This window comes from Bradyrhizobium archetypum, assembly GCF_013114835.1.
GTDB classification, from domain to species: domain Bacteria; phylum Pseudomonadota; class Alphaproteobacteria; order Rhizobiales; family Xanthobacteraceae; genus Bradyrhizobium; species Bradyrhizobium archetypum.
This window is the reverse complement of sequence record NZ_JAAVLW010000002.1, coordinates 114857-342093: the sequence shown is the minus strand read 5'-3', so window position 1 is coordinate 342093 and position 227237 is coordinate 114857. Positions and strand designations below refer to the sequence as shown.

The 227237-nt window shown below is 62.8% G+C and carries 218 protein-coding genes and 7 pseudogenes (2 of these 225 running past the window's edge); 109 read left to right on the top strand and 116 right to left on the bottom strand.

All coding sequences use genetic code 11. The features are described 5' to 3' along the window. The 3 genes in view from pedB to HCN50_RS06130 are tightly spaced (each overlapping or abutting the next) and all read left to right on the top strand, a layout consistent with a single transcriptional unit that may run on beyond the window. A protein-coding gene (gene pedB / locus HCN50_RS06140) for a lanthanide ABC transporter ATP-binding protein PedB/LutE (RefSeq protein ID WP_171708739.1) crosses the window boundary here: on the top strand, window positions 1–12 show its end. It extends 795 nt beyond the left edge of the window; 12 of the gene's 807 nt are visible here — the last part of the coding sequence; its start codon lies off the left edge, out of view; the stop codon is at window positions 10–12. Next, complete coding sequence (pedC, locus tag HCN50_RS06135) at window positions 9–857, top strand: lanthanide ABC transporter permease protein PedC (RefSeq protein WP_171708738.1); 849 nt, start codon at window positions 9–11, stop codon at window positions 855–857. The genes pedB and pedC overlap by 4 nt, the downstream gene beginning before the upstream one ends. Then, window positions 854–1465, top strand: coding sequence for a hypothetical protein (locus HCN50_RS06130; RefSeq protein WP_171708737.1), 612 nt, complete (start codon window positions 854–856; stop codon window positions 1463–1465). Before pedC ends, HCN50_RS06130 begins: the two co-directional genes overlap by 4 nt. 3 nt (window positions 1466–1468) lie before the next feature. On the opposite strand, the gene HCN50_RS06125 is transcribed toward HCN50_RS06130, so the two are convergent. Further along, the gene (locus tag HCN50_RS06125; RefSeq protein ID WP_171708736.1) at window positions 1469–2044 is read right to left on the bottom strand and encodes a PQQ-dependent catabolism-associated CXXCW motif protein; all 576 of its coding nucleotides are present in this window, start codon (window positions 2042–2044) and stop codon (window positions 1469–1471) included. Next, window positions 2041–2925 (bottom strand): substrate-binding domain-containing protein, encoded by an 885-nt coding sequence (locus tag HCN50_RS06120; RefSeq protein WP_171709185.1) that lies wholly within the window; start codon window positions 2923–2925, stop codon window positions 2041–2043. Before HCN50_RS06120 ends, HCN50_RS06125 begins: the two co-directional genes overlap by 4 nt. Before the next feature lie 233 nt (window positions 2926–3158). On the opposite strand from HCN50_RS06120, the gene HCN50_RS06115 reads away from it, so the two are divergent. Both HCN50_RS06115 and HCN50_RS06110 read left to right on the top strand, forming a co-directional pair. After that, entirely contained in the window at window positions 3159–4085 is a 927-nt protein-coding gene (locus HCN50_RS06115) for a quinoprotein relay system zinc metallohydrolase 2 (protein WP_171708735.1), read from the top strand. Window positions 4086–4158: 73 nt separating this feature from the next. Then, window positions 4159–4983, top strand: a complete 825-nt coding sequence (locus tag HCN50_RS06110; RefSeq protein ID WP_171708734.1) for a quinoprotein dehydrogenase-associated SoxYZ-like carrier — start codon at window positions 4159–4161, stop codon at window positions 4981–4983. Between the two features lie 208 nt (window positions 4984–5191). On the opposite strand, the gene HCN50_RS06105 is transcribed toward HCN50_RS06110, so the two are convergent. Continuing rightward, on the bottom strand, window positions 5192–5551 hold the full coding sequence (locus HCN50_RS06105; protein WP_171708733.1) for a hypothetical protein: 360 nt from the start codon (window positions 5549–5551) through the stop codon (window positions 5192–5194). A gap of 86 nt (window positions 5552–5637) precedes the next feature. On the opposite strand from HCN50_RS06105, the gene HCN50_RS06100 reads away from it, so the two are divergent. Genes HCN50_RS06100 through HCN50_RS06080 form a run of 5 tightly spaced genes read left to right on the top strand, consistent with a single transcriptional unit; the run spans window position 5638 to window position 9293 of the window. After that, window positions 5638–6612, top strand: coding sequence for an ABC transporter substrate-binding protein (locus HCN50_RS06100; protein WP_171708732.1), 975 nt, complete (start codon window positions 5638–5640; stop codon window positions 6610–6612). 2 nt (window positions 6613–6614) lie between these two features. Continuing rightward, the gene (locus HCN50_RS06095) at window positions 6615–7352 is read left to right on the top strand and encodes an ABC transporter permease (RefSeq protein WP_171708731.1); all 738 of its coding nucleotides are present in this window, start codon (window positions 6615–6617) and stop codon (window positions 7350–7352) included. Further along, window positions 7342–8070, top strand: coding sequence for an ABC transporter ATP-binding protein (locus HCN50_RS06090; protein ID WP_171708730.1), 729 nt, complete (start codon window positions 7342–7344; stop codon window positions 8068–8070). Before HCN50_RS06095 ends, HCN50_RS06090 begins: the two co-directional genes overlap by 11 nt. A 48-nt stretch (window positions 8071–8118) precedes the next feature. After that, window positions 8119–8913 carry a pentapeptide repeat-containing protein gene (locus tag HCN50_RS06085; protein WP_171708729.1) on the top strand — a complete coding sequence of 265 codons (795 nt, stop codon included), beginning with the start codon at window positions 8119–8121 and terminating at the stop codon, window positions 8911–8913. 35 nt (window positions 8914–8948) lie between these two features. Next, a complete protein-coding gene (locus HCN50_RS06080; RefSeq protein ID WP_171708728.1) occupies window positions 8949–9293 on the top strand; it encodes a hypothetical protein in 345 nt (114 codons plus the stop codon). A gap of 18 nt (window positions 9294–9311) precedes the next feature. On the opposite strand, the gene HCN50_RS06075 is transcribed toward HCN50_RS06080, so the two are convergent. The 4 genes from HCN50_RS06075 to HCN50_RS06060 all read right to left on the bottom strand — a co-directional run bounded on the left by HCN50_RS06075 (window position 9312) and on the right by HCN50_RS06060 (window position 11483). Beyond that, window positions 9312–9548 (bottom strand): hypothetical protein, encoded by a 237-nt coding sequence (locus HCN50_RS06075; protein WP_171708727.1) that lies wholly within the window; start codon window positions 9546–9548, stop codon window positions 9312–9314. Window positions 9549–9662: 114 nt separating this feature from the next. Continuing rightward, window positions 9663–10529, bottom strand: a complete 867-nt coding sequence (locus tag HCN50_RS06070) for a DUF6662 family protein (RefSeq protein ID WP_171708726.1) — start codon at window positions 10527–10529, stop codon at window positions 9663–9665. 297 nt (window positions 10530–10826) lie between these two features. Further along, on the bottom strand, window positions 10827–10907 hold the full coding sequence (gene pqqA, locus HCN50_RS06065; RefSeq protein WP_072824652.1) for a pyrroloquinoline quinone precursor peptide PqqA: 81 nt from the start codon (window positions 10905–10907) through the stop codon (window positions 10827–10829). 240 nt (window positions 10908–11147) lie between these two features. Further along, window positions 11148–11483, bottom strand: a complete 336-nt coding sequence (locus HCN50_RS06060) for a hypothetical protein (protein ID WP_171708725.1) — start codon at window positions 11481–11483, stop codon at window positions 11148–11150. A 129-nt stretch (window positions 11484–11612) separates the two neighbouring features. Here HCN50_RS06060 and HCN50_RS06055 point away from each other — a divergent pair, with 129 nt between their 5' ends. After that, window positions 11613–11876: a hypothetical protein gene (locus tag HCN50_RS06055; protein WP_171708724.1), complete on the top strand. Its 264-nt coding sequence runs from the start codon at window positions 11613–11615 to the stop codon at window positions 11874–11876. 110 nt (window positions 11877–11986) lie between these two features. Here the strand turns inward: HCN50_RS06055 and HCN50_RS06050 are convergent, their stop codons facing one another. From HCN50_RS06050 to HCN50_RS06040, 3 genes are read right to left on the bottom strand one after another with little or no spacing between them, the layout of a single operon-like run. Continuing rightward, window positions 11987–13486 (bottom strand): tripartite tricarboxylate transporter permease, encoded by a 1500-nt coding sequence (locus HCN50_RS06050; RefSeq protein ID WP_171708723.1) that lies wholly within the window; start codon window positions 13484–13486, stop codon window positions 11987–11989. A gap of 27 nt (window positions 13487–13513) precedes the next feature. Next, on the bottom strand, window positions 13514–13963 hold the full coding sequence (locus tag HCN50_RS06045) for a tripartite tricarboxylate transporter TctB family protein (protein WP_171708722.1): 450 nt from the start codon (window positions 13961–13963) through the stop codon (window positions 13514–13516). A 10-nt stretch (window positions 13964–13973) separates the two neighbouring features. After that, complete coding sequence (locus tag HCN50_RS06040) at window positions 13974–14954, bottom strand: Bug family tripartite tricarboxylate transporter substrate binding protein (protein ID WP_171708721.1); 981 nt, start codon at window positions 14952–14954, stop codon at window positions 13974–13976. Window positions 14955–15187: 233 nt separating this feature from the next. Here HCN50_RS06040 and HCN50_RS06035 point away from each other — a divergent pair, with 233 nt between their 5' ends. Then, complete coding sequence (locus HCN50_RS06035) at window positions 15188–16114, top strand: LysR family transcriptional regulator (protein ID WP_171708720.1); 927 nt, start codon at window positions 15188–15190, stop codon at window positions 16112–16114. 63 nt (window positions 16115–16177) lie between these two features. Then, window positions 16178–17128, top strand: a complete 951-nt coding sequence (gene kdgD / locus HCN50_RS06030) for a 5-dehydro-4-deoxyglucarate dehydratase (protein ID WP_171708719.1) — start codon at window positions 16178–16180, stop codon at window positions 17126–17128. An 11-nt stretch (window positions 17129–17139) separates the two neighbouring features. Here kdgD and mmsB read toward each other — a convergent pair whose 3' ends face one another. From mmsB to ytfQ, 11 genes and pseudogenes are all read right to left on the bottom strand, one after another. Continuing rightward, window positions 17140–18321 (bottom strand): multiple monosaccharide ABC transporter permease, encoded by a 1182-nt coding sequence (gene mmsB / locus HCN50_RS06025; protein ID WP_171708718.1) that lies wholly within the window; start codon window positions 18319–18321, stop codon window positions 17140–17142. Further along, on the bottom strand, window positions 18318–19880 hold the full coding sequence (gene mmsA / locus HCN50_RS06020) for a multiple monosaccharide ABC transporter ATP-binding protein (RefSeq protein ID WP_171708717.1): 1563 nt from the start codon (window positions 19878–19880) through the stop codon (window positions 18318–18320). Before mmsA ends, mmsB begins: the two co-directional genes overlap by 4 nt. A gap of 85 nt (window positions 19881–19965) precedes the next feature. Next, window positions 19966–21039, bottom strand: coding sequence for a multiple monosaccharide ABC transporter substrate-binding protein (gene chvE / locus HCN50_RS06015; RefSeq protein WP_171708716.1), 1074 nt, complete (start codon window positions 21037–21039; stop codon window positions 19966–19968). Window positions 21040–21153: 114 nt separating this feature from the next. Beyond that, complete coding sequence (locus HCN50_RS06010) at window positions 21154–22038, bottom strand: SMP-30/gluconolactonase/LRE family protein (protein WP_171709184.1); 885 nt, start codon at window positions 22036–22038, stop codon at window positions 21154–21156. Between the two features lie 14 nt (window positions 22039–22052). Continuing rightward, window positions 22053–23186: an aldose epimerase family protein gene (locus HCN50_RS06005; RefSeq protein ID WP_171708715.1), complete on the bottom strand. Its 1134-nt coding sequence runs from the start codon at window positions 23184–23186 to the stop codon at window positions 22053–22055. Between the two features lie 2 nt (window positions 23187–23188). Next, entirely contained in the window at window positions 23189–24121 is a 933-nt protein-coding gene (locus tag HCN50_RS06000) for a Gfo/Idh/MocA family protein (RefSeq protein WP_171708714.1), read from the bottom strand. Then, window positions 24118–24888 (bottom strand): FadR/GntR family transcriptional regulator, encoded by a 771-nt coding sequence (locus HCN50_RS05995; RefSeq protein ID WP_171708713.1) that lies wholly within the window; start codon window positions 24886–24888, stop codon window positions 24118–24120. The genes HCN50_RS06000 and HCN50_RS05995 overlap by 4 nt, the downstream gene beginning before the upstream one ends. Beyond that, entirely contained in the window at window positions 24885–25868 is a 984-nt protein-coding gene (yjfF, locus tag HCN50_RS05990; RefSeq protein ID WP_171708712.1) for a galactofuranose ABC transporter, permease protein YjfF, read from the bottom strand. The genes HCN50_RS05995 and yjfF overlap by 4 nt, the downstream gene beginning before the upstream one ends. Further along, window positions 25865–26848, bottom strand: coding sequence for an ABC transporter permease (locus HCN50_RS05985; protein WP_376700268.1), 984 nt, complete (start codon window positions 26846–26848; stop codon window positions 25865–25867). The genes yjfF and HCN50_RS05985 overlap by 4 nt, the downstream gene beginning before the upstream one ends. Window positions 26849–26853: 5 nt before the next feature. Beyond that, window positions 26854–28392, bottom strand: coding sequence for a sugar ABC transporter ATP-binding protein (locus HCN50_RS05980; RefSeq protein WP_171708710.1), 1539 nt, complete (start codon window positions 28390–28392; stop codon window positions 26854–26856). Between the two features lie 130 nt (window positions 28393–28522). Continuing rightward, a pseudogene (gene ytfQ / locus HCN50_RS05975) lies at window positions 28523–29487 on the bottom strand (galactofuranose ABC transporter, galactofuranose-binding protein YtfQ). 280 nt (window positions 29488–29767) lie between these two features. On the opposite strand from ytfQ, the gene garD reads away from it, so the two are divergent. Continuing rightward, window positions 29768–31303: a galactarate dehydratase gene (gene garD / locus HCN50_RS05970; protein ID WP_171708709.1), complete on the top strand. Its 1536-nt coding sequence runs from the start codon at window positions 29768–29770 to the stop codon at window positions 31301–31303. Window positions 31304–31363: 60 nt separating this feature from the next. Here garD and HCN50_RS05965 read toward each other — a convergent pair whose 3' ends face one another. Further along, window positions 31364–31819: a host attachment family protein gene (locus tag HCN50_RS05965; protein ID WP_171708708.1), complete on the bottom strand. Its 456-nt coding sequence runs from the start codon at window positions 31817–31819 to the stop codon at window positions 31364–31366. 207 nt (window positions 31820–32026) lie between these two features. Continuing rightward, window positions 32027–33160: a DUF1236 domain-containing protein gene (locus HCN50_RS05960; protein ID WP_171708707.1), complete on the bottom strand. Its 1134-nt coding sequence runs from the start codon at window positions 33158–33160 to the stop codon at window positions 32027–32029. Window positions 33161–33352: 192 nt separating this feature from the next. Between HCN50_RS05960 and HCN50_RS05955 the strand changes: the two genes are divergently transcribed. From HCN50_RS05955 to HCN50_RS05940, 4 genes are all read left to right on the top strand, one after another. Continuing rightward, window positions 33353–33679, top strand: coding sequence for a hypothetical protein (locus HCN50_RS05955; protein ID WP_171708706.1), 327 nt, complete (start codon window positions 33353–33355; stop codon window positions 33677–33679). Between the two features lie 143 nt (window positions 33680–33822). Then, window positions 33823–34254, top strand: coding sequence for a CBS domain-containing protein (locus HCN50_RS05950; protein WP_171708705.1), 432 nt, complete (start codon window positions 33823–33825; stop codon window positions 34252–34254). 45 nt (window positions 34255–34299) lie between these two features. Beyond that, the gene (gene budC / locus HCN50_RS05945; protein WP_171708704.1) at window positions 34300–35064 is read left to right on the top strand and encodes a meso-2,3-butanediol dehydrogenase; all 765 of its coding nucleotides are present in this window, start codon (window positions 34300–34302) and stop codon (window positions 35062–35064) included. Window positions 35065–35176: 112 nt separating this feature from the next. Beyond that, window positions 35177–35332: a hypothetical protein gene (locus HCN50_RS05940; RefSeq protein WP_171708703.1), complete on the top strand. Its 156-nt coding sequence runs from the start codon at window positions 35177–35179 to the stop codon at window positions 35330–35332. 5 nt (window positions 35333–35337) lie between these two features. On the opposite strand, the gene HCN50_RS05935 is transcribed toward HCN50_RS05940, so the two are convergent. Beyond that, window positions 35338–35568 (bottom strand): DUF6496 domain-containing protein, encoded by a 231-nt coding sequence (locus HCN50_RS05935; protein WP_171708702.1) that lies wholly within the window; start codon window positions 35566–35568, stop codon window positions 35338–35340. An 87-nt stretch (window positions 35569–35655) separates the two neighbouring features. Next, complete coding sequence (locus tag HCN50_RS05930) at window positions 35656–36204, bottom strand: DUF4142 domain-containing protein (protein ID WP_171708701.1); 549 nt, start codon at window positions 36202–36204, stop codon at window positions 35656–35658. Window positions 36205–36633: 429 nt separating this feature from the next. On the opposite strand from HCN50_RS05930, the gene HCN50_RS05925 reads away from it, so the two are divergent. The 3 genes from HCN50_RS05925 (at window position 36634) to HCN50_RS05915 (ending at window position 39530) form a co-directional block, all read left to right on the top strand. Next, window positions 36634–36945: a hypothetical protein gene (locus tag HCN50_RS05925; RefSeq protein WP_171708700.1), complete on the top strand. Its 312-nt coding sequence runs from the start codon at window positions 36634–36636 to the stop codon at window positions 36943–36945. Between the two features lie 239 nt (window positions 36946–37184). Then, window positions 37185–37907: a DUF72 domain-containing protein gene (locus HCN50_RS05920; RefSeq protein ID WP_171708699.1), complete on the top strand. Its 723-nt coding sequence runs from the start codon at window positions 37185–37187 to the stop codon at window positions 37905–37907. An 84-nt stretch (window positions 37908–37991) separates the two neighbouring features. Further along, entirely contained in the window at window positions 37992–39530 is a 1539-nt protein-coding gene (locus HCN50_RS05915) for an FAD-dependent oxidoreductase (RefSeq protein WP_171708698.1), read from the top strand. Between the two features lie 15 nt (window positions 39531–39545). Here HCN50_RS05915 and HCN50_RS05910 read toward each other — a convergent pair whose 3' ends face one another. After that, window positions 39546–40457 (bottom strand): NAD(P)/FAD-dependent oxidoreductase, encoded by a 912-nt coding sequence (locus HCN50_RS05910; RefSeq protein ID WP_171708697.1) that lies wholly within the window; start codon window positions 40455–40457, stop codon window positions 39546–39548. Between the two features lie 128 nt (window positions 40458–40585). Here HCN50_RS05910 and HCN50_RS05905 point away from each other — a divergent pair, with 128 nt between their 5' ends. Beyond that, complete coding sequence (locus tag HCN50_RS05905; RefSeq protein ID WP_171708696.1) at window positions 40586–40798, top strand: CsbD family protein; 213 nt, start codon at window positions 40586–40588, stop codon at window positions 40796–40798. A 50-nt stretch (window positions 40799–40848) separates the two neighbouring features. Beyond that, window positions 40849–41706, top strand: a complete 858-nt coding sequence (locus HCN50_RS05900; RefSeq protein WP_171708695.1) for an SDR family oxidoreductase — start codon at window positions 40849–40851, stop codon at window positions 41704–41706. 42 nt (window positions 41707–41748) lie between these two features. Here HCN50_RS05900 and HCN50_RS05895 read toward each other — a convergent pair whose 3' ends face one another. Continuing rightward, window positions 41749–42345, bottom strand: a complete 597-nt coding sequence (locus tag HCN50_RS05895) for an NUDIX domain-containing protein (protein ID WP_210264797.1) — start codon at window positions 42343–42345, stop codon at window positions 41749–41751. Window positions 42346–42476: 131 nt separating this feature from the next. Here HCN50_RS05895 and HCN50_RS05890 point away from each other — a divergent pair, with 131 nt between their 5' ends. Beyond that, entirely contained in the window at window positions 42477–42647 is a 171-nt protein-coding gene (locus HCN50_RS05890; protein ID WP_171708693.1) for a DUF3072 domain-containing protein, read from the top strand. A gap of 105 nt (window positions 42648–42752) precedes the next feature. On the opposite strand, the gene HCN50_RS05885 is transcribed toward HCN50_RS05890, so the two are convergent. The 4 genes from HCN50_RS05885 to HCN50_RS05870 form a co-directional block, all read right to left on the bottom strand. Next, window positions 42753–42995 carry a hypothetical protein gene (locus tag HCN50_RS05885; protein ID WP_171708692.1) on the bottom strand — a complete coding sequence of 81 codons (243 nt, stop codon included), beginning with the start codon at window positions 42993–42995 and terminating at the stop codon, window positions 42753–42755. A gap of 76 nt (window positions 42996–43071) precedes the next feature. Continuing rightward, complete coding sequence (locus HCN50_RS05880; protein ID WP_171708691.1) at window positions 43072–43305, bottom strand: hypothetical protein; 234 nt, start codon at window positions 43303–43305, stop codon at window positions 43072–43074. A gap of 52 nt (window positions 43306–43357) precedes the next feature. Further along, a complete protein-coding gene (locus HCN50_RS05875; RefSeq protein WP_171708690.1) occupies window positions 43358–43528 on the bottom strand; it encodes a hypothetical protein in 171 nt (56 codons plus the stop codon). A 33-nt stretch (window positions 43529–43561) separates the two neighbouring features. Then, complete coding sequence (locus tag HCN50_RS05870; protein WP_171708689.1) at window positions 43562–43717, bottom strand: hypothetical protein; 156 nt, start codon at window positions 43715–43717, stop codon at window positions 43562–43564. Between the two features lie 124 nt (window positions 43718–43841). On the opposite strand from HCN50_RS05870, the gene HCN50_RS05865 reads away from it, so the two are divergent. Continuing rightward, window positions 43842–44036: a hypothetical protein gene (locus HCN50_RS05865; RefSeq protein ID WP_171708688.1), complete on the top strand. Its 195-nt coding sequence runs from the start codon at window positions 43842–43844 to the stop codon at window positions 44034–44036. Between the two features lie 122 nt (window positions 44037–44158). Further along, window positions 44159–44381 (top strand): annotated as a pseudogene (locus tag HCN50_RS05860) (hypothetical protein). A 104-nt stretch (window positions 44382–44485) separates the two neighbouring features. Here HCN50_RS05860 and HCN50_RS05855 read toward each other — a convergent pair. Together HCN50_RS05855 and HCN50_RS05850 are read right to left on the bottom strand one after the other, a co-directional pair. Beyond that, window positions 44486–44635: a hypothetical protein gene (locus HCN50_RS05855; protein ID WP_171708687.1), complete on the bottom strand. Its 150-nt coding sequence runs from the start codon at window positions 44633–44635 to the stop codon at window positions 44486–44488. A gap of 33 nt (window positions 44636–44668) precedes the next feature. Continuing rightward, on the bottom strand, window positions 44669–45013 hold the full coding sequence (locus HCN50_RS05850) for a cupin domain-containing protein (protein WP_171708686.1): 345 nt from the start codon (window positions 45011–45013) through the stop codon (window positions 44669–44671). Window positions 45014–45172: 159 nt separating this feature from the next. Between HCN50_RS05850 and HCN50_RS05845 the strand changes: the two genes are divergently transcribed. Both HCN50_RS05845 and HCN50_RS05840 read left to right on the top strand, forming a co-directional pair. Then, window positions 45173–45400 (top strand): hypothetical protein, encoded by a 228-nt coding sequence (locus HCN50_RS05845; RefSeq protein WP_171708685.1) that lies wholly within the window; start codon window positions 45173–45175, stop codon window positions 45398–45400. A 285-nt stretch (window positions 45401–45685) separates the two neighbouring features. Then, entirely contained in the window at window positions 45686–45898 is a 213-nt protein-coding gene (locus HCN50_RS05840) for a hypothetical protein (RefSeq protein WP_171708684.1), read from the top strand. Window positions 45899–45923: 25 nt separating this feature from the next. On the opposite strand, the gene HCN50_RS05835 is transcribed toward HCN50_RS05840, so the two are convergent. The 13 genes from HCN50_RS05835 to HCN50_RS05775 form a co-directional block, all read right to left on the bottom strand. Continuing rightward, complete coding sequence (locus HCN50_RS05835) at window positions 45924–47258, bottom strand: c-type cytochrome (protein ID WP_171708683.1); 1335 nt, start codon at window positions 47256–47258, stop codon at window positions 45924–45926. Between the two features lie 10 nt (window positions 47259–47268). Then, window positions 47269–47655 (bottom strand): gamma-butyrobetaine hydroxylase family protein, encoded by a 387-nt coding sequence (locus HCN50_RS05830; RefSeq protein WP_171708682.1) that lies wholly within the window; start codon window positions 47653–47655, stop codon window positions 47269–47271. A gap of 8 nt (window positions 47656–47663) precedes the next feature. Further along, a complete protein-coding gene (locus HCN50_RS05825; protein ID WP_171708681.1) occupies window positions 47664–47819 on the bottom strand; it encodes a hypothetical protein in 156 nt (51 codons plus the stop codon). Between the two features lie 35 nt (window positions 47820–47854). Continuing rightward, a complete protein-coding gene (locus tag HCN50_RS05820; RefSeq protein ID WP_171708680.1) occupies window positions 47855–48883 on the bottom strand; it encodes a formate dehydrogenase subunit gamma in 1029 nt (342 codons plus the stop codon). A 68-nt stretch (window positions 48884–48951) separates the two neighbouring features. Then, window positions 48952–49548 (bottom strand): formate dehydrogenase FDH3 subunit beta, encoded by a 597-nt coding sequence (gene fdh3B, locus HCN50_RS05815; protein WP_028348819.1) that lies wholly within the window; start codon window positions 49546–49548, stop codon window positions 48952–48954. A gap of 14 nt (window positions 49549–49562) precedes the next feature. Beyond that, window positions 49563–52529 carry a formate dehydrogenase subunit alpha gene (locus HCN50_RS05810; RefSeq protein ID WP_171708679.1) on the bottom strand — a complete coding sequence of 989 codons (2967 nt, stop codon included), beginning with the start codon at window positions 52527–52529 and terminating at the stop codon, window positions 49563–49565. A 13-nt stretch (window positions 52530–52542) separates the two neighbouring features. Continuing rightward, window positions 52543–52758, bottom strand: coding sequence for a hypothetical protein (locus HCN50_RS05805; RefSeq protein ID WP_171708678.1), 216 nt, complete (start codon window positions 52756–52758; stop codon window positions 52543–52545). A 37-nt stretch (window positions 52759–52795) separates the two neighbouring features. Continuing rightward, a complete protein-coding gene (locus HCN50_RS05800; protein ID WP_171708677.1) occupies window positions 52796–53581 on the bottom strand; it encodes a molecular chaperone TorD family protein in 786 nt (261 codons plus the stop codon). Window positions 53582–53709: 128 nt separating this feature from the next. After that, window positions 53710–54414 (bottom strand): DUF3306 domain-containing protein, encoded by a 705-nt coding sequence (locus tag HCN50_RS05795; protein ID WP_171708676.1) that lies wholly within the window; start codon window positions 54412–54414, stop codon window positions 53710–53712. Next, the gene (locus HCN50_RS05790) at window positions 54411–54917 is read right to left on the bottom strand and encodes a DUF3305 domain-containing protein (protein ID WP_171708675.1); all 507 of its coding nucleotides are present in this window, start codon (window positions 54915–54917) and stop codon (window positions 54411–54413) included. Before HCN50_RS05790 ends, HCN50_RS05795 begins: the two co-directional genes overlap by 4 nt. Window positions 54918–54939: 22 nt before the next feature. After that, entirely contained in the window at window positions 54940–55962 is a 1023-nt protein-coding gene (locus HCN50_RS05785; protein ID WP_171708674.1) for a DUF6352 family protein, read from the bottom strand. Window positions 55963–55972: 10 nt separating this feature from the next. Beyond that, entirely contained in the window at window positions 55973–56545 is a 573-nt protein-coding gene (locus HCN50_RS05780) for a DUF6505 family protein (protein WP_171708673.1), read from the bottom strand. A 7-nt stretch (window positions 56546–56552) separates the two neighbouring features. Beyond that, window positions 56553–57287 (bottom strand): biotin/lipoate--protein ligase family protein, encoded by a 735-nt coding sequence (locus HCN50_RS05775; protein ID WP_171709183.1) that lies wholly within the window; start codon window positions 57285–57287, stop codon window positions 56553–56555. Window positions 57288–57476: 189 nt separating this feature from the next. Here HCN50_RS05775 and HCN50_RS05770 point away from each other — a divergent pair, with 189 nt between their 5' ends. Beyond that, on the top strand, window positions 57477–59516 hold the full coding sequence (locus tag HCN50_RS05770; RefSeq protein WP_171708672.1) for a 4Fe-4S binding protein: 2040 nt from the start codon (window positions 57477–57479) through the stop codon (window positions 59514–59516). Between the two features lie 55 nt (window positions 59517–59571). Beyond that, window positions 59572–60369: pseudogene (locus tag HCN50_RS05765) on the top strand (Mrp/NBP35 family ATP-binding protein); the annotation flags it as partial. Between the two features lie 15 nt (window positions 60370–60384). Here HCN50_RS05765 and HCN50_RS05760 read toward each other — a convergent pair. The 3 genes from HCN50_RS05760 to HCN50_RS05750 form a co-directional block, all read right to left on the bottom strand. After that, window positions 60385–60618, bottom strand: a complete 234-nt coding sequence (locus HCN50_RS05760) for a hypothetical protein (RefSeq protein ID WP_171708670.1) — start codon at window positions 60616–60618, stop codon at window positions 60385–60387. Between the two features lie 252 nt (window positions 60619–60870). Then, the gene (locus tag HCN50_RS05755) at window positions 60871–61896 is read right to left on the bottom strand and encodes a histone deacetylase family protein (RefSeq protein WP_171708669.1); all 1026 of its coding nucleotides are present in this window, start codon (window positions 61894–61896) and stop codon (window positions 60871–60873) included. Then, the gene (locus HCN50_RS05750; RefSeq protein WP_235976797.1) at window positions 61893–62633 is read right to left on the bottom strand and encodes a GntR family transcriptional regulator; all 741 of its coding nucleotides are present in this window, start codon (window positions 62631–62633) and stop codon (window positions 61893–61895) included. Before HCN50_RS05750 ends, HCN50_RS05755 begins: the two co-directional genes overlap by 4 nt. A 125-nt stretch (window positions 62634–62758) precedes the next feature. On the opposite strand from HCN50_RS05750, the gene HCN50_RS05745 reads away from it, so the two are divergent. The 6 genes from HCN50_RS05745 to HCN50_RS05720 all read left to right on the top strand — a co-directional run bounded on the left by HCN50_RS05745 (window position 62759) and on the right by HCN50_RS05720 (window position 69596). Next, complete coding sequence (locus HCN50_RS05745) at window positions 62759–63547, top strand: class II aldolase/adducin family protein (RefSeq protein ID WP_171708667.1); 789 nt, start codon at window positions 62759–62761, stop codon at window positions 63545–63547. 54 nt (window positions 63548–63601) lie between these two features. Next, window positions 63602–65155 (top strand): ABC transporter substrate-binding protein, encoded by a 1554-nt coding sequence (locus HCN50_RS05740; RefSeq protein WP_171708666.1) that lies wholly within the window; start codon window positions 63602–63604, stop codon window positions 65153–65155. A gap of 72 nt (window positions 65156–65227) precedes the next feature. Next, window positions 65228–66199 carry an ABC transporter permease gene (locus tag HCN50_RS05735; protein ID WP_171708665.1) on the top strand — a complete coding sequence of 324 codons (972 nt, stop codon included), beginning with the start codon at window positions 65228–65230 and terminating at the stop codon, window positions 66197–66199. Then, window positions 66196–67035, top strand: coding sequence for an ABC transporter permease (locus HCN50_RS05730; RefSeq protein WP_171708664.1), 840 nt, complete (start codon window positions 66196–66198; stop codon window positions 67033–67035). Before HCN50_RS05735 ends, HCN50_RS05730 begins: the two co-directional genes overlap by 4 nt. Window positions 67036–67037: 2 nt before the next feature. Continuing rightward, window positions 67038–68645 carry an ABC transporter ATP-binding protein gene (locus HCN50_RS05725; protein ID WP_171708663.1) on the top strand — a complete coding sequence of 536 codons (1608 nt, stop codon included), beginning with the start codon at window positions 67038–67040 and terminating at the stop codon, window positions 68643–68645. 15 nt (window positions 68646–68660) lie between these two features. Continuing rightward, a complete protein-coding gene (locus HCN50_RS05720; protein WP_171708662.1) occupies window positions 68661–69596 on the top strand; it encodes a 2-hydroxyacid dehydrogenase in 936 nt (311 codons plus the stop codon). A 334-nt stretch (window positions 69597–69930) separates the two neighbouring features. On the opposite strand, the gene HCN50_RS05715 is transcribed toward HCN50_RS05720, so the two are convergent. Both HCN50_RS05715 and HCN50_RS05710 read right to left on the bottom strand, forming a co-directional pair. Continuing rightward, window positions 69931–70833: an alpha/beta fold hydrolase gene (locus tag HCN50_RS05715; protein WP_171708661.1), complete on the bottom strand. Its 903-nt coding sequence runs from the start codon at window positions 70831–70833 to the stop codon at window positions 69931–69933. 25 nt (window positions 70834–70858) lie between these two features. Next, window positions 70859–71908: a hydroxyacid dehydrogenase gene (locus HCN50_RS05710; RefSeq protein ID WP_171708660.1), complete on the bottom strand. Its 1050-nt coding sequence runs from the start codon at window positions 71906–71908 to the stop codon at window positions 70859–70861. A 321-nt stretch (window positions 71909–72229) separates the two neighbouring features. Between HCN50_RS05710 and HCN50_RS05705 the strand changes: the two genes are divergently transcribed. From HCN50_RS05705 to HCN50_RS05695, 3 genes are all read left to right on the top strand, one after another. Then, window positions 72230–72799: a thiamine pyrophosphate-binding protein gene (locus tag HCN50_RS05705; protein WP_171708659.1), complete on the top strand. Its 570-nt coding sequence runs from the start codon at window positions 72230–72232 to the stop codon at window positions 72797–72799. An 8-nt stretch (window positions 72800–72807) separates the two neighbouring features. Then, window positions 72808–73416 (top strand): thiamine pyrophosphate-dependent enzyme, encoded by a 609-nt coding sequence (locus tag HCN50_RS05700; RefSeq protein ID WP_171708658.1) that lies wholly within the window; start codon window positions 72808–72810, stop codon window positions 73414–73416. A 190-nt stretch (window positions 73417–73606) separates the two neighbouring features. After that, window positions 73607–73951, top strand: a complete 345-nt coding sequence (locus HCN50_RS05695) for a VanZ family protein (protein WP_171708657.1) — start codon at window positions 73607–73609, stop codon at window positions 73949–73951. A gap of 67 nt (window positions 73952–74018) precedes the next feature. Here the strand turns inward: HCN50_RS05695 and HCN50_RS05690 are convergent, their stop codons facing one another. The 7 genes from HCN50_RS05690 to HCN50_RS05660 all read right to left on the bottom strand — a co-directional run bounded on the left by HCN50_RS05690 (window position 74019) and on the right by HCN50_RS05660 (window position 82743). After that, window positions 74019–74402 carry a DUF1236 domain-containing protein gene (locus HCN50_RS05690; protein ID WP_171708656.1) on the bottom strand — a complete coding sequence of 128 codons (384 nt, stop codon included), beginning with the start codon at window positions 74400–74402 and terminating at the stop codon, window positions 74019–74021. A gap of 129 nt (window positions 74403–74531) precedes the next feature. Further along, window positions 74532–75419: a 2-hydroxy-3-oxopropionate reductase gene (locus tag HCN50_RS05685; protein ID WP_171708655.1), complete on the bottom strand. Its 888-nt coding sequence runs from the start codon at window positions 75417–75419 to the stop codon at window positions 74532–74534. Window positions 75420–75446: 27 nt separating this feature from the next. Beyond that, window positions 75447–76232, bottom strand: coding sequence for a hydroxypyruvate isomerase (gene hyi / locus HCN50_RS05680; protein ID WP_171708654.1), 786 nt, complete (start codon window positions 76230–76232; stop codon window positions 75447–75449). A 15-nt stretch (window positions 76233–76247) separates the two neighbouring features. Further along, a complete protein-coding gene (gcl, locus tag HCN50_RS05675) occupies window positions 76248–78047 on the bottom strand; it encodes a glyoxylate carboligase (RefSeq protein WP_171708653.1) in 1800 nt (599 codons plus the stop codon). Window positions 78048–78331: 284 nt separating this feature from the next. Then, window positions 78332–79393 (bottom strand): ketopantoate reductase family protein, encoded by a 1062-nt coding sequence (locus tag HCN50_RS05670; protein WP_171708652.1) that lies wholly within the window; start codon window positions 79391–79393, stop codon window positions 78332–78334. 139 nt (window positions 79394–79532) lie between these two features. Further along, window positions 79533–80381, bottom strand: a complete 849-nt coding sequence (locus HCN50_RS05665) for an IclR family transcriptional regulator (protein WP_171708651.1) — start codon at window positions 80379–80381, stop codon at window positions 79533–79535. A gap of 196 nt (window positions 80382–80577) precedes the next feature. Continuing rightward, the gene (locus HCN50_RS05660; RefSeq protein ID WP_171708650.1) at window positions 80578–82743 is read right to left on the bottom strand and encodes an acetate--CoA ligase family protein; all 2166 of its coding nucleotides are present in this window, start codon (window positions 82741–82743) and stop codon (window positions 80578–80580) included. Between the two features lie 216 nt (window positions 82744–82959). Here HCN50_RS05660 and HCN50_RS05655 point away from each other — a divergent pair, with 216 nt between their 5' ends. From HCN50_RS05655 to HCN50_RS05635, 5 genes are all read left to right on the top strand, one after another. Beyond that, a complete protein-coding gene (locus HCN50_RS05655; protein WP_171709182.1) occupies window positions 82960–83655 on the top strand; it encodes a GntR family transcriptional regulator in 696 nt (231 codons plus the stop codon). Window positions 83656–83728: 73 nt separating this feature from the next. Continuing rightward, complete coding sequence (gene oxc, locus HCN50_RS05650) at window positions 83729–85459, top strand: oxalyl-CoA decarboxylase (RefSeq protein WP_171708649.1); 1731 nt, start codon at window positions 83729–83731, stop codon at window positions 85457–85459. Between the two features lie 58 nt (window positions 85460–85517). Next, a complete protein-coding gene (gene frc, locus HCN50_RS05645; protein ID WP_171708648.1) occupies window positions 85518–86795 on the top strand; it encodes a formyl-CoA transferase in 1278 nt (425 codons plus the stop codon). 232 nt (window positions 86796–87027) lie between these two features. Then, window positions 87028–88764, top strand: coding sequence for a cache domain-containing protein (locus HCN50_RS05640; RefSeq protein WP_171708647.1), 1737 nt, complete (start codon window positions 87028–87030; stop codon window positions 88762–88764). A gap of 170 nt (window positions 88765–88934) precedes the next feature. Beyond that, window positions 88935–89888 (top strand): ABC transporter substrate-binding protein, encoded by a 954-nt coding sequence (locus HCN50_RS05635; protein WP_171708646.1) that lies wholly within the window; start codon window positions 88935–88937, stop codon window positions 89886–89888. Between the two features lie 183 nt (window positions 89889–90071). Here HCN50_RS05635 and HCN50_RS05630 read toward each other — a convergent pair whose 3' ends face one another. Next, window positions 90072–91328 carry a tetratricopeptide repeat protein gene (locus tag HCN50_RS05630; RefSeq protein WP_171708645.1) on the bottom strand — a complete coding sequence of 419 codons (1257 nt, stop codon included), beginning with the start codon at window positions 91326–91328 and terminating at the stop codon, window positions 90072–90074. A gap of 285 nt (window positions 91329–91613) precedes the next feature. Next, on the bottom strand, window positions 91614–93359 hold the full coding sequence (locus HCN50_RS05625) for an adenylate/guanylate cyclase domain-containing protein (RefSeq protein WP_171708644.1): 1746 nt from the start codon (window positions 93357–93359) through the stop codon (window positions 91614–91616). 346 nt (window positions 93360–93705) lie between these two features. On the opposite strand from HCN50_RS05625, the gene HCN50_RS05620 reads away from it, so the two are divergent. The 11 genes and pseudogenes from HCN50_RS05620 (at window position 93706) to HCN50_RS05570 (ending at window position 104541) form a co-directional block, all read left to right on the top strand. Next, on the top strand, window positions 93706–94686 hold the full coding sequence (locus HCN50_RS05620) for a Bug family tripartite tricarboxylate transporter substrate binding protein (protein WP_171708643.1): 981 nt from the start codon (window positions 93706–93708) through the stop codon (window positions 94684–94686). 191 nt (window positions 94687–94877) lie between these two features. Then, window positions 94878–95177: pseudogene (locus tag HCN50_RS05615) on the top strand (CoA transferase); the annotation flags it as partial. Between the two features lie 212 nt (window positions 95178–95389). Continuing rightward, window positions 95390–95527 (top strand): hypothetical protein, encoded by a 138-nt coding sequence (locus HCN50_RS05610; protein WP_171708641.1) that lies wholly within the window; start codon window positions 95390–95392, stop codon window positions 95525–95527. 487 nt (window positions 95528–96014) lie between these two features. Next, a complete protein-coding gene (locus tag HCN50_RS05605; protein WP_171708640.1) occupies window positions 96015–97028 on the top strand; it encodes a Bug family tripartite tricarboxylate transporter substrate binding protein in 1014 nt (337 codons plus the stop codon). Window positions 97029–97209: 181 nt separating this feature from the next. Then, a complete protein-coding gene (locus HCN50_RS05600; RefSeq protein WP_171708639.1) occupies window positions 97210–97707 on the top strand; it encodes a tripartite tricarboxylate transporter TctB family protein in 498 nt (165 codons plus the stop codon). Window positions 97708–97734: 27 nt separating this feature from the next. Further along, window positions 97735–99234 (top strand): tripartite tricarboxylate transporter permease, encoded by a 1500-nt coding sequence (locus tag HCN50_RS05595; protein ID WP_171708638.1) that lies wholly within the window; start codon window positions 97735–97737, stop codon window positions 99232–99234. A 219-nt stretch (window positions 99235–99453) separates the two neighbouring features. After that, a complete protein-coding gene (oxlT, locus tag HCN50_RS05590; protein ID WP_171708637.1) occupies window positions 99454–100749 on the top strand; it encodes an oxalate/formate MFS antiporter in 1296 nt (431 codons plus the stop codon). A 272-nt stretch (window positions 100750–101021) separates the two neighbouring features. After that, complete coding sequence (locus HCN50_RS05585) at window positions 101022–101453, top strand: CBS domain-containing protein (protein WP_171708636.1); 432 nt, start codon at window positions 101022–101024, stop codon at window positions 101451–101453. 157 nt (window positions 101454–101610) lie between these two features. Then, window positions 101611–102699: a ketopantoate reductase family protein gene (locus HCN50_RS05580; protein ID WP_171708635.1), complete on the top strand. Its 1089-nt coding sequence runs from the start codon at window positions 101611–101613 to the stop codon at window positions 102697–102699. 562 nt (window positions 102700–103261) lie between these two features. After that, window positions 103262–103591: a hypothetical protein gene (locus tag HCN50_RS05575; protein ID WP_235976796.1), complete on the top strand. Its 330-nt coding sequence runs from the start codon at window positions 103262–103264 to the stop codon at window positions 103589–103591. Between the two features lie 200 nt (window positions 103592–103791). Continuing rightward, window positions 103792–104541, top strand: a complete 750-nt coding sequence (locus HCN50_RS05570) for a helix-turn-helix transcriptional regulator (RefSeq protein WP_210264794.1) — start codon at window positions 103792–103794, stop codon at window positions 104539–104541. A gap of 56 nt (window positions 104542–104597) precedes the next feature. On the opposite strand, the gene HCN50_RS05565 is transcribed toward HCN50_RS05570, so the two are convergent. The 6 genes from HCN50_RS05565 to HCN50_RS05540 form a co-directional block, all read right to left on the bottom strand. Then, window positions 104598–106103: an HlyD family type I secretion periplasmic adaptor subunit gene (locus tag HCN50_RS05565; protein ID WP_171708634.1), complete on the bottom strand. Its 1506-nt coding sequence runs from the start codon at window positions 106101–106103 to the stop codon at window positions 104598–104600. Further along, complete coding sequence (locus HCN50_RS05560) at window positions 106100–107833, bottom strand: type I secretion system permease/ATPase (protein WP_171708633.1); 1734 nt, start codon at window positions 107831–107833, stop codon at window positions 106100–106102. The genes HCN50_RS05565 and HCN50_RS05560 overlap by 4 nt, the downstream gene beginning before the upstream one ends. Window positions 107834–107951: 118 nt before the next feature. Beyond that, window positions 107952–108473 (bottom strand): hypothetical protein, encoded by a 522-nt coding sequence (locus tag HCN50_RS05555; RefSeq protein ID WP_235976794.1) that lies wholly within the window; start codon window positions 108471–108473, stop codon window positions 107952–107954. 270 nt (window positions 108474–108743) lie between these two features. Further along, window positions 108744–109937: a hypothetical protein gene (locus HCN50_RS05550; RefSeq protein ID WP_171708632.1), complete on the bottom strand. Its 1194-nt coding sequence runs from the start codon at window positions 109935–109937 to the stop codon at window positions 108744–108746. A gap of 351 nt (window positions 109938–110288) precedes the next feature. Next, on the bottom strand, window positions 110289–110525 hold the full coding sequence (locus HCN50_RS34710) for a DUF1127 domain-containing protein (RefSeq protein ID WP_376700254.1): 237 nt from the start codon (window positions 110523–110525) through the stop codon (window positions 110289–110291). A 2-nt stretch (window positions 110526–110527) separates the two neighbouring features. Then, window positions 110528–111937: an MFS transporter gene (locus HCN50_RS05540; RefSeq protein WP_171708631.1), complete on the bottom strand. Its 1410-nt coding sequence runs from the start codon at window positions 111935–111937 to the stop codon at window positions 110528–110530. Window positions 111938–112184: 247 nt separating this feature from the next. Here HCN50_RS05540 and HCN50_RS05535 point away from each other — a divergent pair, with 247 nt between their 5' ends. From HCN50_RS05535 to HCN50_RS05505, 8 genes and pseudogenes are all read left to right on the top strand, one after another. Beyond that, complete coding sequence (locus tag HCN50_RS05535; RefSeq protein ID WP_171708630.1) at window positions 112185–112964, top strand: ArsR/SmtB family transcription factor; 780 nt, start codon at window positions 112185–112187, stop codon at window positions 112962–112964. Between the two features lie 189 nt (window positions 112965–113153). Then, complete coding sequence (locus HCN50_RS34705; RefSeq protein ID WP_376700267.1) at window positions 113154–113207, top strand: hypothetical protein; 54 nt, start codon at window positions 113154–113156, stop codon at window positions 113205–113207. Then, window positions 113200–113622 (top strand): annotated as a pseudogene (locus HCN50_RS05530) (IS5 family transposase); the annotation flags it as partial. The gene HCN50_RS34705 and the pseudogene HCN50_RS05530, both read left to right, overlap by 8 nt. Before the next feature lie 275 nt (window positions 113623–113897). Then, window positions 113898–115043 carry a fructose-1,6-bisphosphatase gene (locus HCN50_RS05525; protein WP_171708629.1) on the top strand — a complete coding sequence of 382 codons (1146 nt, stop codon included), beginning with the start codon at window positions 113898–113900 and terminating at the stop codon, window positions 115041–115043. A 21-nt stretch (window positions 115044–115064) separates the two neighbouring features. Further along, on the top strand, window positions 115065–116252 hold the full coding sequence (locus HCN50_RS05520) for a 6-phosphofructokinase (RefSeq protein ID WP_171708628.1): 1188 nt from the start codon (window positions 115065–115067) through the stop codon (window positions 116250–116252). 212 nt (window positions 116253–116464) lie between these two features. Beyond that, entirely contained in the window at window positions 116465–117460 is a 996-nt protein-coding gene (locus HCN50_RS05515; protein ID WP_171708627.1) for an NAD(P)H-dependent flavin oxidoreductase, read from the top strand. A gap of 183 nt (window positions 117461–117643) precedes the next feature. Then, on the top strand, window positions 117644–118612 hold the full coding sequence (locus HCN50_RS05510) for a zinc-binding dehydrogenase (RefSeq protein ID WP_171708626.1): 969 nt from the start codon (window positions 117644–117646) through the stop codon (window positions 118610–118612). A 3-nt stretch (window positions 118613–118615) separates the two neighbouring features. Beyond that, the gene (locus tag HCN50_RS05505; protein WP_171708625.1) at window positions 118616–119458 is read left to right on the top strand and encodes an SMP-30/gluconolactonase/LRE family protein; all 843 of its coding nucleotides are present in this window, start codon (window positions 118616–118618) and stop codon (window positions 119456–119458) included. A 36-nt stretch (window positions 119459–119494) separates the two neighbouring features. On the opposite strand, the gene HCN50_RS05500 is transcribed toward HCN50_RS05505, so the two are convergent. The 11 genes and pseudogenes from HCN50_RS05500 to HCN50_RS05455 form a co-directional block, all read right to left on the bottom strand. After that, window positions 119495–120493 (bottom strand): aldo/keto reductase, encoded by a 999-nt coding sequence (locus HCN50_RS05500; RefSeq protein ID WP_171708624.1) that lies wholly within the window; start codon window positions 120491–120493, stop codon window positions 119495–119497. A 35-nt stretch (window positions 120494–120528) separates the two neighbouring features. Beyond that, the gene (locus tag HCN50_RS05495; protein WP_171708623.1) at window positions 120529–121242 is read right to left on the bottom strand and encodes a substrate-binding periplasmic protein; all 714 of its coding nucleotides are present in this window, start codon (window positions 121240–121242) and stop codon (window positions 120529–120531) included. An 85-nt stretch (window positions 121243–121327) separates the two neighbouring features. After that, on the bottom strand, window positions 121328–121687 hold the full coding sequence (locus HCN50_RS05490) for a c-type cytochrome (protein WP_171708622.1): 360 nt from the start codon (window positions 121685–121687) through the stop codon (window positions 121328–121330). 67 nt (window positions 121688–121754) lie between these two features. Continuing rightward, the gene (locus HCN50_RS05485; protein ID WP_171708621.1) at window positions 121755–123494 is read right to left on the bottom strand and encodes a pyrroloquinoline quinone-dependent dehydrogenase; all 1740 of its coding nucleotides are present in this window, start codon (window positions 123492–123494) and stop codon (window positions 121755–121757) included. A gap of 80 nt (window positions 123495–123574) precedes the next feature. Further along, complete coding sequence (locus HCN50_RS05480; RefSeq protein WP_210264793.1) at window positions 123575–123820, bottom strand: hypothetical protein; 246 nt, start codon at window positions 123818–123820, stop codon at window positions 123575–123577. Window positions 123821–123870: 50 nt separating this feature from the next. Continuing rightward, complete coding sequence (locus HCN50_RS05475; protein ID WP_171708619.1) at window positions 123871–124713, bottom strand: amidohydrolase family protein; 843 nt, start codon at window positions 124711–124713, stop codon at window positions 123871–123873. Window positions 124714–124862: 149 nt separating this feature from the next. Continuing rightward, on the bottom strand, window positions 124863–128009 hold the full coding sequence (locus tag HCN50_RS05470) for an AAA family ATPase (RefSeq protein WP_235976792.1): 3147 nt from the start codon (window positions 128007–128009) through the stop codon (window positions 124863–124865). A 42-nt stretch (window positions 128010–128051) separates the two neighbouring features. Then, window positions 128052–128177: pseudogene (locus HCN50_RS34700) on the bottom strand (double zinc ribbon domain-containing protein); the annotation flags it as partial. A gap of 252 nt (window positions 128178–128429) precedes the next feature. After that, on the bottom strand, window positions 128430–129938 hold the full coding sequence (locus HCN50_RS05465; RefSeq protein ID WP_171708617.1) for an amidohydrolase family protein: 1509 nt from the start codon (window positions 129936–129938) through the stop codon (window positions 128430–128432). 332 nt (window positions 129939–130270) lie between these two features. Then, on the bottom strand, window positions 130271–130486 hold the full coding sequence (locus HCN50_RS05460; RefSeq protein ID WP_171708616.1) for a hypothetical protein: 216 nt from the start codon (window positions 130484–130486) through the stop codon (window positions 130271–130273). A 490-nt stretch (window positions 130487–130976) separates the two neighbouring features. Beyond that, entirely contained in the window at window positions 130977–131738 is a 762-nt protein-coding gene (locus HCN50_RS05455) for a hypothetical protein (RefSeq protein WP_171708615.1), read from the bottom strand. A 176-nt stretch (window positions 131739–131914) separates the two neighbouring features. On the opposite strand from HCN50_RS05455, the gene HCN50_RS05450 reads away from it, so the two are divergent. From HCN50_RS05450 to HCN50_RS05435, 4 genes are all read left to right on the top strand, one after another. Further along, window positions 131915–132703 carry a class I SAM-dependent methyltransferase gene (locus HCN50_RS05450; RefSeq protein ID WP_171708614.1) on the top strand — a complete coding sequence of 263 codons (789 nt, stop codon included), beginning with the start codon at window positions 131915–131917 and terminating at the stop codon, window positions 132701–132703. Window positions 132704–132938: 235 nt separating this feature from the next. After that, a complete protein-coding gene (locus tag HCN50_RS05445) occupies window positions 132939–134705 on the top strand; it encodes an adenylate/guanylate cyclase domain-containing protein (protein WP_171708613.1) in 1767 nt (588 codons plus the stop codon). Between the two features lie 833 nt (window positions 134706–135538). Further along, entirely contained in the window at window positions 135539–136915 is a 1377-nt protein-coding gene (locus HCN50_RS05440) for a cation-efflux pump (RefSeq protein WP_171708612.1), read from the top strand. A 191-nt stretch (window positions 136916–137106) separates the two neighbouring features. Next, window positions 137107–139419, top strand: a complete 2313-nt coding sequence (locus HCN50_RS05435) for a PAS domain-containing sensor histidine kinase (RefSeq protein WP_171708611.1) — start codon at window positions 137107–137109, stop codon at window positions 139417–139419. A gap of 3 nt (window positions 139420–139422) precedes the next feature. On the opposite strand, the gene HCN50_RS05430 is transcribed toward HCN50_RS05435, so the two are convergent. Further along, window positions 139423–140313 carry a LysR family transcriptional regulator gene (locus HCN50_RS05430; RefSeq protein WP_171708610.1) on the bottom strand — a complete coding sequence of 297 codons (891 nt, stop codon included), beginning with the start codon at window positions 140311–140313 and terminating at the stop codon, window positions 139423–139425. A gap of 387 nt (window positions 140314–140700) precedes the next feature. Here HCN50_RS05430 and HCN50_RS05425 point away from each other — a divergent pair. Together HCN50_RS05425 and HCN50_RS34695 are read left to right on the top strand one after the other, a co-directional pair. Beyond that, window positions 140701–141030: pseudogene (locus HCN50_RS05425) on the top strand (NAD(P)H-dependent oxidoreductase subunit E); the annotation flags it as partial. A 30-nt stretch (window positions 141031–141060) separates the two neighbouring features. Then, window positions 141061–141456 carry a formate dehydrogenase subunit delta gene (locus HCN50_RS34695; RefSeq protein ID WP_376700265.1) on the top strand — a complete coding sequence of 132 codons (396 nt, stop codon included), beginning with the start codon at window positions 141061–141063 and terminating at the stop codon, window positions 141454–141456. 135 nt (window positions 141457–141591) lie between these two features. Here the strand turns inward: HCN50_RS34695 and HCN50_RS05410 are convergent, their stop codons facing one another. Next, entirely contained in the window at window positions 141592–141855 is a 264-nt protein-coding gene (locus HCN50_RS05410) for a hypothetical protein (protein ID WP_171708609.1), read from the bottom strand. 122 nt (window positions 141856–141977) lie between these two features. On the opposite strand from HCN50_RS05410, the gene HCN50_RS05405 reads away from it, so the two are divergent. Beyond that, complete coding sequence (locus HCN50_RS05405) at window positions 141978–142454, top strand: L-2-amino-thiazoline-4-carboxylic acid hydrolase (RefSeq protein WP_171708608.1); 477 nt, start codon at window positions 141978–141980, stop codon at window positions 142452–142454. Between the two features lie 171 nt (window positions 142455–142625). After that, on the top strand, window positions 142626–142847 hold the full coding sequence (locus HCN50_RS05400) for a hypothetical protein (RefSeq protein WP_171708607.1): 222 nt from the start codon (window positions 142626–142628) through the stop codon (window positions 142845–142847). 28 nt (window positions 142848–142875) lie between these two features. Here HCN50_RS05400 and HCN50_RS05395 read toward each other — a convergent pair whose 3' ends face one another. Further along, complete coding sequence (locus tag HCN50_RS05395) at window positions 142876–143073, bottom strand: hypothetical protein (protein ID WP_171708606.1); 198 nt, start codon at window positions 143071–143073, stop codon at window positions 142876–142878. A 183-nt stretch (window positions 143074–143256) separates the two neighbouring features. Here HCN50_RS05395 and HCN50_RS05390 point away from each other — a divergent pair, with 183 nt between their 5' ends. Continuing rightward, a complete protein-coding gene (locus HCN50_RS05390; RefSeq protein WP_171708605.1) occupies window positions 143257–145032 on the top strand; it encodes a thiamine pyrophosphate-requiring protein in 1776 nt (591 codons plus the stop codon). Between the two features lie 16 nt (window positions 145033–145048). On the opposite strand, the gene HCN50_RS05385 is transcribed toward HCN50_RS05390, so the two are convergent. From HCN50_RS05385 to ccmI, 9 genes are all read right to left on the bottom strand, one after another. After that, on the bottom strand, window positions 145049–147985 hold the full coding sequence (locus tag HCN50_RS05385) for a bifunctional [glutamine synthetase] adenylyltransferase/[glutamine synthetase]-adenylyl-L-tyrosine phosphorylase (RefSeq protein WP_171708604.1): 2937 nt from the start codon (window positions 147983–147985) through the stop codon (window positions 145049–145051). Next, a complete protein-coding gene (locus HCN50_RS05380) occupies window positions 147982–149448 on the bottom strand; it encodes a sensor histidine kinase (protein ID WP_171708603.1) in 1467 nt (488 codons plus the stop codon). The genes HCN50_RS05385 and HCN50_RS05380 overlap by 4 nt, the downstream gene beginning before the upstream one ends. Continuing rightward, window positions 149432–150112, bottom strand: a complete 681-nt coding sequence (locus tag HCN50_RS05375; protein WP_171709178.1) for a response regulator transcription factor — start codon at window positions 150110–150112, stop codon at window positions 149432–149434. Before HCN50_RS05375 ends, HCN50_RS05380 begins: the two co-directional genes overlap by 17 nt. Before the next feature lie 274 nt (window positions 150113–150386). Next, window positions 150387–151982: a Do family serine endopeptidase gene (locus HCN50_RS05370; RefSeq protein WP_171708602.1), complete on the bottom strand. Its 1596-nt coding sequence runs from the start codon at window positions 151980–151982 to the stop codon at window positions 150387–150389. Window positions 151983–152309: 327 nt separating this feature from the next. Continuing rightward, complete coding sequence (locus HCN50_RS05365) at window positions 152310–152831, bottom strand: DUF1993 domain-containing protein (protein WP_171708601.1); 522 nt, start codon at window positions 152829–152831, stop codon at window positions 152310–152312. A gap of 77 nt (window positions 152832–152908) precedes the next feature. Further along, window positions 152909–153403, bottom strand: a complete 495-nt coding sequence (locus HCN50_RS05360; protein WP_171708600.1) for a cytochrome c-type biogenesis protein — start codon at window positions 153401–153403, stop codon at window positions 152909–152911. 3 nt (window positions 153404–153406) lie between these two features. Further along, complete coding sequence (locus tag HCN50_RS05355) at window positions 153407–155389, bottom strand: heme lyase CcmF/NrfE family subunit (protein WP_171708599.1); 1983 nt, start codon at window positions 155387–155389, stop codon at window positions 153407–153409. After that, window positions 155386–155868: a cytochrome c maturation protein CcmE gene (gene ccmE, locus HCN50_RS05350; RefSeq protein ID WP_171708598.1), complete on the bottom strand. Its 483-nt coding sequence runs from the start codon at window positions 155866–155868 to the stop codon at window positions 155386–155388. The genes HCN50_RS05355 and ccmE overlap by 4 nt, the downstream gene beginning before the upstream one ends. A 67-nt stretch (window positions 155869–155935) precedes the next feature. After that, the gene (ccmI, locus tag HCN50_RS05345) at window positions 155936–157039 is read right to left on the bottom strand and encodes a c-type cytochrome biogenesis protein CcmI (RefSeq protein ID WP_171708597.1); all 1104 of its coding nucleotides are present in this window, start codon (window positions 157037–157039) and stop codon (window positions 155936–155938) included. 522 nt (window positions 157040–157561) lie between these two features. Between ccmI and exbB the strand changes: the two genes are divergently transcribed. Genes exbB through HCN50_RS05330 form a run of 3 tightly spaced genes read left to right on the top strand, consistent with a single transcriptional unit; the run spans window position 157562 to window position 159407 of the window. Next, on the top strand, window positions 157562–158221 hold the full coding sequence (gene exbB / locus HCN50_RS05340) for a tonB-system energizer ExbB (protein WP_376700253.1): 660 nt from the start codon (window positions 157562–157564) through the stop codon (window positions 158219–158221). A 5-nt stretch (window positions 158222–158226) separates the two neighbouring features. Next, entirely contained in the window at window positions 158227–158652 is a 426-nt protein-coding gene (gene exbD / locus HCN50_RS05335) for a TonB system transport protein ExbD (protein WP_171708595.1), read from the top strand. Next, on the top strand, window positions 158649–159407 hold the full coding sequence (locus HCN50_RS05330; RefSeq protein WP_171708594.1) for an energy transducer TonB: 759 nt from the start codon (window positions 158649–158651) through the stop codon (window positions 159405–159407). The genes exbD and HCN50_RS05330 overlap by 4 nt, the downstream gene beginning before the upstream one ends. 52 nt (window positions 159408–159459) lie before the next feature. Here HCN50_RS05330 and HCN50_RS05325 read toward each other — a convergent pair whose 3' ends face one another. Next, window positions 159460–162603: a TonB-dependent receptor domain-containing protein gene (locus HCN50_RS05325; RefSeq protein ID WP_171708593.1), complete on the bottom strand. Its 3144-nt coding sequence runs from the start codon at window positions 162601–162603 to the stop codon at window positions 159460–159462. Between the two features lie 171 nt (window positions 162604–162774). Between HCN50_RS05325 and mntR the strand changes: the two genes are divergently transcribed. Next, window positions 162775–163305: a manganese-binding transcriptional regulator MntR gene (gene mntR / locus HCN50_RS05320; RefSeq protein WP_171708592.1), complete on the top strand. Its 531-nt coding sequence runs from the start codon at window positions 162775–162777 to the stop codon at window positions 163303–163305. A 25-nt stretch (window positions 163306–163330) separates the two neighbouring features. Here mntR and HCN50_RS05315 read toward each other — a convergent pair whose 3' ends face one another. The 4 genes from HCN50_RS05315 to HCN50_RS05300 all read right to left on the bottom strand — a co-directional run bounded on the left by HCN50_RS05315 (window position 163331) and on the right by HCN50_RS05300 (window position 167449). Further along, entirely contained in the window at window positions 163331–164737 is a 1407-nt protein-coding gene (locus HCN50_RS05315) for a hypothetical protein (RefSeq protein WP_171708591.1), read from the bottom strand. A 160-nt stretch (window positions 164738–164897) separates the two neighbouring features. Then, complete coding sequence (locus HCN50_RS05310) at window positions 164898–166271, bottom strand: sensor histidine kinase (RefSeq protein WP_171708590.1); 1374 nt, start codon at window positions 166269–166271, stop codon at window positions 164898–164900. A 98-nt stretch (window positions 166272–166369) separates the two neighbouring features. After that, window positions 166370–167041: a response regulator transcription factor gene (locus HCN50_RS05305; protein WP_171708589.1), complete on the bottom strand. Its 672-nt coding sequence runs from the start codon at window positions 167039–167041 to the stop codon at window positions 166370–166372. Window positions 167042–167296: 255 nt separating this feature from the next. Continuing rightward, window positions 167297–167449, bottom strand: a complete 153-nt coding sequence (locus HCN50_RS05300) for a hypothetical protein (RefSeq protein WP_171708588.1) — start codon at window positions 167447–167449, stop codon at window positions 167297–167299. A gap of 251 nt (window positions 167450–167700) precedes the next feature. On the opposite strand from HCN50_RS05300, the gene ku reads away from it, so the two are divergent. Together ku and HCN50_RS05290 are read left to right on the top strand one after the other, a co-directional pair. Beyond that, window positions 167701–168666 (top strand): non-homologous end joining protein Ku, encoded by a 966-nt coding sequence (ku, locus tag HCN50_RS05295; RefSeq protein WP_171708587.1) that lies wholly within the window; start codon window positions 167701–167703, stop codon window positions 168664–168666. A gap of 40 nt (window positions 168667–168706) precedes the next feature. Next, complete coding sequence (locus tag HCN50_RS05290; protein ID WP_171708586.1) at window positions 168707–168943, top strand: hypothetical protein; 237 nt, start codon at window positions 168707–168709, stop codon at window positions 168941–168943. A 34-nt stretch (window positions 168944–168977) separates the two neighbouring features. Here HCN50_RS05290 and HCN50_RS05285 read toward each other — a convergent pair whose 3' ends face one another. Next, entirely contained in the window at window positions 168978–169142 is a 165-nt protein-coding gene (locus HCN50_RS05285) for a Flp family type IVb pilin (protein ID WP_171708585.1), read from the bottom strand. Between the two features lie 438 nt (window positions 169143–169580). Beyond that, entirely contained in the window at window positions 169581–171173 is a 1593-nt protein-coding gene (locus HCN50_RS05280; protein ID WP_171708584.1) for a porin, read from the bottom strand. A 363-nt stretch (window positions 171174–171536) separates the two neighbouring features. Between HCN50_RS05280 and HCN50_RS05275 the strand changes: the two genes are divergently transcribed. From HCN50_RS05275 to HCN50_RS05255, 5 genes are all read left to right on the top strand, one after another. Further along, window positions 171537–173171 carry a thiamine pyrophosphate-requiring protein gene (locus tag HCN50_RS05275; protein ID WP_171708583.1) on the top strand — a complete coding sequence of 545 codons (1635 nt, stop codon included), beginning with the start codon at window positions 171537–171539 and terminating at the stop codon, window positions 173169–173171. Between the two features lie 29 nt (window positions 173172–173200). Then, window positions 173201–173914: a type 1 glutamine amidotransferase gene (locus tag HCN50_RS05270; RefSeq protein ID WP_171708582.1), complete on the top strand. Its 714-nt coding sequence runs from the start codon at window positions 173201–173203 to the stop codon at window positions 173912–173914. 148 nt (window positions 173915–174062) lie between these two features. Then, window positions 174063–178247: a GAF domain-containing protein gene (locus tag HCN50_RS05265; protein ID WP_210264790.1), complete on the top strand. Its 4185-nt coding sequence runs from the start codon at window positions 174063–174065 to the stop codon at window positions 178245–178247. A 2-nt stretch (window positions 178248–178249) separates the two neighbouring features. After that, window positions 178250–178639, top strand: a complete 390-nt coding sequence (locus tag HCN50_RS05260) for a response regulator (RefSeq protein WP_171708581.1) — start codon at window positions 178250–178252, stop codon at window positions 178637–178639. Then, entirely contained in the window at window positions 178636–179883 is a 1248-nt protein-coding gene (locus tag HCN50_RS05255) for an adenylate/guanylate cyclase domain-containing protein (RefSeq protein ID WP_171708580.1), read from the top strand. Before HCN50_RS05260 ends, HCN50_RS05255 begins: the two co-directional genes overlap by 4 nt. 14 nt (window positions 179884–179897) lie before the next feature. On the opposite strand, the gene HCN50_RS05250 is transcribed toward HCN50_RS05255, so the two are convergent. Both HCN50_RS05250 and HCN50_RS05245 read right to left on the bottom strand, forming a co-directional pair. Beyond that, entirely contained in the window at window positions 179898–181472 is a 1575-nt protein-coding gene (locus HCN50_RS05250; protein ID WP_171708579.1) for an MDR family MFS transporter, read from the bottom strand. A 186-nt stretch (window positions 181473–181658) separates the two neighbouring features. After that, window positions 181659–182174, bottom strand: coding sequence for a YcgN family cysteine cluster protein (locus tag HCN50_RS05245; RefSeq protein WP_171708578.1), 516 nt, complete (start codon window positions 182172–182174; stop codon window positions 181659–181661). A 444-nt stretch (window positions 182175–182618) separates the two neighbouring features. Here HCN50_RS05245 and HCN50_RS05240 point away from each other — a divergent pair, with 444 nt between their 5' ends. From HCN50_RS05240 to HCN50_RS05230, 3 genes are all read left to right on the top strand, one after another. Continuing rightward, on the top strand, window positions 182619–184907 hold the full coding sequence (locus HCN50_RS05240; protein ID WP_171708577.1) for a transglycosylase domain-containing protein: 2289 nt from the start codon (window positions 182619–182621) through the stop codon (window positions 184905–184907). 152 nt (window positions 184908–185059) lie between these two features. Beyond that, window positions 185060–185638 (top strand): DUF1214 domain-containing protein, encoded by a 579-nt coding sequence (locus tag HCN50_RS05235; RefSeq protein WP_171708576.1) that lies wholly within the window; start codon window positions 185060–185062, stop codon window positions 185636–185638. Beyond that, window positions 185635–186252, top strand: a complete 618-nt coding sequence (locus HCN50_RS05230; protein WP_171708575.1) for a DUF1254 domain-containing protein — start codon at window positions 185635–185637, stop codon at window positions 186250–186252. The genes HCN50_RS05235 and HCN50_RS05230 overlap by 4 nt, the downstream gene beginning before the upstream one ends. A 69-nt stretch (window positions 186253–186321) precedes the next feature. Here HCN50_RS05230 and HCN50_RS05225 read toward each other — a convergent pair whose 3' ends face one another. The 3 genes from HCN50_RS05225 to HCN50_RS33430 form a co-directional block, all read right to left on the bottom strand. Beyond that, on the bottom strand, window positions 186322–187260 hold the full coding sequence (locus HCN50_RS05225; RefSeq protein ID WP_171708574.1) for an alpha/beta hydrolase: 939 nt from the start codon (window positions 187258–187260) through the stop codon (window positions 186322–186324). Window positions 187261–187632: 372 nt separating this feature from the next. Continuing rightward, window positions 187633–188403, bottom strand: coding sequence for a hypothetical protein (locus tag HCN50_RS05220; RefSeq protein ID WP_171708573.1), 771 nt, complete (start codon window positions 188401–188403; stop codon window positions 187633–187635). A 16-nt stretch (window positions 188404–188419) separates the two neighbouring features. After that, entirely contained in the window at window positions 188420–188620 is a 201-nt protein-coding gene (locus tag HCN50_RS33430; RefSeq protein ID WP_235976790.1) for a hypothetical protein, read from the bottom strand. A gap of 242 nt (window positions 188621–188862) precedes the next feature. On the opposite strand from HCN50_RS33430, the gene HCN50_RS05215 reads away from it, so the two are divergent. Next, window positions 188863–189840, top strand: a complete 978-nt coding sequence (locus HCN50_RS05215; RefSeq protein ID WP_171708572.1) for a DUF2336 domain-containing protein — start codon at window positions 188863–188865, stop codon at window positions 189838–189840. Here the strand turns inward: HCN50_RS05215 and HCN50_RS05210 are convergent. The 3 genes from HCN50_RS05210 to HCN50_RS05200 are packed head-to-tail and all read right to left on the bottom strand — an operon-like array spanning window position 189837 to window position 192747. Further along, the gene (locus HCN50_RS05210; RefSeq protein WP_171708571.1) at window positions 189837–190181 is read right to left on the bottom strand and encodes a DUF1491 family protein; all 345 of its coding nucleotides are present in this window, start codon (window positions 190179–190181) and stop codon (window positions 189837–189839) included. The genes HCN50_RS05215 and HCN50_RS05210 overlap by 4 nt on opposite strands. Window positions 190182–190214: 33 nt before the next feature. Further along, window positions 190215–190952 (bottom strand): peptidoglycan-binding domain-containing protein, encoded by a 738-nt coding sequence (locus HCN50_RS05205; protein WP_171708570.1) that lies wholly within the window; start codon window positions 190950–190952, stop codon window positions 190215–190217. Then, complete coding sequence (locus HCN50_RS05200; protein ID WP_171709176.1) at window positions 190945–192747, bottom strand: PAS domain-containing sensor histidine kinase; 1803 nt, start codon at window positions 192745–192747, stop codon at window positions 190945–190947. Before HCN50_RS05200 ends, HCN50_RS05205 begins: the two co-directional genes overlap by 8 nt. A gap of 429 nt (window positions 192748–193176) precedes the next feature. Between HCN50_RS05200 and HCN50_RS05195 the strand changes: the two genes are divergently transcribed. Continuing rightward, window positions 193177–193602, top strand: coding sequence for a DUF5330 domain-containing protein (locus tag HCN50_RS05195; protein WP_171708569.1), 426 nt, complete (start codon window positions 193177–193179; stop codon window positions 193600–193602). A gap of 83 nt (window positions 193603–193685) precedes the next feature. Next, window positions 193686–194114 carry a SufE family protein gene (locus tag HCN50_RS05190; RefSeq protein WP_171708568.1) on the top strand — a complete coding sequence of 143 codons (429 nt, stop codon included), beginning with the start codon at window positions 193686–193688 and terminating at the stop codon, window positions 194112–194114. Between the two features lie 95 nt (window positions 194115–194209). On the opposite strand, the gene HCN50_RS05185 is transcribed toward HCN50_RS05190, so the two are convergent. Together HCN50_RS05185 and HCN50_RS05180 are read right to left on the bottom strand one after the other, a co-directional pair. Next, window positions 194210–194623 carry a Ros/MucR family transcriptional regulator gene (locus tag HCN50_RS05185; RefSeq protein WP_171708567.1) on the bottom strand — a complete coding sequence of 138 codons (414 nt, stop codon included), beginning with the start codon at window positions 194621–194623 and terminating at the stop codon, window positions 194210–194212. A 170-nt stretch (window positions 194624–194793) separates the two neighbouring features. Beyond that, window positions 194794–195639: a DUF308 domain-containing protein gene (locus HCN50_RS05180; protein WP_171708566.1), complete on the bottom strand. Its 846-nt coding sequence runs from the start codon at window positions 195637–195639 to the stop codon at window positions 194794–194796. Window positions 195640–195981: 342 nt separating this feature from the next. Between HCN50_RS05180 and HCN50_RS05175 the strand changes: the two genes are divergently transcribed. Together HCN50_RS05175 and HCN50_RS05170 are read left to right on the top strand one after the other, a co-directional pair. Further along, the gene (locus HCN50_RS05175; protein WP_171708565.1) at window positions 195982–197631 is read left to right on the top strand and encodes a glycosyltransferase family 39 protein; all 1650 of its coding nucleotides are present in this window, start codon (window positions 195982–195984) and stop codon (window positions 197629–197631) included. A gap of 187 nt (window positions 197632–197818) precedes the next feature. Next, window positions 197819–198802, top strand: a complete 984-nt coding sequence (locus HCN50_RS05170) for an NAD-dependent epimerase/dehydratase family protein (protein WP_171708564.1) — start codon at window positions 197819–197821, stop codon at window positions 198800–198802. Window positions 198803–198917: 115 nt separating this feature from the next. Here HCN50_RS05170 and HCN50_RS05165 read toward each other — a convergent pair whose 3' ends face one another. From HCN50_RS05165 to HCN50_RS05155, 3 genes are all read right to left on the bottom strand, one after another. Continuing rightward, the gene (locus HCN50_RS05165; RefSeq protein ID WP_171708563.1) at window positions 198918–200318 is read right to left on the bottom strand and encodes a M20/M25/M40 family metallo-hydrolase; all 1401 of its coding nucleotides are present in this window, start codon (window positions 200316–200318) and stop codon (window positions 198918–198920) included. 6 nt (window positions 200319–200324) lie between these two features. Beyond that, complete coding sequence (locus HCN50_RS05160; RefSeq protein ID WP_311967043.1) at window positions 200325–201647, bottom strand: glycosyltransferase family 87 protein; 1323 nt, start codon at window positions 201645–201647, stop codon at window positions 200325–200327. A 74-nt stretch (window positions 201648–201721) separates the two neighbouring features. After that, entirely contained in the window at window positions 201722–203347 is a 1626-nt protein-coding gene (locus HCN50_RS05155; RefSeq protein ID WP_171708562.1) for a helicase HerA-like domain-containing protein, read from the bottom strand. Window positions 203348–203672: 325 nt separating this feature from the next. On the opposite strand from HCN50_RS05155, the gene HCN50_RS05150 reads away from it, so the two are divergent. The 9 genes from HCN50_RS05150 (at window position 203673) to HCN50_RS05110 (ending at window position 211757) form a co-directional block, all read left to right on the top strand. Next, the gene (locus tag HCN50_RS05150; RefSeq protein ID WP_171708561.1) at window positions 203673–204038 is read left to right on the top strand and encodes a DUF2267 domain-containing protein; all 366 of its coding nucleotides are present in this window, start codon (window positions 203673–203675) and stop codon (window positions 204036–204038) included. A 55-nt stretch (window positions 204039–204093) separates the two neighbouring features. After that, window positions 204094–204501 (top strand): DUF4332 domain-containing protein, encoded by a 408-nt coding sequence (locus HCN50_RS05145; RefSeq protein WP_171708560.1) that lies wholly within the window; start codon window positions 204094–204096, stop codon window positions 204499–204501. Between the two features lie 84 nt (window positions 204502–204585). Continuing rightward, window positions 204586–205443, top strand: coding sequence for a dihydropteroate synthase (gene folP, locus HCN50_RS05140; RefSeq protein WP_171708559.1), 858 nt, complete (start codon window positions 204586–204588; stop codon window positions 205441–205443). Next, complete coding sequence (folB, locus tag HCN50_RS05135; protein WP_171708558.1) at window positions 205440–205811, top strand: dihydroneopterin aldolase; 372 nt, start codon at window positions 205440–205442, stop codon at window positions 205809–205811. Before folP ends, folB begins: the two co-directional genes overlap by 4 nt. A gap of 1 nt (window position 205812) precedes the next feature. Beyond that, window positions 205813–206304 carry a 2-amino-4-hydroxy-6-hydroxymethyldihydropteridine diphosphokinase gene (gene folK, locus HCN50_RS05130; protein WP_171708557.1) on the top strand — a complete coding sequence of 164 codons (492 nt, stop codon included), beginning with the start codon at window positions 205813–205815 and terminating at the stop codon, window positions 206302–206304. Window positions 206305–206395: 91 nt separating this feature from the next. Further along, window positions 206396–208264, top strand: a complete 1869-nt coding sequence (locus HCN50_RS05125) for a methylmalonyl-CoA mutase subunit beta (protein WP_171708556.1) — start codon at window positions 206396–206398, stop codon at window positions 208262–208264. Then, on the top strand, window positions 208261–208728 hold the full coding sequence (locus HCN50_RS05120) for a GFA family protein (RefSeq protein WP_171708555.1): 468 nt from the start codon (window positions 208261–208263) through the stop codon (window positions 208726–208728). Before HCN50_RS05125 ends, HCN50_RS05120 begins: the two co-directional genes overlap by 4 nt. A gap of 42 nt (window positions 208729–208770) precedes the next feature. Further along, window positions 208771–210927 carry a methylmalonyl-CoA mutase gene (scpA, locus tag HCN50_RS05115; protein WP_171708554.1) on the top strand — a complete coding sequence of 719 codons (2157 nt, stop codon included), beginning with the start codon at window positions 208771–208773 and terminating at the stop codon, window positions 210925–210927. Between the two features lie 47 nt (window positions 210928–210974). Continuing rightward, window positions 210975–211757, top strand: a complete 783-nt coding sequence (locus HCN50_RS05110) for a PdaC/RsiV family protein (protein ID WP_171708553.1) — start codon at window positions 210975–210977, stop codon at window positions 211755–211757. Window positions 211758–211768: 11 nt separating this feature from the next. On the opposite strand, the gene HCN50_RS05105 is transcribed toward HCN50_RS05110, so the two are convergent. Further along, the gene (locus HCN50_RS05105; RefSeq protein ID WP_171708552.1) at window positions 211769–212239 is read right to left on the bottom strand and encodes an SRPBCC family protein; all 471 of its coding nucleotides are present in this window, start codon (window positions 212237–212239) and stop codon (window positions 211769–211771) included. Between the two features lie 219 nt (window positions 212240–212458). Here HCN50_RS05105 and HCN50_RS05100 point away from each other — a divergent pair, with 219 nt between their 5' ends. The 6 genes from HCN50_RS05100 to HCN50_RS05075 all read left to right on the top strand — a co-directional run bounded on the left by HCN50_RS05100 (window position 212459) and on the right by HCN50_RS05075 (window position 218732). Beyond that, entirely contained in the window at window positions 212459–213454 is a 996-nt protein-coding gene (locus HCN50_RS05100) for a tripartite tricarboxylate transporter substrate binding protein (RefSeq protein ID WP_171708551.1), read from the top strand. A 42-nt stretch (window positions 213455–213496) separates the two neighbouring features. After that, complete coding sequence (locus HCN50_RS05095; RefSeq protein WP_171708550.1) at window positions 213497–213982, top strand: tripartite tricarboxylate transporter TctB family protein; 486 nt, start codon at window positions 213497–213499, stop codon at window positions 213980–213982. 3 nt (window positions 213983–213985) lie between these two features. Beyond that, window positions 213986–215497 (top strand): tripartite tricarboxylate transporter permease, encoded by a 1512-nt coding sequence (locus tag HCN50_RS05090; protein WP_171708549.1) that lies wholly within the window; start codon window positions 213986–213988, stop codon window positions 215495–215497. 53 nt (window positions 215498–215550) lie between these two features. Next, a complete protein-coding gene (gene meaB, locus HCN50_RS05085) occupies window positions 215551–216543 on the top strand; it encodes a methylmalonyl Co-A mutase-associated GTPase MeaB (protein ID WP_171708548.1) in 993 nt (330 codons plus the stop codon). Then, a complete protein-coding gene (locus HCN50_RS05080; protein WP_171708547.1) occupies window positions 216540–217184 on the top strand; it encodes a pyroglutamyl-peptidase I in 645 nt (214 codons plus the stop codon). The genes meaB and HCN50_RS05080 overlap by 4 nt, the downstream gene beginning before the upstream one ends. Window positions 217185–217361: 177 nt before the next feature. Next, window positions 217362–218732, top strand: coding sequence for a TIGR03808 family TAT-translocated repetitive protein (locus HCN50_RS05075; protein WP_171708546.1), 1371 nt, complete (start codon window positions 217362–217364; stop codon window positions 218730–218732). A 20-nt stretch (window positions 218733–218752) separates the two neighbouring features. Here HCN50_RS05075 and HCN50_RS05070 read toward each other — a convergent pair whose 3' ends face one another. The 4 genes from HCN50_RS05070 to HCN50_RS05055 all read right to left on the bottom strand — a co-directional run bounded on the left by HCN50_RS05070 (window position 218753) and on the right by HCN50_RS05055 (window position 222852). Further along, on the bottom strand, window positions 218753–219271 hold the full coding sequence (locus HCN50_RS05070; protein WP_210264789.1) for a TIGR03809 family protein: 519 nt from the start codon (window positions 219269–219271) through the stop codon (window positions 218753–218755). Window positions 219272–219806: 535 nt separating this feature from the next. After that, window positions 219807–221540, bottom strand: a complete 1734-nt coding sequence (locus tag HCN50_RS05065; RefSeq protein WP_171708545.1) for a S8 family serine peptidase — start codon at window positions 221538–221540, stop codon at window positions 219807–219809. 35 nt (window positions 221541–221575) lie between these two features. Further along, window positions 221576–222286 carry a hypothetical protein gene (locus HCN50_RS05060; RefSeq protein WP_171708544.1) on the bottom strand — a complete coding sequence of 237 codons (711 nt, stop codon included), beginning with the start codon at window positions 222284–222286 and terminating at the stop codon, window positions 221576–221578. Then, entirely contained in the window at window positions 222283–222852 is a 570-nt protein-coding gene (locus HCN50_RS05055; protein ID WP_171708543.1) for a sigma-70 family RNA polymerase sigma factor, read from the bottom strand. Before HCN50_RS05055 ends, HCN50_RS05060 begins: the two co-directional genes overlap by 4 nt. Window positions 222853–223275: 423 nt before the next feature. Between HCN50_RS05055 and HCN50_RS05050 the strand changes: the two genes are divergently transcribed. Both HCN50_RS05050 and HCN50_RS05045 read left to right on the top strand, forming a co-directional pair. Then, the gene (locus HCN50_RS05050) at window positions 223276–224424 is read left to right on the top strand and encodes a GGDEF domain-containing protein (protein ID WP_171708542.1); all 1149 of its coding nucleotides are present in this window, start codon (window positions 223276–223278) and stop codon (window positions 224422–224424) included. Between the two features lie 59 nt (window positions 224425–224483). Next, window positions 224484–225596, top strand: a complete 1113-nt coding sequence (locus HCN50_RS05045) for a DUF2336 domain-containing protein (protein ID WP_171708541.1) — start codon at window positions 224484–224486, stop codon at window positions 225594–225596. Between the two features lie 31 nt (window positions 225597–225627). Here the strand turns inward: HCN50_RS05045 and HCN50_RS05040 are convergent, their stop codons facing one another. Both HCN50_RS05040 and HCN50_RS05035 read right to left on the bottom strand, forming a co-directional pair. Then, complete coding sequence (locus HCN50_RS05040; RefSeq protein WP_171708540.1) at window positions 225628–226266, bottom strand: NrsF family protein; 639 nt, start codon at window positions 226264–226266, stop codon at window positions 225628–225630. Between the two features lie 2 nt (window positions 226267–226268). Continuing rightward, on the bottom strand, window positions 226269–226814 hold the full coding sequence (locus HCN50_RS05035; protein WP_171708539.1) for a sigma-70 family RNA polymerase sigma factor: 546 nt from the start codon (window positions 226812–226814) through the stop codon (window positions 226269–226271). A gap of 220 nt (window positions 226815–227034) precedes the next feature. Between HCN50_RS05035 and HCN50_RS05030 the strand changes: the two genes are divergently transcribed. After that, window positions 227035–227237, top strand: the beginning of a protein-coding gene (locus HCN50_RS05030; RefSeq protein WP_311967030.1) for a hypothetical protein. It continues 652 nt past the right edge of the window; only the first 203 of its 855 coding nucleotides appear in the window; its start codon is at window positions 227035–227037; the stop codon falls past the right edge of the window.

The following is a 227237-nucleotide window of genomic DNA, read 5'->3' as shown; positions in this document are numbered from 1 at the left end:
CCAACGCCGTGACGTCCGCAACCACCACGCCAGTCCGGCGCGGCTTCTCGGCGGCCGAATATCTCACCTGCCTGAGCGGCATCGTGTGGCGCGAGGCGCTTCGCTTCCTGCATCAGCGCGAGCGCTTCATCTCGGCGCTGGTGCGGCCCCTGGTGTGGCTGTTCATCTTCGCCGCCGGCTTCCGCCAGGTGCTCGGCCTCTCCATCATCCCACCCTATGAAACCTACATTCTGTACGAGGTCTACATCGCGCCCGGCCTGATGGCGATGATCCAGCTCTTCAACGGTATGCAGTCCTCGCTCTCCATGGTGTATGACCGCGAGATGGGCAATATGCGGACCTTGCTGGTGAGCCCGCTGCCGCGATGGTTCCTCCTGTCCTGCAAGCTTCTGGCGGGAACCGCGGTCTCGCTGCTCCAGGTATATGCCTTCCTGTTGATCGCCTGGTTCTGGGATATCGCTCCCCCGCCGGCCGGCTATCTCACGGTGCTGCCGGCGCTGGTCCTGTCCGGCCTGATGCTGGGCGCGCTGGGGATGTTGATCTCGTCGGGCATCAAGCAGCTCGAGAACTTCGCGGGCGTGATGAACTTTGTCATCTTCCCGATGTTCTTCGCTTCGTCGGCGCTCTATCCTCTGTGGCGTATCCTGGAGAGCAGCCCAATGCTCTACTACGTCTGCCTGTTCAATCCGTTCACGCATGCCGTGGAGCTGATACGTTTCGCGCTGTATGGACAGGTGAACTGGATCGCGCTCACCGTGGTTGGAGGCTACACGATCGCCTTCCTGATCGGTGCAATTCTGGCTTACGATCCATCGCGCGGCCTGATCCGCCGTGGGCCGGCCGGAGGCGAGACATGAGATATCGGACCGTGATCGTAATATCGCTGGCCATTACGGCGACGATCAGGCTCGCCCATGCCGCCGATCCGCGCTATCCGGACTGGCCGTGCACGCAGGCCAAGGTGCCGGAGATTTCGCTTGCCGCGGTATGGGCCGGCCCACCGCTCGATGATGTCATGGGCAAGTGGAAGGATGATGCCAAGGTCAGCGCGCTAGTCGCGAAACTGGCGGCAAGACGAACCCCTCTCGAGGAAGCGCAAAAGGCGATCACGGAATATCTGAACGGTGCATCCGACAAGACCGCAAGCGGAAAGCTGCTGTTTGCCGGCCTGTTCGAATCCCTCAATGCCCAGCGCTCCCAGGTTATGAACGGGCTGGAGCGCATCACCCGCAAGCAGCGCGAGGCAGCGGACAAGATCCGCAGCGACACGCTTGCCCTACAGGCCCTTCAGGGCGAAGCGTCACGTGACCAAGCGAAGATCGACGAACTCGGCAATCAGCTCGTCTGGGAGACGCGCATCTTCGAAGACCGGCGGGGGGTCATCAAATTCGTCTGCGAGGTGCCGACAGCGATCGACCAGCGCCTGTTCGCGCTCGCACGAATGATTCAGCAGGAGATCGAATAGCCGCTAACGCGTCGACGAAGTCTCCTCAACCGTCCGCGGCTCCGGCTGCGACTCCATCAAATCCAAGCCAGCACGTTGCCAGCCGTCGGTTCCTTCCGGGTACCACGCCACATTGGAATAGCCATAGGTCCGGATTCGCCTGGCCGCATTCCAGGACATCCAGCAATCAGCCTGGCAGTAAATCACCACCAGTGCGGCATCGTTGCCTGCCGTCGCGCGAACGAGCCCGCGCCGCAGATACTCTTCCGTCGCCGCCGCGAGCTTTCCGTAGCCGGTGTCCGGCAGCCACATGCTGCCGGGAATGTTGAGCCGCGGCTGGTCGCGCCATATCGTGCCCTGGGGAAGGTTTTCCGGCTTCGGTGCGCGAGGCATGACGTCGATGAACACGCCGGTCTTGGCTCGCCAGATCGACGCGGCCTCCGCAGTGGTCAGAACACGCACGCCGGCAAGGGTCGCCGGAACGGGCGCACGGTAATCTTCCGTACGGTACCCATCGGGCTCCGGAGGCTTGTCCTGTGCAAGGACGGAGACGATGAACGTGAATGCCGCAAGGATCAGGCCTGCGAGCGATTGCCTCATTGCACTTTCGTTGCCGTCTCCGCGCCGATCGGCCGGTCGTTCTCGTCGAGCAAGGGAACGCCGAAGTCCAGCAGGATCTTGTTAATGGCAGGCTGGTTCTCCTGGATCAGGCGGTTGAGCGACCGCTTCCAGTTCTGATCGGCCGCGCGCACCCCCATGCCGATGCGATATGCCAGCCGCGGACCTGTCTTTTCCTTCACAAGCGGCGTGACGTGAAGCGGCGGGTTCGCCTTCTTCGCATAGAAGCCTGCCATCGGCCCCCAGAGAATGCCGGCGTCGATCTGACCGGACATCAGGTCGGCGATCATCGCCTCTGCCGAGGAGTCCAGGCGGGTATCGACCATCAACTGATATGGCTTGGCGTTGGCCATCAAGCCATTGACCGCCATGTTCGTGGCAGGCGGCGTGCCGGCGACGATGCCGATATGCTTGCCCTTCAGGCGCTCGTCTTCCAGCGTCGCGACGTCTTCGAGGCCGCTGCCCTGCTTGGCAACCAGCGCATAGGCGGTGCGGTAATAGGGATTGGTCCCCTGCACGAGATCGTCGCCCTGCGGGAAACCCATGATGACGTCACATCGATGGGCGCCAAGCGTCATCCGTACGAAGCCCGTGGCCTGCGGAAAGTACACGTAGTCCAGCTTCTTTTGCAGCTTCTCGGCGAACAGCTCGGCGAGCTTGTTCTCGAATCCCTCGCCCTTTTCGTTGGAGAACGGCAAATTGTGCGGATCGGCGCAGACCCGCAGCACCTTGGGATCGACGAGTTCAATCGACAGATCGCCGCCTTCCTTGATCTGCGCGTACGCAAGATCGCGCGCGAGGAGCACGGCAAGAATCGCCGCGAGGGAAATCGCCAGCCAGCGTTTCTGTCTGGCATGTGTTATCGAAAGCTGCACTTCCGGCTCGCCATTGTTGTCGATTTCCAAAACGATCTGCGACCTCGACGAACGAAGTTCCGTCGAAGCTGCAAACACGGAAAATGCTATGCTTGTCAATTGGGCCGCGCAACAGGAATAATCCCGTCGCGAACCACCCGTCGCCCGTGCTGCGACGCAAACCCAGCCGCGACGAAATCGGACTCGGCGATCGCCGCGTCGTGTGAGACGGAGGCCGAAATATGGCTTATCGCGCATTGATCCTTGCCGTGCTCGCGACGATCGCTGCGCCAACCGTCTCGTTCGCGCAGGAACAGACGTTAGCCGTCAATTCCATTGCGGATGGCTTATTCGTACACAATGGCCAAACCGCACACATGACGCGCGAGAATGACGGCGCGATTGCCAATGTCGGTTTCATCATCGGCGAAGATGCGGTCGCGGTGATCGATACGGGCGGCAGTCTCCGCGAGGGACGACAATTGATGGCGGCTATTCGCGCGCGGACCGACAAACCGATTCGCTACGTCATCAATACCCACGGCCATCCCGATCACGTTTTCGGCAACGGCGCCTTCGTGCAGAAGGGAACGACCTTTGTCGGCCATGCCAACCTGCCGCGTATGTTGGCCGCACGCGGGCAATTCTATCTCGATGCATTTCGCCGCACCATGGGAGACCAGTTAATCGACGAAATACGCATCGTGTCGCCAACGTTGCTCGTCAGCGGCACGCTCAACCTGGATCTCGGCGGGCGAAGGCTGGTCTTGCGTGCGTGGCCGGCCGCGCACAGCGATTGCGATCTCACGGTGCTGGATGAAAAATCCGGAACCCTGTTTGCAGGCGATCTGCTGTTTCTGGCTCACACGCCGGTGCTGGACGGCAGCATTCGCGGCTGGCTCGGTGTCATCGGCGAGCTTGGCTTCCTGCCCGCGCAACGCGTGGTTCCCGGTCACGGCGCCGTGAGCGAATGGCCCGGCGCCCTCGCCGACGAGCGCCGCTACCTTGAAACGCTGGCTTCAGACATCCGTGGCCTCATCAACCGCGGCGAGCCGATAGCAGCGGCGGCAGCAAAAGCCGCGGGCTCCGAGCGATCGCGATGGGAATTGTTCGACGACTACAACGCCCGCAACGCAACCGCAGCATTCTCGGAAATTGAGTGGGAATAGCGCGCGCATTGCCCTACGTGCACGCGTTGCCCTATATTGCGCTCGTTGCTTCCCTCCTCGCGAAAGGTGGTGCATGCCCGGATATCTTTTCCGCCTGCTCGGTATCGCCGGCCTGCTGCTGTTCGGCGCGCCGCTGGCGTTCGCGGCAACGCCGGCTGCCACCGACCCCTGGCCCGGCCTGGTCCAGGACATCTTCAACAACCGCGCCATAAGCGACGGCAGCGACGTGATTGCCATCGAAATGCCGGCGCGTGCCGAGGATGCCGCCATCGTCCCGGTGATCTTGCGAACCAAGCTTTCGGCCAGTGACAGCCGGCAGGTGCTGAGCATTACCCTGGTCATCGACCAGAACCCCGCGCCGATGGCGGCAAAATTTCAGCTCGGGCCGGACGCGAAGGTGTCGGAAATCTCCACCCGTGTCCGCGTCAACAATTACACCGATGTTCATGCGGTCGCCGAACTCAGCGATGGTCAACTTTACATGGTCAAGACCTATGTGAAAGCGTCCGGCGGCTGTTCGGCGCCCGCCGCCAAGAACGCCGACGAGGCCAAGGCCAGGCTCGGCCAGATGCGCTACCGGCAATTCGCAAAAGCCGGTGAAGGTCCCGCCAGCGGCGTCCGCGAGGCCCAGATCATGATCGGGCATCCCAACAATTCCGGCCTGCAGATGGACCAAGTCACGCAGCTCTATGTCCCGGCGTTTTTCGTCAACGAACTGCGGCTCTGGCAGGACGACAGCCTGGTGTTGACGATGGAAGGCGGCATTTCGATTTCGGAGGACCCCAATATCAGGTTTACCTACGTGTCGAATGGCGCAAAACGCTTCCGCGCCGAGGCAAAGGATACCGAAGGACACGTCTTCCAGCGCGACTGGAAAATCGACGATTCGGGCATTTGACTATCGGGCGTCAGCTATTTCTCTCGTGCCTCGGACGCAGCGCAGCACGCGAGTGATGCGCTGCAGAGCCGGGGCCCATGTCACCAGCGCGTGCAATGTCCGCGATGGGTCCCGGCTATGCCGAGCAGCGCTGTCGCGCTGCACCGGGTCCGGGACGCAGGTGCTACTCTGTCCCGGGTCGCGTCTCGGAAGCGGCGACCGCTCCGCTTCAGAAGCAGCGTACCTCCGCTTCGGCCTGCGCGCGCCTGAGCTCATTGAGCGCGCTTGCCGCCTGCTCCGACGTGCGGAACTGCTCGCCCAGATTTCCCCGAACCTGCGACATACTGAGCACGGTTTCGGCCGTGACATAGCGCGCATAGGGCACGAGCGAAGCGACAACATCAACCGAACAGGAGCATTGCTCGATCGCCTGGCGTGTCTCGCCATTCGCCTTCAGACAGCCGAAAACGTATTCGACGCGCGCCGATGTCGGATAATCATTGACGTCCTCGGCGTGCGCGATCACTACCATCGTCGTCAGCGGCATCCACACGGCGACAATACGTCGTACCGATCCGACAAGCGTCATCGTCTTCCTCCCGCGGCTAACCATGCAAGCTATGCTATGACTTGTCTCCTGAAAAGCAGACGTTCGCGGAAACGGTTCAAGGTACAATGACGCATTTTGTTCGCATGCTACTTGCTGTGGTTGTCTTCGTCTCACTTGGCACGTGCTGCTATGCCGAGGCCTTGCGCGTTGCGGTGCAGAAGACCGGAACATTCGCCTGGGAACTGGCCGTGATCCGTGCGCACGGCCTCGACAAGCAGGCCAACCTTTCGGTTGAGGTTCTCGAGCTGGCGAGCCCTGAGGCAGGCAAGATCGCGCTTCGCGCCGGGAATGCCGACATTGTCGTCACCGACTGGCTTTGGGTGTCGCGCGAACGCGGACTTGGCGCCAAGCTGACGTTCTACCCCTATTCGAGCGCGCTCGGCGCCGTAATGGTCCCTGCCTCATCGCCGATCCAGACCCTCGCCGATCTCAAGGGACGCAAGCTCGCCGTCGCGGGCGGGCCGATCGATAAGAACTGGCTGCTGCTGCTGGCATGGTTGAAGCAAGGCGGCATCGATCTGAAATCGGACGCGAAAATCGCCTACGGCGCGCCACCGCTACTGGCCGCTAAGACGCTCAGCGGCGAAATGGATGCAACCTTGAACTACTGGAATTTCTGCGCGGCGCTGGAAGCGAAAGGCTTCCGCCGCCTCGCCGGCATTGAGGATCTCTTGCCGAAACTGGGCGCCAAAGGCCGTACCGCGATGATCGGCTATGTCTTCGACGAAAAATGGGCGAACGCGAACCGGGACAAAATTGCCCGCTTCATCGCCATGACCCGCGTGGCGAAAGAGATCCTGTCGACCTCGGATGCGGAGTGGGAGAAAATTGCGTCGCTGACCGGCGCTCCCGACGCCGCAACGTTGCGTGCCTACCGCGATCGCTACCGGGAGGGAATTCCGCGTCGTCCGGTCGCCGACGAGGAAGCCGACGCACGCATTCTCTACCGCGTGCTCGCTGAAATCGGCGGGCCCGAACTTGTCGGATCGGCGCCTGAACTCGATTCCGGAACATTCTATCACGCGATACCGGGAGGTTGAGGATGCCGCGCCTGCTGTCATTCGCTGTGTTTCTCGCGATCTGGTGGATCGCCGCGCTGCTGGCCGGCGACGCGAAGCTGCCACCTCCCCCCGCCGTGCTCGGGGTGATGGCTGCGGAAGCCAGGTCGGGCGACCTGTTTTTCCATCTCGGCGCGACATTGGCGCGCGTTGCGCTCGCCTTCACGCTGGCGATGGCGCTGGGCGCGGCCATCGGATACCTGATGGGCCGGGTACGGCTCGCCGATCGGCTGGGCGATCCATGGCTGATCTTGCTGCTCAATCTGCCGGCGCTCGTGGTCATCGTGCTCGCCTACATCTGGGCCGGATTGACTGAAGTCGCCGCCATTGCGGCAATCGCCATCAACAAGCTCCCGACCGCCGTCGTTACGCTGCGTGAAGGGGCGCGGGCCCTCGACGCGGCACTTGATGAAATGGCATCCGTGTTTGCGTTGCCGCCCTGGAGCAAATTCCGACACGTCGTTCTGCCGCAACTATCGCCCTACGTCGCAGCCGCCGCACGATCAGGGCTTTCGCTGGTCTGGAAGATCGTGCTTGTTGCGGAATTACTTGGGCGCCCCAATGGCGTTGGTTTCGAGATTGGCGTGGCGTTCCAACTATTCGACATTCCGCTATTGCTGGCTTACTCGCTGAGCTTCGCGGCGATCGTGCTCCTCATTGAAACCTTGCTGGTGCAGCCATTTGAGGCCCGGGCATCCCGGTGGCGTCCCCGTGCGGCTTGAAGTCGATATCGCCGGCAAGACGTTCAAGAGCGCGGCGGGCGAACAGCACGACGTGATCGCCGGCGTGACCTTTGCGCTTAATGCGGGAGAGGCTGGCGTATTGGTCGGTCCATCCGGCTGCGGCAAGAGCACGATGCTGCGGATTCTCGCCGGCCTCGACCCCGACTTTCAAGGGCGCATCGCGCGTCCTGCCGGCGCGCGGATCGGCTTCGTGTTCCAGGAGCCGCGACTATTGCCGTGGCGGTCGGTTGAGGACAATGTCCGAATCGCCGCGCCGCTCGCCGATGACGCGAAGCTTTCAGCACTCTTCGAAATTCTTGAGCTGAAAGCACACCGCAACCATTTTCCCGGCGAGCTGTCGCTCGGCCTCGCCCGGCGCGTCGCCCTCGCCCGCGCATTTGCCGTTGAGCCGCAATTGCTCATTCTCGACGAGCCGCTCGCCTCGCTCGATGCCGCCCTCGCCGCCCGTCTACGTGACGAGATTGCCATCTTGATGGACGGCCGCTCCATGATAACGCTGCTGGTCACCCACGACGTGGACGACGCGGTTCGCCTCGGGGATCGCGTGATCCTGCTGTCGCCGCGGCCGGCCCGGATTCTCGCCGACGTGCCTATCCGCACGCCGCGCAGCGCACGTGGGGACGCCGAGACTGCTGCGATCAAGTCGGAAATCATGCGGCGGATCAATGGATCTCCCGCCAAGCAGGATGCCTCATAGGCAGTGCCGGCGGCCGGTGCTAGGATGCGTCATCGATTGAGGTTGACGATGAAACGCTCGATCGGGATTGCAGCGCTTGGCCTTGCGCTTGTGGCTGTAACGGCGGCGGCGCAGGACATGATGCGTCATGTTGACCTGTCGTCGCCCGATATGGCCTCGGCCGAACTGAGCCGCGGAGAGGTCGAGGCCGCGCTCGCTGCGGCGACCAGCACGGCGCCCGCCGATTTCACGGGAAAGAGATTGTCCGGCCTCGACCTCTCCGGGCTCGACCTGTCCGGCGCAATTTTCCGCGCGGCCAAGCTCAACAAGACAAAGCTCGCCGGGGCCAAACTCGACCGCACCATCCTCGATCAGGCATGGCTGCTCGACGCCGACCTGACCGGCGCAAGCCTCAGGAGCGCAAACCTGTTCGCCTCGCAGATGGTTCGCGCCCGCCTTGACGGCGCCGATCTCTCGGGCGCACGTGTCGCTGCCGATCTCACCGGCGCGAGTCTTGTCGGAGCTTCGATCGCCAACGCCAATTTGGGCGCCGACATGCGTAACCAATCGATGGGCCTGATGCGCGCGGTGCTGAAGTCCGCTAATCTGGAGCGATTGAACGCGCGAGGTGCCGACCTGTCTCGCGTCGATCTCGAATTTGCCGTGCTGAAGGGCGGCGACCTCACCGGCGCTTCCCTCAAGGGAGCCCAGCTCGGCGGAGCCGACCTGACGGGCATCACCGTTATCGACGCCGATTTCGATGGCGCCGATCTCGATTCGGCCCGGTTGATCGCTCCAATCGGCCTCGACCAGGCGAGAAACTTCAATAAAGTAAAAAATCGAGACCGCCTGATAAGGCAATGACGGCTTAAGACGCCCCGCAATGAAAGGATTACCGGATGCGATGGGTATTGGCTTTGGTGGCACTGCTGTCAACGGCCGCCAATGAAGCGGCCGCGCAGGGAAAAGGCATCCGATTGTGGAATCTGACCACGGCGACCATTTCGGAGTTTCAGCTTTCCCCGTCCGGGAAAAATGAGTGGGGCCCCAACCAGACCCTGAACGACAAGGACAAGGAAGTCGACCACGACGAGCGCCTGCGCATCAAGGGCGTGGAGCCGGGACGCTATGATGCCAAGGTTGGCTATCGTGGCGCCAGGCACTGCTTCGTTCGCGATATCGAAATCAAGGCGGATGCCGTATTCTCAATCGCGGACAAGGATCTGAAGGACTGCAACAAATAGCCGCGTCGCAGACCGCGTTCAGCCCACGGACCACACTGGCTCACCAGAGGCCTTCTGGTTGTTGCGGGGATATTCGCAACGCCACTTGACCGCGGTCCATTTCGGATGTTCGCCCACCCATTGCGCGATGTAAGGCTGCGCAGCCATGACGCATTGCCGCAACGAAACGTCTGAAGAAAAGACCAAATGGGTTTCCTCGCAGGTGGTTGGCGAGAGCACTGCGCAGACGGTCACGATCAAGTCTATCGGGGTCATTGCCTGATATCCCTTGAATTGTTCTCCAACAGATAACGCAACAAGCTATCGTAGTCGGTGGCGTAAAGTTTCACTACACCGTGAAAAGCCGGAACTTAGGCCGAGCGAGGGGCCCTAAAAGTTAACGCCAAAGACCAGCCGCGCCTGGTGGCGCTCGAAATTGACGAGATCAAGGCTGCCGGCTGCCCCCGCCGGACGCCCCCACGCCTGAATGCTGTAGCTGGCGGTCAGCCGCGCGAGTTTCGACAGTTGGAAATATGCCGTTGGGCCGATAAACAGCGCCTGCCCCGCAAGCTCTCCCAAGCCGATCCCTTCGTATTTGCGCAAGTATCGCGCCTCTCCACCCAGGAGGAAACCCGGTCGCACCTGCGCCAGCACGCCAAGTGCCGCGCCGGCGGTGGATTCCCTTTCCATCACATCGCTGCCGATAACGCGCGTCCACTCAGGCTCGTAGAGCAAGTTGAAAGCCGCGATAATCCGGTCTGGCACAAGCTCCCGATCGAACGCCAGCCTGAATTCGGTCCCAAAGCTCCGGACAGATTCAGCCGTCGTCTCATCGAAGCGATGCGCGTGCAGTTCCGTCGCGAAGGTAAGGCCGAATGGTCCGGTTTCGCGATCGAGAACGCGATAGCGCAAATCAAGCGACCCGCCCTGCCATGACAGCCGGCGCTGATCGTCAAGACCCGGCACGCCGCTGATCAGATGGGATGCAAACGTGCTGCCCACCTCGATGCGAAAATTGCGGACAGGCACGAACTCCAATTCGAACTCCTGACCGACGGCACGATAACGCCCGCCATTCTTGCCGAAGGTTCCGGTGGTTTCGGTTTGAAATTCTCGCTCGCCGACTGCGCCGACATCGGCGCCAATCATGAAGCCGAATATGTGTTCGGTATCGAAACCCTCTGCATCCGCGCAGGCCGGCAGCAGCGCAGCAAGAGACACGACCGCCACCTGGAGGGTCTTTGCACGCGTCAGCATTCGTATTCAGCGGGTCCTGAGGGATAATGGGTCAGCCAAGAACGCACCCTAGCATGATGCAGGGACCGTCGGCGAGCTATGCGACGGGTGAAATCCAAGCAGGACGGAAAAAGATCATGGCCTCGCTGGCCATTTCGGCGCCACTTAACCGCTTCCTCCGCACGGTCGCGAGATCCGGATCGTGCGCGCAGCAAACGGTGGAAAACTTCCCACGGGGCATACAGCTTGCGGGCATACAACTTGCCCGGCCCACGGCAACAGGCCGTTGCCGGAGCCGGGCAGACCGTTTCGACGCGTCTATTTACGCGCCGCGCAGGCGTACATGTTGATCTCCATGCCCACCGGCACTTCGACAATCTTCGGAGTCTTCCAACTCATCAGGGTCCTCCCAAGCAATTTTGGCACGATGCTCGTGCCGGCATGAAAACTAGGTTGACCTCGCACAGAGCGCAAGCTCGGAAGATCATTCCGTGAAGAGATCCGCAGCACGTCTGACGCACCACTTCTCTCTTGGACAAGCTTACTTCGCTCTTGGACAAGACGGCCGAACGGATCGCCGCGCTATCGCGTCAACCGCGGCAGCGCAGCACTCACCCGCCATCACGTCAGCTTCGCACCTCAGCAATCCTTGTCTGCACTCTTATCTGCAGTCTTGCTGTCCGTCTTGGCACCTTCGGCCTGCTGTGCAGCCGTCGGCTCGCCCTGCATCTGCCGCTGCGTATCCTGAGAGGACGCGGCAACGTCGCCTGTCGATCGATTCATCGTATCCGTCGGCGGATGCTGACCGGTATCCTTAGCCATGCCGGTCGTCTGGCTGTCGCCCGTCTTGGCCGGCCCGGAGCCTGCATCCTTCAGACTGGCGGAGCGGCCTGTGTCACAGGGACCCGCCAATGCTGCGCCGGTGCTCAAAACCAGGACGGAGCAACCAGCAATAACGAGCTGTTTCATTTTCATCTGTCTCTCCTGCTCTCGTGAAGCACGCACCACGTGATGAGAAGCAACCGACTCTTCGTCAGCAGGTTCCGGGTGGCGGCGTGAAATCGATAGGTTTATCTGGCGAACGGATTTTGGTGAGGACACCAGATGGAACCGGTTTATCAAGGGCTGATCAGTTTTCTTCTCGCGCTGTGCGTCGCATCGGGAGCGCTTGCGCAGGACAGGCAGACTGACCAAATCGCACCGAGTGCGGAGACAGCTCTGCCCGCCGGCGGGCCGTCGCTGACCGGAAAAGAGCGGATGGGCAGGAAATGGATGGACGAGCAGCGGATCGACAATTGCAACGTGCCGATCGACAAGCGTGGCAGCAAACCACGGTCGAGCACCTGCCCGCATGTTCCACCGGGATGATCGGCGACGTGGCTCTCACACCATCTGCAGCACTGAACCTGTCCGGAATTTTCTCAAAATGCGCGGAAAGAGTGATCCGCTACGCCTGACCACAGGCGCTCGGCAGGCCCTCATTCCGCCAGCGCTTCCTTCCGCGTTCTCACGATTTCCGGCGACAGCATCGCCAGCAGCAGAACGGCGACGACGCCGAGGATCACCGCGCTGATCGGCCGCGACACAAAGACGGTGAAATCGCCGTCCGCGAGCAGCATTGCGCGCCGGAAATTTTCCTCGAGTTGCGGGCCGAGCACGAGGCCGAGCAGCAGCGGCGCCGGCTCGACGCCGATCTTGATGAAGAAATAGCCGATCATGGCGCAGCCCATCATCAGCCAGACATTGAACAGGCTGTTGGCGATCCCGTAGGTGCCGATGCAGCAGAACAGCACGATGGCCGGAAACAGCAGCCGATAGGGAATCTTCAGCATCGAGACCCACAGGCCAACCAGCGGCAGATTGATGACCAGCAGCATCAGGTTGCCCACCCACATGCTTGCGATGACGCCCCAGACGAGCTTGGGCTGCTCGGTCATGATCTGCGGGCCGGGTTGGATGCCCTGCATCATCAGCGCGCCGATCATCAGCGCCATCAGCGCGTTGGCGGGAATGCCGAGCGTCAAGAGCGGAATGAAGCTGGTCTGGGCGCCGGCATTGTTGGCGGCCTCCGGGCCGGCGACGCCCTCGATGGCGCCCTTGCCGAAGCGCGATGGATCGCGCGCGAGTTTCTTCTCCAGCGCGTAGGAGGAGAACGGCGGGAGCGCGGCGCCGCCGCCGGGCAGCACCCCGAGCACGGAGCCCAGTGTCGTGCCGCGCACCATGGCTGGAAAAGCGGCGCGAAAATCCGCGCGCCTCGGGATCAGGCTGCGGATCGATTGGCTGACGACGCGCCTTTCAGCGGGCCGTTCCAGGTTGGCGATGATTTCGCCGAGCCCGAACATCCCCATCGCGATCGGCACGAAGTCGAGACCGTCCGACAGCGCGGCAATGCCGAAGGTCATGCGCGCGACCCCCGACGAGACGTCGATCCCGACGAGGCCGAGCAACAGCCCCAACAGCACCATCGCCAGCGATTTGGCGACCGAACCATGCGCGAGGACGACCGCGGCGATGAGGCCAAGCACAAGCAGACTGAAATATTCGACCGCGGTGAATTTGAGCGCCAGCACCGACAACGGCACGCTGAGTACCGCGATCACGATCGTCGCGATCGTGCCGGCGAAGAACGAGGCGATGGCGGCAATGGCGAGCGCGGTTCCCGCTCGGCCCTGCTTGGCCATCTCATGACCATCGATACAGGTGACGACCGATGACGTCTCGCCCGGCACATTGACCAGGATGGCGGTGGTCGAGCCGCCATATTGCGCGCCGTAGAAGATGCCGGCCAGCATGATCATGGCGCTGGCAGGCGACAGGCCGAAGGTGAAGGGCAAGAGCAGCGCCACAGTCGGAATCGGTCCGATGCCCGGCAGTACGCCGATCGCGGTGCCGATCACGACGCCAATCAGGCAGAACACGAGGTTGTTGAGTTCGAGGGCCGTTGAAAGGCCCATCAGCAGATTATTGAAGAGTTCCATATGCGTCTGCCTGCGAAGCGCACCGCCCTAGCGGGGCCAGATCGGGATCGGCAAGCCCAGCAACTTGACGAACAGAAGGACCGCAGCCCCTGACAGCAGAAGAGCAAACGCGACCGTCTCGACGAGCCGCCCTTCCCGCGTCGCGAAGCTCGCGAGCATCACGGCGGCGACGGAGGCGATCGCCAGGCCGAGGCGCTCGGCCGTCAGCGCGAAAACGCCGACGGAAGCCAGAATTGCAAGCAGCGGCCGCCACTGAACGGGCGCGATGCCGACACGCATGCGCCAGAGCCCGCGTCCGGTAAAGAAGATGCCGAAGCCCATCAGCGCGAGTGCGACCACGCGGGGCATGTAGCCCGGCCCCATATCGGCAGCGTGGCCGACCGTCAGGTTGCGCGTGGCGACGAGGGTAGCTGCCGCGACGGCCACGAGGAACAGGCCGAAGAGCAGATCCTGGAGATCGATCCGGGAACGGGTCATCGGGTCGCCTTCAGCTACCCTTGATGCCGGCCTCGCGGATGATCGTGCCCCAGCGGGTCGTCGCATCCTTGAGCCAGTTGCGGAATTCCTCCGGCGACTGGGCGCGCACCACGCCACCCTGCTCGGCAATCTTCTGCTGAATTTCCGGTAGCTCCAGGATCTTGCGGATTTCGGCGTTCAGCCGCGCGACCATGGCGGGCGGCGTGCCGCCCGTCGTCAGGATGCCCTGCCAGGTCCCGGCGTCGCCGCCGGGCAGGCCCGCCTCCTTGAAGGTCGGCAAATCGGGAGCCGACGCGATCCGCTGCTCGCCGGTGACGGCCAGTCCGGTGAGCTGCTTGTTCACCACGAACGGCAAGGTCGCAGGGGCGCCGTTGATGATCACATTGCTTTCCCCGGATACGACGGCGCGCGACGCGGCCGCCCCGCCCTTGTAGGGAACGTTCTTCCACTGGATCCCGAGCTGCTTTGCCATCGCTACGGCCGTTATGTGGGTGGCGCCTCCGACGCCGGAATTGGCGATGCTCAGCTTGTTCGGATTGGCCTTGGCATAGTCGATCAGCTCCTTCGGCGACTTGGCCGGGATGGATTCGTGGACGGCCAGGACGTAAGGGCCGAACATCACCATGGAAATCGGGGCAAGATCCTTCTCAACGTCGAATGTGAGATCGGAAAACAGGCTGGGCGCCGTTGCCAACGAACCGACGTCCATCAGCAACAGGGTGTGGCCGTCGGGCTGTGCCTTGGCGACGGCGTCGGCCCCGAGATTGCCGGCCGCGCCGGGTTTGTTCTCGACCACGACCGACTGGCCGATCGCGGCCGACAGTTTCGGGCTGATCAGGCGGGCGAGAATGTCCGAGGTGCCGCCCGGAGCAAACGGCACGATCAGCCGCACAGGCCGTTCGAAATTCTGGGCCCCAGCCCCGCTTGGCGCCAGCGCGCAAACCGAAAGGATTGCGGCAGCAACGACCCGGGCGAGAGATGGCAAAGACATCGGACTTCCTCCATTTCAAAGCGCAATTCAGCGCGTTCCTGCCGTTTCACCGGCAGGCTGCAGGCCTCCGAGGCCGCGTTGGCAGGAATGATAGGTCACGGGACAGCCGCTCATGAATTAGTCTGCGGATAGGTCGATACCTTTTTTGGATGGATCGGCGACGCGTCAGCCGATAGAAGGCGGACATCCGGCCGGTCACCGGCCTCTCGTCTCAGGTTGAAGATACAGATTTCATGTTTGAGTTGAGCCAGTTGCGCTGCTTTGTTGCAGTTGCGGAAGAACTGCATTTCGGGCGCGCGGCGCAGCGGCTGAACATGACACAGCCGCCGCTCAGCCGGCAGATCCAGATCCTCGAACGCGTCCTCGATGTGACGCTCCTGGAACGCAGCAACCGGGCGGTCCGGCTGACGCCGGCCGGCCAGCGTTTTCTGATCGATGCGCGGCATCTTCTCAAGCTCGCGGAAAGCGCGGCCGTGCTGGCCCGGCGAATGGCGGCCGGCAAGGCCGGATCGATCAACGTCGGCTTCACGGCGACGTCCGCCTACAGCTACGTGCCGGCGCTGGTCGCGGCCTGCCGGCGCGAACTGCCCGACATCGATATCTCGCTGAAGGAAATGGTCTCCAGCGACCAGCTTAAACGGCTCGATTCCGGTGAGATCGATGTCGGCCTGCTCCGCCCGCCGATTCCGCGCGGCAATCTTGACGTCTTCCGCGTGACGGCGGAGCCGCTGGTCGCAGCACTACCGGCCGGCCACCCCTTGGTAGAGGCAGCTCAATTATGTCTGGAAAATCTCGCGAGCGAGCCCTTCATCATGTACCAGCCCTATGAAGCCCGCTATTTCCACGATCTTGTGGTCGAGCTGTTTTCCCGCGCGAGCCTGGTGCCGAATTACACCCAGCATCTCGCCCAGATCCATTCGATCCTCGCCATGGTTCATTCCGGTGTCGGCGTGGCGCTGGTCCCTGAGGCGGCACTGAATCTCCATTTCAGCGGCGTGGTGCTGCGTCCGGTCGTGACGCAGTGGCAGCGGCCCGCCGAGTTGTTCTTTGTCTGGCGCGGCGACAACGACAATCCGCTAATTCCGGCCATTGCAGGCATCGCCCGAGACCTTGCCGCCCAACCCGGCTCAATCCAATCAATGGATCGATCGATACAGTGATTGGTCTCCATCTCCGGCCATCTTGCATTAATCCTTCAGCGTAAGCCGCTGAAGGATCAGAGCATGAGCAGGATGACCCCCAAGGAGATGGCCAGCCGGATCGGCGATGGCCTGTTGTCGTTCCCCGTCACACCGTTTCGACCCGACAACGCGTTCGACGAAACCCGCTACCGCTCCAATCTCGACTGGCTGTGCGGCTATGAGGTGGCAGGACTGTTCGCCGCTGGCGGCACTGGCGAGTTCTTTTCGCTCGGTGCTGCCGAGGTCCTGAAGGTGGTTGCGACGGCGGTGGCCGAGACCAGGGGACGCGTGCCGGTGCTCGCCGGGATCGGCCATGGCACGGCGATGGCGACGCAGCTTGCCATCGCGGTCGAGGGTGCCGGGGCCGACGGCGTGCTGCTCCTGCCGCCTTATCTGGTCTTCTCCGAACAGGAAGGGCTGGCGGCCCATATCGAGGCGGTCTGCAATGCCACCAAGCTCGGCGTCATCGTCTACAACCGCGATAATGCGATCCTGAACGAGGATACGCTCGAAAAGCTGTGCCAGCGCTGCCCCAATCTGGTCGGCTACAAGGACGGCATCGGCGACATCGAGCTGATGACCCGCATCCATCTGCGCATGGGCGCCCGCCTGACCTATATCGGCGGGCTGCCGACGGCCGAGACCTTTGCGCTGCCCTATCTGGAGATGGGCGTCACCACCTATTCCTCCGCCGTTTTCAACTTCGTTCCGGAGTTCTCGACCAAGTTCTACGCTGCCGTGCGGCGCCGCGACCGCGATACGGTGCAGGCCGGCTTGCGCGATTTCATCCTGCCGCTGATCGCGATCCGCAACCGCAAACGCGGCTATGCCGTCTCGATCATCAAGGCCGGCATGAAGGTGATCGGCCGCGACAGCGGCCATGTGCGCTCGCCGCTGACGGATCTGACACCGGCCGAGACTGAGGAACTGGCCGCACTCGTCGCGCGCCTCGAGACATCCGAGTTCGCAAAGCGCGAGCTGGCGGCGGCCTAGGGGCCGCTGCCTTACCGCCGCTGGTTGTATACGTCCAGGCAGACCGCGCCGAGCAGCACCAGGCCCTTGATCACCTGCTGGTAATCGATGCCGATGCCGAGGATCGACATGCCGTTGTTCATCACGCCCATGATCATGGCCCCGATCACGGCGCCGCCGACCTTGCCGACGCCGCCATAGGCGGACGCGCCGCCGATGAAACAGGCGGCGATGACGTCGAGCTCGAAGCCGGCGCCGGCTTTCGGGGTTGCCGTATTGAGCCGCGCGGCGAATACGAGGCCGGCGAGTGCCGCCAGCACGCCCATGTTGACGAAGGTCAGAAACGTCAGCCGCTCGGTCTTGATGCCGGACAAGCTCGCAGCCCTGGCGTTGCCGCCGATGGCATAGATGTGGCGGCCGACCACGGTGCGGGTGGTGACGAAGGCATAGAGCGCGATCAGCGCGGTCATGATCACAAGCACGTTGGGCAGGCCGCGGTGCGACGCGATCAGGCCGGCGAAGAACACGATCACGGCGAACAGCACCGCGCTTTTGGCGACGAAGAAGGCAAAGGGCTCGACCTCGATGCCATGGGAGGCCTGCCGCGCCCGGCTCTTGGCGCTGGTGTAGACCAGCGCCACCGCCAAGACGGCGCCGATCAACAGCGACGTCGGATAGAGCGTGCCGGCGCCGGGAAACAGTTCGGGAATGAAGCCCGAGGACAGTTTCTGGAAGGTTGGTGGAAACGGCCCGACCGACTGGCCCGCGAGGATCGCTAGCGCGAGCCCCTTGAACACCAGCATGCCGGCCAGTGTCACGATGAAGGACGGAATCTTGAAATAGGCAACCCAATAGCCCTGCGCGGCGCCGATCAGCGCCCCCACCAGCAGGCAGGCGAGGAAGGCCAGCGGATAGGCAACGTGATAGCGCACCATCAGCACGGCAGCGACAGCGCCGACGAAGCCCGCCACCGAGCCGACCGACAGGTCGATATGGCCGGTGACGATGATCAAGAGCATGCCAAGCGCCATGATCACGATGTAGCTGTTCTGCAGTACCAGATTGGTCAGGTTCAGTGGCTGCAGCAGCGTGCCGTCGGTCATGACCTGGAAGAACAGCATGATCGCAAACAGCGACAGCAACATGCCGTAGTTGCGCAGATTGTTCTTGATAAAGCCGGTGTGCCCGGGCAGCGCAACGGTCTTGTCGGTCATGACCGCAATTCTCCTTGAAGTACCTTCTTGTCGATTTCCTTGTTGCGCATGATGGCGCGCATGATCCTTTCCTGCGTGGCCTCTGCGGCAGCGAATTCTCCGACAAAGGCGCCGTCATTCATCACGCAGATGCGGTCGCAGACGCCGAGCAGCTCCGGCATTTCCGACGAGATCATCACCACGCCCTTCCCCGCCTCGGCAAGCTCGTTGATGATACAATAGATTTCGTATTTTGCCCCGACATCGATGCCGCGCGTCGGCTCGTCGAGGATTAATACTTTCGGATCGGTCATCAGCCATTTCGACAGCACCACCTTCTGCTGGTTGCCACCGGAGAGCTGGCCGGTCTCCTGATAGACGTCGGAACAGCGAATCCGCATCCGGCTGCGATACTCGCTTGCCACGCGCAGCTCGGACATGTCGTCGATCCTGCCTTGCCGCGACACGCGGCCAAGACTTGCCAGCGTGATGTTCTTGCGGACGTCGCTGTCCAGGATCAGGCCGAGTTGCTTGCGATCCTCGGTGACATATGCAAGCCCGGCATCAATCGCCGCGGACACGCTCGACAGGTTGACCTCCCTTCCATCGAGCCAGACACGTCCGCTGATGCGGTCGCCCCAGGCGCGGCCGAAAAGGCTCATGGCGAATTCGGTGCGGCCGGCGCCCATCAGACCGGCAATCCCGACCACCTCGCCGCACCGGACCTCGAAATCGACGGCCTTGATTACCCGGCGCTCCGGATGCTGCGGGTGATGCACCGTCCAGTCCTGAACGGCGAACACCGGCTCGCCGAGAGTTGCGGTGCGCTGCGGAAAGCGATGCGCCAGGTCGCGATTGACCATGCTGCGGATGATCCGGTCCTCTTCCACCGGCTCGGCCCGACAATCGATGCTGTCGACCGTGCGGCCGTCGCGCAGCACCGTGATTCGGTCGGCGACGCGGGCGACCTCGGATAATTTGTGCGAGATCAGGATCGAGGCGATGCCCTGGGCGCGGAACGCCAGCAGACGGTCGAGGAGCGCCGCGCTGTCGTTCTCGTTCAGACTGGCGGTCGGCTCATCGAGGATGAGTAGCCGCACCCGCTTCGAGAGGGCCTTGGCGATTTCCACCAATTGCTGCTTGCCGACGCCGAGGTCCGTAACCAGCGTATCGGGCATCTCGGTGAGGCCGACCTGGGCAAGCAGCTCCTGGGTTCGGCGATAGACCGTATCGCGGTCGATCACGCCGAGGCGCGAAGGCGGATGCGACAAAAAGATGTTCTCCGCAATCGACATCAGCGGAATCAGCGCCAGCTCCTGGTGGATGATGATGATGCCGAGCGCCTCGGAATCGTTGACGTCGCGGAAGCGCCGCTCCTCGCCGTCAAATATGATGCTGCCTTCATAGTCCCCGTACGGGTAGACGCCGCTGAGAACCTTCATCAGGGTCGACTTGCCGGCGCCGTTCTCGCCGACCAGCGCATGGATCTCCCCGGCCTCCACCGTAAAGTTGACGTCACGCAGGGCCTGCACGCCGGCAAAGCTCTTGCTCACACCGCGCATTTCCAGAATTGCGGTCATCGCGCCATCATATCCTTTATCTCTCTGCTCGCCGCGCAGGCGGGCAAGTGGCGACGCCGGTTATGGCCGGCGCCGCCGTCCTGACTCAGTCGATCTGCGACTTCTTGTAATAGCCGCTGTCGATCAGCACCTTCTCCCAGTTGCTCTTGTCGACGACGACAGGCTTCAGCAGATAGGACGGTACCACCTTGACGCCGTTGTTGTAGGTCTTGGTGTCGTTGACAGTGACCTCCTTGCCGCTAAGGGCGGCGTCCACCATGTCGGCGGTGACGCGGGCAAGATCGCGGGTATCCTTGAAGATGGTCGAATACTGCTCGCCGCGCAGCATCGACTTGATCGACGGGACCTCGGCATCCTGGCCGGTCACGATGGGCATCGGCATGTTGCCGCTGCCATAGCCGACGCCCTTCAGCGACGACAGAATTCCGATGGAGAGGCCGTCATAGGGGGAGAGCACCGCATCCACCCGCTTGCGGCCGTAGAACGCGCTCAAGAGGTTGTCCATGCGGGCCTGGGCGGTGGCACCATCCCAGCGCAGGGTCGAGACCTTGTCCATGCCCATCTGGCCGCTGCCGACGACGAGCTTGCCCTTGTCGATATAGGGCTGCAGCACCGACATCGAGCCGTTGTAAAAGAAGTAGGCGTTGTTATCGTCCGGCGAGCCGCCGAACAGTTCGATGTTGAAGGGCCCCTTGCCTTCCTTCAAGCCGAGCGCCTGCTCGATCGATTGCGCCTGCAGGACGCCGACCTGGAAGTTGTCGAAGGTGGCGTAGTAGTCGACATTTGGCGTATCGCGGATCAGCCGGTCATAGGCGATGACGATGATGCCCTTGGCCTTGGCCTGCTTCAGCACGTCCGACAGCGTGGTGCCGTCGATCGCCGCGATCACCAGCACCTTGGCGCCCTTGGTCACCATGTTTTCGACCTGGGAGAGCTGGTTCGGAATGTCGTCCTCGGCATATTGCAGGTCGGTGCCGTAGCCGCGCTCCTTCAGGATCTTGACGATGTTGTTGCCATCGTCGATCCAGCGTGCCGACGATTTGGTCGGCATGGCGATGCCAACGGTCCCCTTGCTTTGGGCGAACGCCGCGGTGACCCCCGTGGCGGCCATGGTTGCTGCCAGCGCCAGGGCCGACAAGGTTGTCTTCAGATTAGTCATGCTTCTCTCCCTTGATCATCGAGGATCGGTGGTTTCTGGATCGTCAGGCCGCTCAAGGCGGTTCTTCAACTCAAATCATCTCACGCGTTTGGCTGCGCGCCTGGTCTTCCTCCGTCAAGCGGTTGCAAGTTTTACGTCCGGGTCAGCGCGGCCACGCACGGCGACATCGAGCACGAAGGTCCGGCCGTGATCGGGATCGGCGCGTTTTGCATCCTCGGCCATTCCCTGCCAGGCCGAGGTGACCAGCAGACGTGAGAAATCCCGCCCAATGAAGGCAGGACAGCTCGATTGCCGAGCCGGGACGCGCAGCGTGCGCAGATGCTCGCCTTCGGGGCTATAGACATCGATGCAGCCGCCGCCCCAGCGCGCGTTCCAGATCAGCCCGTCGGCATCAACCACTGCGCCGTCGATGCCGCCACCGGTCCGCCGCGTGACCAGTGCGGCAGGCTCGCTGCGCGGCAGGCCGGTCGCCGCATCGAGTTCGACACGAAACAGCACATTCTCGCCTGTGTCGGCGAAGTAGCCGATCGTGCCATCCGGCGAGAAGCAGATCGCGTTTGGGATCGTGACATGGTCATAGAGCCGCGACAGCTCGCCGCGATGCAACGCATAGATGGCGCCGAGCCCCCGCTCCGCCTTGCGTCCCATGGTGCCGATCCAGAAGGTGCCGGATGGATGAACCCTGGCATCGTTCGAGCGCGTCGCGGCATTATCGGCTTCAAGCGAACGGAATAGCGACATTCGTCCATCCGCCGGCTCGCGGATATAGAGGCCGTCGTCGGCGACGAGGAGCTGGCGATGCGCGTCGATCCGCCCAAGTGCGCTGCCCATCACGCCGAGCGAATGGATAGAGATCTGTCCGGTGTCGAGCCGCGCCTCGAACAGCCGGCGCTCAATGATGTCGAACCACCAGGCCGTATCGGTGGCGGCGTCGTAGGTCGGCCCCTCGCCAAGATGGCACCGCTCGCCGCAGAGAACGGTCGTCGGCACCTGTTCTATCCTGGGACCACCAATCATCGTCCGCTCCCTCTGGGCGAATCTACCTCGGATTGTGTCCCGATTGCGCCCTGAATTGCGTGCGTGAAGCGGTACGACGTGGTGTGACGATAGATCTCGCCCGGTGCAAGCCGCGCAGTCGGGAAGTCCGGACGATTGGGCGTATCGGGCCAGGCGTGCGGCTCCAGGCAGATGGCGTCGGATTGACGATAGAGGCGCCCGCCCTTTCCGGCGGTGGTACCATCGAGGAAGTTTCCGGAATAAACCTGCAGGCCGGGCTGGTTGGTGAACAGTTCGAGCACGCGGCCTGATGCTGGCGCGACGAGCCGCGCGGCGAAACGAGGCTCGGCACCTGCCGGCCCGAGACAGAAATTGTGATCATAGCCGCGGCCCACCCGCAATTGTGGATGGTCGTTACGGATCCGCGCTCCAATCTCGACACCGGCGCGGAAGTCGAACGGCGTCCCGTCCACGGCGCTGGGCGGCTGCGGCAACGGGATCGCGCCGGCATCGATGGCGACGAAATGATCCGCTGCCACGGTGAGGCGATGATCGAGAATGTCCCGGCCCGAACGGGCGCCGGAGAGATTGAAGAAGCTGTGATTGGTGAGATTGACGATGGTCAGACGATCGGTTCGCGCCGTCATCTCGAGCGATAGTTCCATCGGCCCCGCAACGCGCCAGGTGACCTCCACGTCCAGCGTGCCGGGATATCCCTCTTCGCCATCGGCGCTGGTATAGGCGAGCGTCACCGCCGGATGATCTCCGTCCTCGATCGCAACGATCCGCCAATTGCGGCGATCAAAACCCTCCGGCCCGCCATGCAACGCATTGGGCCCGTTGTTGGCGGCAAGCTGCACCTCGGCGCCATCGAGCACAAAACGCCCCCCGGCGATGCGGTTGGCGTAACGCCCGACGGTTGCGCCGAAGAACTGCCGGCGGGCGAGATATCCCTCGAAAGTATCATGACCGAGCACGATGTCATCGCGATGTCCGGCGGCATCCGGCACCAGCAACGCCTGCAGGCTTGCGCCATAGGTGATGATGCGCGCTTCCAGTCCGTCCGCGGCCTGCAACGTTACGCGTTCGACCTCGGTGCCATCAGGCAGGACACCGAAGCGGGATCGCACCACGCGAGGGACAGAAGGCATGTTCATGTCTCGTCCTCGAATGGTTCGACCATGCGACGTCGTCCCAGCAGGAACGCGTCGGCGACGAGCTGCAGCGGCGCGAGATCGATGTCGCTTTCGCCGGTCGCGGCGAGCTCGCGGAAACGGCGATAGAGCCCGGCATATTCGGCATCTGGGGCATCGACGAGCTGCTTGTCCCCGGCTTCCAACTTGGCGCCGCCAAGCGAAAGCGTCACGGGCCCGCCGTCGGTGTCGAGATCGATGTCCCAGCTCTGCGGGCCGGTCTGGCGGAAGTCGAATTCGGCCGCAATCCTCAGCCCTTGCGCATCGCTGAGCGCAAGATTGGCGGCGATCGGTGCGTCGCGGTTGGCGGGAAACGCGAGATCGGCCGATGTCACGAACAATGGCTGCGGCACAATCCGCGTCAGGATCGAGAGCGCGTTGATGCCGGGATCGAACACGCCGAGTCCGCCTGCTTCAAAGATCCAGGCCTGTCCGGGATGCCAGACCCGCACGTCTTCCTTCCAGGTGATCTTGACCGATGTGATCTTTCGACCAGCCAGCAACTGCCGCGCCGGCTCGACGGCCGGCGCAAACCGCGAGTGCCAAGTGGCGAACAGCGTGCGCTGCGCGGCCGTGGCCGCGATCATCAGCGGCTTGATTTCGGCCACCGTGGCGCCCGGTGGCTTTTCCAGCATCACATGCTTGCCGGCGGCCAACGCCGTCGTCGCCTGGGCATGGCGGACCTGCGGCGGCGTACACAGCGCCACCGCATCGATCGGCGGACCGTCGCGCAGGAGTTCGTCGAGCGTCGCCGCATGTGGCACGCCCGGAAGCGAGGCATTGCGGCTGGCGACGGCAACGAGCTCCACGCCGTCGGTCGCTGCGATCGCCGGCACGTGCTGGTCGCGCGCGATCTTGCCGAAGCCGACGATGGCGACGCGAAGCGGATTCATGATTGCTCTCCAGATTCAACCGCTGCCGCCGCAGCGCCTGACGACGGCGAAACATCCTCATGGCGCCGCAATCCATTATGGATCACCTCCGTCATGGCGGCGGTGGCCGCCTCGGCATCGCCGCTTGCGATCGCATCGACGATGCGTTGGTGCCACAACAGCACCGTCTCGCGGTCCTGCGTTTCGACCGGCGCGCTGAGCAGGAAGGAGGCGCGGAGTGCCGCTTCGATGACGTTGCCGATCGAACGCATGAACAGATTGCCGGACGCATTGGCGACGGCCAGGTGCAGCGCAAGGTCGCCGTCGGCAAAACCGACGGAGTCGGAAGCCTCACGCCGCATCCGCTCCATGCTCCGGTTCAGTTCGGCGATGTCGGCCTCCGAGCGGCGGCTGGCGGCAAGCGCCGCCGCCCGCGGTTCGACCGCGAGGCGGATCTCGGCGAGATCGTTGAGAAAGCGCCGGTCGATGCCGGCATCGAGATGCCAGGCCAGCACGTCGGCATCGAACATGTTCCAGGCACCGCGCTCGCGCACCACGGTGCCGACCCGCGCCTTGGTGGTGAGTAGCCCCTTCGCGACCAGCGTTTTGACGCTCTCGCGCAACACCGGCCGCGAGACGCCGAACATCGCCGTGAGCTCGGCATCGCCCGGCAGGCGGACACCTTCGGCATAACGGCCGGCGATGATATCGACACCGATGCTGCGGGCGACCTCGGCGTGGTTGGAATGCGCGCGCCGCGTCGGGATGACGACAAGCCGGGACGTCATGATTTGAGGACTCCTGCCTTACGGGGGCCGCTGCGGCGGGCGATGCCCAGCATGGCCTGCTGCAGCGCGATGAAGGCGAACAGTAGGATACCGGTCACGATCTTGGTCCACCAGCTCGACAAGGTTCCATCGAAATTGATGTAGGTCTGGATCAAGCCCTGAATCAGCACACCAAGCAAGGTGCCGACCACAGAGCCCTGGCCGCCGGTCAGCAAGGTGCCGCCGATCACCACGGCCGCGATGGAATCGAGCTCGACGCCGACGGCGGACAGCGAGTAACCCGCCGCGGTGTAGAACGAGAACACGATTCCGGCGAGCCCGGCCAGGACGCTCGACAGCATATAGATGCGCACCGTCATCGATCCGACCGGGATGCCCATCAGCGCCGTGGTCGTGCGGCTGCCACCAAGCGCATAGACGTTGGCGCCAAAGCGGGTGAAATGCAGCAGCACGGCGCCAGCCGCGACCACCGCGAGCATGATGAGGGCGATGGCGGTGAGCCGCCCTCCTCCGGGCAGCCGCAGCGCGAAATCCGACACCGTCGAATAGAGCGGCGCTGATATCGGCGTTGATTCCGTCGACATCAGGAAGCTGGCGCCGCGGGCGAGGAACATCCCTGCCAGCGTGACGATGAAAGGCGGCATGTCGAAGACGTGGATGATGGCGCCCATCGCTGCTCCGAAGGCGGCGCACAGCAGGAGGATCGCGGCAAAGGCGATCAGCGGCGGCACACCGAGCCGCTCGATCGCCAGCGCGACGAACACGGTGGTGAATCCGATCACCGAGCCGACCGAGAGATCGATGCCGCCGGAAATGATCACGAAGGTCATGCCGGTGGCGACTATGCCGAGAAAGGCGTTGTCGGTCAGCAGATTGGCCACCACGCGGGTCGAAGCGAAATTGGGAAATTGCGCCGTGCAGAGCGCAAACCCGGCGACGAAGACGAGGGCTGTGATCGCGACTGGCGGCAGACCCCTCATTGGCGGGCCCTCCCCAGCACGGCACCGACGCTGGCGAGCCACGGCGATTGCAGCAGCAGGACGATCAGCACGACGGCCGCCTTCACCAGCAGATTGAACTCCGGCGGATAGCCCGACAGCAGGATGCCCGTGTTCATGGCCTGGATGATCAGCGCCCCGACCATCGCCAGCACCAGGCTGAAGCGCCCGCCGAACAGCGAGGTGCCGCCGATCACCACCGCAAGGATCGCGTCGAGTTCGAGCCAGAGCCCGGCATTGTTGGCATCCGCGCCCATGATGTCAGCGGCGGCGATGACGCCGGCGAGCGCCGCGCACAGGCCGCACCACACATAGACCGCAAGGATCATGGCGCGCGTGCCGATCCCGGCCAATTCGCTCGCCCTGGCATTGCCGCCGGTCGCCTCGATCAGCAGGCCGAGCGCGGAGCCACGGACCACCGCGCCTGTGACGATCAACATGCCGAGGACGACGGCTACCGGCGTCGGGGCGCCGAACACGGCGCCGTTGCCGAGCCAGACTAGATCCGGCGCGGTGAAGGTGACGATGCGGCCCTCCGTGATGAGCTGCGCGACGCCGCGGCCCGCCACCATCAGGATCAAGGTGGCAACGATCGGCTGGATGCCGAGCACCGCAACAAGAAAGCCATTCCATAGTCCGCACAACAGCCCAGCCCCGAGCGCAGCCGCGAGCGCGATCGGCAGGCCATGCTGGTCGGCGAGACTCGCGGCGATCGCGCCTGATATCGCCATGACCGCCCCCACCGACAGATCGATGCCGCGCGTGGCGATAACGAGCACCATGCCCAGGGAAAGCAGCGCGACCGGCGCGCCGCGGTTCAGGACATCGATCAGGCTGCCGAACAGCCGCCCGTCCAGCATCCGCAGATCAAAGAATTGCGGCGAGACGGCGCGGTCGATCACAAGGATCACCAACAGGGCGATGATCTGGGGAAGGCCCCGGCTTTGCAGCAGTCTTTGCATCATGGCTACCCGGCCTCCGCACCGGCCGTGCCAGCCACCGCAATCGCTGCAAGGATATTGGTGACGTCGACGGCTTCCCCTTCCAGCTCATCGACATGGGCGCGATCGCGCAGCACGACCACCCGGTCCGAATAGGTCACGATCTCGTCGAGCTCGGACGAGATCACGAGCAGCGCCAGGCCGTCATCGCAGAGTTCGCGAATCAATCGAATGATCTCGGCATGGGCGCCGACATCAATGCCGCGGGTCGGCTCGTCGAGCACCAAAAGACGCGGCGCAGTGGCGAGCCAGCGGGCGAGCAGCACCTTCTGCTGGTTGCCGCCGGACAATAACCCGATCGAGCGTTCCGGCTCGGGCGGGCGGATGTCGAGCAGGCGAATGAAACCCATCGCGATCTCATCCTGCTCGGCGCGAGACAGCGGCTTTGCCAGGCCGCGCTTGGCCTGCAGCGCCAGCACGATGTTTTCCCGCACGGTAAGATCGGCAATGATGCCCTCGGTCTTGCGCTCTTCGGGACAATAGCCGAAGCCATGGGCGACGGCATCGCGCGGCGAAAGCAGCCGGACCGGCTTGCCTTCGACGGTGACGCTGCCGCTGTCGGCGCGCTCGGCGCCGAATACCAGGCGCGCGGTTTCGGTGCGGCCCGAGCCGAGCAGGCCGGCGAGCCCGACCACCTCGCCGCGGCGAAGCGAAAGATTGAACGGCGCGACATAGCCGGCCTTGCCATAGCCGTCGAAGCGCGCGCATACGTCTCCCGCCTTCCGATCCTGCGCCGCTGCGCGCTCGCGGGTCGTCTCGGCGAGTTCGCGGCCGAGCATCATGCGGATCAGTTCGATCCGCGGCAGCTCGGCGGTCGTCCGCTCGCCGATCAATCGGCCGTTGCGCAGCACCGTGATGCGGTCAGAGATCTCATAGACCTGATCGAGAAAATGCGTGACGAAGATGACGCCGATGCCACGCTGCGCCAGCTTGCGCATCACCGCGAACAGGACTTCGACCTCGTGGCGATCGAGGCTCGCGGTCGGTTCGTCGAGGATCAGCACGCGCGCCGACTGGTCGACGGCGCGGGCTATCGCGGTGATGTGCTGGACAGCGACCGAATAGTTCCCGAGCGGCTCGGCGACATCGATATGAAGGTCGAACTCAGCAAGCAGCGCAGCGGCGTGGCGGCGCATCTCGGCCTCGCGCACCAGGCCGAACCGCGTCGGCTGCCTGCCGAGATAGAGGTTTTGCGCCACCGACAAGTTAAGGAGCAGGTTGACCTCCTGATAGACGGTGGCGATCCCCGCATCGAGCGCGGCCTTGGCCGTGCGCGGCGCGACTTCGGCACCGTCCAGCCTGACAATGCCGGCATCGCGCGGAAAGACGCCGGTCACCGCCTTGATCAGGGTCGATTTGCCTGCGCCGTTCTCGCCGAGCAGCGCGTGAATTTCGCCGGCCCGCAAGGTGAAATCCACCTGCTGCAGGGCGCGCAGCGTGCCAAAACTCTTGCTCAAGGCCCGTACCTCGAGCAGCGCATGGCCAGGGTCGGAATGTGCATTCATGCCGACATCACTCCCACCGACATTCGCGTCGAACGCGAATGCCGGCATGTTCGCCTTGAGGCGGATTCATCGAGAACGCTTGGGCCGCCGGGCCGGTCCTTAAACCTCCCGGCGGCGCAAAGGCGGCCGGTCAGTAGCCGAGCCCTTTCTTGCTGTCATAGATCTTCTGCGGATCATCAGCCGCCGTGTAGAGCTTCGATTCCGTTTGGATCCACTTTGGCGGTACCGCTCCCTTCGCCTTGTAGGCCATGATGGCGTCGAGCGCGGGGCCTGCCATGTTCGGCGTCAGCTCCACGGTGGCGTTGGCTTCTCCGGCGGCGATCGCCTTGAAGATGTCGGGCACGGCATCGATCGACACCGTCAGGATGTCCTTGCCCGGCTTGAGGCCGGCCTCCTTCATCGCCTGGATCGCACCGACCATCATGTCGTCGTTGTGAGCATAGACCGCACAGATGTTCTTCCCGCCGCCTTCGGCCTTGATGAAGCTCTCCATCACTTCCTTGCCCTTGGCGCGGGTGAAGTCGCCGGTCTGGCTGCGCACCACCTTGAGATTGGCGTTCTTGGCGACGACACTGTCAAAGCCCTTCTTGCGGTTGGTTGCGACGCTGGCGCCGACCGTGCCCTGCAGCTCGACGACATTGCACGGCTTTCCGCTCACGGCCTTCGCCAGCCATTCGCCGGCGACCGCACCTTCGTGCACGCTGTCCGAGGTGACTGCGGTGAGATAGAGCTCCTTGCCCGACGGATCGATGTCGCGGTCGAGCAGCACGACCGGGATCTTGGCTTCCTTGGCCTCCTTCAGCACCGCATCCCAGCCGCTCGACACGACAGGCGCGAGGAAGATGGCATCGACACCCTGGGCGATGAAGGAGCGGATCGCCTGATCTGGTTCTCCTGCTTCTGCTGGGCATCGGCGATCTTCAGGGTGACCTTGCGCTTGGCGGCCTCCGATTTGGCGACGGAAGTCTCCGCTGCCCGCCAGCCGGATTCGGATCCGATCTGGGAGAAGCCGACAGTAAGTTCAGCGGCGGTTGCGGGAAGCGAGAGCGTGATGGCGGCCAGGGCGGTGGCCGCAAGGAGGGCTTTGGAGGTCATAGGCGCGTTCTCCCAAAATGATTGCTCAGGGTGCCTGCATCTCCGAATTCGGTATCAAGGCACCTTTGGCGCTGTCCGTTGGCGGCAGCGCGGGGAATATTCCACGTAAGGACGGCCCTGACTAGTCATATTATTTTACTATTGGTTCCTCAATGACCGTGCTCGCGTGGCCGAAGGCCGAATCCGAACCGTGACTTCTGCGCGAGGGACCGCTTGATCGGAGGCCTGGTTTGACCTTGATTGCCCCGCTCCTGATGCCGCCAGCGAATAAGGATTCAACATGCAGCGCGCCACCGCGAAACCGCTCTATATCCGCATGCATGCGGACGATAACGTCGCGATCGTCGCGAACCGCGCAGGGCTGCATCCGGGCGCCGAGTTCTCGTGCGGCTTGCGGCTTGTCGAACAGATCCCGCAAGGCCACAAGGTTGCCCTCGCCGATATAAGAGAAGGCGAAGCCATTCGCCGCTACGGCGAGGTCATCGGCTATGCCGATGCGCCAATCGCGAAGGGAAGTTGGGTCAGGGAATCGCTGGTGCGGATGCCCAACGCGCCATCGTTTGACAATCTGCCGAAATCCAATGGCGCTGCGATCAGGCTGCCGCCGCTGGAAGGCTACACGTTCGAAGGCTATCGCAATGCCGATGGCTCGGTCGGCACCCGCAACATCCTCGCGATCTCGACCAGCGTGCAATGCGTCGCCGGCACGGTCGAGTTTGCGCTGGAGCGGATTCGAAAGGAGCTGTTGCCGAAATATCCCAATGTCGACGGCGTGGTGGCGATCACGCATGCCTATGGCTGCGGCGTCGCTATCAACGCGCCGGGTGCCGCTGTTCCGATCCGCACGCTGCAGAACCTGGCGCGCAATCCCAATTTTGGCAGCGAGGTGATGATTGTCGGCCTCGGCTGCGAGAAGCTGCAGCCCGAGCTGCTGCTGCCCGAGGGCATGAGCGCCGACGACGAGATCATGCGCATGCAGGACGAAGGCCTCACCGGCTTCGGCGAAATCGTCGACGAGATCGTGCAGATGGCGGATGCGCGTCTCAAGGTGCTGAACGAGCGGCGCCGCGAAACCTGCCCGGCATCGGCGCTGGTGGTCGGCATGCAATGCGGCGGCAGCGATGCGTTCTCGGGTGTGACCGCCAATCCGGCGCTTGGATTCGCTGCTGATCTTCTGGTCCGCGCCGGCGCCACCGTGATGTTCTCCGAAGTGACCGAGGTACGCGATGCCATCCACCTCCTGACGCCGCGCGCGGCCAACCAGGAGGTTGCGGACGCGCTGGTGCGTGAGATGGCCTGGTATGACCGTTACCTCGCCGGCGGCGAGGCCGATCGCAGCGCCAACACCACGCCGGGCAACAAGGAGGGCGGCCTGTCCAACATCGTCGAGAAGGCGATGGGTTCGGTGATCAAGTCCGGTACCAGCCCGATCGCGGGCGTGCTCGCCCCTGGCGAGCGCGCCAGCCAGAAAGGACTGATTTTTGCGGCGACGCCGGCCAGCGATTTCGTTTGCGGCACGCTGCAGCTCGCCTCGGGCATGACGCTGCACGTCTTCACCACCGGCCGCGGCACGCCCTATGGACTTGCCGCCGTGCCGGTCATCAAGGTCTCCACGCGCAGCGAGCTGAAGCAACGCTGGCACGATCTGATCGATGTCGACGCCGGCAGCATTGCAACCGGCGACGCCACGATCGAAGACGTCGGCTGGGAGATCTTCCGCCTCATTCTCGACGTGGCAAGCGGCCGCGAGACCTGGGCAGAGCACTGGAAGCTGACCAACGCGCTCGCGCTGTTCAACCCCGGTCCGGTGACCTGACCGCGATACAAGGCAAGAGGCGCAGGCCTGGCCGCCGCGACCGGCGGCGGCCATCAGCGGCTAGGCCGCCATCAGCCGTTCGATATCGGGTATCGGATGGGACGTTAGCTCCTTCGGAATCTCGCCCACGATCCGCTCGGTCACTTCGGCATGAAAGGCCTGCCGAAGATTGCCGAGCACCTTCGCGGGCGCCACAACGACGAGCTTTTCGAAGCGGTTGCCATGGGCAAGGCGATAGAGCGCCTCGGCAATGGCGTCGGCGAACCGCTCCTCTGCGATATAATGCCAGTCGGCTTGCTCCATGGCACTTCGAGCCGAGCCGACGCTCCCGATCGACCGCCCGGGACGGTCGGTTCCCTGCTCGCGTGTTGCCGGATTATCCTGCTCGAGAACGTGCTCTACCTCAAGGTTGAGCTGCTGGGGGGTACCTTTGTTGCGGAGAAAGAGGGCCTTTTTTCCATCGCCGATGAGGACGAGCGTATTGTGGGATATGCGGGGTTTCACTTCCGTGGCCATTATTGTTGCTCCATGTGGCCCCAACGCATGAACGCCGCGTGAGTTGCCTGTGCGACGGTGAAACCTCGCAAGCCGGCGTCAGCGCCCGATATCGCTGAACTTTAACCTCTTCCGCTGCATGGAAAACAAGGAAGCACCACGATCGATCGCGGAGACACGACGGCGGAGAGAGGCAAGGACCGCCTCCCTCCTCCACTGGCTTACGTGTCAGTCGTCGATTTCCTCGATGATCCGACGCTCGCCGGGCTCGATGATATACATCCGATCGTCGCGCTCGATGTAGCGATACTCACGCAGCCGAGGCGATTCCCGATAAACCTCATCCGGGAATGACCTGATCTCGACCGAGTCCGGCAAGCGATCGCCGACGCGCACGCGCGTGGACGTGGCGCTGCCCGTGGTGCGCTGCTCGGTTCTGGTCGAACGCTGCTCCGTCCTGGACGAGCGCGCATGTTTGCGGACAACCTCCCTGTCGCGATCCGAGAAGGTCTCCTTGCGTGGTGTCGGGGCAGCCGCGGTCGATTGGCCGCCGCGCGGCAGCACATCGACGATCTTGTAGGTCGCGGGATCGACAATCACGATATCCTCGCGAACCAGGATGAAGTTGTAGCCGCGGTATTGCGGCATCACCTCGACGACTTCGGCTGGCAGCGGCTCGAAATGCACATCGCGCGGTACCACGGTGCCCACCGACAAGGAGAAGTTGACGTTGGTCACCGGCTTGACATTCAGCCGGCTGATCGACGTGCTTACGCGGGTACGCTGACTCTCAGTCAGATTGGCCGAGACGTTGACGTTCGTCCGCGATTGCGCGGTGTTGGTCTGCGTGTTTGAAGGTTGAGCCGCCGTATTGGCCGAAGGCTGTGCAGACCCGCTGTTGGTCGTATTGGCCGGACCGGTCGATTGCTGCGTGCTGGTCGACTGGTTGCTGGCCGGCGGCGCTGTATTGGTCTGCGCTTGCGAGGGCTGTGAAGACGCGCCCGGTTGCTGAGCCTGTGATGGTTGCTGCGACGGCTGCTGAGCCTGCTGCTGTTGCGCCGGCGGGTTGGCCGCATTGCCGTCGGATCTCGTCTGCGACGCCGCGCCGGATTGAGAGGCAGCAGGCTGGTTTGACTGAGCCTGCGGACGCGGCGAGTCAGCCGTGGCATTTGTCGGCTGTTGCTGTGTGTCCGACCTGCCGCTTGGGGTATCTGGCGGTGTCGCAGGCGATGGCGCCGCCTTGGGTGACTGGTTTTGCGCCGACGGCGCATTGGTTCTTTGCTGATCACTCGGTGATTGGGCGAATGCGCTTGTGCCTAGCATCAGCCCGGCGATGGCGCCGGCTAACAGGCTGTTTTTCATGTTCCGCTCCTCGTTCCGTTCTTGGAAGATTGGGTCTTCCGACGGAACGATAACTCTGCGCTTCTTGACGCTGTTCCTTCCTCTATGCAGTGCGCCTATTCACGGAACCTCCACCTCGTTGGTTTCTGCGATCGGAACCAAAGCGGATGCGGCGCTTTGAGCCCCGGGCAGCATTCGAACAAGGAGGAACTTATGCGGAAGATTGCAATCGGCTTGTTGGCCGGCGCGGGAACGCTCGTGATCGGCAGCGCAAATGCATCTGACGTCTATACCGAGAGTGAATATACGAACTCCGATCTGATACAGCAGGTCCGCATGGTCTGTGACGACAATGGACGCTGCTATCGCACGCGCGGCGGCAGCCGAGTGATCGTACGGGATTCATACGCCTATGCGCCGCGCGAGCGATATATCGAACATCGGCGCTATCGCGATTGGGATGACGGACCTCGGGCCGGCGTCGGAATCCGCGCTCCTGGCGTGAGCGTGGGTGTTGGCGTCGACAACGACCGCTGGTAGCAGATCCAGGAGAGATTTCGGCAGAGATTTCAGCTCGGCTGAAGTCTCTCCTTATCACATCTGGAAAATTTCATGTGGCCGCAGGAACGGCGGTCGGCGATGCCTGTTAGCGGGTGAAGCAACGGACAGATGGAGAGATTCCCATGAAAGTTTCCGATGCGATGACGCCAGAGGTTCAACTCTGTACTCCCGACGATACGTTGAAGGACGCCGCGCAGGCCATGGCAGCGCTCGGCGTCGGGTTGTTGCCGGTGACCGACAACAACCGCCTGGTCGGCATGATCTCCGATCGCGATATCGCGATCCGCGGTATCGGCATGGGCCGAGGACCCGAGGCACGGGTCGGCGATGCAATGACGGCCGATGTGAAATACTGCTACGAAGATCAGGATCTCGACGAGGTGAGTGCGAACATGGGCGACATTCAGGTTCGCCGTCTGCCGGTCCTCAATCGCAACAAACAGCTTGTCGGCATCATTGCGTTGGGCGATATCGCGCTGGTGCAAGGCGGTAACGGCACGGGAGCAGCGTTGGGCCGAATTTCACGCCCGGGCGGCCAGCATGCACAGGTTTGATCTGCGCGAAGCCGATCGGACAGCGCTGTCCTGGAATAAGCGGCCATGAAGCGCTTTGAAGGAAAGGTCGCGATCATCACCGGCGCGGCCTCCGGCATTGGCGAAGCCACCGCGCGGCGCTTCTCGTCGGAAGGCGCGCGCGTCGCCCTGGTGGATCGCAACGAAATGTTGCTGGCCAATGTCGCGAAGGATATGCCGGCGCAACTCACTATGGCGCATCTCGCTGACGTCTCCGATAGCGACGCTGTCGACGCCATGGTGACGACCGTCGCGAAGCGCTTTGGACGGCTGGATGTCCTGGTCAACAATGCCGGCGTGTACGAAGGCGGCGACCCCGCCGAAATCAGCAACGATCAGTGGCGTACCGTGATGGCGACCGACCTCGACGGCGTCTTCTACGGCTGCCGCGCCGCCCTGCCGCATCTCGAAAAGACAAGGGGTTCGATCGTCAATACCGCCTCGGTATCCGGAACCGGGGGCGACTGGGCAACCAGTCCCTACAACGCCGCCAAGGGCGCCGTCGTCAACCTGACGCGGTCGCTGGCGCTGGACCTCGGCAGGAAAGGCATTCGGGTCAATTCCGTCTGTCCCAGCCTGACGCGGACCGGCATGACCGCCGACATGATGGAAGATGAGGAGCTGATGGCCAAGTTCCGGGAGCGAATTCCGCTCGGACGAGTTTGCGAGCCGCACGAAGTTGCCGCCGTCATTGCGTTTCTCGCCAGCGACGAGGCCAGTTTCGTAACGGGGGCAAATGTGGCCGTGGACGGCGGCGTTTCCGCTTCCAACGGCCAGCCGCCGCTGGCGTAGTAGCGCTGCCCCGCTTTTTCATGAGGTCACGGGAACCCCCGTCAGCCGCCCGCCGTTCTATCTCTGCCCATCATGCGGACAGGGGGGGACGCGGGCGGAGCGGCGAACATCGATGACACCAAGACTGACATTCCCTCGAAACCGCAAAATCTCCTCGCCCCGAAATCCCGAGCGCTACCGGTTTCGCGCACTCGATGACTTCGGAGATGAATTGCTGGACGACTGGATGGTGGCCTATCCGGCCGCCGATCTGACCCGGTCGGACTGAGTCCTTCAAGACTTCGCTGCACGCTTCTTCGAGCGTTTCTTTGACCCCTTCTTGGGCACCTTGGCGCCTTTCTTCCGCGCTTGCGACAGGCCGATCGCGATCGCCTGCTTCCTGCTTTTCACCTTCTTGCCGGATCGGCCGCTCTTCAGCGTGCCGGATTTGCGCTTCTTCATGGCGCGGCCGACCTTCTTTGCCGCTCCCTTTGAATATCTTCGTTTCTTTGCCTTCTTCGCCATCTTACTCATCCTCGCTGTTCAACAGATCGCGCGGGCGTTGCCTTGCAGGCACTCTAAGTGCCCGCTACCAATGCGCGGCCGCGCATTTTAGTGCTTCCCGACCGTCTTTCCCGCAGCCAACTCCTGCGCCATTTGGAAATGGTGGCGCAGCGTCGGAAGCATCTTGTTCGCCCACTCCTTCAGTTTCGGATGATCGCCGCCCTTGGCGTAGCGCTCGAACAGCGATACGGCGTCCTTGTGACCGCTCACCTGATCGAGCTGATAGCGGGCGCTGAAATCGCCGCTCTTGAGCGCTTTCAATTTGTCGATCTTGCTCTGGTGCGTACTGTCGAGCTCGGTCGGCAACGTCACCTTCACGTCACCGCTCGAAACCATTGCTTTCAAATCGCTTGCCGTCTTCTCATGATCCTTGATCATGGTGGCGGCAAAAGATTTATCGGCCGCATCGCCGCGCTGCTGCGCGAGCTGGCTGGACTGGATCTCGAACATGTCGCTGATCGCAGCCTGTTTCACGAAATCTTCCGTTGCCGGAGTGATTCCGAGAGTTGAGTTAATCCCGGTCTTCTCTCCGACCGACTGCGCCATGGTGGGTGTCGCCAGAAGAACGAGCGCAAAGCATGAGGCAAGATATTTCATTTCGAGTCCCTCTTCTCTAGCTGGGCTAATTCCGGCAGCTTCCGTATCAATCTGCGATATTCTCGATCGTTCCCTTGCGCGGTTGCCGGTCGGGCCGGCTGCCGGCCCCGGTTCTTGCCGCGCGGGACTCCCCTGCCCGACAGTGGTCAGCGTTTCGAACCATATTTCCGGATACTATGTGTCAGGGATCGGACAGACGACGAACGGCCTGCAGGCTATTTTTGCAGGGGCTGCCGGACGTTCTCGAAATCCGATTCGTTACGGCGCTCTTCGATTGCAGAGATCTCGATCGTTTAACGGATAAGATCGGGCCACCGGCATGAGCCTAACTGTCATTCGGATTGCAATGCGGATCGGAATGTCCAGCGCACTCATCACCCTCGGCGCCGTCAACCTCTTCCTTGTCATCAGACATATGGCCTGGGTCGGATGACGCTGCCGCCTCCGATTTTTACCCTGGATATCGCTGGAAAACCCATTCTGGCTTTCGAAGCCAAGAACTTGCGAGAATCTCAGCAACTTTGTCATGAGCGCTGGCTGCGTCAGGACATCGCGGACCTGATGTCGAATGGCGTATCGCTGTGGGACGGCAAGGCGCGCCTCCGGGTGCGCCGCTCGACCGAGCGCGAAATTGCCATGTACCGCGAAGCCGCGCGGGATGCCGCGCAGCCGCAGGGCGACCTGCTGCTGGCCTATCTCGTGGAGCTCGACGACCTTCGAGAGAAGTCCGGCCGGGCGTGATCCTCACGTACCTACCATCGTCGAATGGCTGCCTTCGCTCGGTAGTCAGCGCGATCGCTCGGCAATGGCATCCAATCCACTCGAAGCTACAGGCGGTGCTTCCCGATGCAGGAACAACTCCCTGTCTCCGATCATTTTCATGCTGATCGGATAGCGGAGGATTTCGACGATGAGAGCATGGGCGCGGCATGGCGAGGACAATATCCGCTGCATCAAGGTCGTTCTGAAGCCGTGATGCCATGCCCCGGGTACTGATTGGCACGTCGGGCTGGCACTACGATTCCTGGCGCGGGCCGTTCTTTCCCAAGGGCCTGCCGCTCAAGCAGCAATTGCCATTTTATGCCGGTCAGTTTCCGACGACCGAATTGAACGGCGTGTTTTACCGGACGCCAACTCCGGAGGCCGTAAAGAGCTGGCGAGCCCAGACCGGGCGTGATTTCGTTTTCGCCTGGAAGGCATCCAAATTCATCACCCACTGGAAGCGCCTGTCGGAGAATTCGGTCAACAGCCTCGAACTGCTTGAAAGCCGCCTCTCCCTGCTCGGCAGGAAAGCAGGGCCGGTGCTGTTTCAGCTACCTCCGAACTTCCACGCCAATGCCGATCGCCTTGCCTCCTTCTTTAAACTACTCTCGAGGAAGCGCCGCTACAGTTTCGAATTCAGGCATCCGAGCTGGTACGAGCCCGGAATAATCCGGCTGCTGCGCGAGCAAAACATCTCGCTTTGCATCTCCGACCATCATGACGCACCGGCACCCTGGAAGCGCACCGCCGATTTCGTCTACGTCCGCGGGCACGGTCCTGGGGGCCGCTACAAGGACCACTACGGCGAGGCCGCTCTTGCCGATTGGGCCCGTCGCATCAGATCCTGGAAAAGGCAGGGCTGCGACGTGTTCGTCTACTTCGACAATGACCAGAAAAGCGCTGCTCCGGCTGATGCCCGGCGCCTGATGGAGCTGATGTGACACAACTGATCGCGGCGGAACCCGGGAACCAACGGGTCGATCCGCTGTTGGTCTTCGACTATTATTCAGTTACCGGGTTTTTGGATGAGCCATTTCGCCGATCGCCGCAGCAGGTCGCTATGGATGGAGGTCGCAGTCGCCCCCAACGCAGCACCGCTGCAAAGCGACAGCGAGTGCGACGTCGTCGTGATTGGCACGGGGATCGCAGGAATTTCTACCGCCTACGAGCTCACCATCGAGGGATTACGCGTCACGCTGATCGACCGCAGTGATATCGCCGGCGGCATGACGGCGCGAACCACGGCGCATCTCGGCTCACCTTGCGACGACCTGATCTCGGCGCTGATCAGACTTCGCGGCGAAGACGTTTCGCGTCTTTTCCATGAAAGCCAGTCGGCTGCGATCGATCGCATCGAAGAGGTGCAGAACAGGGAATCCATCGAATGCGATTTCCGGCGGCTCGACGGCTATCTCTTTCAGGCGCTCAATACCGATTCAAAAATCATCGATGACGAATTGGAAGCAGCTCGCAAGGTGGGCGCGCATGTCCATCGGCTCGTTGGCGTCCCATTCTCACACTGCGAGCAACAACACGTGCTGCGCTACCCGCGGCAGGGTACGTTTCATCCTCTGAAATATCTCAAAGCGCTTGCCGCGATCGTCGAAGCGAAGGGTGGGACGTTCCACGCCGGCACGGTGGTCGAGTCCATCGAAGAGCGCGACGACGGCAAGGTGGTCGTCTCAACCGGCGGCGGCAAGGTCGTGGCGCGCGCGGCGGTGGTGGCGACGAACTCGCCGATTGTGGATCGATTTGCCTTGCACACCAAGATGGCGCCCTATCGCACTTATGCGATGGCGTTTTCGATCCGGAAGGATGCTATTCCTGATGCCCTGTACTGGGACACGCTGGATCCCTATCACTATGTGCGGCTGCAACCGGGCGAAGGGCAGACCGACTACGTGATCGTCGGCGGCGCCGATCACAAGAGCGGTGAAGCCGACGATGCCGAGGTGCGTTTTCAGAGCCTCGAAGCCTGGGCCCGCAACCTGATCCCTCACGTCCAGGACGTCACCCACCGGTGGTCGGGGCAAGTTCTAGAGACCATCGATTATGCGGGCTTCATCGGCAGGAATCCAGGGAACGACAATATCTACGTGCATACCGGCGATTCCGGCCAGGGCATGACCCACGGCGTGGTGGGTGCTATGATCAACTCAGCATTGATCCTCGGCCGCGACGCAAAGTGGGCCGAGGTTTACGAGCCCTCGCGCAAGACCCCTGCGGCCGTCGGCAATTTCATCAAGGAGAACCTGACCCCCTTGAAGAATTTCGCCGAATATCTCGCGCCTGGCGAGCTGAGCGCAGTGGGCGATTTGAAAGCCGGCCATGGCGCCATCATCCGGCACGGCCTCAGCAAGATCGCCGCCTATCGCGATGAGGCCGGCAAGCTCTACGCCCGTTCCGCAGCCTGCACGCATATCGGCTGCCACCTGCACTGGAATTCGTTCGAGACATGCTGGGACTGCCCGTGCCACGGGTCTCACTTCGCATTCGACGGCACGCCGCTCAACGCTCCCGCGGTCAGCCCGCTGGCCGGGGCTGACATCGCGGATCAGCCATAACCTCCCATGCTGCCGTCAGCGGAAATTGCGCGGCAGGCTGTTATGGATATCGGTGGCGGCGACGGCAGCGTGACCAGTCGCGACCGCGATCTGGTGCAGGTCTGAAACGGCGTCTCCGATGGCGTAGAGTCCGGCTACGTTTGTGCGTTGACGTGCGTCGACTTCGAGGCAGCCGGTATCATTGTGGCGGGCGCCGAGTTTCCGCCCCAGCTCGGAGCGGACCTCGCAGCCCAAAACGGGATAGATCACGTCGAATGCCTCGACCGTCCCGTCACTCAAGGATACCGTCATGTGGCCGTTCTGCTTGCGGAAGGCCACGGCGCGCGCCTTGGGAAAGCGTATGCCGGCTTGCGACAGCTCGCGGGCGAGCTGGTCGCAGCAGCCCTCGCCATCCAGCGTCAGCAGCGTGACGTCCTTGGAATAGGTGCGCAGAAACAGCGCCTTCGTGCCCGCCTCATTGGCGTTTCCCAGTACCGCGATGCGCCGGTCTGAGGCCTCGAATCCGTCGCAGATCGGACAATATCGAACCAGCCCGTTGCCAACCGCCTGCTGAAGCTCGGGATTGCCGAGGTCGTGATCGATCAATCCGCTCGCCATCACAACCCGCTTTGATCCGATGATCCCCCGGGAACACGTTGCCTCGAAGCCGTCCTCCACGCGCAGCAATGCCGTAATCCGATCACCGATGATCTCGACGCCGTAGGCCTTTGCCTGTGAGGTGAGCGCCTCAAGCAGGCGCGGGCCGGCAATTCCATCCGCAAAGCCCGGATAGTTGTGCGTCTCCGGAATCAGCGCCGCCCGGCTTTCCCCGCTATCAACGACGACGACCTGGCGCCGGTACCGCGCCAGATAGATCGCGCAGGTCAACCCTGCCGGCCCGCCGCCGATGATCAGCGCATCAAGATCTTTCGGTTCAAATCGTGGCATCGGCTTCACCGCCCTTCCCGGCGAACCAAGCGCGACGAGCATCGCAACGTTCCCCGCGGGCGGCGGGCATTGGGGGCGCCGGCATGGCAGGGCCGCACAGGAACGAAGACGTCGGTCGGACATTGACTTTGTCCAAGCTGCAATACGCGCAGGTCAACACCATGAGTAAGATCAAACGAACGGCGCGCCAGGCTAAAGGGAAAGCCAAGGAAGCGATTGCCGAGGTGCTTGGCGACGGCAAGCTGCAAGAAGAAGCCAAGACCGAGCAACGCGAGGGCGAGGAAGAGGACAAGGAACCCAGCAGCCTCAACCCATTTGGAAACCTCCATCGCCTGACCTAGCCGCGGCACGAATGCTGCGGCGCCGGCGCCGTGCTTTTCGGAGAAACACAATGCTGCACTATCCGCGCCCGCCCTTTCCCAGCCAGCACCAGCCGATGCCGGGCAAGACCGGCGCGATGCAGCCGCTGCCCGACCATGGCGAAACTTCCTACAAAGGCAGCGGCCGGCTCATCGGCAAAAAGGCGGTCATCACGGGTGGCGATAGCGGCATCGGGCGCGCGGTGGCCATTGCGTTCTCCAGGGAGGGAGCAGATGTCCTGATCTCCTATCTGGATGAGCACGACGACGCCCGCGAGACCGAACGGCTGGTGACCGAGGCAGGCCGCAAGGCCGTTCTTGTGTCGGGTGACATCCAGCACCCCGATCATTGCCGCGCACTCATCGCCAAAGCCGTATCGGAGCTCGGCGGCATCGACATCCTTGTCAATAATGCGGCGCACCAGGCCAGCTTCAAGTCGATCGACGAGATCAGCGACGAAGAATGGGAGTTGACCTTCAAGGTCAACATCCACGCGATGTTCTATCTCACCAAGGCCGCCGTCCCCCACATGAAGCCGGGAAGCTGCATCATCAATACCGCGTCGATCAATTCGGATGTGCCCAACCCGAGCCTGCTGGCCTATGCGACCACCAAGGGAGCGATCCATAACTTCACGGCAGGGCTGGCGCAAATGCTGGCTGAGAAAGGCATTCGCGCCAATGCGGTGGCCCCGGGGCCGATCTGGACACCGCTCATTCCCTCCACCCTGCCTGAGGACTCCGTCGAGAACTTTGGCAAGCAGGTCCCGATGAAGCGCCCGGGCCAGCCCGTCGAGCTGGCGACCGCTTACGTCATGCTGGCCGATCCGCTTTCCAGCTATGTCTCCGGCGCCACCATCGCGGTCACCGGCGGAAAGCCGTTCCTGTGACGGATTGAATGGCCGCCGGACTGCGGCGGCCGGTGCCGATCGCTAGCTGCAAGCGGCAGCCTGCATGCGATCACGCAGATACTGGATGAGGACGACCGTCTTTGCGTCAACGATTTCGCCAGTTGCGACCATCGCAGCAGCCTGCTCCAGGGTAGTCTCGACCACCTCGATATCTTCTCCCTCCTCCTTGAGCCCGCCGCCGCCGGACACCTTGTCGGCCGGCGAATAGGCGCAGGTGAAGAAGACGATCTTTTCCATGATCGCGGCGGGACTCACATAGAGTTCGAACAGCCGTTGCAGTTTCGAGACCTGGTAACCAAGCTCCTCCTTCATCTCCTTGATGATGCGCCGTTCGGCATCCTCGCCGTCGAGCTTGCCGGCGCAAGCCTCCACGGTCCGCTCGATGCCGTCCTGGAGAAAAATCGGCAACCGCAATTGCCGGGTGAGAAGCACGGTCTTCCGATCGGGATCGTAGGGAAGGATAACGGCCGAGTTGCCGTTGTCGTAGATCTCGCGCTTGCGCCGTTGCTGTTCGCCGTCTCGCCTGCGCTGCTCGTAACTCACGCTGAGCAGCTTGCCCTTGCCGTGGGCAATGGTTTCGATGTCGTGGATGTGTACGCTCTCGCCTTCCATCTTCATGGGTACTAAACGCCGTTGGTTAGACTTTGGTCCCTCCTGGCTCGTGCGTCGAATGCCGCCGCCCGTCATCCATGCAGCAGGACCGGAACGAGCCTCCGCCATTCACGTTGGTTCAGAGCACGGAGGTCGCCATGGTATTGAACGCACATACTGATCCGATGACGGAAGAGCAGAGGCAAGAACTCAAGCGCCTCTGCGACGCGGCTGACATTCCCGACAAATCCGGCGAATTGCTGACCCGTTCAGGTGCCCAGCAGATGATCGAGGAGCTTCGGCGGAAAGCCGCCGAGCAGCGGGCATGATCGACGCCTGCTGAGCTGGACAAGCCTATTGTCCGAGACGAACGCCGCCATCCGCAGACAACGGCATTCATCAGCGACTAACGTCTACCGGGCTGCGGACTGGAATTATTTGTTGGTGCCGGGTCCGACATTGCCGCTGCTGGACGAACCGCCGGCTTTCATTTTGCCGCTGGACATACCCGTCGTGGTCCCCTTCTTCGTGTGGGTGCTCTTCATGCTCTTGCTCTTGGTCGCGCCGGGGCCGACGTCACCGTGGGCTGCCCCGCCCGGAGCCGGCTGCATTTGTGCGAACACGCCGCCGGTCGACAGTAACAGGGCGCAGGCGCAAGCCAGGATCGTTTTCTTCATGGGAAACTCCTTTGGTTGAAGCGATTCTTCAACCGGCACTCGCGCAAAGCGTTCCGACAGGAACACGGAACTGTCATCAGGCCGAGGCCAGGATCGGATGCTCAGATTGTCGCCTGTATTGCTGATAGGCCGCAATTGCCTTGTTGGCGAGCATCAACCGCCGCCGCTCGCCACGGCGCACCATCAACTCTATCGTGTCGCTGAGGAAGCGGCCGGCCACCATGGCATCGCCCAACTCCCCGGTGCGCTCGAGATAGTCCCAGGCGATTGCGATCGAACTCTCTATCAGCAAGGGCAACGGTTCCGTCATCATTGTATCCAACCATTTTGGAGAAAACGCCCCGCAGCAATCCCCGTTCCTGTCACGGTCCGCCGGCGACAGCTCCCGCAATCACCATCGTCAGATCGTCCAGATCGATCTTGCCCTTGACGACGAGGCCTTCGGATTCCTCGATGCTCAGCGACTGCGGATTATTCGCCGCTTGCCGTTTCAGCTCCTCGACAATCGCTTCCTTCAGTTTCTCTTCAAGCATCTGTTGCGTCTCCATTCATCCCGCGGTGCCGGGCTAATGGGTGTTGGTCTCATGCCATTTTTCCAGGTCGGGTTTCGACGACGACCGTTGCTCTTTCTCCGGCTTCTCCTTCCACGGCTTGTCGCTCTGCTTATGCGATCCCCAATCGGTCTGCTGACGCGGATCATCGGTAGGTTTTTCCTTGCTCATTGGGACACCTCCATGATGGGGAAGCCGACAGCGCAGGGTTTGGTTCCGATAAATCGATGAACTTCGGGTTCCAACGTTGGGAATCGTACAGACAGCCGGCGATTCCGCCTCCTAAGCTTTTTGGATGGACAAGAAGCAGGTCGAAGAGCGGTCCCAGCGGGACCTGCATATGGAAGCGCTGGCAGCGCTGGAGTACGCCCGGACGCTGCCTCATGGTCCGGCACGAAGCGAAGCTTTGAAGCGCGCTGGTCTTCTTCAGAAGGCGGCCGACATGCAGGGGCTGACATTCGCCAAGCGCGGACGTCCGCCGAAAACTTGAACCACTTTTCCAACTGGCCAGTGCCCCGCGCTGCAGGCGCGTGACGCGGCAACCAAGCGACAGGCGATCGGAACCCGCCAACGGGTCACTACGTTGCCTTGCCAAGCAGCAAGGAGGCTTCGATGGGATTGGCCGAATACATGATCGTCTCCAAGCCGGACGGCTGGACGGTCCTGCACGACGGAACCGCGCAGCATAACTACGAAGGAAGCGGCTTTCGAGGCGGCCGTCGCGGCCGCGTCACTGGCCATCCGGCAAGGGCATGAAGTGCATGTCAGCGTCCCGGGACGCGACGCCGGCTGGAAAACCGCAACCGGTGCCAAGGACTCCCAAAGCGTGCCGTGATGCAGTCTATCCCATAGCTTCGCAGTGACATCCGGGACAGCGCCGAAGACAACCCGGATGCCGCTGACGCGGGTCACGAAGCAATTACTGCTCGTCTTTCGGCCTCAGCCCTGATTCTGTCGATATCGCTCCCGTACGATTTCATCGCCAGCCTGCGTCGCTGCCCGGTTGCGGTAATGGTAGCTCAGTGTTCCGTAGATCAGCGCCGTAAGCAGCACGAAGGCTCCGATGAAATAGAGGGCTTCGAGTCCCATCATATTCTCCCATATTCCTATGGCGTGCCTGCCTTACGCCTTTGCTTCGTCGCGGCCATGCACTTGCGCTGGCGGCGCGGTCGCCTCCACGGCCGTAAATGGCTCAAGAATGCGATAGCTATGCTCGGCATGCGCTGGCACCAGCCAGGAGTCACCCGGCTCCAGCTTTATCGTCTGGCCTTCGATGACAAGTTCGGCGCGCCCATTCATGACGTATCCCACCGTTTCATAATCCCTCCGGTTGGACACGTCGGTTTGCGGCTTCTCGTTTTGCCATAAGCGCATCGAGACGCGCTTGCCGGAAACAAGATAGGTTTGACCCATCTCGCCCTTGGGCGCCGTCTTGCTGGATACCTTCTTGACGGTGCTGTCGCTCATCTGCCGCTCCATCTTGCGGTTACCTGGAGTCAATCGGGCGTGGCGCTGGCGGTTCCATCCGGTGCTTCAATTTGACCGGCCCGACACAGCAGGCGGAACACGCTTCTCCGGCTCGCGTTTCTTCCGAGCGTGGAGATTGATGAACGTCGAGATAGTTTCATGAGCGACTTCAGGGACATTCAGCACGGCGTCAACGACCCCGTCAGTGGCGTCGACGTAAAGCGAAGATTCAACGCCAACCAGACTCCGCATGAACGCGCCCAGGTCGCAGCAGACGTGCGCTCCGACCCCGAGCCCGCGGCGGATGAGAAGTTCCTGCCGGAAGCGCTGAGGCGCCGGCCTACCGCCCCGCTTAATCCCCGGACCGGTCGCCGTCCTACCCCGTAGGCAAGATCGGTTCGGCGCGCAATTCGCAAAGGTGCCGCCGATTCAATCGGGGTAAAACACTTTGCGGGGGCAATTCAATTCAGCATGAAGTGGTGCGCCGCCGTCCCCTGCGCTACTTCCGCGCGTGTCACATCAGCTTAAGGTGAGCCAGTCGCGCCAACGGGAATCCGCTCAACTGTTAAAAACAAGATCGTGATAGGTGACGCAGGCCACATTCGCGCGTGGCCGTTGGCCGTAATGCGGTGGTGCAAGCCACACCTGCATTTCGAACCAACGGAGTTTTCGATGAAGCGTCTGTTGATTTCCGGATTCGTGGCAGTCGCCCTGCTCGCGGTCGCAACCACGATGCGCTCTTACTCGATTTCCCATGAACGTTCTACCGTAACCACCGGCGTGGCGCTGTCGAACAAATCTCCGGCCATCGCGGGCGTCACCAGGATTCCGATGGACGAATACGAGGATATGTCGCTGGTCTTCTCGAAGCCCGTGAAACATTGACGCAACCGGAATAGCGCCGCGCGTTCTATTGCTTGGTCGCCCGCTCGAGGAATCGCACCAGCGCGGCACGGTCCTGCTCCGAGCCGATACGCTGCTCCGGCATCTTGGTGCCGGGCGTGTAGGCCTGCGGCCCGACCTCGAACAGTTTGGAAATCGTCTCCGGCGTCCAGATGATGTCGAGGTGCTTGAGCGCTTCGGAGAAATTATATCCAGGCGCTGTTGCTATCCGTCGGCCGAAGATGCCGGCGAGTGTCGGGCCTGCGCGGTTGGCCTGATCGGCGCCAAGCGTGTGGCAGGCGACGCAGGCGCGAAAAACCTCCGCGCCGCGATCGCCGGCATAGGCGGCGAGCGGGTCTCCCGCCGTTTCCACGAGAATCGGATCGACGGGCTCGCCTGTCGCCGCGTTCCAGCGCCGGATGATGTTGTCCGCGCCGCCGGTGAGAAGCGTGCGGCTATCAGGCGAGAATACGACCGACCAGACCGGCAGGCCCGGCCCTACCAGCGTGCGCGTGAGCGCGCGCGCCTTGCGGTCGATCACGGCCACCGTGCCGCCGATGCCCGCGGCCGCAACCAGCGCTCCGTCAGGCGAAATCGCAACCGAGATCACCGGCCTTGGCCCCGCCACAAGCTCGCCGGCGCGCGCGCCACCTGCTGTCAGGAAATAGACCTTGCCGTCGGCGCCGCCGACGGCAATTTCACCGTCAGCGCCGGCGGCCACAGCGTTGAGCGGTGTCGGCATCGCCACGACCGTCGGCGTTTGCGCGCCTGACAGCGGCCAGATGCGAACGCTGAGGTCGTAGCTGACGCTCACCAGGGCGCGGCCGTCCGCCGTAAACGCCACGCCGTTGACGTTCTGGGTGTGCTCATCGAGCACGCGCGGTGCGCCGCCCGCGAGCGGCCAGAGCCGTACCGTGTGATCCCACGAGGCCGATGCGAGCGTTGCGCCGTCGGGCGAAACGGTCAGCGCCACGATCGGCGCCGTATGGCCTTCGAGCACCGCGTCGGGCTCTGCCTTGCCGAAGGTCCAGAGGGCGATACGGCCATCGGCGCCGGCGGTCGCCGCACGTCCCTGGCCGAGCAGCGCCACCGCATTGACGGCGTCGGAATGGAAGCGAAGCACCTGCTCGGCCGCATTGCGCGTCAGCGACCAGCGGATCGCAGTCGAATCGAAGCTGCCGGAAATCGCGCTTTGTCCGTCGGCCGAAATCGCCAGCGCCCGCACCGGCCCGCCATGCCCGCGCAGTTGCGCAAACCCGGCCGTTGTGCCGATCGGCAGAGCGATCAACGCGGCCGCGAGCGCCAGAAGCGCCGATCGGGCCCTGTTGCGACGGGGAGTTTGCGCCGAATTCCTTGGTGCCATTGCGCCGGCCTCAGCGCGTGCCCGGCCTGTCGCGGTCGAGCCCCTTGGCCTGCAGGTCGTCGAGGTAATCCTGAAATCGCCGTTCGGCATTGACGCCGAGATCGCGCAGGAACGCCCAGGAGTAGATGCCGGTCGTGTGCATGTCGTCGAACCCTATTCTGATGGCATAATTGCCGACAGGATCGACCGAAAGAATGGTGACATTGCGTTTGCCGCCGACCGTCTTGCGCTCGGCTTCGGAATGCCCCTGCACTTCCGCGGAGGGGCTGGTTACCCGGAGCAATTCGGCAGAGAGTTCGAAGGTGCGGCCGTCATCGAAGACAATCCGCAATGAGCGGCGATCCTTCGGCAAGCGGATTTCGACCGGCCATGCCAGCGTGACTTCAGGCGTGCCCACCGGCGGGGTCAGCTCGGGCCAATGAGATTATGGCCGGGATCGCCGACCCTGGCGCCGCTGGTGGTAAAGGTGACTGAGCTCGACTGCTGAATGGTGTTGAGCACCATCGCGACGCCCACCGCAGCGACGACCGCGAATGCCAGAGCCGCAACAAAGGATTTCATGTCAGTCCCTCACGTTTGACCTGAGCCGAACCGGATCATTCGGCCGGCACGGCGCGGGCCGTGCCGTTCGACGGCGCTTCGCCCTTTGCCTGCTGTTCTTCGACCCAGAGCGAGTGATGCTCCTTGGCCCAGTTGAGGTCCACCTCGCCGGTCCCCATCGCGTCGAACGCACCTTCCATGCCGATCGAGCCGATATAGATGTGCGCGAGCATGGCGGCGATGAAGAGCATCGCGATCACGGCGTGGATCACGGTCCAGAGCTGCAGCGCCGTGACGTTGCCGGGCAGATACGGGAACAGCAGGAACCAGCCGGACACCGACATCAGCGCGCCGCCGACGATCACGATCCAGAAAACGCCCTTTTGTCCGGCGTTGAAACGTTTGGCCGGCGTATGACCACCACCCTTGGAAAAAAGGCCACCGCCGTGCTTGATCCACTCAATGTCGAGCTTGCCGGGGATGTTGTCCCTGACCCAGATCAGGAACATGATCACCAGGCCCAGCATGAACGGGAACGCCAAATAGTTGTGCGCAAGCTTGGCCCAGGCCGACATGGTCGCAAACGCTTCCGGCCCGAACACCGGCAAGATCAGGGTGCGGCCAAAGCTGACGTTGAGGCCAGAGAGTGCCAGCACGATGAAGCAGCTTGCCGTGAGCCAGTGCGTGAACCGCTCGAAACTGGCGAAGCGCAACATCGTCTTGCCCGAGAAACCTTGCTCGATGCGAATCCGGCCGCGCACCATCAGGAAGACCGCAAGCGCTGCCAGCATGCCGAGAATGGCGATGCCGCCGATCCAAGGCAGCTTGCTGCGGTGGAAGTCACGCCAGTCGCGGCCGGCGGGCTGGATCAGATTGGCAGCATTTCCATCGGGAATCGATACGCGACCCGAGATCTTGTCGCCCTCCTTCAGCGCGTTCAGGAGCTTGTCTTCCTGAACGGCCTCCGCGGTCGGCTTGAAGGAAATCTGCGCCGCAGCGGGCTGGGCGAGAACGAACAGCAGCGCCAATGCAGCGAACAAAGTCTTGAAAGGGGCGAAGCTGAGAATTGAAAGTGAGCCTGGCATTTGCACAACGCCTTTCGATGATCGGAATTACGTTGCCGCCGCGCCTGACAGGCGCAGCGGCCGTTGCATCAGCCGGTCGGTGAATCGCTATAGGCCGTCTTCCAGCCCCACATGCCGGACCCGTAACCGCGCTTCATCACCCGCTCCTTGTAAATCTCGGCGATGATCGCGCCGTCTCCGGCGAGCAGCGATTTGGTCGAGCACATCTCGGCACAGATCGGCAGCTTGCCTTCGGCCAGGCGGTTGGCGCCGTATTTGGCATATTCGGCCGGCGTCGAGTCGGCTTCCGGCCCACCCGCGCAGTAGGTGCACTTGTCCATCTTGCCGCGCGATCCGAAATTGCCGACTTTGGGATATTGCGGCGCGCCGAACGGACAGGCGTAGAAGCAGTAGCCGCAGCCGATGCAGAGGTCCTTGGAGTGTAGCACGACCCCGTCGGCGGTGGTGTAGAAGCACGACACCGGGCAAACCGCAGCGCACGGCGCATCCGTGCAGTGCATGCAGGCCATGGAGACCGAGCGCTCGCCGGGCTTGCCGTCATTGATCGTGACGACGCGGCGGCGATTGATGCCCCACGGCACTTCATGTTCGTTCTTGCAGGCCGTGACGCAGGCATTGCATTCGATGCAACGGTCGGCATCACAAAGAAATTTGACGCGAGCCATGATCTATTCTCCTCTCACGCCGCTTGGATCTGGCAGAGGGTCACCTTGCCCTCGTGCATGCCTGTGACCGGGTCGTAGCCGTAGGACGTGATCGTGTTGACGCTTTCGCCGAGCACGATCGGGTCGTTGCCCTTCGGATACTTGCCGCGCTGGTCGACGCCCTGGAACCAGCCGGAGAAGTGGAATGGCATGAATGCCACTCCCTTGCCGACGCGGTCGGTAACCAGCGCCTTGACGCGCGCCTTCGAGCCGTTCTCCGGACCGAACACCCAGACCCAGCCGCCGTCCTTGATGCCGCGCTCGGCGGCATCGACTGTGTTGACCTCGACAAACATGTCCTGCTGCAATTCAGCGAGCCATTTGTTCGACCGGGTTTCCTCGCCGCCGCCTTCGTATTCGACGAGGCGTCCCGAGGTCAGGATGATCGGGAATTGCTTGGCCAGTCCCTTCTCCACCGCGGCCTTCTGGATCGAGAAGCCGAGATTGGGCATGCGGAACTGGCGCCCGTCCGGACGCGTCGGATACTTCGCGACGAGATCGGGCCGCGCCGTGTAGATCGGCTCGCGGTGCACCGGCACGGGATCGGGCAGATTCCACGCCACCGCGCGGGCCTTGCCGTTGCCATAGGCCATCACGCCATGCTCCAGCGTGACGCGAATGATGCCGCCGGACAGGTCGACCGCCCAGCCGACGCTATCAGGGTTGTTGCCGCCGATCTTGTTGATGGTGGCAAGTTCGTCCGCGGTAAGATCCTTGTCCCAGCCGAGCTTCTTGAGCACGCCATAGGTGAACTCGGGATAGCCGTCGGTCAGCTCGGATCCCTTGCTGTAGGAGCCTTCGGCCAGCATGTTGACGTTCTTCACCGAACCGTCCGGCTGCTTCTCCTCGTAGACCACGCCGAAACGGGCGCGGAATGTGCCGCCGCCGTCCTTGGCGTGCAGGTTGGTGTTGTAGAGCGTGTGCGTCCCCGGGTGCCGGATCTGCGGCGTGCCCCAGCACGGCCAGGGCAGGCCGTAATAGTCGCCGCCGATCTCGGGCTCGTCCGCCTTGGCGCGCAAGGTCACCAGGTCGAACTTGCCCTGGTTCTTCATGTGCGCCTTCAATCTTTCCGGCGACTGGCCGGAATAGCCGGTCGAGAAGCCGCCGCGGTTGATTTCGCGCAGCAGGTCTTCGGGCGACGGCCGCTTGTCCTCGACCTTGATGTTCTTGAACATCTTGTCGGCGAAGCCGAGCTTTTCCGACAGCCGGTAGATGATCTCGTAATCGTCCTTCGCTTCGAAGATCGGCTTGACGATCTGCTCGCCCCACTGCAGCGAGCGGTTGGAGGCCGTGCGCGAGCCCGAGGTCTCGAACTGCGTGCAGGCCGGCAAGAGGTAGGTGCCGTTCTTGCGCTCGGAAATCGCGGCGAAGGTCGTCGGATGCGGATCGGCGACCACGAGCAGCTCGAGCTTTTCGAGGCCCTTCACCATCTCCGTCATGCGCGGCACGGTGTTGCCGCCATGGCCCATGATGACCACGCCCTTCACGGCGTCGCGTTGATCGACGTCATCAGGGTTGGCGAGCGTCGCATCGAACCAGCGGGTCCACGGAATGCCCGGCAGTTCCATGTTCTGCTTGCGGGTGCGCGCCGGACGGCCCGCCTTCGCCGGGACTTCATCGAAACGCGACTGCAGGTAATCATATTCGACCTCCCAGACGCGCGCCCAGTGCTTCCAGGCGCCTTCGACAAGGCCGTAGTAGAGCGGCAGCGTCACGATATCGAGGCCGATATCGGTTGCGCCCTGCACGTTGCAATGGCCGCGGAAGATGTTAGCGCCTGAACCGAAGCCGCCGACATTGCCCGTCGCCAGCAGCAGGTTGCAATAAGCGCGAACGTTGGCGGTGCCGACGGTGTGCTGGGTACCGCCCATGCACCAGACAAAGGCCGACGGCTTCTGCTTGGCAAAGGTCTCGGCGACCTTCTTGAGCTGCTCGCCGGGAATGCCGGTGACGCGTTCGACCTCTTCGGGCGTCCATTTCGCGACTTCGGCGCGGATCTGGTCCATGCCATAGACGCGCTGCTGGATGAACTGTTTGTCTTCCCAGCCATTGGCGAAGATGTGATGCAGCATGCCCCAGATCACGGCGATATCGGTGCCGCCGCGGAAGCGGACATATTCGGTGGCATGCGCCGCGGTGCGGGTGAAGCGCGGATCAAGCACGAACACGTTGGCGCGGTTGAGTTCCTTGCCGGACAGGATGTGCTGCAACGACACCGGATGCGCCTCTGCCGCATTCGACCCCATGAAGACGATCGTCTTCGAGTTGCGCATGTCATTGTAGGAATTCGTCATCGCGCCGTAGCCCCAGGTATTGGCGACGCCGGCGACGGTGGTCGAATGACAGATGCGGGCCTGGTGATCGATCGAGTTGGTGCCCCAGAACGCCGCGAATTTGCGGAACAGATAGCCGCCCTCGTTGGAGAACTTTGCGGAGCCGAGCAGATAGACGGAATCGGCGCCGGACTTGGCGCGGATTTCCATCATCTTGTCGCCGATCTCGTTGATGGCCTGGTCCCACGAGATCTTCTGCCACTCGCCGTTGACGAGCTTCATCGGATATTTCAGCCGACGGTCGCCGTGCACGAGTTCGCGCACCGCCGCGCCCTTGGCGCAATGCGAGCCGCGATTGATCGGGCTGTCCCAGGCCGGCTCCTGGCCGACCCAGACGCCGTTCTGCACTTCGGCGACCACCGTGCAGCCGACCGAGCAATGCGTGCAGATGTTCTTCCTGATTTCGGTTGGCGCGCCGACCTTTTCAGGCCCCGCCTGCGCCTTGCGCACCGAGCCGAGCGGCATCAGGCCGATCGCGGCGCCCGCACCGGCCGCCAGACCGGACCGCCGCAGGAACGTACGGCGGTCGAGAACTCCCGACGCGAGGCCGGCAGCGATACCCTGCAAACGCGCCCTGCCTGCGGATCCGTCTCTTCGCTTCATCAACATGTGCGTGGTCCCATCAATAGCGATTGACGCGATAGTAGTTCTTGACGTGATCGGTTTCCTTGTAGCGCGCCTTGACGCGCTCGGCCTGCGACTCGTCCGCGGCCGCCTCGCCGCCCGTGAGCGGCACAACGGCTGCTGCCGCGACCGCCGAACCACCCATCAGAAACAGGCTGCGCCGATCCATCCCTGTGGCCCGTGACTTGCCTTTATCATCAGATGGCTTGCTCATTGCGTTCTCCCATTATCACGTCGCCTCACCGCCGTCGTCAGGACAGCGTGAAGGCCTCGGATTCCAATTCCATAAAGACACGGCCGGTGCGGCCGACGGCGCGGTAGAAGCGCGCCGCTTGCGACATTTCCAGATCGGCGAACATCCGCGCCGCCCACGGCTTGAGATGACGCTCGAAAAAGCGCACCTGTTCGGCGAACTCGGCCTCGAAGTCGCCGCGCGCAAGGCCAGCCATGACTTCGAGCAGGATAGCGATGTGATCTTCCGGCTCCCGCGAGGTGCCCGCACGCTCGATTCCGAGCGCCCGCAGATCCTCGCGCACCCGCGCCAGCGGACGCTCGTGAAGAAAGCCGGTCAGGTAATAGGAAGCATAGGGCAGCAGTTCGCCACGGCCGACCCCGATGAAGAGATCGAAGAACTCCTTGCTTGCGGCCCGGTCATCCGTCGCCGCAGCGGCGGAAGCGAGTTCGACATGGGCCATGCCGAGATCGGATGCATCACCCTTCAGTGTCGCAACGCGCTTGAGCGTCTCGGCGTCAGGCGCTTTGCCGAGCAGCAACGACAACAGGCCGTATTCCGCGGCGCGGAGCTGATCGATCTGGTCGATTTCGGATTTCGATGTCACCTGATCTTCTGATGATCCGTAGAGATCGGGGCGCAGCACAAAGCGGTCGACCCGTGTCAGCGCCTCGATGGCGAGAACGCGTTCTGCGGGAATGCGCGACCATGCCGAAACTGACGGCTGAGCAATGCCCAAGCCCCGCGCCAGCGATCCGACGCCACCTGCTGCCTTGATAGCTAGTTCCAGTCCGGCATCACGCATGGTGCTACCGACTTCTCCCCTGCCCCGCGCCCAAGTGCCTCTTATTGAGGCACACATCTTAGAACTGGAATTATTCCAAGCAGGGAATCTCTAACATAGGAGGGGCCTATGTCCGCAAATACTTTTGTCTAAACAATCGGTTTTGCGGTGCCATGACGTCGCACCGGTTGCTGCGATGCAACAGGTTTTGCTGCCTCGGATTCGTCCAACGCCACGGGTTCCCTGGCATCCTGTTTCGCCTCTGAAGCGCGTTCTATTTCCGTCGCCGGGTTGTCCGACCGTCGTAAAGCCTCCTCGGGAAGCTCCTCCTGTGGCCTTGCCAGGAGTTCGCGGTCAGCCGGCTGTGGCGAAGCGCCTACCGCCTCTATTCTGGAATTCGCATTGGAACTCGTGGTTTCCGCCGCAGGCTCACCCATGATCTGCGACACCATCCGGGCCACATCCACGCTTGCGCCAAGCTCACCGCCGCCGGGAACGCCGCCCGGCGCATTCCAGTCATAGGCATATTCGAGAGCGGGACTGACGTAATTGCGAATCGCGGGATCGAGCGCCCAGGATTTTCGCAAGGCCGCATTCCGCAAATGCTCGGGAACGCCCTTGCGGAAAAAGGCGGTGATATCAGTGCTTCCTGTCAGCTCCTCAAGCTTTGGCAAGGTCGAGAGATCGAACTCGGGCTTGGCGGCTCCGGGTGGCGTTGCCGGTTGCTCTACCGACCTGACGATTTGCTCAGCTTGCGTCTCCCGCTTCGGCTCGGCCTGTTTTGCCTCCTGCTTGCGCTGCGACCATCGCGCCAGAAAGCCAATGTCCCGATCGGTTTCGTCCGGACCACTCATCTGCGTCCCTCATCCGGTCGATCTCCCGGCACGCGCGGCCGGTCGCCGCTAGCGCGATCCCGCTTGCGCTTGTGAAAGACGCGCTCGACGTGGAATTGATCGACAAAGGCCGCAATCCATGCGGCGATTTCAGGGGGCATCGGTACGGTGCCGATCACCTCACAACCACTTTCGAACAGCGCTTCCCCTTCGGTCGGGTCGGCGGTGACTTTCGTCAATTCGAGTTCGGCGCCGCCGTGCTGCCGTCGCAACGCAACCCAGATGCGCGGCGTGCCATCGGCAAGGTTATCGCGATAATTCGCAGTGTCCGAGCTGAACAGATCGATGCTGGCCGGGCCCGCATAATACGTCGTCGCGTCCGCGTCGGTGGAGAGCACGGTCCACGGCGCGGCCGCGGGCACATCGTCCAGGATCATCGCCGGCGACCACACCTGGTCGATCCAGGGATTGTCGATCGAACGGCGCCGCACCACCACACCGACCTCGCGGGATGCCTCCATCATCGACCATCCTCCCTTCGGCGGCTCACGTGACACTCGCGGCTGCCGCAAGCGGCAACCCCGCGACCAGATTTTGCGGCTTCAACTTCACCAGCTTGTCGGCGCCCATGGCAAGGATGAGGTAGACCGGCTTGTCGCCGACCCGCTCATCCACCACACGCGTATCGTCGAAGGTCAGCCGCATCAAGGCGACGATTCGTTCGGCAATGCCGTTCTCCAGCCGCTCGCCCCGCCACAGCGCGTTGCCGATCCGCGTCGCCTCGCTGTCGAGACCGATGAACCAGCGCCAGTCGCGATCCTCGATCGTGGGGATATTTTCGACGCTGACGGCAATGCCGAGCAGATGCGCGATCCAGCGCTCGACGACCCGGCACAGCGCGGCGCGCGCCTTGGCGTTGCCGCCGAGATTCATGACCATTGCATGCGCGTCCGATCGCGACCAGTAGGTCCAGGCGTTTTCATCGTCCATCACGTCCATCTCGCCGAACGACTTCGGCCGCTGCAGCATGGCCGTCAGCGGCGACGAATGCAGGTCGTGCTCGGCGTGCTGCTCCGCCTCGATCACTTCGGCATCGGCAAGCAACAACGTGCCCTCGTGAACGGCGGCCAGTTGACTGCGATAGAACAGCTCCGCGGCGCGCAATATGTAAGGATCGTCGCAGCCTTCGAGCGCGTTGCGCAGGATCAGATGGCACAATTGCGACAGGAAGATCGGTGGCAGATCGCCGGCCCCTTTGCGCGCCAGAGCGACATAGACCGCCTCCAGCGACGGCGCCGCCAGCAGCCGGTCACGAAAATTCATCATGAAGGACCAGTTTTCGCGCGCGTCGGCATCGGCGAGCGCGGCAATATCCGCGCTCGACACCGGGCGCAGCGGATCGGTCATCAGGCTCGCATGCAGACGGCGCTCGGCCTCGCAGGCGTCGGCCGGCGGCATCAATTCGGGCCGCGCCAGATAGGCCATGATCAGTTCGGGCGTCGCGACGAGACCGCCGTGGTCGGCGCGGCGCGTGAGGTGGTGGCCCGAGGCGACCCAGAATTCTCTCATGTACGATCCGTCATGTACGATCCGTTTTGGCGTTGGTCCTGATCAGCCCGCGAAGATCGACCTCTTCAGCGGGTTCAACATCGCCTTCCACTTCATGGTAGGTAAAGGCGCTGGCATGGGTGTGCAACCGGTCGGCGTCCGCGGCGACGGGACGGGCTTTTAGGGTTCGAAAGCGTTCGCGGATTTCGCCACCTTCAACGTTGCGCTGAACGGCAAGCAGGGTCTGCGGCGGATGATCGCAGAGCGATGCCGCGAACGCGATCTCCTCCTCGGCGGCAAGCCGCGCGGCCTCCGCATCAGGCGCACCGAATTTCTCCAGCAACTGGGTTGCGAGCCGCTCGATCATAGCCTGCCGCTCCGCTTCGCTCGCTTCGGTAACAATGGCAAGCGTCGACCATCCAAGGCTGTTGATCCCAAGAAAGCCCGAGCGCAGCGCCACGCGCTGCTTGGAGCCGAGCGTCGCTGGATTCTGGTTCCAGAAAACGAACGCGCCGGAAACCGCCCATTCACCGGGTTCCGCCGCCCGCTCGAAAACAAAGGTATCCGACGGGTCCAGCCTGATGGTCCGCGGAAACTTTAGCATATCCGCCTCATCCGAATTTTGGACCGCGTGCCTGCGGATCATACCAAGCCGCGCGTCCAAGCGCATCCACAAGACTGCTCCTCTCCGGCGGTCCCCCACCCGCCGGCAGGCTGACCAGAAGATCGCCGTTGACGTCGATGCCCCGGCGCTCGCCGGCCTTGCTCTTGGGAAGCCGCTCCAGATAGTCACGCGCGATCGTCTCAAAACCGCGTTCCTTCCAGCGATCGAACGCGGCCATCAGGTGGCGGCTAAAACTTTCGATGATCGCGTCGGTATCGACCATCTCGAAACCTTCGCTCAGCAACGACACGCCTGCAGCCGCCTGCACCTCCGGAACATGCGCCATGGCGGCCGCCCGCAGGATCACACCGAAAACGAGCCATGATGGTATGTCGTCTTCGGTGCATTCAGCGGGCCAGCCAAGCCGCCCGCCGCCAAGCAATCCCGCGTCGAACCTGACCGCGTCAGGCCAGTCGAACATGACCTCCCGCTCCGGCGGACAATGGGCGGCAATCGCATCCGCCAGCGCATTCATGCCGGCAAACAACGCCCGGCGCGCCGATCTCAGCGGCTCGTCGGGTTCGAGCACCACGGCGAACTCGACCAGATCGTAACGGCGCACCCATACCAGCGTCCCCGCCCCCGCTTCCGCCGCGATCTCGCAAGCATGGGCAAAGGCGTCGCCGAGCTCGCGCAACGCGACCAAAGTATAACCGGGTGGCAAATCGAGCGTCTGTTCCATATCTGTTGGATGAAGGATCACGAGCGGCTAATCCCTAATTGCTCCATCGGTCGCCTGTGTAAGCTATTCCGTGCAAGTCGACCACGCGAGCGGGCTTTGTATCTTGCAGATATCCGTCCGAGCGGTTACCGCAGAACCGCAGGATGAAGCAACAACCCGCTTGATGCTCCGGGTTCAAGGTATTTCAAAATGAGTGCGGCGAAATCTCGCCTCCTGATTTGCAGTTGCGAGAAGACCGTGCCGGTCGACGCGGACGCGATCGGCCGTGGCTGCGCGGGGAAGATCACGCAGGCCAACCAGCTTTGCGGCCTCGATCTCGACCGCTTCAAGGAGGCACTTGCCGAGGGCGCGGCGATCACGGTTACCTGCACGCAGGAAGCGCCGTTGTTTCGAGAGGTCGCGGAGGATTCGCCGCAAGCCGAGCTCACCTTCGTCAACATCCGCGAAACCGGCGGCTGGTCGAAAGATGCCGCGGCAGCCGGCCCGAAAGCCGCTGCGCTGATTGCCGCGGCGGGCGAAGAGATGCCGCCCCTTTCGCTGGTGACGCTTGAAAGCAGCGGAGTTGCGCTGATCTATGGCCGCGACGAGGTCGCCGTCGAAGCGGCGCAGCGTCTCGCCGATCGTTTGGACATTACCGTGCTTCTGACCAGGCCCGGCGATGTGACGCCGCGCCGGACCAACGAGTTTCCCGTGCTGAAGGGTACGATCCGCAATGCACGCGGGCATCTCGGCGCGTTCGAACTTGCGATCGACGATTACGCGCTGCCTTCGCCCTCATCGCGTGCGAAGCTCGTGTTCGGCGCTTCGCGCGACGGCGCAAAATCCACCTGCGATCTGATCCTCGACCTCTCCGGCGGCACCCCGTTATTTCCCGCGCATGAATTGCGCCCGGGCTATCTGCGCGCCGATCCGCGCGACAAGGCCGCCGTCGAGCGTGCGATTGCGGAGGCAGGGAACCTTGTCGGCACGTTCGACAAGCCGCGCTTTGTCAATTTCGAGCCGTCGCTTTGCGCACATTCGCGCTCGTCCATCACCGGCTGCACGCGTTGCCTCGACCTGTGCCCGACCGGCGCGATCACACCGAACGGCAACGCCGTCGCGATAGATGCCAATACCTGCGCCGGCTGCGGCTCCTGCGCATCCGTATGTCCGACCGGCGCAGCCTCCTATGCGCTGCCGAGCGTCGACGCGCTGATGCGGCGCCTTCGGACGCTGCTGCAGACTTACCGCAAGGCCGGCGGCAGCGAGGCGGTGGTGTTGTTTCATGACGGCGAGCATGGCGAGGACATTATCGACGCGCTGGCGCGGTTCGGCGATGGCTTGCCGGCCAACGTACTGCCACTGCACGTCAACGAAGTAACGCAAGTTGGGCCGGAAATCATTGCGTCCGTCTTCGCCTATGGCGGCAGCGGTGCCGCGATGCTGACGCGGGCCAAGCCACGCCACGACATCACGGCGCTTCGCCGCGCGGTCGAAACATCAGATCAAATCGTCTCGGCGCTCGGCTTCGGTGCCGGCGTGATCCGGATCCTCGAGACCGACGATCCGGAGCAACTGCGCGCCATGTTGGATGCCGCGCCGCGCGGAATCGCGACGCAAAAGCCGGCCGGCTTCATGCCGCGTGGCGCCAAACGCGGCGTGCTGGAGACGACGTTCCGCGAGTTGCACCTCGCCGCGCCTGCGCCAGTCGATGTCGTGCCCCTGGCGCCGGGCGCGCCGTTCGGTACCGTGAAGCTGAATGTCGAGGGATGCACGCTGTGCCATGCCTGCGTCACCGCGTGTCCGAGCGGCGCGCTGTCAGATAATCCCGATCGCGCGATGCTGCGGTTCACCGAAAGCCTCTGCGTGCAGTGCGGGCTTTGCGAGGCGACCTGCCCCGAGAAGGTCATCACCATCGAGCCGCGCCTCGACTTCCAGGCCTGGAACACGCCGCACCGCGTATTGAAGGAAGAAGAGCCTTTCAACTGCATCGCCTGCGGCAAACCGTTTGGCACCAAGAGCTCGATCGAGCGGGTGCTGTCCAAGCTCGGCGGCGAGAAGCATTGGATGTTCCAGGGCGCCAACGCAAGGCGGCTCGACGTCATCAAGATGTGCGCGGATTGCCGCGTCGAAGCTGTCGTGAACGAGAGCTTCGATCCGCACGCAGCGCCGCAGCGCCCGCCCGTGATGTCGACGGAAGATTATCTGCGCGCGCGCAACGTAAAGAAGGACGATCCGCTTGGATCGTAAGCCATCCGTGTCCTCTACCGATCTCAAGGCCCGCGCGACGTCGAAAGCATCAGGCATTCCCGGCGTCAAGCACATCGTCGCGGTCGGCTCTGGCAAGGGCGGCGTCGGCAAGTCCACCACCTCCTGCAATCTCGCGCTCGGTTTTGCCGCGCTCGGACTGAAAACCGGCATTCTCGACGCCGACATTTACGGTCCGTCGCAACAAAAACTGTTCGGGCTGCGCGGCAAACCGCGGCAGCTCGGGCCGCGGATGCTGGAGCCGATGGAACGGTTCGGCGTCAAGGTGATGTCGATCGGCTTTCTGGTCGAGGAAGACAGCGCCATGATATGGCGCGGGCCGATGGTGATCTCGGCGATCACGCAGATGCTGCGCGAAGTCGCATGGGACGACCTCGACATTCTCGTCGTCGACCTGCCGCCCGGAACCGGCGACGCGCAGCTCACCATGGCACAGCAGGCGCCGCTCGCCGGCGCGATCATTGTCTCGACGCCGCAGGACATCGCGTTGATCGACGCGCGGCGCGGCATCGCGATGTTTCAGAAGGTGAGCATCCCGATCCTGGGCTTGATCGAGAACATGTCGAGCTTCTGCTGTCCGACCTGCAACCACGTCACGCCGATCTTCGGCCATGGCGGCGCGCGGACGGAAGCCGAACGCCGCGGCATTCCCTATCTCGGCGAGATCCCGCTCGATATGCAGATCCGTCAGACCTCCGACGATGGCCGTCCCATCGTCGCGGTCGAGCCTGATGGTATTCACGCGAAGCGTTACATCGGCATCGCCCGCGACATCTGGACTTCGATCATCACCAGCGCGGTGCACCGGCCGCCGCCGCGTATCGTCATCGAGTAGACTCGGCTGGGCAGCTCACGGGCTCATGAAGACCGGATCAATCCGCTCTGCCCCGCCGACGAGGCCGAGCGCCTGCAATTCCTCGCGGTGCCGATCGACGAGCAGAATCGACAGGATCGCGAAAAGCGACGCGACGACGTAAACCAGAAGTGGCGAAGCCGGTCGATCGGTCGCATCGACTTGCGCAGCCATGCGCTCCCGGGACAAGCTCCGCAACGGAGCCAGCAACCCCCGCAAAGCAAAGAGCATTCGGACCGTTCTTCGGTGCATCGTGCCTTGAGCTTAGATCGGCCGGCAAGCGATGTCGAGATTTGGGCATCAGCACATCGTGCCACACCTGCGAGCCGTCATGGCACGCCCATACGCGTGGACCAAAGCACGACGAGATCAGGTTCGGCCCGATGCAGCGTTGACCGCCAAACAAAATATCGAAAACAACCCCATGCAAAGTAGCCGTCAACGGCCAGCGTAGCAGGCGATCGACTGAACCTAACCTCATTGCTAACGCGCCTCTTCGAACCCACCAAGCACAGCGGTGAGATTGGCGCCAAGAATATCGGACAAGTAACCTCCCTCCTGCACGAAGACGGTCGGAAGGCCCAATTGGGCAATCGCCGCTCCGATGCGCCGGAAACCGGCCGTGGTCACGGCAAGGCCGGCGAGCGGGTCGTGCTCCGAGGCATCGAGGCCGAGCGCCACTACCAGCGCGCCCGGCGCAAAGGCGCGGATGGTTTTTTCCGCTTCCCCAATTGCCTTGATGTAGTCGTCGTCCCCGGTGCCTCGGGCTAAGGGAATGTTGAGGTTGGCGCCAAGGCCCCGACCGGCGCCGCGCTCATGCGCATAGCCCCACACAAAGGGATAGAAGAAGACGGGATCGGCATGGATCGACACCGTGAGTACGTCCGGTCGTTCGTAGAAGATGCCCTGCGTGCCGTTGCCGTGGTGCACGTCGACATCGAGGATCGCGACGCGCTCATGCTTCAGCCGCAGGTGGGCGGCTGCGACCGCGCTGTTGTTAAGGAAGCAGAAGCCGCCGGACATGTCGGCATAGGCGTGGTGACCCGGCGGCCGGCACAGCGCATAGACAGCGTCTTCTCCGTCCATGACGAGTTGCGCCGCAGTCGTGGCGACGTCGGTGGCGGCACAGGCGGCGGCGTAAGTGCCCTTGCCGATCGGAGCCGCCGTATCCGCCGCGTGCCAGCCGAGACGGCCGACGATATGGGTTGGATAGGTCGCGCCATAGCGAACGGGATGGATGTTGGCGATCATCTCCGAACCCGAATCACCAAGCGCGACCCAGGCGTCCCACGCTTCCTCCAGAAAACGCAGATATTCGGCGCTGTGGACGCGGGCGCGCGGCCCCTGGCCGAACACCGTTGGCTCCACAAGGGTGTGCTTGCCGGCTTTCAATCCCGCCAGCAAGCGGTCGGCGCGTTCGGGCTGCTCGGTGGTGCGCTTGACGACACCGCGCACCAGAAAGAATTGCGGATCGTGGCTTCGATGCAGTTCGGTATAGACGGCCTTCACACGGACACTCCGTTGGTTGGAAACAGGATGCCGCCCGGCGGCTCGGTGGCATTGCCGCTGGGCGTGGTGAGCTCGCGCACCAGCCTGCCGACTTCGCGCCAGGCATGGCCGATGTGGTAGTCGACATGGGCGGTGATGCGCTCGGGATGACCGGCTTCGATCGCAGCCAGCAGCGGCTCGTGCGTCCGCGCGATCTCGTGCGGATCATCGTAGAGGCGGCCGATCAGGCCGATGACCATGCGCAGCTCGGCTGCGAGATCATCGAACAGCCGTAGCAGGCGGCGATTGTCGGCGATTTCAAAGATCAGCCGATGGAAACGGTAATCCTCTTCCACCTGCCGGGCCGGGTCGTCGAGATCGGCGGTCCGATGCAGCACGTCGATTTGCCGCCGCAATATATTGCGCGATTCCGGAGAGAGACGCCGCGCCGCCAGCACGCTGGCGTGCCGCTCGATGCACAGACGCAAGTCGTAGATCTCGTCGATGTTTCTGATTTCGAGCTTGCGGACGAAAAAGCCGCGTCGCGGGCTCGCGACCAGGAGCCCCTGTTTTTCCAGGAGGCGCGCCGCCTCGCGCACTGGCGCGCGGCTGACGCCTAGTTCCCGGGCAATGCCGGCTTCCACCACTTTGGAGCCTGGTGGCAGCCGCCCCTGAACAATGGCCTGCATCAGGATGCGCGCGATCTGGCCGACCAGATCGCTGTCCGCAAGGGCCGGTAGTCCAACCGGAAGAGACATAGGCCGCATCGGCTAAACCCGCGCCAGTCTTTGGTCATTTTTTAATCGTCGATTGTCGACAGTTTAATCTTGCCCAAGTGCTGCACCGCACGCAAGCTGAAAAGGTCGAAATTCAGAAGGTGGAAATGACAAGCGCAGCCCACACCGCCGCGAAGGCCTGGCCGGCGGCGGACGACACGACCCTCCAATTCCGGATCGACCTTGCGGCCGCCTATCGGCTGATTCATCGGCTCGGTCTCGACGACAGCATCTACACCCACATCTCCGTTCGCCTTCCAGGCCGGCAGGACCGCTTCCTCATCAACCCCTACGGCCTGCGTTTCGAGGAAGTGACGGCGTCAAACCTCGTGACGGTCGACCTCGATGGCAACGTCATCAACGATCCGCTGGGGCTCGGCATCAATCCGGCCGGTTTTACTATTCACAGCGCGATCCATGCCGCGCGGCATGATGCGATCTGCGTCCTGCACACGCACACGGTCGCGGGCATCGCCATCGCCTGCCAGAAGCAGGGGCTGCTGCCGCTCAATCAATGGTCGCTGCAGTTCACCGGCTGCCTCGCCTACCACGACTATGAGGGCATCGCGCTCGATCTCGATGAGCGGTCGCGCCTGGTCGCCGATCTCGGCGACAAGTTCGTGATGGTCTTGCGCAATCACGGCATGCTGACCTGCGGACGCTCGGTCGCCGAAGCGTTCAAGCTGATGCACAATCTGGAACGCTCCTGCCGCGCGCAACTCGCCATCCAGTCATCTGGCGCCGAGATCGTCGAGCTCTCCGACGCGGTGGCCCGCAAGACCGCCGGCCAATACGCGACCTTCTACGACGCGATCGAACTCAATGGCGTGCCCGACAGCGAATGGGCCGCCTTCAAGCGGATGCTCGAGCGAACCGATCCCGACTTTGCGAACTGAAGACGCGCCTTCGATGGTGAGAGTGCGGAAGCTTTTTCTTAAACGAGGTATGCAATGTCCAAGCGTAAGATCTTGATCAGCCTCGCCACGACCTTCCTGCTGAGCACCGCGGCAGTGGCCGAGGGACCGAAGGCAGGCGGCGTCGTCAATGCCGTAATCCAGCCCGAGCCGCCGAGCCTGATGATGGGGCTGGTGCAGAACGGCCCGACGCAGATGGTGGCCGGCAACATCTATGAAGGGCTTTTGCGTTACAGCCCCAAGCTCGATCCGCTGCCCGGCCTCGCCGAAAGCTGGTCGGTCAGCGAGGACGGCAAGGTCTACACCTTCAAGCTCGTGAAGGGCGTCACCTGGCATGACGGTAAGCCATTCACCTCGGCCGACGTCCTGTTCTCGATCGAGTTCCTGAAACAGACGCACGCGCGCGCACGCGGCAATCTCGCGCAGCTCGACAAGGTCGAGGCACCGGACGAATCGACCGTCGTCTTCACGCTGAAGCAGCCGTTCGGCCCCTTCATCGGCATCTTCGAGGTCGGCTCGTTGCCGATGATCCCGAAGCACATCTATGAAGGCACCGATTTCAAGACCAACCCCGCCAACAATACGCCCATCGGCACCGGTCCCTTCATGTTCAGGGAATGGCAGAAGGGCTCGTTCATCCGTCTCGTCAAGAATCCGAGCTATCACGTCAAGGGCAAGCCGAATATCGACGATATCTATTGGCACGTGATCCCGGACGCCGCTGCGCGTTCCGTCGCCTACGAGACCGGCAAGGTCGACGTGCTGCCGGGCGGCTCGGTGGAAAATTTCGACGTGCCGCGCTTGAGCAAGCTGAAAAACACCTGCGTCACCGGTGCGGGCTGGGAATTCTTCAGCCCGCATTCCTGGCTTTGGCTCAACAACCGATCGGGTCCCACCGCGAACAAGAAATTCCGCCAGGCGCTGATGTTTGCGATCGATCGCAACATGGCCAAGGACGTGGTCTGGAACGGGCTCGGCAAGGTCGCCACGGGTCCATCAGGCTCGGCGATCAAGTACTACACCAGTGCCGTGCCGAAATACGATTACGATCCGGCCAAGGCGAAGGCCCTGCTCAAGGAAGCCGGCTATGCCGGCGAGAAGGTGCGCATGCTGCCGCTGCCCTATGGCGAGACGTGGCAGCGCTGGGCCGAGATGGTTCGCCAGAACCTGCAGGACGTCGGCATCAACGTCGAGATGATCGCGACCGACGTGCCCGGCTGGAACCAGAAGGTCAGCGAGTGGGACTACGACATCGCCTTCACCTATCTCTACCAATACGGCGATCCCGCCCTCGGCGTCGGCCGCAACTATGTCTCCACCCAGATCGCCAAGGGCTCGCCGTTCAACAATGTCGAAGGCTATTCGAATCCCGAAATCGATAAGCTGTTCGCCGACGGCGCGGTCGCCTTCCCCGATTCAGCGCGTGAAGAAATCTATGCCAAGGCGCAGAAGATCTTGGTCGAGGACGTGCCGGTAGCGTGGATGCTGGAGCTGCAGTTCCCGACCATCACCCGCTGCAGCGTCAAGAACCTGATCACGACCGGCATCGGCGTCAACGACGGTTTCCGCGACGCCTGGATCGAGAAGTAATCGCCCAATCGTCGGGCGTCAGGCTTCAGCTCTGACGTCCGCATAGCGCGCCTCCAACGCAAGCGACAGCCCATGATCTCCTTCATCGCCCAGCGGATCGCGAAGGCCATCATCGTCCTTCTCGCCCTCGTCGTCATGAACTTCTTCCTGATCCGGATGGCGCCGGGCGATCCCGCGGTGGTGATGGCGGGCGAAGCCGGCGCCGGCGACCAGCTCTTCATCGCCCAGCTCCGCGAAAAGTTCGGCCTCAACCAGCCGCTGCCGGTGCAACTGTTCCTGTACGTCAAGGGCATCGTCAGCCTCGACCTCGGATTCTCGTTTCGCCAGCAGATGCCGGTCGCAAAGCTGATCCTCGATCGCCTGCCGGCAACGCTGTTGCTGACGGGCACCGCATTTGCGATCTCGCTCGCCTTCGGCATCCTGTTCGGCGCATTGGCGGCGCGCTTTGCCGGCACTTGGGCCGACACCGCGATTACGGTGGCGGCGCTTATCTTCTATGCCACACCGCTGTTCTGGGTCGCGCTGATGGCGATCCTGTTGTTTTCGGTCACGATGGATTGGCTGCCGAGCTTCGGCTACGAGACGGTCGGCGCAGGCTACACGGGGCTGGCGCATGTGCTCGACGTCGCCGCCCATCTGATTCTGCCCGCGACGACGATCGGGCTATTTTTCATGGCGACCTACGCTCGGATGACGCGCGCGTCGATGCTGGAGGTTAACCGGCTCGACTTCGTCAAGACCGCGCGCGCCAAGGGTCTCTCGGATGCCGTGATCCAGCGCCGCCACGTGCTGCGCAACGCGCTGTTGCCGGTGGTCACGTTGGCGGGCCTGCAGGCCGGCACGCTGGTCGGCGGCGCCGTGCTGACCGAAACCGTGTTCGCCTGGCCCGGCATCGGCCGCCTGATGTATGAGGCGCTGCTGCAGCGCGACTACAATCTCCTGCTCGGCGTCTTCGTCGTCTGCTCGGCGATGGTATTGGCCTTCAACCTGATCACGGACCTCGTCTATCGTTCCGTCGACCCCCGCATCGAGTTCGCGTCATGAAACAGGCTTCGCGCGTGCTGCTGCGCAACCCCGGCGGCCTGATCGGCGTCACGATCCTCATCATTGCCGTCGCTGTGGCTTTATTCGGTCCCCTGCTGTTTCCGGCCTCGCCGTGGCGCATGGTGCAGCGGCCATTCCTGCCGCCGTTCACGCTTGCCGGCTTTCCGCTCGGCACCGACGCGCTCGGCCGCGACGTCATGGCGGGAATCATCTATGGCGCGCGTATCTCGCTGCTGGTCGGGCTGATCTCGACGCTGGCTTCGCTAGCGGTCGGCATCCCGCTCGGCGCGATCGCTGGATATTTCGGCGGCAAGATCGACGATGCCCTGATGCGATTCACCGAGTTCTTCCAGACCGTGCCGAGCTTTGCGCTAGCCATCGTGCTCGTCGCGATCATGCAGCCTTCGATCGTTTCCATTGTGGCGGCGATAGCCATCGTGAGTTGGCCGCCGGTCGCCCGGCTGGTGCGCGGCGAAGTGCTGTCGTTGCGGACGCGCGAATACGTCCAGGCAGCGGTGGTGACGGGCCAAACCAACTGGTGGATCATCTGGCGCGAAATCCTGCCGAACGCGCTGTCGCCGGTCATTGTCCTGGCCTCGCTGATGGTCGCGACCGCGATCCTGCTGGAATCCTCGCTCTCCTTCCTCGGGCTCGGCGATCCCAACCTGATGTCGTGGGGTTATATGGTCGGCGCCGGCCGCACCGTGATCCGTCAGGCCTGGTGGATCACCGTATTCCCCGGCATCGCCATTCTGGTCTCGGTGCTGGCGCTGAACCTGATCGGCGAAGGCCTCAACGACGCGCTCAACCCTCGCCTCGCCAAGGGAGGGCGCTGAGCATGACCGTCGTCGTCAAGAACCTGAAGCTGGCGCTGCCGCCCGGTGGTGATCGTGCTTACGCCGTGGACGACGTGTCGTTCGAACTTACAGCCGGAAAAATCCTCTGCATGGTCGGCGAATCTGGATCCGGCAAGTCGATGTGCGCGCACGCGCTGATGGGCCTGCTTCCGGATACGGTGATGGCCGAATCCGGAGAGATCCTGTTCGAAGGAAAGAACTTGCTCGCGCTCGGCCCCGCGGAATGGCTGGCGCTCCGTGGCCGCGGCATTGCGATGGTGTTCCAGGAGCCGATGACGGCGCTCAATCCGTTGATGCGGATCGGCGAGCAGATCGCCGAGATGTTCGAAGCGCACGATCGGTTGACGCCGAAGGAGCGGCAGCAAAAGGCCCTCGCTTTGATCCGCGAGGTTGGCCTGCCCGACCCCGAGCGCGCGGTGCGCGCCTATCCCCATCAACTGTCCGGCGGCCAGCGCCAGCGCGCCATGATCGCGATGGCGCTGGCGCTCGAGCCGGCCGTGCTGGTAGCCGACGAGCCGACCACCGCGCTCGATGTCACGACGCAGGCGCAGATCCTGAAGCTGATCCGCGACCTGCAGCGCCGCCGCAAGATGGCCGTCATGTTCATCACCCATGATTTCGGCGTCGTCGCCGAGATTGCCGATCGTGTGGTCGTGCTTCAGCACGGCAAGGTCGTCGAGCAAGGCACCGCCGACGACGTGCTGCGCCGCGCGCAACATCCCTACACCCGCGCCTTGCTGGCGGCCGTTCCCACCTTGCAGCCGCCGCAGCGGGCGCCGCTGCCCGATCGCAGCAAGGCGGTGGAAGTGATCGGCCTCGGCAAGACCTATGTCAGCGGCGGCGGCTGGTTTCGCAGCGAACGCCGCGTGCAGGCGGCCAAGGATGTCAGCTTCAACATCTTCCGCGGCGAGACGCTCGGCCTGGTCGGCGAATCCGGCTCGGGAAAGTCCTCGGTGGCGCGGCTTGTGATGCGGCTGATCGAGCCCGACGCCGGCACCATCCGCATCGGCGACGTCGATCTCACCCGGATCGGCGGCAAGGCGTTGCGCGAGCAGCGCCGCCGCATCCAGATGGTATTTCAGGATCCGTTCGCTTCCCTCAACCCGCGCCGCAAGGTCGGCAACATCATCATCGACGGGCCGATTGCGCATGGCGTCGATCCGGCGGCGGCCCGGAAGCGCGCCGGTGAACTGCTCAGCCTGGTCGGCCTCAATACGAGCGCGATGGAACGCTTCCCGCATGAATTCTCCGGCGGGCAACGGCAGCGCATCGGAATTGCGCGGGCGCTGGCGCTCGACCCCGAAATCCTGGTCGCCGACGAAGCGGTCTCAGCGCTTGATGTTTCCGTGCAGGCGCAGGTTCTGGAACTCCTGGAGGATTTGAAGGCCCGCCTAGGCCTGTCGATGCTGTTCATTACGCACGATCTGCGCGTCGCCGCACAGATTTGCGACCGCATCGCCGTGATGCAGCACGGCGCGATCGTCGAGCTTAAATCCGCGTCCCTGTTATTCGCGGCGCCCGAGCACGCCTATACGCGCGAGCTGCTTTCCGCCGTGCCCGGCCAGACGGCATCGTCCAAGGCGGCATGAACGGGATCATCGACGATGCGCTGCGTGCTGGTTAGCAAAAGCCTCGATCTTCGTGGCTATCTCGGCCCGCAATTCCTCCGCGATGCCGACCGGATCGAGATCGTCAGCCATCCCCTTGACGGCCCGGCAACGGACATCCGGCTGGCGGTGGCCTGGCATCCGCCGGACGACGCGTTCGAACGCTATCCCAACCTGCAGGCGGTCTGCTCGATCGGCGCGGGCGTCGACAATATTCTGGCGTGTCCCAGCCTGCGTCCCGATGTCGATGTGATCCGTGTCGTCGATCCGGCACAGGCGCAGATGATGTCGGGCTTTGTCGCCTGGCACGTCATCGGACACCAGCGGCGCTTTGCGACCTATCAGGCGCAGCAGCGCGAGGAACACTGGCAGCGTCTCGGTCAGCGCCGGGCACAGGATGTGGCGGTCGGCATCTTGGGCTTTGGCGAAATCGGCCGCCGGGTAGCAACTGACCTCGCTCTGCTTGGTTTCCCGGCCATGGCGTGGAGCCGGACGCCGAAGGCTGCGCCGCAGGGCATCCGTGGCTTCAATGGCGCGCCAGGCCTCGACGCCATGCTCGGACAGACAGAGGTCCTCGTGAACCTGCTGCCGCTGACGCCGGAAACCAGGGGTATCCTCAATCGCGCGACATTCGCCCGCATGTGTCGCGGGGGCTACCTGATCCAGGTCGGCCGTGGCGAGCATCTCGTTGAAGCTGACCTGCTCGCCGCGCTGGAGAGCGGCCAGCTTGCCGGTGCCGCGCTCGATGTGTTCGCAAACGAACCATTGGCGCCTCGCCACCCGTTCTGGCGGCATTCCCGCATTGTCGTCACCCCACACGATGCCTGCGAGGTGAGCGTGGATGCGATTGGCGCGACGTTTCGTGCGACCGCGGAAGCGATACGCGCCGGCCGGCGCCCACCGCACTCCATCGACCGCGCACGCGGCTACTGAGTGAGAAGTTAGACGTGCTGTCGGAGCAGCAAGGAGCCGCGCGCCTAAGCGCCGGCAGCCGGCAGGCTGGCGGCCGCGATGGCGACGATTTGGGAAAGCCGGCGGCCGATCCGGGAGGAAGCGCTGCTCAGCAATGTACGAACCTGTCGCATCTCTTGGTCTTCCATGTGCGCCGGGGGGGCAAGGCGCACAGGGAAAATGGCCTTAAGGCCCTAACTAGTCGAGATGTCAGGGAAAATAGCAATGCGTGCTTTGTCCACGCGCCCTCTGGCAGTGGGTTTATTGCCGCGAACAGGCCGCGGGCGGATAAAATTTTCTCCGCGGATTCCGTCCCTTAAAGCCCGGTGATGCCGCTGTGGGACACCGTGCTTGAGCTCGCAGCCCGCGCATCGAGGAACCGTCGGAGCACTGCCAGAACCACGTCGAGCCGGTCATGATGAAGCCAATGCCCGGCGCCCGCGATCTTCTGCAGTTCGGCGCCCTTGAAGTGTGCGAGCAGGCCGGCGGCTTCGGGATCGGGCAGAAAGCTTTCGTCGCCCCACATCAACAGGGTTGGACAGGTGATGCGCGACCACAGCGCGGCATAATCGTCCGGCGAAAGTCGATATGGCGCCCTCGCCCGCTGATAATGGTCGAACTTCCAGCGATACAGGCCGTCGGCGCCTTTCCGAACGCCGTGGCTGGCAAGATGCAGCGCCTGCGCCGCCGTCAGCCGCTTGTTGCGTGTGGACAGCCGCTTCGCCGCCTCCTCGATTGTCCGAAACGTGCTCTCCTGATGCTCGTCGATACGGTCGAGCTGATCGATCCAGCGCGACATCTGCTCGGCGATCGGCGCAGCTTGCGAGCCCGCGAGAAACGCGCCATCCAGCACGACGAGGCGCGATACCCTTTCCGGATAGGTGCCGGCATAGGCCAACGCGACCATGCCGCCCATCGAGTGGCCGACGATCGCCGCATCCTTAAGCGCCGCAAAGCGCATCAACCGGGTCAGGTCATAGACATTGTCGGCCAGACTATAGCTGCTTCCCTTCGCCCACTCGGAATCGCCGTGGCCGCGCAGGTCCGGCGCCATGATGTGAAAATGCGGCTGCAGCTCTCGCGCGATCGCGTCCCAGTTGCGGCAATGGTCGAGCCCGCCATGGACCAGGATCATAGGCGGCGCTGATACATTGCCCCAGTCAACATAGTGCAGCCGCAGCCCCTGTGACTCGTAAAAGCGATCTGCCGGCTCGGTCATCGTGGAAGCGTCTCTCGCGAACCGCCTATTTCGGTGCAAACCCGAACACGCGTTCGAAGCGCTTGACGTAATCGGGCCACACGTCGGGATTGACGATACGCGGCGGCCGCTTGCCGTCGAGCGCATCGAGAAGCTGCTCGGCGGCGATTCTTCCCATGTTGATGCGCGCTTCCTTGGTCACACCGGCCGTGTGCGGGCTCGCCAGCACATTGTCGAACTGCAGCAGCGGATGTTCCGGCGGCGGCGGCTCCCTGTCCCAGACGTCGAGGCCGGCCCCCGCGATCCGCTTGTCGCGCAACGCTTGATACAGCGCCTCCTCGTCGTGAATGAAACCGCGCGCAGTGGTGATGAAGAAGGCATGCGGCTGCATCAGTGCGAATTCGCGCGCGCCGATCATCCGCCGATTGTCCTTGGTCAAGGGGCAAGAAATTGAAACGAAATCCGAGCGGCGCATCAGATCGTGAAGCTCGACCTTTTCGCCGCCGCGGGCGGCGATTTCTTCCGCGGTCAGATAGGGATCGTAGGCAATCACCTTCATGCGCAACAGGCCGTTGCAGAGCTCGGCGATGCGGCGGCCGACATTGCCGATCCCGACGATGCCGACGGTCTTTCCCTGCACCTCGTTGCCGATCAGCGCGTTGCGATTGACGTTGGCCTGGCGGCGCAACGCGCGATCGGATTCGAGAATGCGCTTGGATAGTGTCAGCATCATCCCGAGCGCATGCTCGGCGACCGAATTGGCGTTGCCGCCGGATTGGTTGACGACGAGCACGCCGGCCGCCGTGCAGGCATCGACGTCGACGGGATCGAAGCCCGCACCGTTCGAGGAGACGATCAGGAGATTGGGGGCCCGCCGCAACAGATCCTGATCGACATGGAAATGCCTGGCGATCTCGTCGCGCGCCGCGCCGACCTGATAGGCATGCGCCGCCGCCAAGATCGGCGCGGCGATCGTATCGGGACTGTCATTCTCCAGCCGGTCGAGCCGCACATCGGCGCGTGCCTTTAGAATATCGACATAGATCTCGTGAGCGAGATATTTGACGTAGAATACGCGCTTGTTGTTGACGGTCATTTCCTTGGCAACTTTCAGTTCCGGCGGGGCGAAAAGCTGGTTCGGCGGGAGCCGATCAGGGAATAGGTTTCGGCGGAAGGATGGGCGGCGTCGATGCGGCAACCGACGCCACGGCGTCTGCAGCAGTCCGGATATATCCAGCCATGGCCTCTCCCCAAAATCTTTTCTTGCTTATCTCACATCGTCGTATGCCAGCAGTAGCGGCGCGAAGCGCAGAGCCGGATACGATCGGAACATGTTGACAATCCCGCTCACGGCGTCAAGTTTCGCCGCTCCAAGGATGAACGCCGGCAAAAAATGGCGCGGCAAAGGGAGACCAAAATGGCGGTTGCAGAGGAACTAACCTCGCCAGGTACTTCCGAGAAAAGCACTTCCGAAAGGAGCTGGCACGGCATCGTGCTGCAGACTCTCAAACGTAACGATGTCCGACTGATCCCCTACGTGCCTGACCGCGTGCTGACGCCGCTGATCAAGAGCCTGCACGCCGACCCGTTTTTCACGACATTCCCCGCCGCCCGAGAGGAGGAAGCGGTCGGCATCGTCGCCGGCGCCTGGATGGGCGGCATGCGCGGTGCGGTGCTGATGCAGACATCAGGGTTTGCCACGCTGGCGAATGTGCTGGCGTCGCTGGCGATCCCCTACCAGATCCCGCTGATCATGTTCGTCTCCGAGCGCGGCACGCTCGGCGAGTTCAACTATGGCCAGTCGCTGGTATGCCGCACCATGCGTCCTGTGCTGGATTCGCTGGCGATGGAGCACCACACCGCGACACGGCTCGACGAGTTCGAGTTCATCGTCGACCGCTCCATCAAGCAGGCCGTCACCACGCAGGCGCCGGTGGCCCTGATCCTTTCGCCGCTGCTGACCGGCGGCAAGGTGTTTGACAAGTGAGCGTTGCCATGAACAGCGATAGCCCCGCCCGCAACACCAAAGTCATGAACCGCTTCGATCTCACCTCGCGGCTGATCGCGAAGCTGAAGAACGAGGAAGCCGTGATCGGCGGCATCGGCAATACCAATTTCGACCTCTGGGCCGCCGGCCACCGGCCGCAGAATTTCTACATGCTCGGCAGCATGGGCCTCGCCTTCCCGATCGCACTCGGCGTTGCGCTGGCGCAACCGGACCGGCCCGTGTTCGCGCTGGAGGGCGACGGCTCGCTGCTGATGCAACTGGGTTCACTGACGACGATCGCGACGCTGGCCCCGAAAAACCTCACCATGGTGGTGATGGACAACGGCATCTACCAGATCACCGGCGCGCAGCCGACGCCAGCCGCCGCCGTCGCCGACATCGTCGCCATTGCGGTTGCAAGCGGGCTCACCAACAGCAGTTGGGCCGCCGACGAAGAGGATTTCGAGCGCCTGATCGAGGAGTCCCTGTCGGCCGCTGGCCCGACGCTGATCGGCGTCCGCATCGACGACAAGCCGGGCGTCGGAACCACCCGTCGCGATCCCGTGCAGATCCGGGAGCGCTTCATGCACGGTATGGGCGTACGGGAGCTGCTCTGAAGCCCGCAACCGTCATTTCGGGGCGATGCGAAGCATCGAACCCTGAATCTCGAGATTCTCAGGGCGCAGAGGCGCCCTTGAGTTCGCCCTGCGGGCGCCCCGGAATGACGCGGCTGGCCAATTAACCACAGACGCCCGCAGTTCCGCCTGCATGGGATGGCCAGCGCAGAATTTGTGCTATGCAGTGCCGATGACGATCATCCTTCGACTTATCGCCTTGGGCCTTGCCGCCGCCATTGCCTTCGCGACGCTCGGGCCGGCGGGACAGCGGCCTCACCTAAACCTGGGACAGAACGGCGAGCACGCGCTTGCCTTCGTGCTGCTCGGGATCGCCTTCGGGCTAGCCTACACGCGCAACCGGTCACGCACGGCGACCTTCGTCATTGCCTTCACCGGCCTGATCGAAATTCTGCAATTCTGGGCGCCCGGCCGGCACGCACGGTTGGAAGACTTTGTGGTCGACGCGCTGGCGGCATCCCTTGGTCTTGCGCTTGCTGCAGCGCTCGACTGGAAGATCAGACGATCGACGCCATAGCCCATCGTGACAGGAAAAATCCCCGCGGGCCCATGACCCGCGAGGATTGTTCGGTAAACCGCACCCGTTAGTCGAGGATCCTGACGACCCTGCGCGTGCGCGGCTCCACGATCACGCGGCGATCATTGACGACCGCATAGCGGTATTCGGTGTATTGCGGCACCGCACGCAGTTCAACGCTCGGCGGCAGCGGCTCTCCCACCACCACCCGTTCACGAACTACGACAGAGTGGTCGCGCGGGACCGAATTTATCACGGCGTTCGGAATTTCAACGGCCGCCCCGACCGCGGCGCCCACGGTGCCGCCGACGATCGCGCCGACCGGACCTGCGGCTTCACCGCCCCGCGCGGCGCCTTCCGCCGCACCCTGCGCGGTGGTCGATTGAGCAAAGGCTGCGCCCGACATCAGCAGCGAGGCGGCAAGCACAGAAATGGCCAAACGATTATTCATTGCATCCTCCAGTAAATCGATGATGCATCTCAACCACCGGGCGCGCAGGAAAGTTCCGGTTCCATTGCCAGCAGAAAAAGCCCGCGTCGAAGCTTCGACGCGGGGTTCCAGTCAGGGAGTAACCAGAGATCAGGCTTTAGCGATGTCGTGGCTTGCCATCATTTCGAGCGCGCGCACCATGCCTGAGTGATCCCACGCCTTGCCGCCATGGGCAGCGCAGGAAGAGAACAATTGCTGGGCGACCGCCGTGCTGGGTAGCGAAATGCCGAGCGCACGCGCGCCCTCCAGCGCCAAATTGAGATCCTTCTGGTGCAGCTCGATGCGAAAGCCCGGTTCGAAATTGCGCTTCACCATGCGCTCGCCATGCACCTCGAGAATTCGCGACGATGCAAAGCCGCCCATCAGCGCCTTGCGCACCAGTGCCGGATCCGCACCGGCTTTCGATGCAAACAACAGTGCCTCGCCGACCGCCTCGATAGTCAGCGCCACGATGATCTGGTTGGCGACCTTGGTGGTCTGGCCGTCGCCATTGCCGCCGACCAGGGTAACGTTCTTGCCCATCTTGTCGAACACTGGCTTCACGGCGTTGAACGCGCGTTCCGGTCCGCCGACCATGATGGTCAGGCTCGCCGCCTTGGCGCCCACCTCGCCGCCGGAAACCGGCGCGTCGAGATAGTCGGCGCCGAGCGCCTCGACCTTCTTGGCAAACTCCTTGGTGGCGAGCGGCGAGATCGAACTCATGTCGACGACGATCTGCCCCTTGGATAGCCCCTCGGCGACACCGCCCGGGCCGAACAGCACCGCCTCCACATGCGGCGTATCCGGCACCATGATGATCACGACGTCGGACTGCTCGGCGACCTCCTTGCCCGATTTGCAGACCACGCCGCCGGCCGCGACCAGCTCCGGTGCGATCGGCCCGACGTCATGCAGGAACAGGCGGTGGCCGGCAGCCTGAAGATGACCCGCCATCGGACGCCCCATGGTGCCGAGGCCGATAAAGCCGATATCGATCATTTCAACTCCCCTAATTTGTTTCTTGTTTCAGGTATCGGCCGTCAGCGCGGCGTGCCAACCGAGGCCCTCGAGCGTCGTCGTCCTCGGCTTGTATTCGCAGCCGATCCAGCCGCGATAACCAATAGCGTCGAGATGGCGGAACAGGAAGGGATAGTTGATCTCGCCCGTCCCCGGCTCATTGCGGCCGGGATTGTCGGCGAGCTGCACATGGGCGATGCGCGGCAGATGCTTTTGCAGGGTGCGCGCAAGATCACCTTCCATCACCTGCATGTGGTAGATGTCATACTGCACGAACAGATTGCTCGAGCGCACCTCCGAAATGATTTGAAGCGCCTGCGCAGTCTTGTTCATGAAGAAGCCGGGAATATCGATCGTGTTGATCGGTTCGATCAGGAGCCTGATCTGCTCCTTCGCGAGCGCACCGGCTGCGAAGCGCAGATTGCCGATCAATGTCTCGTTGAGATCGGTCGCATCGGCGCCTTCGGGCGCGATGCCGACCAGGCAGTTGAGCTGACGGCAATCGAGCGCTTTTGCGTAATCGATGGCGCGGCCGACGCCGTCACGAAATTCGTCGACGCGGTCGGGCAGGATGGCGATGCCGCGCTCGCCGGCGGCCCAATTGCCCGCGGGCAGATTGTGCAGCACCTGGGTCAGGCCGTGCTGGTGCAATTGCTCGCGCAGCTCGGTCTTGTCGAAATCATACGGGAACAGATATTCGACCCCGTTGAAACCGGCGGCCTTGGCAGCGGCGAAGCGGTCGAGGAACGGCTGCTCGCCGAACAGCATGGTGAGATTGGCGGCAAATTTCGGCACGATCAGATTCTCCCCTTATGCCGGCAACAGCTTGCCGGATTGCGGCGCGCTCGACTTGGCCGGCGTGTCGTCCAGCGGCAGATCGAGCACCTCCTCGAATTCGATGACGTTGTCGATCTCAGTGCCCATCGAGATGTTGGTGACCCGCTCGAGAATGAACTCGACCACAACCGGCACCTTGAACTCTTCCATCCATTCGCGCGCGGTGGCGAACGCCGCCTGCGCGTGGTTCGGATCGGTGACGCGGATAGCCTTGCAGCCAAGCCCCTCGGCGACAGCGACATGGTCGACGCCATAGACCCCGATCTCGGGCGCGTTGATGTTCTCGAAGGAAAGCTGGACATGGTAATCCATGTCAAAGCCGCGCTGCGCCTGGCGGATCAGCCCGAGATAGGAGTTGTTCACGACGACGTGGATGTAGGGCAGCTTGAACTGGGCGCCGACCGCGAGCTCTTCGATCAGAAACTGGAAATCATAGTCGCCCGACAGCGCAACGATCTCGCGGTTCGGATCGGCCGCGCGGACGCCAAGTGCCGCCGGCAGCGTCCAGCCGAGCGGACCGGCCTGCCCCGCATTGATCCAGTTGCGGGGGCCGTAGACGCCCAAAAACTGCGCGCCAGCGATCTGCGACAGGCCGATCACGCTGACGTAACAGGTGTCGCGTCCGAACGCCCTGTTCATCTCTTCATAGACGCGCTGCGGCTTGATCGGCATGTCGTCGAAATGGCTCTTGCGTAGCATCGTGCGCTTGCGGTCCTGGCACGCCGCCGGCCACGCCTGCCTCTCCTTCAGTTTGCCGGCCTTGCGCCACTCCTTGGCGACCGTGACGAACAATTCCAGTGCCGCCTTGGCGTCGGAGACAATGCCGAAATCCGGATTGAAAACCCGCCCGATCTGCGTCGGCTCGATGTCGACATGCACGAACTTGCGGCCCTTGGTGTAGGTCTCGACCGAGCCGGTGTGCCGGTTGGCCCAGCGATTGCCGATCCCGAGCACGAAGTCGGATTGCAGCATGGTCGCGTTGCCGTAGCGGTGGCTGGTCTGCAAGCCCACCATGCCTGCCATCAGCACGTGATCGTCGGGGATGGCGCCCCACCCCATCAAGGTCGGAACCACGGGAACGTTGACCGTCTCGGCGAACGCCACCAGCAGGTCGGACGCGTCGGCGTTGATGACGCCGCCGCCCGCCACGATCAGCGGCCGCTCCGCGGCGTTGAGCATCCCAAGCGCCTTCTCGATCTGCTTGCGCGTCGCCGCGGGCTTGTAGACCGGAAGCGGCTCGTAGGTCTCGTCGTCGAACTCGATCTCGGCAAGCTGCACGTCAAGCGGCAAATCGATCAGAACCGGGCCCGGGCGCCCGGAACGCATGATATGGAACGCCTGGCTGAACACCCGCGGCACCAGCGCCGGCTCACGCACGGTGACCGCCCATTTCGTCACCGGCTTGGCAATCGATTCGATATCGATCGCCTGAAAATCTTCCTTGTAGAGTCGCGCGCGCGGCGCCTGCCCGGTGATGCAGAGGATCGGAATCGAATCCGCGATCGCGGAGTACAGTCCGGTGATCATGTCGGTGCCGGCCGGCCCCGACGTGCCGATACAAACGCCGATATTGCCGGCCCTGGCGCGGGTATAGCCCTCGGCCATATGTGAAGCGCCCTCGACATGACGCGCCAGGATGTGGCCGATCGAGCCGCGCTTCTTCAGCGCGGAGTAGAGCGGATTGATCGCAGCACCCGGAACGCCGAAGGCGACGCTGACCCCTTCCCTTTCCAGAATCCGCACCGCCGCATCGACCGCTCGCATCTTCGCCATATCGCGCCTCGCTCAAACTGGGTTGGCTCTGGCGGCGATCTTGGCTGACGGCGAGAGGCGATCTCAACGCGGGCGATTTTATTTCCCGCAGCGTGGGAGCCGCCAGAGAAAGCCGAGATAAATCAGTCGGTTGGTCCGGCTATTCAATGGAAACCAAAAATCGTCATTGCGAGCGAGGCGAAGCAATCCATCTCTCCGCGCACGCGAAACATGGATTGCTTCGTCGCTTGCTCCTCGCATGACGGTGGATAGGTCGTCGCGTCGAACTTGCCACATAGCCGTCTTCAATTCAGCCGCAGCTCCGTGATGTGTCGCGGATCGGGGCTGAGCTCTCCGCGCTCCACGCGCTTGACGATATCGGTCAGCGCGGCATTTGCCGCACACGGCAGTCCGAGCTTCTCGCCTTCGCGCACCACAAGACCGTTGAGGAATTCGATCTCCGTGCGCCTACCCTTCTGCATGTCCTGCCCCATCGAGGGACGTTGCTGCGAAGAGGTGCGTTTGCTGTCCTTGAAACGCTGCTCGTCGCAGGCGCGCATCGCCGTCTCATCGCCCTCGCCGGCCCGCGCGATCGTCTCCGGCGGCAGGTGCAATATCTCTTCCAGTTGATAGCCGTGCGCCTGTCCGATGCGGATCGCCTCGCTGCCGAGCCGGGTGGAGAACCGGCGCAGCGGCTCGCTCTGCAACACCTCTCCGCCCGGCAACCCGGTACAGGCAGAGAGCCCATTGCCCATGACGTTGGCGACCAGTTTCGACCAGCGCTCGCCCCACAGGTTCTCCGTCACCTTGGCGCTGTCCGAATAGCCGACCAGCCGGCGGACCTCTTCGATCCGCGGCGTGATACGGCCGTGCACCTCGCCGGCGCGAAACACGGTGTGTGCCGCCCCGCCCTTGCCCGCGCCGCGGTGGATACGGCCGGGCTCCGGCAGATTCACCGTGATGCTGCTGGCGATGCAGCCCAGCGTCTTGCCCCAGCCGACAATGCCGGCAATCGTCTCCTCGTTCATGCAGTTCTGCAGCGACACGACATAGCCGTCGCCCGCCAGATATTGCTGGATCAGCATGGTGGCCCAGGCCGTGTCGTAGGACTTCATGCAAATGAAGGCGACGTCGACCGGCTTCTCCTTGGCGAGCTGCTGCGCATCGGTGACATGCAGCGCGCGCACCGGCACCGAGAATTCCGCGACATCCATCGCGTGGGTGACGCGCACCCCATGCTTTCGCATTAGCTCGACATGCTCGGGCCAGGGATCGATGAAGGTGACGTCCTCCCCCGCCTGCGCCATATGCGCACCGACATAGCCGCCAACGGCGCCCGCTCCGACGATCGCGATTCTGCGCGCCATGCTTCCTCCCGGATCTTGTTTCCGTTGGAGGACAGTCTAGCGGACCGGATATTTCGGCCAAGTGGCGGCTCTGTATCAAAAGCGGAGTCGTGCCATGCGGCCATGGATTGCTTGTGGCTGCGCCACTCGCGGTCAACGCTCAGCCGGCCTTTGCCTCCGGCATCACGCCGCCCAGTGCTACCGTCAGCTCAGCCGCCACCTCCCGCACCGTCCGCCCCAACATCGGCAGGCGCTCATCCGTCAGTCGGCCCGTCATGCCCGAGACTGAAATGGCAGCCAGCGGCTCGGCGCAGTCGTTATAGATGACGGCGGCGATGCAGCGCAGGCCCATGCAGGCCTCCTCGTCGTCAACAGCAAAACCCTGGCGGCGGATTTTTTCGAGTTCCTTGAACAAATCGCTCGGTCGTATGATCGACTTTTCCGTCAGCCGCGGCATGCCGTGATGCTGGATGATGGCGCTGACGTCCTCGTTCGAATAGGTCGCGAGCACCGCCTTGCCGACGCCGGAGGCGACCATCGCGACGCGGCCGCCGACCTTGGTCAGCGAACGCATGATCTCGCGGCTTTCCATCCGGGTCAGCACGATGATGAACTCGTCATCGACGACGGCGAGATTGGCGGTTTCCCGCGTCAGGTCGCGCAGCTTGCGCAAGTATGGCATCGCCTGCGCCGTGAAATTGCGGCGGCGGGCGAAAGTTGCGCCCACCGTGAAGGCGCGCGCGCCGACATGCCATTTCGATTCGGTGCGGTCGAACTGCACGAAGCGGCGGCTTTCCAGCGTCCCGAGCAGGCGATGCACGGTCGACGTCGAAAGCCCGGTGCGGATGGCGAGATCGCTGAGGCGATAGCCTTCGTCGTCTTCCGCCAGTGTCTCGATGATCGACAGCGCGCGATCGACCGACTGGACGCCGCCGTCGCGCGCCTCGGTGTCCTGCTCCGCGGTGGATCGGGGTTCGGTCGCCTTGCGCCGGATCACGTCTTTTCTCATCGCGACCTGCATCCGTCCGTTAGACAAAAGCGCTGGCGCGCTCCCCTCCCCGTTCTTCACGGGGAGAGGGTCGGGGTGAGGGGCTGCCTCGGCAAATTCGAAAGAGGTGAGTACGCGGAGACCCCCCCTCACCCGGATCGCATCTGCGATGCGATCCGACCTCTCCCCGCACGCGGGGAGAGGTTCGCAAGCGATCTCAGAGCAGGCCCGCGCCGCGCGCCCATTTGTACTTGGCGCCCAGCACCTCGACCGGCAATTCGGTCGAATAGGCATAGGCCGGAATGCCGTTCTGATAGAGATATTCGGCGGCTTCCTCGACCTCGACGTCGCCGGCGAGCGAAGCGACGATCGGCTTCACGAAGCCCTTGGCCTCCATCTCCTTCTTCACCTCGACCATGTTGCGGGCGAACACCATCGGCGGGGTGACGATCGTGTGCCAGTAGCCGAGGATCAGCGAATGGATGCGCTCGTCCGACAGGCCGAGCTTGACCGTGTTGATGTAGGTGATCGGCGGCTCGCCGCCGGTGATATCCACAGGATTTCCAGCCGCGCCGAACGGCGGGATGAACTTACGGAACGCGGCGTCGAGATCCGGCGGCATCGACATGAGCGACAGGCCGTTATCCACACAGGAATCCGACAGCAGCACGCCCGAGCCGCCGGCCCCGGTGATGATCAGCACGTTCTCGCCCTTCGGCGTCGGCAGCACCGGCACCCCGCGCGCGAATTCGAGCAATTGCCGCAAGGACCGGGCGCGGATCACGCCCGACTGCTTGAACACGTCCTCATAGATCTTGTCGTTGCCGGCGAGCGCGCCGGTGTGCGACGAAGCCGCCTTCGCACCAGCCGACGTGCGGCCCGCCTTCAGCACCACCACCGGCTTCTTCTTGGAGACGCGCTTGGCGGCTTCCGCAAAGGCACGGCCGTCTTTTAGGTCTTCGCAGTGCTGGGCGATCAGGTTGGTGTTGGGGTCCTGCTCGAAGAACGCCAGCAGATCGTCCTCGTCGATGTCGGACTTGTTGCCGAGGCCGACGATCGCCGACACCCCCATTTTCGCCGAGCGCGAGAAACCGATGATCGCCATGCCGATGCCGCCGGACTGCGACGACAAGGCCGCATGGCCCTTGACGTCGTAGGCGGTGCAGAACGTGGCGCAGAGGTTGGACCAGGTATAGTAGAAGCCGTAGATGTTCGGGCCCATCAGGCGGATGTTGTACTTCTTGCCGACCTCGACGATCTCGGCCTGCAATTCAGGCGCGCCAGCTTCGGCAAAGCCCGACGGAATCAGCACGGCACCCGGGATTTTCTTCTCGCCACATTCGGCCAGCGCGCCGGCGACGAACTTTGCGGGGATCGCAAACACCGCGGTGTCGATCACGCCGGGCACGTCCTTGACGCTCTTGTAGGCCTTGTAGCCGAGAATATCGGCCGCCTTCGGGTGGATCGGATAGATCTCGCCCTTGTAGCCGCCGTTGATCAGGTTCTTCATCACGGAATTGCCGATCTTGCCGTCCTCGGCGGAGGCGCCGATCACGGCGACCGCTTTCGGCTGCATGATGCGGTTCATGGCCGCCACGATTTCCTCGGTCGGGCGCGGCGCCGGACGGGGCTTGTAATCGAAATCGACGACGATGCGCACGTCGGCAGCGATCGCGTCCTTCTTGGTCGCGAACACCGGGTTGAGGTCGAGTTCGATTATTTCGGGGAAGTCGCTGACGAGCTGCGACACTTTGACGATGACGTCCGCCAGCGCTTCGCGGCTGACCGGATCGCCGCCGCGCACGCCCTTTAGCATGTCGTGGGCCTGGATGCCGTCGAGCATCGACAGGGCATCTTCCTTGGTGGCAGGCGCGAGGCGGAAGGTGATGTCCTTCAGTACTTCGACCAGCACGCCGCCCAGGCCAAACGCCACCAGCTTGCCGAACGAGCCGTCGGTGATGGAGCCGACAATCACCTCGGTGCCGCCGGCCAGCATCTGCTGGACCTGGATACCCTCGATCTTGGCGTCAGCCTTGTACTTCTTCGCGTTGGCGAGAATGGTCTCATAGGCCTTCTCGGCCTCAGCCGCCGTCTTGACGCCGACCACGACGCCGCCGGCTTCGGTCTTGTGGAGAATGTCCGGCGAGACGATCTTCATCACCACCGGGAAGCCCATGCTGGATGCGATCTTGGATGCGTCAGCGGCCGATTTCGCCAGCCCCTCCTTCGGAACCGGGATGCCATAGGCATCGCACACCACTTTGCCTTCCGGTGCCGTGAGGCTGGTGCGCTTCTCAGCTTTCACCGTATCGAGCACCCGGCGGACAGCCTGTTGGGCGTTGGGCTCGGCGATCTTGCGGGCCGCATCTGCAGAATTTGACATTGGCTTCCTCCTGGGGCTAGTTTTATGGCATTTGGTATGCCAGAGATTAGATTGTCAAGACAAACTATCGCGCAGAATCAGCGAAAACACGGGCATCTTGACATTCTGGTATTTGGTATGCCAAAAACTTCGGGTATTTCTTCTGCTAAGAAGACGTCTCCAACAGGGAGGAGACGAGTCGTGCCCGCACCTAGAGAAACCAAGGCGCCGCCAGTTATGGCTGAGGCAGATATCGCAATCGTCCGGATCGCGCCGGAGACGAGCTTCAAGAACAAGGCCTACGAGGCCTTGAAGGAAGCTATTCTCAAGATGGACATCTACGCGACGCCCGAGCCGGTGATGCTCGACGAGCGCGCATTGTCCGAGCGCCTCGGCGTCAGCCGCACCCCTATTCGCGAAGCCATCGCGATGCTTGAACAGGATGGCTTCGTCAAAACCGTGCCGCGTCGCGGCATCGTCGTGGTCCGCCGCACCAAGGCCGAGATCGTCGACATGATCCGCGCCTGGGCTGCGCTCGAGAGCATGGCCGCGCGCCTGATCACGACGACGGCGCGCAAGAAGGACATCACGGCGCTGCGCGACTTCTTCAAGGATTTTGGCAAGGACCGGCTGCCGCAGGATCATGTCGAGGAATACTCCAAGGCCAACATTGCGTTCCATCAGGCGCTGATCTCGCTTTCGGAATCGCCGGTGCTGGTCGATTTGACCAACGACCTGCTGCTGCATGTGCGCGGCTACCGGCAACTGACCATCGGGCGGAAGGACCGCACTGCGACCTCGCTGCCCGAGCATCTCGCCATCATCGAAGCGCTGGAGGCGCGCGACACGGAACTTGCCGAGAAGCGCGCGCGCGACCACACGCTGGGCCTTGCCGCCTACGTCGAGGCGCACGGGCAGGAACTTTTTACTTAAAGACCACCTTCGCACCAGAAGACGACCAAAAATCGTCCGAAACTAACGATCAGGGATCAGGGAGATGAAGCCCATGCTGAATACCGCGACCAAGTCCGAAGCACCGGGCACCGAGCAAGAGCTGACCGATGGCTTTCATCTCGTCATCGATGCGCTCAAGCTCAACGGCATCAACACCATCTATAATGTGCCGGGCATCCCGATCACGGATTTGGGCCGCATGGCGCAGGCCGCCGGTATTCGCGTGATCTCCTTCCGTCACGAGCAGAACGCCGGCTATGCCGCGGGTATCGCCGGCTTTCTCACCAAGAAGCCCGGCGTGTGTCTCACCGTCTCGGCACCCGGCTTCCTGAACGGTCTCACCGCGCTCGCCCACGCCACCACCAACTGCTATCCGATGATCCTGATCTCCGGCTCCTCCGAGCGCGAGATCGTCGACCTCCAGCAGGGCGATTACGAAGAAATGGATCAGCTCGCGATCGCCAAGCCGCTGTGCAAGGCGGCCTATCGCGTGCTGCACGCCCAGGACATCGGCATCGGTCTTGCCCGCGCGATCCGTGCCGCCGTCTCGGGGCGTCCGGGCGGCGTCTATCTCGATCTGCCGGCCAAGCTTTTTGGTCAGGTAATGAATGCCGACGCCGGCCAGCGGTCGCTGGTGAAGGTGATCGATGCGGCTCCGGCGCAGATCCCCTCCCCCGCCGCGGTCAAGCGTGCGCTCGACGTGCTGAAGAGCGCGAAACGCCCGCTTATCATCCTCGGCAAGGGCGCGGCCTATGCGCAGGCCGACGAGGAAATCAAAAACTTCGTCGAGAAGAGTGGCGTGCCCTTCCTGCCGATGAGCATGGCTAAGGGCCTCTTGCCCGACACCCATCCGCAATGCGCCGGCGCGGCTCGCTCCACGGTGCTCAAAGAATCCGACGTCGTGATGCTGATCGGCGCGCGGCTCAATTGGCTGTTGTCGCACGGCAAGGGCAAGACCTGGGGCGAAGCGCCGAAGAAATTCATCCAGGTCGACATCGAGCCGAAGGAAATGGATTCGAACGTCGAGATTGTCGCCCCCGTGGTCGGCGATATCGGCTCCTGCGTCTCCGCCTTTGTTCAAGCCATGAGTTCCGGCTGGACCGCCCCACCCGCCGACTGGACCAAGGCAGTGCAGTCGAAGCGCGAGGACAACGTCGCCAAGATGGCGCCGAAGCTGATGAACAACAAGTCGCCGATGGATTATCACGGCGCGCTCGGCGTCTTGAAGAACGTCATCAAGGAGCGTCCCGACGCCATCCTCGTCAATGAAGGCGCCAACACGCTCGACCTCGCCCGCGGCGTCATCGACATGTACAAGCCGCGCAAGCGCCTCGACGTCGGCACCTGGGGCGTGATGGGCATCGGCATGGGCCAGGCGATCGCGGCTGCGCTCGAGACCGGCAACCCCGTGCTCGCGGTGGAAGGCGACAGCGCGTTCGGCTTCTCCGGCATGGAGGTCGAGACGATCTGCCGCTACAACCTTCCGATCTGTGTCGTCATCTTCAACAATGACGGCATCTATCGCGGCACCGACGTCAACAACGCCAATTCCGATCCCGCCACGACCGTGTTCGTCAAGGGCGCGCGCTACGACAAGATGATGGAAGCCTTCGGCGGCGTCGGCGTCAACGCCACCTCGCCCGACGAATTGAAGCGCGCCGTCAACGAGGCGATGGATTCCGGCAAGCCGACACTGATCAACGCCGTGATCGATCCAGCCGCCGGTTCGGAGAGCGGCCGCATCGGCAACCTCAACCCGCAAAGCGTTTTGAAGAAGAAATAACCGCCTTCAACCCATTCATCCTGCACACGCAGCGCAGATACAGTACGGAGCAAAGACGATGACAAAGGCGCTTACGGGCGTTCGTATTCTCGATTTCACCCACGTTCAGTCGGGCCCGACCTGCACGCAATTGCTGGCGTGGTTCGGCGCCGACGTGATCAAGGTCGAGCGCCCCGGCGTCGGCGACATCACCCGCGGTCAGTTGCAGGACATCCCCAATGTGGACAGCCTGTATTTCACCATGCTCAACCACAACAAGCGTTCGATCACGCTCGACACCAAGAACCCGAAGGGCAAGGAAGTCCTCACCGCGCTGATCAAGAGTTGCGATGTGCTGGTGGAAAACTTCGGCCCCGGCGTACTCGACCGCATGGGCTTTCCCTGGGAGAAGATCCACGCCATCAACCCGAAAATGATCGTGGCCTCGATCAAGGGCTTTGGCCCCGGCCCCTACGAAGACTGCAAGGTCTATGAGAATGTCGCGCAGTGCACCGGCGGCGCGGCCTCGACCACCGGCTTTCGCGACGGGCTGCCGCTCGTCACCGGCGCGCAGATCGGCGACAGCGGCACCGGCCTGCATCTGGCGCTCGGCATCGTCACTGCGCTTTATCAGCGCACCCATACCGGCAAGGGCCAGAAAGTCACCGCCGCGATGCAGGACGGCGTGTTGAATCTTGCCCGCGTCAAGTTGCGCGACCAGCAGCGCCTCGCCCATGGTCCGCTCAAGGAATACAGCCAGTACGGCGAAGGCATTCCGTTCGGCGATGCCGTGCCGCGCGCCGGCAACGATTCCGGCGGCGGCCAGCCCGGCCGCATCCTGAAGTGCAAGGGCTGGGAGACCGACCCGAACGCCTATATCTATTTCATCACTCAGGCGCCGGTCTGGGAGAAGATCTGCGACGTGATCGGCGAGCCCGGCTGGAAGACCCATCCGGATTACGCCAAGCCGGCGGCCCGGCTGCCGCGGCTAAACGAGATCTTCGCCCGCATCGAGCAATGGACGATGACCAAGACAAAATTCGAGGCGATGGAGATCCTCAACAAGGACGACATCCCCTGCGGCCCGATCCTGTCGATGAAGGAATTGGCGGAAGACCAGTCGCTGCGCGCCACCGGCACCGTGGTCGAGGTCGATCACCCGACCCGCGGCAAGTATCTGTCGGTCGGCAATCCGATCAAGCTGTCGGACTCACCGAGCGAGGTGACCCGCTCGCCCCTCCTCGGCGAGCATACCGACGAGATCCTGCGCCAGGTGCTCGGCTTCTCCGACCACCAGGTCGCCGAAATCCACGATTCCGGCGCGCTCGACCCGCCGCGCAAGCAGGCGGCGGAATAGGTTTTCGTGTATCCAGAATGCAAAGGCCGCCGGTTTCCGGCGGCCTTTTTGCTTGGGCGGGTGGAAGTCATGTTCAGTCGGCAGGGCGGCCACCCGCTGCGCCTCTCCCGCTCGCGGAGAGTTCGCATCTCAAGTGGCGCCGTCGGCGTCTGGATCCAGGACACCGGAGAGTGGAGCAACGTGATACTATCGGCCTATTATTTTATCGGTGTGATTGTACGGGTACTGGAGCATGATTGCCCAATATCGGTTTCGCGGCCTTTTCCAGAAGTACTTGCTCGCGCTGTTCATGGCTGTCGCGATTCCACTCGCGATCAACGGCGTTATTGAAGCCTGGTTCGGCTATCGCGACCAGCGCGCGAGGCTCGACCAGTTACTTGGCGTGCAAGCGACGTCGGCTGCCGCCGAGATCCATGATTTCATCTATGGTATCACAAACCAACTTGGCTGGCTGGTCCAGCTTCCATGGACCGACGAGCCGGACGAGCGGCGGCGGACTGACGCGTTGCGCCTGCTTCGGCAGGCGCCTGCCATCGTTAGTCTGACGCTCATCGACAACAAGGGTTTAGAGCGTCTCCATGTCTCGCGGATCGGCCTCAATCGCATTGAAAGTCGTACGGACCGATCAAACGATCCTGCATTAGCCGGCGCCCGTGCGACCCAGGTCTGGTTTAGCGACATAAGCTACAACCGAGGCTCGGAACCATATCTGACGGTTGCGATCGCGGGTAATCGACTTGCCGTTGGGGCTGTCATCGCCGAGGTCAATCTGAAGCTGATTTGGGATGTGATATCGGCGATCAAGGTGGGCAAGACCGGTATCGCCTTCGTCCTGGACCGGCCGGGCCGCCTCATTGCCCATCCCGACCTCAGCCTCGTCCTCCGCGGGGCGGAAGAAGCAACTTCGAAGCCGTTTCGTGCCGTACGCGACGCGATCGGTCCGAGTGCAGGTTTCGCAACGATCCGAGATGCACATGGACATGGCGTTGCAGCCAGCGCAGCTCCCGTACAGGGTCCCGATTGGACGGTAGTGGCGGAACAGCCCTTGGCCGAAGCTTATGCGCCGATCTATGCGGCCCTGTGGCGGACCGCAATGCTTCTCGCAATCAGCACAATATTCGCAGGCTTTCTCGCCTATGCATTGGCGCACCGGATGACGGAGCCGATAAGGCTCCTTGAGGAAGGGACGGAACGTATCGGTGCGGGATCCTTCGACCACCGCATTTCCATCCAGACTGGAGATGAATTTGAGCGTCTCGCCAATAGTTTTAACCGGATGGCTGCCGAGTTGGGGCTCGCGCAGCAGCACCAGGAGCGCATAGCAAGGCTGAAGCGATTCCTCGCGCCCCAGGTCGCCGATCTGGTCGAGCGGGCCGGCGACGAAAGCGTGTTGGACGGCCGCCGTACGAACGTCGTCGTTGTATTCTGCGATTTGCGAGGCTTCACCGCATTTTCTGCAGGCGTTGCACCTGAGGAAGTCATGAGTGTGCTGTCAGAATACTATGAGATCCTCGGCAGGGTTATTGCGCAGTTCGAGGCAACGCTCATCAGTTTCTCCGGCGACGGCCTCATGGTTCTGGTGAATGCGCCCGTTCCGGTGCAAGAACCAGCATTAAGGGCCGTCGATCTTGCGATCGAAATGCAGAAGCGCGTGCAAGCACTGATCGCCGACTGGCGCTCGCGGGGCTACCACGTTGGCTTCGGAGTCGGTCTCGCCAGCGGACCGGCAACTGTCGGCCGGATTGGTTACGAGGATCGGCTCGACTACACGGCGATCGGCAGTGTTGTGAATCTCGCGGCCCGCCTGTGCGCATCTGCCGCAGACCGGGAAATCTTGCTGGACGCCGAACTTGCCGCGGGCGTCGATGGCAAGCGCCCCCTGGAAGATCTTGGGGGGCGCCGAATCAAGGGCTTTGACGAAGCAATTCCGGTATTCGGAATTTCCTTTATTCCGCACCAGCGATGCTGACCTGCGGATGCTTGACGCAATCTCTTGACGCAGTCCCGTGGCGACTTGTTGAGCATCATGCGATATGATCGAGCAAGTGGCAGATGGCAGCAGGTTGATAGATGAGGTACACGAGCCCTCGATCAGCGACGCCTCACGGACGCGGCAGGCGGCGTGACTTCCTCTTATTGATGGCAGGCGCTGCTACGTGGACGACCTCCTCGTATGCGCAGATCAGGTCCCTGCCGGTCATCGGATATCTTTGCGCGGAATCACCGGAGCTGTTTGCCAGTCGACTTAAGGCCTTCCACGAGGGACTTGGCGAAGCTGGCTTTGTCGAGGGCCGCAATGTGACGATCGACTATCAATGGGCCAACGGACAATATGCCAGATTGCCCGGCCTTGCTGCCGAACTGGCCTCTCGGAATGTAGATGTCGTTGTTGCGCCCGGGGGAGCTCCCGTGGCGCTCGCCGCCAAAGCTGCCGGCACGGCCAAGACCATCGTATTTGAAATGGGCGGCGACCCCGTCCAGCTAGGCGTGGTGGACAGCTTGTCGCGGCCAGGTGGCAATATCACGGGAGTTTCGAGCCTGAGCGTCGACGTGTCGCCGAAACGGCTCGAGCTGATGCACGAATTTCTGCCGACAGGAAGTAAAATTGCGGTCGTCGCCAACCCAACAAGTCCGACCGCAAATTCACAATTGAAGAAGCTTCGTTCGGCTGCCGAAACCCTGGGGATCCACCTGCAGATCCTGAATGCGAGCAAGGAAGATGAATTTGAATCTGTGTTCGCTTCGATGATCGGGGAGCCGGCAGGTGGACTTGTTTTCACCTCTGACCCCTACTTCGCGTTTCGCAGCCGACGATTGGCCGATCTCGCGATGAAATTTCGCGTGCCCGCAATTACGCAAACGCGAGACTTTCCCCTGGCTGGCGGTTTGATGAGCTATGGCGGAGATTTTATGCAATCGCACCGACGCGCGGGAGTCTATGCCGGACGGATCCTGTTGGGCGAGAAACCTTCCGATCTTCCGGTCCAGCTCGTCACCAAGCTGGAGCTCGTTATCAATCTGAAGGCCGCCAAATTCCTGGGTTACGAGTTCTCGCCTTCGGTTGTTAGCGGTGCGGATGAGGTAATCGAGTAAACTATCTGTCAGCGGACGGAGATACGCACGGGAAGACAGGGTTTTCGTTCGATAAAGCTGAATGTCCCGTTGAACGCGAAGCCAGCCAAGCGGTAGCCAAGATCGCCGGAGGCCACGCATTCCAACCTCCTCGAAGCTACACTCGACTTACATTCTGGCTTGAGGCGGCTTCGCGGCATGCTGTCAGAAGCCGAGCACGCGGAGCTGTTGCTTGCTGACCCGGTCGGTCGAGTCGATCGATTGCGCCTTGCGGAAGTCGGCGACCGCATCGGCACGCCGGCCCAGCACTTCATGGGAGAGGCCGCGGTTGCTGTAGGCCTCGACATAGGAGGGATCGAACTGGATCGCTTTCGTGAAATCCGCAATCGCGCGGTTGCTGTCGCCCTTTGCGACATAGGCTTTTCCGCGCGAGTTGAAGGAGTTGAAGTCCTTGGGGTTTATTGCGATCGCCCGGTCATAGTCGGCGATCGCGTCATCGATCTTTCGCAGCGCCATATAGGCATTGCCGCGATTCCAATACGCCACGCCGTTCTTTTGATTGATGCTGATCGACTGATCATAGTCGGCGATCGCGCGGCGATAGTCCTTCAAGCCTTCGTAAGCGACGCCGCGGCAATTGTGCCCGGCGGAATTGTTGGGTTCGCGCTTGATGACCTCGCTGCAATCCGCAACGGCAAGGTCGTATTGGCGATCGTTGCTGTAGGCAACGCCGCGTGAGCTGTACAGCCAAAGCAGACTTGGATCGAGCTTGATTGCCTCGCTGTAATCTGCGATCGCGGGCTCCCATCCGCCTTTTTTCGTGATCAACTTCTTCCTGAAGCGCGCCTGCCCCCTTTGGCCAAAACCAAAGGCGTATTTCGGATCGATTGTAACCGCCTGGGTGATATCGGCAATCGCCTGATCGAATTCACCCTTTTCCGTCCACGCCATGCCGCGGCGGGTGTAGGCCCAGGCGTCTCTGGAATTGATCCTGATCGCCTCGGCGTGGTCGGCCAGCGCCGCGTCGTATTCATGCACGCCGTAGTAGGCGACACCACGGTTGTTGTAGGCCCAACCATATTTCGGATCGATCTTGATGGCCTCGGTGCAATCCGCAATGGCCGCGTCGTGGTCCTCTTTGCTCTCGTAAGCCTCGCATCGGTGCGCAAAGGCCCAGGCGTCCTTCGGGCTGAGCTTGATGGCCTCGCCGTAGTCGGCAATCGCGCGGTCGTAATCCTTGCTGTTGAAGGAGCCGCGGCCCCGGTTCTTGAAGGCCTTGATGCGTTCTGCCACCGACACGCTTGCATCGTCGATAATGCGGCTGCATGCCGCGAAGCCAAGGTCGGGCTTGTCGGCGCTGGCGGCGCACTCGCCCCGGTCGGTCGACGTGGCGGCCAGCGCCGGCGTCGCAAGCAGGAGACCCATGCAAAGGAGCAGTCCACCAGATCCATGCGCTGCCATGCTCTTCCCCTCCGCCTGGCGCTCCGACGCGGCACGTCCGGACGTGAGAACTTTAGCGCCAACGGCAGGCCATCTGCCATCGGCAACCGATGCACGAGATGGGTCAACAGGCGACATTCCCGGCTTGGCCTGATATGAAAGAGGCCGCCAAGCCGCATACGACGACTTCCGCTCCCCTATAAACAGACATCGTTACTGTGCGTCGGCAAGTCTCAAACAGGCCATAACCGGATTCATGCGCCGCAGCAGAGTGCCGCCATCGATCACCCCATGGGCATTGGAGAGCTATTCGGGCAACCCCGCTTTCCGAAGGCCCTCAATCAACAGCTTCGAATTTGACTGTCCGCCTCGACCGATCCACGCAGAAATTGTAAAGGCGGGATCGGTCTCAAGCAGACGCGCCGCCGCCTCACGCGCCTCAGCGTCGCGTCCGAGATGAGCGAAAGCGGACGCGAGACAACGGTAAGCTGCCGAATAGGAGGCGTTCTGACGTCGGCATTTCTTCCCTGCGACGATGGCCTCGTCAAAGCGACGAAGCTCAATAAAGGCCATCCCCATCCCAACAAACGTAAAGTGTAGCCGCGGGTCTACCGGGCTGAGGCGGATGGCGCGTTCAAAACTCCGGAGCGCTTCCTCCGGAAGCCCCGCAATTCTATAGACCTGGCCTCTGCAGTTCCATGCGCTAAATGAATTTGGGTTGAGCGCGACCGCCCGGTCAGCCATTTCGATCTCACTTTCACTATCGCCGACCATAAACGCCGAGGTTAAGGCAGCCCATGCTAACGTATCTGGATCACTATCGTCGATACTCAATGCCAAGCGCATAAGCCGAACTGCTTCCTTGCGGTCGAATTGAGGATCGATAGCATGACCCCAAGCGACGTTCTGCATGTGACAGAGACCTGCCAGAGCAGCGACAAAGCCGAACCGAGGGTCCAGCTCCAAAGCGCGATGCGCCAGCCTGATCGACTCGGCCAACCCTTCGGGGGTCGTTAGGTAATGCTGCTGCATAGCGCGGAGATAGCAATCATAGGCGGTGAGGTTCTCTGGTCGCCGCCGTACCGACAGGCCGATTTCTGTTTGAAGCAATTTTGGTTGAATGGCCGAGACAACGGCGACTGTCACCTCGTCTTGTAGAGCAAATACGTCCGTCAGGTCACGCTCGAACCTGTCCGCCCAAATGTGCGCCCCTGTAATCGCGTCAATTAATTGCCCTGTGATGCGAACCTTCCCCGACGCCTTGCGTACGGACCCCTCAAGGACATAGCGCACGCCGAGCCTACGTCCGACTTCCTTTACATCGCCGGCATGACCTTTGAACGTAAAGCTCGAATTGCGAGCAATCACGAACAACCATTTGAACCGCGAGAGCGCGGTGGTGATTTCTTCAACCATCCCATCGGCAAAATACTCCTGCTCCGGATCGCCGCTCATGTTCTCAAACGGCAGCACGGCGATGGAGGGCTTGTCCGGGAGCGGCGGAGCCGCACTCAGCCTATCGATCCGCGCGCTATACGTCCCTGCGCGTACAGCGTAAGCATGGATCGGCTTGGAGATGTTCTTGGGCTGCTGTTCGCCCCGGTCCTCGAAGCCAACGTTCAGCTTGCCCTCGACCTCGCTGTACACCTTTTCGGAAAGCAAGATACCGCCCGGATCGGCGACCCCTTCTAGCCGGACAGCGATGTTGATCCCGTCGCCAAAAAGATCGCCGTCAACCGCGACTATAACCTCTCCGAGATTGACCCCAATGCGTAGCTTAAGGGGGCTTCGGCCTGACGCGATGCCTTCCTGTATTTCCACCGCGCATCGCACCGCAGCCGACGGACTTGCGAACTCGGCCAACGCGCCATCTCCCGTGGTCTTGATCAGTCGCCCGTCGTGGCGGGAGAGGCTAGGCTCGATTACCTCGCGCTTGAGCCGCTCGAACTCGGCGTAGGTGGCTTCCTCAGCGCGTTGCATGAGCGCGGAATACCCAACCACGTCGGCGGCAAAGATCGCGGCCAATCGCCTTTGAACCCGCTGCTCCGTCACGGCGCTCTCCGAACGACCAAGCAAACACGTCGCTGGAACAACAGAAGCCTAGCACTTTGTTGGGACCTGTGGGCGGTAATTGCGAGAGGGCCCTATTGCTCCAAGCAGCATTTGCTAGGCTCGTGGCGCACCGGCAATGAGTGTGCGTCAACCCGGGAGGTCCGAGTTGGGTCACAAACGGCGTTAGAGGTCCGCGCGGGAGAGGTCCGGTCTATCCCCTGACAGCGGACCTGCCGCACCTTTCGAGCCTCTTCGCCTTGGGTCAGTAGGCGATATCGCCCTTCCACGATCTCAGGAATAGCAATAGGGTATTCGCGCCCGTTCGCATCGCCGCGGAGGGACTGCAATGAAACTTCCCCACCGAAGGCAGTTTCTGCATTTGGCTGCGGCCACTGCCGCGCTACCGGTGCTCTCGGCCATCGCGCGAGCGCAAGCCTATCCGACGCGGCCGGTTCGCATCATCGTCGGCTTTGCCGCTGGCGGCTCGGGAGACTTTCACGCTCGTCTAATGGGTCAGTGGTTATCGGAGCGGCTCGGCCAGCAATTCGTCATCGAGAACCGGCCGGGTGCCGGCGGCAATATCGGCACAGAGGCAGTCGTCCGTGCACCGGCCGACGGCTATACGCTCCTCTTGGCCTTAACACCGAACGCAATCAACGCAACGCTCTACGACAGGCTTAGCTTCAACTTCATCCGGGACATTGCGCCGGTCGCCGGGATCGTGCATGGCCCCCAAGTCATGGTGATGCATCCTGCTCATCCCACCAGAACCGTTCCGGACTTCTTCGCCTACGCCAAGGCCAATCCCGGCAAGATCAGCATGGCATCGGGCGGCGTCGGGACGCCGGGCCATCTGGCCGGCGAGCTGTTCAAGATCATGACTGGCGTCAACCTCGTTCACGTACCCTATCGCGGCGAGGCACCTGCGCTCACCGACGCAATCAGCGGTCAAGTCCAACTCTTGTTCGTTAGTGTGACCCCGTCGCTCGAATTTATCAGGGCGGGAAAGCTTCGTGCGCTGGCGGTGACCACCACCGCGCGGTCACCCGCAATGCCGGACCTGCCGACCATTGCCGAAACGGTCCCTGGATACGAGGCGAACGGATGGGCAGGGATGGGTGCGCCGAAGGGCACACCGTCCGAGATCATCCAGAAGCTCAACGATCATATCAATGCCGGACTAGCAAGTCCCGGCATAAAGGCGCGATACGCCGATCTGGGCCTTACGCCTCTTGTTCTCTCGCCCTCTGACTTCGAAAAATTCGTCGTTGACGAGACGCAAAGATGGGCGAAGGTGATCCGCGCGGCCAACATCAAGCCGGAATAATTCGACCCGCCGATTCCACAACTGCCGATCCGCGAAAGCCGAGCAAGCAAAGTGCGGGGTCCGATTCTTGACGGAGAGCCGACATCGGACCAAGGCCGATGAGTCTGGGACACATCGGGAACAGGATTTGAATTAGCCGCCGGACTGCACTCGTCCGCGTTACGCGCAACAGGCAAGATGACCAGGACCACCAGTTCGAGGCGATGGAAATCCTCAACGAGGACGACATCCCCTGCCGTCCGATCCTGTCGATGAAGGAGATCGCGGAAGACCAATCGCTGCGCACCATCGGCACCGTGATCGAGGTCGATCATCCGACGCGCGGCAAGTACATCTCGGTTGGCAACCCGCTCAAGCTGTCGGATGGCCCGAGCGAAGCGACCCGCTCACTCCTGTTCAGCGAGCACCCGGATGAGATCCTGAGCCAGGTGCTCGTTTCTCCATCCCAAAGGACCGAATTATCCGGCGCGCTCGGAGCGCCGCAGAGGCAGGGCGGACCGCATTTCCTTGTACCCGGAATGCAAAGGCCGCCGGCCCCCGGCGGCCTTTTTCGGTCTGGAATGCCAGTTTCGTTAATTTTGCTGCAATGCAGCGGGACAATTGCTGCTATGCAAACAAGCCTGTTGTAGCTGGCATCTGGTATACATAATCTGTCTCCAGATTACGAAGCGGAATGGTTCCGCCTCCAAGAAAGGGGACATACATGTCCAAGACTGCATCGATCGGCCTCCTGCCCTCCAGCACCCTGTTTGGCCGCCTGATGGCCTCCATTGACCGCCTGCTGATCGCCTCCAGCCGCATTGCCGTCCGCAACGGCGACCAGCCCCGTTTCGGTCTCTGAGCCGCGAAAACACGGGGTTTCCGCGCATACGCGCGATCCGGCGAATAGCCCGCCCCTCGATGACTTGAAAAAAGGCCCTGGTTTTCCAGGGCCATTTTTTTGCTTGCGGCGGGCAGTCGCCTTTACCAACCTCTGCGACAAATCAGCCCGAACGCCCATCGGCTTCAATAAAGATTTGCGTCCTGGCATATCGCATACAAAAATGCCTCTATACCACGCGCCGACTAAATAACAGCGTGTTTGGGGGACGGCCTTGCGTTACGGGGACAGGCAGCCCGGTCTGGCATGGAACACGGGTGCGTCCCGTGACTTCCCTTCGCGGCGTATTGCAATTCCACAATTGGCCGAAAGAAGCGGGTGCCGCGCCAACGGGCCTCTCTTACTATCCCACCCGACGATCGTTCGGAGACGACAACCGCCGCGGCATTACAACAAAGAGAAGCCGGCAAAGACCGGCGCAACCATAAATCGATGGGAGTGAAACAACATGAAGCACACAGCACAAACGGCGTTGGGCGCAATCGCTGCCTTGTGCGCGGTCGGGATTTCCGTTCCTGCAACCGCGGCATGGGAGCCGGTGCGTCCGGTCGAATTCATCGTTCCTGCCGGCACCGGCGGTGGCGCCGATCAGATGGCGCGGACGATCCAGGGCATCGTCACCAAGCACAATCTGATGAAGCAGCCGCTCGTCGTCATCAACAAGGCGGGCGGGGCCGGCGGCGAAGGTTTCCTTGACCTCAAGACGTCGGGCGGCAACCCGCACAAGATCATCATCACGCTCTCCAACCTCTTCACCACCCCGCTCGCCACCGGCATTCCATTCTCCTGGAAGGACCTCACGCCGGTCGCGATGCTGGCGCTCGACGAGTTCGTGCTGTGGGTGAATGCGGAGAAGCCCTACAAGACGGCGAAGGAGTATGTCGACGCCGTGAAAGCGGCGCCTCCGGGATCCATGAAGATGGGCGGCACCGGCTCCAAGCAGGAAGACCAGATCATCACGGTCGCGGTCGAAAAGGCCACCGGCGCCAAGTTCACCTACATTCCCTACAAGGGCGGCGGCGAAGTCGCCGTGCAGCTCGTCGGCAACCACCTCGATTCGACTGTCAACAATCCGATCGAGGCGGTGGCGCAATGGCGCGGCGGCAAGCTGCGTCCGCTCTGCGTGTTCGACGCGCAGCCGATGGCCTATGACGAGCAGATCGCGGACGGCAAGAGCTGGAAAGATATTCCCACCTGCAAGTCGCAGGGCCTCGACATGGAATATCTGATGCTGCGCGGCATCTTCATGCCGCCGAGAGCGACCAAGGACCAGATCGAATATTACGTCGAGCTGTTCAAGAAGGTCCGCGCCACGCCCGAATGGCAGGACTTCATGAAGAGCGGCGCCTTCAACACGACCTTCCTGACCGGGGCCGACTACGCCAAGTGGGTCGAGGCCGAGGAAAAGCGTCACGAAACGCTGATGAAGGATGCAGGTTTCCTCGCCTCGACGGGCAACTGATCGGGGCTTCGGCTGCAGCCGGGATCGCAACATAGATGCCCGGCCTCGAGCATGATCCGGAAAGCGGGTACCGCTTTCCCGAAGAGATCATGCTCAAATCAAAGGGATACAGCGCGATGATGCTTCGAAAGAATAGTCATCGCGCTCCAGCACCGCAGGCCCGGCCTCGCAGGGAGTTTTGATGACAACAGGCAGTTCAAGCAAGTCCGGCCCCGCCCACAAACTGGTGGAGACAGGGATTACGTTGCTGATCACCCTCTTCGGCGTGATCGTTATCATCGGCAGCCTTAAGGCCGGCATCAACTGGGGCGCGGAAGGTCCGCGCGCCGGGTTCTTCCCCTTCTACATCGGCATCTTCATTGTCGCCTCCAGCGCGATAAACCTGTGGAACGGGCTTCGCGAAAACAATGACGAACTGTTCGCGGAATGGGGACAGCTTCGCCAGGTCATGAGCGTCGTCATTCCGACCGCGATCTATGTCGGCGCCATGCCGTTCACCGGGCTGTACCTCGCCTCAATGATCTTCATCGCATGGTTCATGCGATGGCTCGGCAAGTATCCCTGGCTCACCGTGCTGGCGGTGGCGCTTGGCATGCCCATTGTCACCTATCTCATTTTCGAGCGCTGGTTTCTGGTCCCGCTTCCCAAGGGACCGGTCGAAGAGTGGCTCGGTCTGTAATTTCATCGCAAGGTTGGGATCACGGGGATGGAAGAACTCGTCAATCTGTTTCACGGCTTTGCGGTCGCGCTGCAGCCCTTCAACATAATGGTGATGATCGTCGGCATCGTGCTCGGCGTCGTGATCGGTGTGCTGCCCGGACTGGGCGGCGCCAACGGCGTGGCGATCCTGTTGCCACTGACCTTCAGCATGCCGCCGACATCGGCCATCATCATGCTGTCGTGCATCTACTGGGGCGCGCTGTTCGGCGGGGCGATCACCTCGATCCTGTTCAACATACCCGGCGAGCCGTGGTCGGTCGCGACGACGTTCGACGGCTACCCGATGGCGCAGAAGGGCAAGGCCGGCGAAGCCTTGACCGCGGCGTTCACCTCGTCGTTCGTCGGCGCCTTGTTCGCGGTCGCCATGATCACGCTGGTTGCGCCGCTGGTCGCGAGCTTTGCGCTGCAATTCGGGCCGGCGGAAAAATTTGCCGTCTATTTCCTGGCGTTCTGCAGCTTCGTCGGATTGAGCAAGGAGCCGCCGTTCAAGACCATTGCGGCGATGATGATCGGCTTTGCGCTTGCTGCCGTCGGTCTCGACTCCATCACCGGACAGTTGCGGCTGACGTTCGGCTTTACCGAATTGCTGAACGGCTTCGACTTCCTGATCGCCGTTATCGGATTGTTCGGCATCGGTGAGATCCTGCTGACGATGGAAGAGGGGCTCGCCTTCCGCGGCGGCAACGCCAAGATCAATCTGCGGGTCGTGCTGCAGACGTGGAAGGAGCTGCCGGCCTACTGGATCACATCGCTGCGTTCCTGCCTGATCGGCTGCTGGATGGGTGTCACGCCCGCGGGCGCAACGCCCGCCTCGTTCATGAGCTACGGCATCGCCAAGCGCGTAGCGAAGAACGGCAGCAATTTCGGCAAGGGAGAAATCGAAGGCGTGGTCGCGCCGGAGACTGCGGCGCACGCGGCGGGCACATCGGCCTTGCTGCCGATGCTTTCGCTCGGCGTGCCGGGCTCGCCGACCGCCGCGGTGCTGCTCGGCGGCCTCCTGATCTGGGGCCTGCAGCCCGGACCGATGTTGTTCGTCGAGCAGAAGGAATTCGTCTGGGGACTGATCGCCTCAATGTATCTCGGCAATATCGTCGGCCTGCTCGTCGTCTTGACCTGCGTGCCGATCTTCGCGGCCATCCTCCGCGTCCCCTTCAGCATTATCGCGCCGCTGATCCTGGTGCTGTGCGCGATCGGCGCCTATTCGGTGCACAGTTCTACGTTCGACGTGATGCTGATGCTGGTGTTCGGCGTGATCGGTTACCTGCTCAAGAAGTGTAACTATCCGCTCGCGCCGCTGGTGCTCGCCATCGTGCTCGGCGACAAGGCGGAAGAGGCCTTCCGGCAATCATTGCTGGGATCCCAGGGCTCGCTCGGCGTGTTCTTCTCCAACACGCTGGTCAGCGCGATCATGGTCCTCGGATTGATTGCGTTGTTCTGGTCGGTGATCCAGCAGGGCTATAGCCGCTTGCGTGGCGCAGTCGCCTAGCGCGAAAGAAGAGGTCTATCGCCATAAAATCAAACACATTTTTGGATTGTCTAAGGGCCGTGCGATCAAACGCACGGCCCTTCGTTCGCGCGCGCAGCATTTTCTGCGCGCAAACGATTTGTGGTAACCCACCAACATTTCTCTTGTCTACTGGCATAACATATACCAAACTCCGCCCTTGAGCTGTCGGGTATTGATAGAACAGCCTATGGAGGGAAGATGACGGACACTGTGCACGGAGCGGCGGCCCCTGTGGCGGCCCGCGTCAGCGACACCTACCGCTGGACGCAATTGGCCATCGGCGTGCTCGCGATGGTGATGATCGCCAATTACCAATATGGCTGGACTTTCTTCGTCCCCGACATCCAGAAGAAATTCGGATGGGATCGCGCGTCGATCCAGTGGGCATTTACGCTGTTCGTGCTGTTCGAGACCTGGCTGGTGCCGGTCGAAGGTTGGTTCGTCGATAAATACGGCCCGCGCATCGTCGTCCTCATCGGCGGCATTCTCTGCGCCATCGGATGGGCCATCAACGCACACGCAACCACGCTCAACGGCTACTATCTCGGCATGATCATCGCAGGCATCGGCGCCGGTGGCGTGTACGGCACCTGCGTCGGCAACGCGCTGAAATGGTTCCCCGACAAGCGCGGCCTTGCCGCCGGCATCACGGCGGCCGGCTTTGGCGCGGGCTCGGCGCTGACGGTGGCGCCGATCCAGGCGATGATCAAGGATTCCGGATTCCAGACCACCTTCCTCTATTTCGGTCTCGGGCAAGGCATCATCATCGTCATCCTCGCCTTCCTGATGTTCTCGCCGAAGGCCGGACAAGTGCCGGCGGTGGCCCAGAACGCCAACGTGATCCAGAGCCGGCGCAACTATCAGCCGACGGAGGTGATCCGTCAGCCGATCTTCTGGCTGATGTATTTCATGTTCGTGATCGTCGGCGCCGGCGGATTGATGGTGACCGCCAACCTCAAGCCGATCGCCGTCGACTGGAAGGTCGACAGCGTGCCGGTGACGCTGATGGCGGTGACGATGACAGCGGTGACGTTCGCAGCCACCATCGACCGCGTGCTCAATGGCCTGACCCGTCCGTTCTTCGGCTGGATCTCCGACATGATCGGCCGCGAGAACACCATGTTCATCGCGTTCGGCATGGAAGGCATCGGCATCTGGGGCCTGTACATGCTGGGCCACGATCCCGTCTGGTTCGTGCTCTTGTCAGGCTTCGTGTTCTTCGCCTGGGGTGAGATCTATTCCCTCTTCCCGTCGACCTGCACCGACACCTTCGGCGCAAAGTTCGCAGCCACCAATGCCGGCCTGCTCTACACGGCCAAGGGCACCGCGGCGCTCTTGGTGCCCGTCGCGAACTACATGCAGCAATCGTCGGGCACCTGGGACACCGTGTTCATCGTCGCGGCCGGTGCCAACATTCTGGCCTCGCTGCTGGCGATCGCGGTGCTCAAACCCTGGCGCAAAGTCGTGGTCGCCAAGTCGCAGATTGCAAGCTGACCTCAGCGATCCACCGTAAGAACAAGGCGCGCTCACCTCTCCGGGGTGGGCGCGTTTTCTTTTGGCGATCGGGGCTTCTGGTATACCTGACACAACTTCTAACCGGCAAAATCGAGATCCTCTTTCGGGAATGCCGCCGCCTTCTTCCAAGAAACGTCAGTAATACTGCCTATTTATCTCGATCTCTCGCACGAGAATTCCACGTTCCGCATGTTGACAATTGGCATTATGTATACCAGACTTCATGCAAGAATTCACCCAAGGAGGTTGCCATGCAAGTCGGAGATATCCTGCGCAAGAAAGCCGCCCGTGTCGCAACGGTCCGCATGAACGAGACCGTCGCCATTGCCGCGCAACTGATGCGCTCGGGCAATATCAGCGCGCTTGTCGTCAAGGATGTCGTCCGCACCGAAGGCAATACCGCCGTCGGGATGTTCACCGAGCGTGATGTGGTTCGCGCGATTGCCCAGTATGGCGCCGCCGGCGTGAACATGCGCGTTTCGCAATTCATTTCGGTGCAGCAGCTCGTCTCCTGCACCTCGACGGATACGCTCGAGCATGTCCGTCACCTCATGAGCAAGCATCACATCCGCCATGTGCCGGTGATCGACAATTACAGCCTGATCGGTGTCATCAGCATTCGCGACATCACGACCGCGTTTGACGACGAAGCGACGCCCTTCAAGCTGGCCGCGTCGGCCTGACCGGTCGCCTCGAACTTCGCCGGCATTCCCCGGGCGCACTCCCAGGGAAGGCGGGGTCACACCGCAATATTCGGCTTAACTCCTGTCGCAAAGCAGGCGCTGGCAAATCCGCGCCCGAATAGTGGCGCGCCGGAAAACATCATCTGTGGGAGGGCGCATGGCGCGCAACATTCTGATCCTTGGAGCCTCGTATGGCTCATTGCTGGCGACTAAGCTCTTGATGGCGGCTCACAACGTGACCCTGGTGTGCCGGAAGCAGACGGCAGAGCTTATCAATCGCGACGGCACCGAAGTTCGCATCAAGCTGCGCGGCGAGGCGGCCCACCGTCCGATCTTGTCGCGCGACCTGCCTGGGATTTTGGACGCGGTCGAGCCCGCCGACGTCGATCCTTCCCGCTATGATCTGGTTGGTCTAGCGATGCAGGAGCCGCAATACACCAACCATGCGATCCAGCTTCTGATGATCAAAATCGCCGAGGCGAAGCTGCCTTGCCTTTCGATCATGAACATGCCGCCCCTGCCCTATCTCAAACGGATTCCGGCGCTGGCGAAAATGGATCTGGAGGAGGCCTATACCAACGCCGAGGTATGGGAACGGTTCGAGCCGGGCCTCGTGTCGCTCTGCTCTCCCGATCCGCAGGCGTTCCGTCCACCGGAAGAGGCGGCAAATGTTCTTCATGTCGGCCTGCCGACCAACTTCAAGGCAGCGCCTTTTGCGGATGACAAACACAACCTGCTGCTTCGGGAGCTGGAAGCCGATATCGATGCCGTGAAGCTGGAGGGCCAGGACGTCCCGGTGAAGCTCAAAGTGTTCGATTCGATGTTCGTCCCTCTGGCCAAATGGTCGATGCTGTTGACCGGCAATTACCGCTGCATCACGCCGGAGGAGCCGCGATCGATCCGCGACGCGGTGCACGGCGATATCATTCTCTCGCAATCTATCTATGACCATGTCGATGGCATCGCCCAGCGTCTGGGCGCCGATCCCACGGATCAGGTGCCTTTCGAGAAATACGCCAAGGCAGCCGAAAGCCTTCTCAGGCCCTCCTCGGCGGCGCGGGCGGTCGCGGGTGGCGCGGCTTCCATCGAGCGCGTCGATCTCCTGGTGAAGCTGATTTCGCATCAGCTTGGCGTCCCCAATGCCGAAATCGACCGCACGGTCCAGATCGTCAATCAGAAACTGAACAAGAGCAACGTGGCGGACCAATCCAGCGTGCCTCGAGGTGCGCCAATCGCAGTGACGTAACGCCTGCCCAGTTCTGGTTGAATCAAACGGCGGCTCCAGGCCCTCGTTTCGACGGCTTTCTCTACGCGAAGGGGGGTCCGCTTCGCGTAGAGAACGCGCGAGATCATTGACCTGGTCAATTCGAGACTATCCCCCGCATTTGCACACGGCCCACGGCCGCGGCGCGGCCTGGGCGTTTAACAACAGTTAAGACTTTTGCGCAAATGATAGACAACCAGCGCAACATTTAAGATCGCCGCAAGAACTGCGAGCGGACCTCAGGCCCCTTTTATGAGGGATTAGCATGAGAACGCTTCTAATGGGTGTTCTGGCTGCGACCCTGGTTGGCTGTAGCTGCCTTTTACCGCCGCAAGCGAGCATGGAAGCATGCACGGATCCGCGTGGGTCCGGCTGTCCCATCGGGATGGCGGCCGGCCGGCCGATTGAACCGGCACCAGCGTCATCCAAGACCCATTCCGCGACAACAAAGCTCAAGTCATCCATCGCGACGAAGACGCAAGAGCCGTCGATTGCCCACATCCGCGACAGGCCCCCACCCGCTGAGAAAAAGCCGAAGTCCGCCATGATCGAAGCGAACGTCGAAGCTCCGGCCTCCGGTCGGCCCGCCGAGACATCCGATCCGGTCATGGCCAAGGCGAAGACCACGATTGCTGCGAAATTGGAAGACCCCGCGTCCGCCGAGTTCTCCGAGATGAAACGGGCCACCCGCAAAAATACGCTCGGGCAGTCCGTCGATACCATTTGCGGCCGGGTCAAAGGAAGAAAGCCGTCGGGCGAAGGTACCGGAGACAGGCCGTTTCTGTATCTCGTGACGGAAGATGAAGCATACGTCGTCGATGGTCCCGCCAATTCAGCGGCGGCGAGCGCGTACCGGAATATTTGCAGCAGCTAGCCTGGAACGACAGAACCGCTGCCAAGATTTATTGCGGAGGACCAGAAGGTCTTCTGACGACGTTCCTTCGAACCAACTCGAAAATCGGAAGCAACGTCGCGATCACCAGCAATTGCAAGAGCATGGTGGGGCAGATTCGCTCCATGGAATGGAAATCAAAACGTGTGGAGTGACAGCCAATTTCTGAATTCGGGGACATCATGGACGATTTTTCTAATCCCGCGGAACTAGCCTTGGTATCACAAAATTCGCCGGTGCTCGTGATCATCGAGCAACATGTCCTGGCGCGTACGTGCATTCTCAATATACTCAAGAAGGAGCTCACTGGATTCGAGATCGTCGAGATGGCAACGACGAGTGGCCTGAACTGGCTATCCGGCAGAGACATCCGCTTGATTGCGCTGAACATCGGGCACAAGCCGATCACTGACCCTTCGATCGAGGAGAGCCTCGCCCTCCTTGCAGAAACCTGCCCGAAGGCGTCGATTGCCGTATTGTCAAATCGCGACGACGATGCAACGGCTTCGGCCGCGATGCAGCGCGGCGTGCGCGGTTTCTTTCCGACATCGATCCCGGTCGAAGTCGCTATTGCCGGATTACGCCTGGTCCTTGCCGGTGGGGTCTACCGACCGTTACCGATCGTTGGACAAAATGGAGCCTCGGGCCACAAGGCGGGATGCCCCGACGCATCCGACCTGTTCGGCACTAACGAGGGCAACGGCGACGGCAGGATTGTGCCGGAGAAGCCGATGGTCGACCTTACGCCACGCGAACAACACGTGCTCGAGGCGCTGCAGCTTGGCCTTCCCAACAAGTTGATTGCCGTCCGGCTCAACCTGTCGGAAAACACCGTAAAAATGCATATTCAACGTATCATGCGAAAATGCTCCGCGCATAACCGCACCGAGGCGGTCGTTCGCTGGAGCCGGCGAGCCAACGGTCATGCCTAGCCCTCATGCGTGCGATCATCTTGCGAGTTGCCCGAACTCGCCGTTCGGATCGCAGCCTAATCCTCGCGGAAAGCGCCGTGGAAGCTGTCGAGCAGAGGCTTGAGCGCGTAGAGCGCCACGGTGCCGCGACCCGTCTTGATGAATACCTGGGCCGGCATTCCCGGAACGATCTGGACACCGTCGATCCCGGTGCTTGCCGGATCGTGCACTCGAATCTTCGTGGCGTAATAGGGCTGATCGGTGCGCTTGTCGGTTAATCGATCGGCAGAAACGTGCGTCACAATCCCATTGAGCCTTGGTACGCGGCGCTGATTATAGGGCAGAAGATTCACCTCGGCGCTCAGTCCGGGACGAACCACATCGATGTCCTCGGGCCTGACGCGCGCAATCACGATCAGCCGATCCTGCCGGGGAACCAAATCCATGAGCGGTGCGCCGGCGCCAATGACGCCGCCCGGAGTATGGACCTTCAGGTCGGTTACAACCCCATCCTCGGGTGCCTTGACCGCCGTTCGCGAGAGTTGGTCACTGGCCGTCTGCAATCGCTCCCATATCTGAAAGATCTGGTTCTGTACCTCGCGCAGCGACTGCGCGATCTCATTTTGACGGTCATGCTCCAGTTTGAGAAGAACCGCCTCGGATTCGCTGATCACCTGTCCCGCGCGCGATATTTGCGCGACAATCTCCCCTCGCCGCCCCTCGATGTCAGCGATCTCCCGCTCGAGGTTCAGAAGCCGCGGGCGCCGCTCAAGCCCCTTGCTAACGAGCGTGGCGACGGTTGCCGCTTCCTCGCGGACGATGTCGATGCGCCTTGCGGCCGCGCTTTCCTGCGCCCTGAGGCCCTCGATCTCTTTCTCCACCTGCGATCTTTTTTCCCGGTTTACGGCCGCCTGCGATTGAAAGACCTGCCGGCGCGTTTCGAAAATGGCTTGCTGACCCGCAAGCACATCCGCGACTGAGGGACTCGCCATCTGTGCCATCTCCAACCTGGCCGGAAACGACACCCGTTCTTCTCCGCGCTGTTCTGCCTGCAGCCGCGCTTCGCGTGCCGTCGCCTCCCACAATTGGCCCTGCAGACTCTGGGCGTCGGCACGGGCCTTGGTGTCCTCCAACGAGATCAGCGTTTGTCCAGCACGGACAATGTCACCGTCTGCGACCAGAATCTCCCTGATGATGCCGCCTTCAAGATGCTGAATCGTCTTGCGGCTGGACTCGGATTCGACGGTGCCGACAGCAATCGCAGCGCTCTCGAGCGGTGCGTAAGTCGACCACGCACCGAGACCGATGACGAAGCCGCAAACCAGCAGGTTTCCAGTCCAGGTGACGCCCCGAAGTCGCTCGCGGAGCGCTGGCGGCGCCGATCTCAGCCAGCGTGGCACCTCCCAGATCTCCACGTGAGCGAATGCGGTTTTCAGATGATTCCGTCCCCGGGCAAAGCGACGGTGAAGCCGTTTGATGCCGATCCAGGTGACATCACGCAGCCAGCCGCGGAGCACCGGTGCCGCCAATCTCAGCCACCGTGCAACTTTCCGGGCGTCGGTGTGAGCGAGTGAAATCTTCATGGGACAAGTCCGCGCGAAGCAACTTGCGGTCTTGCCAAACATCTTTCGAAAACTTCCCTGCTTTCGCCGAATGCGCTGACCGCGCCGCCTTGCATGATGGCAAGCTTGTCCGTCGCGCCGAGGATCCCGATCCGATGGGTGATGATGATCACGGTCGTGTTGGCCGCCTTCATCCGCTCAATGGCATCGAAGAGCATGCGCTCGCCGAGTGCGTCCAGGCTGGAGTTCGGCTCGTCGAGCACCACAAGGTGCGGATCGCCAAAGAACGCCCGTGCAAGGCCGAGGCGCTGGCGAAACCCACGTGGCAGATTGGCCGCTCCGCCATTGACGACCGTATCGTACGCCTGCGGTAGTCGAATGATCGTTTCGTGAAGGCCGGCCAGCTTCGCTGCTTCAATGACCTCCTGCAGATCGGCGTCGTCCAGCCGTGCAATGATGTCCTTTATGGTTTCTCCGACAATATCGATATCCTGCGGCAGATATCCGAGGCGCCCGCCGCCGCGCGAATCGTGCAGAGCTAGAATATTGACGCCGTCGAGCAGGACCGAACCTGCCGTCGGCGCGGAGATTCCGGTGATGATCCTGCCGAGCGTGGATTTGCCGGAGCCGGATGGACCAATGATGCCCAGGCATTCACCGGGTGCGAGACTGAATGACACATCCTTCAGCACCCAATGGTCCGATCCTGGCACGGCGACGCCCACACTGTTGACGATGAGGCAGCCCTTCGGCCTTCCCGCGAGGGGCCGGACGTTCGCAACCGTGGTGACAGCGGACATGACGTCGTTGAGCCGACGGTAGGCGGCCAATGCCATCGCGAATGCCTTCCAGCCTGCAACCGCTCCTTCAACGGGCGCGAGCGCACGTCCGAACAACAGCGTCGTGGCAAAGATGACGCCGGGATTTCGGCCTTGTTCCAGGACCAGCCAGGCGGCAGTGCCCATGATCAGGACCTGCGCCAGCGCCCGCGCGGGCTTGGAGATCAGCATGATGGTTTCGTGGCGGCGCTGGGCCAGCTCGTGCTCCCTTCTCGCATCCTGCGCAGTCTGGCAGATCAGGCGCGAGGCGCCGTCGAGCATCCCCATCGCCCTGATCACGTGGAGGTTTCCGACGGCCATGCCGAACCATCCCTGGCTCCTCGTCACCGCGGCAGCCGACCGCGTCCGCGGCGCTTCTGTGAACCAGTCTTCGGCAAGCCCGAGCCCAAGCAGGAAGAGCACGCTGAGCACACCTATCGCTCCGAGCAAGGGATGCACGAGGAAGAGAACGCCAAGGAAGAGCGGCATCCAGAGCGCGTCAAACAGGGTAGAGCAGGCTCCCGACTGGGCGAGCTGACGCAGGATCGCAAGGTCGCGATAGGCTTCCGATGCCCGCGCCCGATCAAGATGGGCGCATTTGAGGCATGCGGAGAGCGCTGCCGGATGGAGTTCTTGTTCAAGCCACTCGCCCATCCGGCCCAACGCGGCGCGGCGCAGTGCATCGAGCACTCCGCCGATCACGACGGTAAACGCGACGATGATCGTCAACATCAGGAGCGTATCGCCGCTGCGGCTCGACAGCACGCGATCATAGATCTGAAGCAGATAGATGGAAGGCGCGAGAAGAAGCAGATTGTAGCTGCAGCTATACGCGAAAACGAGTCCGAACGATCCCGCGCAGGCCCGCAACGCCGACTTCAACGGCATCCGGGGTGGTGACATCGTCTGCAGCCCAAGCGGTGGCATCAGCATTGCTGTCTCGCCAGAGATCTGAACTCCGAACCTTCCGCGCGCCATTCTTCGTCGACTGCGCGACGAATTGAGAACCGGCGGCCACTCGGCCGCCGGTCCCACCCCTCACAGGCATTGATCAGCTGAACATGCCCGAATCGTCGATATGGAAGTACTTGGAATCGTTGAGCACGTCGTTCAGGTTTACGGATTCGATGCTGGCCTTGAAGTAGATATCTCCGCCTTCGGCCTTGTTGTTGTTTCCGCCATCGCCGCCGACGCCGGCCATCACGGTCTGACTCTGGTCCGCAGCGAGCCAATTGTCCTGATAGGCCTTCGTGTTGGCATCCACGTTGGATTTGTTATGGCCGCTGTCGGATTCCTGGTCGCCATTCGAGACGGCTTTCCCGCCCTCTGCCTTGGAATGCTTCTCCGCCTTCGCATTCGCGCCTCCGGCGTCCCAGTATGCCTTCTGATAGACGTCATCGCCGTTCTTGACGTGGACATCGGCGCCTTCCGCCTTGTTGGTCGGGTTGAAGTGGATAGTCGGGTTGCTGATGATATTACCCTCGTTGTAGCCGTTTCCACCGTTCCCTGCGCTGCTGCCGCCGGTCGATGCCTTGAACACGATCGTGTCGGAAGGAAATGATGCCTTTGCCATGTGAATCTCCCTGACTTGGTTTGCGCACTGTGCGTCCCAATGTGGACAGCAACGATTTTGGATTTGGGGACCGGCGCGGTCCAGCCGCCAAAGCTGATGCCACCCAGTAGCAACGGTGTACGCCCGAAATGCTGCCGGTCGCGCCGCCGAGATCTGGGCAGCTCAACTGCCGCTCGAGCATTTTCGAGCAAAGCGAAGAGGTTCGCACCTGGAAGACGCGTCAAAGCAAGACCTGGAGTCGCGTTTCGATTCTATCGAGACGGAAAAGCTCTAGGCATGATCGAGCAAGTGAAGGTCCGACAACAGATGCATGGCGAAATCGCCGCCAAGCGCAGCATTGCCGTGGCCGCCGTCGCCACCGATTCCGGCAATCTGGATCGCGCTCTGGTCGAACAGGACATTATTGCTCTGATGAGCCTCGGCGGTTGAATTGTAGCCGGCGACCGCAATGTTGATCGGGGCGTAGATCGCCACGTCGATGTCGACCATGCTTCCCGCGAAATGGCCGTTGCCGCCGTTGCCGGCGCCGTTGTTGCCGGTCGCTATTGCGTCAGAGCCGATCAATTCGAAGATGGAAGAGAAAAAAATGTCTGCAGCTCCGCCAGCCGCGTGATTACCGTTCCCGCCATCACCCCCCATCCCCGCCATCTGAAAAGCCGATTGATCGAACACCACATTGTTTGTCTGATCGGCGTTGGCGGTGGAATTGTATCCCGCCACCGCGATGTTGATCGGATAGTAGAGCGCAAAGGTCGCGTGAACGATGCCCCCGTAGGCGTATCCGTCGCCACCATTGCCGGCGCTGTTCTCGTCGGTGCCGAGCGCGTCGGAGCCGGTAGACCCGATGGCACTGACATTTCCACCCGATGCGGCATTTCCGGTGCCGCCATTGCCGCCAACCCCCGCGATCTGAGTCGCGGATTGATCGAACACCACGTTGTTCGTCTGATGAGCGTCGGCCGTCGCATGGGGACCCGCCACGGCAATATTGATCGGGTTATAGACCGCGACAGGAGCATGAACCATTGCTCCGAAAAAATAGCCATCGCCGCCATTGCCGGCGCTGTTGTCGCCGGTCCCGATCGCGACAGAGCCGATAGACCCGAACGCGCCGACATTTCCGCCCGATGCGGCGTTCCAATGGCCGCCATCACCGCCAACTCCCGCGGTCTGGGTTGCGGACTGATCAAAATAGGCGATGTTCGTCTGATGGGCGAAGGCTGTCGCATGGACGCCCGGCCATGCCACGTTGAGCGGCTCGAAACCGGCGTAGCTGCTAGGGATCAGGCTCCCGGCAAAATAACCTTTGCCGCCATTGCCGACGCTGTTGTCTCCCGTGTGGATCGGGAAGCGTGGCAATGAATCCTCGGACAGCCACCACGGGCCTGGCAGATCGTGTCCGAGCGGATCCTTGCGGCCGAGGGGAACGCCGTGAACAGGGTCCGGTACATTGCAATGATTCATGACCGTTGTCCTACCGAAATTGTTTCGCGCCGACCGGACGGACGCCTCCCGCACTCAAGAGAGAATGTCACCTCGGCAAGCCAAAAGCCGAGTCGTCAATTCGGATCGCAGACGTTCGGGCGCTAGACACGATATCAGTTACACCCGTTCGGGTATGGCTGGTACCTGGCGTGAATCTAGGCCGTGTACTCATAAACCGGCGGCGAAGTCCGCTTCGCTCCGATACCGACCTCCTTTGCGCAACCGCGGCAAATGTTGCGATGGGCCAAAAGCAGAAGAATTTAGTTGGACAAAGGTCCGCCTTCTTTGGCCGGCCTCGTCGCGCAAGAGGCAGCCCTGCTCGAGTGCTATTCAAGCCCGCCAGAAGGGCTTTTTGATTTCCAGAGCGATGTCCGTCCAGGACAGCCCGACATCATGCAAGTCGCGGTCAGTCCATTGCGCCAATTCGCGGCGCTGCCGAACCCGCTCGCGCCAAACTTGCAGTGTGACAAACGCGCGCTTCACTGCATAAGAAAGCTGCGAACCGTCCGGGCCCACGGTCTTTCGACATCCGGGCACCATACGAGGTCGATCTGCCCCTTCCTTCATCGTCAGTCCTTTGCTCGGCCAAGCCAGATCGCGACCGCACCGGCGAGCAACACAGCGGCCGAAATGAGCAGCGAGGCATGTGCGCCCGCAATGAACACGTTGTTGCCTCCGACCAGCGAGCCGAATAGGGCAACGCCAAGCACGCTGCCGGTCTGCCGCGTTGCGTTCAATACGCCCGCAGCGATGCCGGATCGCGACTTCTCGACACTGCCGAGCAGCGTCGAGGTCAAGGACGGCACGAGCAGGCCGAGCCCGCCGCCGAGGACCATGAGCTGAGCGCCGATCGCCCCGTAGCTGGTGCCTGAGGCCATAGGCAGCAGCGCAACGCAGCCCGCGGCAGTGATCACACAAGCCAGTGCAATGGTTTGCGGCGCGCCGAGGCGCTCGCTGACCGATGCGGTGACGAGGTTGGCGGGCAGCACCATGCCCATCATGGGCACGAAGGCGAGGCCTGTTGCGAACGGCGACCAGCCGTTGACCTTCTGGAAGTAGAGACTGAGCACGAAGATAAGGCCGTAGAAAGCGATGTTGAAGAGGAGCCCGACCAGAGCGGTCAGCGCAAACATGCGGTGGCGGAACAGCGAGAGCGGCAGCATCGGTTGCGGCGCGCGCGCCTCGCGCCATACGAACAGGAGTCCGATCACGGCCGCTGCCACGAAGCCCATGATGACGAGCGGATGGCTCCAGCCGAGCACGCCGCCTTCGATCAGGGCGCCGGCCAGCGTGCCGAGGGTTGCAATCGCCGCGATCTGTCCCGGCAGATCGATCTCGCGCTGCGCGAGCCGCGGCGTCTCCTCGGCATAACGCCAGGCAAGCCAAAGGCCGGCGGCGCCAATCGGCAGGTTGACGAGAAAGATCGCGCGCCAGCCGACCAGCGCGATCAGCGCGCCGCCGACGAACGGCCCCGAAGTCAGTGCGACGCTCGCACCTGCGGCCCAGAAGCCGACCGCGCGGCCGCGCGCCTTCGGATCGGTATAGGCATGATTGAGCAGCGTCAGCGAGTTCGGCACCAGGATCGCTGCAGCCAGGCCCTGCACGGAGCGTGCGGCGATCAGGAATATCGCCGACGGCGCCAGCGCGCAGGCGAGCGAAGCCACCGTGAATATCGCAAAGCCCGCGATGAATATCCGTTTGGCGCCAACGCGGTCACCGAGCGCGCCGGCGGTCAAAATGAAGGCCGCGAATGCGATGGTATAGGCGGTCACCACCCATTGCAGCTCGGCCACGCTACCGCCGAGCGAGGTGCCGATGCTGCTCAGCGCAGTATTGACGATGGTGATATCGAGCTGCACCACGCCAAGGCCGAGGCTCGTGGCGGCAAGTGCCAGCGCCGTCGCGAGAGGCGAACGGGATGACGTGTTGTCGGAGTGGGCTAGTTCCGGCTGCCTTGTGTTGAACGAAGTTGTTTGCATTGATCACACTCAGTTGCCTGTGAGAATTTGACGGCCCAGATCAGCGCGCTTTGCGATGGTCATTCGATACCAATCGAATATTCGGAGCCGCGGGAGATCTTTCGCGTCATGCGGCAGTTCCCTCGCCGGGCTTATTGGCGTCCAGGCAACCTAAGTCCCCTGATCGAACCGGTCTCGCAGAAACACTACGGTCTTGACCGAAGTATTTGTGCTTGGCACTGCGCCCTCGTCGGCGTACGAGAAAGACATGGACACGGGACCCAAGATCGCCCAGGTCGCGGCACTCATCGGCGATCCAGCGCGCGCGAACATGCTTAGCGCCCTGATGGATGGCCGAACGTTGACCGCCTCGGAGCTCGCCTATGTGTCTGGCGTGGCGCCGCAGACAGCGAGTGGCCATCTTGCGAAACTCAGCGACGCCGGATTGCTCGCGCTCGCAAAACAGGGCCGACGACGATATTTCCGCCTGGCCTCTCCGCACGTCGCGCGCGTGCTGGAAGGCCTCATGGTCGTGGCGCAGGAAGGCCCCGCCCGGCAGCGCAATCTCTGGCGCGGCGGAGAAACGCTCCGACACGCGCGCACGTGTTATGACCACATGGCCGGCCGCATCGCCGTCGCAATCGCCGACCGGCTGGTGCAACAGTCGTTCATTCTGCTCGACGAGGATGGCGGACAACTCACCGATGCCGGTCGGTCATTCTTCGATGAGTTGGGCGTCGATCTTCGCCTCGCCTCCAAGCGCCGGGTGTTCTGTCGCCCCTGTCTCGACTGGAGCGAGCGCCGGCCGCATCTGGCCGGGGCGGTCGGCGCCGCCATTCTTGATCACGCTCTCGAGCACGATTGGGTCGAGCACGTCAGGGATAGCCGAGCGCTCGTCGTAACCCCAGTTGGCGTTAGAGAACTCGCCACAACGTTCGGCATCGAGGGCGCACCCCCGATGGACGGTCACGATAGGCGTGTTGGATCGCTCTCCGGAGGCCGGGTATCAGCTATAGCGGTCGAATCAGCGTCCCCCGGACGGAGATAGTAGCGCGATTGGCCACTTTCGGCTGTGGGGACCCGAGCTGAGCCCGAAATGTTGCGATTGGCCAGACCCCTGTGATTCAAACTCAACTGGGGGGCTCGAATCATGCGCTACGAACTCGCTTGAATGGGTTGCCATCAAGCCCATGCTGCCGAATAACCTCGTGGCGTTCCTCGGCTAAACGACCGACGTGTGCTCAATGGCATCTTCTGGGTCTTGCGATCCGGGGCACCTTGGCGCGATTAGCGGCGGCTTGACGAGCAAAATTCATGCTGTGGTCGATAGCAATGGTCTGCCGGTACGGCTGGCATTGAGCCCCGGCGAGGCACACGACGTTCGACTTGCGGGAAAGCTGCGGTCTCGCCTCAAATCTGGGTCAATGCTGCTGGCCGACCGCCGCTATGACACGGACTGGATCAGAGAGCTCGCCATGCAGAAGGGCGCGTGGGCCAACATCCCGCCGAGAAGGAATCGGAGCGATCCGATCTGCTTCAGCCCGTATCTCTATCGCGCTCGCAACCAAGTCGAGCGGTTCTTCAACAGGATCAAACAATGTCGTCGGGTGGCGACGCGCTACGACAGGCTCGCTGCCAACTACCTTGCCTTCGTTCAACTCGCGTCAATCAGGCTATGGCTGCGTCTCTGTGAGTCCGCGTCCTAGACACTTCCGCGGAAATGAATTGTACCGGGAAATTAGAAGGCAGAGATGGTCAAGACGCGATTCACCGAGTTCGTCGGCGTCGAGTCCCTATCGTCCAGGGCGGCATGACTGATTATCCGCCCGGTTACCGGAATAACCCCGAGCTTTCGAGAAGGTCATTTGCGGAACCTAAAGGAACCTCGGACGTTCTGGTTCGCGAATGAGCAGCGCCGTCGCCCCGGCGCAGCAAGCGCAGACGCCGAGGCGTTGCGCTGCGCTGGTCGGAGGAAACGCTCATGAGACTCACTCTTTCGGTCATCAAGGCTGACATAGGCTCCGTCGGCGGCCACACCAAACCGTCTACACGCATGATGGCAGCTGTCGAGGGCGAGGTCGCGAAGGCGATCTGCGATGGCCTATTGATCGACGGTTTCGTCAGCCACACCGGCGACGACATTGCGATCATCATGACGCACACACGGGGCGAAGGGAGCTCCGAGGTGCATCAACTTGCCTGGAAGGCATTCCTCGCGGCCACCTCGGTCGCGAAGACCTCCGGGCTTTATGGCGCCGGCCAGGATCTTCTCGTCGACGCACCGTCCGGAAACGTGCGCGGTGCCGGCCCAGGCGTCGCCGAGCTCAGCTTCGACCACAGCCTCTCGGGCACGCGACCTGCGGAGTCCTTCATGGTGTTCGCCGCCGACAAATGCGGCCCCGGCGCCTACAACCTGCCGCTCTACCTCGCCTTTGCCGATCCCATGTATTGTGCCGGGCTAATGCTGCCCCCAATGATCAAGGGATTCCGTTTCCATGTCATCGACATGGACAACACGGCCGGCGACAGCGTGATCGAACTCGACGCGCCCGCGGATGGCTATCACATTGCCGCACTGCTCCGCGACAACGAGCGCTTTGGCATTGATCGCATCGTTTCCCGGACCCATGGCGAGGTCGCCGTCGCCATTTCGGCGCAGCGTCTTCACGCGATCGCAGGCAAGTATACCGGCAAGGACGATCCGGTCGCGATCGTCAGGAACCAGGGGATTTTCCCCGCACCTGAAGAAATCGTCTCGCCGTTCGCGAAGGCGCACTTCGTAGGCGGCGATGCGCGCGGCTCGCACGTGATGCCGCTCATGCCCGTGCCAATTAACACACCGGTGACAGGCATGTACTGCCTCCCGATCGTTTCCTGCACCGGCTTTTCGATCGACAAGGACGGCCGTTTTTCGGAGTCCTTCACCGACTTCTTCGACAACCCGGCGTGGGACGAGGTCCGCCGGCGCGCCCAGCGCAAGGCAATCGAGATGCGCAGCCAGGGCTGGTCCGGTGCCGCGATGCTGCCCTATTCCGAGCTGGAGTATGGCGGCTTCCGCGATACCGTGTCCTCACTGCTGAAGCGCTTTCAGATGCGCAAGGAGCGCAAGCCGGAAGCGGCCGAGTAAGAGATCGCCTGCGAGGTAGGTATGGCAAAAAGGCGTATCGGCATTCTCACGGGCGGCGGCGACGTTCCCGGCCTCAACGCGGTCATCAAGAGCGTGACATATCGCAGCAGCGAGAATGACATCGAGGTCGTCGGCCTCCGCCGTGGTTGGGAGGCCCTCACGCACGTAAATCTCGAGGACCCGGCCAGCAGGTCCCACTACATCATCCCGCTGAACCGTGACAACACGCGTACCATAGACCGGAGCGGCGGCACCGTGCTGCACTCGAGTCGCACCAATCCGTCCAAGATGAAGAAGCTGCCGGATCATCTCGTCAGCAGCGACTTTCCAGCCTCGCTTAGCACCAAGGGCGGCATCGCAACCAGGACGTGGGACGTTACTGCCCAGGTGCTGGCGAACCTTTCGGGGCTCGGCATCGACCATCTGATCGCCATCGGCGGCGACGATACGCTCAGCTACGCAGCCAAGCTCAACGACCTCGGCGTCAAGATCATCGCCATTCCGAAGACGATGGACAACGACGTCCGCAACACCGAGTACTGCATCGGCTTCTCGACCGCGATCACCCGCGCCAGCGACGCCATCCAGCGGCAGCGCACCACTGTCGGATCGCACGAGCGAATCGGCATTTTTCGCGTCTTTGGCCGCGATGCCGGATTTACGGCGCTCTACACCGCGTACGCCACCTCGATACGGTGCGTCATACCGGAGTACAAGTTCGATCTCGACAAGCTGATCCAGTTGCTCGTGGAGGAGAAGCGCGCCAACCCAAGCAACTACGCGCTTGTCGTACTCAGCGAGGGCGCCGCATGGGAAGGCTACGAGGTGCAGGAATACGGCGAGCCCGATGCCTACGGTCATCGCAAGAAGGCGAGCGTGGCGGAATCGTTCGCCGACGAGATCAAGCGGCGCGTCGGCGAGGAGACGATCACATCTGACCTCACCTACGACCTGCGATCGGGCAATCCGGACTTCATGGACAAGCTCGTGGCCCTGACTTTCGGTAACATGGCCTACGATGCCATCCTGGAAGGCAAGACCGGCCGCATGTCGGCGCTGGTGGAGGGGCGCTATGACCTCGTGCCCATCCCTGACGCCAAGCTCGGGCCGCGCAAATTGGACGTCGCCACTACGTACAACACGGAGCGCTACCGCCCCATCTACGGCAACAAGCGAGGGCTGCCGATCTTTCTCACCCGCGCGTCATAGGATGGCAGTGGTAATCCGGGTGGGTGATCTCGGAAATGCCGGACTCCATGCGGAATGTTCGCATTGCGGAAACAAGCCCCCTCTTTTGCATGATGGAGTTGCCCTGACCAGCGCCCGCTCCCGGTAGACTTTTCGAGGGGCGGACGGCATCCTGCCCCCGAAATCTCAAAAAAGACGTGCGGGCCGTCCCGCCGGGGAAACAGAGGGCAGATATGATCAAGACGCGATTCACCGAGCTCGTCGGCGTCGAGCACCCGATTGTCCAGGGCGGCATGCAATGGGTCGGCCGCGCCGAGCTGGTCGCGGCCGTCGCCAATGCCGGTGCGCTCGGGCTGATCACCGCGCTGACGCAGCCGACGCCTGAGGATCTGACCAAGGAAATCGCGCGCTGCCGCGACCTGACAGACAGGCCGTTCGGCGTCAACCTCACCATCCTGCCCGCGATCAAGCCGCCGCCTTATGCCGAATACCGCCAGGCCATCATCGAGGCCGGCATCAAGATCGTCGAGACCGCCGGCAACAAGCCGCAGGAACATGTCACCGAATTCAAGAAGCACGGCATCAAGATCATCCATAAATGCACCAGCGTCCGCCACGCGCTGTCGGCGGAACGGATGGGCGTCGACGCGATCTCGATCGACGGCTTTGAGTGCGCCGGCCATCCCGGCGAGGACGACACGCCCGGCCTGATCCTGATCCCGGCCGCAGCCGACAAGGTCAAGATTCCGATGATCGCCTCGGGCGGCTTTGGCGACGGCCGCGGCCTGGTCGCAGCGCTCGCGCTCGGCGCCGAGGGCATCAACATGGGCACGCGCTTCATGTGCACCAGGGAAAGCCCGATCCATCAGCTCGTGAAGGAGCGCATCGTCGCCAATGACGAGCGCGAGACCGACCTGATCTTCCGCACCATGCGCAACACCTCGCGCGTCGCCAAGAACGCGATCTCGACCAAGGTCGTGCAAATGGAGAAGGAAGGCGCAAAATTCGAGGACGTGCGCGAGCTCGTCGCCGGCGCCCGCGGCAAGATGGTCTACGCGACGGGCGATGCCGACGAGGGCATCTGGTCGGCCGGCCAGGTGCAGGGCCTGATCCACGACATCCCGACCTGCGCCGAGCTGGTGTCCCGCATCGTGCGCGAGGCGGAAGCGATCATCCGCAGCCGGTTCGAGGGCATGCTGTCGGGCGCGCAGCGGCAGGCGGCCGAATAGGCCGCCTGTGCGCGCCGCAAACTCGCTTCAGCTCTCCCGCTTGCGGGGGGAGGTCGGATCGCATCAGAAGATGCGATCCGGGTGGGGGGAACTCTCTCCACACGAACAGTGTAACTCGCGGCGCCACCCCCACCCCAGCCCTCCCCCGCAAGCGGGAGAGGGAGCAGAAAACGAGAAGAGCCCATGAAAGCCTATGTCTACGGCGCCAACGGCGCCGAAATATCAGATGTTGCAAAACCCTCGCCAAAGGGCACGCAGGTGCTGGTCAAGGTGCATGCCTGCGGCCTCAACCGCGCCGATCTCGGCATGACCAAGGGCCATGTCCACGGCTCGGCCGGCGGCATCGGCACCGTACTCGGCATGGAATGGGCGGGCGAAGTCGCCGAGCTTGGGCCTGATGCCAAGGGCGTCAAGGTCGGCGACAAGATCATGGGCTCAGGCGGCGCGGCGTTCGCCGAATATACGCTGGCCGATCACGGCCGGCTGTTCCGCGCGCCCTCGAACATGAACTTCGAGGAAGCCGCCACCCTCCCCGTCGCGCTCGCCACCATGCACAATGCCGTCGTCACCAACGGCGCGCTGCAACCGGGCCAGAGCGTGCTGATCCAGGGCGCGAGCTCCGGCGTCGGGCTAATGGCGATGCAGATCGCGAAGCTGAAGGGCGCCAGGCTCGTCATCGGCTCCTCGACGGACGCGATGCGCCGCGGCCGGCTGAAGGAATTCGGCGCCGATCTCGCAATCGACTCCAGCGATCCAGGCTGGGTCGATCAGGTGCTCAACGCAACCAACGGCGAAGGCGTCGACCTGATCGTCGACCAGGTGTCCGGCAGTGTCGCCAACCAGAACCTCGCCGCTACCAAGGTCAAGGGCCGCATCGTCAATGTCGGCCGGCTCGGCGGCACCCATGCCGATTTCAATTTCGACCTGCACGCCGCGCGCCGCATTCACTATATCGGCGTCACCTTCCGCACCCGAACCATCGAGGAAATTCGCGAGATTTTTGACGAGGTCCGCAAAGATATCTGGGGCGCCGTGGAATCGCGAAAACTGCAACTGCCGATCGACAAGATCTATCCCTTCGCCGAGATCGGCAAGGCGTTCGAGCACATGGAAGCCAACAAGCACCTCGGCAAGATCGTGGTGACGTTGTAGCCAATGAAGCTGCGCTGCGTGCTCGATGGCGGTCGCTATTACGAGGGGCCGCGCTGGCATGCGGGCCGGCTCTGGTTCGTCGACTGCATGGCGCGGACGCTGCTCAGCCTCTCCCCCTCCGGCGCGTGCGAGCAGCATGCGAAAGTCGACGACGATACGCCCTGCGGCCTCGGCGTGCTGCCGGACGGCACGCTGATCGTGCTGACGATGTTCCGCAAGCGCCTGCTGGCCTTTCGCGACGGCGCGCTTTCGCTCTATGCCGAGCTTTCCGGCATAGCCAAAGGCACGATCGACGACATGATCGTGGACGATCTGGGCCGTGCCTATGTCGGCGATCTCGGTTTCGATCTGCCGCCGCCGCCCGATCGCGGTGCCGTCGGCCGCATCCTTCTGGTGATGCCCGACGGCGCGGCGCGCGTCGTGGCCGAGGGCCTGCGGTTTCCCAATGGCATCGCGGTCTCGGCCGATCACGGTCGGCTCGTGGTGGCCGAAATGGACGGCGGCTGCCTCGCCGATTACGCCATCGACCCCAACGGCGACCTGAAGCTGCGTGGCCGTTTCGGGAGCATGAAGTCTCCCGATGGCATCTGCCTCGACGGCGACGGCGCGGTGTGGGTCGCGGCCTTTGAGGAAGACGCCTTCATTCGTCTCGATGCCGAGGGACGCGAATTGCAGCGAATAGAAGTCCCCGGCCGCCGCGCCCTCGCCTGCGCCCTCGGCGGACCGGAGCGGAAGACGCTGTTCTGCCTGAGCGCGGCGACGTCCTACGAAGAACTCCGGCAACGCAAATCGTCCGCGCGCATTGACGCAGTCGATGTCGAGGTCGCCGGCGCCGGTTATCCCTGACGTCTGACGTTCGCTGAACGCACCTGAAATATCCCGTCATCGCGCTTCGCCGGCGAATGCCTGCCTCAACTCCGACAGCCGGTCGAGCGCAGCTTGCGGCGGTGGGCCTCTCTCCACCGCGGCGAGCGCGTCCTCGAATTGCTGCGGCGTCGCTATGCCGACCAGAATCGTGCCCATCGCCGGGTGTGAGATCGCAAACCGCGTGGCGGCTTCGGTCAGGCTGGCGGCGAACCCCTCGTCGATCAGCGGCACCAGGCGGCGCGCGCGATCGATATCGGCATCATAGCTCTTCGCCGAGCCGATCGGCTCCGGCGCCGGTCCCGCGATCGGATGGCGCTCGGCCGAGCCCGACAGGGCGCCGCCGGCCAGCACGCGAATGCCAACGATGCCAACGCCAGCGCCCTCTGTGCGGTCGAACAATCGTCCGTAATCCTGGGCCGGATAGTTCGTCGGCAATTCGGCGGCCGCAGATGGATTGAGCATGTTGTAGACGACCTGGGCGCTGTCGAAGACGCCGGCATTGATCACCTGATGCAGCGCCGCCGTGTCGCCGAGTGCCGTCATCCCGAGGAACCGGATCTTGCCCTGCTGCCGCAGCCGTTCGAACGCCGGCACGACCTCGTCGAGCACCTGCCCAACGCTCAGCGCCGGTCCGCCGCCCTGCCCGGTGATCGGATTGTGCAGATGAAGAATGTCGACCCGCTCCAGACGCAACCGCGCCAGGCTGCCTTCGAGCGACAGCCTCACCGCTTCATCAATGCGGCCACGCTCGCTTGGCGGCAACCGCACCTTGGTGCCCACCACCACGCCGGCCGGTTTCAGCTTCTGCAACACGCGGCCAAGGTTCTTTTCCGATTCGCCATCGCCGTACTGCACCGCCGTGTCGAAGTAGTTGACGCCGGCGGCGATCGCCCGCGCGATGGCGCGCTCCTGGTCGGCAGCGTCGCCGCGCACCATCAACCCGCCCACCGCGCCGCAGCCGAAGCCCAGCACCGAGAGCTGCATGCCCGTGCGCCCAAACACCCGCATCTGCATCGCCGGTTCCTCCGCGCCCAATCCGGTAACGCGCCTTACTGCGGCGGCCGCAGCTCGATGCCGTAGCGCGCATAGATCCGCGCGATAGTGCCGTCGGCCAGCAGCGCCTCGATCGCCGCATCGACACGTGTGCGCAGCTTGTCGTCGGGGCGAAGCAGCCCGGCGGCAATATTCCAGTTCAGATCCTCGTCATTGTCGAACGCCGGAATCAGGCGCAGAGGCTTGTCGGCATGCTGCAGGTTGAACCAGCCGACCGTCATCGGCGTGACGGCGGCTGCCTCGATCTCGCGATTGGCCAGCGCCGCGACAATGTCGTTCTCGAACACGAACGGGGAGGTGGTAGCGCCGCCCTTGGCGAGCGTCATGGACACTAGCGAGCCGACCTGTACTCCGACCCGTTGATAGGGGTCGAGGCTTGCCAGCGAAGACGCCTTCGAATCGCTGCGTACCGCGAGCACGACACCGCTGCGATGATAAGGGCGCGTAACCCGCACACCGCCCGGCGGCGATGTATCCTTGCGGGAGATAACGTCGAGCACGAGATCGCAATCGGCGCGGCGATACTGGACGGCACTGACCACCCACTCCCGCGTCAGCTTGACGCCGAGTTGCTCGGCAATCTTCTCACCGAGTTCGATCTGAAATCCCGGGACCGGTCCGGACTTGCTGGCAAACGGTAGCGCATTGGGACTAGCGCAGAGTGTTAAAGCGCCGCGTTCGATGACGTTTTCAAGCGAGCGGGCATCCACCGGTGCGTTCCAGAATATCAGCAGCGACAGGCTTGCCGCGTATCGGGTGAGGCGACATCGCGGCTTCCATGCTGCAGAAGGCGCCCTAATCATCCAGCCCTCGAATGTAGGCCAGAAGCGCGCCGATCTGGGCGTCATTGAATACCCCTTCAAAGGCAGGCATTGAGCCCGTCTTGCCCTTCTTGATACGCTCGATGATGAATTCGTCGCTGCGCTCGGACTTCGAAAGCTTCGGACCCCGGCCGGCATGGCGGCCGCCGTTCTGGTGACAAAAGCCGCAGTTGCTAGAGAACATTTTTCGGCCATCGAGTTCGTTCGGCGAGGCTTCGGCTTGCGCCGGCGGACTTGCAGAGCCCGCTGCGTTGGGCTGCTGGGCGAACGAGACGGTCGACAGCCATGGCCAGATGATGGCCATGGAAGCAGCAGTTACAAACGGTATTCGCATTCCAGCATCCGTATTAGAACCGGCAGGGGCGGCAGGGAGAGATCAGTCCTTGCCGCCCACGCCATCATCATTGTCTGAGCGCGTAGACAATCAAGGCGCCGGTATTCTTCGACATGCTCTTGAAGGGTTCGCCATAGAGCGCGACGTACTCATCGGCCACCAGACTGCCCCAGCCCGCCGGTACGGCGATGTACTGCTTGCCGCCGGCCATGTAGCTGATGATGCCGGCATTATGTCCCATGCCGTTGTTGCGCGACCAGAGCTCTTGACCGTTTTCCGCATTGTAGGCGTGCACGATGCCTTCGGCATCAGGCACGAATACTAGATTGCCCGCGGTGGCGAGAACGCTGGCGAGCGGCGGCTGCTTGTAATTGACCTCCCACTTTTTTTCGCCGGTGACCGGATCGCGGCCGCTGAGATGACCACGGGCCGGTCCGTCCGGAGGCGGGATGAACTTGAATGTGGCGCCGAGGTTGAGCTGGGCCATCGGCTCCAGGACCGGCGTGGTTTTCTCGACGGTCAGCTCCATGCACCACTCTTGCCCAATCCGGTAGAAGAGCCCGGTTTTGGGGCTATAGGCGCCGGAGTTCCAGCTGATGCCGCCGGCGATGGCCGGGCACAATGGCGGGTCCACCTTGCCTTCCGAGAGGTCGCGGCGACCGATCAGTTCGCCGGTCTTCGGATCAATGCTCTTGACGAAGTTGATATTCTTGACCAGCGGCCAGACGTTCTCGACCTTGGCGTTGGAACGATCGTAGACGAAGATGTATCCGCTCTTGTTGGCGTGCACCACGAGCTTCTTGCCGCCGCGGTCGATCATGACGAACTCGCCGACCGAAGAGTCGAAGTCCCAGGCATCGTGCGGCAGCTCCTGATGGTAGAATTTGAGCTTGCCGGTATCGGGATCGAGCGCGATGACTGATGTCGTGTAGAGGTTTTCGCCCGGCCGTGGTCCGCTCTTCTTCCAGTCCGCGCCGGCCCAGTCATAGAGCGGCGCCGGGTTGGCGGTTCCCCACCATACCGTATTGGTTTCCGGGTCGTAGGTTCCGGGCATCCAGCCGCCACCACCACCGGTTCGCCAGGAGTCACCACCCCAGGTCTTCATGGCCTCTTCAGTACCGGCAACCGTGAAGAATTCCCATTTCTTCGCTCCGGTCTTGCCTTCCACGCCGAAGATCGGTCCGCGATAGGGCCATTCGCCGCCCTGGGCGCCGATGATCACCTTGTCCTTTACGACCAGCGGCGCGCCGGTAAAGCCGACCGTCATCTTCTTGGAATCCAGCAGCTTGGTGTCCCATACCGGTTTGCCGGTCTTCAGATCGAGCGCGATCAGGCGGCCATCGACCGTGCCGACGTAGAGATTACCGTGTCCGATGGCGATGCCGCGGTTGTACGGCGAGTGCGTCTGCTTGGAGACCAGGTCCTCGTCGAGCTCCGGCACGTAAGTCCAGATTGTCTTGCCGGTCGCGCCGTCCAGCGCGTAGATGCGGCTGTAGGAGCCCGAATAGTACAGCACTCCGTCAAGGGCCAGCGGCGTTGACTGAATGCCCCGGGTAGCGCGCTCCGGAAAATGCATCCAGGCAACTTCGAGATTCTTGACGTTGCCGGTGTTGATCTGGTCGAGGCCGCTGTAGTGGTAGGACTTGTAGGTGCCGTGATAGGTCGGCCAGTCGTTCTGGGCCGCCTCGGCGTTCAGGGCCGCTTCCTGCGGCTGAGTCGGCGCTTGAGCACGCGTCGGCGAGGCAGTGACCAGGGCGGCCACCGCCAGCGCAGCGCAGCCGGCGAGATATCGTTCTTGGAAACTCATCTGCATCCTCCCTTTTTCGTTTGTTTGTCAGGCCGAATTTTTCTCGCCCCCTTGCAGGATGATGTTCTGGCGTCAGTACCTCACAGGGTCAGGCGTTTGCAATAGATGGCATGAAGCGGCGGGATATCAGTGGCGCGGCGACGGCAGCCTTTGCTGCCGCCTGAACGAGAAGCCGTCAGAGATTTGCGCCTGGCATTGTTTTCAAGGAGGGCGCCATTCCGTGCACAGCGGCGCACGCCGTCATTGCCGCGGCTTGCCTGCTCCATGGTGCCTTCGGCGATGTCGGTGCAGTGCACCATGACATGTCCCTCGATGCGCCCGCCCATTAGTTGACCGGATTGTTGTTTTTTTGTGGAGCGCGCACGGATGTGCCGACTTACCCTTTCTTCGGCGACCAGCCATAGGCCTTGATGCAGGCGCCGCCCATCAGCATGGCGCGCTCGCTATCGCTCAGGCGGCTGGTCTTGAGGAACGGCTCAACCGCCTGCTCGTAGTTGACGACGGCGAACGCGCGCGTCCAGTCCGTGCCCCACAGGCAGCGCTCGAAGCCCCAGGCGTCGAATACGCGCGCGAGCGGGTCCCAGATGTCGGGATAAGGAAACGGCTCGCGCGACAGCGTGCAGGCGCCGCTGACCTTGATCACGGCGTTCGCCCGTTTGGCGAGTTCCAGCACCTTCGGCAACGCAGCCCAAGGCTCGGGCGGCGCCGGCGGCACCCGCGGCTGCAGGATGCCGAGATGATCGATGATGAACCGCGTGTCGGAATGGCGATCGACCAGCGCCGTGCCCGCGTCCAGATTGTCCCAGCAGTGCAGGTTGACCGGAAAATCATGACGCACCGCCGCGCGCGCAATCCGGTCGAGGCCGGGATCGTCAGGCGCGCGCCGCGCCTCCTTGGTCAGCATGATGCGGATTGCGACCGTGCCCGGCGTCTTCTTCCAGTCGGCGACGACGTCAGCGACATTGGGATCATCGGGGTCGACCGGCTTGACGATCCCGAACCGGCCGGGATGCGCCCGCTGCACCTCCACGGCGTAGCTGGCGTCGTAGCGGTACAGCGAAAACGCGGAGATGAAGATCGCGCCGTCGACGCCAACCTTGTCCATCGCCGCCACCATCTCGTCGCCCGTGACGTGATCGGGCCAGTTCGGCACACTGTGCCAGGGCCGGTTCGGACTGTTCGCCTCGTAGGCATGGACCTGGGAATCGATGATCGGCATCGGCGCCTCCGCTCTGTGCGAGCCGATTTTGGACAATGCGCAAGGCCCCTGTCCAGATGCCACGACGCGGCGCGGCAATGCGTCTCGCGGCATCGCTGGATCAGCGCCTCATCCGCGGCATCTTAGCAGCGCGATGACGAACGGCGCGATCAATGAAGCTCAGCGAGCAAGGCCTTGGCCTTTCGCAGATCGCTTGTGTCAAATCCTTCGGTGAACCACTCGTGGATGGGCGCGAGAACGTCACGTGCCATCTTCCGTTTGCCCTGACAGCTCAACAGCCGCGCCCAGCTGGTGGCTGCACGCAATTCCCACGACTTTGCATGCTGCGCTCGCGCAATCGTCAGCGAATGCTCGAAATGCGCTTGCGCTCTCGCCTCGTCCCGCTGCGGCCACCTGAGCGCGATTTCACCGGCAACGCGATGAACCTCGGCCTCGCACCATTTTTCCCTGGTTGCTTGCATCGCCGCCATTGCCTTGCCGATGCAGCGCCAGCCTTCATCCAATTGGCCTGAATCCGCGTGCGCAATTGCCAGCATGAATTCCTGCTCCGGCGTGAATATCGTCGATCCGGCCGACCGCCATAAATCAATACCTTCCGTGACGGTCTCGACGGCTTTCGCGGCGCCGGTGAGCGTCAGGATATAGCCCCGCCGAAGCACGGCTTCCGCTTTTCGGAACGGGGCGCCTTTCTCTTCGGCCAGCGCGACAAGCTCTTTGAGATGCTCATTTGCGGCGTGGTAATTCCCGCAGTAGGTATTAACAAGAATCGGGAAATTCAGTGTAAACATCAAAGTGGCAGCATGCTCGATCTGGCGCGCTTCCATCAGCGCGCTGTCTGCGTCGTTCAACGCAGCTTGGGGATAGCCGAGCAGCCACGAGGCCATTGAACGAAAGGCCAGACACGTTACCCGGAGGTCCTGACCAAATCGCGTCATCAGTCGCCGGTGCTCGGCGGGGCGATAGAGGCCGAGGGCTTCATTGTAGTGCGCTATGGCCTCCACGAGGTCCCCCCTCAATGCGAGCGTACTCGCCATGGTGCGGTGTCCAATCATGAGCGGGACCGCCGCTCCCTCCTTCTCGCCAAGCTCGAGAAACCGCGCCGCGAGTTCGCGCGCAACGTCGCCATTGAAGTTTATGAAATTGACGATCCACTGGCCAAAGAGGGCTGAGAGGAGCAACGAAGGGTCATCGGGAGACTCGCCAAGCTGTTCCGCCTGTTCGATAAACGCCCTCGCCTGCGCCACGGCCGTCTTGGTTTCGGGAGCGCCATATCCTTTGACATGCATCAGCGTGTTCAGGAGCGCGACTTGCAGGACGATCTGCTCGCGCCGCAGGTCGGGCGCGCTGGGCAAGGTCGCTATTTGCGCCAGAGCCTGGTCGAGCTGCTCTGCTGCTTCGACCAGCGCGGAGCGTTCCTGTGACCGCAGTCCCGCCCTGCCCCACAGACGCGCTGACTTCTCGATCAGGTCGGCCTTTGTGTAGTGACGCGCGAGCAGCTCGGGTTGGCTCTCGGCTATTTCCGGGAACTGGCTTTCAAGGATCTCGGCGATACGCGCATGCAGCGCGCGCCGCGGCTCTCGCAGCAGCGTGCTGTAGGCTGCGTCCTGCACAAGCGCATGCTTGAACAGGTAGCTCGCATGTGGCGGCACACCCTGCCGAAACAACAAGCCCGCCGCAATGAGCCGGTTGAGGTCGGCATCCAATTCCGCTTCCGGCTTTCGCGCGACCGCGGCCAGCAACATGTGAGGAAACTCCCGGCCGATCGCCGCGCCGACCTGCGCGATGTCTTTCGCCTGGCCGAGCCGGTCGAGCCGCGACATCAGCGAAGCCTGCAGGCTCGCCGGAACCGTCACGACAGGCGTCGGCGCCCCTGCGGAAGACCGCTGCACATCGCTCTCACCCTCTGCGTCCAGCACCGCCTTGGTGATCTCCTCGGCAAACAGTGGAATGCCGTCGGTGCGCTCGATGATGTCCTGGCGGATGCCGGCCGGCAACGATCGGTTGCCGACGACTCCCTCGATCAGCGAGTTGATATCGCACGGCGCCAGCCGATTTAAGTTCAGCTCACTCACGTGCGGCCGTCCGATCCAGGGCGGGCTGAATTCCGGCCTGAAAGTAACAAGTATCAAGAGCCGTCGGCTCACGGCCAGATCCACCGCCCGGGCGAAGAACTCGAGGCTGGTAGGATCGGTCCAATGCGCATCTTCGAAAATCATCAGCACCGGATGGATCCGCGCCAGCGCCTCGATATGCGAACCAAGAGCTTTCAGCGTTTTCTGACGGCGGAGCTGCGGCTCAACTTCAACCGGAGGGTAGCGTCCGTCGCCGGGTAGCGACAGCATTTCGGCAAACAGCGCCGCATCCTCTGAAGGCGTGGCGCTTTGCGCCAGCAGCGCGTCAAGCTTGTCCGCTTTCGCTTGTTGGCTGTCATCGTGAGCAAAGCCGGCGGCGCGCCACATCTCGCCGATCACCGGATAGAGCGTGCTGTCGGTATGCTGCGGCGAGCAGAAATACTGCAGGCGAATGTGCGGCTCGCGAGCAAGCTGTTCCAGCAGCGCCACGGTGAGCCGTGATTTTCCGATTCCCGCCTCGCCAGAGAGCAGCACCACCTGACCTTCGCCACTCCTGGCCCGCTTCCATCGGCTCAGGATTAGCTCCATTTCCTCGTCACGACCGATCAGCGGCAGCACATCGCAGCTCTGCAGAGCGTGCGATCGGCTGGTCACTGTTGTCTTGCCGGCGACCTGCCAGGCCGCGACCGGTTTTGCGAATCCCTTGATCTCGACTTTGCCGAGGTCGAGATACTCGAATTGCGGTCCCGCGATCATCTTTGTACGACCCGAGATAACGACGCCGCCAGGTTGTGCAAGCGATTGCAGTCGAGCGGCAAGATTCGGGGTGTCGCCAAGGATGTCATGCTCCTCGGAAATCGCGCTATCGGACATGTCGCCGACAATCGCTATGCCCGTTGCAACACCGATACGCGCGCTCAATTTCTCTTTCGCCGGCAGGGCAGCGATCGCCTGCACCAGCGCGAGGGCGGCTTGAACGGCGCGCTCCGCGTCGTCTTCGTGCGCCTGAGGGTAGCCAAAACATACAACCGCGCCGTCCCCGTGATGTCGCGCGACAAAGCCGTCGAAGCAGGCAACGGTTTCAGTAATGCAGCGGCGGTAGCGGGCGATGATTGCGCTGAAGTCTTCCGGATCGAGCCTCGCGGAGAGCGCGGTCGACCCGACCAGGTCACAAAACAGCACCGTAAGCTGCCGGCGCTCGATCGGGCGCGCGTCCCGGGCCATCGGCACAGGAGAATCCACGCGCAATATGGTCCCGCAGTCGCCGCAGAACTTGCTTGCGGCTGGGTTTGCGGCACGGCAGGCCGGACAGCGCCGTGCTACCGCCGCTCCGCACTGATTACAAAATTTACTTTGCTCCGGGACTTCGGCTGCGCAATTCGTGCAGTGCATCCGGACCTCAAGGGATATCCGTGACGCCGCGAGAATGCGCCGGAACCTCAATCGGACCATATGATATTGGTCACAACTCCGGGTATTCGTCTCAAGGTTCCATAGTGATTCTAAAGCGGTGGTTCTCCCGGCGATGCGGAGCATCGTCCGGAGACGCCCGGAGCCTGTCACCGGGCTGCGCTAGGCGCGAACCCGATGGCACCCCCTCAGCACGAGGGGCATGACGCGGCAAGGCTAATCCGCCTTGCGTGCTTAGGCGGCCCGAACGTAGCCGTAGCGCAGGTTCGATGGCTGCTTGGCGGCCGACGCATATTCGTTCTTGAGCGCCGCGAGGCGGTCCTCGGAAAAGGTCGGCATTCTGGTGTTGTCGGCTGCCTTCAGCCTGATCTTGTAGAACTTGGTGGCGTTGCCGCCAAAGATCAGTTGCTTGGTGACGCTGTTGGCATCGCCGAGCGGCGCAAAACCGTATTTCTTCTGCATGTCCTCCGGAATTTCGAGGCGGCGCAGCGCTTCGATCTGCCACTGCGGCGAGCCGTACCAGACCGAATCGGTTCCCCACATCACGTGATCGACTCCCATGCCCTTGATCAACGTGCCGACCAGCGCGGCGCAGAATTTCGGATGGGCCACCGCCGAGTTGGCAAAGGATGTGCCGAGCTCGGCATAGACATTGGTGACGCCGAACTTCTGCGGGATCTCCGCAAGATCGGTGGCCCACTGGATGCGGCCGGTCTGCTCGAACTCCGTCCAGGCCTTGTCGGGTAATTCGAGGAACGCCCGCAGCGCCGAGTGGTAGATCACAAAATTCATCTGCGGCCAGTCCTTCGCCGCCTTTCCGATGTCCCACGCAGTTGCGTATTCCCACACGCCGGCGAACGACTTCTCGTAGTCGGGCGGCAGCAGCCCCTTGTGGATGCACAGGGTGTTGATGCCGGCCTTCACCGCTTTTTCGTAGAACGGATACATCACCTGCTCATCGTCGAGCCGCCATGGGAACTTGGACGGTGCCAGCGGGTCGCCGATCGTGTAGGACTTCCAGGAATCGGGCTTGTAGACCTCGATCGCCTTGTCGACCTCCTCCATCCAGCCGGGCTGCTTGGGCGTGATGACGCTGTGCGCCAGCAGGCGGCGCGAGCCGGCGAAATCGTTGATCAGTTCGCGCGCCTTGACGATCTGCTCGTTGGAGAGAAGCCACCAGCTCGGATCGTCGAACGGCGCGCCGCTCAACAGCGCCATGTTAGTGTCGCTGTCGTAGTAGATCTCTTTCACATAGTTCTGGAACTTATAGCGGGCGAGCGAGGAGACACCCTCCTCCTTCATCTTCGGGTTCCAGTGCTGGCTCGCAAAGTCCGCCAGCCCCAACAGCTCCTTGTGATCGAAATCGTCGCGGACGAAATGGGTCTGGACGTCGAAGATGAACTGGCCGGCGAGGCCTTGCGCGCGCGCCTGCATCAGCTCGGGCTCGCGGGCCTCGGCGGGCGCAACCTGGAAGACATTGCCGTAAACGTCGTTCATCGCAAGGAACGCTGCCGCCATGCCGCAGCTCGTGTGCAGAAACTGCCTGCGGCTCAAGCCAAGATGCTTGCCGTTCAGGTCAGCGAGCTCGTTGATCCGCGCCTCGACCTTCTTCTGCGTGCCGCTCTGCGGCGGCGGCAGATACTCGCCGTTGGAGACGATCTGGGTCGGAATCGGCGTCGCCGCCGATGCCGCCTCCGCGCCCGCGACCAGGCGCTGCTCTCGTTCACTAAGCCAACTGCTCATCGTTCTCCTCCCTGGCTGGGTCGATCAGAGTTGAGCGCACGCGCTTGACCGCTTCAGATCCGTTGAGTGGACCGAGCCGGTGTACCTCCCCGTCTTGCCCGAAAGTTATATCGATGATCAGGCCTTGCGGCCGCGGCGCATCAACGCGGCGAATTCAACGCCGAAATTTTTCCGGGCGCAACTGAAAGTAATCTGGCAGCCAAGCTGTCTTAACGCGCTGTCGCAATCTGTCGTTATCGCTCGTAGGCGGATCAGCGAACGGGGGCGCCGCGAATGCGCGCCGGAGGCAAACCCCGCGTAATCCGCCATCTGGCTTGAAACGCAGCGGCGGATTACGCTTGACTTACGCCCACCCCGAAATCCCGCGTGGGCTTCCGATCGGTCTTGAACAGCCGTTGTGCGGCCTCGGCGTTGTTGGCGCAGCGCTCGAGCCAGCGAGCCACGAGAAAATCAACCCGCGCGGCAAATCGCAGTTGAGCCGCTGCCAGCATAGGCCCCGCGTCCAACTTCTGATCGGATGGTCTCTTGACGTCGTTGCGGGCGTTCATCTTGCCCTCCTGCCAGTTCGGCGGAGGGAGCTGCCCTGCGCCGGGAGTTACACTCTTGCTTTGCGGATCAGCTCAGCTTCGAGCTGAAAATTCGGACCCCAATTCATCACGGACATGCACGACCAATCGGCCAGCCGAATAAGTGGCCGGACGCAGGCGGCAGTCTCTGCGATGGGTGTGCGTGCGTTGCGCATTACGGTCCTCAAGAGTGCAGGCAATTTCACCCGCGACGAGTGTCATGATCTAAACACAGAGAAAATTCAGCGCGTCAAATCTTTTGTGTCACGAGGTGCGAAATTTGTTACGTGCCAGTAATTTTCGAACGCCAGCCGAGCCGGCTGGGTTCAAAAATTTCAGGCCGTGGCCATTGGCGGATGTGGCGGTTTACTTCGCCATGTCCAGCCTATCCGCCCGGAAGCAGACACACCAATCGGAAGGGTCGGCACGTCCACCGAGACCAGCAGCGGAAATCGATGCCCAATTGAGCAGCTTACCTTGGAGGCGCAGCGCTCCCCATAGTCGGCTTGTCCGGAATCTTGTACTCGCCGCGGAGTTCATCCCACAAGGCCGTGTCGCTGATCAGGACGACATGATAATCGCCGCTGCCTGTGATCCCCGCATACTTACCTGTGCCGCCGGTGAACTGGAATGTCCCGCGAAACTCCCGGGGCTTCGCGTCTTTCAGGACGTACTTGGCAAAGACCTTGGATCCATCGGCCTCTGTGAAGGTCTTGTAGCCGCCGCTCGATACGCCGGCATCCGTTTGATCAACCACCTGATAGCGGGCCTTGTCGAGGAAGGGCTTGCCGTCGGCATTGAATACGGCGCCGTCGTATTCAGTGAGCGACATCGTATGGTCAGCCCGGTGCTCCAGCTTCACGCTCTTGCTCGACAGCGTGACCAGAACGGCTCGACCGAACCATTGGCCGGTTTCTTCCGCCACGGCCGGGACAGTGGCCGCCGGGACTGTCAAAGCAAGCACAACACAACCCCACATCCGCGATGAGTTGAGATGATACCTCATGGTTTCCTCCCAGATGGGTTGCAGGTTACAATTTTGTTCGAGCAAATACCTCCATGACTGCCCTCTCAGAACTCTTACCCGCCCTGTTGGTTGCCCATCTACTCGAACAAACGCCTCCGTTTGTTGACTAGCAATCACATGCGAACGCTCGCCGTCTTCAACGACCCGACCGTCGACCATCAAGCCCAGCAAGCCGTCTTTGGCAACCGGCTCGTGGCTTACCGCCATACCAGCAATCCGGACGAGGAGTGTGGACTTACGCGCTGATATCGGCCGCGCCGCCAGTCACGTCTGCAACAGGCCCAATTTCAGACCAAGCGCGCGTCCGAGCGGCCGTGGAAACACGGCGAGGGCAATGGTACCGTTGAGCGGTGCAGTTGCGGGTCGCGGCGGGAGCTTCAGCAATGGTCGAACAAGAAATTCTATTCGATGACGGCGCCGCCTATGAGCAGATGATGGGAGTCTGGAGCCGGCTCGTTGGTCAACTCTTCCTTGATTGGTTGGCGCCATCCCCGGGCTTGCGGTGGATCGACATCGGCTGCGGCAACGGGGCCTTCACCGAGCTATTGGTCAAGCGATGTAGCCCCGTGGAGGTCCAAGGTATTGATCCATCTGAAGCGCAGCTCGCTTTTGCACGCACACGAACCGCGTCAGACCTGGCAAAGTACTGCAAGGGCGACGCCATGGCGCTTCCCTTCGGCGATGGCAGCTTCGATGCGGCCGTGATGGCCTTGGTGCTTGTGTTCGTTCCGGAGCCCGCGAAGGGCGTTAGCGAGATGGTTCGAGTAGTTCGCCCGGGCGGTGCAGTCGCGACCTACATGTGGGACATGCTGGGTGGCGGGTTTCCACTAGATCCAATCCTCCTTGAAATGCAGGCAATGGGCATTGCGCCGCCGCGCCCACCACGGATGGACGCGTCTCGAATGGAAGCGTTACGCGACTTGTGGATCGGTGCAGGTCTCGAGGACGTGCAAACGCGGGAGATCACTGTAAGCCGGACCTTTGCAAATTTTGACGATTTCTGGACAACAAATCTCAAGTCCCCTGCGCTTGGGCCCACGGTTGCCGCCATGCAATCTGAAGACGTTGATACGCTCAAGTTACGGGTGCGTGCCCGCTTACCAGCAGACGCCGATGACCACATAATATGTGATGCACGCGCGCATGCGATTAGCGGATGCCGGCCGAAGTAGCGCGTAGGGCCGATTAGCGCAGCGCAATACCATCTTCGGATGCAGCGGCGGATTACGCCTGCGGCCAATCCGCCGCCCTACGCGCTGCCTTGGGTCCAGACCAGATATTGATCGAAGTCACATAAAGTCCGCTAAGCGCCATAAGCGACGTCGGCAGGTATTATCCCCCTCAAAACGCGTTTGGCATAAGTCCTTGATGCGTCATAGAGTGTGATTTAGGTCGGGGCTGTGTGCCATGCCGAAAGACAGGCCAAACCGGATCGAGCGCAGATTGTCGGCGATACTGGCTGCCGACGTCGCTGGCTATTCGCGGCTTATGCACAATGACGAAGAGGCTACGCATTCCAGACTGACGACGCTGCTAGCGGCCGCTATCGAGCCCACGATTGGGGAGCACGGCGGTCGCATCGTCAAGAACACTGGGGATGGATTCTTGGCGGAGTTTCCGAGTGCGGTCCGAGCGGTTCGGGCTGCGATGGAATTCCAGACCCGTATCAGAGAACTGACAACCGCAGATGCGGAAGACAGGCGTATTGCGTTTCGTGTGGGAGTCAATATCGGTGACGTCATCGTCGAGCCGCATGACGTCTTTGGCGATGGCGTAAACATTGCGGCGCGGCTTGAAGGCATCGCAGAACCCGGCGGTATCTGCATCTCGTCATCAGCCTACGATCAAGTTGTGGGAAAGATCGCGGCTGAATTCGTCGAACTTGGCGAACAGCGCCTTAAGAATATTGCGCGGCCGGTCCGCATTTTCAAAGTCATGGATCGCGTTACAGTAAGACAAAGACCTGTGTTGGCTCTCCCAGATAAGCCATCAATTGCGGTGCTTCCCTTTCAGAACCTCAGTGCAGATCCGGAGCAGGAGTATTTCGCAGATGGCGTGGTGGAGGACATCACGATGGCGCTATCGCGTTTCCCTTGGCTGTTTGTAATCGCCCGCAACTCGAGCTTCACTTACAAGGGCCGCGTGGTGGATGTGAAGCAGGTCGGCCGCGAACTGGGGATTCGGTACCTCCTTGAAGGTAGCGTGCGCAAGGCTGGGAATCGCATTCGTATCGCGGGGCAGCTAATCGATGCTGAAACGGGAGCACACCTGTGGGTGGATCGTTTTGACGGAGCGCTCGCAGACATATTCGAACTACAGGACCATGTGACTTCCAGCGTTGTGGGTGCAATCGCTCCTAAGTTGCAAGATGCGGAGATCAAGCGAGCCATGCACAAACCAACTGAAAATCTCGATGCATACGACTACTATCTGCGCGGTTTACCGAAGGCTCGTCGACATACCGTGGAGGCGAACGATAAGGCGCTCCAGCTCTTTGGCAAGGCGACCGCGCTGGACCCACGGCTGGCCTGCGCCTACGGCATGGCCGCATGGTGCTACACGCAACGAAAGGCACGTGGGTGGATGGTCGAGGATACTCAGGAGAGTGCCGAAGCTACGCGTCTGGCCCGGAAGGCTGTGCATTTGGGCGGAGATGATCCAGTCGCGCTATGTATGGGTGGATACGCACTCGCATTTGTCGCCCACGAGTTCGACGATGCGGCTGCATTTATGGATCGGGGATTAGTGGTCAATCCCAACTTGGCGCAAGCTTGGATGCTCAGCAGCTGGTTGAGAATTTGGAGAGGTGAGCCCGATCTCGCACTTGATCACGTCGCGCAGGCCATGCGGCTGAGCCCGGTTGATCCATCGCAGTACGGCATGCTGGGAGCCGCGGCTTATGCTCATTTCCTTGCGGGCCGCTATGACGTGGCATCGTCATACGCCGAGCAGTCAATGCGGGACAATCCGACTTTCCTGTTATCGATTTGCAGTTTTGCAGCTAGCAGTGCGCTCGCCGGGCGGCATGGGCAAGCACAGAGGGGTTTGACACAAGCGCTCGAATGCAATCCCAATTTGCGCGCCTCTAATCTCAAAGATTTGGCACCATTTCGCCGAACAGAGGACCTAGCCACGTTCGCCGAGGGGCTCCGTCAAGCGGGTCTTCCCGAGTGACCACAGGGGCTCCTTGACCACACGCGAGCCTACATACCGCATCAGATGTCCGAAATGGGTCTCCATTCAGCGACATCGGCATCAGGAAGGTTCGGAAGTGCCGGTTCATGGCGTCGCAAAATCGATTTTTCTCGAATAATCAATTTTCACCAACAACTTCAAGGTGATTTACTCGTCCAGTCGTCGCATCAAAGATATTCCGCTTCGCGAGAGACCCAAATGACCCGTACAACTCGCCCCATCCCGCCCCGACAAGAGGGGCGTTGGCCATCGTCACGAACGTGGGGCGGGATGCTATGGACGCGGCAGCGTCGGTGAGAGAGGTGTTCGCAGGGCGGCTACGGCCGCCATTGCGCAGGGATGCCCGCGTGCCGCGGCTGTACCTGTATGCTCGTGTGCGTTTCTTTTCGACATTTGCACACGAGACCGCGGGTGCAGCAAGCACCCGGCATTCCCTGCGCCCTCTTACCTGTAGGGCGAAACGAATTTGCAAAGCTCGGGCGCAATGCGTCGCGAGAACGTCGCCCCACACTCAAATGTCATCGCCCCATGCCGTCGATGTGTTACCCATGTCTCCAAGCAGTGTTACCCATGTCCCCCCGGTCCGCACACTGACTGGGCGACCCAATATCCCAGAGGCAGTAGCGACTGAACCGAGAAGCCGCGGCGTACTGGATTCCCGCCTTCGCAGGGGACGACGATCGAGTGTTGCGTCGCCATCTCCGCCCTTCAACTCAGAACAATTCGCAACAGATCGCTTCTGCAAGTGAGTTGCGATAGCGGCTTCGCCCCTGGGCTTTCATGTTGAGAACCCCCCTGCTAAACCGCCGGCCATGACCAATACCCCCACCCTCAAAACCAACGTCGCGGCGATCTCGATCTTTGCCAGCGCCGGCATGGCGGCGACCAAGTTCGTGGTCGGCGTCACGATCGGCTCGCTGGCGCTGATCTCGGAGGCGCTGCACTCTTCCGTCGACGTCATCGCAACTGTCATCACCTGGCTGGTGGTGCGGGTATCGGACCAGCCGGCCGACGCGGAACACCATTACGGCCACGGCAAGTTCGAGAGCCTCTCGGCGCTCGGCGTGATTGCGCTGCTCTATGTGCTGGCCGGCGGCATCCTGGTCGAATCCTGGAGCCGTCTGCGCGAAGGTGCAGCGCCACCGACGGTATCGGCTGTCCCTTTCGTGGTGCTGGTAATCGATATCGCGGTGAATTTCTGGCGCGCCCGGGCGCTGCATCGCACCGCGCGCGAGACGCAAAGCCAGGCGCTGGCGGCGGATGCGCTGCATTTCGCTTCCGACGTGCTCGGCTCCCTTGCCGTCATCGCCGGCCTCGTGCTGACCGCCCTCGGTTTTGCCTGGGGCGATTCGGTCGCGGCGATCGCGGTTGCCGTGATGATATCGATCCTCGGCCTGCGGCTCGGGCGCTCCACCGTCGAGACGCTGCTCGACCGCGCGCCGGAAGGCTCTTCCGAAAAGGCGACCGCAGCGATCCGCGCGGTACCTGGCGTGGTCGGCGTCGAGCGCGTGCGGGTGCGCATGGTCGGACCGACGCACTTCATCGACGCCATTGCCAAGGTGCCACGCACCTACCCGATCGATCGCGTCGAGGCGATCAAGAAAACCGCGCAGGCGGCAGTCACCGAGGCGCTCGGCGATGCCGACCTCACCTTTACCGCGGTGCCGGTCGCGCGTGACAATGAGAGTGTGCGCGAGCGCATCATGGTGATCGCCCGCAATTCCGGACTCGCGGTGCACCACGTCACCGTGCATGATCTCGGCGACCGGCTGATTGTTAGCATCGATCTTGAAGTCGACGGCGACATGGAACTCAAGGCCGCACATGACATCGCCCATGGGCTCGAGCGCAGCATCCGCGAGGATTTCGGCGAGGACGTCGAGGTCGACACCCACATCGAGCCGCTCGAGCCGGAATTACCGCACGGCACGGATGCCGCGCCCGAACGCGTCGAGACCGTCAAGGCCGCGCTCACGCGCTTTGCCGGCAGCAGCGCGATCCATGACATCCACAATGTGCGGGTGCGCGACACCGAGGCCGGCGAAATCGTTAACTTCCACTGCCGCGCTGCACCGTCGATGAGCGTGATCAAGGTGCATGAGAACGTCGACGAGATCGAGCGCGCGCTGCGCCGCGCGTTCCCTTCGATCAAGCGCGTGATCAGTCATGCCGAGCCGCCGCGCGCGTAGGTTTGTGGGACTCGTTCCCGTTTCGGACTCGCTTTGCCGTGCCTCAATTCGCGTTGGACAAGATTTATTTCGAATTAACGAATCGTTGACTCTCGACAGCCTGAAAAAAGTGGATTCAAATCGGCATGATTCGGAAGCTACGGGGTGCTTCCGGACAGTGTGCAAAAGAGCCTTCGGCGGGGGTCTAAAGCATGGCGCGAGCGCATGCGGCGAACGTGCGCGTCCAGTCCGATTCCATCAAAGGATTGGCGCAATCGATCGCGAAGCCTGCCTATCACCGTTTGCTCACGGCCGAGCCGGCGCTCCGCCGCGCCGTGCCGACGCTGATCATCGCCTTCCTCATCACCATCTGTCTCGGCGCCTTCGTGCAGGTGATCGACCAAAGCCGGCAGAAGCGCGCCGCGATGAAGCGTGATCTCTCCGCGCTCGCCGACCTGCTCGCCGACCGCCTCGACCGCGTTGCCTCGGTCCGGCAGGACCGCGCCGCCAGCATCGAGCGGCTGCAGAGCCTGCTGCCCGATCTGATTCCGGCCTGGGGCGTTGCCAACGGCCGCCATGTCATCATCACCGGCTCCGATCACCGCATTCTGGCCCGCGTCCCGGTCGAAGACGGCCTCGGCGGCAACGATAGCATCCTCGACATCATCAGCACGGCGCAACTGCTCGCCGGCCCGGGCCAGCAGGGCATCATCAGCGACCTGACGCTGCCGAACGGCAACGGCGCCATGGCGATCTCGAAGCTGGTCAAGGCGCTGCCCGGCCAGGTCATCGTCATCCAGGAAAAGAACGAGCCGCTGTGGGGTTCGGATGCCGCGCTGTCGGTGACGCTGTCGGCGACCACCGGCTTCGTCGTGCTGATCCTCGGCTTCGCCTTCCACTGGCAATCGACCCGCGCCCGCGAAGGCGACCTGATCAACGACGCAGTCCGCGGCCGGATCGACACCGCGCTCAATCGCGGCCGTTGCGGATTGTGGGACTGGGACCTCTCGCGCGGCCGGATCTTCTGGTCGGCTTCGATGTTCACGATGCTCGGCCTCGACTCGCGCAACGACCTCCTCACCTTCGGCGAGGTCAATGCGCTGGTGAAATCCGACGATATCGACCTGTTCGAGATCGCCGACCAGATGATCGCCGGCAAGATCGACCATATCGATCAGAGCTTCCGCATGCAGCACGTCGGCGGCCACTGGATCTGGCTGCGGGTGCGCTGCGAGCTCAGCCACACCTCGGCCGACGGCGGGCTGCACCTGATCGGCATCGCAGTCGACATCACCGAACAGAAGAGCCTTGCCGAGAAGACTGTGGAGGCCGACCTGAGGCTGCGCGACGCGATCGAGACCATCCCGGAAGCGTTCGTGCTGTGGGACGCCGAAGATCGCCTCGTGCTCTGCAATTCGCACTTCCAGCGGCTGCACAAGCTGCCGGACACGGCGGTGACCCCCGGCACGTCGTACGAGACCGTGATCGAGGTCGGCAGCATGCCGGAAGTGCGCACCAGACTGCAGGAGACCGGCGCGCAAGCGCCGGGAGCCCGCACCTTCGAAGCGCAGCTCGACGATGGCAGTTGGCTGCACATCTCCGAGCGCCGCACCAAGGACGGCGGCTACGTCTCGGTCGGCACCGACATCACCCGGATCAAGGAGCACGAGCAGAAGCTGATCGAGAACGATGCGCGCCTGCGCGCCAACGTGCTCGACCTGAAGCGCTCGAAGGCCGAACTGGCCGACCTCGCCGAAAAATATTCGCAGGAAAAGAACCGCGCCGAGGAAGCCAACCAGGCCAAGTCGAAATTCCTCGCCAATATGAGCCACGAGCTGCGCACACCGCTCAACGCCATCATCGGCTTCTCCGAGATCATGGGCAGCGGCATGTTCGGCGTCCTCGGCTCCGACAAGTATCAGGAGTACTGCCACGACATCCTGACATCAGGCAAATACCTGCTCGAAGTCATCAACGACATCCTCGACATGTCGAAGATCGAGGCCGGCCGGATGAAGCTCGACATGGAGCAGCTCGACCTGTCGAAGCTCCTGGCGGAGTCGCTGCGCGTGGTCTCCGGGCGCGCCGAGGACAAGAACCTGACGCTCGACGCCGACATCGAAAGCACCATCTCGGTGGTGGCCGACCGCCGCGCCGTCAAGCAGGTCTTCGTCAACCTGTTGTCCAATGCCGTGAAGTTCACCCCCGACAACGGCAAGGTCACCGTGCGCAGCCACCTGCTGCCCGACGCGATCGTGCTGATGATCGCCGATACCGGCATCGGCATCGCGCCCGACTCGCTCCGGCGGCTGGGCAAGCCGTTCGAACAGGTCGAGAGCCAGCTCACCAAGACCTACCAGGGTTCGGGTCTCGGGCTTGCCATCGCGCGTTCGCTGACCAGCCTGCATGGCGGCAAGATGCGGCTGCGCTCCAAGCTCGGCACCGGCACGGTGGTGCGCATCGTCCTGCCGCGCGAGCCGCAACAGCCGATGGCCAAGCCCGTGGTCGAGGCCGCTGCCGCGTAGTCCTTACGCCAGCGTCGGCGCCACTTCGCGGGCGACCTGCACCAGCGCCGCGATCAAGGGCGTCATCGGGTCGCGCTGCGGGATCACCATGCCGATGCTGTAGTCGACGACGGGATCGACGATCGGAATGCTGCGGACGGAATCGGCAAGGCCCAGCGTCTCGGCGAGCTTGGCCGGCATCACGCTCGCCCAGCGCCCCGTCTTCACATGCGTGTAGAGCACCAGCAGCGAGTTCGAGGTCAGCGTCGGCGTCGCCTCGGCGCCGACGGAAGCCAGCGCGCGATCGATGATGCGGCGGTTCTGCATGTCCGGCGTCAACAGGCACAGCGGCACCTGCCCGACCTCCTTCCAGGTCACCTGGTCGCGATCGCCGAACATGCCGTCGGGCGATGTCAGCAGCCGATAATTCTCGTTGTAAAGCGGAATGGTGCGGACCTTGCCGATCGGTTCATTCTCGATATAGGTCAGCCCGGCATCGACCTCGAGATTTTCCAACAGGCCAAGCACGTCCGCCGAGGTGCAGGACTGGATGCGAAAGCGCACGTCGGGATAGCGCGCGCGGTATGGTGTCGTGAGCTGCGCCACCATGCCGAGCACGGTCGGGATCGCGGCGATCCGGATCTCGCCCGAGAGCTTGTCCTTGAGGCTGTTGATCTCCTGCCGCATGGCACGCGCATCACCGACGATACGCCGCGCCCAGTCGAGCGTGCGTTCGCCCTCCGGGGTAAAGCCCTGGAAGCGGGAACCGCGCTGCACCAGCATTACGCCGAGTATTTCCTCAAGCTGCTTGAGGCTGGTCGACATGGTCGGCTGCGTAACGCCGCAAGCTTCCGCGGCCCGTCCGAAATGCCGCTCCTTTGCCAGCGCCAGCAGAAGTTCAAGCTTGTCGATCACCGAGAAAATCCTACGAAATTTGGCCGTATGGGCGGTCGCCCGCGCGTCACAAATAGCACGGCCGCCAGAGAGCCAATACTTCAAAACGGCGTTCGCGGGACGGAAATTCGATGTTCATATTGTCCAGTTTTTCAGCCCTATCGAGCGGGGCGGGTCGTAAGCGCTGCATATGTGTTCATCCCGCTTATGCAAGGAGACGCGCCGTCGCGCTTGTCGACCAAACGCCCGTCCGCTTGCCGTGCCGGTCATAGGCCTTGCCTATGTCTCACCTCGCGCGCGGATCCATCGCGTTTTGAAATCGCAAACATGAGACAGCTTTATTGATATTCCGCGCGATTGCCCTACTCATCGGAGCACACAACCTCTGGTGAGAACGCGGAAAATGACATCGGATACGAACGCTGGAATGAAGCGCGCGGCGCCGAGATCATCGCCGAGCACGACAAGCTCGAAGGCGCGACGCTGGTGATCCTGCACGCGATGCAGGAGGCGTTCGGTTGCGTACCGGAGCCCGCAATTCCGATGATCGCATCCGCGCTCAATCTTTCCCGCGCCGAGGTGCATGGCGTGTTCACCTTCTATCACGACTTCCGCCGCGAACCCGCCGGCCGCCACGTGCCGAAACTGTGCCGCGCCGAGGCGTGCCAGGCGGCGGGAGGCGATGCGCTCGCGGCGCGCGCGGAAGCGACGCTTGGCATATCGATCGGAAGCAGAACCGGATCGCGCGGGCTCTACTGGCTCGAGCCGATGGTCGAGGTCGCGACACCCAGGGCCGCATCACGTTCGGTCCGGTCACCGCAGCGGATGCACCATCGGTATTCGATGCCATGGCCACCGGTGGCCCGCATAAGCTCCTGCTCGGCGTCACCGCCGGTATCACGCTTGCGGCGATTGCCCGGTCGGACGGGTCTGAAATCTTCACGCATCCGGAGCGGATTGCGACCACACACAACGGCATTGTTGCGGAGGCTGCCCATGTCGCCTGATCGATTGATTAGCCAGAGCCACGACAAGGCCGTGCCTGGTCTTGCCGAGCACATCAGGAAGTTCTGGGATCCACGGATGCGCAACGCGATCTCGCGCATCTGGACAATAGCGGCACAGGGCTGGACCCGTATGTCCGCGATGCGCTCGAGTCATTGAAGGAGGCGTAGCGTCCGTCCGGCCGGGACGAACACGAGTAGTTTCAATTCGAGCCTCAAACAGCCCGCGGAGGATGGCTAGCGCGAAGCGAAAACTATCCTACGAACCATGACGGAAAGTGGCTGGCCGCCGGTTTCAACACCAGCCCTTCTTCCAGTGACCGGGCGGGCAGCCATGCCCGCGCCAACCGACCTTTCGGCCCCGGCTCCAACCAAACGGCCGGTAACCGTGCCCGCGGCCCCAGCCATGCCCGCGGCCGTGTCCGCCCTTCACCTCAATCAAGTCGGCCTTGACCAGAGAACCGTGGATCTTGGTATGCCCGCCGGGCAGCGCCGTGGCCGCCGGGGACACAAAAGCAGCTGGCAGCGCGACCACGATTCCGAATAGTAGTTTGCGCATGGCCCACCGGCTCCAGGTTTGAACGAACCGACGTCAGAACAGGAAAAAATGGCAATAGTTCCACGCGATTGAGGCCCACTGCAGAAGCGCGTAGATTCTTCTCACAAGAATGGAGGCCGCCGGTGAGCATTCCCGTCATCCAACAGGCCAAGATCCAGGCCCAGGTTCTGGTCCCTCTCGTGAAGGCGCTTCAGGCCGATCTGGGCGAGGAACGTGCCAACAAGCTCGTACGAACGGCGCTCCGCGGCCTCTATCGCCGCTTCGGCGAAGAGTTCTGGCGGACGAAGAACGAGACGAATTTGGGCAAGGCCATCGCATCCGCGTTCACGACCTATGCTCGTGACGACGCCCTGAACTACGATGTGATCGAACAATCGCAGGACGCCTTCGCGTTCAACGTCACCCGATGCCGGTACGCCGAGTTCTACAAGGAGCTGGGCGAGCCGGAGCTTGGGTTCCTGGTGGTCTGTGCGGCGGATTTCGATACGGCCGAAGGGTTCGGCCCCGACATCGAACTCAAGCGTACGCAGACCATTATGCAGGGTGCCGGCCATTGCGACTTTCGCTACAGGCGCACGGGTGGAGCCGGTACATCGTAGGACCTACTAGGACACCTGCGCGATTTTTTGAAAAGCCGGGAACAAGATTGCCCCCCGCGCGTTGCAGGCACGAGCAGGTAGCTCAGGAAGGAGAAATCCAACCGGAAATATCAGCTCAAAAGCCCCGTCAGTTATTGCGATAGCTGGCGGGGTTTTGATTTGGGAGGGTCCGTGCCCTACGCGCTTTTCGATGGCGACAGGCAGATCGGTCCCGGCCTGCCAACCGAGCCGGAAGTCTGGAAGCATGCGCTCCGTTCCGGCCTGATTTCTGACGTTCCCGTTGCCGACGAGGCAGGCGGACAGGTGCTGCCCGCGGGCTATCATGTGAAGGAAATCAGGGAAGAATGCTGCGCGCCGGATCCTGCCTGGAAACTTCCGCGCGAAATCTCCTGACGCTCTCCGGCTAACCCCTTATGCCACCCTAGCGAGCTTGCTTGACGAAAGTCAGGCCGCTCACGGTCAATCGTTCCTCGCTGATTTCGCCCTCAGCTACGAGCCCTTCCAGATAGGTTTCGAGTTCCGGTAGCTTGCGGTCGAAGTCGGCGTCAAGCCCCATCAGCTCGCAGGTCTTCCTGATGCGTTGGATCGGTTTTTCGAAAATGTTGATCTCGGTATGCATCCCAGCCTCCTGTTCCCGCGACAATTCCTAGTGGCTCCAGGAGTTCCAAGGCGAACGCCCTCCCGCAGCCCCGATCAATCGGAAAAGTTGGTTCGACGGCGCGCTCAGGAACGTCACCGGCAAGCGACCGTTGTCGAACGAGAGCCAAAGCCCATCAGCCGTTCCATTCCCGGAGTACCCAGCATGAAAGTCGGCGATTTCATTGTGGAGCGGCTTCATGCTTGGGGTGTCCGCCGTATCTATGGATATCCTGGCGACGGCATCAACGGCGTGACCGGTGCATTGCAGCGTGCCGGCACCATCGAATTCATCCAGGCCCGCCACGAGGAAATGGCGGCCTTCATGGCCGTGGCGCACGCCAAGTTCACCGGCGAACTGGGCGTCTGCTTTTCGACCGGGGGACCCGGTGCCACCCATATGATCACCGGCCTCTACGACGCCAAGCTCGACCACGTGCCCGTGCTGGCGATCTGCGGCCAGGCCGAGGCGACCGTGCGCGGTGCCAGCTACCAGCAGGAACTCAACCTCGATCGCATGTTTGCCGATGTCGCCGGCTTCGCGCAGGAGGCCTCGGCGCCTGCGCAAGTGCGGCACCTGATCGACCGCAGCATACGCGTGGCGCTGGCCCGCAACTGTCCGTCGGTGCTGATCTTTCCAAAAGACATCCAGGATGAGGCGTACGAAGAACCTGCGGTCGCCCACGGCTTCACACGATCGGGCCTCGGATATCGCCGTCCGAAGATCGTGCCGGATGATGCCGAGCTCGCGCAGGCGGCGGAGATCCTCAATGCCGGCAGCAAGGTTGCGATCTTGATCGGAGCAGGGGCCCGTGGCGCGGCCCCCCAGGTGATCGAGACAGCTCAACTGCTCGGCGCCGGTGTTGCCAAGGCGCTGCTTGGCAAGGACGTGCTGTCCGATGACCTGCCTTTCGTCACCGGCGCGATCGGATTGCTCGGCACCGAACCGAGCTGGGACCTCATGCAGGGGTGCGATACGCTGCTGATGGTCGGGACAGGTTTCCCCTGGTCGGAATTCCTGCCCAAGGACGGCAGCGCCCGCGCCATCCAGATCGATATCGATGCGTCGATGCTTTCCTTGCGCTATCCGGCCGACCTTAACCTGCATGGCGACGCCGCGATCACCCTGAACGCGCTGATCCCCCTGCTCAAGCGCAAGGAGGACCGGGGCTGGTCGAACTCCATCGAAATCAATATCGCATCCTGGTGGAAGAAACTCGAGGGGCGCGCCCTGGCGGATGCCGCGCCGGTAAATCCACAGCGCGTCATCTGGGAAATGTCGCCTTTGTTGCCGGCAAACGCGATCGTCACTAGCGACAGCGGTTCGTGCGCCAACTGGTTCGCCCGCGACTACCGCGTGCAGAACGGCCAATTGGCTTCGCTCTCCGGCGGGCTTGCGTCGATGGGCGCTGCGGTACCCTACGCGATCGGCGCCAAGTTCGCGCATCCCGACCGGCCGGTGATTGCGCTCGTCGGCGACGGCGCCATGCAGATGAACAATATGGCCGAACTGATCACGGTGCAGAAATACTGGAAACGCTGGACCGATCCCCGCTGGATCGTCTGCGTCTTCAACAACCAGGACCTCAACGAGGTGACGTGGGAGCAGCGGGTGATGGAGGGCAACCCAAAATTCGAAGCCTCTCAGGACATTCCCGATTTTCCATATTCGAGGTTCGGCGAGATGCTCGGCTTCAAAGGCATCTTCGTGGACACCCCAGACCGGCTGAGCTCGGCCTGGCAGGAAGCCCTCACGAGCGACCGGCCGGCGGTGATCGAGGTCAAGACCGACCCGGAGGTCGTGCCGCTTCCGCCGCACGTGACGCTGCAGCAAGCCCGCGGCTTCATGTCCTCAATGATCAAGGGAGACGAGGCGACGGGGCATATAATCGGTGAAACCGCGAAACAGGTCTTCAATGGCCTGTTCGGCAAGAAGGAATGAGCTGTGCCCCTACGCGCTAGCCGTCGCCGACAAGCGCCCGGAACACCCGCCTCACCTCTGTCTGCGTTTCGCGCACGCGTGCTTCCAATGTCGAGAAATCCGGCGTATCGCCGGCGCGCGCCATCACGCGCAAGAGGTCCTCGCCCGCCGTCTCCGGATTAAACCTGCCGCTGACGCAGAGCCGCAGGATTTGCGTGAGATCGTGATAGAGCCGCGCCGCCTGGCGCAAGATCTCGGCGTCGGATTGCGCCAGGACGCCGAGCCGCGCGGCGTTGTCGAGCACCTGCAGGGTCGAGACACTGAGGATATCCGGCTTTTCCGCGGCATGAACGAGCTGCAGATACTGCGCGATGAAGTCGATGTCGACCAGACCGCCGGCGGCGAGCTTGAGGTCCCAGACCTCGTCCTCGCCCTTCTCCTGCGCAATTGCCCGACGCATGTCGGCGACGTCGCCGGCCGTGGATGCCGCATCGCGCGGCCGCATCAGCACGCTGCGGATGATGTGCTCGACCTGTTGCCGAAACCCCGGTGAAGCCGAAATCACCCGTGCCCGCGTCAACGCCATGTGTTCCCAGGTCCAGGCCTCGCGCTCCTGGTAGGCGGCAAATGCATCGATGCGCGACGCCAGCGGGCCCGCGCGGCCCGAGGGGCGCAGCCGCATGTCGATTTCATAGAGCACGCCGTAATTGGTGCGCGTCGTGAACGCCGAGATCAGCCGCTGGGTCAGCCGCGCGAAATATTGCGCGCCGTGCAGTGATCGCTCGCCGTCGGAATCAGGATTGTCCGAATCGAAATCATACAGCAGGATCAGATCGAGGTCGGAGGATGCCGTCATCTCGCGGCTGCCGAGCCGGCCCATCGCCAGGATCGCGGTCTCCTGCCCTTTGATGCGGCCGTATTGGGCGGCGAACTGATCCCTGACCAGATCATGCACGGTGTGCACGATGCCCTCGGCGACGTCGGCAAAGGCGACGCTGGCCTGCTGGGCCGACACCGTGCCCGACAGAATGCGCGTGCCGATCAGGAACAGGCTCTCCTGTCCAAACAACCGCAGACGATCGAGAAAGTCTTCGTAAGATTCCGCGTCCTTCAGCGTCGTCGCCAGCCGCGCCGACAATTCCTGCTGGTCCGGCATCGCGCCGAAGAAACGCGGATCGATCAGGCCGTCCATGATCTGCGGCTGGCGCGCCAGCATATCGCCGAGCCGCGGCGCCGCGCCGAGGATCAAGGCCACCAGCGCGACCAGATCGCGGTTCTGGCTAAGAAGCGAAATCAGCCGGCCGCCGCGCTGCAATGCGCCGAGAAACCGATCGAACGCGATTACGGCATCGTCGGGGTCTTCGGCATGCGCGAGGCCGTCGATCAGGCCGGGCACGAATTCGATGAAGGCGGCCTTGGTCGTTTCATTGCGCAGCGCGCGATAGTTGCCCTGCATCCAGAGCTGCAGCGTGCCGGCGACTGCGACCGGCTTCTTGAAGCCGAGCGTCGCCAGATGATCGAGCAGGCGCGCATCCTCCGGACCTGCAGCGTAATTGTGCTGCGGCAGCCTCGCCGTTCCTGTCGGATCGCCCTCGAACAGTTTGCCGTAATGTCCCTGCACGATGTTGAGATGGCCGAGCAGATCCTTTGCAAAGGCCGCGCGACTTTCATAGCCGAAGAAGTTCGCAAAGCGCTTCACGGCCTCCGGGTCGTCCGGCAGCGCATGGGTCTGTTCGTCGCACATCATCTGCAGCCGGTGCTCGACACAACGCAGGAACTCATAGGCTGCCGTCAACTCATCGCAGGCCTGAAAGCTGATCCAGTTGCTGGTAGCCAGCACCTGTAATGCATGCAGCGTGGGACGCACGCGCAATTCCGGATGGCGGCCGCCGGCAATGAGCTGCTGCGTCTGGGCGAAAAACTCGATCTCGCGGATGCCGCCGCGGCCGACCTTGACGTTATGGCCCTCGACTGAGATCTCGCTCTGGCCGCGATAGGTCTGCATCTGGCGCTTCATGTCATGGACGTCGGCGAGCGCGGCAAAATCCAGATGCTTGCGCCAGACGAACGGCGACAATTCCGCAAGCAGCGCCTCACCGACTTTGACGTCTCCAGCGCAGACGCGCGCCTTGATCATCGCGGCGCGTTCCCAGGTCCGCCCTTCCCGCTCGTAATAGTGCAGCGCCGCTTCGGTCGAAATCGCGACCTGCGTCGACGCTGGATCGGGTCGCAGGCGCAGATCGACGCGGAATACGTAGCCATCGCCGGAGCGCTGCTGCAAGATGCGGGTCAGCGCCTGTGTCACGCGCACGAAGAATGGTGCGGGCTCGATGTCTGCTGCAAGCGATGTCGCCGCGGGATCAAAAAACACGATCAGGTCGATGTCGCTGGAATAGTTCAGTTCTCCGGCGCCCATCTTGCCCATCGCAAGCACGATGAGGCCAGAGCCTTCCTCCGGCCTATCATGATTGAAGGTGGTCATGCGGCCGCGCGCGACTTCCTGGCGCAGTAGGAAGCGCAAGGCCGTCTGCACCGAGACGGTCGCCAGATCGGTCAGCGCCGCCGTCACCCGCATCACCGGCCAGACCTCGCCGATGTCGCAGAGCGCGATCAACAGCGCGGCCTCCGACTTCATGCGGCGAAGCAGATGCATCACGTCGGCCTCGTTGGCAGCCGCAAGCACCTCGCGTGAAGTCTTCTCGATCAGCGCGGCCAGATGCTGTTCCGGGTCGGATGCCAGTAGGCGGATCAGCCGCGCGGCATCGGCGCGGATCAGGTCGAACAGGTATGGCGAGAACTCGGCAACGCCGTGCAGGACGGCCTTGGCAAGCGGGCGATCCAGCCACACGCCGATCTCGGCCGCCTGCTCCGGCTCCAGTTCGGCGAGCCAGTCTCTGAGGCGCTGTTCGGCGTTGCTGCTGGCCGTGATGTACGGTCCGCTGACGAACCGCTCGGCCAAGGCGGAAGCATTCATGCCACCTTCTGTGGCACATCCGGCGTTTGCGCGGCAAGCCTGTCGCCCGCGGCAGATAGCGCCGGGATCACCAGCGTTGCAGTCAGGCCGGGATCGGAATCGCCGAGCCTGAGTTCGCCGCCGTGCAGCGTGGCGACGGCGTTGGCCAGACTGAGGCCGAGGCCGGAACCGGGCAGCGTCCGGCTTGCCTCGAGCCGCACGAACCGCTCTACCGCATGCTTGCGGTCGCCTTCGGGAATGCCAGGCCCATGGTCGGTAACGCTGAGCAGCACGCGGTCGCCCTCGCGCCGCGCCTCGATCAGTATCTCCCGGGTACGCGCGGCGGCGGCCGGATCCAGCGGCTGCACCACCGACGACGGCTTGCCGTATTTGATCGCGTTCTCGACCAGATTGGCAAGCGCCTGGCTGATCAGCTCCCGGTTACCGTGCAGCCGCGTAGGTGCGGTCTTGACGCGCAACGTCATGCCGTCGTCTTCGGCCAGCGGCTCGTACAATTCGTGGATGCCCTTGGCGACGTCGGCCGCATCGAAATCATCCATGTTGCCACGCGCCTGCCCGGACTCGGCGCGCGCGATCATCAGCAGCGCGTTGAAGGTGCGGATCAGGCCGTCGGATTCCTCGATGGTCCGTTCCAGCGCTGCGCGATATTCGGCTTCGCTGCCGGAACTCGCCAGCGCCTCCTCGGCGCGGTTACGCAGGCGTGTCAGCGGCGTCTTGAGATCATGCGCGATGTTGTCGGAGACCTCCTTCAGCCCCATCATCAGCGCTTCGATGCGCTCCAGCATGACGTTGAGGTTTTCCGCAAGCCGATCGAGCTCGTCGCCGGAGCGCCCGACCGGCAGGCGACCCGAGAGGTCGCCGGCCATGATGCGCCTGGTGGTGCCGGTCATCGCGTCGATCCGCTGCAGCACCCGCCGCGCCACGAAGATGCCGCCGCCGATGCCGAGCACGATGACCACGAGCAGCGACCATTGCGCGGCGTGGGCGACGATGCCGAACAGCCGGCGCCGCTCCTCAAGATCGCGGCCGACCAGGAGACGGAAGCCGTTGGTGAGTTCGGTGACGCGCACCAGCGCGCGGTGGTCCGCGGTGTCCTGTTCGTCGAGCCGGCGATAGGCGGTCTCGGACCAGCCGATCGAGGCCATCACGCCGGGCGCCAGCGAACCGACATTGCCGCCGATCGCCGTCCCCGTCGGCGTGGTGACGAGATAGAGATTGGCCCCCGGCCGCAGCGCGCGGTTGCCAAGCGTGAAGACGAGGCCACGCAGGCCGCGACGGTTGTAGATATCGGTGATCTCGGCCGTTTCGGCATTCACGGTGGCCGTGATCTGCTCGTTGATCAGCCGCCGTGTATTCCAGGCGAAATAGCCGAGTAGCGATGCGGCAAACAGCGCAAACAGGAACAGATAGACCAGCGTCAGCCGGAACGCCGTGGTGCGGATCAGCTTACCGAAGGCCGTCACGGATCATGTATCCGGCGCCGCGGATCGTGTGCAGCAAGGGCCGGTCAAAGCCCTTGTCGATCTTGGAGCGCAGCCGCGAAATATGCACATCGATCACGTTGGTCTGCGGATCGAAATGATAGTCCCAGACGTTTTCGAGCAGCATGGTGCGGGTCACCACCTGGCCCGCATGCTTCATCAGATATTCGAGCAGGCGGAATTCGCGCGGCTGCAGCGTCAATTCCTCCCTGCCGCGAACGACGCGGTGCGAAAGACGATCAAGCTCGAGATCGCCAACGCGATAGGTGGTCTCTTCGGCAGGGCCGACGTTGCGGCGCGACAGTACCTCGACGCGTGCCTGCAGTTCAGCGAACGAATAGGGTTTTGGCAGATAGTCGTCGCCGCCGGCGCGCAGGCCCTTGATGCGGTCATCGACCTGGCCGAGCGCGGAGAGGATCAGAACCGGCGTGCGATTGCCCTTCTCGCGCAGCGCGCCGATCACCGACAGGCCATCGCGCTTGGGCAGCATGCGATCCACCACAAGCACGTCGTAGTCGCCGCCATCGGCCATCGACAGGCCTTCCTCGCCATCGCTGGCGAGATCGGCGACGTGGCCGACTTCACGGAACGCCTTGACCAGATAGTCGGCGGACTCGCGGTCATCTTCGATGATCAGCAGGCGCATTTGCGGGGCAGTTGAGGTCACGGGAATTGGCTTTCTCTCACCATGGCGCGACCGCCCTGCACATGCAAGGCGGCCGCGGATGCTCTCGATCAAGTGAAAAAAGCGGGCGGTGAAGCTGGGGGACCTCACCGCCCTTAGGCCCTTCCGACGGAGGGGGGCGTATTCCGAAGGAAGGTTGCCAGAGGGAGCGAGTATTGGACCCGCTCCCCGGAAGGAGACGTCGGCGGGGGCGACGAATGCCGGCGTAACCCTCCATCTTGTATTTAATCCTCGTTTAGCCCTTCGCCAGCGGCAGCGCTACGAAGCGCGACGAACCGCCGCTCTTCACGCGCATGAGAACGCTGTTCTTGTTCTCGGTCCGCGCGGCATCGATCGCCTCGCGCACCTCGCCAGCTGTTCCAACGCTCTTCCCGGCGACCTCCAGAATGACGTCGCCTTCCTTGAAGCCGCGCTCGGCCGCCGCGCTCTTCGGGTCGACCTCGGTGACCACGACGCCTTCCTTGCCGGCGCCGGCCACGCTGTTGGCAGGAGCAACCGTCAGGCCGAGCTTGGGCACGCCGGTTCCCTTGGTTGCGCCGCTCCGGTCTTCCTTCTCGGTGTCGGCCTTGGCCTCGATCGTGTTCGGCAATTGGCCGAGCGTGAGGTTGATGACCTTGTCCTGCCCCTTCTGCAGGACGTTGAGCTTGACGGTATTGCCGGGCGCGAGGCCGCCAATGGTGCGGGCGAGCTCACGGGCATCCTTGACCGGCTCGCCATTGACGGCGGTGATGACGTCACCGGACTGGATGCCGGCCTTCGCCGCCGGACTGTTCGGCTGCGGTTCCGCCACCAAAGCGCCTTCCGCCTTCTTCATGCCAAGGCTGTCGGCGATTTCAGGCGTCACCGGCTGAATCTGGACGCCGATCCAGCCGCGGCTGACCGAGCCCTTGTCCTTGAGCTGGGCAATCACGTTCTTGACCGTCGAAGCGGGGATCGAGAACGCGATGCCGACGCTGCCGCCGGATGGCGAATAGATCGCGGTGTTGACGCCCATCACCTCGCCATTGGTGTCGAACGCCGGACCGCCGGAATTACCCTTGTTCACGGGCGCGTCGATCTGGATGAAGTCGTCATACGGGCCGTTGCCGATGTCGCGGCCGGAGGCCGAGACGATGCCGGCGGTCACGGTGCCGCCGAGGCCGAACGGGTTACCGACCGCCAGAACCCAGTCGCCGATCCGCGGCTTGCTATCGGACAGCTTGGCGAACGGGAAATCCTTGCGGCCTTCAACCTTGATCAGCGCCAGATCCGTGCGCGGATCGGTGCCGATCACGTTCGCCGTATAGGTCTTGCCGTCGTCCGTGGTGATCTCGACCTTATCGGCGCCGTCGACCACATGGTTGTTGGTTACGGCATAACCATCAGGCGAGATGAAGAAGCCGGAACCCTGACCCGTTACCGGGCCACGGCCGCCACGCGGTCCGCCGCGCAGGCCGGGCGGCAAGCCATCCGGACCGCCGAAGCGGCGGAAGAAGCGCTCCATCGGCGAACCCGGCGGGAACGGCGAGTCCTCGTCCTTATTGACGCTGTCATCCTTGGAACTCTTGGCGCCGATGTTGATCTTGACCGAGATCACCGACGGCTTCACGCGCTCGACAATGTCAGCAAAGCCGATCGGCCGCTCGACCTTGCGGACCTCGTTATTGACCTGCGCGTGCGCCGCGCTGGTGAAGACATCGAGCGGGTCCTGCTGTGGCGAGAAGCCATACACGGCGGCGCCGAGGCCGGCGACGACGGAAGCCATCAGCGCGAACTTGCGCGCGGAGAACAGCGAACGGCGGGCTGCGCCGTGGGACGGCAGTGAGGAAAGATCGACGGGACGTTCGGTCATGCTTAAATTCTCCAGAGCCTGAATTCTTCGATGGTGCGATGGTGCGGGGGGCCGGGCACCTGTCGGAGTCCAAGATGGGGTTTGCCGCCTTACCGTGCGCTGGCTAGGGAATTAAAGTTTTGTAATGCGACGGCTTAGAGATGCGGCAGAATAGCGCACGCAATCAATGGCTTAGCTCCGGCTGGAAAACAACTTTCAAAGGGCGACGCAGCGCTCGTCCGCGCGCCGGAAAGCATGGTCGCCGGGCTTCCTTTGGTGATGATGGGCAAATCGAACGTGGCCAACGGACACGGAAAATATGCCCGCCTGGCTTCGTCCCGAAGCCGCTCAGCTCTTCAGCTTCAGCCGGCCCATGAAATCGCGCTTGCCGAGCGGTACGCCGTTGATGCGCAAAATGTCGTAGGCGGTGGTGGCGTGGAAATAGAAATTGGGCAGCGAGAACGACATCAGAAAGTCCTCCGCCGCGAATAGCAATTGGCGCTCGCCGATGTGAAAGACGACATCGCGGCCGCCGAGCGCGTTGACCGCTTCCGGCGTCCACGCCGACAAGGTCTCGCGGGTTTGCGTAACCAGCCCCTGCAGCCCTGCATAATCGTACGGCGTCTTGGATGCGGGCGGACGAAACTCTCCGTTCTGCACGCCCTCGATGGCGCCGCGGGAATGCTGGGCGACGGAGATGATCTGGAAGCGCAGCGGCAGCATGTCGGGCGCCAGCCGCGCCTCGACGATCGTTTCTGGATCAATGTTCTTTTCGCGGAAATAGACCAGGCCGCGCTCAAGGAAGCCGCTGACGGCCCCAAGCGTCTGCAGGTAGTTCGCCACGCTGGCGTCGTAGAGTGAAAAGGCCATGTCCGGTTTCCCCCTAGGTTACGTTTATTCTGACAGGGGATGTCATAGCCGAAACCCGTCCGCTTGCAATGGCGGGCTTAAGACTTGTCCGGCGCTTCGGCGGCAAGCAGGCGCTCCAGCCTCGCCTCTTCCTCCTCCGTCAAATGTAATAGCGAAGGATCGGTCGCGCGGCCGGCGCTCGAGCGGCGACGGCCAAAGACCCACAGCGCCAGTCCACCTCCAACCAACGCGAGCGGCGGCAACAGCCATAGCAACAGCGTGTGCGGCGACAGGCGCGGCTTCAGCAGCACGAACTCGCCATAACGCGCGACCAGGAAATCGATCACCTGCTTGTCACTGTCGCCGCTCGCGATCCGCTCGCGCACCAGAAGCCGCAGGTCACGTGCCAGCGGCGCGTCGGAATCGTCGATCGACTGGTTCTGGCACACCATGCAGCGCAGCTCGCGCGATAGGTCGCGCGCGCGGGCTTCCTTCGCCGGATCCTTCATAATCTCGTCGGGCCGCACGGCGTGAGCGGCCGGCGCCCCTGACATCATGGCAGCAACAAACAGGCTGGCGAGGATCTTCTTCACGGCTCACTCCGCCGGCTGGAGTGCACGGGCAGCCTTGGCCGGCTTCGGCGCGCCGACGCGCAAGCGCCGGTCGGAGAGCGACAACAGGCCGCCAAACGCCATCAGCACCGGCCCCCACCAGATCAGGAGCACCAGCGGCTTGTGATAGATGCGGACCGCGATGGCGCCGTCGGCATTGGTGTCGCCGAGCGAAATATAGAGTTGGCTCGCGCCGCGGGTCAGCAGCGCGGCCTCGGTGGTCGAAGAACTGCGCGTGGTGAAATTACGTTTCGAGGGCGTCATCACCTGGATCGTCTCGCCGTCTCTGCTGACCGTGAACTGCGCGATCATCTCGCGGAAATTGGGACCCTGACGTTGCGCGATGTCGTCGAGCTTCAACTGATAGCCGGCGACATTTGCGACGTCGCTCGGCTTCATCATCCCGATATATTCACTATTCCAGGTGGTTTCGCAGACGATGCCGATCAGCGCGATGCCGACACCGGCATGCGCGAAGGCCGTGCCCCAGGTCGCGCGCGGAAACCCGCGCGCACGGGCGATGGCGCTTGCGAGCGCTACGCGGAACAAACCCGCGCGCTCCGCAAGATCCGTCAGCGCTCCAGCAATGACGAAGACCGCAAGCCCGATTGCCAGCGGCGCAAGCGTGGCGCCGCCGTGAATCCACGCCCACAGCACCGCAACGGCGACCAGCGCGGTGACCCCGGCCGCCATCAGCCGTTGCGCCGCGCCGAAGAGATCGCCACGCTTCCATGCCAACAGCGGGCCGAACGGAACGGCAAGCAATAACGGCACGAACAGGGGCCCGAAGGTCAGGTTGAAGAACGGCGCACCAACGGAGATCTTGTCACCGGTCAGAACCTCCAGCCCCAGCGGATACAACGTTCCGATGAATACGGTAGCGCAGGCCGTGGTGAGGAATAGATTGTTGAGCACCAGCGCGCCTTCGCGCGAGATCGGTGCAAACAGCCCGCCCTGCTTCAGCGTCGATGCGCGCCACGCATAGAGCGATAGACTGCCGCCGATGAACAGGCACAGGATCAACAGGATGAACACGCCGCGCGCCGGGTCGGTCGCGAATGCATGCACGGAGGTCAATACGCCCGAACGCACCAGGAACGTTCCCAGCAACGACAGCGAGAAGGTCAGGATCGACAAAAGGATGGTCCAGACCTTCAGCGCGTTGCGCTTTTCCATCACGACCGCGGAATGCAACAGCGCGGTGCCGGCGAGCCAGGGCATCAGCGAAGCATTTTCGACCGGATCCCAGAACCACCAGCCGCCCCAGCCGAGTTCGTAATAGGCCCAGTAAGAACCCATGGCGATGCCGAGTGTGAGGAAGATCCACGCCATCAATGTCCACGGGCGCACCCAGCGCGCCCAGGCGGCGTCAATGCGGCCTTCGATCAGGGCGGCAACCGCAAAGGAAAACGAGATCGAGAACCCGACATAGCCGAGGTAGAGCATCGGCGGATGTACCGCGAGGCCGATATCCTGCAGTACCGGATTGAGATCGCGGCCCTCGATCGGGGGGGTGGCGATGCGCAGGAACGGGTTCGAGGTGACCAGGATGAAGAGATAGAAAGCGGCGGCGATCCAGCCCTGCACCGCGAGCACGTGCGCGCGCAGCGACAGCGGCAGATTGTTGCCGAAAGCGGCGACCAGGCCGCCGAACAGCGCCAGGATCAACACCCAAAGCAGCATCGACCCTTCGTGATTTCCCCACACGCCGGTGATCTTGTAGAGCAGCGGCTTCATCGAATGCGAGTTCTCGAACACGTTGACGACGGAGAAATCCGAGACGACGTGCAGCATCGTCAGCGCCGTGAACGAGCACCCCACGAACAACAATTGCGCCAGCGCCGTGGAGCGCGCGACATTCATCAAGGCATGATCGCTCCAGCGCGCGCCAAGGATCGGCACGGTGGACTGGATCAGCGCCAATCCCAGAGCCAGCACCAGCGCGTAGTGTCCGGCTTCCGCGATCACTTCAAAGTTCCCTGGACCGGCGACGGCGCGACGCCCTGCTTGGCGTAATCGTCCTTCCAGTGCCCCTGCTTCTTCAGGGCGTCGGCGACATCTTTGGGCATGTACGTCTCGTCATGCTTGGCGAGTACCGTGTCGGCCTTGAACACGCCGGAGGCATCCAGCGCCCCCTCGGCGACGACGCCCTGCCCTTCACGGAACAGGTCCGGCAAAATTCCCTTGTAGGCGACCGGCAGCGTGGCGCTGCCATCAGCGATGCTGAAATTTACCGCGAGATTGTCGCCGCGCATCAGCGAGCCCGGCTGCACCAGTCCACCGAGGCGAAACCGCTTGCCGGGAGGGATCTGCTTTTCCGCTGCCATCGTCGGCGTGGAGAAGAACACGATGGAATCGCGCATGGCGTTCAGCACCAGTGCCGCAGCAATCGCGAGCACCAGAAGCGAACCGCCGATCATGGTCAAACGCCGCTGCCTGCGCGTCATCCTTGTCCTCTACCTTTGCCGTTGCGCATGATGCCGATCCGGGAACCGTCTCCGCCTTGCCGCCCGCTCATCCATCAAGCCCGAGCTTTTTCAAGCCTTCATTGAGCTGGCGCAAGTGTTCCGCATCGCCCGCGACCGCCTGCCGCGCCTCGGCCAGCGCGCTCACAGCCTTGTCGCGCTCCCCCATCACCATATAGGCGCGCACCAGGCGCAACCATCCCTCGACGTCGTTGCCATTCTGCTTCAGCCGCGTCGCGAGGCGGTCGACCATGGCGCGGATCATCGCGCTCCGGTCATCTTCATTCGTGTCCCTGGCCGCGGCCATTGCGTCACCGGAGACAGCCGGTGCGGCAGTCTCGTCAACCCTCGCCAGCGCCGCCTGGAGCAGCGGGCGCCATGGCGCGTCGGCCGGCGCCTTGGCGAGCATGCCACGCCAGATCGCGGCGGCGTCGGCCTGGCGGCCGTCCTGTTCGGCCGCGAGCCCGAGGAAATAATTGGCCTTGGGCTCTTCGGCGTTTTGCGCCACCGCCCGTTCGAATTCAGCCTTGGCTTCTGCTGTGACGACCCCGCCCGCCGCGCCTGCAAGGACCTCGCCGAGGTCGGAGCGGCGCTCGGCGCTATCGCCGGCGTAGGTAATGACGTTGCGATAGGCCCTGACAGCATCGTCGTAACGGCCGAGCCGCGCCAGCACCGGCGCCAGCACAGTCCAGCCGCGGCCATCGGCCGGATTCTTTTCCAGATGCGCTTCGACCTGCGCCACCATGTTCTCGATCGGCTGATTGACGTCTGCCGTGCGCGTGCGCGAGGCCAACGGAAAATCGCCGAGGCGCGGCGAGCCCAGCGACAGGTAGAACGTCACTGCCGCGATCGGCAGTCCCACCAGCGCCACAATCGCCGAGGCGCGGCGCAGGCCAAGGTTCGCGCGTGACGGCCGGTCGCGCTGGCCGTCTGCCGTGGCGAGCAGGCGCCGGCCGATTTCGACACGCGCGGCCTCGGCCTCGGCCACGCCGATCAACCCGGCCGCCGCATCGCGCTCGACTTCGGCGAGCTGATCCTTGTAGACCGCCGCTTCATCGCCGCCGGCGGGCGCAGAAGAGCCGCGGCTCAACGGCCAGAGCACGGCGAAGATCGCCGCGACCGTCATCAGCGCGAACATAAACCACAGCGTCATCAGCGGGTCCCGGGGGTGGAACGGCGCATCTCTGGCGAGCGCCGATGCGCCGCTTTACACCACCGGCAGCAAGCCCGGCAATTGACAATTGCGGCAGAAAAACGGGGAGGCCGGCCCTTGACGCCGGGGAAACGCCGGGTTCCTCGGCGCAACGGAGCTTCGCTTCCTCGGCCCGATCAGGCGCCGCACTTCATCGACGTGCAATTGCGGCGGAAGCGCCATGCACGGGGCCACGGAGCATAGCGTTTGCACCAAGACGTAGGCGATGCTACACAATGAGGCCAAGGCATTAAATTACGCTTCGGAGGCAGATCGATGCGATCCTGGAAGGCATTTCGGCGTGGCGCTGTTCCATTCAGCCTCGGCAAAACTGCGTCTGGCCTGAGATTCGGCTTTGCCGCTCCGCTTCTGTCGCTTCCATTGGCATTGCTAACCCTTCCAGCCGCCGCTCAGGATGCACCGGAGAGAACGACGATCGCGGCAGCAGCGCTACCCCGCGATCTCAGCCCCTGGGGCATGTTCATGCAGGCCGACATCGTCGTCAAAGCGGTGATGGTCGGCCTGATATTTGCGACCGCCGTGACCTGGACGGTATGGCTCGCAAAGACGATCGAACTGCTCAAGGCGCGACGCAACGTAAGAACCGCCTTGCGCGAACTCGCCAACGCCCGGAACATCGAAGACGCCCTGCGCCAGGTGCCCGAAGGTCCGGTTGCCAGGCTTCTCGAAGGCGCCATGGCAGAGCTCAGCTTGAGCACCGATCGTATGGACAGGGAGGGGATCAAAGCGAGGATCGCCTCCCGTCTGCAGCAGACAGAGGCGGCGGCCAGCCGTCGCGTCGCCTTCGGCACCGGCGTGCTCGCGACGATCGGATCGACCGGCCCGTTCGTCGGCCTGTTCGGCACGGTCTGGGGCATCATGAACAGCTTTATCGGAATCTCGAGGTCGCAAACCACCAACCTTGCGGTGGTCGCGCCCGGAATCGCCGAGGCGCTGTTGGCGACGGCGCTTGGGCTGGTGGCAGCGATCCCCGCTGTCGTGATCTACAATCTGTTCGCGCGTCAGATCAGCTCGTACCGGGCGCTGCTCGGAGACGGATCCGCAGAGATCACGCGGCTCGTTGGCCGCGATCTCGACAGCGGGACCGTGCTGGTGCAGCGCCATCTCGCAGCGGCGGAGTAGCCGTCATGGCCGCCACGCTGAACCAGGGCAATGGAGACCTCTCCGAGGTTCATGAGATCAATGTGACGCCGTTCATCGACGTCATTCTCGTTCTGCTCATCATCTTCATGGTCGCCGCGCCGCTGGCGACCGTTGATATCGCCGTCGATCTCCCGGCGTCGAACGCGCAGCCACAACCGCGGCCGGACAAGCCGGTCTATCTGACCGTCAAGCCGGATCTCTCGCTTTCGGTCGGCAACGAAACCGTGGGGCGTAGCACGCTGCCCGGCGCGCTCGACGCCAGCACCAACGGCCAGAAGGATACCCGCATTTTCCTGCGCGCCGACAAGCTCGTCCCCTATGGCGAGGTGATGCAGGTGATGAACATGCTGCGCGCGGCTGGCTATCTCAAGGTCGCCCTGGTCGGCATGGAGCAAGCCTCATCGCCATGAGGATGCAGTTTGCGGCCGAAGATCGTTCCGACCTGCGGCGATGGATGTTCAGCAGCTTTGCGGTGCTGTGCGTCTACGCCGGACTGACCGCCACACTCGCGACCTGGCGCGAGGCGGACGATAACGCGGTCGCCGAACCTTCCGGCGCGGTCGTGGTCGACCTGGCGCCGTTGCCGGCAGCACCCGCGACAACGCCGACCGAGATCGCGCCAGGCCCGGAACAGGTGATGTCGGAGTCGCAGCCGGTGGCGAAGCCCGAGGAGACGCCACCCGACGAAACGGCCGACCTGCCGCCTGCTCCCAATCCGGACGCCGCCGTGGCGCTGCCGACCAAGCCGCAGCCTGATGTAGCGCCGCAGCAGCAGGCAGCGGCCAGCACCACGTCCGCTCCGCCGGCGATCAACGAACGGATCGCGCCGGTAGCGGTGGCGCCGACCCAAGGCGTGCCGAATGAAAAAAATTCGGAAGCCGTGGTGACATGGCGAACCCAGGTCCTCGCATTGATCGAAAAGAACAAGCGATATCCGGAGGCCGCACGGCCGCGGCGCGAGCAAGGAACCGCGCAAGTGTCGTTTACGCTTGATCGCAAGGGAATGGTGGCCAATGCGCGGCTAGTTCAAAGTTCGGGCTCGAGCGCCCTCGACGCGGAAGCCATCGCGCTGCTCAAGCGCGCACAGCCCTTCCCTGCGCCACCGGCGAGCTTTCCCGGCGAATTCGTGATCGTGAGGCAGCCAATCCGCTTCACCGTCAAATAGCGGACGCAGGGCCTGACGGGTTGTTTCGTCGTCGGGCATCGGCACGACGACATCAATCCGCAACGATCGCGCCGCCGAAACTGTAATTCATCCCGATCCTGATACTGTCGCTGGTGACCCGCGTATTGGCGTCGAACACAAGTGCCGTGTTGGCGTCGGTGGGCGGTGTGGAACGCACCGAACCGAAATCCATGTGAAGATATTCGAGCTTCGCGGTCCAGTTGCGCGTCAGGCGCTTCTCGAAACCGGCACCGGCAGCCCAGCCGAAGCGATACAAGTGCCGATCCAGAGATGCCGCGGTCGCGACACCTGCGTTGTCGAAACCTGCGACAGAGGTTGAGGTCGTTATCTTGCCGAACGGAACGCCCGCTGTGGCGTAGCCAAGCAAGTCCGGCGTCACCAGCGTTCCGACGCGACCGCGAACCGAGGCGACCCAACCCAGACGATAATCCAGGCTTGCCACCGTCGCGTCGAGCGGAGCCAGCGCTGGGTTGCAGATATTGCCGGGGCAAGTGGTGGCGCTGCTTCCGCGCTGGTTGCGATATTCAAAATCGCCTTCAATGCCTGTCAGCATTCGTCCCGATGTCCAGTTATAGCCAGCCTGTCCGCCGATACTGGCGGTGTCGTGCTTGGCCGACAGACGGGCTCCGGAAAGCGATGCACCGGTTGCAGCGTCGTTGAACGCGGCATTGGTGACGCCCTCGCCCCTCAAATATCCGATACGGCCGCCCGCATAGATGCCCCCCCAGTTCCAGGCCGCCACATCGGGTGCAGGGCTCTTGTAGAAGTCGGGCGCGGACCGTTTCGCAGCACCGATCCAGGTGCCCGGCGGTCCGCTCGGCCGGTCGGCACCATATTTGACGCTGAGAAACAGCTTGAAGCCCCGGCCCGGCTGCAGGATCTCGTCCTTGTGGAATTGAACGGAGTTGCGAATGTTGGCGTTGAGCAGATTGTCGCCGATCAGCCCGGTGGCAACCTCAACCGCGCCCCACGGCGAATCCCTCCAGAATTTCCGATGCTCGAGCTGCACTTTGACCAGGTCGTATCCAGCAGTCGGCGTATCGAATTGCGGAATGTCGTTCTGCGCAAACGCGTGCAACACGCCGACGCGGGCAAACCAGTTGTCGTTGCGCCAGTAGATGCCGCCGCCGACACGCATCGGAGGAATGCGCGGCACGTTGCTGCCGTCGGCAAATGTGGCCCGCACGAGATCATATTGGCCGTCGAGGCCAAAGGTGCCATCGGCAAGTTTTGCGGCGTCCCACTGCCACGCCAGTTCGCCGCCGCGGAAAGTCGCGCCACGCTGATCGTAATTGACCTGGATGTAGTCGGTGCCGGCGCCGCATGAAGCAAACGTTTCCTGACAGAAGATGCCGGTGGCGCGTGAGAAGATGAATTTGTCATACGACGTGTAGTAGGCATTTGCAGCAAACCTGAAATCGCCATCCGTGCGCTTCAAGCCGATTTCCGCCGTCTGCGCGGTTTCGATTCCGAGATTCGGGTTGCCGATCTTGAATGTCTTCTCCGAACCGTCCGGCCCCTGCGCGAACAATTCAAGCGCACGCGGCGCGCGTTCGATCCGTTGCAGCGTCAGGCTCCCGACCAGCGAGAATGGCAGATCCTTGATGATGCCGAAACTGACGCTCTTCGGCATGAAGTCGAGCTTGGCTGGGGCGTGGCCCGGCACATCCGGCGGTGGGAGAAAGTTCGGCGGAAACGTGAACGCCGTTCCCGCGACATTGACTCCCTCGATGCGTCCCGCCAATTGCGTGCGCAGCGTGTCCGTGTGCCTGACTTCATTGAGGAAGTAGGCCGCCGCCGTTCTGGTTTGGGCTGGAAGCAAGATCGCCTGGCCCGCCGTATCCAGTTGCTGGTAAGCGCCTTGCGCGCCGAAGATACTGGTCAGCGGACCTACCGGGGTGGCGAACGGCGCGAGTTCGAACTCGAGCTTGCCCTCGGTCTGCCGGTTCTTGAAGGTGGCTGTAATTTCCTGGAATCCGGTGGTGGCGAGCACGGTCTCGTCGTGCCGGTACTCCGAATATCCGGTCCAGTACCTGATGGCCGCAAGTGCGGTGGCGTCAGGGCGATATTCGCCCTTGGAGTTGATCTTGGTCTGCTCGAGGTCGTTGTGCTGACGGGCCGCCGCGGTGGCGATACCAGGCACGTAATAGTCGCTGGTGAAGCGCGAGACAGCGACGCCGGCGTAGCCGCCATCGAAAAGATAGGAGCCGCCGACGGCCGCGCCGGCGCTCGTCGAGGCGGAATTCGGCTGCTTGCCGTTGAAGGAAGGCGCAGGGACAGGCGGCACGAGGTAAGGGTAACTCGGGATGCTGTAATCGCCGGAGGATCGCCCATAGATGTCGGCGTGAACGGCGGCGTTGCGGCTGCCTGCATCGAGCAGGAGCCCGCTCTCCCATCCTCTGTTGACGCTCGTCACGCCAGTTCTCAATTCCGCAGCCACTCCCCCAAGCGGCGCAGCGGTCGGAATCCGGTTGTTGTTGACGTCAACGACGCCGCCAACGGCTTGCGAACCGAAGCGGAGAGCGCCTGGTCCGCGAACGACGTCAACCTGCTGAATGGCGAGAGGGTCGATCGGCACAGCGTGGTCCTGCGCGATGTCGGACACGTCAACGGCGCCGACGCCGTTCTCCTGAATGCGGACCTTTGCGTCTGTCAATCCGCGCAGAACGGGGCGCGAGGATTCGGTGGCGAGGCCTGCGGACGTCGCGCCGGGCATATTGGCGAACAGGCTGCCGAATCCACCATTGCTGCTGCCGCTCTGGATCTGATTGCTGCCGATGATCGACGGCGCAAATGGCGGATTGAAGGGCGATGCCGGCGCGGTCGTCGGCGCGGGAGCCGCCACCGGGGCTGCGACAGTCGTCGAACGTCGGGTCGGCTCACCGCGCGCGGCCCGCCGCGCGGGTTTGGGCTGACGCCCCTCCACCGTGACTTGCGGCATCTCGATTTCCGTGGCAGCGCCCGGCGAGCCTTGCGATCCACCGGACGTGGCCGACTGCGGCGCCGCGGTCGGCGATGGAGCCGCCTCCGCCGGAGCTTGGCCTGCAGGGGGCGATGCTGGGGCGGCGGGCTCGGCGGGCGTCGCGGGCGGTGTTTGGGCGAGCGCGGCGGCGTAGCTCAAGCAAACCAACGCCAGTACCGATGTGCCCACAAGGGCCATTCGCGTCGCGCGCATATTCATCCCCAAACCGATCGCGCTTCAGCAACAGCTACTTGATAAGCCGCGCCATCAAAACGTAGGTTAGGCTACATTAGTGCTGGGCCTTTGGCTGTCAAGATGATGCGAACGAGTCGCAAAGTGCGAGCGCCGGCCTGTTGCAGATCGGCGACAAGCCGCCAACTTGCAATGTGGTCGGCAGCACGCCATGGTCTCGCTCGATGGATTCGCCGGGAAGGTGTGGAGTTGCGTAAGCCCTCAACAGATCGGGCCAAACCGATGCAGCCGCTGCCCGCGGAGCAGACGCAGGCGCGCCGCTTTGGCAAGGCGAGATCAGCGCGCTCGACCGCGGTTCTGGAAGATTATGTCGAGCTGATCTCCGATCTGCTCGGAACTACCGGCGAGGCACGGCCTACCGACATCGCGCGCAGGCTGGGCGTGTCGCACCCGACGGCGATCGACACCATTGCGCGATTGAAGCGCGAAGATTTGGTGACGGCCCGCCCCTATCGCGGGGTGTTCCTGACTGAAAAGGGCGAGACTCTCGCCAAGCGCGTCCGTGCGCGTCACCGGCTGGTGGTGGATGTTTTGCTGGCCCTCGGCGTTCCCCAGGAAGCAGCGGAGGCCGATGCCGAGGGCATCGAACACCATGTTTCAGATGTGACGCTGAAAGCCTTCGCCGAATTTATTCGGGACGCCAAGGACCGGCGCAAGGCGTGATACGCGCCGGCCGAACGAGGCCGGTCTAGCTCGCCCGCGTCTTTTTGCGCTCGCCGGTGACGGCATTTTCGGCGGCGCGGCTCATCAGCGATGCATAGTCGTGGCCGAACAGGATTTCGCAGAACCGGATCGCCGCCTTGGCCTGCATCTGCCGGTAGGCACGCGCCTTGGCATCGCCGCCGCGCAGCGCCTGCACCAGGCTCTCGGTGGAATGCTCGACGTAATGCTGCAGGTCGGAATAGGTGCGCAGCGTCACCTCGTTGATGGCGAGTTCGCTGGCATAGGTACGGCACACCGCCACGAAGTCGATCAGCCCGGCGATTTCCTCGACCTCCACGGCATCGATCTTGGGCGCTGAAGCGATATCCTTGTCGGCGCGCTGACGCAGGATGCGGCGGACCCGGCCGGGCACGCTCTCGATTTCCGACTGCAGCGAATTGGAAATATCGGCGCGGATCGATGTGAGCTGGCGGCCCCACGCGGAATCGTTGCGCAGATCGAGCTCGGTGCGCAGCCCGCGCACGCCATCGTGCAAGGCTTTTAGCTGGTCACCGACATTATCGAAATGGCTGCGCCTGATGTCCGTGCGCAGGCAGGCGGTGAGGAACGAGAGATCGTGCAGCGCGATTGTGACGGCGATGCCATAGGGCGTCGCGGCGACGCGAATTTCGTCGTCGGACGCCGCCATCTTGATCGCAAGACGGATGATCTGCCACGGCGACGCCAGCCGCTGCATGATCAGCGACAGCGCGAACGGCAGCAATTGCGGTGTCTGCAACGACGGGACGTTAAGAGCTGAAATCACCATCTCGAGCTGGGAGGGCGTCAGCGCCCTGATCTGGCCGGGAAGCCGGCTGCCGAGCGTCTCCATCGCCTCACGGGCCCGCAGCACCGCGCCGATCGACAGCAAATCCTCGACGACGTTGGGCGGACCGATTCGGGAGAGCACGCGTTGCCTGTCGTCGCCCTGCACCGGCGTTGCGACCTGGACGATGGCCTCGGCCGCGGCGAGCTGGAATTTGCGGGTGGCGGCTTCCAGACCTGCGGTCGAGCCGCTCTGCCTGATGGCGGCGAGCGCAGCCTCGAATGCCGCTGCCGCCTGGGACGCGCCGTCGCGGCCAAGCCACTGCCAGACCGGCAGCAGTGAGGTGCGCCTGATCTGCCCGGCCCGGATCGGAAAATTGCTTTCGACCAGAAAAGGCTCGAGCGGACGGAATAGCAGGCGCGCCGGATCGTCGGTCCGCGGGCGCGTCTCATCGTCTTCCTCGGTGCCGCGCACGACCTGACGAAGCTGTTCGAGCACGAAATTGGCGACGGCGACGTCCTCCCCGCGCTCGATGGCACGCTCGAACTCGCGCATCAGCAGCGCCTGTGATTGGGGTGGGAGCTGGGCGAGATATTCCCTCAGCCGCTCGGTCGATGTCTGGCTCATTCGCCTGGTGTGGATATAGGTGTGTCATGCATGCGGACGGCAGGGACGTCCGCACGCCGATCTTAGAAGTGCGCGCGTTAAGAAGGCGTTTAGGAATAACGAAATCGATCCCGGGTGTCTGGCTGGCCGCTGCCGTCAACCTGAGGTACCGCCGTGGCGTTCAGATTCCCGGCAGCACCAATTCCGCCCGCAGCCCGCCGATCGGCGCGTCGCCGAGGACGAGGCTGCCGCCATAGAGGGCGGCGAGATCGACCACGATCGAAAGCCCGAGCCCGGACCCCGGTTTGGATTCATCCAGCCGCTGGCCGCGCCGGGAGACTTGCGCGCGCTCGGCGGCGGACAGTCCGCGACCGTCGTCATCGACGACGATCCGAAGCCGCGGTCCGATACCCGGCTGCGCCGGCCGTTCGACCAGCACCTCGATCAAGACCTGCGAGGCCGCCCATTTGCACGCATTGTCGACCAGATTGCCGGCCATTTCCTCCAGGTCCTGGCGCTCGCCGCGGAACCTTGCCGACGGATCGGCCTTCAGCACGATGGTGATGCCGCGGTCCCGGTGGATCTTTTCCATGGTTCGCCGCAGCGCCTCGATCGCCGGCGCGACTTCGGTGACGGTGGCGACAATGGTGACGCGCGCGGCAATGCGCGCGCGCTCAAGGTGATGGGCGACTTGATTCCGCATCACATCGGCTTGCTCCAGGACCTTGCTGGCGAAGGGATTTACCGCGTTGGCCGATGCCTCGTTGACGATGACGGAGAGTGGCGTCTTGATCGCGTGCGCCAGATTGCCGACATGGGTGCGCGCGCGCTCGACGATCTCACGGTTGGCATCGATCAACGCGTTGGTCTCGCGCGCCAGGGGCGCGATCTCGACGGGAAACTCGCCTTCGAGCCGTTCGGCTCGGCCGGAGCGGATGTCGGCGATCGATTCCGAAATCCGCTTGAGCGGCGCCAGCCCGAAACGGACCTGGAAGATCGTGGTCAGGAGCAGCACGATACCGAGCGCCGCGAAAGTGCCGCCGAGATAATAGTCAAAGGCGCGGATTTCATCGAAAATCTCGGATGCATCGCCCGCCACACTGACCAGAAATTTGCCGTCGGCGCCGAGATCGATCGGCCGCTCGACCACCCGCAGGCTTTGGCCTTCAGGGCCATCGATATAGCCGAGGCGGATGCCGGCGGCCGTCAGCTCGGCGCCCTGATCTTCCATTTTCGGCAGCTTCTTGTCCCACAGCGAACGCGACGCCTTGGTCTCGGCCTTCTCATCGGTGCGGACGATCTGCCAGTACCAGCCGGACAGCGGCAATTCGAACAGCGGCTCGCCGAGCGACTGGAACTGGTGATCCGGCGGCTCGTCCGGGGTCGCGACCTCAGCGATCAGGGTGCGGAGATAGAGGTTGAGACGGCGATCGAAGGCGCGCTCGGTCGCGTTGCGGTAGACCGACGACAGGATCACGCCGGTGATCAAGAGGATCACGACCACCCACGCGGTCGCCGACAGGAACAACCGCGTGGCGAGCGAGCTTCCGCGCATCAGAGCAAGATCCCGAAAAGCATATCCCCAGGCTCCGATCCGACGGATCGAGGCCTGTTTTCGGATAAGATCATGCTCGAATAAAAGAGCAAGGCTCATCAGGTGCCGGGCGATGGCGGCGTCAAGAGATAGCCGAGGCCGCGCACGGTCTGGATAATGTCGACGTCGAGCTTCTTGCGGATACGGCCGACGAATACCTCGATGGTATTGGAGTCGCGATCGAAGTCCTGGTCATAGAGATGCTCGACCAGTTCGGTGCGCGACACCACGCGGCCGGTGTGATGCATCAGATAGGCCAACAGCCGGTATTCGTGCGACGTCATCTTGATCGGGTTGCCGGAGACGCTGACGCGGCCGGTGCGTGTATCCAGCGAGACCGGGCCGCAGGTCAGTTCCGACTGGGCATGGCCGGTGGAGCGGCGCAGCAACGCGCGAATTCGCGCCAGCACCTCTTCGAGGTGAAAGGGCTTTGCGACATAATCGTCGGCGCCGGCGTCGAAGCCCTGCACCTTGTCGCTCCAGCGGTCGCGCGCGGTGAGGATCAGGACCGGCATGGCGCGGCCGTTGCGGCGCCAAGCCTCCAGGACCGAGATACCGTCCATCTTGGGCAGCCCGATGTCGAGCACGACGGCATCATATGGTTCGCTGTCACCGAGGTAATGCCCCTCCTCGCCATCGAACGCGCGATCGACCACATAGCCGGCATCCGTCAGAGCCGTCGTAAGCTGACGGTTGAGATCCGGATCGTCCTCAACGACAAGCAGGCGCAAGCTGGCCTCCAAAAATGAGCCCTACGATATCAGATCTCAAGATGAGGGTGGACCGCGTGAACGGGCCATGAACGAGCCACACGGCACAGGGTTACTTTTTCGTCATATGCGGTCCGCGACCAAAATCGTGGGTCGACGGCCTAGCACGCACGATACAACGCCAAAAAGGCGCGGCGGACTGCTCGGGCCGACCACTCGGAAGAAATCCTGTCCGCGGCGGACCGGCAAGCCCGATCATGCCGCCCGCTCAATCTGTCAGGTACGGAAGAATATGAACCAGACGATACCCAGGATTAGAATCGCAAGCCCGGTCGAAACCGACAGGAGCGCGAGCACCGACGGGCCTGGTTCGGCCTGGCGCGCCTCGTTCGGGGTTTCGACGATCTGGCCATGTCGTTGCGTTGCCATGGTGACCTCTTCGAGTAAGTGCCTGTAAATGCCAGCGAATGCTTCGACACCGCCTGTCCAAGCAACGCCTGATCGGAGATGATGTTCCGCGCCCTTGAGGTGCGGCTATGGCGTTCCTAAGAGGTCGCAGGCAGGCTGCGCGTCACGGTCCGGATTAACGCCGTTCCGCGATTCCCCATCCGGCCGTGTTTGAGGTGGAGCGATCCGGTGGTATCCTTGGCGGTTGTCTGTTGCGTTTTCTGGAGTAGCCCATGGCCCCCCGCGCCAATTGGAAGGGTTTTCTGCGCCTGTCGCTGGTGACCTGTCCGGTCGCCCTTTATCCGGCGACGTCGGACACCGAGAAGGTCTCCTTCAACCAGATCAACCGCAAGACCGGCCATCGCATCAAATACGCCAAGGTCGACGCCGAGACGGGCGAGGAAGTCGCCAACGAAGACATCATGAAAGGCTACAAGATCGACACCGATACCTACATCGAGGTGTCGAAGGACGAACTCGACGACATCGCGCTGGAATCAACCCGCACCATCGAGATCGACGAATTCGTTCCGAAATCCGATATCGACGGCCGCTATCTGATCCGTCCGTATTACCTCGTGCCGGATGGCAAGGTCGGCCACGATGCGTTTGCGGTGATCCGCGAAACCATCCGCAGCATGGATAAGGTTGCGATCGGACGCGTGGTGCTGACCAACCGCGAGCACATCATCGCGCTGGAGCCGCTCGACAAGGGGCTGATGGGAACGCTGCTGCGCTATCCTTACGAGGTCCGCAGCGAAACGGAATATTTCGAAGACATCCAGGACGTGAAGATCACCAAGGATATGCTTGATCTGGCAAAGCATATCGTCGAACAGAAATCGGCATCATTCGAACCCGAGCAGTTCGAGGACCGCTACGAGCAGGCGCTGATCGACCTGATCAACCAGAAACGCAATGGCCTGAGCACCAAGGCCAAGGCGGCCCCCAAGACTACCGGCAACGTCATCAACCTGATGGACGCGCTCAAGCGCAGCCTCGCCAGCGAAACGCAAGCCGCCCCTGCCGCCGCCAAAACCAAGGGCAAAAAACCCAAGAAGGCCGCCACCGGCCAGCGCGAAATGCTGTTGCCGATCAGCGGCAGCGGCAAGCGCGCCGGCAAGGAGACGGCAAAGGAAGCGCCGAAGAAGGCGGAAAAACCGGTGCGCACAGCCGCCCGCACCAAGAAGGCCGGATGACCGGGCAAGGAGCGCGATAGATAGCACCATCTAGCGCGCGATGCCGTGGTCGAGCTCGTTTGATAACCCAATACCGCTTCGCGGTGGCCGCAAGCTCGCCACGCTGCAGCAGGCCGCCGACTATGTGATGGCGTTGCCGGAGAAAGTGCAGCACGAGGCGCACTGGCAGGTCGCGGTGGAAAATCTGATCAACGCGGCGGAAACCGGCGGTGGTTGGCTGATGTTCGCGCGGATTGCGATGCTGCGGGCACTCAATGCGGACCGGAAAGAAGACTAGCTGCCGGCTTCAATAGCCGCCAGCTTCTCCCCTGCTATTTCAGCGAGGTTCCGACCTCGTTGAATTTCGTGCTGAGCGCGCTGCCAATGCCGTTGACGGCGGTGACGATCATGATGCTGATGCCGGCCGCAATCATGCAATATTCGATGGCGGTAGCACCGCGCTCATCGTCGACAAATCGTGCAAGTAATCGACGCATAGACAAACTCCTGTCGACCCCCCCGAAATTCTCCCGCGCCATATCTGTTAGACTCTAGGTGGGAACGGTTGAAGCGGCCTTGAGGAACAGACTGAACGATTGATTAAGGCGAACAAGGAATTGCGCCCCGGAATCGTACAGCACAGAAAATTTACCATCGATTGCGCATGGTCCTCCATCGTCGTCCGGCGGCTTGCCGAGTGATCGCGCATGACCGCGCAAAAGCGCGTTAGGGAAGGAATTACATCGGCCTCCCGCACGAGGAGACCGAGGAGCAGCGCATCGCCTATCGGCGGCCGCGAAGCACCGCATCGTTGATCACATAGTCGGCCTGATGGCGGCGATGCTCCGCCGCCGCAGCGATGCGAGATAGTTACGTTGCCCGCCTCGGGCGTTGAACAAGGGACCGGGCCATGGCCCGATCCCTCGAATCCTTCCTTAGAAGTTACGCTGGGCGCGGAACTGCAGCAGGACCGTATCCTGATCCTTGAACTCGTACAGCGCGTTCGGCTTCGGCGCAGTCGCCGTAAATATCGAAGAGCCCGACATCTTCTGGTCGAGATGGAACCACTGGACTTCGCCCGAGAAGGTCAGGTTCTTGACCGGGGTCCAGCGGGTAACGACGCCGAGCTGCGAGACGTTGAAGTCGGGGTTACAAGTATAGTTGCCCGCCGCATTCCCGACCAACGCCTGACCCGGGTGGCTGGCGTTGAAAGCGGCGCAGTAAGCGCCCTTGGCCGTCGAGGTCCCCGCACCGAGCAGGTTGTCGTTCGCGCCACCATCATACCTGACGGCAGAATAGCTGCCGAACAGGCTGGTCGACCAGTACGGGTTCCAGTTGTGATTGAACGCGCCTCGGACACCCCAGGACGTGGTCAGGACGAGACCTCCGGTACCGCCTGCGCCGGGCATATAGACGCCGTCGGTGGTCGCGCCGAAGCCGACGCTCTGATAGGCGAAGCCGCTATCGCCGAACATGGCGAAGCTCGGTGAGGTGCCGCTGGTGGCGATGACGTACTTGGTGGCACCCTTGGCGTAAGAGGCGTCGATCTTAATGTCGTCGCCCGCACCGGTCGGAATGTTCTTGATCTGCAACGCCGCCATCACCGCGCCGCCCCACTTGGACTCGGGATGGCCGCTGATTTCAGAGCCCGCCGTCGGGACGCCGCCGGCGCCGAGCGTGTTGTACGAGCCGCTCACTTCATGCGCAGCGGCCGAGAACTGCAGCAGACCCCAGGCCTGATCGATCCGGATGTTGCCCACGATGTCGGGCGCGTGCGTACCGGCATAGGCGTTCGATCCGGTACCGTTGGCGCCGATCGCGCTCGGTATGCCAAGGTTGTAGACAGCGGTGCGATCCCACACGGTCGGGTCGTCGAGACCAATCGAGGCCGACACGCCGTTGCCGAACTGGGCGGTGTACTGGATGTTGTTGACGCCGGTATCGGTGTTCTGACCACCGAGCAAGGAGGAGTTGATGTTGCCCGGGAAACCCTGCCACGGCGTGGCATAGGCGGATGCGGACTTACCGAAGGTGAAGCCGGCGAACTGAATGAAGAGAAATTCGGTCGCGACGTAACCGCCACCGGCCTGGGATAGCGAGTTAGCGATGCCGCCCGGGAACGCGGAAAGCGTCGTCGGGTTGGAGCTGCCGAAATTGTTGAACTGGATGTCAGCCTGGCCGAAGGTGCGAACCACGCCGTACTCGGTCGCGGTACGGGTATCGACCGTCAGCGCCATACGGGAGCGGGCGACGAAGTAATCGCGGTAGCGATTCTGCTGGCCGAGGTCGCTATTCCAGGCCGGCGCGCCATGGGCGCCGCCGTTGAAGGTGACGTCCGCACGCAGATAACCGCCAAGCTTGATGCAGGTGTCGGTGCCCGGGATGTAGAAGAAGCCGGCGCCGTAAAGCGAACAGATCCTCACATATTCGACTGCCTTGGCCTTGACCGGAAGGTCGGCCGCCTGTGCGCCGCTCAGGGCCATCAGGCCTGCCGCCGAGCTGAGAATGAGTGTCCGCGCCGTAATCATTTAAGTCTCCTGTCCCGCGATTCATGCAGTTGCATGCTGCACAGGTAATACAAAAATCCTTACTGTGAATGACAAGCCCGTGATGCCGTTTCACTTGGGTCGCGGCTGTGATGTTTTCGCAACGCAATCGCGTGGGGTCGATGCAAACGGCCTACTTTCACCTCTCGTTTGAGGCGTTGGCAGCAAGAACATTCTTCGCGGGTTTGCTTCCGGGTATTTGAATGAATCTCTCATGCGGCGAAACGCATATCAGCACTTCCGCAGCCACGCGCCGCACGCGCTTTACCGCGCAGTAAAATCCTGCTCCAACTGCCTCAAATCGGCCGGACCGAACCGGCCTGCCATCCAGGGGGAGAGACCGTCATGAAGCTCGGCGCTGCCATCGCGGAAATCATGAAGCGGGAGGGGATCGAAATCCTCTGCGGCTATCCGGTCAATCATCTCATCGAATATGCCGCCAATGCCGACATCCGCCCGGTGATGGTGCGCCAGGAACGCATCGGCATTCACATGGCGGACGCGATCTCCCGCGTCACCTCGGGCCGATCGATCGGCGCGTTTTGCATGCAGCATGGGCCCGGCGCCGAGAACGCGATGGGCGGCGTGGCCCAATGCTACGGCGAATCCGTGCCCGTGCTGGTGCTGCCGATGGGCTATGCGCGCCGGCTCGCCAATATCGACCCGAATTTCAACTCCAGCCAGGCGATGAAGGCGTTTTCGAAATCGTCCGAGCCGATCAACATCGCGGCCGAGGTCTGCAATATCTTCCGCAGAGCCTTCACCAAGTTGAAAAACGGCCGCGGCGGGCCGGTGATCGTCGAAATCCCCGCCGACATGTGGAACGAGGAAGTGCCGGAGCCCTTGAACTACACGCCGGTGCTGCGCACGCGCTACGGCGCGGATCCCGTGCATGTGAAGGAAGCCGCCGACCTCCTCGTCGCTGCGAAGCGCCCGGTGATCTATGCCGGCCAAGGCGTGCACTATGCCAGGGCCTGGCCGCAGCTCAGACGGCTGGCCGAGCGTCTCGCCATCCCTGTTACGACGAGCCTCGGCGGCAAGTCGTCCTTTCCGGAAACGCATCCCTTATCGCTGGGTTCGGGCGGTCTCGCCGTGCCGCGCGCGGTCCCGAAATTCCTGGGTGAAGCCGACGTGATCTTCGGCATCGGCTGTTCCTTCACCGAGACTTCGTTCGGCATCGCCATGCCGAAGGGCAAGACCGTGATTCATTCGACGCTCGACCCGAATCACCTCAACAAGGACGTCGAGGCGAAAGTCGGTCTGGTCGGCGATGCCGGACTCGTGCTCGACGCACTATTGGAAGAAATCGGCAGGAGCGTCACGGCGGATCGCGACGCCAGCGCCGTTGCCGCCGAGATCGCCGCCTCCCACAAGGAGTGGCTGGCGAAATGGATGCCGAAGCTCACGCATAACGAGGCGCCGCTGAACCCCTATCGCGTGCTATGGGATCTGCAGCACACCGTCGACATCAACAATACCATCATCACCCACGATGCCGGCAGCCCGCGCGACCAGCTCTCTCCGTTCTGGAAATCAGTCGAACCGCTCTCCTATATCGGCTGGGGCAAGACCACGCAGCTCGGGTACGGCCTCGGGCTCGCGATGGGCGCCAAACTTGCCAAGCCCGACAAGCTCTGCATCAACGTCTGGGGCGATGCCGCGATCGGCTTCACCGGCATGGACTTCGAAACGGCTGTGCGCGAGCGCATCCCAATCATGTCGATCCTGTTGAACAATTTTTCGATGGCGATCGAACTCAAGGTGATGCCAATCTCGACCGAGAAATACCGCTCGACCGATATCTCCGGCGATTACGCCGCGATGGCGCGCGCCTTCGGCGGCTATGGCGAGCGGGTGACGAAGCCGGAAGATATCATTCCCGCCATCAAGCGCGGCATTGCCAAGACGCAGGAAGGCGTACCCGTGCTGCTGGAGTTCATCACCAGCAAGGAGACCGAGGTGTCGCGGCCGGGGACCTGAGGCAGAAACAACCGACCAGACAGCCACCAATGCCGCGCGTTACCATCATCGAAACCGGGCTCGTCAGCCTCAGAAATCGCGAACTCCACGGATCCTATCCGCAGATGTTCGAGCGGATGATCGGCGCCGCCGACACCACCGTCACCTTCAACACCGTCAGCATTCCTGCCGGCGAGCCGCTTCCGGATGTCGAAAGGCTGGAGGCGATCCTCATCACCGGCTCCTCGGCCGGCGTTTATGACGGGCTCGAGTGGATCGCTCCGCTCGAGCAATTCGTGCGCGCGGTCCACGAGAACAAGGTGCCGATCGTCGGCGTCTGCTTCGGCCATCAATTGATCGCGCAAGCGCTGGGCGGCTCAGTGCGCAAGTCCGAGAAAGGCTGGGGCATCGGGCGGCACGTCTACACCGTGATGCCGGGCAACGGCCTGATCGAGGGCACGCATATCGCGCTTGCGTGCTCGCATCAGGATCAAGTCATCGCGCCGCCGCCCGGCGCCACGACCATCCTGTCCTCGGACTTCACGCCCTATGCCGGTCTGCTCTACGCCGGCGGCAGCACGTTCTCGGTGCAGCCACATCCGGAGTTTTCCGTCGGCTTCGCCCTGGCCTGCTGCGAGATCGCGCACGCCAAAGGCCATGCACCTGACAGCCTCGTCGCAGCCGCAAAGACCTCGCTCGCCGAGCCGATGGAAAACGACCGGCTCGGGGGCGTGATCACGCGCTTCCTCACGCGATCAAGGTGACGTGAGACGGGCGACCGTGCGAGAAAAGGCTGCCTTTAGGCCTCCATCTGCGCTGGCTCTAACGCTTCCGGGATGAAATAATCCGACTGGAACCGCGGCGAGACGGCCGAATTGGCCCTGCCCGCGCCCGGACGCAACGGATCGTTGAATGGCGACGCTTCCCGAGAGCATGTCGGTCGCGATCGGTGAGCTGGAATCAGCCATCGCAGAGATGGAGTCGCGCCTCGAATCTACCCGTGCCGAACGCGACGAGGCGAAGGCGCGCCAGGTCGAGCTCGAAATCGAGAATGCGAATCTGCGCCGGGAACTGAACCTCGCGCGTGAGCAGCAGAAGGCTTCCGCCGGCATCCTCAGTGTCATCAGCAGTTCGGTGGCCGATACCAAACCGGTATTCGAAAGCATCCTCTCCAGCATCAAGCATCTCTTTGACGGCGAGGAGAGCCTGATCTTTCTCACCGATGAGGACGGCCTGCTGCGGATTGCGGCCACGCGTGGCGCAAGCGCCGAGGCCGCGCGCGAGCGGTTTCCAATTCCGGTTGAAGGAACCGCAAGCGCGCTTGCGATTCGCGAGCGACGGCTGGTGCGTTCTGACGACGTCCAGAACGATCCGGACGTGCCGATCGACCTGCGCGAGACTGCTCGCAGGATCGGGCAAAACTATTCGATGGCCATCGCACCCATGCTCTGGGAAGACAAGGCAATCGGCACGATCTTCGTGGGCCGCACTTCCATGGTGCCGTTTACGGACAGGGAGTGCGAACTGCTGAACAGTTTCGCCGACCAGGCAGTCATTGCAATCCAGAACGCGCGGCTGGTCAACGACACCCGCGAATCGCTGGAGCGGCAGACGGCAACCGCCGACATCCTGAAGGTGATCGCCTCCTCGCCCTCCGACGTACAGCCGGTATTCGAAGCCATCGCCGAAAGCGCCAAGCGTTTGCTGGGCGGGTTCTCGACCACGGTGCTGCATTTTGTCGACGACGAGCTTCATCTGGTCGCCTATACGCCAACCAGTCCCGAAGCTGATAAAGCGTTGAGAGCCTCCTTCCCGCGCAAGCTCGCGGAATTCCCGACCTTTGCACTGGTTCGCAACGGCGAGACCATCCAGTTTTCCGATACCGAAGCCGAAGAGGTGCCCGACGCGAACCGTGAGTTGGCCCGCCTGCGCGGCTTCCGCAGCGTGCTGTTCACGCCACTGATGAACCGCGGCACTCCGGTCGGCATGATCAGCGTGACGCGCGAGCAACCTGGCGCGTTCGTGCCGCATCACGTTCAGCTGCTGCAGACCTTCGCCGACCAGGCGGTGATCGCGATCGAGAACGCCCGGCTGTTCAATGAGACCCGCGAGGCACTGGAAAGGCAGACCGCCACCGCCGACATCCTGAAAGCCATCGCCTCCTCGCCCTCAGACGTGCAGCCGGTGTTTGATGCTATCGCCGACCGCGCCAACCGCCTGATCGGCGGCTTCTCAGCCGCTTTGTTCCGCTACATGGATGGCAAGATCCAGCTGGCTGCGTTTACGCCGACCGACCCGGCCGGCGATGCCGTCCTGCAAGCCTCCTTCCCGGTTCCGCTGGACGAGTTTCCGCCCTACCACCTGACACGCGAAGGCGTGCCGGCGGAACTGCCCGATACTGATCTCGAGCCGGCAGCGCGGGATATCGCGCGAGCGCGCGGCTATCGCAGCATGCTGTTCGCGCCGATGATGAATAACGGCGAGGCCGTCGGCATCATCACGGTCACCCGCGTCGCGACCGGCCCGTTCGGCGAACAGAATACCCGCCTACTGCAGATGTTCGCCGACCAGGCCGTGATCGCGATCAAGAATGTCGGGCTGTTCAACCAAGTGAAAGCGCGCACGGACGAGCTCTCCGAGGCCCTGCAACAGCAGACGGCGACAGCCGAGGTGCTCAAGGTGATCAGCCGTTCGGCATTCGATTTACAGACTGTGCTCGACACGCTGGTGGAATCGGCGGCGCGCCTCTGCGAAGCCGATATGGCCGCAATCACCCGCAAGGCCGGCGAGGTGTATTTCAGGGCTGGTTCCTATGGTCTCCCATCCGAATTCACCGACTACGTGAAGGATCTCCCGGTTGTGCCGGACAAGCGCACAATCACCGGCCGGACATTGCTCGGCGGCAACATAGTCCATATCGCCGACATACTTGACGATCCCGACTATGAATTCGAGGGCCAGGAGCTCAGCGGCAATCCCCGCTCCTTTCTCGGCGTGCCGCTGCTACGTGAAGGAAGTCCGGTCGGGGCCATCGTGCTCACACGCCGTACTGTCCGGCCCTTCAGCGAGAAGCAGATCGAGCTGGTCACGACCTTCGCCGACCAGGCGGTCATTGCCATTGAGAATGTGCGCCTATTTGATGAAGTCCAGGCTAGGACGCGCGAGCTTTCCGAGTCCCTCACCTACCAGACCGGCAGCGCCAATATTCTCAAGGTCATCGCGTCATCACCAACCGACGTCGGGCCGGTGCTCAACGCAATTGTTGAGAGTGCCTGCGAACTTTGCGACGCCAATGATGCCATCGTGTACATGAAAGAAGGCGATCACCTTACTTATGAAGCACATCATGGGCCAATACCCGTCATTTTTGGCGAGAAACGCGCCATCAACCGGGGCTATGTCGCCGGCCGCTCGATTGTTGACCGGATGCCGATACATGTGGGCGACGTGTTTTCGGAAGAAGGCGCCGAGTTTCCGGAAGCCCGGGAATTGTCGCACAGCGAGGGAATTCGCAGCATTTTGAGCGTGCCCATGCTGCGCGAGAACGAGAGCATCGGCGCAATCCTGCTCAGGCGCACGGAGGTGCAGCCGTTCACCGACAAGCAGATCAGCCTGCTGCAGACCTTTGCCGATCAGGCCGTGATCGCCATCGGCAATGTCCGGCTGTTCGAGGAGGTGCAGGCCAAGACGCGTGATCTCGAGGAATCACTGCAGCAGCAGACCGCGACCGCGGACGTACTCAGGGTGATCAGCGCTTCCCCCGGCGAACTAGAGCCGGTGTTCCAGGCCATGCTGGAAAACGCCGTGCGCCTGTGCGAGGCGAAATTTGCGATGATGCGCCTGCTGGAGGGCGATCAATTTCGTGGAGTCGGCACGTGGAATTTGCCTCCCGCCTTCAGCGAATTTCTTGCGCAGAATCCGATCCGCATCGACCCCAAGCTTCCGCTGGGCCGCGTCGCGAGCACGAAGCAGCCGGTTCACGTCCATGATGTCCTGCAGCATGAGGCATATCTCGAGGGCTTTCCGGGCATGATCGCCGTTGCGGAGCTCGGAGGCGCCCGCACGCTGCTGCAGGTGCCCATGCTCAAGGAGGATCACCTCGTCGGAACCATCGGCATCTACCGTCAGGAGGTCCGCCCGTTCACCGAAAAGCAGATCGCATTGGTGCAGAACTTTGCTGCCCAGGCCGTGATCGCCATCGAGAATGCGCGCCTGCTCAACGAACTGCGCCAGCGTACCCGCGAGCTCTCCAAATCCCTCGACGACCTCCGCACCGCGCAGGACCGCCTGGTGCAGACCGAAAAACTCGCTTCGCTCGGCCAGCTCACCGCGGGCGTCGCGCATGAGATCAAGAACCCGCTCAATTTCGTCAACAATTTCGCCGCCGTGTCAGCCGAGTTGACCGAGGAGTTGCAAGAGGCGCTCGGGCAAGCCCAGGTGGGCGAGAAGATCCGTGCCGAAGTGGATGAGCTTACGGAACTCTTGAAGGGCAATCTCGAAAAAGTCGTGCAGCACGGCAAGCGCGCCGATTCCATCGTCAAGAACATGCTCTTGCATTCGCGCGAAGGCGGCGGCGAGCATCGACCATCCGACATCAATGCGCTGGTCGACGAGAGCCTCAACCTCGCCTATCACGGCGCCCGCGCCGAGAAGCCGGGCTTCAACGTCACACTCGAGCGCGATTTCGATCCGGCCGCCGGCCAGATCGACCTATTCCCGCAGGAGATCACCCGCGTCCTCCTCAATCTCGTCTCGAACGGGTTCTATGCCGTCACCAAGCGCCGAAAGGAAAGCGGCGAACCCGGCTTCGAGCCGACGCTGCGGGCGAGCACGAAGAACCTGGGCGATGCTGTCGAAATCCGCATCCGCGACAACGGTACCGGCATTCCGCCCGAGGTAAAGGAGAAGATGTTCAACCCGTTCTTCACCACCAAGCCGGCCGGCGAAGGGACCGGGTTGGGCCTATCGATGAGCCACGACATCATCGTGAAACAACATGGCGGCACCATTGACGCGGATACTGAACAAGGCCATTTCACAGAATTCCGCATCGTGTTGCCGCGACAAAGCAATTTTGCAGAGAAATCCAGAGGATAGCCGTGAGTGTTCTGGTTCTGGTTGTGGATGATGAACCCGACATCGAAGCGTTGTTCCGCCAGCAATTCCGCCGCGACCTGCGCGCGCAGCGATTCGTTATGGACTTCGCCACTTCCGCGCCGGATGCGCTGGCACGCGTTGGCTCTCCCATCGAGCATTCGCTGATTCTGATCCTGTCCGACATCAACATGCCTGGCATGACCGGACTGGAAATGCTGCCGAAGGTCAAGGAAATGCGGCCGGATGTGCCGGTCATCATGATTACGGCCTATGGCGATGCCGATACCAGGCGCAAGGCGCTCGAGAGCGGCGCGACTGACCTTCTGACAAAACCGATCGATTTCGTGACGCTGCGTCAGGAGATCGATGCCAGACTCGAGCAAGCCGCATGACCGCAACCATCCTCGTGGTCGATGATGAGCCGGATCTGGAGGCATTGATCCTTCAGAAATTCCGACGGCAGGTTCGCGAGGGTTTGGTCAGTTTCATGTTTGCGCGTGATGGGCTAGAGGCGTTGCAGTCGCTGGAAGAGCATCCGCACGTCGACTTGGTGGTCTCCGATATCAACATGCCACGAATGGACGGCCTGTCGCTGCTCGCCAAGCTGCAAGAAGCCGAGGACAAGAAATCGACCATCATCGTGTCGGCTTACAGCGACATGAGCAACATCCGCACCGCGATGAATCGCGGCGCATTCGACTTCGTGACCAAGCCGATCGACTTCGCCGATCTCGAAGTGACGATCGACAAGACCCTGCGGCACATAGAAACGCTGCGCCAGGCACGTCGCCGTCAGGCGGAAGCCGAGCGCGCCCATGCTTCGCTCTCCCGCTATTTCTCGCCCGCGCTCGCCAAGCGGCTTGCGGCCAGCGTGGGCGACAGCACGGAGGTAACCTGGCGTGACGTTGCGGTCATCTTCACCGACATAACCGGCTTCACCTCGCTCGTGGAGGCTGCCGCGCCTGAACTCCTTGGGGAGCTACTTAACGAATATGTGGCCGGAATGACCGATGTTGTCTTCGCGCATGAGGGGACCGTGGCAAAGGTGATCGGCGATGCGATCGAAGTACTGTTCAATGCGCCCAGCGACCAGCCCGACTATGCGACGCGCGCAGTTGCCTGTGCGCGGGAGCTCGATGCTTGGGGGGAGGCGTTTCGCGAACGATGGAGGGCGAGAGATGTGAATTTCGGCGCCACCCGCATCGGCGTTCACGCCGGTCCTGCACTGGTCGGCAATTTCGGGGGCAGCCGCTTCTTTGACTACACTGCTTACGGCGACACCATCAACACGGCGGCCCGGCTTGAAGTGGCGAACAAGTTTCTCGGCACCCGGATCTGCGTCAGCGCGACAGTTGTAAACGCAGTGGAGAATTTCATGGGCCGACCGGTCGGCGATCTCGTGCTGCGTGGGCGCAGCGAACCATTGCGTGCCTACGAGCCCTTATCGGCATCGAGTTTCGGGGCTCCGGCGACCTCGCAGTATGGCGACGCTTTCGCCAAGCTTGAGCCCGGCGATGCGAATGCAATGCCGGCCTTTGCCGCCCTCGTGGGCTCGCACGCCGAGGATCCTCTGGCCAACTTTCATCTAAAGCGGCTCCTCAACGGCGCGAAGGGTGTCCGCATACAGCTTGAGTAGGCCGCCAGATCGCCCTACTCCGCCATCTCGGCCGGTGTCGACGGGCCGGCCAGTGGCCGCTCCTCCATAAGGACGATGCACAGCGCGGCGCAGGCCAGCAGCGCGGTGGCGGCGCCGAACACGTAATGGAACGCGGTGACCATGTCGGACACCGGTATCGCATTTGCCTGTCCCCGGTGTTCGCCGAGCGAGATGCCTGCGCCCAGCGCCATCAGGAGGATTGCGCTGAAGGCGGCAACCGTGAACGACGACATCAGCGCACGGAAGAAGTTCATCGCCCCCGTGACGGTGCCGATCTGCGGACGCGCCACCGAGTTCTGCAGCGAAACCACGCTGACCGGGAATGTGGTGCCGAGCCCGAGCGCGAACAGCGACAGAACGACCAGCAATGCCCACAGCGGCAGCGTCGTGACGGTCAGCACCGTACCGAAGATCGTCGCCGCCGAGGTTCCCACGACCGCTACGCGCTTGTAGTGCTTGGCGCGTGCCATGGTCCGTCCGGCGATCGCCGCACCGCAGGTGGAGATCGCGGCGAGCGGGATCAGCGCCAGCCCCGCCTCGCTTGCCGTCAAATGATAGACGACCTCGTAATAGAGCGGCAGATGCACAGTCAGTCCCGTGATCGCGCCGAGAGCGCAGCCACCGGCGACCATAGCGTAGGGTACGACCGTTCCGCCCAACAGCGGCAGCGGCAGGAACGGCTCTTCGGCATTGCGCGCATGCCAGACGAAGGCAAGCGCCAGCGCCACGGAGGCGCCGATCATCGCCATGATCGCCGGCGACAGCCAAGGGTAACGGTTTCCGCCCCAGGTGAGCACCAGCATGACCACGACGGCAGAAGCCATCAGCAACAGCCCGCCGAGCCAGTCGACCTTGCGCCTGCGGTGGAACACCGGGATCTTACCCATCTTGGGCAGCAGCAGAAACAGCGCCCCGACCGCGAGCGGAACGTTGATCCAGAAGATCATCGACCAGTGCAGATGCTCGGCGAACACGCCGCCGAGCACGGGCCCCATCAGGCCTGCCGCCATCCAGACGCCACTGAAATAGGCCTGATACTTGCCACGCTCGCGCGGGCTGACGACGTCGGATATCACGGTCTGCACAACCGGCATGATGCCGCCGCCGCCGAGCCCCTGCAGGCCCCGCGCCACGATCAATACCGGCATGTTTGGCGCCACCGCGCAGAGAATCGAGCCCAGCGTGAACAGGGCAAGCGAGACGGTGATCATGACGCGGCGGCCGTAGATGTCGCTCAGCGTGCCGAACACCGGCGCAACCGCGGTCGAAGCCAGAAGATAGGCCGTAATGACCCAGGACAGGCTGCCGACGTCGTTGAACTGGCGGCCGATCGTCGGCAGCGCCGTCGCCACGATGGTCTGGTCGAGGGCCGCCAGGAACATCGTGAGCAAGAGGCTCATCAGGATGGTGCGGACCTCATCCTGGCTCAGCGGCGCGGGCGGCGCGATCGGCGGCGCGTCGCTGACATCGATCACCTCAGTCGTGATGCGCGAGAGTTCTTCGCCGATGTCGTCGGGCAATGTCGTCTGGTCGGCAGGTTCACCGCCCTGCCGTTGGTGCTTGTTCATGTCGGACGTAATATTGTTCTGCGCGGCCAACGCCGCTGAGATGGAATCGCCATATGGCCAGCACCTTAGAGGGCAAATTGCTCCTGCGGCAGACGTTTGCGCGCATGGGTGCATCCCGCAGGAGGCGCCATCGCATCTGTGTGGTCGCTCACAGCCGAAGCAACGCGAGAGTTCAGCGATTGACGCTCAGACCTTGGGCCGCTTTTTCAGGCGCGCCCGCTTTGGCAACAGCGCCGGCCATTGCACGATGTGGTCTTCGAGATCGTCATCGGGAATCTCGTCCTCGGTGCCTTGCACCCGGCCGCGCACGGATACGCCGGCTTCATGCACGGTGTTGGGGTCGCCGGAAATCAGCGGGTGCCACCAATAGAGATCGCGGCCCTCCGCAACCAGCTTGTAGCCGCAACTCGGCGGCAGCCAGTTGAGGGTGCGGACGTTCTCGGGCGTGAGGCGAACGCAATCCGGCACCTTGTCGGAACGGTTCGGGTAGTCCTTGCAGGCGCACAGCCCCGAATCGAGCAGCTTGCAGGAAACATGGGTGAAGTAGATCTTGCCGGTATCCTCGTCTTCGAGCTTTTCGAGGCAGCAGCGCGCGCAGCCGTCGCACAGGCTTTCCCATTCGGCGTTGGACATCTCCTCCAACGTCTTGGTTTTCCAGAAGAATCCCTCCTGGCCGGAAGCTCGCTTGGACGGTGCGGTCATAAAATCCGATGGTTTCCGGGTCACGTTCGGCCTGCAGCCCTTCTAGGGGGTCCGCCAACCAGGGCGCAAGCGGGCCGAGGACGGGCGCAAACGGCCTAGAACGCGTTAGGGCTGACCACCAAAATAGTGAGCGAGAGCATTGGTTTATAGTCCCCGCTCGGATAGAACAATTGCGAGTCCCCAAGCGTCCTAAAAGCGCCTTGGGTTTGCCGCAACATCAATCAAGACGTCTCGACAGCGCCCGGCCGGGCGCGCGCGAGCGTTTCGAACCGACCAAGGTACTAGTGCCGCCGATTTGAAGTTCCTGTACCGCCCGCGGCAGCACCGTCAGGAACTCCAAATCGACAGCGGCACTAGAATCTCAATTTTGCTAGTGCCCTTTGTTTTCCGAAGTTCGTACAAGGGGCGCGGCAAAGTACTACGAACTGCGGAAAACGGGCACTAGTGCGCCAGATCGTACCTCCAGATTTGAAGCAGAAGATCCGGAACTTCTTTCTGGATCTGGACGCGCGCATCGACTCGACCCTGTTCTCGTCGGGCAAGGGCCTGCGCGAGCTGTACGAGCGCTACTCCACCTTCATGGACCGATTCTATGTCGGCCGCTGGAAGCGCTGGGTCTTCATCGAGCCGTTTTCGGAGGCTGCTACGCTCGGGCTCGGCGGCCTGATCATGATGCTGGCACTGGCTATCCCGGCGTTTCGCGAAACAGCTGACGACGACTGGCTGAAGAAATCGGATCTCGCGGTGTCGTTCCTGGACCGCTACGGCAATCCGATCGGCAGCCGCGGCATCAAGCACAACGATTCGATTCCGCTCGAAGACTTTCCCGATAACCTGATTAAGGCGACGCTCGCCACCGAAGACCGCCGCTTCTACGATCATTTCGGCATCGACTTTCCAGGCCTGGCGCGCGCGCTCGTCACCAACGCGCAGGCCGGCGGCGTCCGCCAGGGCGGTTCGTCGATTACCCAGCAGCTCGCAAAGAACCTGTTCCTCAACAACGAGCGCACCATCGAGCGCAAGGTGAAGGAAGCGTTCCTAGCGATCTGGCTCGAGACGCGGCTGACCAAGAACGAAATCCTGAAGCTCTATCTCGATCGCGCCTATATGGGCGGCGGCACCTTCGGCGTCGACGGCGCGGCGCATTTCTACTTCAACAAGTCGGCGCGCGACGTCAATCTGGCGGAATCCGCCATGCTCGCCGGCCTGTTCAAGGCGCCGACCAAGTACGCTCCGCACATCAACCTGCCCGCCGCCCGCGCCCGCGCCAACGTCGTGCTCGATAACCTCGTCGATGCCGGCTTCATGACCGAGGGCCAGGTGTTTGGTGCCCGCCGCAACCCGGCGGTTGCCGTCGACCGCCGCGACGAGAACTCACCGAACTACTATCTCGACTACGCCTTCGACGAGATGCGCAAGCTGGTCGATACGTTCCCGAAATCCTATACCGAGCGCGTCTTCGTGGTCCGCACCGCGATCGACATGAACGTGCAGCGCGCCGCCGAGGATACGGTCGAGAACCAGCTCCGCCAGTTCGGCCGCGATTATCACGCGACCCAGGCATCGGTGGTCGTGGCCGACCTCGATGGCGGCGTCCGAGCCATGGTGGGCGGACGGGACTATGGCGCGAGCCAGTTCAACCGCGCGACCGACGCCTACCGGCAGCCGGGTTCCTCGTTCAAGCCCTACGTCTACACCACGGCGCTTCTGAACGGGTACAAGCCGACCTCGATCGTGGTCGACGGCCCGGTCTGCATCGGCAACTGGTGCCCGCAGAACTATGGCCATTCCTATTCCGGCTCGGTGACGCTGACTCAGGCGATCACCCGCTCGATCAACGTCGTGCCGGTGAAGCTGTCGATTGCGCTCGGCGGCAAATCGCCGAACCCCGCCAAGGCCGGCCGTGCGAAGATTACCGAGGTGGCACGCCGCTTCGGCCTCACCGCCCCGCTACCGGATACGCCGTCGATGCCGATCGGCTCCGACGAAGTTACCGTGCTCGAACACGCGGTCGCTTATGCGACTTTCCCGAACAAGGGCAAGGCGCCGAAACCTCACGCGGTGCTGGAAGTGCGCACCGGCGCCGGCGACCTGGTTTGGCGCTTCGATCGCGACGGCAAGAAGCCGGTGCAGGCGATTCCGGCCTCCGTCGCCGCCGACATGGCGGAGATGATGAGCCATGTCGTCAGCGAAGGCACCGCCCGCCGCGCCGCGCTCGACGGCATTCCGACCGCGGGCAAGACCGGCACCACCAATGCCTACCGCGACGCCTGGTTCGTCGGCTATACCGGCAACTTCACCTGCGCGGTCTGGTACGGCAATGACGACTATTCGCCGACCAACCGCATGACCGGCGGTTCGCTGCCGGCGCAGACCTGGCACGACATCATGGTGGTCGCGCACCAAGGCGTCGAGGTGAAGGAAATCCCCGGCATCGGCATGGGCACGAAACTGCCGCAGCCCGCGCAGCCCGCCAACGTCGCAGGCGCCGGCGCGGCGCGGGTGTTGGAGACCAAGCCGGGACCGCCGCCGGTATTGACCAAGCGTGGCGCGGATATTCTGGTGCGTGTCGAGCGACTGCTCGACGAGGCCGGCAAGGCCGCGGGCAAGACCTCGTCCAACGACCAGAAGCAGCCCGCCAAGCCGGTCACATCAGGCGCGCTGGCTTTTCCGGAGAACCATGTCGCGGCCGCTGGCGAACAGGCTGCGCCGCCGGCCCAGCGGAAGAATTAAAAGGCATGATCCGGCAGAATGTTAACCGGTGCTCTTCGGAACAGATGCGAAGCGTCCGCCCTGACTTGCTCAGGCGAACCGAAACGCTTCAGGTTTCGAATGAAGCCGGTTCAACCGGAATCTGATGCCGTGAGATTGCGGAGCACCGGCCCGTGCGGCTGATCTTCATCACCCTGCTGGCGTTGGCGCTTGCCGCGGCCGTCGGCCTCGGCTCGACCTATGTGACGTCGACGCGCGGCACTGATCTCGGCACGCTCACGATCGGCGCCTGGACCGCCCGGCCCAAGGCCGGCTCTTCCGAGATCGATCCCTATTCGCGCGCCTCGATCGCCCGCAGCGGCGAATTGCCGATCGGCACCGGCGACGGCATCGCCTTCACCGCCACTACCGATGACAAGAAGAAACCGCTCGACGGGCGCTGTGACGTGGTCGTCAGCGGGGTGACGCCGGCGGCCCGGTTCTGGACGCTGACGCTGTTCGACCGCAAAGGACACCTGGTTGCCAATTCGCTGCAGCGCTACGGCTTCACCAGCCAGGAGATCGTGCGCGGCTCCGATGGCGCATTCGAGATCCGCGTCGCGGCGCGCTCCCGCGCCGGCAACTGGCTGCCGACCGGCGGCATCGAGCGGTACACGCTGATGCTGCGGCTCTATGATACGCCGGTGGGCGTCGCGACGCGGACGCAGCGCGACGCGCCGATGCCCGCCATCACCACGGTGAACTGCCCATGATCCGGCTGGCCTTCACCATCATCGCGGGCGTGCTGCTGGGCGGCGTGGTGCATCTCGTCAGCGTGCTGGCGCTGCCGCGCATCGCGACGCAAGACGCCTATTCGCGGCTGACGCCGATGACCAAGGAGAACGCCGTCACGGCGCTGCCGCTCCCAGAGCCGAACAATGCGCCGATGCCGTTCATGGACCCGGCCTTCGCGGTCGCGATCTGCCGCTATGATCTCTCCGGCGGCCCGCTCAAGCTGACGGTGCCGGTCAGCCAAGCCTATACCTCGGTGTCGTTCTACACCCGCAACGAGGTCGCCTACTACGCCATCAACGACCGCTCGGCCGGCCGCAAGGTGATCGAGCTCGACCTGATGACGGAAGAGCAGCATTCCGCGCTGCCGGAGGACGAGGAAGTCACCGCCGCCGACCGGCTGATCATCGACTCCCCCAGCACGACCGGCCTGATCGTGCTGAAGGCCCTCGCCCCGGAGCCCGGCCTGATGCCGCAGGCGCAGGCCTCGCTCGCCGCGTCGCGCTGCACCGTGGAGACCGAGCCGCCGCCGGCCAAGCAGCCCGAGCCGCCGCCTGCGCCGGCCCCCACGCCTGCCTCGAAGGGCAAGCGCTGAATTACGGGCTGCTGTGGGCCGACACGAAAAGTCTGCCTTTCTTGTTTTTGTACTGCCGGGCAACTGGCATTAATTTGACGCCGCCGTCTTAGCCAACGACTTGATAAACAACTGCATCGGCTCGGAGAGCGACGTATCCATCGTGTTCAGTCCATAAATCTCCGACATGTGGCTTTGGCCGGTGAGGACTGCGAAGCTTGGGCATCTGCTTTCGTTGCACAGGCGGTCCTTCAGCGTATCAGCCTGGCTGATGTAGTACGGGACATCCAGCTCTCCATGAGCGACAAGGAGCGGAATTTTCATCTTGGTCAGGCCGCCGATGGATGACCGTACCGGCCACAACGACGTATCGGAACCGAAATATGATCGCTGACCCGGCACTTCGATCTCGGGCTTGAGCTCGTACGTGCCGGAAATGAGAATGGCCCCGGCGCCGACGGGATCGTCGCTGTTGATCTCGGGATGGGCCAGATAGGATGAAACGTGGGTGGCGCCGGCCGAATGTCCCATCAGGATAATCCGATCGGGGTCCCCTCCAAATTGAGCAATGTTGGCACGCGTCCATGCGACCGCCGATCCGATGTCCTTGACCGCGGCGGGCCAGGGATTTGCCGGCGCTAGACGGTACGTCATGTTCACGCCCACCATCTGATGCTCGATGGCCCATAGCATGACGTTGTCGTAGAACGGGCTGCCGGCCGCTCGCTTGTCGCCCCTCTCATATGCGCCTCCGTGAACGAACAGCAATACTGGAAGCTTGGAGGAGCGATCATTGGGCCGGAACACATCAAGGCGATTGCGCTCGTCTGCTCCGTACCGTTCGTCGCGCGCGACGGTTACGCCGGCATAGGGCTCCTTCCGTTGCAATGGCGCCAGGAGTTTCGCGGTCTCCGGAGCGTTGATGACAGGTCCGATCTTCCGGATCGCCTCCCTGATTTCTTGAGGCAGTTCGCCGGCTACTGCGTTGGCCGACATCAGGATGAGGAGTAAGGCTAAAAAATTGCGCATCGACTATTCCTTCATCAGGATGTCGGAAAGCTTACTCCGCATTGGGCCGCGGGATTCATGCTTTCCTCTCACTTCAATCGTGCGAATTACTCATGTATGTAGCCTTGGCCTGACGTTTGCAGGAGGGGCGATGGACAAGATTCGGCGGTTGGAAATGGTCGTTCGCGCCGCCGACCTTGGCGGCTTCGCAGCCGCTGCCAAGCAAATGCATGTCACACCGTCTGCCCGCGTATGTCGATGGATTGAGCTGGTTACAGCTGCCTCAGCCCAAAGCTGACTCGCTGAGGGTCGGCCCAGATGTCCGCTTCCGAGCCGAAATCCGGACAACGCTCAACGCATGGCTCTTTCCAGATGTATGAGTAACGTCCTGGTTCAGCCCTTTACCGTCACCGCACGCCCGATCACGGGCTGCGAAGTGACCGGCGGGTTGGCGGTTTGCGCGGCGAGTTCGCCGATCAGGCGATCGGCATCGGCGGCGATGCCATCGGGCGCCTGGATCACCAGCCGCTCCAGCGCCCAGCGATAGGAAGAAATGCGCTGCTCCAGGCATTGCTGGACCCATTGCACAATCAGCGTGTTCTCTTCCATGCGGGCGATCGCATCGGCCTGTTCGCGCGGCGACAGTTCCGACACCATCTTCAGGCTGGCGCTGCGCTTGCGGTCGAGTTCGATGACGCGCACGGCCGAGGCAAAGAACGGCTCGAAACGCGTGATGTCGTTGCGGACGTCCTCGATCAACTGCTGATAGCGCGAGGTGTGCGAGCGGTGCGGCTCGTCGATCAAGGCGCGTCCATAGGTGGTGCGATCGAACACCACCTTCTGCCGCCATGGCGAGGGCAGCGGCTGATAATCGCCGAACACGCTTTTCCAGGCCGGCCGCGAATGCGGCGGTTCGATCAGCGGATAGGCGAGATCGCGAAGCTGGCGCTCGTTTTCGGTGAGCTGGAAGTGCGAGTGCTTTAGGCCGACGCTGGCGGTCGCCTCGGCGCCCAGCCAGCGGTGCATGTCGTCGTTGCGCATGTCGGCGCGGGTGCGGCCGAAATCGCCGCCGCTGCAGCCGCCGAGCGCAGCACCTGCCACGAGTATGAGAGCCGCGAGTGACCGAAGCCCGGTGGTCCGGATCGGGAGGCACGTCTCCGGCATGTCAAACGTCCGTCGTTCAGGGGCGCCGACGGCGACGGCGACCAGGCGCCGTCCCCTCTTCCGGCCCGCGTCCGTCGCCGGTTCCGCCGCCTTCGCGTTCGATGCGGACAACGGGAAGGATCAGCACGGTTCCCAGGCCATCGCGTGGAGCGCCATCCATAGCTGAGCCCGGCCGCCGCGAGGCCGCATCCGCCGGAAATTCAATGATGGTGCCCATATTCCGTTCTCTCTGGTTGCCGCACGGACGCGATCAGGCCAGCGACATGCCATTATTCAGAGCAGAACGTGGTTAACGGCTTCTTAATTTGCATAGCCGGTACAGTTACGGGTTTCGGGGTCCATACCTCTCCGAATACTCGCATTTTATCGGATTTCTTCAGGGGCTATTTTCCTTAACCAACTCTTAAAACGCCCTGCGTAGGCTGACGCGAAGGATTACCGAAGTCGCGTACACCTGACATGACAGCAGCTCCATTGTTTCCGGGTTTCGACGGGCTGATGACGCTCTCGCGGCGCGAGGGCGTCGATATCAGGCCGACCTTGCTGCGCGTGCTGACCGATCTTTACGTCCAGGCCAGCGCCCATTCGGCGGATGAGGAACGGCAGTTCGTCGAACTGACGTCCCGCCTGATCGATCAGGTCGACGACGCCACCCGTGCCGCGGTGCGGGCGCGGCTCGCCATCTATCCGGCAACGCCGGCCGAGATCATGGTCAAACTCGGGTTGCGGCCTTCACATCCCGATCGGCCGCTGCCGCTCGCCGCTGCGATTACCGCGGCTGCGGCCGACGTGCCGGCGGTGAAGGCGCCGACCGAGGCGCAGCTGCGGATGGCCTCCACTCTGTCGATGCGGCCCAATGATGCCGCCGAAATCACCGACATGTTCTTCGCGGCCGGCGCCAGCGAACGCGCGCTGATCCTGCACAATCTCGCCGACACGCCGCTGAAAGCCTCGCCGCGCATTCCCGCAGCCCGCGCCGCCCGCGCGCTCCATATCCTGGAGATGGCCGCGTTCGCCGAGGACGCCGAAAACTTCACGCTCGAACTCGGCGAGGCGCTGATCCTGCCGCAGCGGATCGCAGCGCAGGTCGTGGACGATCCCGGCGGCGAACCGCTGGCATGCGCGGCGAAAGCGCTCGACATGCCGAGCGAGATATTCCAGCGCGTGCTGCTGTTCCTCAATCCGGAATTCGGTTCGTCGGTGCACAACGTCTATCGCCTGTCGCGACTTTACGACCGTCTGAGCGAACGATCCGCACTCGTGATGGTAGCCGCGTGGCGCGGCTCGACCATGGCAGTCACCCGCGCCAAATATCGCGCCGCGCTGTACGACGACGAACGTCACCGTGCGCGTGCGGCGAGCTCGCAAACCCGTCCCGCGGTGCAGCCGGGTACCGCGCCGGCGGTTCGCACCGGCACCGACGGCTCGAATCGCTAACCTTTCGCCAGATCCAGAAAATGCCGCCCGGCGCGGTCTTCGGTCTCGACGATCCAGGCGTCGGGATCGAAACGGAGTTCCTTGGCCAGACGCTCCTCCACCGATTGTTCCGGCACCGGTTGCGGAGACGCCGGCGCGAACAGCCGCTCGGCCGGGCGACTCTCGTCATAGACGGTCTGCGGCGCGGGGGCATACAGCATGGCGTTGCCGTCGAGTAGCGCCACCTTGACGAATACCGCCCCCGCCTCCTCCGCCCCACGCTTGCGCACGGCGCCAAAGATTCCCTCATTCTGGCAGCGGCGCAGGTAAGCGGCCACCCAGATGGATGATTTCAATCGCATGTGACGGACGATAGGCCAGCGGCCGGGCCGACGCTAGTCGATCGGATGGCCGATCATGGCGGTGAGTTCGCGCACCAGGCGGTCGGACATCTGGCCGGTCACGGGGAGCTTGCGATCGCGCTCGAATTTTGCGATCGCCGCCTGGGTATCCGAGCCCACCGCACCGGTCGGCTTCAACTGACCATAGCCATATTGGGTCAGCGCGCGCTGCACCGCCGCCACGCGACGCGCACCGCTGCTTTGCGTGGTGGCTGGTATCGGCGCGGGCGGACGCGCCACATTCGCAGGCGCAGCCGGAGGCGGCGTTGTCGACTTGACCACCAGATTGGCCATCGGATCGGCGTTCCTGGAATCGGAACTCTTGGAATCCGAATTCTTGGGATCAGCGCTCTTGATCTCGAGATGTTTGGGATCGGCGCCCCTCACCTCGACAGGCCTGATCTCGGGCGGTTCGGCGTCGATCGATCTTGTCGTCAGTTCGACCGGGCGCGGACGCGGCAACGGGCTCACGACGGCGGCTTGCGGGGCCGACAGCGTCACGACCGAGCCGAACATCGGCGACGGATGGCGACCGGCCTGCAGGAACAGCGCATTGGCGACGATGGCGCAGATCGCGGCGGCGGCGAGCAGGCCCGCGACCATGTCTTTCGGACTGTGCAGGAGGATGCGCATCACCAGACTGCGCTCTTCCTCCACCGCAATCGCAGCCGCTTTCGCGCCGCGACGGCGGCGGCGCGGCATCTCGTCATCGTCGTCAATACGCCTAGGCACGCTTCTTCACCTGATGGACTTGATCCTGTGATTCGGATCGCGGCGCCGGTATCAGCGTCGCGACGTTGTTTGAAGGCGTCGGCAACGGCGCAAAGTCGAGCGGCAACGCAACAGTCACCGTGGTGCCCTCGCCAACCATACTCTGCACATTCATCTCGCCATTGTGAAGTCCGACCAGGCCCTTCACGATCGACAGACCGAGGCCGGTGCCTTCGTGCTTGCGCTGATAGGTCTTGCCGGCCTGGAAGAACGGATCGCCGATCCGCGCGAGATCCTCGGCGGCGATGCCCACGCCGGTGTCGGTGACGCGCAGCATCAACCGCGATCCCTCGACCGCGGCGGAAACGGTTACGCTGCCGCCGCGCTCGGTGAACTTGATGGCGTTGGTGATCAGGTTCAGCGCAATCTGCTTAAAGGCGCGGGGATCGCCGTTCATCACGGGCAAATCCTCCGCTGCACGGGTGATCAGATCGACGCCGTTATCGCGCGCCTTCAGCGCCAGCAAATTGCAACAGTGCAACAGTGCCGCGCGCGGCGCGAACGGTTCCGGTGAAATTTCGAAATTGCCGGTTTCCATCTTGGACATATCGAGGATGCCGTTGACCACCGACAACAGATGTTGGCCGGAATCGTTGATCAACTGCGCATATTCCCTGCGCCGTGCGGCATCCAGCATCATCGCCTCTTCGTGCACGATCATCTCGGAGAAGCCTATGATGGCATTCAGCGGCGTGCGCAGCTCGTGACTCATGGTGGCGAGGAAGCGCGTCTTCGAGGCATCCGCCTGCTCGGCAGCGGTGCGCGCCAGTTCGAGCGCCTGCTCCTGGATCTTGCGGTCGGTGATGTCGCGCATCACGGCGACGACCTCCGCCTCGGGCGAATTCTGTTCGAGGGGCCGGCAACGCATTTCGACCCAGATAAAGTCGGCAGAAGCGCTCTGAGCGCGCGCTGCATCGCGGCGCAGACGGAATTCAACGCTGCGCTGCTCGCTGCCGCGCGCGGCCTCCGACAGCGCCGTGAGATAGGCCGGACGATCGGCGACATGCACGCGATCGAACAGGCCGTGGCCGGTGAGCCGGGCGCAGGGCGTGCCGAGCATGGCTTCCGCCGCCGGCGAGATGAACTCCACGGCGCCGGTGCGATTATGACGCGAAATCACGTCGCTCATGTTTCGCGCCAGCAACCGGTAACGGCCTTCCTCGACATTAAGCAGCGACACAGACGTGCGCGCCAGCGATTCCGCGCTGACGGCCAGTCCCGCCGCATAGAGCGTCGCCGAAGCAACGCCGGCTCCCATCAGGACACTATGCAGGGCGGCATTCGGCCCTGCCGCCGGCAGGAGCTGAAAATACCCAAGCGCGATCAGCAGGGCGGCGCATGACAGCGCCAGCGCGGAAGCGAATGCGACCACGCGGCGCGAGGCCGACAGCGCCGCTTCCAGGGGGACGACGATGAGCCAGACCGCGGCGAAGGATTCGATGCCGCCGGTGGTCACAGCGACCATCGCAACAAGGCTCGCCAGCGCCAGCGCCGATAGGATATGCGCGCCTTCGTAGCGGCCGGTGCGCGACAGGAACCAGGATAACAGAATGGGCGCGATCAGCCAGGCGAAGGCCATGACCTCGACCGCGGTAGGCGCCCCCCGCATCGCCAAATAAATCGGAAAAGCCGCAAGCGCCACTAAGCTGCCGAGCAGCCGCGGCGCCATGAAAGCGCGATGACGCGCGCGCGTCAGCGCATCATATCGTGCCGAGGGATGCAACGACGCATCGAGACAATCGCGGATGATACTCAAAACAGTCACGGCTCTCGCGCTTCGGCTTGTTCGTCAGACAGACGCGCCACAACGCCCCCTTGTCTTAACGCCACCGTGTCAGAGCGAACTTAAGCGAACACTAAGGCGCGACGGATTGGTGCCCGACATCATGTCTGCGCGATGGTTTCGCGCCTCGTGCAGCCTCCATTCGGCGCGGATGGTGAACGACAGGTTTCCAGCACGGCCGATCCATGGTTTCGAAAAGGTGGATGCGTCGCCGGCGGCTGCCTTTCCTGCACGCAAGCGCCGTCAATCGAAAATTTACGCCGAATCCAATCTTTGGAATTTTCTGCAAGTTTTCGCCGAATTTACTTCAACGAAAACACTTACGATTTATCCACGACTGTTAGTCAGAAACGAAGCTGCGAGTTAACCGCAGTACAACCAAAAGATGACCGGGGTCGCGATATGTCTTTTCTACTTCGCATGGCATTCTGGCTTGGGCTGGTGCTCGTGCTGTTGCCCAGGGAAAAGACGCCTGAATCGGACAAGGTGCCGCAGATTGGCGCATCCGAAGCCGTATCGGCCGCGACCGCCGCCGTCTCCGACATGAGCCAGTTCTGCAAGCGGCAGCCGGCGGCCTGCGAGGTCGGCGGTCAGGCGGCGACTGCGATCGGCCAGCGCGCCCAGGACGGCGCCCGCCAGTTGTACAAGATCATCACCGACAAAAAGCCCGAGCAACCCAGTACCCCCGAGAAGAAGCCCGACCATACCAGTTCGATCGATGGCGATGTCGATGCCGTGGTCGCAGCCACAGCGTCCGCCGACGCGCTGACGGAGGACGACATGGGGATCGAATGGCGGCTGCCACGGACCTCGTCGGCCTCAAAATAAGGCCGCGGAACCCGTTCCATTTCCGTCGCTTTCGTTCGATCCGCATCCTATATAGGGCCTTAAGGAAACGGATGCGGGCCACGATGACGATCGACGAAATCAGGGACAATTTCGAGCTGCTGGAGGAATGGGACGACCGCTACCGGTATGTCATCGAGCTCGGCCGCACGCTCGAGCCAATGCCGGAGGCCGAGCATTCCGCCGAGAACAAGGTCAATGGCTGCGTCAGCCAGGTTTGGCTGTCGAAGCAGATCGATCGCAGCGGCAATGGCGAGCCGCGGCTGAAATATCTGGGCGATAGCGACGCCCACATCGTGCGCGGCCTGATCGCCATCCTGCTCACGCTTTATTCCGGCCGCTCGCCGCAGCAGATCCTTGCAACGGATGCGCTTGCCGTCTTCGATGAATTCGGATTTCGCGAGCACCTGACGCCGCAGCGTTCCAACGGCCTGCGCTCGATGGTCGAGCGCATCCGCTCCGACGCACGCGAGGCGCTGGCCGCGGCTTCGTAATAGATAGGCTTATATTGGACGCGTTTTCTTAACGCGAACCGGTTCCCACCCTCGGATCGCGTCCGAGGGCATGCTTCGCTTGAAAACGCTTTGGTCTATTTCCGCTTCCGCGCCTGCTGGCCAAGACCCATTTTCTTGGCGAGTTGCGAGCGCGCCACGGCGTAGTTCGGCGCCACCATAGGGTAGTCCGGCGGCAGACCCCATTTGTCGCGGTATTGCTCCGGCGTCATGTTGTACTGCGTGCGCAGATGGCGCTTCAGCGACTTGAAGCGCTTGCCGTCCTCCAGACAGACCAGATATTCGGGCGTCATCGACTTCTTCACCGACACGGCCGGCTTGGTCGGTTCGAGTGGCGTCTCGGGCCGGCCGCTCGATACCCGCATCAGCGCTGCGTGGACCTGACTGATCAGGTTCGGAATTTCCGAGGCCTGGGTCGGATTGTTGCTGAGATAGGCCGATACGATATTGGCGGTCAGTTCGACGGGCGTTTTGCCGGCGGAATCGGTCATGGCTCAACCTTCTGGAATCACGAATGCATCTGTCGGCCGCGCGGTTCGGACAGTATCCAACCCTGCCTATACAGCAGCGGAATCTGACACGACTTGGCGAATATGAACGAAGTGCCGGGAAACTGACAAGAACGGGCGCTTCATTTTCCCGCAGCAAGTATTGCCGGTCTTTAGGACCGCTGATCGAGATGCGCGCGCAGTTCATCGATTGATGCGAAGCGCATCATCCCCTCCGGCATCTGTGCCTCGATCGATCCATCGGAATAGAGCGAATAGGCCATGCCATCGACAACGCCCGACTTCAGCACCGTCACCGCCGATTGATCCTCGGTGCGCGGCGTTCCGCCATTGGGCTCTGCGAGCGGCGGAGGCATCCGGCCACCGTGCCGCTGCAGCGGATGCTCGGCCGCCTTGGCGCGCTCCGCCTTCGGCCAAGCATCTTCGAACGATGCCCGCGGCGGTTCGGCCGGCTCGACCGGCGGTGTGGGGCGAAGGTCCGATGACAACAGATCCGGTGGCAGCGGCTCGCTCGCCCGCCCCTGGGCACGCTCCCGTTCTTTTCGCGACGTCGAAGAAAACAGCAAATTGCGCTTCGACTTCGGAGCCGATGGTGTGGGCTCGGGGTGTGTCGGCTCCGGGATCGGGTGATCGCGCAGAACAGCTTCGTTCTGCCATGGCGGTGGCGAAAATGATCCGGGAGAAGCGGGCTGCTCAGCGGCTGCCAAGCCGCCTGCGGCCGGTGCGGAATCCCGCGTTGCGCCGAGCGGAAGCGCCGGCCGCATGGTGTCCTCGCCGGGCGCTTCAGGCGCGGCTGCACTGAGTTTCCGTGCGATGTTCTTCAGCTCGCGGACCGTCATCCAGAGCGCCAGCATGATCGCGCCGGTGCAGACGGCGATCACGCCGGCGATGATCAGCGTGTTGCCGGTGCTGAATTCCTTGATCGGGATACCGGAGCCGATCGCCAGCAGACCCGCCAAAACGAGGCCGATCCCGGCGACCCACATCACAATCATCATTGAACTAACCCCTCAGCCGCGCCTTAAACGCTCGCAAGCCGCCCCACGCCACGATACCGTCATATTGTGCGCACCGCCAACGTCAATTGCGCCCGGGTTCCGCAATTGGCGTCACCCGGTTGCAGAACTCCGTTCGGACCAACCTTGCCATTCAGGTATCGTTCAGCCCGCCGACAGTAGTTTTACTGCCTACCAATTGCTGCCCTTTTGTTGCATCGCATCAGGGATTTACGCCACAATTCCCAATTACTTGGAAATGGAACTGCGCTATATGGGTACCCGGGGAATGAGGCTCAACGATAGCCAAGCTGGGCCATAGGGGACGCTGGGTTACCAATCGCCATGTCATCCATCACGACTTCTGCCCTCGATACGCCCGCGCGGCGCTCGGTGGAGCGGACCTGTGACGACCTCGCCATCTTCGTGCTGGCCGTCGTCGCCCTCGTCGCAGGTCTGACCTTCCGGGATTACGGCCTGGGCTGGGACGACTACACGCACGCCGAATATGCCGACCTGCTGCTCAGGATGTACGGTTCCGGCTTCAAGGACACCGGCGCGCTGTCCTTCGCCAACCTCTATATGTATGGCGGCGGCTTCGACATGGCGGCAGCCCTGCTGCACAAGGTCATCCCGCTCGAACTGTTTGAAACGCGGCGCCTGCTCGGCGCCGTCGTCGGGCTGATCGGACTTGCCGTGACCTGGCGGCTGGCGCGGCGTGTCGGCGGCCCGCTTGCCGGACTGGCAGCGCTGCTGCTGCTCGCATTGTGCCCGACCTTCTACGGCCACATGTTCATGAACCCGAAGGACGCGCCGTTTGCCGTCTCGATGGTGATCCTGATCCTGGGTCTGGTGCGCCTTGCCGAGGAATATCCTACGCCCTCGCCGCGAACCATCCTGATCGTCGGCCTCGGCGCCGGCCTCTCGATCGGGTGCCGAATTCTCGGCGGGCTGGCGCTGGTCTATGCGATGGTGGGCTTCGTCCCGCTGCTGATCGAGGAAGTTCGTAGCCAAGGCCCACGCGAAGCAATCCGCCGCTTCGCCCATGTCGTATATGTACTGCTGCCCGGCCTCGTGGTCGGATACCTGATCATGGGCCTGGTGTGGCCATGGTCGATCATGGAGGCGGACCATCCCTTCAAGGCGTTGACTTATTTTTCGCACTTCTTCGAGAAGCCCTGGAAGGAAATGTTCGACGGCGCGCTGGTTTCGGTGCCTGATATGCCGTGGTCCTACCTGCCGACGCTGTTCGCGCTGCAGCTTCCCGAAGTGCTGCTCGCGCTTCTGCTTGCCGGGATCGTTGGCGCCTTGATGTCGCTGTCGCGCGCGGACGTGGCGGCCCGCCGCAAGACCGTCTTCCTGATGCTGACGTTGGCGGCGACATTGCCGCTGGTGATCGCCATGGTGAAGCGGCCGGCGCTCTACAATGGCATCCGGCATTTCGTTTTCGTCATCCCGCCGATGGTCGTGCTTGCCGGCGTGTCGTTCGCCTGGAGCATGAGCTGGCTCAAGGAGAACCACCGTCGCTGGCAGCCCGCCGCACTGGCAGTGTTCACGTTCGGCCTGCTGTTGCCGCTCAGCGAAATGGTCCGCCTGCATCCCTACGAGTATACGCACTTTAACCACATCGCCGGCACGGTTCGCGCCGCCGACAACTACTTCATGCTGGACTATTGGGGGCTGGCGCTGAAGCAGGCTTCCGATGGTCTGCGCGAAGAGCTGGTCGAGCGGCAGGAAGTGCCGCCGCTGGGCCGCAAATGGAAGGTCGCGGTGTGCGGTCCGCAGCGCCCGGCGCAGGTAGCGCTCGGCCCCGACTTCACGATCGGGTGGGACAGCCAATCCGCCGACTTCGCGATGACACTCGGCGAGTTCTACTGCAAGGGCCTCACCGCGCCAGTCATGGTGGAAATCAAGCGCGACGATGTCGTGTTTGCGCGCGTCTATGATATCCGCGGCCGCGCCATCTCGACGCTGCTGGCGATTCCTGCGCCCTAATGAGCTAGCTGCGATGGCATGACTGCCGCGCAGGATCATCGCCTTGCCGCCCGTTCGGCACAGGGCTAGGTTCGGCTCGACGATCAACCATTTTCCTTAAGAAGGCGCTCCGCATCGCCAGCCGAAGCTCACCTGCGGCAGGTTCCCGCCGGCATGACGGACGCGACGCGTAGAAGGTTGTGGCGGCGTGACGGTGTTGGTGACCGGCAGTTCCGGCCATTTGGGCGAGGCGCTGATGCGGACGCTGCAGGCGCAGCGGCGCGAAGCCATCGGCATCGATGTTCTACCGGGCGCATTTACGCACCAGGTAGGCTCCATCACCGACCGCGCTTTCGTGCACCGTTGCATGAAGCACATCAGGACCGTGCTGCACGCCGCGACGTTGCACAAGCCGCATGTGGCGACCCACAGCCGTCAGGACTTCATCGACGTCAACATTTCAGGCACGCTCACGCTACTCGAGGAAGCCGCGGCGGCCGGCGCCGCGGCGTTCGTCTACACCAGCACCACAAGCGTCTTTGGCGACGCGCTGGTGCCACCGCCGGGCGCGCCGGCGGCCTGGATCACCGAAGATGTCACGGCGGTGTCGAAGAATATCTACGGCGTCACCAAGGCGGCTGCGGAGGATCTCTGCCAGCTGTTTGCGCGCAATCATTCGCTTCGCACCATCGTGCTGCGCACCTCGCGTTTCTTTCCCGAAGAGGACGACAACGGCGCGATACGCGAGACGTACGCTGACGCCAACATCAAGGCCAACGAGTTTCTCTATCGCCGCGTCGATATCGAGGACGTCGTCAGCGCGCACCTGCTCGCGGCCCGGCACGCGCCATCGGCCAGCTTTGCGAAATACATCATCAGCGCGACCACGCCATTCTCACGCCGGGACACTGCCGAACTGCGCAACAACGCGCCGCGGGTCGTCCGCCGCTACGTGCCGGACTATGAGGCCGAATTTGCTCACCGCGGCTGGACAATGGTGCCAGGCATCGATCGCGTCTACGACAATGAGCGGGCGCGCATCGAACTCGGATGGCGGCCGCGCCACGATTTTCGCGCGCTGATCGCTCGGCTCAAGGCGGGCGAAGACATCCGTAGCCCACTGGCGCGCCAAGTCGGCAGCAAAGGCTATCACAACCGCGCTTTTCGCGAGGGGCCCTATCCGGTCGAGTGAGGTGCGGGGGTGGACGCGTCGCGTGGATGTGCTAAAATGCCGACCGTATACCTCTACACGTTAGAAATCCAAACGCCGCCCAATCCCGGGCGGCGTTTTTGTTTGCATAGGGTGGCTACTTCGTCTCCGCGAGCGCTCCCAAAATCCGCGCCCAGGAGCGGATGCCCTTGTGATAGCTCTTGAGATCGTACTTTTCGTTCGGCGAATGGATGTTGTCGTCATCGAGACCGAAACCGATCAGCAGGCTGTCGAGGCCGAGCGTACGCTTGAAATCCGCGACGATCGGAATCGAGGCGCCGGAGCCGACCAGCAGCGCCTCCTTGCCCCATTCCTCGGTCAGCGCGCGCTTGGCAGCCGCCAGCGGCTTCATGTTCCAGTCGAGCGCGATGGCCGCCCCGCTGGAGTGCTCGGTGAAGACGGCCGTGCAGTCGCCCGGAAGCCGCGCGGTGACATAGTCGCGGAACGCCTTCTTGATCTTCTGCGGGTCCTGGCCTTCGACCAGACGGAAGGAGATCTTCGCGGAAGCTTCCGCCGGGATCACGGTTTTCGAGCCCTCGCCGGTATAGCCGCCGATGATGCCGTTGATGTCGCAGGTCGGACGCGAGGACACTTGCTCGATCAACAGGCGGTCCTTCTCGCCGGCGGGAATCGAGAGACCGATTGGCTTAAGGAACGACTCAGGCGTGAGGTTCAGATTCTTCCACTGCGCCAAGACATCCGGCGGCAGATCCTTCACGCCGTCGTAGAAGCCGGGAATGGTGATGCGGCCGTTGTCGTCAAACAGGCCGCCGAGGATGTTGGTCAGCACGCGGATCGGGTTGCGTGCGCCGCCGCCGAACACACCGGAATGCAAGTCGCGGTTGGCAGCCTTGATGGTGACCTCGTCATACATCAAGCCGCGCAGCGAGGTTGTGATGGCGGGCGTGTCCGGGTCCCACATGCCGGTGTCGCAGACCAGCGCGAAGTCGGCCTTCAACTCATCCTTGATCGCCTCGATAAACGGCACGAAATTCTTCGAGCCAACTTCTTCTTCGCCTTCGATCAGGATCGTGACATCGACCGGGAGCGATCCCGTGACCTTCTTCCAGGCGCGGCAGGCCTCGACGAAGGTCATCAACTGTCCCTTGTCGTCCTCCGCGCCGCGCGCCACGATGATCTTGCGGCCATCGGCATGGTCGGTGACGACGGGCTCGAACGGCGGCCGGTGCCACAGATTGAGCGGATCGACCGGCTGCACGTCATAGTGGCCGTAGAACAAGACGTGCGGCCGGCCGTCGGTGCTGCCATTGAGCTTGGCGACGATCGCGGGATGTCCCGCCGTCGGCCTCACCTCGGCCTTGAAGCCGAGCGTCGCGATATCCTTCGCCAGATGATCAGCGGCCGCCTTGCAATCGTCGGCGAAGGCCGGGTCGGCCGAGATCGACTTGATCCGCAACAGCGCGAACAGCCGCTCGAGGCTGTTGTCGAAATCGGCGTCGATGTGATCGAGGACCGGCTGGACCTTGGCATTGGACATGGCTGATTATCCCTGGCTGTGAGCCTTGTTATTGGCATCAAGTTGTAGCTTGCCTGCGGGCTGAGGCAAGGCGGCATCCGCAGCAGGCGGATGGCGCAGGTGCCAGACGAGCCCCGCTGCGAGCACGATCGTAGCGGCAAGATTGTTGCCATAGGCCTGCAGATCAACCGGAAACAGCGGCAGCGACAGGCACAGCAAGCCGCCCGCAATGGCAAGCAACGTCCAGGTTCCGGTTTTAACCGCCGGGCGCGGATCATAAGCGGCGCGGTGGAGCAACACGGTGATCGGAAAAAACAGCCACAGAAAGTAATACTGGCGAGCGAGCGGCGAAGCCACGGTGATCAGGCAAAACAGGATGCCGAGCTCTTCGGCATCCGAACGTTCCGTGCGACGCGACGCCGGTGGCATCACCGCAAGATAGCCGAACCCGACCGCAAGCGAGATCGCCAGCACGATCCAGTTCGCCGTTCTGAAATCAAGATCGACTACGTTCATGGTTCGCACCGGCTTGGCCGGATTGTCCTGATTGTAGTTCACGGGCCGCGTCAGCCGGTGCGTCACCGCGATGATCGACTGGTTGACCCACGACCAGTTCTGCTCGTCGCGCTGGCCGAATCCCTTCTCCGAACTCGACCCAACCATGCCCTGGTACCAGGTCTTCAGCTCCGTGAAATTGTGCTGGAAGCCGCGAAACGGCGCCGGCAGCACGAACAGAAACAGGCCGATGAAGATCAACATGCTGGCCGCCGCCGCCCACTGCCGGCGCCACACGAGATACGGCAACACCGCCACCGGAAACACCTTGATGGCGGTGGCGAGCGCAAACATGCTGCCTGCCATCCAGCCGCGCTGGTCCCGCAACAGCCAGAAACCGTAGAGCATCAGCGCCAGCAGCACGAGGTTCGGCTGGCCGAGATCGAACATGTCGAACACGAAGGTGATGGTGACGAAGCCCGGCAGCGCTTCCAGCCAGGGCCCGGGCTTGTGCCCCGATCCCGCCATCGCGTGCGAGAACTGTGCCGTCGTCCACCACGCAACGATGTTGAGGAACGAGAGGCAGAGATAGAGCGGGATCTTGCCGAACCAGCTCGGGATCGCAAGCAGCACCGCAGATAGCGGCGGATAGATGAACTCGAAATAGCTTGCGGGATTTTCGGGGTAGAGATTCCTGCCCTGCAGCACCTGCTGGCCGGCCCAGAACCACAGCGGGTAGTCCTTGGTCTTGCCGTTGCCCCAGATTTCCGGGACCAGCACGTCGGCCGTCAAGGCGATGCAGCAGACCAGAAACAGGATATCGAGCGGCCTTCGTAACGACGGATATCTCAGCACGCGCTCGTTCCGGATTCAGAGGAGACTAAGCCGCAATTCTTCACGCGCACTGGCTGCCACTTCCCTTTCATTGCTTATCGCCGCAGCAATCCGCCGAGCGCACCGCGCACCAACGCGCGTCCGACCGAACTGCCGAGCGATCCGCCGACCGACTTGCCGAGATCGGCCACGATGCCGCCGACCACCTTGTTGGTGACGGACCGCGTCACGTCCCTCGCGATGACCTGGCCTGTCGAGAGCCGGCCGCGCTTGACGTTGGTGCCGAAGATCGTGCCGACAATCGAACCGATCTGGCCGAGGATTCCCCCGCCGCCTCCGCCGCCCTCCGTTCCATTGGCAGGCGCGGCCGTTCCGGCCACGCGCTTCTGCAGCATCTCATAGGCGGATTCGGCATCGACCGCGGTGTCGTATTTGCCCTTGACCGGGCTCTTGCTCATGATCGCCTTGCGCTCTTCCGGCGTGATCGGCCCGATCCGTGCCGTCGGCGGCCGGATCATGACGCGCTCGACCATAGTCGGCGTGCCGCCGCCTTCGAGGAACGACACCAGCGCTTCGCCCTTGCCAAGTTCCATGATGACGCGCGCGGTATCGAGCTTGGGATTGGGCCGGAAGGTCTGCGCTGCAGCGTTCACCGCCTTTTGGTCGCGCGGTGTGAAGGCGCGCAGTGCGTGCTGTACGCGGTTGCCCAATTGGGCGAGCACCTTGTCTGGCACGTCGATCGGGTTTTGCGTAACGAAATAGACGCCGATGCCCTTGGAGCGGATCAGCCGGACGACCTGCTCGATCTTGTCCAACAGCGCCTTCGGCGCATCGTTGAACAACAAATGCGCCTCATCGAAGAAGAACACCAGTTTCGGCTTCGGCAGGTCTCCGGCCTCAGGCAATTCCTCAAACAATTCCGACAGCATCCACAGCAGGAAGGTCGCGTAGAGTCTCGGGTTCTGCATCAGCTTGTCGGCGACCAGAATATTGACCACTCCCCGGCCATCGCTGTCGGTCTTCATGAAATCCTTCAGCAACAGCGCCGGCTCGCCAAAGAATTTCGTTCCGCCCTGGTTTTCCAGCACCAGTAGCTGACGCTGAATGGTCCCGATCGTCGCCTTGCTGACATTGCCATAGGTCTGCGCCGCCTTTCGGATTTCGGCGAGTTCATCCACCTCGTCGTCCGGTCCCTTCTTGCCGCCGGCAGGCGCGATCGCATCCAGGAGTGACCGCAAGTCCTTCATGTCGATCAGCGTCAGACCATTTTCATCCGCCACACGAAATGCGACGTTGAGAACCCCTTCCTGCACGTCGTTCAAATCGAGCATCCGCGACAGCAAGAGCGGACCCATTTCCGTAACCGTGGCGCGAACCGGATGGCCCTGCTCGCCGAACACGTCCCAGAACACGGTCGAGAACTGATCGGGCTGGAAGTTGAGGCCCATCTCACCGGCGCGCTTGAGGATGAAGTCCTTGGCCTCGCCGACTTCAGAAATACCGGACAGATCGCCCTTGATGTCGGCCGCAAACACAGGAACGCCTGCGCGGGCAAAACCCTCCGCCATTACCTGTAACGATACGGTCTTGCCGGTTCCGGTCGCACCGGTGATAAGGCCATGCCGATTGGCCAGCGCCAGCGTCAGCCAGGCCGTCTCATCGCCCTTTCCGATGAAAATCTTCTCGTCGGTATCGGCTGTCTTGTTATCGGTCGTCGCCATCGCATCGCCTCTTCGCGCATCGGGAGGTTTGGTTCGCAATCATATCGCATACTGCCCGTCGATTGAAACCATCAGCGGTGCACATGTGAGCGTTCGCTCGCCTCGTTGCTCGCGTTTCTCATACTTATTCCAGTCTTTTGGCGGGAAGCCGCGAGCGCAGCGCAATAAGTTCGTGTGAATGGGGCATTCACTCTTGCATTGCTGCAACACTCGCAGCGCGATGTAGAACCAAAACCGTGTTGGTCGCTTGTAATTCAGAGCGCAGGCGATCAAGATCAATCCACAAGCAAGCGACCGGGTAAACCCGGTTGGGGACGGGGCAAATATGGACGAACTGATTGGGCGGCTGGCCTCCAAGGCCGGCATCGACAGTGTTGTCGCTGAAAAAACCATCGGAATCGTTCTGGCCTTTCTGCGTAACGAGGGGCCCTCCGAGAAAGTTGAGGCTCTGATCGACCAAATTCCGGGTGCTGAAGCTGCGATTGCCGCCTCCGGCAGCAATGGTGGTTTCTCGAAATTGATGGGCGGAGGCCTGATGGCGGTCGGCACCAGGCTGATGGCGCTCGGGCTGGGCATGAGCGAGATTCAAAGCGTGGCGCGTGAACTTTTCAGGTTCGGCCGCGACAAAATCGGAGCTGATCACATGGGCGAAATCATTTCAGGGACGCCGGGCCTCAGCCAGTTCGCATAGCACGCACACTGGTGAGCACATTCGGCCTGGGCACATTCTTTTTTCATCCGGTATCATGACCTATCCCCTTTCCGAGATCGAAGGCTTGACCGCCTACTCTGCCTCGAAACTCAAATCGTTGGGCATTCGTACCACGGATGCGCTGCTGGAAGCGGCGCGCACAGTGAAGGGGCGCAAGGCGCTGTCGGCGAAGACCGGCATCAGCGAGCAGCAACTGCTCGAATGGGCCAATTTTTCCGACTACATGCGCATTCCCGGAATGGGCAAGGCCAAGGTGGGCTTGGTACGCGCGGCCGGCGTCACCACGGTACGCGAGCTCGCCCACCGCAATCCGGCGCGGCTCGCCCAGAACATGAAAGACGTGAACATAAAACGTAAACTCGTTCGGGTTCTGCCCTCCGAAAGATCGGTCGAGCAACTGATCGAGCAGGCGCGCAAGCTTCCGCCCAAGATCAGTTATTGAAGATCAACCTTTAGAGCCGCTGGAGCCGGCGCGGGGCCACACTCCCGCCTTGACTCCCTGCCGCGGACCGCGCAAAGCGACCGCATGATCGCAGCCAAGCCCAGACCTCCCGCCGTGACCGGTTCGGCCGGTCGTCCGGTGCTGCCTGCGCTGCTGTCCAAGCCCTATCCGGCGGTGATGGGCGTACTGAACGTGACACCCGATTCATTCTCAGACGGCGGACAGTTCGCCGCCCCCGAGCGCGCGCTGGCCCAGGCCCGGCGGATGATCGCCGAGGGCGCCGACATCATCGACATCGGCGCGGAATCTACCCGGCCCTACGGCTCGGAACCGGTCTCGGCTGAAGAAGAATTGAAGCGCCTGCAGCCGGTGCTGGCTGATGTCGTGGCGCTCGGCGTCCCCGTTTCGATCGACAGCATGAAATCGGCCGTCGTTGCCTGGGCGCTCGACCAGGGCGCGGCCATCGCCAATGACGTCTGGGGCCTACAGCGCGATTCCGGCATGGCCGGACTGGTCGGCGAGCGCGGCGCGCCGATCATCGTCATGCATAACCGCGAGCACGCTGATCCTGCGATCGACATCATGCAGGATATCGCCGCCTTCTTTGCGAAATCGCTCGACATCGCGGCCAAGGGCGGAATTTCATCCGACAGAATTGTGCTCGACCCCGGTATCGGCTTCGGCAAGACGCCCGAGCAGAGCATGACCGCGCTGGCGCGGCTCGGCGAACTGCAGTCGTTCGGACTGCCGTTATTGGTCGGCGCCTCGCGCAAGCGTTTCATCAGCACGGTGACGCCATCGGAACCGGATCAACGCCTTGGCGGCTCGATCGCAGCCCATCTGCTGGCGGCCCAGAACGGCGCGCGAATTATCCGGGCGCATGACGTCGCCGAAACCGTACAGGCGCTGCGCGTGGCGGCGGCAATCAGGGAATGTCAATGAGCGATACGATCTTCATCACTGGCGTCGTGATCCACGCCCGCCACGGCGTGATGGAGCACGAGACCAAAGTCGGACAACGGTTCGTGATCGATCTCGAACTCTCGGTCGATTTGTCAGAATCTTCGCACTCGGATCGCCTGTCCGACACCGTGTCTTATGCCAGCGTCGTCGAGACCGCGACCGCCGCGTTTACGAACACCAATTACAAGCTTTTGGAGCGCGCCGCCGGCGCCGTTTCGGACTCGATTTTCGCGGCGTTCCCACGCGTCCATGCGGTCAAGGTTACGGTCCACAAGCCGCATGCGCCGATCGCCGAAATCTTCGAGGATGTCGGTGTCGTGCTCATGCGCAAGCGGCCATCGCCCTGACATGGCAAATGTGCTGATCGCGCTCGGCGGCAATGTCGGCGATGTCCGCACGACATTCCGGAAAGCCATCGCCAACATCTGCGGCATGACTCAAGCCGCCCTGCTCGCGCGATCCGCTGACTACACCACCCCGCCCTGGGGCGACGAAGACCAAGCGCCCTTTACCAACGCCTGCATCGAGATCGAGACTACGCTCGATCCACATGCGTTGCTATTCACGCTGCACAAGATCGAGAAAAAATTCGGCCGCGACCGCGCGCACGAGACCCGCTGGGGACCGCGCACCCTCGACCTCGACCTGATCGCCTATGATGACGTCAGGCTCGACAAGCCGGAACTGACGCTGCCGCATCCGAGGGTTTTCGAGCGCGCGTTCGTGCTGGTGCCACTGGCCGAGATCGCACCAGATCGTGTCATTGCAGGACGCCGCGTCAACGACGCGCTGGCGCAGCTTTCAACCGCGGGTATCCAGCGGCTGCCCGACCTCGACTGAGCCCAAAAGACCAAAACAACCGTTTGGCTTGGCGGCCGCCCCGTGGCAATTTCCGGCCAATCAAGCGACGACCATGGGAATAATGGGCCGGATGACCAATACCGACGAGCTGACATTGGCCGGGGAATTTCCGCAGGCGACCTACGAGGACTGGCGCAAGCTGGTCGACGGGGTGCTGAAAGGCGCGCCGTTCGAAAAGCTGGTCAGCAAGACGTCCGACGGGCTGAAAATCGATCCGATCTATCGCCGCGCCCAAGGCGCCATGCCGGTCGCCGGCCGAGCCGCCGCTGCGCCCTGGCAGATCATGCAACGGATCGACCATCCCGATGCGAAAGTGGCGAACGCGCAGGCGCTGCACGACCTGGAGAATGGTGCGACGGGACTGACGCTGGTGTTCGCCGGCGCCAATGGCGCCCGTGGTTTCGGGATCGATCCGTCGGCGGAGGCGGTCGCACAAGTCCTTGATGGCGTCTATCTCGACGCCGGCATCGGCGTCGAGCTGCAGATCGGTCCCCAGTCGCGAATGGCCGCTAACCACGTCGCCGAATATATCAAGCGCAGGGGTCTCGATCCTGCAGCCTGCGACATCCGCTTCGGCCTCGATCCGCTCGGATCCGCTGCGGTGTGGGGGTTCAGTCCCTATAGCTGGGATGAGATCGTGCCCGCGGTCACCGGCGCGATCCAGGGCCTCGCCGTGATGGGCTTCAAGGGGCCGCTCGCCGCGGCAGATGGACGGGTGATCCATGATGCCGGCGGATCGGAAGTCCAGGAATTGGCGTTCGCGCTGGCTTGCGGTGTCGCTTACTTGCGCGCGATCGAAGAGACGGGCATTTCGCTCGAAGACGCACAAGGCATGGTCTATGCGCGGCTTGCCGCCGACGCCGACCAGTTTTTGACGCTGGCAAAATTCCGTGCGCTGCGGTTGCTCTGGGCGCGGATCGAACAGGCCTGCGGATTGACGTCCAAGCCGCTGTTCGTCACGGCCGATACCGCTTGGCGCATGCTGACGCAGCGCGACGCCTATGTGAACATGCTGCGCGCCACGATGGCGACCTTCTCCGCGGGTCTCGGCGGTGCCAACGCCATCACCGTGTTGCCGCATACGCTGGCGCTGGGCCTGCCCGATCCGTTCGCGCGGCGCATCGCGCGCAACACGCAACTGGTGCTGTTGGAAGAGTCCAACCTCGCCAAGGTAACCGATCCCGCGGCCGGCTCCGGCGGCATCGAAACATTGACGGGGCAACTCTGCGAAACCGCATGGTCGCTGTTTCAGGAGATCGAACGGGCCGGCGGTATCTTCGCCGCGCTCCAGCAGAACCTGATCCAGAAAAAGGTCGCGTCGACGCGGGCTGCACGCGAGGCCAATATCGCCAAGCGCAGACACGTGCTGACCGGCGCCAGCGAATTCCCGAACCTGCATGAAGACGAGATCGCCGTGCTCGACGCCACGCCGGTCGTGCTGCCGCCCTATGGCGAGGCGAAATTCAAGTTCGATCCGCTGCCACCCATCCGGCTCGCCGCACCGTTCGAGGCGCTGCGCGAAAAATCGGACGAAAAGCTCAAGACGTCAGGCGCTCGGCCAACAATCTTCCTTGCCAATCTCGGCACACCCGCCGATTTCACCGCCCGCGCCACTTTCGCCAAAAGCTTCTTCGAGACCGGGGGCATCGAGGCGCTCGACACGCAAGGTTTTGCCGATCCTGCGGCGCTCGCCGCTGCGTTCAAGGCATCGGGCGCCGTGATCGCCTGCCTATGTTCGTCCGACAAGGTCTATGCGGAACACGCGGGGGAGGCCGCCAAGGCCCTTCAAGCTGCCGGCGCGAAACATATCTATCTGGCAGGGCGGCCCGGCGAGCAGGAGGCCGCGCTGCGCGCGGCCGGCGTTGGCGATTTCATTTCTGCCGGCGGCGACGCGCTGGCGATGCTGCAGGAAGCCTGGCGGAGGATGGAGCAAGCATGACAGAAAACAACCACAAGACGGTCCTGACTGGCGGTTGCCAGTGCGGCGCCATCCGCTTTGCGATGTCGAAAGTACCGACCAAGGTCAGCATTTGCCATTGCCGGATGTGCCAGAAGGCATCGGGCGCGCCCTTTGCCTCCCTCGCTGATATCGAGCACGAGCATTTCACCTGGACCCGCGGCAAGCCGGCGTCATTCCAGTCCTCCTCCATCGCCGAACGCGATTTTTGCGCGGCCTGCGGCACGCCGCTGACCTACCGGCTAATCGGCGGCCCGCGGATCGAGATCATGACCGGCACGTTCGACCGCCCCGACCGGGTGGTGCCCACGCGCCAATATGGAACCGAATCCCGGCTCGGCTGGGTAGTCGGCATCGCCAACCTGCCGAGCCAGACCACGATGCAGAATTACGGGCCGGAGAAGATGGCGACCATCGTCAGCCACCAGCATCCGGACCACGATTAGGGGTGGAGCATCCCCGACTTCATATGTGCTACAATGGGAACCATGAGCCGCATACCGAATTTCGCAGAAATCGCCTTTGAAACCGTCGCGCCCGCTCCACCCGCCGGCAGCGCCGAGTCTTGGCTGACGCCCGAGGGAATTCCGGTAAAGCCGGTTTACAGCGAGGCCGATCTCGAAGGCATCGACTTCCTTGAGACCTGGCCGGGCATTGCGCCCTATCTGCGCGGCCCCTACCCGACGATGTACGTCAACCAGCCCTGGACCATCAGGCAATATGCCGGCTTCTCCACGGCGGAAGATTCCAACGCGTTCTATCGCCGCAACCTCGCCGCCGGCCAAAAGGGTCTTTCGGTCGCCTTCGACCTTGCGACCCACCGCGGCTACGATTCCGATCATCCGCGCGTTTCCGGCGACGTCGGCATGGCGGGTGTGGCGATCGATTCCATCTACGACATGCGCACGCTGTTTGCGGGCATTCCGCTCGACCAGATGAGCGTGTCGATGACCATGAACGGCGCAGTGCTGCCGATCCTCGCGCTGTTCGTTGCGGCCGCCGAAGAACAGGGCGTTCCGCCGGAGAAACTGTCGGGCACCATTCAGAACGACATTCTGAAAGAGTTCATGGTGCGCAATACCTACATCTATCCGCCCGCGCCCTCGATGCGGATCATCTCCGACATTTTTGCGTACACCTCGCAAAAAATGCCGAAGTACAACTCCATTTCTATTTCCGGCTATCACATGCAGGAAGCCGGAGCTACGCAGGACCTCGAGCTCGCCTATACGCTGGCCGACGGCGTCGAGTATCTGCGCGCCGGCCTTGCCGCTGGTCTCGACGTCGACCGCTTCGCGCCGCGGCTGTCGTTCTTCTGGGCGATCGGCATGAACTTCTTCATGGAAGTCGCCAAGATGCGCGCCGCACGGCTGCTATGGGCCAAGCTGTTGAAGCAGTTCAACCCCAAGGACCCGCGCTCGCTGTCGCTGCGCACGCATTGCCAGACCTCCGGCTGGTCGCTAACTGCGCAGGACGTCTTCAACAATGTGATGCGCACCACCATCGAAGCGATGGCGGCCACCCAAGGCCACACGCAGTCGCTACACACCAACGCGCTCGACGAGGCGCTGGCGCTGCCGACCGATTTCTCGGCCCGCATCGCGCGCAACACGCAATTATTCCTGCAGCAGGAGAGCGGCACCAACCGCATCATCGATCCCTGGGGCGGCTCCCACTATGTCGAACGGCTGACCCGGGATCTCGCGGTAAAAGCGTGGGGACACATCCAGGAAGTCGAGGCGCTCGGCGGTATGGCCAAGGCGATCGAAGCCGGCGTGCCGAAGCTGCGCATCGAGGAGGCCTCCGCCAAGACGCAGGCGCGGATCGATGCCGGACGGCAGGCCGTGATCGGCGTCAACAAGTACAAACCGGTCGACGAAGCGCCCATCGACGTGCTCAAGGTAGATAATTCCAACGTGCGACGGCTGCAGATCGACAAGCTGAAGCGGCTGCGCTCCGAGCGCGACCAGAAGGAAGTGGATCAGGCGCTCGCCGCGCTGACGCGCAGCGCCGGCGAAGGTAACGGCAATTTGCTCGCGCTCGCCATCGACGCGGCGCGCGCGAAAGCAACCGTCGGGGAAATTTCGGACGCGATGGAGAAGGTGTTCGGGCGTCACCGTGCCGAAATCAAATCCATCACCGGCGTCTACAAGCGGGAGGCGTCCGCCATGTCCAACCGGGTCGAAAAGGTGCAGGAACTGATCGATGCGTTCGAGAACGCCGAAGGCCGCCGCCCCCGCATCCTCGTCGCCAAGATCGGGCAGGACGGACACGACCGTGGCCAGAAGGTGATTGCGTCCGCCTTCGCCGATGTCGGCTTCGACGTCGATATCGGACCGCTGTTTGCCACCGCCGACGAGGCGGCGCGGCAGGCGGTGGAGAACGACGTGCATATTCTCGGCGTCTCCTCGCTGGCGGCCGCCCATCTCACCGCGGTGCCGGAGCTCAAGGCAGCGCTGAAGAAGCACGGCCGCGAGGACATCATGATCATTATCGGCGGCGTGGTGCCGCCGCAGGATTATGAAGCCCTCTACAAGGCCGGCGCAGAAGCGATCTTCCCGCCCGGCACCGTGATCTCGGACGCCGCCGAAGAGCTGATCCACAAGCTCAACGCCCGGCTCGGCCATAGCGAGGCGGCGGAATAGTTTTCCGCCGGGCTCCACTTCTTCCCAAAGGATTGCCCTTGCGCGGCATGGCGTTGCTCACACTCACCCGGACCATCGGCCTGGCGGGCGCGATCGCGTGTACTGCGACGCTGGCCTTTGCCGCCGATCTCCAGCCGGACTTTTCCATCAAGGCCAAATGGGTGGAAGCGACAGTCTTCCTCGACGCGATGATCAAGGCCGACCCGGCGCTGGCGGCGAACTGCCTGGCCGAGGGAAAGGCATGGGCCACAAGGAATCGTGCCGATGCCGACAAGGAACGCAAGCAGGATCCGGGATTGTTCCGCAATGCGTGGTCGTATGAACGGAAATATGAGACGCGATCGGTGATCGATGGTCGCTACGTTTCCGTCGTCAGGGCCGACTACGAATATACGGGTGGCGCGCATCCCAACAGCTCTTCCGACACGATCCTGTGGGACAAGTCCGCCGGCAAGCGCATCAGCATCCGTCCGTTCTTCATCGAAACCGCCGACAATGGCCCGACGATGAAAGCGATGCGGCAAGGCGTCATTGCAGCTCTTGAGGCCGAGAAGAAGAAGCGCGGCGCGGAAGGCACCGATGCCAACGCCATCGAAGCCATCGAGCCCAAGCTGCTCAAGATCGGGCCGATCTCGCTGGCGCCGTCGACCGAGGAGGGCAAGAGCTCGGGACTGACTTTCCACTACGCGCCTTACGCGGTCGGCTCCTATGCCGAAGGCGAGTATGTCGCCTTCGTGCCGTGGGAGACGCTAAAGCCCTATCTGACGCCGGAGGGCACCAGGATTTTTGGCGGCGCGCGGCCGAAGGGTGACGAAGACCGGCCGCAATGAGGGCTGCGCCGTCAAGCAAACCGGCGGTCGAGTGCCCGCTCGAGCGAGTGGGCCCAGTCCGGAATCCAGGACTGGAACAACGCTTGCCAGCGATCCGCGTCGCGTGGCGTGGTGTCAAGCTTCACGAACCACTCGATGAACGTCCTGTTGCCTTCGACGACCGGAAGCAGATGCATCGTCCCCTCATAGTACGTCGGCGCCGGCGCGTCCGGAACAAGCCCGTCGGGAAACGGCAGCGGCTCGGTGCCGGCATAGGTCAGCGAGTGCGCTTCGTCTGAGTGGCCGGCAAGCCGCTGCCTGATCCAGTTGCCGAGATAGCAAAAGCGCCTGATAGCGCCGACTTCATCGCCGCCCTTATCGTCCTCGATCACGCTTTCGCTCACCCCCTCAATATAGGCCGGGTAGTTGTTGAAATCGCGAATCAGCGCCCAGACGGTTTCCAGGGGATGGTTCAGCACGGTGCTGTAATAGGCTGTGGTCATGGTTTCTCTCCGCAATCGATCGCGGCCCGATGACCGGGCTGCACATGGATACCTATTTCGGGTAGCCTGATCGCCGCCACCCGATTTCCGGATGTGGCGGGATACCCACCGGCGACGATCCCCTTGATGAGCCAATGCCTTGCGAGCCCAACGCAAAGCCGCCTAGAATGTCGCATCACAAGAGCGTCCGGCTCACGGACGCCGCAGGGAGGATCACCAATGTCGAAAAAGATCACGCGCCGCGCCTTTGCGGCTTCATCCGCTGCTGCCGCGGCCGTCGCGGGCCTTGGTCTCAAGCCGGCGTTGGCGCAGGCCTATCCGGCACGGCCGGTGACCGTGATCGTGCCCTGGGGTGCCGGCGGCGGTACGGACGCAACTGCCCGCATTGTTGCCGCGCTTCTGGAAAAAGACCTCGGCCAGCCGTTCAACGTCGTCAACCGGACCGGCGGCTCCGGCGTGGTCGGCCATTCCGCCATCGCAACTGCGCCGCCCGATGGCTACACCATCGGCATGCTGACGGTGGAAATCTCGATGATGCATTGGCAGGGGCTCACCGAACTCGGGCCGAAGAGCTACACGCCGCTCGCGCTGATGAACGAGGACCCGCCCGGCATTCAGGTCAGTTCCACCTCGCCGTACAAAACGGTGAAGGAATTGGCCGACGCCATCAAGGCCGCGCCCGCCGGCAAGTTCAAGGCCTCCGGCACCGGCCAGGGCGGCATCTGGCATCTCGCGCTGGTCGGCTGGATGCAAGCTATGGGACTTGCCCCCAATCACGTTGCATGGGTGCCATCGAACGGCGCCGCTCCTGCAATGCAGGATCTTGCTGCCGGTGGTCTCGACCTCACCACCTGTTCGGTGCCGGAAGCCCGCGCGATCATCGAGGCTGGCAAGGCGCGCAGCCTTGCGGTGATGGCCGCGAAGCGTAACCCGGCCTTCCCCGACGTGCCAACGCTGAAGGAGGCAATGGACATCGACTATTCGACCGGAGCGTGGCGCGGCATTGCCGGCCCGAAGGGCATGCCCGCGGATGTCGCAAGCAAGCTCACTGCGGCGCTGAAGAAGGTTTATGACTCCAAGGAGTTCAAGGAGTTCATGAGCAACCGCGGCTTCGGAACGGTCTGGGGCGACGCCACCGAATTCGCCGCCTTCATGGACAAGGGCGATGCCCAGATGGGCGTGGCGATGAAGGCCGCCGGCCTGTCGAAGGCCTGATCTTCATCGGTTGACCTCGCCCGATATCTGCGGAGCCAGTTCATGCGTCTTCCCGATCGCGTCACGGGATTGTTTCTCGTTGGCCTCGGTGCAGCCGCCGCCTATGGCGGCTGGCGGCTGCCGCCGGTGCCCGGCCAGCCGGTCGGGCCGAACGTCTTTCCGCTCGTGATCGGAACGGGCCTTGCGCTGTGCGGGCTCGCGATCGCGTTCGGGATTGGTCGCAGCTTCGAAGAAGAAGAGCACCTCATTCCGGTCGAGGGCGGCCAGCCGCCACCGCCGACCGGAAAGTTTTACGGCCTGCGCGCCCTGCTCCCTCCTGCGTTACTACTGTTCTACGTCGCCGTGGCCGACCGGCTCGGCTTCATCATCACGGCGGCGCTGATCGTCTTCGTCACATCGACCGCACTCGGCGCCCGCTGGAAGCTGTCGCTGCCGCTCGCCGCGCTGGCGCCGATCGCCATCCATCTGATTTTCTCGAAATTGCTGCGCGTGCCGCTGCCGGCCGGGCTGCTGCCGATGCCCTGGTGATCGATGCTCAACACGCTTGCCCAAGCCTTCTCGCTCATCTGCACCTGGGAAGTCATCGTCTCGATGCTGGCGGCATCGGTCTATGGCCTCGTCATCGGCTCGCTCCCGGGGCTGTCGGCGACGATGGCGACCGCCCTGCTGGTCCCCGTCACATTCTATCTGTCGCCGATCGCCGCGATCGCCACGATCGTGGCGGCGTCCTCGATGGCGATCTTTTCCGGTGACATTCCGGGTGCCCTCCTGCGCATTCCCGGCACCCCGGCCTCCGCTGCCTATGCGGACGAAGCCTATGCCATGACCCGCAAGGGCGAAGCGGAGCTCGCGCTTGGCGCCGGTGTCTGGTTCTCTGCCGTCGGCGGTATCGCGGGCACGCTCTCGCTGATGATCCTGGCGCCGCCGCTCGCCGAAATCGCGCTGTCGTTCTCGACGTTCGAGTATTTCTGGCTGGCCTTGCTCGGCCTGATGTGCGCCACGCTGGTCGCGCGCTCATCGCCAGTGAAGGCGATCGCCGGCATGTTCATCGGCCTGCTCGTCTCCTGCATCGGCATCGAAAATCCCGGCGGCATACCGCGCTTCACATTTGGCATCACCGACCTGTTCGGCGGCATCGAGCCGATCCCGGCGCTGGTCGGCGTCTTTGCCGTGGCGCAGGTGATGCGCGCAATGCTGACGCCGGAACCGCCGCCGATCCCGCGGCGCAAGTTCGGAAGCATCATGGCGGGCCAATGGCGGCTGACCAGAAAATATCACTGGCAGATGACGCGCGGGAACATCATCGGCATCATCATCGGCGTGCTGCCTGGTGCCGGCGCCGACATGGCAGCCTGGGTCAGCTACGCGATGTCCAAGCGGTTTTCGAAAGAGCCCGAGAAGTTCGGCACCGGCCATGTCGAGGGCCTGGTAGAGGCCGGCGCCAGCAACAACGCCAGCATCGCCTCAGGCTGGGTGCCCTCGCTGCTGTTCGGCATTCCCGGCGACACCATCGCGGCGATTGCCATCGGCGTGCTCTACATGAAGGGGCTCAATCCGGGCCCGACGCTGTTCACCGAAAAAGCGTCGAGCATGTATGCGATTTACCTTATGTTCATCATCGCCAACATCATCATGATCCCATTCGGCATCGTCATGATCCGGCTCGCAAGCTACGTGCTGCGCGCGCCACGCGCCAGCGTGATGCCGGTCATTATGCTGTGCTGCGCGGTCGGCTCGTTTGCGATCGGCAACAACATGTTCGGCGTCGTGACCGTCGCGACCTTCGGCGTCATCGGCTATGTCATGGAAGAAAACGGCTATCCGGTTGCCGCGATGGTGCTTGGCATCGTGATGGGAACCATGATCGAGCAGAGCTTTGTGACCTCTCTGATCAAGTCCGATGGCAGCGTGCTGCCGTTCTTCGAGCGGCCGATCGCCGCGATCCTGGCTGCCATGGCGATCGGCGCGCTGATCTGGCCGGTGCTGGTCTGGCTATGGCGGAAGCTCAAGCGCGAGCCCATTCCGGCCACATCGCCCCGGTGAACGAACCGTGCAGGCCCCTCGCCTGCACGACACAGCCGTTGTAAACCACCGGCATGACCCTGCCGAAGAATACCTCCCTCGATATCAAGAAGCTCGCCAAGGACCTCCGGTCCGGCCAGCGCGCGGCGCTGGCGCGTGCGATTACCCTGATCGAGAGCCGCCGTGCCGATCACCAGGCTACCGCCCGCGACCTGGTACAGGCGCTGTTGTCAGACACCGGCAAGGCGTTCCGCGTCGGCATCACTGGCTCGCCCGGGGTCGGCAAATCGACCACCATCGACGCGCTCGGCATGTTCCTGATCGAGCGCGGCCATAAGATCGCGGTGCTGGCAGTGGACCCTTCCTCGGCCCGCACCGGCGGCTCGATCCTCGGCGACAAGACGCGGATGGCGCGGCTGGCGAATTCCGAAGCAGCCTTCATCCGGCCCTCACCCTCGTCGGGCACGCTCGGCGGCGTCGCCGGGAAAACCCGCGAGGCGATGCTGCTCTGCGAGGCCGCCGGATTCGATGTGGTGCTAGTGGAGACTGTCGGCATCGGTCAGTCCGAAACCGCCGTCTGCGACATGACAGATTTTTTTCTAGCCCTGATGCTGCCCGGCGCCGGCGACGAATTGCAAGGCATCAAGAAAGGCCTGGTCGAACTCGCCGATATGATCGCGATCAACAAGGCCGACGGCGACAATATCAAGCGCGCCAACCTGGCGGCGGCCGAGTATCGCTCCGCGCTACATATTCTGAGCCCCCGCTCCGAGCACTGGCATCCGCCGGTCGTGACCTATTCGGCATTGACCGGCGCCGGCATGGATACGCTGTGGCAAAAGATTCTGGACCATCGCACCGCCATGAACGCGTCGGGGGAGTTCGCCGGCCGCCGGCGCGAGCAGCAGGTGAAATGGATGTGGTCGATGCTGGAGCAGCGCATGATGGCACGCCTGCGTTCCGACGCCGCGCTCCGCTCGAAGGTGAAGAAGACCGAGGCCGATGTCGCCGAGGGCCGCATCACGCCGGCCGTCGCCGCCGAACAGATCGCGGAGTGGCTGCGGTGAGCGAAAAGCTTCGCATTCTCATCACCGGCTTCGGTCCGTTTCCCGGCGCGCCCTTTAATCCGACGCAGCCGCTGGTGGGCCGGCTGACACGGCTGCGCCGTCCTGCCTTCGCCGATGTCGAGCTCTCCAGCCACATATTCCCCGTCACCTACAGCGCGGTCGATCGCGATTTGCCAATCGCGCTGCAGAAACACCAGCCACATGCGCTGTTGATGTTCGGCCTCGCCTCCCGCACCGCGTACCTGCGGATCGAGACCCGCGCCCGCAACGCTGTCACCGTGCTGTGGCCCGATGCCGCGCAGACACACGCCCGCAAATGCTCGATCGCTGACGGGGCCGATGCGCAAAGATTCGGTCCGCATACCGCAAAGCTGTTGCGTGCTGCCAAGGGCACGGGCCTCGATGCGCGCGCCTCGCGCGACGCCGGCAGCTATCTCTGCAATTACCTGAGCTGGCGCGCGGTCGAGGCGGTCAACGCGGACAACGGCCCCCGCCTCGCCGCCTTCGTTCACATCCCGCCGCTCGCGCGCAGTGGCGCAGCGCGACGAAAGGGTTTTTCGCGGATCACGCTGGAAGAGCTGGTCGACGCCGGCGAAGCGATGCTGCTGGAGATGGTGCGGCTGGCGCGACGGGTTTCATAGTCTTGTAGGGGGCAAAGCGCAGCGTGCCCATCATCTTTCCTCGCCCGCACCTAACATTAACCCTACCCCCAACATTCGTCTTCTCCCGTCCCTGTCTTCATGATGCGGAGCCGCATTTCCGCGATACCTAGGGAAAACGCGAATGCCGTGACCTGCATTGCGCGAGGGTCATCAACCATGGACATGAACCGCCGCCATCTCATTGGAGCCTCCGCCGCTGGCGTCGCCGGCGCGCTCGCGATGTCGCCTGAGCCTGCGCGCACCGCACCCCTCACCTCCACGTTTGGGCGCGACGTCACGCAATATGGCGTGCGTCCCGGCAGCCCCGACGATCAGACTGCGAAACTGCAGCGCGCGATCGACGAGGCTGCGCGCGCGCAAGTGCCGCTGGCGCTGCCGCCGGGGGTTTATCGCACCGGCATGCTGCGGCTTTCGAACGGCACGCAACTGGTCGGCGTCCGCGGCGCCAGCAAGCTTGTGTTCACCGGCGGCGCCTCGATGCTGCAGGGCGAAAGTGCTGATAGCGTCGGCCTGACCGGCCTGACGCTCGACGGCGGCAGCATTCCGTTGCCGACGCGCCGCGGGCTCATTCATTGCCTCGGCGGCCGCGACGTCCGCATCACCGGCTGCGAAATAACAGGCAGCGGCGGCAACGGCATCTGGCTCGAGCAGGTCTCCGGCGACATCTCCGGCAACATCTTCACGAAAATCGCGACCACGGCGGTCGTGTCGTTCGACGCGAAGGGCCTGATTGTGTCGCGCAACACCATTATCGACACCAACGACAATGGCATCGAGATCCTGCGCACCGCGATCGGTGACGACGGCACGCTGGTCGTAGACAACCGCATCGAGGACATCAAGGCCGGTCCCGGCGGCTCCGGCCAGTATGGCAACGCCATCAACGCCTTCCGCGCCGGCAACGTGATCGTGCGCGGCAACCGCATCAGGAATTGCGACTATTCGGCGGTGCGCGGCAATTCGGCTTCCAACATCCAGATCATAGGCAACAGCGTCAGCGATGTCCGTGAGGTCGCGCTCTATTCCGAATTCGCGTTCGAAGCCGCGGTGATCGCCAACAACACGGTGGATGGCGCCGCCGTCGGCGTCTCCGTGTGCAATTTCAACGAGGGCGGCCGCATCGCGGTCGTGCAGGGCAACATCATCCGTAATCTCTTGCCGAAGCGGCCGATCGGCACCGCGCCCGACGATGACGCCGGGATCGGCATCTATGTCGAGGCGGATTCGACTGTCACAGGCAATGTGATCGAGAATGCGCCCTCGTTCGGCATCATCGCCGGCTGGGGCAAGTATCTCCGCGATGTCGCGATATCAGGCAATGTGATCCGCAAGGCCTTCGTCGGCGTCGGCGTTTCGGTATTGCATGGCGCCGGAACGGCGCTGGTCAACAACAACATGATTTCGGAAACCCCGCGCGGCGCCGTGGTCGGGCTCGACCACGCCCGCACGATTACGACCGATCTTTCGGCCGATGGCGCGCAACGCTATGCGCAGGTGGTGGTTGGAGGCAATGCGGTACGGCGCTAATTTGCGCCCTGTTCGCCCGCCTACAGCGCGTTGCGCAGCAGCGGATAGCGCTCCTTCATCGCGTCGAAATCGATCGCCTGGAATGGCAGCCCCTGCAGCGCGGGCGCGTCGGGCACCGCCGGCGCCTCGTCTGCAACGGCGAGCTGGCTTTCACGCGCGACCAGAACATCAGCGGGAATCGGGCGCGCCGGGGCGGCGACTGGCGGCGCCTGTTGCGGCTGAAGCTGCACAACCGGCTCACGATAGCCCTCATCGCGCGGCAGTGGCGTCAATGGCAGCGGCGTCGTTCGACGGCGGCCGAGCCAGGCCAGGTCGATCGTCGTGTTGTCGAGCGAGGCTTCGCGGCTCAACAGATCACGCCACGTTGCGACGGCGGTCTTGGCTTCCTGAATGTTTTCAAGGAATTCGCGCTCGCTGTGAAAGCGGCGCCAGCGCCCGGTCTCGAACAATTCAGTGAGATATTCCAACCGTTGCTCAGCAAGGCTGCACCAGCGCGCAACAATGTTGCGGCCACGTGCCACGTCTGCGGGATGTGCCATAAATTAGCCCGTAAGAGAGAGACGGACGCAGACGCAACCGAGACGAATCAGTAGGATGTGACGGGCTTATTCTGTGGAAAACTTTTTCATTGTCCAGTGGCGTGAGGCTACGGGACCTCCTGCGATCGACAAAACCCGCACAATTGCGGAGTCGGCCACCCATCAAACCGTGCAGCAGCAGGGCTCCGCTGCGAAGCACTGGTCGATTTTTTCGTTTGAGAGGGCACACGCAAAAACTGCACGCCTCGCATGCGGACGGAAAACTTGTGGTCGGCAAGTCGCACGACACCGCATGCAGCGCCGCTGCTTTGAAAACATGTGCCGAAAATGAAAGACCCGTCCGGGGGGACAACCGGACGGGTCAAAGCCATATGGGGCGCTTGGGGTGGATGGGCGCTCGCGCCGAATATAGCTGGGGAGGGATTACCGCTCCCACATACATAAGTCGCCGCACCTCCCCAGGACGTTCAAAACGGCGAACGATTTTTTTAACCCTGTGTTCGAGGACGATCGTCGAAAAATCGCCGTCCGGAGGCTATTTTGCTGCGTTTGCGGTCGATTTGTCGGACGCTATCGACGGCGGGCCGTCATTCAGCGCCCGGCTCACGGAAGTGTTATCCGCTGTCGGATCGGGCGTCGGCGTCTTCTCTCCGGCCGGCTTATCGGAAACGGAGGCCAGCGGAACCGCAGGTGCGGCGGCCGCAGCGGTAACCGCGGCGAAGGCGTCGGCCTCGCCTGCCCCGAACTGATCGTCGCGGCCGGGGGTGCCGAGATCGCGGGCGGTCTTGGTCAGGATTGTGCGAACATCACCGGGCTTCAATGCAGGATTGCGCTCCAGCATCAGTGCCGCAACACCACTGACATAGGCGGCGGAGAACGAGGTGCCCGACGTGATCTGATACTTGTCATCCGGCGCCGGCAGGAAAATATCCGCGCCCGGCGCGGCAACCGCGATGTGGTTGCCGCGGTTGGACGCGGCAAACAATTTTTCCTGCGCGTCAGTGCCGCTCACCGCGATCACGTTTGGGTTGGCGGCAGGATAGAGCGGCTGCGATTTCGCGCCGGCATTGCCTGCCGCAGCCACCATCAGAATGCCGCGGGCCGCCGTCGCCGCAATGCCTCGCTCGATCAGCGGATCCTTCGGGCCGGCAAAGCTCATATTGATGATCTGCGCGCCATGCTCGGCCGCATAGTCCAATCCCCGGAGGATCACATAGGACGTACTCTCCGCGCCCTTGGAACTCGCGCCAAACGCGCGGATCGCGATCAGCCTCGCCTCCGGCGCGCTGCCCATCAGCTTGGCATGCGCGACGATCGCGCCGGCAATGCCGGTGCCGTGGGTATGCGGACCTTCCTTGCTGACGAGCGCGTCGAAAGTATCGGCAACCGAATTGGCGAGTTCGGGATGTTTGGCGTCGACGCCTGAATCGATCACCGCAATGGTGACATTCATGCCGCGGGCAAGCGCGTGCGCCTGCGGCAGGCGAAGCTGGGCGACCGCGTATTGCGCAGCATCGCCCTCGGTCGAAGCCTTCGTCTGATCCTGCAGGAAGTAACGAAAATTGAGCTGCACCGAACGCACGCTGCCCTCGGCCGCAAGCTCGCGGCGCACCGTATCCACCGGGCGGTTATCAACGATGCGAAACAGGCCGATGGTGCCGCCGAGCAGCCGGAAGCTCTGCGACGCGATGCGCTCCAGGCCGTGACGCCGCGCCAGTTCGTCGGCCTCGGCGATGGATAACGCGCCGTCGATTTCGGCAACGAGTTCATTCTTGACCGCACGCAGGTCGACCGCCGCCTGCGCATTGTTCTTGCCCGCCCCGCCATTGCCCTTCTTGGCCGAAGCGCCGTTGCCGCCGCCGGCCGACTTGACCGGACGATCGAAGCATTCGCCGTCGGGACCGCGAAACGCATATTGGCAAGCCGGATAGAGGTTGGGCGAAAACCGCGCATGGGGCAGCGTCGACGGTACGCCGACTCCCGGGCGCACGCGCAGCGTCGAGCTCATGGTGTCGATCCGGGACGGCGGCGTCCGCGCCACCCTGTCGACGCTGACGCTTGGCCGGGCTCCGACGCCTGGATTGATCCGTGGGCCTACTGTCGGGTTGATGGTAGGTACCCGCGAGCCGACGTTCACACTGGGGGTGCGCATGATGCTTTGCGCATGCACAACCGAGGGTCCGAAAGCGATCAGCGGCAACAGCGCAGCCGACAACACCCACGCTGCACGCTGGGTTCTTGCCCGCCAACTCACGCCATCATGAACCATGGGACCTCAGCTTGCCCGGCCCACGCCAAGCGATGCTATGGCGTTGCCACCGCCAGGCTGACGATCTTCTCGCGCTGCAGCCTGCTGATCAGGCCAGCGGCCTCGTCCTTGCTCATCGCCTTGCCGAACTGCAGGCGGAACATGCCGCTCTTGGCGCCGTCAACGATCGAGGCCTGGTAATTGTCGAGCAGCGCAGTGATGTCAGAGATGCGTGCTTCGGGCGTAAAGCGCACCAGCGCGCGCGTCGGCGCGGCGCCGCTTCCGAGATCGCGCGTAATCGGCGCCGCCGACGGCTCGTTCAGGCTCAGCGACGCGGTCTGGAACGAAGCGGTCTGGTTCTTCATCAGCACGGCGCCGATCACGCCGGCCTGCAACACGAGCGCTACCGCGCCGAGGCTCGCCGACCAGGCGAGCGTACGCGGCGACAGACCTGCGAAAAATTCCGATACGCGTGCAGACAGGCTCACCGATCGCGAGGGCTCGCGTGCAGGCTCCGCATCGATCGCCGCAAACAGTTTCTGCATGGCGCGGGCGGACGGCGCGCCCAGGCTTTCGTTGAGGCTGATCGTCTCGGCATATTCTTCGCGGATGACGGCATACTGCCGGGCCAGTTCGGGATCGCCGGCGAGCGCTTCCTCGACGCGGCGGCTATCACGCGCGTTGAGGGTGCCGGCCGCATGGAACGGCAACAGCATCTCGATTTCGCTGGGCTCTTGATCCAGCATTTGTCTGCTCGCTGCCATCATGGCCAACCTCGCTCTATGCCTGCTGCCTTGAGCAACTCGGCCAATTTCTTGCGCGCATAAAACAGGCGCGTCTTGACGGTGTTCTCGGGAATTCCGACGATTTCGGCCACCTCTTCCACGGACTTCTCGTGGTAGTAGACGAGATCGACGATCTCCCGATGCTCTGACGAAAGCGCCGTCAGGCACTTGCGCAACGCTTCACCCGTATCCTTCTTCTGCACCACCACTTCCGGATCGTCGGACGTATCTTCGATCGCGTTGGCGGTTTCTTCATCCAGTCCAACATCCTTGCGGCGCCGAAGTGCCGAAAGGGCCTTGAATCGCGTGATCGCCAGGAGCCAGGTAGTAACGGCGGATCGGCCTTCGAACTTGCCGGCCTGACGCCACACATCGAGAAACACCTCGCTGATGAGGTCCTCCGCGATCTGTTCGTCCCTTACGAGTCGAAGCCCGAAACGGAACACCCTGACATGGTGCCTTCCGTAAAGCACCTGCATGGCGAGCCGGTCGCCTTGAGCGATCCGTGCGATCAGAATTTCGTCTGAAGCCGCCTGTGTCGCGCTCAATCGCCGTCTCGCAAGGTTGGTCGGACGGGGGTGGCCGGCGGTTCGATGTGAACAGTGAGATTCTTCACATTACGGCAATGTCCGAATTGCATGTGTGACCTACCCCACAGACGGTCATCCCCGGACCATCGCGCGGGTGAAAACGGGTTGATGCCCAAAACTGGTACCATAATACGGAAACACTTTCCTAAAAGACGTGTCGTCCTGCGACCTTAGCAAGGCTTTGCCGGCCGGGCAGCATCTGCGTGGACGCGGAAGGGTTCCCCGGAAGCTGGCTCCGCACTATCGGAATTCGGCAGATTTCCATTGCAAAAACAGTGCAATGGCAGGGTTTTAACGGACCCGATTCGACTCCAAAAGATACCAAACCTAAAGGCTTTATTCCCTAAAGTTTCGTCCGGCATACTCCAACAGCGACGGGACATGAGCAGCGCGGCTTCATTGCTTCAGGGGCAAGGCTCCCATAATGCGACCGCGCGCGTCACCCGCCTGCCGCCGGAAGTATTGAAACGCCGGACCGGCCAGCGCCGCCAGATGCTGGCCGTGCAAGGCGTCAGCTATTTGCTCATCACCTCGGTCCTGCTGGTCTATTGCTACGCCGGCACCGTCCCGATCATCATTCCATCGACCTATTTCCTTTCCGGCGTCGGATTGGTGTCAGTCTTCGTCGTGTTGTCGGAAGCCCATTTCAACGACCGGTTCGAGGACCACTATCTCACGATCTTCCAGGTCGCCGGGCACGTCGCGCTTCAGCTCTGTTTTCTGCTGGCCGCGCCACAGATTGGATTTGCCTTCCTGAGCGTCGTATTCCTCATTTTTGGATTTGGCGCGCTGCGAATGACCTCCCGGCAGGCGATCATCTCCTGGACCCTCACCATGATCGGCCTGGCGCCGATTTTCCTCTTCAGCGGCACCCCGATCGGCCTGCCGATTACCACCCAGACCGAACGCGTCGCCGCCATGCTTTCCTTTGTCCTGACGATCGGACAATGCGCCTTCGTTGGGCTGTATGGCTCTACCATGCGCAAGATGCTCTATGACCGCAGCTTCGAACTGAAGGCGGCGTACAAGCGGATCGAAGAACTTGCCGAACTCGACGAACTGACCGGGGCATCCAATCGCCGCAGCATCATGCGAATGCTGGAGGAGGAAATCGCACGGTCCAGGCGCGGCGGTTCACGTTGTTCCATTGCGCTGATCGACCTCGACTGGTTCAAACGCATCAACGACGCCTACGGCCACCCGACCGGCGACGAGGTGCTGCGGACATTCTCGATCACCATGTTTGCCAACATCCGCAGTATCGACCGGTTTGGCCGATATGGCGGTGAGGAATTCCTGCTGGTGCTGCCCGACATGGATGTCGATCAAGCCATGCAGGCGCTCGACCGGTTGCGCGCCATTATTGCCGATCTCGACTGGAGCGCGTTCTCGCCCGGCATGAAGGTGACGATGTCGGCAGGCGTTGCCGCGCTGAACCCGAACGAAACATCAGACACATTCCTCGCGCGCGCCGATAGCGCGCTTTATGCAGCCAAGGCGCAGGGACGTAACCGGATTACCAGCGCCTGATCCGACATATTTCAGCTCCGGCGGCGAAGAACCCGCCGCTTTTGCTCCAGGACAGAGTCATGATTTCGAAGACCGCCACCGCTCCTTCTCCCGGAAACCTGCTCGACGAGTTGCAGTCCACGCTTGCGCACGGAACCGTCGCTCGCCGGGTAGAGACCCTGCGCCGGGTAACCGACCTCTTCATCAACGGCGCCGTAGACTATTCGGACGAGCAGGTCGGGTTGTTTGATGACGTCTTCCAATGCCTGATCGATCACATCGAAACTTCGGCCAAGATGCTGCTGGCCAACCGTCTCGCTCCGGTTGACACTGCGCCCCCGCTCACCATCCGGGCGCTCGCCTTCGACGATGTCATCGAGGTGGCGGGCCCCGTGCTGTCGCAATCGATGCGGCTCGACGATAGGACGCTGATCGAGAATGCACGCAGCAAGAGCCAGGCGCATTTGATGGCGATTTCGACCCGCAAGACGCTGAGCGGCGCGGTCACCGACGTGCTGGTCCAGCGCGGCAATGATCAGGTGATCCAGTCGACCGTCAACAATCCCGGCGCGGAATTCACCGAGCGCGGCTTTACCCGACTCGTCGACCGCGCCGAAGGCAACGACGATCTCACATCCTCGCTCGGCCGGCGTCCGTCCGTGCCGCGGCATCTCTATCTGAAATTGCTCGCCAAGGCGTCCGATACGGTGCGGCAGCGGCTGGAGGCCGCCAATCCGCAGCAGGCGGCCGAGGTGCCGACGGTAGTCAAGGAGGCGACATGGCGCGCGCGCTCGGCGACCTCGACCATCACCCAGAACACCGCGATTGCGCATGCGCTGGTCAAATCGCTGTACGAGGACGGCCGGCTCGACGAGTCCGAGGTGGCCTCGTTCGCCGAGGCCGGGAAATTCGATGAGGCCAACGCCTCGATTGCGGCGCTTGCCAATGTGCCGGTGGCAATCGCCGAGAACATGATGGTCGAAAGCCGGGCCGAAGGCGTAATGATCCTGGCGAAGGTCGCGGGCCTGTCGTGGTCGACGGTCAGATCCATCATCAAGATGCGCGACGAACTATCCGGCACCGAGCCGACCGATCTTGCCGCCTGCAAGGACACTTATGAGCGGTTGCGGCCTTCGACGGCGCAGCAGGTGCTGCGCTTCCACCGCATGCAGCAGAACGTGCCGATGGCATGAGCTTCTTACCCTCCAGGGGAGGCTGACAGCTTCAATATTTCAGCACTTTCGCTCCGGCGAGCGCGCCGATCGCCGCGACCAGCGCGGTCGCGATCGTGTACCAGGCCGCTACGAACAGCGGTGAATCGTCCGTGCAATGCGAAGCGTAGAGCGTCGCCGCCAATCCGGCCGACAATAGCCCGGCGATGGCGCCAGCCACAGCGGGCCGCGACGGCGCCCCGTGACGCAGTCCGATCAGTGCGCCCGCCAGGAGCGGCAGCGACATCAGCGGGATTGCCGTCAGACAGACCCACGAATTCTTGCCGACCAGCCGCGTCATCATCGGCATCCGCTGCGGCATCATCATTTCGCCGCCGATCGCGGCGGTCAAAATCCCCACCGGCGCCAGCAGCAGCCAGCCGAAGCCGCGCAGCGAGACTTCGGGCCGGGACAAATGCAGGCTGACGGCAATCGCCGAAATCGCCAACGCCAGCGTCACCGCGAATTTCAGGTCGAAGAACGGATTGCGCATCGCAACCATCACGTCGGGCCTGACGCCGAGTTCCGTGAAGAACATCAATAGCGAAACCGGCGCAGCGGCCAGGAGCGCCAGCATCAGCGCGAATCCGACGGGGCGCGCGCGGTGCGCGTTGTCGGCCGCCAGCGTTCGAATAAGCTGATCGGTATCCATTTTCATCGTTCCCGTAGCTTGGCCGTCAGGCTCGTCAGCCCCCGGTGCAACGCCACCCGCACCGCACCCTCGCTCATCGAAAATTTCGCAGCAGTATCCTTGATCGAGGCGCTGTCGACCGCGATCGACTGCAGCACCTCGCGCTGGCGCGCCGGCAGCGTCTGCAACTGGGCGGCAACTTCGCTCGCCGAGGCGGTCTCGGCCGGCGTCTCGCCCGCCAACGTCTCGGCGAAATCGTCGATATCGACGAAGATGCGACGGCCGCGGCGGCGCAATGCATCGATCAGCTTGTTGCGGGCGATCGCAAACAGCCATGGGCCAAAGGGCGCGGTGACATCCCAGGTATGCCGCTTGAGATGGACCGCCAGTAAAATGTCCTGCACGATGTCCTCGGATTGATCGACCGGTTGCCCGGCCCGCGCCAGACCACGGCGCGCCGCAGCCCGGAGCACCGGCGTGACGGCCTTGAGCAGGCGATGATACGCCGTACTGTCACCTGCAATGGCCGACCGCATCAGGCCGGTCCATTCATCATCCCGTTCGCGCACCGGCGCTCCTACCCTGCAATTCGGTCGATCTTTCAAATTGTTACGTCAGGACCATGTGATCACGAAGTCGTGATCTGATCCCCGACGTAAAAAGCTCCGGCTTGGCGATCCTCATCCAGGAATCGAACCGCCCGCTGCCCGGACGGCAGGCTCATAACATCGATTGCGCAGGCTCGCATCCAGCCCTCGCGTTCCCTTCCGGTTGTCGGCGCCCGGCAGCGTGGGCGGCCGGCATCTGTTCGCCGCGATCATTGCCCTGCTTTTGCCCGGTGTTGCCCGAAGATTCCCTTTTTCCGCCGTGCTGTGGACACTGGCAGGGTCTCATTTCGCCGCTGGGCGGCGGCTAATGGGGAGATTCCATATGACGATCAAAGCCAGCGCGCGGTCGGCCTTGATTTTCGCGGCAGGACTTTGGGTAGGTTT

Excerpts from the sequence above, each read along its gene's own strand:
- HCN50_RS05780 (WP_171708673.1), bottom strand. The coding sequence starts at position 56,545 with ATGCTAAAGTTTCCGCGGACCATCAGGCTGGACCCGTCGGATACCTTT.
- HCN50_RS05365 (WP_171708601.1), bottom strand. The coding sequence starts at position 152,831 with ATGGCCTTTTCACTCTACGACGCCAGCGTGGCGAACTACCTGCAGACG.
- HCN50_RS05730 (WP_171708664.1), top strand. The coding sequence starts at position 66,196 with ATGAAACAGGCTTCGCGCGTGCTGCTGCGCAACCCCGGCGGCCTGATC.
- HCN50_RS05180 (WP_171708566.1), bottom strand. The coding sequence starts at position 195,639 with ATGATGATTGTGATGTGGGTCGCCGGGATCGGCCTCGTTTTGGCGGGT.
- HCN50_RS05045 (WP_171708541.1), top strand. The coding sequence starts at position 224,484 with ATGATTTCGAAGACCGCCACCGCTCCTTCTCCCGGAAACCTGCTCGAC.
- HCN50_RS05410 (WP_171708609.1), bottom strand. The coding sequence starts at position 141,855 with ATGCGCAAACTACTATTCGGAATCGTGGTCGCGCTGCCAGCTGCTTTT.
- HCN50_RS05915 (WP_171708698.1), top strand. The coding sequence starts at position 37,992 with ATGAGCCATTTCGCCGATCGCCGCAGCAGGTCGCTATGGATGGAGGTC.
- HCN50_RS05155 (WP_171708562.1), bottom strand. The coding sequence starts at position 203,347 with ATGGCGACGACCGATAACAAGACAGCCGATACCGACGAGAAGATTTTC.
- HCN50_RS05715 (WP_171708661.1), bottom strand. The coding sequence starts at position 70,833 with ATGACCGAGCCGGCAGATCGCTTTTACGAGTCACAGGGGCTGCGGCTG.
- HCN50_RS05105 (WP_171708552.1), bottom strand. The coding sequence starts at position 212,239 with ATGACCACAGCCTATTACAGCACCGTGCTGAACCATCCCCTGGAAACC.
- gcl (WP_171708653.1), bottom strand. The coding sequence starts at position 78,047 with ATGGCGAAGATGCGAGCGGTCGATGCGGCGGTGCGGATTCTGGAAAGG.
- HCN50_RS05670 (WP_171708652.1), bottom strand. The coding sequence starts at position 79,393 with ATGGCGCGCAGAATCGCGATCGTCGGAGCGGGCGCCGTTGGCGGCTAT.
- HCN50_RS05925 (WP_171708700.1), top strand. The coding sequence starts at position 36,634 with ATGACGCTGCCGCCTCCGATTTTTACCCTGGATATCGCTGGAAAACCC.
- HCN50_RS05525 (WP_171708629.1), top strand. The coding sequence starts at position 113,898 with ATGAGACTCACTCTTTCGGTCATCAAGGCTGACATAGGCTCCGTCGGC.
- HCN50_RS05575 (WP_235976796.1), top strand. The coding sequence starts at position 103,262 with ATGATCGAAGCGAACGTCGAAGCTCCGGCCTCCGGTCGGCCCGCCGAG.
- HCN50_RS06125 (WP_171708736.1), bottom strand. The coding sequence starts at position 2,044 with ATGAGGCAATCGCTCGCAGGCCTGATCCTTGCGGCATTCACGTTCATC.
- HCN50_RS05070 (WP_210264789.1), bottom strand. The coding sequence starts at position 219,271 with ATGGCACATCCCGCAGACGTGGCACGTGGCCGCAACATTGTTGCGCGC.
- HCN50_RS05825 (WP_171708681.1), bottom strand. The coding sequence starts at position 47,819 with ATGAAATCCTTTGTTGCGGCTCTGGCATTCGCGGTCGTCGCTGCGGTG.
- HCN50_RS05980 (WP_171708710.1), bottom strand. The coding sequence starts at position 28,392 with ATGAATGCACATTCCGACCCTGGCCATGCGCTGCTCGAGGTACGGGCC.
- HCN50_RS06110 (WP_171708734.1), top strand. The coding sequence starts at position 4,159 with ATGCCCGGATATCTTTTCCGCCTGCTCGGTATCGCCGGCCTGCTGCTG.
- HCN50_RS05090 (WP_171708549.1), top strand. The coding sequence starts at position 213,986 with ATGCTCAACACGCTTGCCCAAGCCTTCTCGCTCATCTGCACCTGGGAA.
- HCN50_RS05840 (WP_171708684.1), top strand. The coding sequence starts at position 45,686 with ATGAAGCGTCTGTTGATTTCCGGATTCGTGGCAGTCGCCCTGCTCGCG.
- HCN50_RS05565 (WP_171708634.1), bottom strand. The coding sequence starts at position 106,103 with ATGAAGATTTCACTCGCTCACACCGACGCCCGGAAAGTTGCACGGTGG.
- HCN50_RS05850 (WP_171708686.1), bottom strand. The coding sequence starts at position 45,013 with ATGAGCGACAGCACCGTCAAGAAGGTATCCAGCAAGACGGCGCCCAAG.
- HCN50_RS05330 (WP_171708594.1), top strand. The coding sequence starts at position 158,649 with ATGAGGATGCAGTTTGCGGCCGAAGATCGTTCCGACCTGCGGCGATGG.
- HCN50_RS05640 (WP_171708647.1), top strand. The coding sequence starts at position 87,028 with ATGATTGCCCAATATCGGTTTCGCGGCCTTTTCCAGAAGTACTTGCTC.
- HCN50_RS05600 (WP_171708639.1), top strand. The coding sequence starts at position 97,210 with ATGACAACAGGCAGTTCAAGCAAGTCCGGCCCCGCCCACAAACTGGTG.
- HCN50_RS05165 (WP_171708563.1), bottom strand. The coding sequence starts at position 200,318 with ATGTCCAATGCCAAGGTCCAGCCGGTCCTCGATCACATCGACGCCGAT.
- HCN50_RS06050 (WP_171708723.1), bottom strand. The coding sequence starts at position 13,486 with ATGGAACTCTTCAATAATCTGCTGATGGGCCTTTCAACGGCCCTCGAA.
- HCN50_RS05285 (WP_171708585.1), bottom strand. The coding sequence starts at position 169,142 with ATGCGTCGATTACTTGCACGATTTGTCGACGATGAGCGCGGTGCTACC.
- HCN50_RS05310 (WP_171708590.1), bottom strand. The coding sequence starts at position 166,271 with ATGCGCGGAAGCTCGCTCGCCACGCGGTTGTTCCTGTCGGCGACCGCG.
- HCN50_RS05095 (WP_171708550.1), top strand. The coding sequence starts at position 213,497 with ATGCGTCTTCCCGATCGCGTCACGGGATTGTTTCTCGTTGGCCTCGGT.
- HCN50_RS05395 (WP_171708606.1), bottom strand. The coding sequence starts at position 143,073 with ATGCATACCGAGATCAACATTTTCGAAAAACCGATCCAACGCATCAGG.
- HCN50_RS05920 (WP_171708699.1), top strand. The coding sequence starts at position 37,185 with ATGCCCCGGGTACTGATTGGCACGTCGGGCTGGCACTACGATTCCTGG.
- HCN50_RS05500 (WP_171708624.1), bottom strand. The coding sequence starts at position 120,493 with ATGCAGATGCGGGTGTTTGGGCGCACGGGCATGCAGCTCTCGGTGCTG.
- HCN50_RS06105 (WP_171708733.1), bottom strand. The coding sequence starts at position 5,551 with ATGACGCTTGTCGGATCGGTACGACGTATTGTCGCCGTGTGGATGCCG.
- HCN50_RS05510 (WP_171708626.1), top strand. The coding sequence starts at position 117,644 with ATGAAAGCCTATGTCTACGGCGCCAACGGCGCCGAAATATCAGATGTT.
- HCN50_RS05255 (WP_171708580.1), top strand. The coding sequence starts at position 178,636 with ATGACCGCAACCATCCTCGTGGTCGATGATGAGCCGGATCTGGAGGCA.
- HCN50_RS05900 (WP_171708695.1), top strand. The coding sequence starts at position 40,849 with ATGCTGCACTATCCGCGCCCGCCCTTTCCCAGCCAGCACCAGCCGATG.
- HCN50_RS06075 (WP_171708727.1), bottom strand. The coding sequence starts at position 9,548 with ATGACCCCGATAGACTTGATCGTGACCGTCTGCGCAGTGCTCTCGCCA.
- HCN50_RS06100 (WP_171708732.1), top strand. The coding sequence starts at position 5,638 with ATGACGCATTTTGTTCGCATGCTACTTGCTGTGGTTGTCTTCGTCTCA.
- HCN50_RS05450 (WP_171708614.1), top strand. The coding sequence starts at position 131,915 with ATGGTCGAACAAGAAATTCTATTCGATGACGGCGCCGCCTATGAGCAG.
- HCN50_RS05655 (WP_171709182.1), top strand. The coding sequence starts at position 82,960 with ATGGCTGAGGCAGATATCGCAATCGTCCGGATCGCGCCGGAGACGAGC.
- HCN50_RS05515 (WP_171708627.1), top strand. The coding sequence starts at position 116,465 with ATGATCAAGACGCGATTCACCGAGCTCGTCGGCGTCGAGCACCCGATT.
- HCN50_RS34710 (WP_376700254.1), bottom strand. The coding sequence starts at position 110,525 with ATGAAGGAAGGGGCAGATCGACCTCGTATGGTGCCCGGATGTCGAAAG.
- HCN50_RS05965 (WP_171708708.1), bottom strand. The coding sequence starts at position 31,819 with ATGGCCACGGAAGTGAAACCCCGCATATCCCACAATACGCTCGTCCTC.
- HCN50_RS05720 (WP_171708662.1), top strand. The coding sequence starts at position 68,661 with ATGCGCTGCGTGCTGGTTAGCAAAAGCCTCGATCTTCGTGGCTATCTC.
- HCN50_RS05810 (WP_171708679.1), bottom strand. The coding sequence starts at position 52,529 with ATGTTGATGAAGCGAAGAGACGGATCCGCAGGCAGGGCGCGTTTGCAG.
- HCN50_RS05605 (WP_171708640.1), top strand. The coding sequence starts at position 96,015 with ATGAAGCACACAGCACAAACGGCGTTGGGCGCAATCGCTGCCTTGTGC.
- HCN50_RS05535 (WP_171708630.1), top strand. The coding sequence starts at position 112,185 with ATGGACACGGGACCCAAGATCGCCCAGGTCGCGGCACTCATCGGCGAT.
- HCN50_RS05520 (WP_171708628.1), top strand. The coding sequence starts at position 115,065 with ATGGCAAAAAGGCGTATCGGCATTCTCACGGGCGGCGGCGACGTTCCC.
- HCN50_RS05460 (WP_171708616.1), bottom strand. The coding sequence starts at position 130,486 with ATGAACGCCCGCAACGACGTCAAGAGACCATCCGATCAGAAGTTGGAC.
- HCN50_RS05770 (WP_171708672.1), top strand. The coding sequence starts at position 57,477 with ATGAGTGCGGCGAAATCTCGCCTCCTGATTTGCAGTTGCGAGAAGACC.
- HCN50_RS05595 (WP_171708638.1), top strand. The coding sequence starts at position 97,735 with ATGGAAGAACTCGTCAATCTGTTTCACGGCTTTGCGGTCGCGCTGCAG.
- HCN50_RS05985 (WP_376700268.1), bottom strand. The coding sequence starts at position 26,848 with ATGCAAAGACTGCTGCAAAGCCGGGGCCTTCCCCAGATCATCGCCCTG.
- HCN50_RS05505 (WP_171708625.1), top strand. The coding sequence starts at position 118,616 with ATGAAGCTGCGCTGCGTGCTCGATGGCGGTCGCTATTACGAGGGGCCG.
- HCN50_RS05110 (WP_171708553.1), top strand. The coding sequence starts at position 210,975 with ATGGCGTTGCTCACACTCACCCGGACCATCGGCCTGGCGGGCGCGATC.
- HCN50_RS05800 (WP_171708677.1), bottom strand. The coding sequence starts at position 53,581 with ATGCGTGATGCCGGACTGGAACTAGCTATCAAGGCAGCAGGTGGCGTC.
- HCN50_RS05845 (WP_171708685.1), top strand. The coding sequence starts at position 45,173 with ATGAGCGACTTCAGGGACATTCAGCACGGCGTCAACGACCCCGTCAGT.
- HCN50_RS05290 (WP_171708586.1), top strand. The coding sequence starts at position 168,707 with ATGCCGTGGTCGAGCTCGTTTGATAACCCAATACCGCTTCGCGGTGGC.
- mmsA (WP_171708717.1), bottom strand. The coding sequence starts at position 19,880 with ATGACCGCAATTCTGGAAATGCGCGGTGTGAGCAAGAGCTTTGCCGGC.
- oxc (WP_171708649.1), top strand. The coding sequence starts at position 83,729 with ATGCTGAATACCGCGACCAAGTCCGAAGCACCGGGCACCGAGCAAGAG.
- HCN50_RS05390 (WP_171708605.1), top strand. The coding sequence starts at position 143,257 with ATGAAAGTCGGCGATTTCATTGTGGAGCGGCTTCATGCTTGGGGTGTC.
- HCN50_RS34695 (WP_376700265.1), top strand. The coding sequence starts at position 141,061 with ATGGTCGAGGTCGCGACACCCAGGGCCGCATCACGTTCGGTCCGGTCA.
- HCN50_RS05875 (WP_171708690.1), bottom strand. The coding sequence starts at position 43,528 with ATGCTTGAAGAGAAACTGAAGGAAGCGATTGTCGAGGAGCTGAAACGG.
- HCN50_RS06130 (WP_171708737.1), top strand. The coding sequence starts at position 854 with ATGAGATATCGGACCGTGATCGTAATATCGCTGGCCATTACGGCGACG.
- HCN50_RS05270 (WP_171708582.1), top strand. The coding sequence starts at position 173,201 with ATGCCGCGCGTTACCATCATCGAAACCGGGCTCGTCAGCCTCAGAAAT.
- HCN50_RS05100 (WP_171708551.1), top strand. The coding sequence starts at position 212,459 with ATGTCGAAAAAGATCACGCGCCGCGCCTTTGCGGCTTCATCCGCTGCT.
- HCN50_RS05480 (WP_210264793.1), bottom strand. The coding sequence starts at position 123,820 with ATGGGCGGGCGCATCGAGGGACATGTCATGGTGCACTGCACCGACATC.
- HCN50_RS05960 (WP_171708707.1), bottom strand. The coding sequence starts at position 33,160 with ATGAAAAACAGCCTGTTAGCCGGCGCCATCGCCGGGCTGATGCTAGGC.
- HCN50_RS06055 (WP_171708724.1), top strand. The coding sequence starts at position 11,613 with ATGGAACCGGTTTATCAAGGGCTGATCAGTTTTCTTCTCGCGCTGTGC.
- HCN50_RS05835 (WP_171708683.1), bottom strand. The coding sequence starts at position 47,258 with ATGGCACCAAGGAATTCGGCGCAAACTCCCCGTCGCAACAGGGCCCGA.
- HCN50_RS05280 (WP_171708584.1), bottom strand. The coding sequence starts at position 171,173 with ATGATTACGGCGCGGACACTCATTCTCAGCTCGGCGGCAGGCCTGATG.
- HCN50_RS06115 (WP_171708735.1), top strand. The coding sequence starts at position 3,159 with ATGGCTTATCGCGCATTGATCCTTGCCGTGCTCGCGACGATCGCTGCG.
- ccmI (WP_171708597.1), bottom strand. The coding sequence starts at position 157,039 with ATGACGCTGTGGTTTATGTTCGCGCTGATGACGGTCGCGGCGATCTTC.
- HCN50_RS05455 (WP_171708615.1), bottom strand. The coding sequence starts at position 131,738 with ATGGCGGTAAGCCACGAGCCGGTTGCCAAAGACGGCTTGCTGGGCTTG.
- HCN50_RS05740 (WP_171708666.1), top strand. The coding sequence starts at position 63,602 with ATGTCCAAGCGTAAGATCTTGATCAGCCTCGCCACGACCTTCCTGCTG.
- HCN50_RS06095 (WP_171708731.1), top strand. The coding sequence starts at position 6,615 with ATGCCGCGCCTGCTGTCATTCGCTGTGTTTCTCGCGATCTGGTGGATC.
- ku (WP_171708587.1), top strand. The coding sequence starts at position 167,701 with ATGGCCCCCCGCGCCAATTGGAAGGGTTTTCTGCGCCTGTCGCTGGTG.
- HCN50_RS06005 (WP_171708715.1), bottom strand. The coding sequence starts at position 23,186 with ATGCCTTCTGTCCCTCGCGTGGTGCGATCCCGCTTCGGTGTCCTGCCT.
- HCN50_RS05550 (WP_171708632.1), bottom strand. The coding sequence starts at position 109,937 with ATGAATCATTGCAATGTACCGGACCCTGTTCACGGCGTTCCCCTCGGC.
- HCN50_RS05895 (WP_210264797.1), bottom strand. The coding sequence starts at position 42,345 with ATGAAGATGGAAGGCGAGAGCGTACACATCCACGACATCGAAACCATT.
- HCN50_RS05175 (WP_171708565.1), top strand. The coding sequence starts at position 195,982 with ATGTCATCCATCACGACTTCTGCCCTCGATACGCCCGCGCGGCGCTCG.
- HCN50_RS05325 (WP_171708593.1), bottom strand. The coding sequence starts at position 162,603 with ATGCGCGCGACGCGAATGGCCCTTGTGGGCACATCGGTACTGGCGTTG.
- kdgD (WP_171708719.1), top strand. The coding sequence starts at position 16,178 with ATGAGCAGGATGACCCCCAAGGAGATGGCCAGCCGGATCGGCGATGGC.
- HCN50_RS05490 (WP_171708622.1), bottom strand. The coding sequence starts at position 121,687 with ATGCGAATACCGTTTGTAACTGCTGCTTCCATGGCCATCATCTGGCCA.
- yjfF (WP_171708712.1), bottom strand. The coding sequence starts at position 25,868 with ATGAGGGGTCTGCCGCCAGTCGCGATCACAGCCCTCGTCTTCGTCGCC.
- HCN50_RS05230 (WP_171708575.1), top strand. The coding sequence starts at position 185,635 with ATGATCCGGCTGGCCTTCACCATCATCGCGGGCGTGCTGCTGGGCGGC.
- HCN50_RS05775 (WP_171709183.1), bottom strand. The coding sequence starts at position 57,287 with ATGGAACAGACGCTCGATTTGCCACCCGGTTATACTTTGGTCGCGTTG.
- HCN50_RS05215 (WP_171708572.1), top strand. The coding sequence starts at position 188,863 with ATGACAGCAGCTCCATTGTTTCCGGGTTTCGACGGGCTGATGACGCTC.
- HCN50_RS05995 (WP_171708713.1), bottom strand. The coding sequence starts at position 24,888 with ATGACGTCCCGGCTTGTCGTCATCCCGACGCGGCGCGCGCATTCCAAC.
- HCN50_RS05660 (WP_171708650.1), bottom strand. The coding sequence starts at position 82,743 with ATGTCAAATTCTGCAGATGCGGCCCGCAAGATCGCCGAGCCCAACGCC.
- HCN50_RS06060 (WP_171708725.1), bottom strand. The coding sequence starts at position 11,483 with ATGAAAATGAAACAGCTCGTTATTGCTGGTTGCTCCGTCCTGGTTTTG.
- HCN50_RS05245 (WP_171708578.1), bottom strand. The coding sequence starts at position 182,174 with ATGACCGCACCGTCCAAGCGAGCTTCCGGCCAGGAGGGATTCTTCTGG.
- HCN50_RS05725 (WP_171708663.1), top strand. The coding sequence starts at position 67,038 with ATGACCGTCGTCGTCAAGAACCTGAAGCTGGCGCTGCCGCCCGGTGGT.
- HCN50_RS05690 (WP_171708656.1), bottom strand. The coding sequence starts at position 74,402 with ATGAATAATCGTTTGGCCATTTCTGTGCTTGCCGCCTCGCTGCTGATG.
- HCN50_RS06085 (WP_171708729.1), top strand. The coding sequence starts at position 8,119 with ATGAAACGCTCGATCGGGATTGCAGCGCTTGGCCTTGCGCTTGTGGCT.
- HCN50_RS05185 (WP_171708567.1), bottom strand. The coding sequence starts at position 194,623 with ATGACCGATTCCGCCGGCAAAACGCCCGTCGAACTGACCGCCAATATC.
- HCN50_RS05790 (WP_171708675.1), bottom strand. The coding sequence starts at position 54,917 with ATGATGGAGGCATCCCGCGAGGTCGGTGTGGTGGTGCGGCGCCGTTCG.
- HCN50_RS05820 (WP_171708680.1), bottom strand. The coding sequence starts at position 48,883 with ATGCCAGGCTCACTTTCAATTCTCAGCTTCGCCCCTTTCAAGACTTTG.
- HCN50_RS05040 (WP_171708540.1), bottom strand. The coding sequence starts at position 226,266 with ATGGATACCGATCAGCTTATTCGAACGCTGGCGGCCGACAACGCGCAC.
- HCN50_RS05620 (WP_171708643.1), top strand. The coding sequence starts at position 93,706 with ATGAAACTTCCCCACCGAAGGCAGTTTCTGCATTTGGCTGCGGCCACT.
- HCN50_RS05700 (WP_171708658.1), top strand. The coding sequence starts at position 72,808 with ATGAACAGCGATAGCCCCGCCCGCAACACCAAAGTCATGAACCGCTTC.
- folB (WP_171708558.1), top strand. The coding sequence starts at position 205,440 with ATGAGCGATACGATCTTCATCACTGGCGTCGTGATCCACGCCCGCCAC.
- pqqA (WP_072824652.1), bottom strand. The coding sequence starts at position 10,907 with ATGAGTTGGAAGACTCCGAAGATTGTCGAAGTGCCGGTGGGCATGGAG.
- HCN50_RS05935 (WP_171708702.1), bottom strand. The coding sequence starts at position 35,568 with ATGGCGAAGAAGGCAAAGAAACGAAGATATTCAAAGGGAGCGGCAAAG.
- HCN50_RS05120 (WP_171708555.1), top strand. The coding sequence starts at position 208,261 with ATGACAGAAAACAACCACAAGACGGTCCTGACTGGCGGTTGCCAGTGC.
- HCN50_RS05065 (WP_171708545.1), bottom strand. The coding sequence starts at position 221,540 with ATGGTTCATGATGGCGTGAGTTGGCGGGCAAGAACCCAGCGTGCAGCG.
- HCN50_RS05955 (WP_171708706.1), top strand. The coding sequence starts at position 33,353 with ATGCGGAAGATTGCAATCGGCTTGTTGGCCGGCGCGGGAACGCTCGTG.
- HCN50_RS05465 (WP_171708617.1), bottom strand. The coding sequence starts at position 129,938 with ATGAGCAGTTGGCTTAGTGAACGAGAGCAGCGCCTGGTCGCGGGCGCG.
- HCN50_RS05075 (WP_171708546.1), top strand. The coding sequence starts at position 217,362 with ATGGACATGAACCGCCGCCATCTCATTGGAGCCTCCGCCGCTGGCGTC.
- fdh3B (WP_028348819.1), bottom strand. The coding sequence starts at position 49,548 with ATGGCTCGCGTCAAATTTCTTTGTGATGCCGACCGTTGCATCGAATGC.
- HCN50_RS06040 (WP_171708721.1), bottom strand. The coding sequence starts at position 14,954 with ATGTCTTTGCCATCTCTCGCCCGGGTCGTTGCTGCCGCAATCCTTTCG.
- HCN50_RS05910 (WP_171708697.1), bottom strand. The coding sequence starts at position 40,457 with ATGCCACGATTTGAACCGAAAGATCTTGATGCGCTGATCATCGGCGGC.
- HCN50_RS05610 (WP_171708641.1), top strand. The coding sequence starts at position 95,390 with ATGTCCAAGACTGCATCGATCGGCCTCCTGCCCTCCAGCACCCTGTTT.
- HCN50_RS05865 (WP_171708688.1), top strand. The coding sequence starts at position 43,842 with ATGGACAAGAAGCAGGTCGAAGAGCGGTCCCAGCGGGACCTGCATATG.
- HCN50_RS05890 (WP_171708693.1), top strand. The coding sequence starts at position 42,477 with ATGGTATTGAACGCACATACTGATCCGATGACGGAAGAGCAGAGGCAA.
- HCN50_RS05385 (WP_171708604.1), bottom strand. The coding sequence starts at position 147,985 with ATGAATGCTTCCGCCTTGGCCGAGCGGTTCGTCAGCGGACCGTACATC.
- HCN50_RS05930 (WP_171708701.1), bottom strand. The coding sequence starts at position 36,204 with ATGAAATATCTTGCCTCATGCTTTGCGCTCGTTCTTCTGGCGACACCC.
- HCN50_RS05375 (WP_171709178.1), bottom strand. The coding sequence starts at position 150,112 with ATGCGCCTGCTGATCATCGAAGATGACCGCGAGTCCGCCGACTATCTG.
- HCN50_RS05440 (WP_171708612.1), top strand. The coding sequence starts at position 135,539 with ATGACCAATACCCCCACCCTCAAAACCAACGTCGCGGCGATCTCGATC.
- HCN50_RS05885 (WP_171708692.1), bottom strand. The coding sequence starts at position 42,995 with ATGAAGAAAACGATCCTGGCTTGCGCCTGCGCCCTGTTACTGTCGACC.
- HCN50_RS05265 (WP_210264790.1), top strand. The coding sequence starts at position 174,063 with ATGGCGACGCTTCCCGAGAGCATGTCGGTCGCGATCGGTGAGCTGGAA.
- exbD (WP_171708595.1), top strand. The coding sequence starts at position 158,227 with ATGGCCGCCACGCTGAACCAGGGCAATGGAGACCTCTCCGAGGTTCAT.
- chvE (WP_171708716.1), bottom strand. The coding sequence starts at position 21,039 with ATGACTAATCTGAAGACAACCTTGTCGGCCCTGGCGCTGGCAGCAACC.
- HCN50_RS05150 (WP_171708561.1), top strand. The coding sequence starts at position 203,673 with ATGGACGAACTGATTGGGCGGCTGGCCTCCAAGGCCGGCATCGACAGT.
- HCN50_RS05940 (WP_171708703.1), top strand. The coding sequence starts at position 35,177 with ATGACACCAAGACTGACATTCCCTCGAAACCGCAAAATCTCCTCGCCC.
- HCN50_RS05050 (WP_171708542.1), top strand. The coding sequence starts at position 223,276 with ATGAGCAGCGCGGCTTCATTGCTTCAGGGGCAAGGCTCCCATAATGCG.
- HCN50_RS05630 (WP_171708645.1), bottom strand. The coding sequence starts at position 91,328 with ATGGCAGCGCATGGATCTGGTGGACTGCTCCTTTGCATGGGTCTCCTG.
- HCN50_RS05555 (WP_235976794.1), bottom strand. The coding sequence starts at position 108,473 with ATGGCAAAGGCATCATTTCCTTCCGACACGATCGTGTTCAAGGCATCG.
- meaB (WP_171708548.1), top strand. The coding sequence starts at position 215,551 with ATGACCCTGCCGAAGAATACCTCCCTCGATATCAAGAAGCTCGCCAAG.
- HCN50_RS05710 (WP_171708660.1), bottom strand. The coding sequence starts at position 71,908 with ATGACCGTCAACAACAAGCGCGTATTCTACGTCAAATATCTCGCTCAC.
- HCN50_RS05870 (WP_171708689.1), bottom strand. The coding sequence starts at position 43,717 with ATGAGCAAGGAAAAACCTACCGATGATCCGCGTCAGCAGACCGATTGG.
- HCN50_RS05705 (WP_171708659.1), top strand. The coding sequence starts at position 72,230 with ATGGCGGTTGCAGAGGAACTAACCTCGCCAGGTACTTCCGAGAAAAGC.
- frc (WP_171708648.1), top strand. The coding sequence starts at position 85,518 with ATGACAAAGGCGCTTACGGGCGTTCGTATTCTCGATTTCACCCACGTT.
- HCN50_RS05250 (WP_171708579.1), bottom strand. The coding sequence starts at position 181,472 with ATGAACAAGCACCAACGGCAGGGCGGTGAACCTGCCGACCAGACGACA.
- folP (WP_171708559.1), top strand. The coding sequence starts at position 204,586 with ATGATCGCAGCCAAGCCCAGACCTCCCGCCGTGACCGGTTCGGCCGGT.
- HCN50_RS05685 (WP_171708655.1), bottom strand. The coding sequence starts at position 75,419 with ATGATCGATATCGGCTTTATCGGCCTCGGCACCATGGGGCGTCCGATG.
- ccmE (WP_171708598.1), bottom strand. The coding sequence starts at position 155,868 with ATGACGCGCAGGCAGCGGCGTTTGACCATGATCGGCGGTTCGCTTCTG.
- HCN50_RS05475 (WP_171708619.1), bottom strand. The coding sequence starts at position 124,713 with ATGCCGATCATCGATTCCCAGGTCCATGCCTACGAGGCGAACAGTCCG.
- HCN50_RS05315 (WP_171708591.1), bottom strand. The coding sequence starts at position 164,737 with ATGAGCCAGACATCGACCGAGCGGCTGAGGGAATATCTCGCCCAGCTC.
- oxlT (WP_171708637.1), top strand. The coding sequence starts at position 99,454 with ATGACGGACACTGTGCACGGAGCGGCGGCCCCTGTGGCGGCCCGCGTC.
- HCN50_RS05635 (WP_171708646.1), top strand. The coding sequence starts at position 88,935 with ATGGCAGGCGCTGCTACGTGGACGACCTCCTCGTATGCGCAGATCAGG.
- HCN50_RS05190 (WP_171708568.1), top strand. The coding sequence starts at position 193,686 with ATGACGATCGACGAAATCAGGGACAATTTCGAGCTGCTGGAGGAATGG.
- HCN50_RS06080 (WP_171708728.1), top strand. The coding sequence starts at position 8,949 with ATGCGATGGGTATTGGCTTTGGTGGCACTGCTGTCAACGGCCGCCAAT.
- HCN50_RS06045 (WP_171708722.1), bottom strand. The coding sequence starts at position 13,963 with ATGACCCGTTCCCGGATCGATCTCCAGGATCTGCTCTTCGGCCTGTTC.
- HCN50_RS05485 (WP_171708621.1), bottom strand. The coding sequence starts at position 123,494 with ATGAGTTTCCAAGAACGATATCTCGCCGGCTGCGCTGCGCTGGCGGTG.
- HCN50_RS05750 (WP_235976797.1), bottom strand. The coding sequence starts at position 62,633 with ATGTCTCTTCCGGTTGGACTACCGGCCCTTGCGGACAGCGATCTGGTC.
- HCN50_RS05445 (WP_171708613.1), top strand. The coding sequence starts at position 132,939 with ATGCCGAAAGACAGGCCAAACCGGATCGAGCGCAGATTGTCGGCGATA.
- HCN50_RS05220 (WP_171708573.1), bottom strand. The coding sequence starts at position 188,403 with ATGCCGGAGACGTGCCTCCCGATCCGGACCACCGGGCTTCGGTCACTC.
- mmsB (WP_171708718.1), bottom strand. The coding sequence starts at position 18,321 with ATGACCGACAAGACCGTTGCGCTGCCCGGGCACACCGGCTTTATCAAG.
- HCN50_RS05060 (WP_171708544.1), bottom strand. The coding sequence starts at position 222,286 with ATGATGGCAGCGAGCAGACAAATGCTGGATCAAGAGCCCAGCGAAATC.
- HCN50_RS06000 (WP_171708714.1), bottom strand. The coding sequence starts at position 24,121 with ATGAATCCGCTTCGCGTCGCCATCGTCGGCTTCGGCAAGATCGCGCGC.
- HCN50_RS05745 (WP_171708667.1), top strand. The coding sequence starts at position 62,759 with ATGACAAGCGCAGCCCACACCGCCGCGAAGGCCTGGCCGGCGGCGGAC.
- HCN50_RS05665 (WP_171708651.1), bottom strand. The coding sequence starts at position 80,381 with ATGAGAAAAGACGTGATCCGGCGCAAGGCGACCGAACCCCGATCCACC.
- HCN50_RS05760 (WP_171708670.1), bottom strand. The coding sequence starts at position 60,618 with ATGCTCTTTGCTTTGCGGGGGTTGCTGGCTCCGTTGCGGAGCTTGTCC.
- HCN50_RS05300 (WP_171708588.1), bottom strand. The coding sequence starts at position 167,449 with ATGGCAACGCAACGACATGGCCAGATCGTCGAAACCCCGAACGAGGCG.
- HCN50_RS33430 (WP_235976790.1), bottom strand. The coding sequence starts at position 188,620 with ATGGGCACCATCATTGAATTTCCGGCGGATGCGGCCTCGCGGCGGCCG.
- HCN50_RS05950 (WP_171708705.1), top strand. The coding sequence starts at position 33,823 with ATGAAAGTTTCCGATGCGATGACGCCAGAGGTTCAACTCTGTACTCCC.
- budC (WP_171708704.1), top strand. The coding sequence starts at position 34,300 with ATGAAGCGCTTTGAAGGAAAGGTCGCGATCATCACCGGCGCGGCCTCC.
- HCN50_RS05855 (WP_171708687.1), bottom strand. The coding sequence starts at position 44,635 with ATGGGACTCGAAGCCCTCTATTTCATCGGAGCCTTCGTGCTGCTTACG.
- HCN50_RS06070 (WP_171708726.1), bottom strand. The coding sequence starts at position 10,529 with ATGCTGACGCGTGCAAAGACCCTCCAGGTGGCGGTCGTGTCTCTTGCT.
- garD (WP_171708709.1), top strand. The coding sequence starts at position 29,768 with ATGCAGCGCGCCACCGCGAAACCGCTCTATATCCGCATGCATGCGGAC.
- HCN50_RS05785 (WP_171708674.1), bottom strand. The coding sequence starts at position 55,962 with ATGAGAGAATTCTGGGTCGCCTCGGGCCACCACCTCACGCGCCGCGCC.
- HCN50_RS05225 (WP_171708574.1), bottom strand. The coding sequence starts at position 187,260 with ATGCGCAATTTTTTAGCCTTACTCCTCATCCTGATGTCGGCCAACGCA.
- HCN50_RS05570 (WP_210264794.1), top strand. The coding sequence starts at position 103,792 with ATGGACGATTTTTCTAATCCCGCGGAACTAGCCTTGGTATCACAAAAT.
- HCN50_RS05470 (WP_235976792.1), bottom strand. The coding sequence starts at position 128,009 with ATGGCCCGGGACGCGCGCCCGATCGAGCGCCGGCAGCTTACGGTGCTG.
- HCN50_RS05585 (WP_171708636.1), top strand. The coding sequence starts at position 101,022 with ATGCAAGTCGGAGATATCCTGCGCAAGAAAGCCGCCCGTGTCGCAACG.
- scpA (WP_171708554.1), top strand. The coding sequence starts at position 208,771 with ATGAGCCGCATACCGAATTTCGCAGAAATCGCCTTTGAAACCGTCGCG.
- HCN50_RS05210 (WP_171708571.1), bottom strand. The coding sequence starts at position 190,181 with ATGCGATTGAAATCATCCATCTGGGTGGCCGCTTACCTGCGCCGCTGC.
- HCN50_RS05805 (WP_171708678.1), bottom strand. The coding sequence starts at position 52,758 with ATGAGCAAGCCATCTGATGATAAAGGCAAGTCACGGGCCACAGGGATG.
- HCN50_RS05735 (WP_171708665.1), top strand. The coding sequence starts at position 65,228 with ATGATCTCCTTCATCGCCCAGCGGATCGCGAAGGCCATCATCGTCCTT.
- HCN50_RS05795 (WP_171708676.1), bottom strand. The coding sequence starts at position 54,414 with ATGAGTGGTCCGGACGAAACCGATCGGGACATTGGCTTTCTGGCGCGA.
- HCN50_RS05560 (WP_171708633.1), bottom strand. The coding sequence starts at position 107,833 with ATGCTGATGCCACCGCTTGGGCTGCAGACGATGTCACCACCCCGGATG.
- HCN50_RS05695 (WP_171708657.1), top strand. The coding sequence starts at position 73,607 with ATGACGATCATCCTTCGACTTATCGCCTTGGGCCTTGCCGCCGCCATT.
- mntR (WP_171708592.1), top strand. The coding sequence starts at position 162,775 with ATGTGGTCGGCAGCACGCCATGGTCTCGCTCGATGGATTCGCCGGGAA.
- folK (WP_171708557.1), top strand. The coding sequence starts at position 205,813 with ATGGCAAATGTGCTGATCGCGCTCGGCGGCAATGTCGGCGATGTCCGC.
- HCN50_RS05195 (WP_171708569.1), top strand. The coding sequence starts at position 193,177 with ATGTCTTTTCTACTTCGCATGGCATTCTGGCTTGGGCTGGTGCTCGTG.
- HCN50_RS05880 (WP_171708691.1), bottom strand. The coding sequence starts at position 43,305 with ATGACGGAACCGTTGCCCTTGCTGATAGAGAGTTCGATCGCAATCGCC.
- HCN50_RS05145 (WP_171708560.1), top strand. The coding sequence starts at position 204,094 with ATGACCTATCCCCTTTCCGAGATCGAAGGCTTGACCGCCTACTCTGCC.
- HCN50_RS05435 (WP_171708611.1), top strand. The coding sequence starts at position 137,107 with ATGGCGCGAGCGCATGCGGCGAACGTGCGCGTCCAGTCCGATTCCATC.
- exbB (WP_376700253.1), top strand. The coding sequence starts at position 157,562 with ATGCAGGCCGACATCGTCGTCAAAGCGGTGATGGTCGGCCTGATATTT.
- HCN50_RS05275 (WP_171708583.1), top strand. The coding sequence starts at position 171,537 with ATGAAGCTCGGCGCTGCCATCGCGGAAATCATGAAGCGGGAGGGGATC.
- HCN50_RS05580 (WP_171708635.1), top strand. The coding sequence starts at position 101,611 with ATGGCGCGCAACATTCTGATCCTTGGAGCCTCGTATGGCTCATTGCTG.
- HCN50_RS05540 (WP_171708631.1), bottom strand. The coding sequence starts at position 111,937 with ATGCAAACAACTTCGTTCAACACAAGGCAGCCGGAACTAGCCCACTCC.
- HCN50_RS06035 (WP_171708720.1), top strand. The coding sequence starts at position 15,188 with ATGTTTGAGTTGAGCCAGTTGCGCTGCTTTGTTGCAGTTGCGGAAGAA.
- HCN50_RS05370 (WP_171708602.1), bottom strand. The coding sequence starts at position 151,982 with ATGACCGAACGTCCCGTCGATCTTTCCTCACTGCCGTCCCACGGCGCA.
- HCN50_RS05125 (WP_171708556.1), top strand. The coding sequence starts at position 206,396 with ATGACCAATACCGACGAGCTGACATTGGCCGGGGAATTTCCGCAGGCG.